General features: G+C 68.0%; 199 protein-coding genes, 4 tRNA genes, 2 pseudogenes and 1 riboswitch (2 of these 206 cut by a window edge). Of the genes and pseudogenes, 74 read left to right on the forward strand and 131 right to left on the reverse strand.

Annotation, left to right across the window (positions count from 1 at the left end; all coding sequences use genetic code 11):
* Positions 1-338: the end of an ABC transporter permease gene (locus L0M17_RS13190; protein ID WP_241054448.1), read on the forward strand. 499 nt of this gene lie to the left of the window's left edge; 338 of the gene's 837 nt are visible here — the last part of the coding sequence; its start codon lies beyond the left edge, outside the window; its stop codon occupies positions 336-338.
* 11 nt (positions 339-349) lie between these two features.
* Here L0M17_RS13190 and L0M17_RS13195 read toward each other — a convergent pair whose 3' ends face one another.
* From L0M17_RS13195 to infB, 12 genes are all read right to left on the reverse strand, one after another.
* Positions 350-1708, reverse strand: coding sequence for a M16 family metallopeptidase (locus L0M17_RS13195; RefSeq protein ID WP_241054449.1), 1359 nt, complete (start codon positions 1706-1708; stop codon positions 350-352).
* A gap of 3 nt (positions 1709-1711) precedes the next feature.
* Complete coding sequence (locus L0M17_RS13200) at positions 1712-3967, reverse strand: polyribonucleotide nucleotidyltransferase (protein ID WP_241054450.1); 2256 nt, start codon at positions 3965-3967, stop codon at positions 1712-1714.
* A gap of 233 nt (positions 3968-4200) precedes the next feature.
* The gene (gene rpsO, locus L0M17_RS13205) at positions 4201-4470 is read right to left on the reverse strand and encodes a 30S ribosomal protein S15 (protein ID WP_043127127.1); all 270 of its coding nucleotides are present in this window, start codon (positions 4468-4470) and stop codon (positions 4201-4203) included.
* A 162-nt stretch (positions 4471-4632) separates the two neighbouring features.
* Complete coding sequence (locus L0M17_RS13210; RefSeq protein ID WP_241054451.1) at positions 4633-5901, reverse strand: kynureninase; 1269 nt, start codon at positions 5899-5901, stop codon at positions 4633-4635.
* Positions 5898-6689, reverse strand: a complete 792-nt coding sequence (locus L0M17_RS13215) for a tryptophan 2,3-dioxygenase (protein WP_241056444.1) — start codon at positions 6687-6689, stop codon at positions 5898-5900. The genes L0M17_RS13210 and L0M17_RS13215 overlap by 4 nt, the downstream gene beginning before the upstream one ends.
* A gap of 62 nt (positions 6690-6751) precedes the next feature.
* The gene (locus L0M17_RS13220) at positions 6752-7777 is read right to left on the reverse strand and encodes a bifunctional riboflavin kinase/FAD synthetase (protein ID WP_241054452.1); all 1026 of its coding nucleotides are present in this window, start codon (positions 7775-7777) and stop codon (positions 6752-6754) included.
* 17 nt (positions 7778-7794) lie between these two features.
* Positions 7795-8226 carry a hypothetical protein gene (locus tag L0M17_RS13225; RefSeq protein ID WP_241054453.1) on the reverse strand — a complete coding sequence of 144 codons (432 nt, stop codon included), beginning with the start codon at positions 8224-8226 and terminating at the stop codon, positions 7795-7797.
* Between the two features lie 3 nt (positions 8227-8229).
* Positions 8230-8595, reverse strand: a complete 366-nt coding sequence (locus L0M17_RS13230) for a hypothetical protein (RefSeq protein WP_241054454.1) — start codon at positions 8593-8595, stop codon at positions 8230-8232.
* Positions 8592-9485, reverse strand: a complete 894-nt coding sequence (truB, locus tag L0M17_RS13235; RefSeq protein ID WP_241054455.1) for a tRNA pseudouridine(55) synthase TruB — start codon at positions 9483-9485, stop codon at positions 8592-8594. Before truB ends, L0M17_RS13230 begins: the two co-directional genes overlap by 4 nt.
* Before the next feature lie 25 nt (positions 9486-9510).
* Positions 9511-10002: a nucleoside deaminase gene (locus tag L0M17_RS13240; protein ID WP_241054457.1), complete on the reverse strand. Its 492-nt coding sequence runs from the start codon at positions 10000-10002 to the stop codon at positions 9511-9513.
* A 70-nt stretch (positions 10003-10072) separates the two neighbouring features.
* Complete coding sequence (rbfA, locus tag L0M17_RS13245) at positions 10073-10561, reverse strand: 30S ribosome-binding factor RbfA (protein WP_241054459.1); 489 nt, start codon at positions 10559-10561, stop codon at positions 10073-10075.
* A gap of 64 nt (positions 10562-10625) precedes the next feature.
* On the reverse strand, positions 10626-13478 hold the full coding sequence (infB, locus tag L0M17_RS13250; protein ID WP_241054461.1) for a translation initiation factor IF-2: 2853 nt from the start codon (positions 13476-13478) through the stop codon (positions 10626-10628).
* On the opposite strand from infB, the gene L0M17_RS13255 reads away from it, so the two are divergent.
* Positions 13404-13634 (forward strand): hypothetical protein, encoded by a 231-nt coding sequence (locus L0M17_RS13255; protein ID WP_241056532.1) that lies wholly within the window; start codon positions 13404-13406, stop codon positions 13632-13634. The two genes, infB and L0M17_RS13255, sit on opposite strands and share 75 nt — an antisense overlap.
* Here L0M17_RS13255 and L0M17_RS13260 read toward each other — a convergent pair.
* The 3 genes from L0M17_RS13260 to rimP are packed head-to-tail and all read right to left on the reverse strand — an operon-like array spanning position 13623 to position 15598.
* On the reverse strand, positions 13623-13940 hold the full coding sequence (locus tag L0M17_RS13260; RefSeq protein ID WP_241054463.1) for a YlxR family protein: 318 nt from the start codon (positions 13938-13940) through the stop codon (positions 13623-13625). The genes L0M17_RS13255 and L0M17_RS13260 overlap by 12 nt on opposite strands.
* Positions 13941-13994: 54 nt before the next feature.
* Positions 13995-14975, reverse strand: a complete 981-nt coding sequence (gene nusA, locus L0M17_RS13265) for a transcription termination factor NusA (protein WP_241054465.1) — start codon at positions 14973-14975, stop codon at positions 13995-13997.
* A complete protein-coding gene (gene rimP, locus L0M17_RS13270; RefSeq protein WP_241054467.1) occupies positions 14975-15598 on the reverse strand; it encodes a ribosome maturation factor RimP in 624 nt (207 codons plus the stop codon). Before rimP ends, nusA begins: the two co-directional genes overlap by 1 nt.
* A 97-nt stretch (positions 15599-15695) precedes the next feature.
* On the opposite strand from rimP, the gene L0M17_RS22720 reads away from it, so the two are divergent.
* From L0M17_RS22720 to L0M17_RS13285, 3 genes are all read left to right on the forward strand, one after another.
* Positions 15696-16940, forward strand: coding sequence for a DUF4439 domain-containing protein (locus tag L0M17_RS22720; protein WP_241054470.1), 1245 nt, complete (start codon positions 15696-15698; stop codon positions 16938-16940).
* A gap of 95 nt (positions 16941-17035) precedes the next feature.
* The gene (locus L0M17_RS13280; protein ID WP_241054472.1) at positions 17036-17761 is read left to right on the forward strand and encodes a VIT1/CCC1 transporter family protein; all 726 of its coding nucleotides are present in this window, start codon (positions 17036-17038) and stop codon (positions 17759-17761) included.
* Positions 17762-17769: 8 nt separating this feature from the next.
* Positions 17770-18744: an aminoglycoside phosphotransferase family protein gene (locus L0M17_RS13285; RefSeq protein ID WP_241054474.1), complete on the forward strand. Its 975-nt coding sequence runs from the start codon at positions 17770-17772 to the stop codon at positions 18742-18744.
* A 47-nt stretch (positions 18745-18791) separates the two neighbouring features.
* On the opposite strand, the gene L0M17_RS13290 is transcribed toward L0M17_RS13285, so the two are convergent.
* From L0M17_RS13290 to L0M17_RS13310, 5 genes are read right to left on the reverse strand one after another with little or no spacing between them, the layout of a single operon-like run.
* Positions 18792-19586 carry a sulfite exporter TauE/SafE family protein gene (locus tag L0M17_RS13290; protein ID WP_241054477.1) on the reverse strand — a complete coding sequence of 265 codons (795 nt, stop codon included), beginning with the start codon at positions 19584-19586 and terminating at the stop codon, positions 18792-18794.
* Positions 19587-19595: 9 nt separating this feature from the next.
* Positions 19596-21401 carry a proline--tRNA ligase gene (locus L0M17_RS13295; protein WP_241056445.1) on the reverse strand — a complete coding sequence of 602 codons (1806 nt, stop codon included), beginning with the start codon at positions 21399-21401 and terminating at the stop codon, positions 19596-19598.
* Between the two features lie 54 nt (positions 21402-21455).
* Positions 21456-24101, reverse strand: coding sequence for a multicopper oxidase domain-containing protein (locus L0M17_RS13300; RefSeq protein WP_241054479.1), 2646 nt, complete (start codon positions 24099-24101; stop codon positions 21456-21458).
* Positions 24098-25177, reverse strand: a complete 1080-nt coding sequence (locus tag L0M17_RS13305) for a DUF8744 domain-containing protein (protein ID WP_241054481.1) — start codon at positions 25175-25177, stop codon at positions 24098-24100. Before L0M17_RS13305 ends, L0M17_RS13300 begins: the two co-directional genes overlap by 4 nt.
* On the reverse strand, positions 25174-25848 hold the full coding sequence (locus L0M17_RS13310) for a helix-turn-helix transcriptional regulator (protein ID WP_241054483.1): 675 nt from the start codon (positions 25846-25848) through the stop codon (positions 25174-25176). The genes L0M17_RS13305 and L0M17_RS13310 overlap by 4 nt, the downstream gene beginning before the upstream one ends.
* Before the next feature lie 27 nt (positions 25849-25875).
* Between L0M17_RS13310 and L0M17_RS13315 the strand changes: the two genes are divergently transcribed.
* The 4 genes from L0M17_RS13315 to L0M17_RS13330 all read left to right on the forward strand — a co-directional run bounded on the left by L0M17_RS13315 (position 25876) and on the right by L0M17_RS13330 (position 28516).
* Positions 25876-26241, forward strand: a complete 366-nt coding sequence (locus L0M17_RS13315) for a DUF2249 domain-containing protein (protein WP_241054485.1) — start codon at positions 25876-25878, stop codon at positions 26239-26241.
* Positions 26242-26376: 135 nt separating this feature from the next.
* Positions 26377-27174: an ABC transporter ATP-binding protein gene (locus L0M17_RS13320; protein WP_241054487.1), complete on the forward strand. Its 798-nt coding sequence runs from the start codon at positions 26377-26379 to the stop codon at positions 27172-27174.
* Positions 27171-27926, forward strand: coding sequence for an ABC transporter permease (locus L0M17_RS13325; protein WP_241054488.1), 756 nt, complete (start codon positions 27171-27173; stop codon positions 27924-27926). Before L0M17_RS13320 ends, L0M17_RS13325 begins: the two co-directional genes overlap by 4 nt.
* A gap of 2 nt (positions 27927-27928) precedes the next feature.
* Entirely contained in the window at positions 27929-28516 is a 588-nt protein-coding gene (locus L0M17_RS13330) for a TetR/AcrR family transcriptional regulator (RefSeq protein ID WP_241056446.1), read from the forward strand.
* A 4-nt stretch (positions 28517-28520) separates the two neighbouring features.
* On the opposite strand, the gene L0M17_RS13335 is transcribed toward L0M17_RS13330, so the two are convergent.
* The 6 genes from L0M17_RS13335 to dxr all read right to left on the reverse strand — a co-directional run bounded on the left by L0M17_RS13335 (position 28521) and on the right by dxr (position 34360).
* Positions 28521-29312, reverse strand: a complete 792-nt coding sequence (locus tag L0M17_RS13335; protein ID WP_241054489.1) for a hypothetical protein — start codon at positions 29310-29312, stop codon at positions 28521-28523.
* A 144-nt stretch (positions 29313-29456) separates the two neighbouring features.
* Positions 29457-30329 (reverse strand): GNAT family N-acetyltransferase, encoded by an 873-nt coding sequence (locus tag L0M17_RS13340; protein WP_241056447.1) that lies wholly within the window; start codon positions 30327-30329, stop codon positions 29457-29459.
* Positions 30292-31458, reverse strand: a complete 1167-nt coding sequence (gene ispG, locus L0M17_RS13345; protein ID WP_241054490.1) for a flavodoxin-dependent (E)-4-hydroxy-3-methylbut-2-enyl-diphosphate synthase — start codon at positions 31456-31458, stop codon at positions 30292-30294. The genes L0M17_RS13340 and ispG overlap by 38 nt, the downstream gene beginning before the upstream one ends.
* Before the next feature lie 25 nt (positions 31459-31483).
* Positions 31484-31774, reverse strand: coding sequence for a YciI family protein (locus L0M17_RS13350; RefSeq protein ID WP_241054491.1), 291 nt, complete (start codon positions 31772-31774; stop codon positions 31484-31486).
* A 21-nt stretch (positions 31775-31795) separates the two neighbouring features.
* Positions 31796-33130 carry a M50 family metallopeptidase gene (locus tag L0M17_RS13355; RefSeq protein ID WP_241054492.1) on the reverse strand — a complete coding sequence of 445 codons (1335 nt, stop codon included), beginning with the start codon at positions 33128-33130 and terminating at the stop codon, positions 31796-31798.
* 24 nt (positions 33131-33154) lie between these two features.
* Positions 33155-34360, reverse strand: a complete 1206-nt coding sequence (gene dxr / locus L0M17_RS13360) for a 1-deoxy-D-xylulose-5-phosphate reductoisomerase (protein ID WP_241054493.1) — start codon at positions 34358-34360, stop codon at positions 33155-33157.
* On the opposite strand from dxr, the gene L0M17_RS22325 reads away from it, so the two are divergent.
* The 4 genes from L0M17_RS22325 to L0M17_RS13380 all read left to right on the forward strand — a co-directional run bounded on the left by L0M17_RS22325 (position 34359) and on the right by L0M17_RS13380 (position 39183).
* Positions 34359-35147, forward strand: a complete 789-nt coding sequence (locus L0M17_RS22325) for a DUF6318 family protein (RefSeq protein WP_255732853.1) — start codon at positions 34359-34361, stop codon at positions 35145-35147. The genes dxr and L0M17_RS22325 overlap by 2 nt on opposite strands.
* 392 nt (positions 35148-35539) lie before the next feature.
* Positions 35540-36022, forward strand: a complete 483-nt coding sequence (locus L0M17_RS13370) for a hypothetical protein (protein WP_241054497.1) — start codon at positions 35540-35542, stop codon at positions 36020-36022.
* 169 nt (positions 36023-36191) lie between these two features.
* A complete protein-coding gene (locus L0M17_RS13375) occupies positions 36192-38066 on the forward strand; it encodes an HNH endonuclease (RefSeq protein WP_241054499.1) in 1875 nt (624 codons plus the stop codon).
* Positions 38067-38076: 10 nt separating this feature from the next.
* Positions 38077-39183: a DUF4062 domain-containing protein gene (locus L0M17_RS13380; RefSeq protein ID WP_241054501.1), complete on the forward strand. Its 1107-nt coding sequence runs from the start codon at positions 38077-38079 to the stop codon at positions 39181-39183.
* A 312-nt stretch (positions 39184-39495) separates the two neighbouring features.
* Here L0M17_RS13380 and L0M17_RS13385 read toward each other — a convergent pair whose 3' ends face one another.
* From L0M17_RS13385 to L0M17_RS13420, 8 genes are all read right to left on the reverse strand, one after another.
* On the reverse strand, positions 39496-39726 hold the full coding sequence (locus L0M17_RS13385) for a recombinase family protein (RefSeq protein WP_241054503.1): 231 nt from the start codon (positions 39724-39726) through the stop codon (positions 39496-39498).
* Between the two features lie 584 nt (positions 39727-40310).
* Positions 40311-41132: an HpcH/HpaI aldolase/citrate lyase family protein gene (locus L0M17_RS13390; RefSeq protein WP_241054505.1), complete on the reverse strand. Its 822-nt coding sequence runs from the start codon at positions 41130-41132 to the stop codon at positions 40311-40313.
* Entirely contained in the window at positions 41129-41644 is a 516-nt protein-coding gene (locus L0M17_RS13395; protein WP_241054507.1) for a MaoC family dehydratase, read from the reverse strand. Before L0M17_RS13395 ends, L0M17_RS13390 begins: the two co-directional genes overlap by 4 nt.
* Positions 41634-42296 (reverse strand): CoA transferase subunit B, encoded by a 663-nt coding sequence (locus L0M17_RS13400; RefSeq protein WP_241054509.1) that lies wholly within the window; start codon positions 42294-42296, stop codon positions 41634-41636. Before L0M17_RS13400 ends, L0M17_RS13395 begins: the two co-directional genes overlap by 11 nt.
* Entirely contained in the window at positions 42296-43132 is an 837-nt protein-coding gene (locus L0M17_RS13405; protein WP_241054511.1) for a CoA transferase subunit A, read from the reverse strand. The genes L0M17_RS13400 and L0M17_RS13405 overlap by 1 nt, the downstream gene beginning before the upstream one ends.
* A gap of 49 nt (positions 43133-43181) precedes the next feature.
* Positions 43182-44357 (reverse strand): acyl-CoA dehydrogenase family protein, encoded by a 1176-nt coding sequence (locus L0M17_RS13410; protein ID WP_241054513.1) that lies wholly within the window; start codon positions 44355-44357, stop codon positions 43182-43184.
* 10 nt (positions 44358-44367) lie between these two features.
* On the reverse strand, positions 44368-46470 hold the full coding sequence (locus L0M17_RS13415) for an acetyl/propionyl/methylcrotonyl-CoA carboxylase subunit alpha (RefSeq protein ID WP_241054515.1): 2103 nt from the start codon (positions 46468-46470) through the stop codon (positions 44368-44370).
* Positions 46471-46473: 3 nt separating this feature from the next.
* Positions 46474-48069, reverse strand: coding sequence for a carboxyl transferase domain-containing protein (locus L0M17_RS13420; RefSeq protein WP_241054517.1), 1596 nt, complete (start codon positions 48067-48069; stop codon positions 46474-46476).
* A gap of 120 nt (positions 48070-48189) precedes the next feature.
* Here L0M17_RS13420 and L0M17_RS13425 point away from each other — a divergent pair, with 120 nt between their 5' ends.
* Positions 48190-48861, forward strand: a complete 672-nt coding sequence (locus tag L0M17_RS13425) for a TetR/AcrR family transcriptional regulator (RefSeq protein ID WP_241054519.1) — start codon at positions 48190-48192, stop codon at positions 48859-48861.
* On the opposite strand, the gene L0M17_RS13430 is transcribed toward L0M17_RS13425, so the two are convergent.
* Genes L0M17_RS13430 through pdhA form a run of 3 tightly spaced genes read right to left on the reverse strand, consistent with a single transcriptional unit; the run spans position 48845 to position 52346 of the window.
* Positions 48845-50179, reverse strand: a complete 1335-nt coding sequence (locus tag L0M17_RS13430; RefSeq protein WP_241054521.1) for a dihydrolipoamide acetyltransferase family protein — start codon at positions 50177-50179, stop codon at positions 48845-48847. The genes L0M17_RS13425 and L0M17_RS13430 overlap by 17 nt on opposite strands.
* The gene (locus L0M17_RS13435; protein WP_241054523.1) at positions 50176-51198 is read right to left on the reverse strand and encodes an alpha-ketoacid dehydrogenase subunit beta; all 1023 of its coding nucleotides are present in this window, start codon (positions 51196-51198) and stop codon (positions 50176-50178) included. Before L0M17_RS13435 ends, L0M17_RS13430 begins: the two co-directional genes overlap by 4 nt.
* Positions 51198-52346, reverse strand: coding sequence for a pyruvate dehydrogenase (acetyl-transferring) E1 component subunit alpha (pdhA, locus tag L0M17_RS13440; RefSeq protein WP_241056448.1), 1149 nt, complete (start codon positions 52344-52346; stop codon positions 51198-51200). Before pdhA ends, L0M17_RS13435 begins: the two co-directional genes overlap by 1 nt.
* Before the next feature lie 161 nt (positions 52347-52507).
* Here pdhA and L0M17_RS13445 point away from each other — a divergent pair, with 161 nt between their 5' ends.
* Together L0M17_RS13445 and L0M17_RS13450 are read left to right on the forward strand one after the other, a co-directional pair.
* The gene (locus tag L0M17_RS13445) at positions 52508-52981 is read left to right on the forward strand and encodes an Lrp/AsnC family transcriptional regulator (RefSeq protein ID WP_241054525.1); all 474 of its coding nucleotides are present in this window, start codon (positions 52508-52510) and stop codon (positions 52979-52981) included.
* A 75-nt stretch (positions 52982-53056) separates the two neighbouring features.
* Positions 53057-54691 carry a sensor histidine kinase gene (locus L0M17_RS13450; RefSeq protein WP_241054527.1) on the forward strand — a complete coding sequence of 545 codons (1635 nt, stop codon included), beginning with the start codon at positions 53057-53059 and terminating at the stop codon, positions 54689-54691.
* A 9-nt stretch (positions 54692-54700) separates the two neighbouring features.
* On the opposite strand, the gene L0M17_RS13455 is transcribed toward L0M17_RS13450, so the two are convergent.
* From L0M17_RS13455 to rpsB, 6 genes are all read right to left on the reverse strand, one after another.
* Positions 54701-55279, reverse strand: a complete 579-nt coding sequence (locus L0M17_RS13455) for a DivIVA domain-containing protein (protein ID WP_241054529.1) — start codon at positions 55277-55279, stop codon at positions 54701-54703.
* A 54-nt stretch (positions 55280-55333) separates the two neighbouring features.
* Entirely contained in the window at positions 55334-56314 is a 981-nt protein-coding gene (locus L0M17_RS13460) for a phosphatidate cytidylyltransferase (RefSeq protein ID WP_372498019.1), read from the reverse strand.
* Positions 56314-56871, reverse strand: a complete 558-nt coding sequence (gene frr / locus L0M17_RS13465) for a ribosome recycling factor (RefSeq protein ID WP_241054531.1) — start codon at positions 56869-56871, stop codon at positions 56314-56316. Before frr ends, L0M17_RS13460 begins: the two co-directional genes overlap by 1 nt.
* Before the next feature lie 76 nt (positions 56872-56947).
* Complete coding sequence (pyrH, locus tag L0M17_RS13470) at positions 56948-57715, reverse strand: UMP kinase (protein ID WP_241054534.1); 768 nt, start codon at positions 57713-57715, stop codon at positions 56948-56950.
* A 183-nt stretch (positions 57716-57898) separates the two neighbouring features.
* The gene (gene tsf / locus L0M17_RS13475; RefSeq protein WP_241054536.1) at positions 57899-58735 is read right to left on the reverse strand and encodes a translation elongation factor Ts; all 837 of its coding nucleotides are present in this window, start codon (positions 58733-58735) and stop codon (positions 57899-57901) included.
* A 123-nt stretch (positions 58736-58858) separates the two neighbouring features.
* Positions 58859-59764 (reverse strand): 30S ribosomal protein S2, encoded by a 906-nt coding sequence (rpsB, locus tag L0M17_RS13480; protein WP_241054538.1) that lies wholly within the window; start codon positions 59762-59764, stop codon positions 58859-58861.
* 407 nt (positions 59765-60171) lie between these two features.
* Here rpsB and L0M17_RS13485 point away from each other — a divergent pair, with 407 nt between their 5' ends.
* Positions 60172-60753 (forward strand): M23 family metallopeptidase, encoded by a 582-nt coding sequence (locus L0M17_RS13485; RefSeq protein ID WP_241054540.1) that lies wholly within the window; start codon positions 60172-60174, stop codon positions 60751-60753.
* Between the two features lie 37 nt (positions 60754-60790).
* On the opposite strand, the gene L0M17_RS13490 is transcribed toward L0M17_RS13485, so the two are convergent.
* From L0M17_RS13490 to L0M17_RS13500, 3 genes are all read right to left on the reverse strand, one after another.
* Positions 60791-61969 (reverse strand): acyl-CoA dehydrogenase family protein, encoded by a 1179-nt coding sequence (locus tag L0M17_RS13490; protein ID WP_241054541.1) that lies wholly within the window; start codon positions 61967-61969, stop codon positions 60791-60793.
* Between the two features lie 736 nt (positions 61970-62705).
* Positions 62706-62915, reverse strand: a complete 210-nt coding sequence (locus tag L0M17_RS13495; RefSeq protein WP_241054542.1) for a hypothetical protein — start codon at positions 62913-62915, stop codon at positions 62706-62708.
* 56 nt (positions 62916-62971) lie between these two features.
* The gene (locus tag L0M17_RS13500) at positions 62972-63241 is read right to left on the reverse strand and encodes a hypothetical protein (protein WP_241054543.1); all 270 of its coding nucleotides are present in this window, start codon (positions 63239-63241) and stop codon (positions 62972-62974) included.
* A 948-nt stretch (positions 63242-64189) separates the two neighbouring features.
* On the opposite strand from L0M17_RS13500, the gene L0M17_RS13505 reads away from it, so the two are divergent.
* Positions 64190-64744: a hypothetical protein gene (locus L0M17_RS13505; protein WP_241054544.1), complete on the forward strand. Its 555-nt coding sequence runs from the start codon at positions 64190-64192 to the stop codon at positions 64742-64744.
* A gap of 140 nt (positions 64745-64884) precedes the next feature.
* Here the strand turns inward: L0M17_RS13505 and L0M17_RS13510 are convergent.
* The 12 genes from L0M17_RS13510 to L0M17_RS13565 all read right to left on the reverse strand — a co-directional run bounded on the left by L0M17_RS13510 (position 64885) and on the right by L0M17_RS13565 (position 75053).
* Positions 64885-64958, reverse strand: a tRNA-Ile gene (locus tag L0M17_RS13510).
* 73 nt (positions 64959-65031) lie between these two features.
* A complete protein-coding gene (locus tag L0M17_RS13515; RefSeq protein ID WP_241054545.1) occupies positions 65032-66240 on the reverse strand; it encodes a glycosyltransferase in 1209 nt (402 codons plus the stop codon).
* Between the two features lie 23 nt (positions 66241-66263).
* Positions 66264-67181 (reverse strand): DMT family transporter, encoded by a 918-nt coding sequence (locus L0M17_RS13520; protein ID WP_241054546.1) that lies wholly within the window; start codon positions 67179-67181, stop codon positions 66264-66266.
* Positions 67181-67840, reverse strand: a complete 660-nt coding sequence (locus L0M17_RS13525) for a CDP-alcohol phosphatidyltransferase family protein (protein ID WP_241054548.1) — start codon at positions 67838-67840, stop codon at positions 67181-67183. The genes L0M17_RS13520 and L0M17_RS13525 overlap by 1 nt, the downstream gene beginning before the upstream one ends.
* Before the next feature lie 31 nt (positions 67841-67871).
* Positions 67872-68798, reverse strand: a complete 927-nt coding sequence (locus tag L0M17_RS13530) for a phage holin family protein (RefSeq protein ID WP_241054549.1) — start codon at positions 68796-68798, stop codon at positions 67872-67874.
* Positions 68799-68976: 178 nt separating this feature from the next.
* Positions 68977-69387 (reverse strand): hypothetical protein, encoded by a 411-nt coding sequence (locus L0M17_RS13535; RefSeq protein WP_241054550.1) that lies wholly within the window; start codon positions 69385-69387, stop codon positions 68977-68979.
* Positions 69388-69409: 22 nt separating this feature from the next.
* Positions 69410-69485, reverse strand: a tRNA-Asn gene (locus L0M17_RS13540).
* A gap of 40 nt (positions 69486-69525) precedes the next feature.
* Positions 69526-69598: transfer RNA gene (locus tag L0M17_RS13545), tRNA-Asn, on the reverse strand.
* Positions 69599-69663: 65 nt separating this feature from the next.
* On the reverse strand, positions 69664-71571 hold the full coding sequence (gene dnaG, locus L0M17_RS13550; protein ID WP_241054551.1) for a DNA primase: 1908 nt from the start codon (positions 71569-71571) through the stop codon (positions 69664-69666).
* A gap of 89 nt (positions 71572-71660) precedes the next feature.
* Positions 71661-72962 (reverse strand): deoxyguanosinetriphosphate triphosphohydrolase, encoded by a 1302-nt coding sequence (locus L0M17_RS13555; RefSeq protein ID WP_241054552.1) that lies wholly within the window; start codon positions 72960-72962, stop codon positions 71661-71663.
* Positions 72946-74139, reverse strand: coding sequence for a tRNA dihydrouridine synthase DusB (gene dusB / locus L0M17_RS13560; RefSeq protein WP_241054553.1), 1194 nt, complete (start codon positions 74137-74139; stop codon positions 72946-72948). The genes L0M17_RS13555 and dusB overlap by 17 nt, the downstream gene beginning before the upstream one ends.
* The gene (locus L0M17_RS13565; RefSeq protein ID WP_241054554.1) at positions 74136-75053 is read right to left on the reverse strand and encodes a hypothetical protein; all 918 of its coding nucleotides are present in this window, start codon (positions 75051-75053) and stop codon (positions 74136-74138) included. The genes dusB and L0M17_RS13565 overlap by 4 nt, the downstream gene beginning before the upstream one ends.
* Positions 75054-75295: 242 nt before the next feature.
* Here L0M17_RS13565 and L0M17_RS13570 point away from each other — a divergent pair, with 242 nt between their 5' ends.
* The gene (locus L0M17_RS13570; RefSeq protein ID WP_241054555.1) at positions 75296-75943 is read left to right on the forward strand and encodes an NADPH-dependent F420 reductase; all 648 of its coding nucleotides are present in this window, start codon (positions 75296-75298) and stop codon (positions 75941-75943) included.
* Between the two features lie 7 nt (positions 75944-75950).
* Here the strand turns inward: L0M17_RS13570 and L0M17_RS13575 are convergent, their stop codons facing one another.
* Genes L0M17_RS13575 through L0M17_RS13585 form a run of 3 tightly spaced genes read right to left on the reverse strand, consistent with a single transcriptional unit; the run spans position 75951 to position 79599 of the window.
* A complete protein-coding gene (locus tag L0M17_RS13575; protein ID WP_372498020.1) occupies positions 75951-77204 on the reverse strand; it encodes a YibE/F family protein in 1254 nt (417 codons plus the stop codon).
* 3 nt (positions 77205-77207) lie between these two features.
* Positions 77208-78191 (reverse strand): GNAT family N-acetyltransferase, encoded by a 984-nt coding sequence (locus L0M17_RS13580; RefSeq protein ID WP_241054558.1) that lies wholly within the window; start codon positions 78189-78191, stop codon positions 77208-77210.
* A gap of 22 nt (positions 78192-78213) precedes the next feature.
* Complete coding sequence (locus L0M17_RS13585; RefSeq protein WP_241054559.1) at positions 78214-79599, reverse strand: glycine--tRNA ligase; 1386 nt, start codon at positions 79597-79599, stop codon at positions 78214-78216.
* 84 nt (positions 79600-79683) lie between these two features.
* On the opposite strand from L0M17_RS13585, the gene L0M17_RS13590 reads away from it, so the two are divergent.
* Positions 79684-79899 carry an RNA-binding S4 domain-containing protein gene (locus L0M17_RS13590; protein ID WP_241054560.1) on the forward strand — a complete coding sequence of 72 codons (216 nt, stop codon included), beginning with the start codon at positions 79684-79686 and terminating at the stop codon, positions 79897-79899.
* 3 nt (positions 79900-79902) lie between these two features.
* Here the strand turns inward: L0M17_RS13590 and L0M17_RS13595 are convergent, their stop codons facing one another.
* Positions 79903-80592, reverse strand: coding sequence for an alpha/beta hydrolase (locus L0M17_RS13595; RefSeq protein WP_241054561.1), 690 nt, complete (start codon positions 80590-80592; stop codon positions 79903-79905).
* Between the two features lie 150 nt (positions 80593-80742).
* On the opposite strand from L0M17_RS13595, the gene L0M17_RS13600 reads away from it, so the two are divergent.
* Complete coding sequence (locus L0M17_RS13600) at positions 80743-81627, forward strand: SGNH/GDSL hydrolase family protein (protein WP_241054562.1); 885 nt, start codon at positions 80743-80745, stop codon at positions 81625-81627.
* 489 nt (positions 81628-82116) lie between these two features.
* The gene (locus L0M17_RS22330) at positions 82117-82245 is read left to right on the forward strand and encodes a hypothetical protein (protein ID WP_255731996.1); all 129 of its coding nucleotides are present in this window, start codon (positions 82117-82119) and stop codon (positions 82243-82245) included.
* Between the two features lie 9 nt (positions 82246-82254).
* Here L0M17_RS22330 and L0M17_RS13605 read toward each other — a convergent pair whose 3' ends face one another.
* From L0M17_RS13605 to L0M17_RS13620, 4 genes are all read right to left on the reverse strand, one after another.
* On the reverse strand, positions 82255-83187 hold the full coding sequence (locus tag L0M17_RS13605; RefSeq protein ID WP_241054563.1) for an FAD:protein FMN transferase: 933 nt from the start codon (positions 83185-83187) through the stop codon (positions 82255-82257).
* A 54-nt stretch (positions 83188-83241) separates the two neighbouring features.
* Positions 83242-84402, reverse strand: a complete 1161-nt coding sequence (metX, locus tag L0M17_RS13610; RefSeq protein ID WP_372498021.1) for a homoserine O-acetyltransferase MetX — start codon at positions 84400-84402, stop codon at positions 83242-83244.
* A 128-nt stretch (positions 84403-84530) separates the two neighbouring features.
* A riboswitch (SAM riboswitch) is annotated at positions 84531-84643 on the reverse strand.
* A gap of 60 nt (positions 84644-84703) precedes the next feature.
* Positions 84704-85924 (reverse strand): type II toxin-antitoxin system HipA family toxin, encoded by a 1221-nt coding sequence (locus tag L0M17_RS13615; RefSeq protein ID WP_241054564.1) that lies wholly within the window; start codon positions 85922-85924, stop codon positions 84704-84706.
* The gene (locus L0M17_RS13620) at positions 85921-86145 is read right to left on the reverse strand and encodes a helix-turn-helix transcriptional regulator (protein ID WP_241054566.1); all 225 of its coding nucleotides are present in this window, start codon (positions 86143-86145) and stop codon (positions 85921-85923) included. Before L0M17_RS13620 ends, L0M17_RS13615 begins: the two co-directional genes overlap by 4 nt.
* A gap of 260 nt (positions 86146-86405) precedes the next feature.
* On the opposite strand from L0M17_RS13620, the gene L0M17_RS13625 reads away from it, so the two are divergent.
* From L0M17_RS13625 to L0M17_RS13645, 5 genes are read left to right on the forward strand one after another with little or no spacing between them, the layout of a single operon-like run.
* Entirely contained in the window at positions 86406-87143 is a 738-nt protein-coding gene (locus tag L0M17_RS13625; RefSeq protein ID WP_241054568.1) for a phosphatase PAP2 family protein, read from the forward strand.
* Between the two features lie 19 nt (positions 87144-87162).
* The gene (locus L0M17_RS13630) at positions 87163-87819 is read left to right on the forward strand and encodes a DedA family protein (protein WP_241054569.1); all 657 of its coding nucleotides are present in this window, start codon (positions 87163-87165) and stop codon (positions 87817-87819) included.
* A gap of 54 nt (positions 87820-87873) precedes the next feature.
* The gene (locus L0M17_RS13635) at positions 87874-88542 is read left to right on the forward strand and encodes a response regulator transcription factor (protein WP_308196881.1); all 669 of its coding nucleotides are present in this window, start codon (positions 87874-87876) and stop codon (positions 88540-88542) included.
* 38 nt (positions 88543-88580) lie between these two features.
* Positions 88581-89561 carry a sensor histidine kinase gene (locus tag L0M17_RS13640; protein WP_241054571.1) on the forward strand — a complete coding sequence of 327 codons (981 nt, stop codon included), beginning with the start codon at positions 88581-88583 and terminating at the stop codon, positions 89559-89561.
* 47 nt (positions 89562-89608) lie between these two features.
* Positions 89609-90247, forward strand: coding sequence for a VOC family protein (locus L0M17_RS13645; RefSeq protein WP_241054572.1), 639 nt, complete (start codon positions 89609-89611; stop codon positions 90245-90247).
* A gap of 126 nt (positions 90248-90373) precedes the next feature.
* On the opposite strand, the gene L0M17_RS13650 is transcribed toward L0M17_RS13645, so the two are convergent.
* Positions 90374-91159, reverse strand: a complete 786-nt coding sequence (locus L0M17_RS13650) for a CPBP family intramembrane glutamic endopeptidase (RefSeq protein ID WP_241054573.1) — start codon at positions 91157-91159, stop codon at positions 90374-90376.
* Between the two features lie 29 nt (positions 91160-91188).
* On the opposite strand from L0M17_RS13650, the gene L0M17_RS13655 reads away from it, so the two are divergent.
* On the forward strand, positions 91189-91869 hold the full coding sequence (locus tag L0M17_RS13655; protein ID WP_241054574.1) for a histidine phosphatase family protein: 681 nt from the start codon (positions 91189-91191) through the stop codon (positions 91867-91869).
* Here L0M17_RS13655 and L0M17_RS13660 read toward each other — a convergent pair.
* Positions 91866-93101, reverse strand: a complete 1236-nt coding sequence (locus L0M17_RS13660; protein WP_241054575.1) for an amidohydrolase family protein — start codon at positions 93099-93101, stop codon at positions 91866-91868. The two genes, L0M17_RS13655 and L0M17_RS13660, sit on opposite strands and share 4 nt — an antisense overlap.
* Before the next feature lie 11 nt (positions 93102-93112).
* Complete coding sequence (locus L0M17_RS13665; protein WP_241054576.1) at positions 93113-94237, reverse strand: NAD(P)/FAD-dependent oxidoreductase; 1125 nt, start codon at positions 94235-94237, stop codon at positions 93113-93115.
* Positions 94238-94439: 202 nt separating this feature from the next.
* Between L0M17_RS13665 and L0M17_RS13670 the strand changes: the two genes are divergently transcribed.
* Genes L0M17_RS13670 through L0M17_RS13700 form a run of 7 tightly spaced genes read left to right on the forward strand, consistent with a single transcriptional unit; the run spans position 94440 to position 98867 of the window.
* Complete coding sequence (locus tag L0M17_RS13670; RefSeq protein WP_241054578.1) at positions 94440-94673, forward strand: hypothetical protein; 234 nt, start codon at positions 94440-94442, stop codon at positions 94671-94673.
* Positions 94674-94675: 2 nt separating this feature from the next.
* On the forward strand, positions 94676-95638 hold the full coding sequence (locus tag L0M17_RS13675; RefSeq protein WP_241054580.1) for a zinc metalloprotease: 963 nt from the start codon (positions 94676-94678) through the stop codon (positions 95636-95638).
* Positions 95631-96371, forward strand: coding sequence for an ATP-binding cassette domain-containing protein (locus L0M17_RS13680; protein ID WP_241054582.1), 741 nt, complete (start codon positions 95631-95633; stop codon positions 96369-96371). Before L0M17_RS13675 ends, L0M17_RS13680 begins: the two co-directional genes overlap by 8 nt.
* A complete protein-coding gene (locus L0M17_RS13685) occupies positions 96368-97798 on the forward strand; it encodes a serine/threonine-protein kinase (RefSeq protein ID WP_241054584.1) in 1431 nt (476 codons plus the stop codon). Before L0M17_RS13680 ends, L0M17_RS13685 begins: the two co-directional genes overlap by 4 nt.
* Positions 97799-97841: 43 nt before the next feature.
* Positions 97842-98150, forward strand: coding sequence for a transcriptional regulator (locus L0M17_RS13690; protein ID WP_241054586.1), 309 nt, complete (start codon positions 97842-97844; stop codon positions 98148-98150).
* Positions 98143-98694 (forward strand): methyltransferase family protein, encoded by a 552-nt coding sequence (locus tag L0M17_RS13695; RefSeq protein WP_241054588.1) that lies wholly within the window; start codon positions 98143-98145, stop codon positions 98692-98694. The genes L0M17_RS13690 and L0M17_RS13695 overlap by 8 nt, the downstream gene beginning before the upstream one ends.
* Positions 98682-98867 (forward strand): hypothetical protein, encoded by a 186-nt coding sequence (locus L0M17_RS13700; protein ID WP_241054595.1) that lies wholly within the window; start codon positions 98682-98684, stop codon positions 98865-98867. Before L0M17_RS13695 ends, L0M17_RS13700 begins: the two co-directional genes overlap by 13 nt.
* A gap of 7 nt (positions 98868-98874) precedes the next feature.
* Here L0M17_RS13700 and L0M17_RS13705 read toward each other — a convergent pair whose 3' ends face one another.
* Together L0M17_RS13705 and tdh are read right to left on the reverse strand one after the other, a co-directional pair.
* Positions 98875-100110: a glycine C-acetyltransferase gene (locus L0M17_RS13705; RefSeq protein ID WP_241054596.1), complete on the reverse strand. Its 1236-nt coding sequence runs from the start codon at positions 100108-100110 to the stop codon at positions 98875-98877.
* A 27-nt stretch (positions 100111-100137) separates the two neighbouring features.
* The gene (gene tdh, locus L0M17_RS13710; RefSeq protein WP_241054597.1) at positions 100138-101184 is read right to left on the reverse strand and encodes an L-threonine 3-dehydrogenase; all 1047 of its coding nucleotides are present in this window, start codon (positions 101182-101184) and stop codon (positions 100138-100140) included.
* 149 nt (positions 101185-101333) lie between these two features.
* Here tdh and L0M17_RS13715 point away from each other — a divergent pair, with 149 nt between their 5' ends.
* From L0M17_RS13715 to L0M17_RS13730, 4 genes are all read left to right on the forward strand, one after another.
* Entirely contained in the window at positions 101334-101768 is a 435-nt protein-coding gene (locus L0M17_RS13715; protein WP_241054598.1) for a hypothetical protein, read from the forward strand.
* A 460-nt stretch (positions 101769-102228) separates the two neighbouring features.
* Entirely contained in the window at positions 102229-103263 is a 1035-nt protein-coding gene (locus tag L0M17_RS13720) for a hypothetical protein (RefSeq protein WP_241054600.1), read from the forward strand.
* Entirely contained in the window at positions 103260-103853 is a 594-nt protein-coding gene (locus L0M17_RS13725; RefSeq protein WP_241054602.1) for an ABC transporter ATP-binding protein, read from the forward strand. Before L0M17_RS13720 ends, L0M17_RS13725 begins: the two co-directional genes overlap by 4 nt.
* A gap of 49 nt (positions 103854-103902) precedes the next feature.
* Complete coding sequence (locus L0M17_RS13730) at positions 103903-104865, forward strand: LysR family transcriptional regulator (protein ID WP_241054603.1); 963 nt, start codon at positions 103903-103905, stop codon at positions 104863-104865.
* Here the strand turns inward: L0M17_RS13730 and L0M17_RS13735 are convergent.
* The 6 genes from L0M17_RS13735 to L0M17_RS13760 all read right to left on the reverse strand — a co-directional run bounded on the left by L0M17_RS13735 (position 104813) and on the right by L0M17_RS13760 (position 111192).
* Positions 104813-105313 (reverse strand): hypothetical protein, encoded by a 501-nt coding sequence (locus tag L0M17_RS13735; protein WP_241054604.1) that lies wholly within the window; start codon positions 105311-105313, stop codon positions 104813-104815. The genes L0M17_RS13730 and L0M17_RS13735 overlap by 53 nt on opposite strands.
* Before the next feature lie 120 nt (positions 105314-105433).
* A complete protein-coding gene (locus tag L0M17_RS13740) occupies positions 105434-105805 on the reverse strand; it encodes a VOC family protein (RefSeq protein ID WP_241054605.1) in 372 nt (123 codons plus the stop codon).
* Between the two features lie 84 nt (positions 105806-105889).
* On the reverse strand, positions 105890-107395 hold the full coding sequence (gene gatB, locus L0M17_RS13745; RefSeq protein ID WP_241054606.1) for an Asp-tRNA(Asn)/Glu-tRNA(Gln) amidotransferase subunit GatB: 1506 nt from the start codon (positions 107393-107395) through the stop codon (positions 105890-105892).
* Complete coding sequence (gene gatA, locus L0M17_RS13750; RefSeq protein ID WP_241054607.1) at positions 107396-108931, reverse strand: Asp-tRNA(Asn)/Glu-tRNA(Gln) amidotransferase subunit GatA; 1536 nt, start codon at positions 108929-108931, stop codon at positions 107396-107398. It lies immediately after the preceding gene.
* Positions 108932-108939: 8 nt separating this feature from the next.
* Positions 108940-109236 (reverse strand): Asp-tRNA(Asn)/Glu-tRNA(Gln) amidotransferase subunit GatC, encoded by a 297-nt coding sequence (gene gatC / locus L0M17_RS13755; protein WP_241054609.1) that lies wholly within the window; start codon positions 109234-109236, stop codon positions 108940-108942.
* A gap of 513 nt (positions 109237-109749) precedes the next feature.
* Entirely contained in the window at positions 109750-111192 is a 1443-nt protein-coding gene (locus tag L0M17_RS13760; protein WP_241054610.1) for a CitMHS family transporter, read from the reverse strand.
* A gap of 154 nt (positions 111193-111346) precedes the next feature.
* On the opposite strand from L0M17_RS13760, the gene L0M17_RS13765 reads away from it, so the two are divergent.
* Together L0M17_RS13765 and L0M17_RS13770 are read left to right on the forward strand one after the other, a co-directional pair.
* Positions 111347-113065: a sensor histidine kinase gene (locus L0M17_RS13765; protein ID WP_241054612.1), complete on the forward strand. Its 1719-nt coding sequence runs from the start codon at positions 111347-111349 to the stop codon at positions 113063-113065.
* Positions 113062-113721, forward strand: coding sequence for a response regulator (locus L0M17_RS13770; RefSeq protein WP_241054613.1), 660 nt, complete (start codon positions 113062-113064; stop codon positions 113719-113721). The genes L0M17_RS13765 and L0M17_RS13770 overlap by 4 nt, the downstream gene beginning before the upstream one ends.
* A 52-nt stretch (positions 113722-113773) precedes the next feature.
* On the opposite strand, the gene L0M17_RS13775 is transcribed toward L0M17_RS13770, so the two are convergent.
* Entirely contained in the window at positions 113774-114400 is a 627-nt protein-coding gene (locus L0M17_RS13775) for a TetR family transcriptional regulator (protein WP_241054614.1), read from the reverse strand.
* A gap of 79 nt (positions 114401-114479) precedes the next feature.
* On the opposite strand from L0M17_RS13775, the gene L0M17_RS13780 reads away from it, so the two are divergent.
* Entirely contained in the window at positions 114480-115376 is an 897-nt protein-coding gene (locus L0M17_RS13780; protein ID WP_241054615.1) for an SDR family oxidoreductase, read from the forward strand.
* A 7-nt stretch (positions 115377-115383) separates the two neighbouring features.
* Here L0M17_RS13780 and L0M17_RS13785 read toward each other — a convergent pair whose 3' ends face one another.
* The 8 genes from L0M17_RS13785 to L0M17_RS13820 are packed head-to-tail and all read right to left on the reverse strand — an operon-like array spanning position 115384 to position 123480.
* Complete coding sequence (locus tag L0M17_RS13785) at positions 115384-115881, reverse strand: GNAT family N-acetyltransferase (RefSeq protein WP_241054616.1); 498 nt, start codon at positions 115879-115881, stop codon at positions 115384-115386.
* 26 nt (positions 115882-115907) lie between these two features.
* Complete coding sequence (locus L0M17_RS13790) at positions 115908-116744, reverse strand: inositol monophosphatase family protein (RefSeq protein WP_241054617.1); 837 nt, start codon at positions 116742-116744, stop codon at positions 115908-115910.
* On the reverse strand, positions 116744-119044 hold the full coding sequence (ligA, locus tag L0M17_RS13795) for an NAD-dependent DNA ligase LigA (RefSeq protein ID WP_372498068.1): 2301 nt from the start codon (positions 119042-119044) through the stop codon (positions 116744-116746). Before ligA ends, L0M17_RS13790 begins: the two co-directional genes overlap by 1 nt.
* A 6-nt stretch (positions 119045-119050) precedes the next feature.
* On the reverse strand, positions 119051-119875 hold the full coding sequence (locus L0M17_RS13800) for a PP2C family protein-serine/threonine phosphatase (protein ID WP_241054620.1): 825 nt from the start codon (positions 119873-119875) through the stop codon (positions 119051-119053).
* Complete coding sequence (locus tag L0M17_RS13805) at positions 119875-121047, reverse strand: adenylate/guanylate cyclase domain-containing protein (RefSeq protein WP_241054622.1); 1173 nt, start codon at positions 121045-121047, stop codon at positions 119875-119877. Before L0M17_RS13805 ends, L0M17_RS13800 begins: the two co-directional genes overlap by 1 nt.
* 11 nt (positions 121048-121058) lie before the next feature.
* Entirely contained in the window at positions 121059-121634 is a 576-nt protein-coding gene (locus tag L0M17_RS13810) for a PH domain-containing protein (RefSeq protein WP_241054624.1), read from the reverse strand.
* 22 nt (positions 121635-121656) lie between these two features.
* A complete protein-coding gene (locus L0M17_RS13815) occupies positions 121657-122553 on the reverse strand; it encodes a biotin--[acetyl-CoA-carboxylase] ligase (protein ID WP_241054626.1) in 897 nt (298 codons plus the stop codon).
* A gap of 51 nt (positions 122554-122604) precedes the next feature.
* Entirely contained in the window at positions 122605-123480 is an 876-nt protein-coding gene (locus tag L0M17_RS13820) for an SDR family oxidoreductase (RefSeq protein WP_241054627.1), read from the reverse strand.
* A 221-nt stretch (positions 123481-123701) separates the two neighbouring features.
* Here L0M17_RS13820 and L0M17_RS13825 point away from each other — a divergent pair, with 221 nt between their 5' ends.
* The 8 genes from L0M17_RS13825 to L0M17_RS13860 all read left to right on the forward strand — a co-directional run bounded on the left by L0M17_RS13825 (position 123702) and on the right by L0M17_RS13860 (position 135397).
* Complete coding sequence (locus L0M17_RS13825; RefSeq protein ID WP_241054628.1) at positions 123702-125297, forward strand: acyl-CoA carboxylase subunit beta; 1596 nt, start codon at positions 123702-123704, stop codon at positions 125295-125297.
* Positions 125298-125356: 59 nt separating this feature from the next.
* Positions 125357-125623, forward strand: a complete 267-nt coding sequence (locus tag L0M17_RS13830; RefSeq protein ID WP_241054629.1) for an acyl-CoA carboxylase epsilon subunit — start codon at positions 125357-125359, stop codon at positions 125621-125623.
* 141 nt (positions 125624-125764) lie between these two features.
* Positions 125765-127486 (forward strand): DUF885 domain-containing protein, encoded by a 1722-nt coding sequence (locus L0M17_RS13835; RefSeq protein WP_241054630.1) that lies wholly within the window; start codon positions 125765-125767, stop codon positions 127484-127486.
* A gap of 152 nt (positions 127487-127638) precedes the next feature.
* Positions 127639-129039: a dicarboxylate/amino acid:cation symporter gene (locus L0M17_RS13840; protein WP_241054631.1), complete on the forward strand. Its 1401-nt coding sequence runs from the start codon at positions 127639-127641 to the stop codon at positions 129037-129039.
* Between the two features lie 380 nt (positions 129040-129419).
* Positions 129420-130040: a TetR/AcrR family transcriptional regulator gene (locus tag L0M17_RS22725; protein ID WP_241054633.1), complete on the forward strand. Its 621-nt coding sequence runs from the start codon at positions 129420-129422 to the stop codon at positions 130038-130040.
* Positions 130041-130096: 56 nt separating this feature from the next.
* Positions 130097-132745 carry an MMPL family transporter gene (locus tag L0M17_RS13850; protein WP_241054635.1) on the forward strand — a complete coding sequence of 883 codons (2649 nt, stop codon included), beginning with the start codon at positions 130097-130099 and terminating at the stop codon, positions 132743-132745.
* 109 nt (positions 132746-132854) lie between these two features.
* Positions 132855-133475, forward strand: coding sequence for a Maf family protein (locus L0M17_RS13855; protein ID WP_241056451.1), 621 nt, complete (start codon positions 132855-132857; stop codon positions 133473-133475).
* 80 nt (positions 133476-133555) lie between these two features.
* A complete protein-coding gene (locus tag L0M17_RS13860; RefSeq protein WP_372498022.1) occupies positions 133556-135397 on the forward strand; it encodes an acetyl/propionyl/methylcrotonyl-CoA carboxylase subunit alpha in 1842 nt (613 codons plus the stop codon).
* 136 nt (positions 135398-135533) lie between these two features.
* Here the strand turns inward: L0M17_RS13860 and L0M17_RS13865 are convergent, their stop codons facing one another.
* Complete coding sequence (locus L0M17_RS13865) at positions 135534-136949, reverse strand: MFS transporter (RefSeq protein WP_241054640.1); 1416 nt, start codon at positions 136947-136949, stop codon at positions 135534-135536.
* A gap of 262 nt (positions 136950-137211) precedes the next feature.
* Here L0M17_RS13865 and L0M17_RS13870 point away from each other — a divergent pair, with 262 nt between their 5' ends.
* Genes L0M17_RS13870 through L0M17_RS13880 form a run of 3 tightly spaced genes read left to right on the forward strand, consistent with a single transcriptional unit; the run spans position 137212 to position 142308 of the window.
* Entirely contained in the window at positions 137212-138630 is a 1419-nt protein-coding gene (locus L0M17_RS13870) for an MFS transporter (RefSeq protein ID WP_241054642.1), read from the forward strand.
* Between the two features lies 1 nt (position 138631).
* A complete protein-coding gene (locus L0M17_RS13875) occupies positions 138632-140746 on the forward strand; it encodes a molybdopterin oxidoreductase family protein (protein WP_241054644.1) in 2115 nt (704 codons plus the stop codon).
* Positions 140743-142308, forward strand: coding sequence for an FAD-dependent oxidoreductase (locus L0M17_RS13880; RefSeq protein ID WP_241054646.1), 1566 nt, complete (start codon positions 140743-140745; stop codon positions 142306-142308). The genes L0M17_RS13875 and L0M17_RS13880 overlap by 4 nt, the downstream gene beginning before the upstream one ends.
* A 14-nt stretch (positions 142309-142322) precedes the next feature.
* On the opposite strand, the gene L0M17_RS13885 is transcribed toward L0M17_RS13880, so the two are convergent.
* Together L0M17_RS13885 and L0M17_RS13890 are read right to left on the reverse strand one after the other, a co-directional pair.
* Entirely contained in the window at positions 142323-142796 is a 474-nt protein-coding gene (locus L0M17_RS13885; protein WP_241054648.1) for a hemerythrin domain-containing protein, read from the reverse strand.
* A 69-nt stretch (positions 142797-142865) separates the two neighbouring features.
* Entirely contained in the window at positions 142866-144275 is a 1410-nt protein-coding gene (locus tag L0M17_RS13890; RefSeq protein ID WP_241054651.1) for an NAD(P)H-quinone dehydrogenase, read from the reverse strand.
* A 122-nt stretch (positions 144276-144397) separates the two neighbouring features.
* On the opposite strand from L0M17_RS13890, the gene L0M17_RS13895 reads away from it, so the two are divergent.
* The gene (locus L0M17_RS13895; RefSeq protein ID WP_241054653.1) at positions 144398-145201 is read left to right on the forward strand and encodes a purine-nucleoside phosphorylase; all 804 of its coding nucleotides are present in this window, start codon (positions 144398-144400) and stop codon (positions 145199-145201) included.
* A gap of 9 nt (positions 145202-145210) precedes the next feature.
* Positions 145211-146977, forward strand: coding sequence for a phospho-sugar mutase (locus L0M17_RS13900; protein WP_241054654.1), 1767 nt, complete (start codon positions 145211-145213; stop codon positions 146975-146977).
* 95 nt (positions 146978-147072) lie between these two features.
* On the opposite strand, the gene nirD is transcribed toward L0M17_RS13900, so the two are convergent.
* Positions 147073-147504: a nitrite reductase small subunit NirD gene (nirD, locus tag L0M17_RS13905; RefSeq protein WP_241054655.1), complete on the reverse strand. Its 432-nt coding sequence runs from the start codon at positions 147502-147504 to the stop codon at positions 147073-147075.
* A 286-nt stretch (positions 147505-147790) separates the two neighbouring features.
* Here nirD and nirB point away from each other — a divergent pair, with 286 nt between their 5' ends.
* The 6 genes from nirB to L0M17_RS13935 all read left to right on the forward strand — a co-directional run bounded on the left by nirB (position 147791) and on the right by L0M17_RS13935 (position 155430).
* Positions 147791-150649, forward strand: a complete 2859-nt coding sequence (nirB, locus tag L0M17_RS13910) for a nitrite reductase large subunit NirB (protein ID WP_241054656.1) — start codon at positions 147791-147793, stop codon at positions 150647-150649.
* Between the two features lies 1 nt (position 150650).
* Positions 150651-151718 carry a uroporphyrinogen-III C-methyltransferase gene (cobA, locus tag L0M17_RS13915; protein ID WP_241054657.1) on the forward strand — a complete coding sequence of 356 codons (1068 nt, stop codon included), beginning with the start codon at positions 150651-150653 and terminating at the stop codon, positions 151716-151718.
* Positions 151719-151822: 104 nt separating this feature from the next.
* Positions 151823-152998 carry a uroporphyrinogen-III synthase gene (locus tag L0M17_RS13920; protein ID WP_241054658.1) on the forward strand — a complete coding sequence of 392 codons (1176 nt, stop codon included), beginning with the start codon at positions 151823-151825 and terminating at the stop codon, positions 152996-152998.
* 192 nt (positions 152999-153190) lie between these two features.
* Positions 153191-153919: a deoxyribose-phosphate aldolase gene (gene deoC / locus L0M17_RS13925; RefSeq protein ID WP_372498023.1), complete on the forward strand. Its 729-nt coding sequence runs from the start codon at positions 153191-153193 to the stop codon at positions 153917-153919.
* 32 nt (positions 153920-153951) lie between these two features.
* A complete protein-coding gene (locus L0M17_RS13930) occupies positions 153952-154185 on the forward strand; it encodes a hypothetical protein (RefSeq protein ID WP_241054659.1) in 234 nt (77 codons plus the stop codon).
* Between the two features lie 870 nt (positions 154186-155055).
* Positions 155056-155430, forward strand: a complete 375-nt coding sequence (locus L0M17_RS13935; RefSeq protein WP_241054660.1) for a putative endonuclease domain-containing protein — start codon at positions 155056-155058, stop codon at positions 155428-155430.
* Between the two features lie 112 nt (positions 155431-155542).
* On the opposite strand, the gene mfd is transcribed toward L0M17_RS13935, so the two are convergent.
* The gene (mfd, locus tag L0M17_RS13940; RefSeq protein ID WP_241054662.1) at positions 155543-159226 is read right to left on the reverse strand and encodes a transcription-repair coupling factor; all 3684 of its coding nucleotides are present in this window, start codon (positions 159224-159226) and stop codon (positions 155543-155545) included.
* A 92-nt stretch (positions 159227-159318) separates the two neighbouring features.
* Between mfd and L0M17_RS13945 the strand changes: the two genes are divergently transcribed.
* The 4 genes from L0M17_RS13945 (at position 159319) to nhaA (ending at position 162108) form a co-directional block, all read left to right on the forward strand.
* Entirely contained in the window at positions 159319-159780 is a 462-nt protein-coding gene (locus L0M17_RS13945; RefSeq protein ID WP_241054663.1) for a VanZ family protein, read from the forward strand.
* A 59-nt stretch (positions 159781-159839) separates the two neighbouring features.
* Positions 159840-160343: a DUF2505 domain-containing protein gene (locus tag L0M17_RS13950; RefSeq protein ID WP_241054665.1), complete on the forward strand. Its 504-nt coding sequence runs from the start codon at positions 159840-159842 to the stop codon at positions 160341-160343.
* On the forward strand, positions 160343-160564 hold the full coding sequence (locus L0M17_RS13955) for an SCO4848 family membrane protein (RefSeq protein ID WP_241054667.1): 222 nt from the start codon (positions 160343-160345) through the stop codon (positions 160562-160564). Before L0M17_RS13950 ends, L0M17_RS13955 begins: the two co-directional genes overlap by 1 nt.
* A 152-nt stretch (positions 160565-160716) precedes the next feature.
* Complete coding sequence (gene nhaA / locus L0M17_RS13960) at positions 160717-162108, forward strand: Na+/H+ antiporter NhaA (protein ID WP_241054668.1); 1392 nt, start codon at positions 160717-160719, stop codon at positions 162106-162108.
* A gap of 42 nt (positions 162109-162150) precedes the next feature.
* Here the strand turns inward: nhaA and L0M17_RS13965 are convergent, their stop codons facing one another.
* The 4 genes from L0M17_RS13965 to L0M17_RS13980 form a co-directional block, all read right to left on the reverse strand.
* Positions 162151-163167 (reverse strand): hypothetical protein, encoded by a 1017-nt coding sequence (locus L0M17_RS13965; protein WP_241054669.1) that lies wholly within the window; start codon positions 163165-163167, stop codon positions 162151-162153.
* A 29-nt stretch (positions 163168-163196) separates the two neighbouring features.
* The gene (locus L0M17_RS13970; RefSeq protein ID WP_241054670.1) at positions 163197-163982 is read right to left on the reverse strand and encodes a sortase family protein; all 786 of its coding nucleotides are present in this window, start codon (positions 163980-163982) and stop codon (positions 163197-163199) included.
* A 755-nt stretch (positions 163983-164737) separates the two neighbouring features.
* On the reverse strand, positions 164738-165724 hold the full coding sequence (locus L0M17_RS13975; protein ID WP_241054671.1) for a glycosyltransferase family 2 protein: 987 nt from the start codon (positions 165722-165724) through the stop codon (positions 164738-164740).
* A gap of 1 nt (position 165725) precedes the next feature.
* Positions 165726-166535 (reverse strand): glycosyltransferase family 2 protein, encoded by an 810-nt coding sequence (locus L0M17_RS13980; RefSeq protein WP_255732013.1) that lies wholly within the window; start codon positions 166533-166535, stop codon positions 165726-165728.
* A 717-nt stretch (positions 166536-167252) separates the two neighbouring features.
* Here L0M17_RS13980 and L0M17_RS22730 point away from each other — a divergent pair.
* Entirely contained in the window at positions 167253-167978 is a 726-nt protein-coding gene (locus L0M17_RS22730; RefSeq protein WP_241054674.1) for a glycoside hydrolase family 16 protein, read from the forward strand.
* Here the strand turns inward: L0M17_RS22730 and L0M17_RS13990 are convergent.
* From L0M17_RS13990 to L0M17_RS14010, 5 genes are read right to left on the reverse strand one after another with little or no spacing between them, the layout of a single operon-like run.
* Positions 167975-168436, reverse strand: coding sequence for a hypothetical protein (locus tag L0M17_RS13990; protein WP_241054676.1), 462 nt, complete (start codon positions 168434-168436; stop codon positions 167975-167977). The genes L0M17_RS22730 and L0M17_RS13990 overlap by 4 nt on opposite strands.
* Positions 168426-170330 (reverse strand): hypothetical protein, encoded by a 1905-nt coding sequence (locus tag L0M17_RS13995; protein ID WP_241054677.1) that lies wholly within the window; start codon positions 170328-170330, stop codon positions 168426-168428. Before L0M17_RS13995 ends, L0M17_RS13990 begins: the two co-directional genes overlap by 11 nt.
* Positions 170327-172444: a glycosyltransferase gene (locus L0M17_RS14000; protein ID WP_241054678.1), complete on the reverse strand. Its 2118-nt coding sequence runs from the start codon at positions 172442-172444 to the stop codon at positions 170327-170329. The genes L0M17_RS13995 and L0M17_RS14000 overlap by 4 nt, the downstream gene beginning before the upstream one ends.
* Before the next feature lie 13 nt (positions 172445-172457).
* Positions 172458-173546 (reverse strand): hypothetical protein, encoded by a 1089-nt coding sequence (locus L0M17_RS14005; RefSeq protein ID WP_241054679.1) that lies wholly within the window; start codon positions 173544-173546, stop codon positions 172458-172460.
* 8 nt (positions 173547-173554) lie between these two features.
* Entirely contained in the window at positions 173555-174304 is a 750-nt protein-coding gene (locus tag L0M17_RS14010; RefSeq protein WP_241054680.1) for a hypothetical protein, read from the reverse strand.
* A gap of 779 nt (positions 174305-175083) precedes the next feature.
* Between L0M17_RS14010 and L0M17_RS14015 the strand changes: the two genes are divergently transcribed.
* Positions 175084-176121, forward strand: coding sequence for an alkaline phosphatase family protein (locus L0M17_RS14015; RefSeq protein WP_241054681.1), 1038 nt, complete (start codon positions 175084-175086; stop codon positions 176119-176121).
* Positions 176122-176134: 13 nt separating this feature from the next.
* Here the strand turns inward: L0M17_RS14015 and L0M17_RS14020 are convergent, their stop codons facing one another.
* The 25 genes and pseudogenes from L0M17_RS14020 to L0M17_RS14140 form a co-directional block, all read right to left on the reverse strand.
* On the reverse strand, positions 176135-177127 hold the full coding sequence (locus L0M17_RS14020) for an NAD-dependent epimerase/dehydratase family protein (RefSeq protein ID WP_241054682.1): 993 nt from the start codon (positions 177125-177127) through the stop codon (positions 176135-176137).
* A 69-nt stretch (positions 177128-177196) separates the two neighbouring features.
* Positions 177197-178597 carry a sugar transferase gene (locus tag L0M17_RS14025; RefSeq protein ID WP_241054683.1) on the reverse strand — a complete coding sequence of 467 codons (1401 nt, stop codon included), beginning with the start codon at positions 178595-178597 and terminating at the stop codon, positions 177197-177199.
* A gap of 306 nt (positions 178598-178903) precedes the next feature.
* On the reverse strand, positions 178904-180031 hold the full coding sequence (locus L0M17_RS14030; protein WP_241054685.1) for a DegT/DnrJ/EryC1/StrS family aminotransferase: 1128 nt from the start codon (positions 180029-180031) through the stop codon (positions 178904-178906).
* A complete protein-coding gene (locus tag L0M17_RS14035) occupies positions 180028-180693 on the reverse strand; it encodes a NeuD/PglB/VioB family sugar acetyltransferase (protein WP_241054687.1) in 666 nt (221 codons plus the stop codon). Before L0M17_RS14035 ends, L0M17_RS14030 begins: the two co-directional genes overlap by 4 nt.
* The gene (locus L0M17_RS14040) at positions 180690-181898 is read right to left on the reverse strand and encodes a DegT/DnrJ/EryC1/StrS family aminotransferase (RefSeq protein WP_308196882.1); all 1209 of its coding nucleotides are present in this window, start codon (positions 181896-181898) and stop codon (positions 180690-180692) included. Before L0M17_RS14040 ends, L0M17_RS14035 begins: the two co-directional genes overlap by 4 nt.
* Positions 181895-182887 carry an NAD-dependent epimerase/dehydratase family protein gene (locus tag L0M17_RS14045; RefSeq protein WP_241054690.1) on the reverse strand — a complete coding sequence of 331 codons (993 nt, stop codon included), beginning with the start codon at positions 182885-182887 and terminating at the stop codon, positions 181895-181897. The genes L0M17_RS14040 and L0M17_RS14045 overlap by 4 nt, the downstream gene beginning before the upstream one ends.
* Before the next feature lie 557 nt (positions 182888-183444).
* The gene (locus L0M17_RS14050) at positions 183445-186183 is read right to left on the reverse strand and encodes a helix-turn-helix transcriptional regulator (RefSeq protein WP_241054692.1); all 2739 of its coding nucleotides are present in this window, start codon (positions 186181-186183) and stop codon (positions 183445-183447) included.
* Positions 186146-188761, reverse strand: a complete 2616-nt coding sequence (locus tag L0M17_RS14055) for a helix-turn-helix transcriptional regulator (protein WP_241054693.1) — start codon at positions 188759-188761, stop codon at positions 186146-186148. Before L0M17_RS14055 ends, L0M17_RS14050 begins: the two co-directional genes overlap by 38 nt.
* 340 nt (positions 188762-189101) lie before the next feature.
* Positions 189102-189557, reverse strand: coding sequence for a Fe-S cluster assembly sulfur transfer protein SufU (sufU, locus tag L0M17_RS14060; RefSeq protein WP_241054694.1), 456 nt, complete (start codon positions 189555-189557; stop codon positions 189102-189104).
* Positions 189554-190930, reverse strand: coding sequence for an aminotransferase class V-fold PLP-dependent enzyme (locus L0M17_RS14065; protein ID WP_372498024.1), 1377 nt, complete (start codon positions 190928-190930; stop codon positions 189554-189556). The genes sufU and L0M17_RS14065 overlap by 4 nt, the downstream gene beginning before the upstream one ends.
* Positions 190931-191333: 403 nt before the next feature.
* The gene (locus L0M17_RS22735) at positions 191334-193985 is read right to left on the reverse strand and encodes a LuxR C-terminal-related transcriptional regulator (protein ID WP_308196883.1); all 2652 of its coding nucleotides are present in this window, start codon (positions 193983-193985) and stop codon (positions 191334-191336) included.
* Complete coding sequence (locus tag L0M17_RS22740) at positions 193982-196681, reverse strand: LuxR family transcriptional regulator (RefSeq protein ID WP_241054696.1); 2700 nt, start codon at positions 196679-196681, stop codon at positions 193982-193984. Before L0M17_RS22740 ends, L0M17_RS22735 begins: the two co-directional genes overlap by 4 nt.
* Positions 196682-196985: 304 nt before the next feature.
* On the reverse strand, positions 196986-197570 hold the full coding sequence (gene pth, locus L0M17_RS14080) for an aminoacyl-tRNA hydrolase (protein WP_241054697.1): 585 nt from the start codon (positions 197568-197570) through the stop codon (positions 196986-196988).
* A gap of 201 nt (positions 197571-197771) precedes the next feature.
* Complete coding sequence (locus L0M17_RS14085) at positions 197772-198356, reverse strand: 50S ribosomal protein L25/general stress protein Ctc (protein WP_241054699.1); 585 nt, start codon at positions 198354-198356, stop codon at positions 197772-197774.
* Between the two features lie 276 nt (positions 198357-198632).
* Positions 198633-199613 (reverse strand): ribose-phosphate diphosphokinase, encoded by a 981-nt coding sequence (locus L0M17_RS14090; protein ID WP_241054701.1) that lies wholly within the window; start codon positions 199611-199613, stop codon positions 198633-198635.
* Complete coding sequence (gene glmU, locus L0M17_RS14095; protein WP_308196884.1) at positions 199614-201347, reverse strand: bifunctional UDP-N-acetylglucosamine diphosphorylase/glucosamine-1-phosphate N-acetyltransferase GlmU; 1734 nt, start codon at positions 201345-201347, stop codon at positions 199614-199616.
* Between the two features lie 85 nt (positions 201348-201432).
* A tRNA-Gln gene (locus L0M17_RS14100) sits at positions 201433-201504 on the reverse strand.
* Between the two features lie 123 nt (positions 201505-201627).
* On the reverse strand, positions 201628-202296 hold the full coding sequence (locus tag L0M17_RS14105) for a DedA family protein (protein ID WP_241054703.1): 669 nt from the start codon (positions 202294-202296) through the stop codon (positions 201628-201630).
* 98 nt (positions 202297-202394) lie between these two features.
* Positions 202395-202721, reverse strand: coding sequence for a hypothetical protein (locus tag L0M17_RS14110; RefSeq protein WP_241054704.1), 327 nt, complete (start codon positions 202719-202721; stop codon positions 202395-202397).
* 221 nt (positions 202722-202942) lie between these two features.
* Positions 202943-204907, reverse strand: a complete 1965-nt coding sequence (locus L0M17_RS14115) for an ABC-F family ATP-binding cassette domain-containing protein (RefSeq protein WP_241054705.1) — start codon at positions 204905-204907, stop codon at positions 202943-202945.
* A 49-nt stretch (positions 204908-204956) separates the two neighbouring features.
* Positions 204957-205916, reverse strand: coding sequence for a 4-(cytidine 5'-diphospho)-2-C-methyl-D-erythritol kinase (locus L0M17_RS14120; protein ID WP_241054706.1), 960 nt, complete (start codon positions 205914-205916; stop codon positions 204957-204959).
* A 165-nt stretch (positions 205917-206081) separates the two neighbouring features.
* Positions 206082-206936 (reverse strand): annotated as a pseudogene (gene rsmA, locus L0M17_RS14125) (16S rRNA (adenine(1518)-N(6)/adenine(1519)-N(6))-dimethyltransferase RsmA); the annotation flags it as partial.
* 242 nt (positions 206937-207178) lie between these two features.
* Entirely contained in the window at positions 207179-208342 is a 1164-nt protein-coding gene (locus L0M17_RS14130; protein WP_241054707.1) for a resuscitation-promoting factor, read from the reverse strand.
* Between the two features lie 278 nt (positions 208343-208620).
* Positions 208621-209589, reverse strand: coding sequence for a TatD family hydrolase (locus tag L0M17_RS14135; RefSeq protein WP_241054708.1), 969 nt, complete (start codon positions 209587-209589; stop codon positions 208621-208623).
* 324 nt (positions 209590-209913) lie between these two features.
* On the reverse strand, positions 209914-210996 hold the full coding sequence (locus L0M17_RS14140) for an IS110 family RNA-guided transposase (RefSeq protein WP_241050952.1): 1083 nt from the start codon (positions 210994-210996) through the stop codon (positions 209914-209916).
* Between the two features lie 298 nt (positions 210997-211294).
* On the opposite strand from L0M17_RS14140, the gene L0M17_RS14145 reads away from it, so the two are divergent.
* Positions 211295-212386: an IS110 family RNA-guided transposase gene (locus L0M17_RS14145; RefSeq protein WP_241054709.1), complete on the forward strand. Its 1092-nt coding sequence runs from the start codon at positions 211295-211297 to the stop codon at positions 212384-212386.
* A gap of 286 nt (positions 212387-212672) precedes the next feature.
* On the opposite strand, the gene L0M17_RS14150 is transcribed toward L0M17_RS14145, so the two are convergent.
* Positions 212673-214556: an HNH endonuclease signature motif containing protein gene (locus L0M17_RS14150; protein WP_241054710.1), complete on the reverse strand. Its 1884-nt coding sequence runs from the start codon at positions 214554-214556 to the stop codon at positions 212673-212675.
* Between the two features lie 299 nt (positions 214557-214855).
* On the opposite strand from L0M17_RS14150, the gene L0M17_RS14155 reads away from it, so the two are divergent.
* From L0M17_RS14155 to L0M17_RS22945, 4 genes and pseudogenes are all read left to right on the forward strand, one after another.
* Complete coding sequence (locus L0M17_RS14155; protein ID WP_241054712.1) at positions 214856-215893, forward strand: AAA family ATPase; 1038 nt, start codon at positions 214856-214858, stop codon at positions 215891-215893.
* A gap of 6 nt (positions 215894-215899) precedes the next feature.
* Positions 215900-217234 (forward strand): DUF58 domain-containing protein, encoded by a 1335-nt coding sequence (locus L0M17_RS14160; protein WP_241054714.1) that lies wholly within the window; start codon positions 215900-215902, stop codon positions 217232-217234.
* A pseudogene (locus L0M17_RS22940) lies at positions 217228-218952 on the forward strand (transglutaminase TgpA family protein); the annotation flags it as partial. The gene L0M17_RS14160 and the pseudogene L0M17_RS22940, both read left to right, overlap by 7 nt.
* A gap of 379 nt (positions 218953-219331) precedes the next feature.
* Complete coding sequence (locus tag L0M17_RS22945; RefSeq protein ID WP_372498069.1) at positions 219332-219823, forward strand: histone H1-like repetitive region-containing protein; 492 nt, start codon at positions 219332-219334, stop codon at positions 219821-219823.
* A gap of 482 nt (positions 219824-220305) precedes the next feature.
* Here the strand turns inward: L0M17_RS22945 and L0M17_RS14170 are convergent, their stop codons facing one another.
* Positions 220306-221796, reverse strand: a complete 1491-nt coding sequence (locus tag L0M17_RS14170; protein ID WP_241054718.1) for an NAD-dependent succinate-semialdehyde dehydrogenase — start codon at positions 221794-221796, stop codon at positions 220306-220308.
* A gap of 265 nt (positions 221797-222061) precedes the next feature.
* Positions 222062-222913 (reverse strand): 16S rRNA (cytidine(1402)-2'-O)-methyltransferase, encoded by an 852-nt coding sequence (gene rsmI, locus L0M17_RS14175; protein WP_241054719.1) that lies wholly within the window; start codon positions 222911-222913, stop codon positions 222062-222064.
* A 32-nt stretch (positions 222914-222945) separates the two neighbouring features.
* On the opposite strand from rsmI, the gene L0M17_RS14180 reads away from it, so the two are divergent.
* Together L0M17_RS14180 and L0M17_RS14185 are read left to right on the forward strand one after the other, a co-directional pair.
* The gene (locus L0M17_RS14180) at positions 222946-224598 is read left to right on the forward strand and encodes a dolichyl-phosphate-mannose--protein mannosyltransferase (protein ID WP_241054720.1); all 1653 of its coding nucleotides are present in this window, start codon (positions 222946-222948) and stop codon (positions 224596-224598) included.
* A gap of 46 nt (positions 224599-224644) precedes the next feature.
* Positions 224645-226513 carry an AMP-dependent synthetase/ligase gene (locus L0M17_RS14185; protein WP_308196885.1) on the forward strand — a complete coding sequence of 623 codons (1869 nt, stop codon included), beginning with the start codon at positions 224645-224647 and terminating at the stop codon, positions 226511-226513.
* 9 nt (positions 226514-226522) lie between these two features.
* Here L0M17_RS14185 and L0M17_RS14190 read toward each other — a convergent pair whose 3' ends face one another.
* From L0M17_RS14190 to L0M17_RS14200, 3 genes are all read right to left on the reverse strand, one after another.
* Positions 226523-227914 carry a TIGR01906 family membrane protein gene (locus L0M17_RS14190; protein WP_241054721.1) on the reverse strand — a complete coding sequence of 464 codons (1392 nt, stop codon included), beginning with the start codon at positions 227912-227914 and terminating at the stop codon, positions 226523-226525.
* A 171-nt stretch (positions 227915-228085) separates the two neighbouring features.
* Positions 228086-229411: a L,D-transpeptidase gene (locus L0M17_RS14195; RefSeq protein ID WP_241054722.1), complete on the reverse strand. Its 1326-nt coding sequence runs from the start codon at positions 229409-229411 to the stop codon at positions 228086-228088.
* 14 nt (positions 229412-229425) lie between these two features.
* A protein-coding gene (locus L0M17_RS14200; protein WP_241054723.1) for an adenosylhomocysteinase crosses the window boundary here: on the reverse strand, positions 229426-230686 show its 3' portion. Its footprint extends 302 nt past the window's final position; only the last 1261 of its 1563 coding nucleotides appear in the window; the start codon falls outside the window, past its right edge; it ends in the stop codon at positions 229426-229428.

Here is a 230686-nt window from a genome sequence, read left to right on the forward strand (position 1 = left end):
TCGGGCGGCTCCTGCTCATGGGGGCCTTTGCCACGGTCTCGCTGCTGGGCCTCGCGGCCATCGGGCTCTTCGCCTCGACGATGACGACAGTTCCCGTCGGCGCGATGGCCGCGACGGTCGTGCTCGCCGTCGTCTCCCAGGTGCTCGACGCGCTCGACCAGCTCGACTGGCTGCACCCGTGGCTCCTCAGCGACCACTGGCTCGACCTCGCGGACCTCCTGCGCCAACCGATCTCGTGGGGATCGTTCGGGACGAACGCCCTCCTTCAGGCAGCGTACGTCGCGTTCTTCGGTGCGCTCGCCTACGGACGCTTCAGCACGAAGGACATCCTGACCTAAAGCCAGAACCTCTAGAGCCCGAACGTCTCTGTCTCGTCGAACGGTCCGACAACGGTGACGGTGCGCGGCGCGGAGGCGAGCTGCCTCGCGAGCTCGCGGACGTCGTCGGCCGTCACAGAGCGGATCTGGGTGAGCGTCTCGTCAACGTCCTGGAACTCCCCCGAGACGAGCTCTGCGCGGCCGAGACGGGACATTCGCGAGCCCGTGTCCTCGAGCGCAAGGACGATCCCGCCCGAAAGCTGGCCGACCGCCTTGCGAAGCTCCTCCTCGTTGACCCCGTGCTCGGCCAGCTTCGTGAGCTCGGCGTCCATGAGCGCGAGCACCTGCGGAACCTTGGCGGGCGCGCAGCCCCCGTACAGCCCGAAGTACCCCGCGTCCGCGTAGGCCGAGGCGAAGGAGTAGGTCGAGTAGACGAGCCCGCGCTTCTCGCGGATCTCCTGGAACAGCCGCGATGACATGCCGCCGCCGAGCACCGCGTTCAGGACGCTCATGACGTAGCGGCGACCGTCGGTCGCGGTGATAGAGGGGCAGCCCACGATGACGTTGGCCTGCTCGACCTGACGCTTGACGACGGTGAGGCCCGGGCGGCCGATGATCTCCGCCGCCACGGTTGAACGGCGCGGGACCGGTGCAGCGCCCTCTTCGAGCTGCCAGCCCGCGGACTCGAGTGCCTCGAGAACGAGCCGGCAGACGACGTCGTGATCCAAGCCGCCCGCGGCCGTCACAACAAGCTCGGACGGACGGTAGTAGCGGCGGTAATGCTCCCAGACGGAGTCACGGGCGACGGCGCGGATCGCCTCAGGCGTCCCGCCGATCGGCCGCCCCAAGGGGTGCTCGCCGAGTACGGAGGCCACGAAATGCTCGTGGGCGACGTCCGTCGGGTCGTCGCCGTCCATCGCGATCTCCTCGAGGATGACGTCGCGCTCCTGTTCGAGCTCATCGGCATCGAGGACGGCGGACGTCACCATGTCGGCGATCACATCGATCGCCATGGGGAGGTCGGTGTCGAGGACCCGTGCGTAGTAGCACGTGCTCTCCTTGGCGGTGGCCGCATTGGACTCACCACCGACCTCGTCGAACGCCGAGGCGATCTCGAGCGCGGTCCGGCGATGGGTTCCCTTGAAGAGCAGATGCTCAAGGAAGTGAGTGGAGCCATGCTGGCCCGCAGCTTCGTCGCGGGAGCCGACCCCGACCCAGAAGCCGATCGATGCCGAGCGCTGGCCCGGCATCGCCTCAGTGAGGACGCGCACGCCTCCGGGCAGGATGGAGCGCCGCACGACGGCTCCCCCATCCTGCCCGAAGATCGTGGTCGTCGACGGCGCACCGTCGACCAGCTGCCCGGAGGTCAGCGGCAAGGCAACACTGGCCATGGGCTAGGCGTCGGCCGCCTCGGCACTCGCCTGGACGGTCACGGCCTCCTCGTTGGTGGCCTCGTCCTCAGCGATCACCGGGGCGAGCGAGAGCTTGCCCCGATCGTCGATCTTCGTGATCTCGACCTGAACCTTCTGGCCGACGGAGACGACGTCCTCGACGTTGTCCACTCGCTTGCCACCGGCGAGCTTGCGCAGCTCGGAGATGTGCAGGAGGCCGTCCTTGCCCGGCGTGAGCGAGACGAACGCGCCGAACGTCGTCGTCTTCACCACCGTGCCGAGGTACCGCTCGCCCACCTCGGGGAGCTGCGGGTTCGCGATCGCGTTGATCGCAGAACGCGCCGCCTCCGCCGACGAGCCGTCGGTGGCGCCGATGAGCACGGTGCCGTCGTCCTCGATCGAGATGTCCGCCCCGGTGTCCTCCTGGATCTGGTTGATCATCTTGCCCTTGGGGCCGATGACCTCGCCGATCTTGTCGACAGGGATCTTGATCGCGATGATGCGCGGCGCGAACTCGGACAGCTCGTCCGGGCCCTCGATCGCCGCGTTGATCACGGAAAGGATGTGAAGGCGGGCCTCGCGGGCCTGCTTGAGGGCTGCTGCGAGGACCGACGCAGGGATGCCGTCGAGCTTCGTGTCGAGCTGGATGGCGGTCACAAACTCGCTGGTGCCGGCGACCTTGAAGTCCATGTCGCCGAACGCGTCCTCGGCACCGAGGATGTCGGTGAGGGCCGCGTAGCGGGTCTGGCCGTCGACCTCATCCGAGACGAGGCCCATCGCGATGCCAGCGACAGGCGCCTTGAGCGGGACGCCGGCGTTGAGCAGCGAGAGCGTCGAGGCGCACACAGAGCCCATCGACGTCGAGCCGTTCGAGCCGAGCGCCTCGGAGACCTGACGGATCGCGTAGGGGAACTCCTCACGCGACGGGAGGACAGGAACGAGGGCACGCTCGGCGAGGGCACCGTGGCCGATCTCGCGGCGCTTGGGCGAACCCACGCGGCCCGTCTCACCGGTCGAATACGGCGGGAAGTTGTAGTTGTGCATGTAGCGCTTGTGCGTCTCGGGCGAGAGCGAGTCGATCTGCTGCTCCATCTTGAGCATGTTGAGCGTCGTCACGCCGAGGATCTGCGTCTCGCCGCGCTCGAAGATCGCCGAGCCGTGGACCCGCGGGAGGACCTCGACCTCAGCCGTGAGCTGGCGGATGTCAGTGAGGCCACGGCCGTCGATGCGGACCTGGTCGCGCAGGATCCGCTGGCGCACGACCTTCTTGGTGACCGAGCGGAACGCCGCCGAAAGCTCCTTCTCGCGGCCCTCGAACTGGCCCGCGAGCTGGTCGATGACCTCGTCCTTGAGCGCGTCCGAGGCCGCCTCGCGCTCCTGCTTGTCGGCGATGCTGAACACCTCGGCGAGGCGCCCGGCCGCCGCAGACTCGACGGCCTCGTAGACGTCCTGCTCGTAGTCGAGGAAGAGGGGGAACTCGGCCGTCGGCTTCGCCGCACGCTCGGCAAGGTCCTGCTGGGCCTCGCACAGGGCGCGGATGAACGGCTTGGCAGCCTCGAGGCCCTCGGCAACGATCTCTTCGGTCGGAGCGGTGGCGCCCTCGTTCTTGATGAGGTTCCAGGAGTGGTCGGTGGCCTCGGCCTCGACCATCATGATGGCGACGTCGTCACCCGCGATGCGCCCGGCCACGACCATGTCGAACGTCGCGTTCTCGAGCTGGGAGTGCTTCGGGAATGCGACCCACTGCGCGCCCTCGCCGTCGTGCACGAGCGCGACGCGCACGCCGCCGATCGGGCCGGAGAACGGGAGGCCGGCGAGCTGCGTCGACATCGAGGCCGCGTTGATCGCGACGACGTCGTAGAGCTCGTCGGGGTCGATCGCGAGGACCGTCACGACAACCTGGACCTCGTTGCGCAGGCCCTTGACGAATGCCGGGCGGAGCGGGCGGTCCATGAGGCGGCACGCGAGGATGGCGTCCGTCGACGGTCGGCCCTCGCGGCGGAAGAACGAGCCGGGGATGCGGCCCGCAGCGTACATGCGCTCCTCGACGTCGACCGTCAGCGGGAAGAAGTCGAAGCCCTCGCGCGGGGCCTTGCCGGCCGTCGTCGTGGAGAGCAGAGCGGTTTCGTCGTCGATGTAGGCCATCGCCGAACCGCCGGCCTGCTTGGCAAGCCGGCCCGTCTCAAAGCGCACGACGCGCTGGCCGAAGCGGCCGTTGTCGATGACGGCCTCGGCGAACTGGATCTCGGGACCCTCCATGGGAGAGCACCTCCGTTTCATTGTTGGCGGAGGCGCGGAACCCGGTCTTCGATCGAGGCCCTTGGCGCCGCCCGGAGGCCGCCCTCAAAAGCCACTACCGAGGACCGCAGATTGCCGGCGCCTCACGGTGGATTCTCGTACTCGGTGCGTAAACGCTTGCGTTATGGTGTTGCGGCCCGCCGCTTCCCTTGAGAAGAGCTCTTCCCTCGGGGAGAGACGGGCCGCTTCACAGACTACCGGCGCAGGCCGAGACGCTCGATGAGCGAACGGTAGCGGTCGATGTCGGTGTCGTGCAGGTAGGCGAGCATCCGCTTGCGACGGCCCACGAGCGCGAGCAGGCCGCGCTGGGTGTGGAAGTCGTGCTTGTGCTGCTTCATGTGCTCAGTCAAGTCCTTGATGCGCTTCGTCAGAACGGCGATCTGGACCTCGGGGGACCCGGTGTCGCCTTCCTTGGTGGCATATTCCTTGATGATCGCCTGCTTGACGGCGGGATCCAAAGCCATTGGAACTCCTCGTTTCGTGCCGTGCGGCCCGCTGGACGCTGCGTCCCCGGGGAACACCGGCCTCGTTCTGGAAGAAATTCTGCAAGAGAGAAATTCTGCAAGAACGGGAGCCAGCGCGGCCCAGGCCGCCACGGACTGCAGCGAGGACCACAGAGGATTCTATCAAACGGCGCGCGAGAGCTCTGCCCTCACTGCCTCCACGCCGCGAAGAACTTCCCGGAAGCTCGTGCTGAGCGGCGAGAGTCCGAGTCGCAGCCCCTGAGGCGCCCTGAAGTCTGGGATGACCCCGCTGCCCCACAGGCGTTGGGTCAGCGCTCGGAACTCGGGATGCTCGAGCGTGACGTGGCCACCACGACGTTCCGCGTCCCGTGGCGAGGCGAGGCGGACACCGAGCGGCTCGAGGAGTTCTCGGTGGGCGGCGATCGCGAACTCCGTGAGCTTGACCGACTTCTCCCGGATCGCCGCGATGCCTACCTCCTCGACGAGTGAGAGCATGCCACGCAGCGGGAGCATCCCGAAGATCGGCGGCGTCCCGCTCACGAACCGCCGGATGCCCTCGGCAGGCTCATAGCCCGATGCCATCTCGAACGCTTCCCTCCGTCCGAGCCACCCTTGCACGGGCTGGCGGAAGTCTCCCAGGTGCCGCTTCGCGACGTACGCGAACGCCGGAGAACCGGGGCCCCCGTTGAGGTACTTGTACGTGCAGCCTGCCGCGAAATCAGCTCCCCACTCGTCGAGCGCGACCGGAACCGACCCCACCGAATGGCACAGGTCCCACACCATGAGGGCGCCCGCGCGATGCGCGAGCTCGGTGATGGCCGAGCCGTCCGCGAGGTAGCCGGAGCGATAGGCGACATGGCTGAGGACGACGACGGCGGTCCGCTCCGTGATGGCCTCGGAGGCTTGCGCCGGGGTCACCCCGGAAGACGGGTCAGCTTGGATCCACCGAAGCGTGAGGTCCCGCTCCGCGGCGATGCCCTCGACGAGGTAGCGGTCCGTGGGGAAGTTGTCCGTATCGGCAACGATCTCCGTCCGCCCGCGCTCCGGGCCGCCCCCGAGCTCCACCGCCGCCCTGATGAGCTTGTACAGATTGACGGTCGTCGAGTCCGCGATGACCGTCTGGCCGGGCGCGGCACCAAGGCACGCGGCGCCGAGCCGATCCCCGAGCACGAACGGCTCCGCGAGCCAGCGCTCGTCCCAGCCGCGGATGAGACGCCCGCCCCATTCCTCGTCGATGAAGCGGCGCACCTCCTCCGCCGTGCTGCGGAGCGGCCGCCCGAGGGAGTTGCCGTCGAGGTAGGCCACGAGCCCCTCGGACTCGACGAACTGTGCGGCGTAGCGTGCGAGTGGATCCTCGTCGTCGAGCTCGCCCGCGCGGGTGGCGAGTCCGGAGGCACCGGGAGCAAGGGCACCGTGGGCGAGCCCGCTCACCGCCCGATCTCCGTCCGCACCGCGAAGAGCTCAGGGAAGAACGTCAGATCGAGGGCCTTGCGCAGGAATCCGACCCCGCTCGAGCCACCCGTGCCGGTCTTCATGCCGATCGTGCGCTGTACGGTCCTGAGGTGGCGGAAGCGCCAGAGCTGGAAGTTGTCCTCGAGGTCGACGAGCTCCTCGCAGGTTTCGTACGCCGGCCAATGCTGCTCGGCGTCCTCGTAGATCTCCTTGAACAGCGGCACGAGCGCCGCGGAGAAGGTGTGGGCAACGCGGACGTCCCGTTCCAGGACCTCGGCCGGAACGGCGTAGCCGTGACGGGACAGGTAGCGGAGGAACTCGTCATACAGGCTCGGCGCTTCGAGGAGCTCCTCAAGCTGTGCACGCATGGCGGGTTCGCCGTCGAACACGGGGAGCATGCCGGCGTTCTTGTTGCCGAGGATGAATTCGATACACCGGTACTGGCCCGATTGGAAGCCGGACGCGTGGCCGAGGAAACCGCGGAACTGCGCGTACTCGTGCGGTGTGAGGGTCGCAAGGACGCTCCACTGCTCGGTGAGGGTCTTCTGGATGTGCTTGACGCGGGCAATCGCCTTGAGCGCAGCGCCGAGGTTGTCCTCGCGGAGCCACCCGCACGCACTCCGCAGTTCGTGGAGGACGAGCTTGAGCCACAGCTCTGTGGTCTGGTGCTGGATGATGAAGAGGAGTTCGTCGTGATGCTCGGGGACGCTCACTGGATGCTGTGCGTTCAGGAGCCTGTCGAGGTCGAGGTAGCCGCTGTACGTCATGCGGCCCGAAAGGTCGCGCACGATGCTGTCTTCGAGCGCTCGGGTATTAGTTGTGAGATCTGTCACCCAGCAAGCGTAGCGAGAATCCGGCGAGCCTGGTCGACGTCGACCTTCATCTGCTCGACGAGCGCCTCCGGGCCGCGGTAGGCGACCATGCCGCGAAGCCGTTCGACGAATTCGACGGCCACCCGCTGCCCATACAGGTCGAAGTCCTCGGGCGCCTCGTCGGGGCGGTCAATCACATGGGCCTCCACCTGACGGGTGACGCCCACAAATGTCGGGTTCGATCCGACGGAGATCGCTGCCGGCCACCGCGTTCCGGCCTCATCCACGAGCCACCCGGCGTAGATCCCATCGGCGGGGATGTGCCCGATCGACTCGTGGTCCAGATTCGCTGTCGGGAAGCCGAGCGCCCGACCCCGTGCGGCTCCGTGGACCACTTTGCCGTGCATCGTGTGCGGACGCCCCAGGATGCCGGCAGCAGTGTGGACGTCGCCGCGGTCGAGGGCCTCGCGGACCCACGTCGACGAGCAGCGCCGCTGGGCTCCCTCGTCCTCCGTCAGGGGTCCCGGATCCTTCTCGCGGAACTCCTCGACGACCACGACGTCGAAGCCGTACTGGCGCCCGAGGTCCTGCATCGTGGACAGGTCGCCCGCGTTCCCCCGCCCGAACCGCACGTCGTGGCCGACTACGACGGCGCTCGTGCGAAGCCCGTCGACGAAGACGTTGCGCACGAACTCCTCGGGCGTCTGCGCCGCGAACTCGAGCGTGTAGTGAAGCACGAGCACCGCCTCGAGACCGTACCCGGCAAGGGCCGCGATCCTGTCGTCGATCCCCATGATAAGATCCGGCGCCGTGTCCGGGCGGTGCACCCGGGCGGGATGCGGGTCGAACGTCACCGCGACGGGCTTGCTGCCCGTCTCGCGGGCGGTGTGAACGAGCGCGGCAAGGACCTGCTGGTGCCCCCGGTGCACGCCGTCGAAGTTGCCGATGGTGACGGCGGCCCGCCCGAAATCGTCGGGGACCTCGTCCAGCCCGCGCCAGATCTGCACCGTGTTCCTCGCCTCCGTCCTCGCCTCGTCGCCCATGTCTCGCGAGCCTTACACTACCGGCTCGCACTCCCCCGCCGGGGCCGGTTGGTCCAAAGCCAGGTGAGGCCGACGAACGGCAGGATGAGGGGGACGAAGCCATAGCCCTTTCCGTACACGCTCCAGACCGTGTCCTGCTGGAAGTCCTGGGGCGCGAGGAGGCTCACGGTCCCGACGACGAGCACGCCCAGCAGTTCAACGAGCACGGCGCCGCAGGTGACGTACCAGCTCGTCACGCCCTTCTTCGCCATCGCGACGGTGGCGACGATGTAGACGACGGCAGCCAGAGCGCTCAGGACGTACGCGAGCGGGGCCTCGGAGAACTTCGTCGCAATCTGGAAGCCCGCACGCGCGGTCGCGGAAAGGGCGAAGACGCCGTAGATCGCCACGATGATCCGGCCAAGGCCCTTGCTGCGGGTACTGGGTGAGTGCTCGGTGGTCTCAGACACGGCTCAGAAAGCTCCATTCCAGATCTGTTCCATGCGGAACAGCATGACGAATACGGTAATCGGCACGGCGGCCAGGACGAGATTGCTCCAGCGCGTCTTGTCGAGGATCGCCCACCAGAACGCCGCGATGGGCAGGATGAAAGCGGTGATGAGGTAGCCCCAGAATTCCCATGGCTCGCCCCTGATGGCCTCGCCCGCAGCCTGCCGCACGCCGGAGGCCACACCGAAGACGACGAGGAAGAGCTCGACGGCGGCCACCGAGATGATCGCCGCGTCCCCGGGGTAGCGCTTGGTGGCGGTCGCGATGATGCAGATGGCGGCCGAGACGGCGCAGATCGCCGTCCCGATCCAGAAGAACGGGTCAGTCACTCGGCCTGCTCTCCCCCGCGGGCGGCGAAGACGAGCTCCGGCCGGGCGGCAGGACCCGCGTCCTTGAGGAGCGCGACCAAGCTGCCGTCGGGCGCGAACGCCGCCGTCACCGCAGTACGCCCAGTCGGAGCGATCCGACGGCCGAAGGAGAGCTCGATCGCCTCGTCGTCGCTCAGCTCGCGGACGGGCAGGAGCGCCCTCGCAGCCTGGGCGAGTGGAAGCACCTCGAAGTCTTCGGCAAGCGCCTCGAGCGTGCGCGCTTCGTGGATGCCGTAGGGGCCGACCTCCGTCCGCCGGAGAGCCGTCAGGTGGCCGCCGACTTCGAGTGCCAGCCCCAGATCCCGTGCAAGGGCACGGACGTAGGTTCCGGAGGAGCAGCGGACGGTTGCATCGACGTCGAGGACACGGCCCCCGCGTTCTCGACGGACGTCGTGGATCTCGAACGAATAGACGGTGATCGGGCGGGCCTCGAGTTCGACGCTCTCGCCAGCCCGGACGCGGGCGTACGAGCGCTGCCCGGCCACCTTGATGGCGCTCACGCTGCTCGGAACCTGAAGAATCTCGCCGGTGAGCTTTTCGGCGGCCGAGCGGATCTGTTCCTCGGTAACCGCCGCAGCAATCGTCTCGGAGACCACTTCCCCCTCCGCGTCGTCCGTGACCGTGCTCTGGCCGAGGCGAATTGTCGCGGTGTAGGTCTTCGAGGTCCCCACGATGTAGGAGAGCAGCCGAGTCGCACGGTTGATCCCGACGACCAAGACGCCAGTCGCCATCGGGTCGAGAGTCCCAGCGTGGCCCACTTTCCGAGTTCCGGCCAAGCGGCGCACGCGGCCGACGACGTCGTGGCTCGTCCATCCCTGCGGTTTGTCGACGATCACGAGTCCAGAAAGCACGCCTCCCAGTATATGGAGGGAGAGGTCAGTACCTGGTCCGCCCCTCGAAGGCGTTCCACGCCTCGAAGGGGGCAACGCGTCGATCGAGTGGGGCGCGGGCGACAGGCATGAGCGAGTGGTCGGTTCCCGCCAGGTATTCATAGAAGACGGCGTCGTCGAAACCTGCCGCGGCGGCGTCATACCGGTCCGCAGCGAAGAAGACTGCCGAGATGCGCGCCCAGAGCGCTGCCGCGAGGCACAGCGGACATGGTTCACAGCTCGTGTAGAGAACCGCGCCGTGGAGGTCGAAGTCCTGCGTCCCAGCGGCCGCCCGGCGGATGGCGACCACCTCCGCGTGGGCCGTCGGATCATGGTCACGGGCTACCCGATTCGTCCCCTCGAAGGCAGTTCCGTCGCGCATCACGACGACGGCGCCGAAGGGTCCGCCGCCTTCCACGACGTTGGCCACGGCTAGTTCGATCGCCCGCTCGAGGTACCTCATCCGGTCGGCGTCGCCCACCGCAGGATTCTGCGCCATGCCGCCCATGCTAACCGCGCACGGCCCACGCTGGAGTGTGCCCACGGGCGGGGGTATCTTGCAACGCCCCCTATTCAGCGTCGACGTCGACGTCGTCGAACTCGGATTCGTGCTCGATGTCGTCGGCGTCCTCGCCGCGGACCTCCGGCTTGCGGTAGGGGTCCGCGTCCCCCGCGGGTCTGGCCTGCTCGGCGAGCCGGGCCACCTCTTCGTCGTGGGCATGCGCCTGACGGAGGAGGTCCTCCACGTGCGAGGCGTTCACAGGCACCTCGTCGGCGACGAATTCGAGCGTCGGTGTGAGCCGAATGGTCAGGTTCCGGCCTACTTCGCGGCGCAGGACGCCCTTTTTGGCGTCCAGCACGTCCCGCGCGCCTTCCTGGGCGACCGAGTCGCCGAGGACCGTGTAGTAGACGGTCGCATGCTGGAGATCGTTCGTGACACGGGCGTCGGTAATGGTGATCGCCTCGGCGCGCTCGTCCTTGACGGCCTTGCGCAGCGCCTCGGCCACGACCACCTTGATCCGCTGCGCAAGCCGCGCAGCGCGGGCCGGATCGGCCATGGAAACTCCTTAGATGAGCTGGGAAGGGGCCCCGCACAGGCAGGGCCCCTTCTTGACGGACGCGTCAGACGCGCGGCTTCTCGCGCATCTCGAACGTCTCGATGACGTCCTCGAGTTGGATGTCGTTGAACGACCCCAGGCCGATACCGCACTCGAAGCCCTCCCGGACCTCGGTTGCGTCGTCCTTGAACCGCTTGAGCGAATCGATCGAGAGGTTCTCCGCAACGACCACGCCACCGCGCAGGAGGCGGGCCTTGGAGTTGCGGCGGATGATCCCGCTGCGCACGATCGAGCCGGCGATGTTGCCGAACTTGGACGAACGGAAGATCTCGCGCACCTCGGCGGTACCGAGCTGCACCTCCTCGTACTCCGGCTTGAGCATGCCCTTGAGAGCGAGCTCGATGTCCTCGATCGCCGCGTAGATCACCGAGTAGAACCGCATGTCGACGCCCTCGCGGTCCGCGAGCTCGGCCACGCGCTCCGCCGGGCGGACGTTGAAGCCGATGATGATCGCGTTGTCGACCGTGGCGAGGTTGACATCGTTCTGCGTGATCGCACCAACACCGCGGTGGATGACGCGGAGCTGGACTTCCTCTCCGACATCGATCTTGAGCAGCGAGTCCTCGAGCGCCTCGACGGCACCGGACACATCGCCCTTGAGGATGAGGTTGAGGGTGTCGATCTTGCCTTCGGCCACAGCCTTGTCGAAGTCCTCGAGGCTGATCCGCTTGCGGCGCTTCGCGAGCTGGGCGTTGCGTTCGGCGGCCTCGCGCTTCTCCGCAATCTGGCGGGCGGTGCGATCGTCCTCGGTCACGAGGAACGTGTCACCTGCACGTGGCACCGAGGAGAGGCCCAGAACCTGGACCGGACGCGACGGGAGCGCGACCTCTACCGGTTCGCCGTCCTCGTCGAACATCGCACGAACACGGCCGTGCGCCGTGCCAGCCACCATGTTGTCGCCGACGTGGAGCGTCCCGGACTGCACGAGCACGGTTGCGACCGCACCACGGCCGCGGTCGAGGTTGGCCTCGATCGCGACACCGCGCGCATCCTTGTTCGGGTTCGCCCGGAGGTCGAGCGCGGCGTCAGCCGTGAGCAGGACCGCGGAGATGAGGTCGTCGATGTGCAGGCTCTGGCGAGCGGAGACGTCCACGAACATCGTGTCGCCGCCGTACTCCTCCGGAACGAGACCGTACTCGGTGAGCTGGCCGCGGACCTTGTCCGGGTTCGCGCCCTCCTTGTCGATCTTGTTCACCGCGACCACGATCGGCACGCCAGCGGCTTGGGCGTGGTTGAGCGCCTCCACCGTCTGCGGCATGACGCCGTCGTCCGCGGCCACGACGAGCACCGCGATATCGGTGACCTGGGCGCCACGGGCACGCATGGCCGTGAACGCCTCGTGGCCCGGGGTATCGATGAACGTGAGCTTGCGGGGGTCACCATCGTGCTCGAACGAGATCTGGTAGGCACCGATGTGCTGTGTGATGCCGCCGTGCTCGCCCTCGACCACGTTCGTGTGGCGGATGGCGTCGAGGAGGCGGGTCTTACCGTGGTCGACGTGGCCCATGACGGTGACGACAGCCGGTCGGGTCTCGAGCTCCTCGTCAGTCTCGGCCTCGAGCTCAGCATCGAGGTCGATGTCGAAGGACTCGAGCAGCTCGCGCTCCTCGTCCTCCGGCGAGACGACCTGGATCTTGTAGCCGAGCTCCTCGCCGAGGACGCTGAACGTCTCCTCGTCGAGCGACTGCGTCGCCGTCGCCATCTCGCCCAGGTGGAAGAGCACCGTGACGAGCGACGCGGGGTTCGCATCGATCTTCTCCGCGAAATCCGTGATGGACGCACCGCGGCGCAGGCGGACGATCGTCTCGCCGTCACCACGCGGCACCGAGACGCCGCCGAGCGAGGGAGCGCTCATCTGCTCCAGCTCTTGGCGCTTCGCGCGCTTCGACTTGCGCTGCTTGCCGCGACCAGCGCCACCCTTGCCGAAGGCACCCTGAGTGCCGCCGCGTCCACGGCCGCCCTTGCCGAAGCCGCCTCCGGCGGGAGCACCTCCCGGTGCGCCACCAGGACGTCCGGGACCACGCCCGCCGGTCCCGGCCGGGCGTGCTCCCGGCTGCGGACGGTCAGAGCGCGGAGGCATCATGCCGGGGTTCGGACGAGATCCGCCTGCACCGCCCTGACGGGGAGCGCCGGAGCCACCCGGGCGCGGAGCACCGGGGCGGGCACCGCCGGGACGGGGGGCACCGGGACGCGGAGCGCCCGGGCGCGGGGCCTGGGGACGCGGGATACCCGAAGTGCCGCCGGGACGGGGGGCAGGACGCGGACCGCCCGGCCGATCGCCATCGCGCCCGGGGCGGGGCATGCCCTGGGAAGTCGCGAAGGGATTGTTGCCCGGACGGGGAGCGCGCTCCTCGCGGCCCGGACGCTGCATCCCCTGAGAGGACGAGAACGGGTTGTTGCCGGGGCGGGGGCCGCCCGGACGGGGGCCGGGGGCGCCAGGACGCGGACCCGAGCTAGCGGCGGGGCGTGCTGCGTCCGACGACGGGCGGGAAGCCGGAGCGGACGGCGCCGCCGGGCGGGCGGGGCCGGGCTTGACCCCAGCTGAAGGCGCCGCGGCCGGAGCCGCAGGCGCAGCGGGGGCCGGCTGGCTGGGCTGAGCCGGCTGGGGGGCCTGCCCCGTCCGGGGGGCCGGCGCCGACTGGCGCGGTGCGGCCGGGCGCGCCGGGGCGGGCGCGGATGCCTTCGCCTGCTTGGGTGAACCTGAGGGGTAGGCGTCGCGAAGCTTCTTCACGACGGGCGCCTCGATCGTCGAGGACGCAGAACGCACGAACTCACCAAGCTCTTGAAGCTTGGCGAGGGCGTCCTTAGAGGTGATACCGAGCTCCTTCGCGAGCTCGTGTACGCGGACCTTGGCCACATTTCTCCTGTCTCGGTCCGCGCCGAGCCAGGCGTGGACCGTCTACTGCTTGCTGCAGGCCTCGTTGTGCTCGAGGCCGTCGGCGGCGCGGAACAACTCGTTCATCGCTACGCGCTCATGGGACGGGGACTCATCGGGTTTCCATCAGATTTCTGACCCGCTTTCAGCTTGGACGGTGACCGTGCGGGCGGGAGCCAGCACGGCGGTGCCGAAGAAGTCGTCGACGGCCGCGTGCTCAACGGCGCCCCGGAAGGCGCGGCTGAACGCTCGGCGTTTGACGGCTTGCGTCAGGCATGCACGGTCGGGATGCAGCCAAGCACCTCGACCGGGCAGTCGGCGGCGCGGATCGACGACGACGCGCTGTGGGTCCTCGGGGTCCCGCACCAACCGGAGCAGTACAGACCGGGGCGCACTCTGGCGGCAGCCGATGCAGGTCCGCAGCGGTTGCGCCTTACTCTGCACGTTCCACTGCCCCTGGCTTCTTTGGCTTGCTGCCGGGCGCGTACCCGGACCTATCTATTCTACAGCCTTGGCAGCCGCGTCGGAGGTGATGTCGATCCGCCACCCCGTCAGCTTGGCCGCGAGACGGGCGTTCTGCCCTTCCTTGCCGATCGCGAGCGAAAGCTGGTAGTCGGGGACGGTGACGCGTGCCGAGCGGCTCCCCTCATCGACGATCGTCACGGACTTGACCTTCGCGGGCGAGAGCGCGTTGGCGATGAAGGTCGCAGCCTCGTCGCTGTAGTCGACGATGTCGATCTTCTCGTCATTCAACTCGGTCATGACGGCGCGTACGCGCGAGCCCATTTCGCCGATGCACGCGCCCTTCGCGTTGATTCCCTGCACGTTCGCGCGGACAGCGATCTTGGTGCGGTGCCCGGCCTCACGCGCGATCGCTACGATCTCCACGCTCCTGTCCGCGATCTCGGGCACTTCGAGCTCGAAGAGCTTCTTCACGAGTCCCGGGTGCGAGCGCGACAGCGTGATCGAAGGGCCCTTCATTCCGCGATGCACGTCCACGACGTACGCACGGATCCTGCTCCCGTGGAGATACTGCTCGCCTGGAACCTGCTCGGGTGGCGGCAGCAGTGCCTCGACCGCGCCGAGATTCACCTGCACCATGTGCGGGTTGCTGCCCTGCTGGATGAGTCCTGCGATGAGTTCGCCCTCGCGGCCCTTGAACTCCCCCAGCACGTTGTCGTCCTCGACGTCCCTGAGCCGCTGGAGGATGACCTGGCGGGCAGTGGTCGCTGCGATGCGCCCGAAGCCCTCCGGCGTGTCATCGAACTCGCCGATCGGGTTGCCTTCCTCGTCGATCTCGGTCGCCCAGATCGTCACGTGCCCGCTCCTGCGGTCCACCTCTGCTCGCGCCTTCTCGATGGCCCCGGGCGACTTGTGGTACGCGAGGAGCAGTGCCTGCTCGATCGTCGGGATGAGCTTGTCGACAGGGATGTCGCGTTCTCGCTCCAGTAGGCGCAGCGCGCTCATGTCGATGTCCACTAGGCCTCCTCGGCGTCGGTATCGGTGTCAAGTTCGGTATCGGCCTCGGGCTCGAAACTCTCGAAGGCCGCTTCAGGGACTGTGTCGACTCGCGAGAACTCGACCTCGACCCTTCCGCTGCGGATCTTCTCGAAAGGCAGCGTCACGGGGTCGCCCTGCTTGGGCTTGACCCCCTTGGCCGCCGGACGATCCGGGACGATCGTCACGCCGTCGTCCGTCACGTCGGTGAGACGGCCGGTGAGGTTCTCACCCTGGATGACGTTGACCTTGACGATTCGCCCGCGCGCACGCCGCCAGTGCCGTGGCTGTGAGAGGGGGCGGGTGACGCCGGGCGAGGAGACCTCGAGGTCATAGGGACGGTCGTCGGCGAAGGTCCCAGCCGTCTTGCGGCTGTCGAGGAGCTCGGAAAGCTCGCGGGAGATCTCTGCGATGACGTCGAGCCCCACTCCCCCTGTCTCATCCTGAGGAAGGTCGACGACGACGTGCAGGGTCCGGTGGGCCCCGGCAGCTTTGATGGAGACGCCTTCGAGGAAGAGGCGATGAGCGGTGACAGTGGGCTCGAGCAGCGCATGCAACCGCGCCTCTTCGGATGCAAACGGAGACTCCGATGCCTTCTCGGACATGGACGTCCGCCTCCTTCGCTCAGTTGTGTCCTCATAGACTATCGGCTCGCGCGCCTCGTGGCGGGCCCCCGTGCCCAGTCGTGCGATGATCGAGGCCGTGAGTTCCGACACCGTCCCGTCCACTCCGTCCACACCGCCCTCAGACTCGTCAGGTTCGTCCACCCCGCCCGGCGGTCCCTCCGGTAACACCCCGAGGACACGCCCCTGGCGGTACTGGGCGCTGGGCGCGGCGGCGATCCTCGTGGCTCTCGGCAGCGCGACCCTGGTCGCGATTCAGGCACCGCAGCCGGCGAGCCCCAGCAAGAGCGAGGCCGCCCTCCACGCCGCCCACGAAGATGCGCTCCGGCTTGCCAGCCTGGCCCATAGCGCAGCCGGGAGCAGCACCGCCTCCGGAGCCCAAGCCGCCCTCTCGACCGCCGCCACGGTACTGGACCGGCAGGCAGCCGTGCTCGGCGGACCACCCCCGCAGGGAACTCCTGGCGCAGCAACTCCCACGGGGCCGGCGGCGGTGGGAACCGCACCGGTCAGCACGACGCCGACTCCCCCAGCCGCGACGCCCCCTCCAATGAGCGATACGGCCAATCCGACGAGCGTTACGGGCAGTCCTTTCAACGTTACGGGCAGCGCGGCGGCAGGCACCGTCCAAGCGAAGGATCTTGCCGCGGGCTTGGCTTCGAGCGTCCAGGCCCGGCTCGCTGCACTCCCCGACGTCGACGCCCCGACCGCGACACTTCTCGCCTCCGTCGCGGCCGGACAATCCGTCCAGCTCGATGCGCTAGCCGCCGCAACGGGAGCGCCGGCTAGCGCCCAGTCTTCGGGATCCGCGAGTCCCACGCTGAGCGCGAGCGCTACGACAAGCAACGGGCCGACGCCGAGCACGGGGCCCTGCCCAAGCCCGACGGCCACAGCGAGCTACGGCGGAACGGGATTCTCAGGTGCCCTCGCGGCGGCAGAACGCGCCGAGTCCGCCGCTGTCTACCTGCTTCAGACGGCAATCGCGCGCACTCCGGCCGGGTCTCCCGACGCCGCCGCCCGCTCATCCGCACTCGACGCCCACCGCCGCCAGCTCGCGTCAGTCGACAGCCTTGCGGCAGCAGCATGCACAGCGCTCCCACCGCGCGACGCAGGCTTCGCCGTCCCGCCCAACTTCGCTTCCGACCCCTCGACCGCCCTCAAGGCCGTGGAGGGGTCGTCCGAGGAGGCATGGGCACAGCTTGTCGGAGAAGCGCCCGGGGCACGCCGAGGCGCCGCGGCGGCCGGCCTCGTGACCGCAGCCCGTTTGGCCGAAGCAGCTTCGCCGTCGGAGGCAACCGCCTTCCCCGGCGTGCCGACAGCCCAGTGAGACCAGACCAGTGAGGCCAGGGCAGTGAGGCCAAGGGCAGTGAGGCTAGGCTTGCTTCGCTGGCAGCGCCGTGGCTCGGGTGCCAGAGTTGAATCATGACGACGGAATCCACCACCGACCTCCACCCCGAGCCGCAGGGAGCTGACATTGCGGCAAAGCTCAACTGGCTTCGCGCCGGCGTCCTCGGAGCGAACGACGGCATCGTCTCCGTAGCCGCCGTCGTCGTCGGTGTCGCAGGTGTGACGACGAACAATGGCCCGATCCTCGCTGCCGGTATGGCGGCCCTCGCCGGCGGCGCCATCTCCATGGCCCTCGGCGAATACGTCTCGGTGAGCAGCCAGAGCGACAGCCAACGGCATCTCATCGCAAAGGAGCGGGACGAACTCCGCGACCAGCCCGAGGCCGAGTTCAAGGAACTCGTGGCGATGTACCGCCACAAGGGGCTCTCGGCCGAGACTGCAACGAAGGTCGCGGAGGAGCTCACGGAGAAGGATCCACTCCGGGCGCACCTCGACATCGAGCTCAACATCGATCCGGACGAGGTTGTGAGCCCGTGGCACGCGGCCATCGCCTCGGCGGTCTCGTTCCTGTGCGGCGCGGTGCTGCCCCTGCTGTCGATCCTGTTCTTCCCGGCAGCTATGCGCGTGTGGCTCACGTTCATCGTCGTGCTCGTCGCGCTGGCCATCACCGGGGCCGTCGGCGCGTGGATCGGTGGAGGGTCGAGGAGCCGGGCCTCCATCCGCGTCGTCATCGGCGGGGCGATAGCACTCGCGACCACCTACGCGCTCGGCAGTCTGCTCGGCACAACCGGGGCGGCCTGAGAAGAACCATGACAGCGACCGGTGTGCCCGCGGACCTCGTCTCGAGGTACTCCCGCACGCCCACCGGCCGAGCGTGGCTCGCGTCGCTTCCCGAGCGCCTCGAGAGCGGACTTCGACGCTGGGAGCTGGAGCTGGACCCGGAGGCGGGCCCATGGTCCGGTTTCGGAGCCCTTGTCGTCGCCGTTCGCCGCGACGGCGAACCGCTGGTCCTCAAACTCCCGTACCCCCATGAGGAAGCCGCTTCCGAGGCCGTCGCACTCAGGTTGTGGAGCGGCCGCGGCGCCGTTCGGCTGATTGCGGACGACGGCGACGGGTCCCTCCTGCTCGAACGGCTCGACGCGGGCCGGCGGCTTCAGGAGGTTCCGTTCCCTGAGGCCTACGCCGTATGGGGCGCCATCATGCGCAAGTTGACGGTCCCTGAGGACGACCGGCCCGACTGGGCGGCACTCGAGCGGCTCGACGCCCGCGCAGAGCACTGGAGCGACGAGCTGCCCGAGCGCTGGGAACGCCTCGAGCGCCCGTTTCCGCGCTGGCTCCTCGAGGAGGCACTCGATGTCTGCGCAACTCGAGGCACGGTGGGGCGGCGCGGCGGTCGGGACGTCCTCGTCCATACGGACCTGCACGGCATGAACGTCCTCGGCGATCTGGACGGCGGGTTCCGCGCCATCGATCCGCAGGCTGCCGTCGGAGAGGCGGAGTTCGCGGTTGCGCCCATGCTGTGGAACCGGCTCCCCGAACTCCGCCGGACGAACTCCGCGGACGCTCTGCTCGAACGCTGCTGGGAGCTTGCGGCCGCCGCGGGACTCGATGCTGAAGCCGCGCGAGCCTGGGCCGTGCTTCGCGAGGTGGAGAACGCCCTGTGGTATGCCGCGAAGCCCGGGCACCGCGGCGACCTCGAACGTTCGCTGTGGGTTGCAAGCGCCCTCTGCTCCCGGCTGCTGCCAGGCCTCCCCGCGGCCTCGGAGCTCAAGCGCCTGAGCTGAGCTGTTCAGGCTGGCCCACTCAGCCCAGCCCAGTCAGCCCAGCCCGTTCAGGCGAAGTTCTCGTTCCATACGTCAATGCCCAATTTCACGGCGAGGGCTGCCACGACGATGAGGAACACCCAGCGGATGAACCGGTTGCCGCGCGCCACCGCCATGCGCGCCCCGACATAGCCTCCGCACATGTTGGCAGCGCCGACCACGAGCCCGACGCCCCAGAGCAGGGCGCCGCTCGGCGCGAACAGCAGAAGGGCCCCAATGTTCGTGGCCATGTTGACGATCTTCGCCTTGGCGCTCGCCTCGAGGAACGCGTATCCCATCCCGGAGACGAGCGCAATGACGAGGAACGAGCCGGTTCCGGGCCCGATGAGCCCGTCGTAGAAGCCGATGACGAGGCCCAACCCGCAGGCCGCGGCGAAATGCCGGCGCCCTTTGAGCCTGAGCTCGGTGTACTGCCCGAGTTGCGGCCTGAAGACGGTGAGGAGCGCGACGGCGATGATCGCGCCCAGGATGATCGGCTTGAACACTCGGGCGGGCAGCAGCGAAGCGAGTTCGGCGCCGCCGAAGGCGCCGGCCAGAGCCACGAGCGCCATCGGGATGGCGGTGCGCAAGTCGGGGCGCACCCGGCGGGCATACGTCAAGGCGCTTGTGCTGGTGCCGAAGACGGAGCCCATCTTGTTGGTCGCGAGCGCCTGGACGGGCGTGATTCCGGGCAGCGCGAGCATGGCCGGGAGCTGGATCAGGCCTCCCCCGCCCACGACCGCGTCGACCCAGCCCGCGGCGAACCCGGCGAGGATGACGAGGACGAGCGTGAGAGGGTTGAGCAGCTCGAAGCCGCTGTGCACGGACGCGGACTAAGCGTCGTCGCGTACGGCGCGCACGACGTGGTCGGCGACGTCGGCCACGGGAACGTCCTCAGCCCTGCCGGACCGCCGATCCTTGACCTCGAGCGTGCCGCTCGCGAGGCCCTTGCCCACGGCCACGATGGTCGGGACGCCGATGAGCTCGGCATCGCCGAACTTGACGCCCGGCGAAACCTTTGGCCGGTCGTCGAGCATGACGGTCAGCCCGCGGGACTCGAGCTCGGCCGCGAGGCGCTCGGCTTCGGCGAAGATCTCCTCGCCCCGGCCGACGGCGACGACGTGGACGTCGGCTGGCGCGACGGCGCGCGGCCAGATGAGCCCCCGGTCATCGTGGTTCGACTCGGCGAGGGCCGCGACCGCGCGGGTGACCCCGATGCCGTACGAGCCCATCGTCACCGTGACCTGCTTGCCGTTGGCATCGAGGACCTTGAGCTCGAGGGCCTCCGCGTACTTGCGGCCGAGCTGGAAGATGTGCCCCATTTCGATCCCGCGGGCGGTCTCAAGCGGGCCCGAGCCGTCCGGGGACTCGTCGCCCTCGCGCACTTCGGTGCACTCGATGACGCCGTCCCACCCGAAGTCCCGCCCAGCGACGAGGCCGTACACGTGCTTGCCGGGCTGGTTCGCGCCCGTGATCCAGCGGGTACCGGGGACGACGCGCGGATCCACGAGGTAGAGGAGTCCGGACTTCCCCTCGAGGCCGAGGAGCGCATCCTCAGTATCGAGGCCAGGGCCAAGATAGCCCTTGACGATGAGGGGCTGCGACTTGAGGTCCTCTTCGTTGGCGGCCTCGAGGCCGATCTCCCCGGCGACGGGAAGGAAGGCGCCGATGTTCGCTTCGACGCGCTTGAGGTCGACGGCGCGGTCCCCCGGCACGCCGATGACGACGAGCTGCTTCTCCCCCGTCGGGAGCTTGACGGTGAGGACGACGTTCTTGAGCGTGTCAGCGGCAGTCCATGCTCGCTCGGCGTTCGGGAAGATGCTCTGCGAGGCAGCGACGAGCGTGTCGATCGTCGGGGTATCCGGGGTGTCCAAGACCTGCGCAGGGGGCGCATCGGTGTAGTCCACAGCGTCCGGGACGACGGTCGTGACGGCCTCGACGTTGGCCGCGTAGCCGCCCGCGGAGCGCACGAACGTGTCCTCGCCGATCTCGGTCGGGTGCAGGAACTCCTCGCTCTTCGAGCCTCCCATGGCCCCCGCCGTCGCCTTGACGGGCACGATCTCGAGACCGAGCCGCGCGAAGATCCGGAGGTAAGCCTCGCGGTGCGCCGCGTAGCTCGCATCGAGGCCTTCGTCATCGACGTCGAACGAATAGGAGTCCTTCATGATGAACTCGCGCCCACGGAGGAGACCAGCCCGGGGGCGGGCCTCGTCGCGGTACTTGTTCTGGATCTGATAGAGGCTCAGCGGGAGGTCCTTGTACGAGGAGTACAGGTCCTTCACGAGGAGCGTGAACATCTCCTCGTGCGTGGGCGCGAGGAGGTAGTCGCCGTCCTTGCGGTCCTTGAGCCTGAAGATGCTCTCGCCGTACTCCGTCCAGCGGTTTGTCGCCTCGTAGGGCTCCTTCGGCAGGAGGGCCGGGAAGTGGACCTCCTGAGCACCGATCGCGGACATCTCCTCACGGATGATCTGCTCGACCTTGTGCAGCACCGCGAGCCCGAGCGGGAGCCATGTATAGATGCCGGGCGCCGCGCGGCGGATGTAGCCGGCACGGACGAGCAGCTTGTGGCTGGCCACCTCGGCGTCGGCCGGGTCCTCGCGGAGGGTTCGGAGGAACAGGGTGGAGAGTCGCAGGACCACGTGCGGCATCCGTTCTGACTGTGAGCTCGACTGGCTCGAGGTGGGAAAGGTCAGCTACCAATGTAGCCCAGTCGTGACGCTGAATATGCCCTCAGCGCCCCGTTCGGCGTCCACCATGTAGTGGGTCACGAAGGGATAGTGCCCCGCCTCCGGGAAAGTGAGGTCCACATAGCCGCCCTGCCCCGGTGCGAGGTCCATTGCCTGTGAGGCGCCCGACCCGGGAGCGAGCCTGAAGGCTCCCTCGGCCCAGACTGTGGTGAACTGACCGCCCACGACGTGGAACGACGTCGGCCGGTCGGGCCCCGCGTCGAGGACCCAGACGCGGATCGGCTGGCCCGCCTCGGCCTGAATCGGCGCCTGCTTGTACTGGTCTGCGTAGCCGTTGAAGACGACAGCATCTGGCTTCTCCGCCGCGATCTTCGCGGGATCCGCCGAACCCGGCTGCCCGCCTGAGCCGTCGGTTGGCTGGCCGTAGTAGAGCTCGCTCTGGACGAGGACGAACTGCTGTGCAACCGGCGGGGCGTCGGGCGGGTCGATGACGACGGCGCCGAACATCCCGTTCGCGATGTGCAGCGACATCGGCATGGTGTCGCAGTGATAGAGCCAGATCCCGGGCGCGGTGGCCGTGAACGCGTAGGTGCCGGTGTTCCCCGGGGCGATGGTGCTCATGGGTCCGTCCGGCGCGAGCGATCCGGCGTGGAAGTCGATCGAATGGCCCATCGACGCGTGGTTGACGAGCGTGATCTCGAACCGATCTCCCACGTGCCCGTGAAGAATCGGGCCCGGGGCCGTGCCGTTGTAGGTCCAGAAGTCCTGCGTCACTCCGGGAGCGACGGCCCGCACGGTGTCCTGCACGGTGAGGGTGATCCGGTGCACCGTCCCTGGAAGGGCCGGCGGCAGCGCGGCGGGGTAGGGCGTGAAGGGTTGAGCGGCCTCGTTGATAGCCGGGTTGGCAGCCGGGGCCTCCCCCACATTGATCCTGAACGTCATGCCCATCTCCTTGTGCCCGACGACGGAGCACCACCCGTCGAGCCCTGTTGAGATGATTCCCGCATCGAAGTCGCTCGTCCCCTCCGGAGCCACGCGCTCGGAAGCCTTGCCATTGGCAAGGGTGAGATCGTGCGGGGTCGGGTCCAGATTGTGCAGATGCACGACGAGATGCTCTCCCGCCTGAACCGTGACGGATGCGGGGCTGAAGTGCATCCCGGACATCGTCACGTTCACAGTCGTCGTGTGCCCCGTCGGCTTCACCGACACATTGCCGGACGAAGCGCCTCCGCCACCCTCGGCGATGGACACAGCGGATGGATCCGCCGCGACTCCCGCCACCACAGCCGCGAGCAGGAGCGCGAGCCCGATCGCCCCCGAGCCGTACCGGGTCCGCGCCTCCATCGCAGCGGTTGGCTTACTGGGCGCCTTGCCACCTCGCGCTGTCCTCTCACCTGCTGTCAGCTCCCCGGCTGTCCGTTCCGCTGCTGTCAGCTCCGCTGCTGTCCGCTCCGCTGCTCGCACGACGAGCCACAGGGCCTTGACGACGAGCCAGAGGAACGCGCACAGCGCGATGAGGCCGACGGCCGCTGCGGCGACGCGCACAGTGCTGGGTACGGGAAGGACATAGAGGAGGACCGCGCCGTTGGCGGCCACCACCCGGAACCAAGCTGCGCCGTCGAGTGCCTCGGTCCGGAGCCGCACCGCCGCCGGGCCACCGCCGAGCACGACCGGCAGGAGGTAGGCCAGCGCGCCGAGGAGCACCTGCGCGGCGAATCCGGCGACGAGCACTGGCGTCAGCTCACCGAGCGCCCCATGCAGCGCCATCCAGTCGGGCTCGGTCACGCAGAGCACGAGGAGCCGGACGAGGGCGACGACGAGCCAGAGGATGGATGCCATGGCGCTGAGCGGCGCGAAATGCACAGGAGCCTTGCGAACCACCGTGCGAACGAGCGGGCCCGACGAAACGACGACCCCCGCAAGGTAGGCTCCGATGCCGAGAGCCGTAAGCCACTGTTCCCCGGCGAGCGCGCCAGCCGCAGCCGCCAGGACCCCAGCGAGGAGCAGCCAGAGCGCACGGCGCGAGGTGGGCTCCGCGGCGTCGTCTGCGCGGGTCCGCAGCATCGTGGGTAGGAGCGTCACAAGAGTTCCCAGCACAGCGAGTCCCACCCAGCCCAAGACATTGAGCGACTCGTGGGCCACGAGGATGCGGGCGTGCAGCTCCCCCGGCGCGCCGTCGTCCATCGATGCGAGTGCGGCGCCGGCCGCGGCTCCGAACGGGAGCAGCGCGCACGAGGCGAGGTAGTACCGCACGGTCGAGGCAAAGCGGGAGGGCAGGGCGCGGCGTGCGCGGCCCAGGATCGCGGCGCCGTGCCAGGCCGAGGCGCCCCCGACGGCGGCCGCTCCCCCGACGGTGAGCGGCCAGACCGCCAGGACGACACCGGCCATCGCGGCGGCCGAGCCTGCGTTCAACAGTATGAGCCGGGCCGCGAGAGGGCGCCGTGAACGAACCGGCAGCCTCAGCAAGGCCTCCGAGAAGTGCCAGCTGTAGACCATGATCGCGTTCGTCACGGCGCCTAGGACCGTCAGGTGCACAAGGAGCCAAGCGGACCCGGGAAATTGGCGATGCGCGAGGGAGAGAACGACGACGGCGCCGAGCCAGCCGAGTGTCGGGAGGTTGGCCCAGCGGTGCCAGACGGCGCGCCCGGTCATGCTCGCCCCCTGATGCCGGACCACAGCGCAACGGCAAGGAACGTCAGGACGGCGACCACGTTGCCCACGCCCCCGACCTGCCACGCCAATGACGATCCGCGCGCGTCACCGAACACGAGCCGTATCAGCAGCGTCGCATGAAGGAGGACCGCCGGAATCCACATGGCGCGTGAGTATGGGAGGGGCCGCCGTAGGACGGCGGGGAGGATGACCGGCGCGTGCGCCATGATCATCGACATCACGAAACCGAGGAAGACTGCGTGGAGGGCCGCGTCGTAAGCAGCGTCCTTCGGCGCACCCGGGACGAGCAGATACACCCCGCCCGCCACAATGAGCCACGCGTAGCCCGCGAGGAGGCAGGCGGCCACGAAGCGTGGGAGGCGGGTCGAACGCAGCGTGGCCCGCGCGACGTCGTACCGGAAGAGCCATCCTGCAAGGGCCAAGATCGCGAATCCCAGGATCGGGTAGCCCACGCCGGGCCACAGGAGCGTGGCTGCGCACGCCACGAGGAGCGCTGCCGAGATGGCGAGCAGGAGCGGCTCGGGCCAATCCCCGCGGATGCGGAGGCGTGCGAGCTCGAGGCGTTCGCCCCCAATCGTCAGGAGCATGAACACCGCGAGCCAGGGCACCACGGGATCTGTCGGCAGACCGCTTGCCAGCAGGCCTGCGGCGCAGGCCCCCGCCACCGTGCCGAGGGCTTGGACGAGGACGGCGGGGTCTCGCTGCCGGCGCCACAGCGGGACGTAGACGAGGACGAAGACGAGGGCCCCCGCGAGGACGACGGCGCGACCGGCCGCCGCCGTCGCCGGGGCGAGTTGCGCGAGACTCCCCAGGGCGAGCAGCGCGGGGGCGGCGTACCCCCACGGGCGCCGGAGGGCTACGGCGCGTTCGAGGGCGATGAGTGTCCCGACGAACCCGAGCGTCATGAGTTCCCCGTGGGTTGCCGGGAGGTCCGGAACGGTGGTCACGGTAACGGGTGCCGGGATCCGGAGCAGGGTGAGCGCAGCGTCGAGTCCCGTCAGCAGTGCGGCTGCCCCGAGGACGAGGAAGACCATGCGGGGCCAGACGCGGGTCATGGAAGCCTCAGAAGGCACGCGCCGGGCTCTGCGAACGGTTCGAGTTGGGAAGGCAGTTCGCCGTGGCCGAGCAGCCGAAGCGCTTCCTCGACGAGCCCGGCGTGAACGGCGCAGACGACGTCGGAGTGCACGCGGGCCGCTGCGAGCAAGGGGCACGTCACAAGGCGAACGGCGTCGCCGGACGCGGGGGCCTCCACGCCGAACCCGAGGCCTTCGAGTTCGGCGACCACTCGCCGTCGTGCGTCGCGCGCCGGGACCCGCTCAGCGGATGGTCCGAGCGTGCCGCGAGCCCAGCGCGCCCCGGCGTCCTTCCCTGCCGCGACCGGATCTGGAGCGAGGCGTGCAATCTCCCCTGCGAGAGTGGCGGCGAGGGCCGCGTACGGCGCGGAGGCCTCAGGTGCCTCGGCCGCGCGGTAGAGCTTTGCAGGCCTACCGCGTCGCGTCGTGGTCGCGGGGGCGTGGGTCGCTAGGCCCTCCAGCACGAGCGCTTCGAGGTGCTCGCGCACCGTGTTCGAGTGTTGGCCGGTCTCCCGGGCGAGCTCGTCGACAGTGCACGGCACGCGTCTCGACCTCAGCAGGTCCAGAACGGCTGCCCGTGCTGTCGAGAGGGGACGGGCAGGCGTCGGCGCCGCCGGCGCTGGCCCGAGAGGATCGGCCTCACTATTTTTCACGGAATTTATTGTAGTAAAGTTTCGGGCATGGACATCTCCCCCACTCCCTCCTCCCGCCTGCTGCCCATCCTCGGACAGTCGCCCGAGATCGATGCGGCCGCCCCTGTACACGAGCACGGCCATGAGCACGGCCATGCCTGCGCCTGCGGCGAGAGCGACCCGGACGGCTACCCGGAACTCGATGCGCGCCTCATCCCCCACGCGATCCGCCACGCCACGATCTTCGGGGCCCTCGACTCCCTGACGCCCGGGAAGGGCCTCGTCATCACGGCCAACCACAATCCGCTGCCGCTGCTCGCTCAGGCCAAGCAGCGCTACCCGGAGGGAGCCTTCGAGGTGAAGTACCTCGCCGAGGGCCCCGAGGAATGGATGCTGCTCTTCGAGCGCCACTGAGACGCGCGCTGTTCGAAAGTCGGCATTGATCGAAAGTCGGCATTGACGGGCTCCCGGGTCGGACCTAGCCTCTATTCATCAGCTGATGATTCATCGACTGATGAATTAATAGCCTTCCGACGCCGGGAGCCCGCCATGTCCCGTACTCCTTCCCACGCCTCCGCCCCGCCGCCCGCCGTCGAAGCGGAAAGCCTGCTCGTCCGGCTCCGCCACACTGAAGTGCTCCACGGCCTTACCTTCTCGGTCCCGAGCGGGCGCGTGACCGGCCTCCTCGGCCCATCCGGGAGCGGAAAGAGCACGCTCATGCGCGCGATTGTGGGGGTTCAGCGCATCGCCTCCGGCACGCTGACCGTTCTCGACAGCAAGGCCGGCGCGGCGGCGCTCCGGCCCCTGATCGGCTACATGACCCAGGACGCGGCCGTCTACAGCGACATCACGGTGCTCGACAACGTTCGCTATTTTGCGTCCCTCCACGGCCGCAGCCGCGCCGAGGCGCGGGAGGCGGTCACCGCCGTCGGCCTCTCCGGCTTCGAGAAGCGCAAGGCGGCCAACCTCTCGGGCGGCCAGTTCAGCCGGGTCTCCCTCGCCTGCACGCTCGTCGGTCACCCAAAGCTGCTGGTCCTCGACGAGCCGACAGTCGGCCTCGACCCCGTGCTCCGGGTCGACCTGTGGGAGCGCTTCCGCGCCCTTGCCGACGCCGGCACCACCCTGCTCGTGTCGAGCCACGTCATGGAAGAAGCGAGCCGCTGCGACTCCCTCCTGCTCTTGCGGGACGGGCACCTCCTCGGACAGCTCACCCCGGACGAACTGCGTGAGCGAGGGCGAAGCCAGGACCTTGAGCAGGCGTTCCTCGGCATCATCCAGACCAGCGCATCGGGCAAAGAGATCGCGCAGGCCAAAGAGAGGGCATCGGCCAAGGAAGGTGCGGCATGAACCCGCGCATGCTGGCGGCAACGACGGCGCGCGTCCTCAACCAGCTACGCCATGATCCCCGCAGCGTCGGGCTGATCCTCGTCGTCCCCTCGGTGCTGCTCGCCGTCGTCTACTGGCTCTACGAGAACGAGACGCTCCCACCAGGGGCGCCGCGGACGTTCGACCGCATCGGCCCGATCATGCTCGCGATCTTCCCCTTCGTCATCATGTTCCTGCTGACCTCGATCACGATGCTGCGCGAACGCACATCGGGCACCCTTGAGCGCCTCATGACGACGCCGATCCACAAGGCTGACCTGCTCTTCGGCTACGGCATCGCGTTCTCCCTCATGGCGGCCCTCCAATCCGTCGTTGCGACGGCCGTCGCGTATTGGGTCTTCGGGCTCGACATCAAAGGCAACGCGGCGTTCGTAGTGCTCGTCGCGGTCGTCAACGCCGTCCTCGGGGTCTCCCTCGGGCTCTTCTGCAGCGCATTCGCCCGGACGGAGTTCCAGGCTGTCCAGTTCATGCCGGTCGTAGTCATCCCGCAGATCCTCCTCTGCGGTCTCTTCGTGCCGCACGCACAGATGACTGACGTGTTCCAGGTCCTCTCCGATTGGATGCCGCTCACGTACTCGGTCAAGGCCCTCCAGGAGATCACGGCCAATGCCGACGCGACCGGGGAAATGTGGCGGGACCTCTGGATCATGGCGGGGGTACTGGTCGGGCTGCTGATCCTCGCCTCTTTCACGCTGCGTCGAAAGTCCTCGTGAGGATGGCGCGCCCGAAGGGCCCTTCCGACCGCCGGGGGGCCATCGTCGCCGCCGCGACCCGGCTCTTCGCCGAGAACGGGTACGACGGCGTGAGCCTGCGCCAGATCGCGCGCGAAGCCGGCGTCGACGCCGCGCTTGTGCACCATTACTTCGCGGGGAAGGAAGAACTCTTCGCCGCGTCGGTCGCGCTGCCGATCGACCCCGAGGTGCTCCTGGCCGGCGTCGATGAGCAGGTTCTGGCCGAGCGCGGCAGATTCGTCGCGCGGGCGATCGTGCACCTGTGGGAGGGCCCCCAACGCCATGCTTTGGCCGCCTTCTTCCGCTCGACAATCAGTTCGACCTCACGTTCGCGGCTCCTTGCCCACCTCGTGCGCCGGCGGATCATCGCCCGCGTCGCCGAGGGCCTTCCGGGCGACGACGACGAGCGGGAACTCCGCGCGTCCATGGCAGCCTCTCAGGTCGTCGGCTTCATGATCGCGCGCTACGTTGTCGGGCTCGAACCGCTCGCGTCCCTCCCTGCCGAGGACGCCGAGCGGCTCCTCGCTCCCGCTATCCAGCGGCACCTCACGGGGCCCCTGCCGAAGGGCTGAGCCTCTAGACCGGCGCCGTTTGCGCCTCGACTGCGGCCAGCGTGGATCCCAGCAAGTCCTCGACGCGCTTCACGGAAGCGGCTGAATCGGCATCGGGTGCCGAATAGGTTGCCACGACCTCGGTTGACCCCTTCACGGCGACGATCGTCACGGTGTGCTGGGACAGGCCGGACGCATCAAGCACCGCGGCCGAGCCATAGGCCGTCGATCCGGGCACGGTGACGGCCAAGGGCCGTGCGGACGCGTGCACCGCGATCCCGCTCACGGTCACGGTCATCTCGGAACACTGCGCGACGGCGGCTGGGTCGAAGTTGAGCGCAGACTTCATAGCAGCGAGCGATCTGAAGCTCAGTGCTCCGAGCGAGAGCGAGTTCACAGTCCCGGGCTGCGTGGAGACCACCATCCCCATGTTGGCCTCGGATACCGCCTTGGAGAGGTCTAGGTGGAAGACGTCGGCGCAGCTCGCGGGTACGACATCGAGCTGCTTCATGAGCTGCTGCGTCCGGGGTAGGACCTGGAGGATCTGGTCTCGGTCAAGAATCTGGCCGTTCAATCCTTCCTGGGAATTGATCTCCGTGAGCGCCGTCGCGATCTGCTGGGCAGAATACGCACCAGGGGTGGGCGTCGGCGTCGCGGTTGGCGTCGGTGTTTGCAACTCGATCGGCGCCCTCGTCACAGCCGGGCTCGGACTTGAGCCGGCACTTCCGCCCGACGTCGGCGCGGCGCAAGCCGCGAGCAGGAAGACGAGTGCGGCAGCCGCCGAAGCGTGACGAATTCCGAGCCGAAGCATATTCATGATGACCTTCCCCCAGAGGCCGATGTGTCAGTGGCCACAGCCTAAAGGGAAACGGCATTCATGAGAAGAAGCGGTCAGAAGAAGGTGTGGGAGCGCCCGAACGAATTCAGAAGGATGCCCAGAATCTCAAAACAATACAGAGTCTCAAAACAATACAGTCGCGAACGTTCCCACGCGCTCGAAGCCCACGCGCTCGTAGCAGGCCTTGGCGCGCTCGTTGTAGTCGTTGACGTAGAGGCTCACGATCGGGGCGAGCTGGCGGGCGAAGCCGACGACGGCGGCCATCCCGCCGTTGCTCAATCCCAGTCCGCGATGCGCGGGGGCCACCCACACGCCCTGAACCTGGCTCGCCGCCGATGAGACGGCCCCGAGTTCGGCTTTGAAGATGACCTCGCCTTGGTCCCCGAAGCGTGCCATCGAATGGCCTTGCTGGATGAGCTGCCGGACTCGTCGATAGTAGTTGTCGCTGCCCCCCGCTACGGGCGAATACCCGACCTCCTCCTCGAACATCGCCACGCATGCCGGGGCGACGGCATCGAAGTCATCGAGCGTCGTCACCCGCACGAGCGAGTCGGGGCGCACGCTCGCTCCGCCCTCGATGGCCATGAGCGGCTGCACGGGCCGGACTTCCCGGGCGCGGGGACCACCCAGTCCTTCGTAGAGCGCGAGAGTGGGCTCGGCCGGCCCGAAGATTGATGCGAAGCGACGATTCGCACCGCGGATGACCTCGGCAAAGGCGGGAGCTGCCTCTTCCTGCATGCCGACCGGGACGATGTTGGCGCCAAGCCAGCATGCGCTCACGAGCCGCCCGTCGCCGTCGTACGCGCCAAGGATCTCAGCGCCACTCTGGGTGGGCGCCGCCGAGCCAGCGGTGAGGAGGTGTGCGGCTATGAAGACGTTGGCGACCGGGTCGAGGGCAGCAAGCTCGCAGAGCTCGAGGGTGTCCTCGTGCCCTAGCCTGCGAATCAGCGGGTCTCGTCTACGAGACGGTGACCACGGGGCCGCCCGCTGAAGCATCTTCGCCACCGGCCTCCCCCATCTCCTCAGCGATCTTCATCGCCTCTTCGATCAGCGTTTCGACGATCTCGCTCTCAGACACGGTCTTGATGACCTCGCCCTTGACGAAGATCTGGCCCTTCCCGTTGCCGGAGGCCACGCCGAGATCAGCTTCGCGGGCCTCCCCGGGACCGTTGACGACGCAACCCATGACGGCCACACGGAGCGGGAAGGTCATGCCCTCGAGGCCAGCCGTGACCTCCTCCGCGAGCTTGTACACGTCGACCTGGGCGCGGCCGCACGAGGGGCACGAGACGATCTCGAGCCGGCGTGGCCGGAGGTTGAGGGACTGGAGGATCTGGATCCCGACCTTGACCTCTTCGACTGGTGGTGCCGAGAGGGAGACGCGGATGGTGTCACCAATCCCCCGCGAAAGGAGGGCGCCGAATGCCGTCGCGGATTTGATCGTTCCCTGGAAGGCAGGGCCCGCCTCGGTCACGCCGAGGTGCAGGGGCCAATCGCCCTGCTCGGCGAGAAGCTCGTACGCGCGCACCATGACGACGGGGTCGTTGTGCTTGACGGAGATCTTGAAATCGTGGAAGTCGTGCTCCTCGAAGAGGCTCGCCTCCCAGAGGGCGCTTTCGACGAGCGCTTCCGGGGTCGCCTTCCCGTACTTCTTCAGCAGCCGCGCATCGAGGGAACCGGCGTTGACGCCGATGCGGATCGATGTGCCGTGATCCTTCGCGGCCTGCGCGATCTCCTTGACCTGATCGTCGAACTTCCGGATGTTGCCCGGGTTCACGCGGACCGCCGCGCACCCGGCCTCGATCGCGGCGAAGACATACTTCGGCTGGAAGTGAATGTCCGCGATGACCGGGATCTGGGATTTCTTCGCGATGATCGGGAGCGCTTCGGCGTCGTCCGCCGACGGACACGCGACGCGCACGATGTCGCATCCCGCGGCAGTCAGCTCAGCGATCTGCTGGAGGGTCGCGTTGATGTCGGTGGTCGGCGTCGTCGTCATGGACTGGACGCTGATCGGGTACTCGGAGCCGACTCCCACCGCACCGACATGGATCTGCCGCGTCTGGCGCCGTGGGGCGAGGACTGGCGGCGGGGCGGCTGGCATTCCGAGGCTGACCGAAGTCACGAGAACTCCTTGCTGAGGGGTGTTTTCAGAACTGGGAGGCGAGGGGGCCCGTTACTGGGTTCCACGCCGTAGCAGAGGACTCCGCAAGCAGGCCTTCTACCGCGAAGGGGTCCTGCGCCAGCAGCGAACGGAGGGCTTCGGCGTCGTCCGCCTTCATCAGCAGGAGCGCCCCGGTGCCGTCCTCGTACGGGCCGCTCGCGAGGAGCTGCCCCTTGTCCGCGATGCCCGCAAGCCACCCGCGGTGGTCTGGGCGGACTTCGTCCCGGCGGCTGGAGGTGGAGGCATCGTAGCGGTATTCAACGGCAAAGACGGTCATGGGTCCAGCCTATCGCTCCGCTCAGCCGAAAAGGTTCACGGGCTTGACGATATCGGCGTAGATGAGCAGCACGCTCATCGCGATGAGCACGCTCGCTACGGCATACGTGAGCGGGAGGAGCTTCGCGATGTCGAAGGGTCCAGGATCCGGGCGCCTCCGCCATGACGCGAGACGGCGACGGACCCCTTCGTAGAGCGCACCCGCGACGTGGCCCCCATCGAGCGGGAGGAGCGGCACGAGGTTGAAGACGGCGAGCGCAAGGTTGACGCCGGCGAGAAGGCCGAACAGCGTCGCGATGCGTGCCGAGAGGGGAACGTCCTGGAGCGAGGCAACTTCGCCAGCCACGCGCCCGACGCCGACGACACTCATCGGCCCGTTCGGATCCCGGGGCGCGCTGCCGAACGCCGCTTGGGCGACGCCGACAACGCGCGCGGGGAGATTGACGACGACGCCCGCGACTTGGGCGATGTTCTGCCCGACGGCGGGGAGGACCGACGTCGCCGGCTGAGGAGTGAGCGCCTGCCGCGCGCTGATGCCGACGAAGCCGGATTCGGTCGTCTGATAGCTTCCATCCGCCTTCTTGACGGGCTGCCCGTCCGCCCCGTAGACAGCTACCGAGTTGAGGACCGGGGAGATCTTGAGGTCTACGTTCTTGCCGCCACGGTCAACCGTGATGGCCACGGTCTTGCCCGCCGAGGCGCGGATCCACGTGCTCATCTGGTCCCAGCCGGTGACCTCCTTGCCGTCGAAGCGCACCACGGTGTCCCCCGGCTGGAGGCCTGCAGCGGCAGCTGGGGTCTTGGTGCAGGTCGACGTATCGGTCGCTGTCTGCTGCTGATTGGCGGGGACCATGCACGCTGACACGGAGGCGATCTGGTTCGTAGGTTCCGCGATGCCGAAACCCATCAGCACGATCGCCGTGAACAATATCCCGAGGAGGATGTTCATGGCGGGGCCGCCGAGCATGATGATCATCTTCTTCCAGACCGGGAGCTGGTAGAAGAGGCGGCCATGATCCTCGGGCCGAACTTCCTCGTGCGCTTGGTCCCTCGCTGCCTCAGCGAGGCCTTGGAACATGCCCGTGCTGGACTGCCGGACGGAACCGTCACGCCGGTTCGGCGGATACATGCCCACCATCTGGACGTAGCCGCCGAGCGGCAGGGCCTTGACGCCGTATTCCGTCTCGCCCTTCCGCTTCGACCAGACTGTCGGGCCGAAGCCGATCATGTAGCGGGTGACGCGCACGTTGAAGAGCTTCGCGGGCAGGAGATGCCCGACTTCGTGGAGCGCGATGGATACGGCGATCCCGATGGCGACGAAGACGACGCCGAGGATGAAGAGCACTGTGGGGTTCACGAAAATCCTGTTCTGGCGGCTGGCTCAGCTAGCCAAACGCTCGTGGGCCCGCTTCCGTGCCCATTCTTCGGCCGCAAGCAGGGAGTCCACAGTCAATTCCGAGGATCCGTTGTGCTCCTCCAGAACTGACTCGACGGTATCCACGATATCGAGGAAGCCGATCCTGCCCGCATGGAACGCCTCGACCGCCTCTTCGTTGGCCGCATTGAAGACTGCCGGGAACGTGCTCCCCTGCTTCGCGGCCCCGCGCGCGAGGTCGACGGCTGGGAATGCCCCGGAGTCGAGCGGCTCGAAAGTCCAGGCAGTGGCTTGCGTCCAGTCGCATGGACGGGCCGCATGCGGAACGCGCTCGGGCCAACCCAATCCCAGCGCTATGGGGAGCCGCATGTCGGGTGGCGAAGCTTGGGCAATCACGGCTCCGTCAGCGAACTGCACCATGGAGTGCACGACTGACTGCGGGTGGACGACGACGTCGATCGCCTCGAGCGGGACCCCGAACAACAGGTGGGCCTCGATGAGCTCCAGGCCCTTGTTGACGAGCGTCGCTGAATTGGTCGTGACGACCCGGCCCATGTTCCAGGTCGGGTGATGGAGTGCCTCAGCCGGGGTGACACTCCGCAAGTCCTCCCGGCTGCGTCCGCGGAAAGGGCCGCCAGATGCCGTGAGAATGAGCCTCTCGACCTCGTTCGCGCGCCCCGCGCGGAGGCACTGTGCAATCGCCGAATGCTCGGAGTCGACGGGCACGATCTGTCCCTCGGCGGCTGCACCCGTCACGAGGGCGCCGCCCACGATGAGGCTCTCCTTGTTCGCCAGTGCGAGCGTCGCGCCCGAGGCGAGGGCTGCAAGCGTGGGGGCGAGACCGATGCTTCCCGTGATCCCGTTGAGGACCACGTTGGCGCGCCCCGTGGGCCCGCTCCATTGGGCGATGCTGGTCGAGGCCTCAGGGCCCGCGAACAGTTCGGGCATGTAGCCTGTCACGCCCTCTGCCTTCGCAGCGCCCGAGATCAAGCTGCGGAGCTCGTCGATGCTGCCTTCTGCTATCCCAACTGCTTCGGCGCGTGTGCGCACGGCTTGGAGCGCCAGCAGCCCGAGGTTGCCTCCCCCGGCACTGAGCGCGGCCACACGGAAGCGGTCCGGAGCACCGTCGACGACGTCAAGCGCCTGGGTGCCAATGCTGCCCGTGGAGCCGAGGATGATGACGGAGCGCTGCTCGGAAGCCGGGTTCTGCATGTCACCAGTAAACCCCACTGAGGTGCCGCATCAGGCGACCTCAGTGGTCGGAACCGTGGTGCCGACCCTTGTTACTGTCGCCGGAACTGCTCGGCCTACTTGTTGTTCGACCCCTCCCTACGGGACGGCCGTCCGGGCAACTGATTTGGGGGATGTCTTGGCGCTGCGTCGTTTACTTGCTTGTTTTCTGCTATTCGTGTGCCTGCTCGCAATCCCGGCGTGCGGAGCCCCGGCGGATGCCAAGGGCGGTCCTTCGCCCTCCGATAGCGCCACGGAGCCGACGGCGGCCAGCTCCTCGTCAGGCCCTTCCCCCGACCCTCGACCCACACCCGCCAGCTCTCGCGGCCCCGCCCGCAACGTGCCTCCGCCCGTGCTGCCGGAGGCCGCGAAGCAGAACACGGCGGAGGGCTTCGAGGCGTTCACGCAGTATTGGTTCGACACGGTCACCTACGGCTTGGAAACCGGTGACTCCCGCCCCCTCCGTGAGATCTCTTTGCCAGAGTGCAAGATGTGTGCGTCCTATTTGGCGACTATCGAGAAATCAACCAGCTTAGGAAATTGGAGCGTGGGCCCGAAATGGACTGTCTCACATTTCACCTCTGACCTGATTCCAGACCCTGCAGGACGCCGTGCGGCATTCTTCCAACTGGACGAATCGTCATCGACCGATCATGGCGCGAATGGGACGGACACCACCCATAGCGGCGGCACAGAGATGGCTCTTCAAGCGATCTACGCCGTGTACAAGGATGCGCTCTGGCTCACAGCAGAGGCAGGAGGTGCATGATGACTTTGACGACGGTGATCCTCATGCTCGGTGTCACGGTCGCTTCCTCGATATCTGCCGCTTCCCCCGACGATGATCCTTCAACCACCTGGGGAAGCAGGAGCGCCGAGGTTCACGCGGCGACCGATGGAAGAGTGGTCTACGCCTTTCCTCCGCCACCTCCTGGAGCCGCGGATCCCTATCTCTACAGCTATAAGCCAGCGTGTGGAGGGACCGGCGCCCCAGCTCCCGTACGCCTTTGCCAGAAGATCAACGCCGAATGCGCTGTGCGGCCCCGAGGCCAGATGGTCGTGTGGTTCCGGGCCAGTCGCAGCAATCCTTCAGCGCTTGAGCGACTGGATGAGGCGTGCATGTACGACGGTGTTCCTCCTGAGCGTCCGGGTGGGGGTCTGGTGGTGTCGGTGACGCAGCGGCAGTTGCGGGAGCTGCCGATCGCGCCGGCGGGGTTGGGGGTGCAGCCGGGGCGGGACACGCTCAAGGGTGCGGAGACGAATGTGTACGCCGAGCCGGCGGGGCAGTCGTTCCGGGTCACGGTGCTGGGCCGGGGGGTGGAGGTGCGGGTGCGCCCGGTGGGGCACCGCTTCGACTACGGGGACGGGGCCGCCCTGGACAGTGCGGCCCCGGGCGGGCCGCTCCCGCAGGAGCGGTGGGGGGAGAAGACGGTCACGAGCCACGTGTACAAGGCGACGGGGGACTACCTGGTGGGGCTGGTGAGCGTGTTCGCCGGGGAGTTCTCCGTCGAGGGCGGCCCGTGGCAGCCGATCGCGGGCACCGCGGAGGTCCCCACCCCGCCGCGGCCGGTCTCGGTGTGGCGCTCGGAGGTCAGGCTCTACGCCGAGGACTGCAACGCCAACCCCGAGGGCGAGGGCTGCTGAGCCCGCCGGCCGGCCTGATCTGCCTTCCCCGGGGCTTCGGGACGGGCACCGGCTGGGGCGTGTCGGCTTCCCGGTGCCGCCTCCGAGGGCGGCCCTCGACGGCGGCCCTTGAGGGCGGCCCTTGTTTTGTCGGAGGTCCTCCGTAGGCTCGGGTCAGAGGCCGGGGGGAATGGGACTTTCCGGCGGGACGGGGGGTGACGGGATGGGCGCGGAGCCGCACGCGGCCGACCACGGGCGGCCGGACGTCTGCCCGGAGCCCTGCCCGGACTTCTGGTCAGGGGGCTGGACAGAGGCCGGAGGCTGGGCCGAGGCCGGAGGCTGGACCGAGGCCGGAGGCTGGACTGGCCCCCTCCCCTCCGAGGCCGTCCCCTCAGGGAACCCTGCCGGCATCACCGCCGCGGCCGTTCCCTCCGAGATCATCCCGTCTAGCGTCCTTCCCTCCGCCGCCGTCCCCTCCGCCGCCGTCCCCTCCGCGGCCGTTCCCTCCGGCACTCCCTCGGACACGGTCCCCTCCGAGGCCCTCCCCTCCGTGGCCGTTCCCTCCGACCCCCGCCAGTCCGAGGCCGCTCCCTCCGGGGCGGTGCAGTCCGTTGCGGTGGGTCCGTCCGGGGCCGGAGACGCGATGGCGTTCTCGGAGGAGATGGGGTTCTCGGAGGATGTGCCGGGTGGGGGCTGGGCGGAGCTGGTGGTGCTGGACGAGCCGTCGTCCTCGCGGCTGCACGGCTCGGTGGGCCTGCCCGCGGCGGCGTCGCTTTCCGCGGCGGAGGCGCTGGCGGTGGTGGAGTGCGCGGAACGGGTGATCGGCTGGGCGAGCGCGGCGAAGCTGGAGGCCCTGGCCCGGCTCGGGGCGGAGGAGCCGGGCCCGCGCAGGGACTGCCAGCCCGTCCGGCTCGGCGGGGCCGAGGCCCACGCCCTGGCCGTCGCGGAGGCCGCCGCGGCGACCGCGGTGTCCGAGGCGGCCGCGGCCCGGCTGCTGAACGAGGCCGCCGACCTCGCCTCCCACGCCCCGGAGGTGCTCGAGGCCCTCAGGGCCGGGCAGGTCTCGCACCAGCACGCCCGGGTGATCCTGGACCAGGCCCGGACCCTGCCTCCCGGGGCCGCGGCCGGGTTCGCCCGGCAGGGCCTGGAGAAGGCGCTCACCCGGACCGGGCGGCGGCGGACCCCGGCGGAGCTGCGCACGGCCCTGCGCCGGCTGCGGGAGCGGGAGCACCCCGAGAGCCTCCAGGCCCGGAAGAAGGCAGCGGCCAGGGACCGCGGGGTCTGGTTCGCCCCCGAGCCCGACGGGATGTGCACCCTGACCGCGTTCCTGCCCGCCGAGGCCGGCCTGGCCCTCTACAACGGCCTCGACACCGACGCCCGCACCGCCCGCAGCACCCTCACCGCCACCGCCCGCACCGGTTCCGTGGGCACGGCCGACGCCGGTGCCGGTGCCGGCGCCGGCGCCGGCGCGGATGCGGGTGCCGACGCGGGTGCGGGGCTGTCGGGGGCGTTCCGGGCGGCGCAGGAGGAGCGGACCCTGTCCCAGCTGCGCGCCGATGCCCTCCTCGCCCGCCTCCTGGGCGTGCCGGACCCGGCCTTCCCCGGCCCGTTCCGGCCCGAGGTCACCGTCACCATCCCCGTCCGAACCCTCCACCCCGCCGAAGGCGACACCACTACCAGCGGCGAGGGAGGGCGCCCGGCGGCCGCCGCGGCGCTCAGCGTGCCGGAGCCGGACCCGGCGGGGGCGTGGTTCCCGGAGCTGGAGGGGTACGGGCCGATCGACCCCGCCACCGCCAGGCGCCTGGCGTCCCTGGCCCCGAGCTGGGGCCGGCTCTTCACGGACTGGGACACCGGGGAGGCCCTGGGGGTCGGGCGCAGCGCCTACCGCCCGCCCAGGGCCCTGCGCCGCTACCTCGCCCACCGCGACGGCGGATGCCGGTTCCCCGGCTGCACCCGCCCCGCCAGGGCCTGCGAACCCGACCACACCACCGAATGGCAGCACGGCGGCAGAACAGACCCCGACAACCTCGCCACTCGGCAATACGTCCCCACCACCGATGACTAGGATCAACTTCATGGAGCGACGCGAACAAGTATTCGTCAGTTCAACCTTCTTGGACCTGAAGGAAGAGCGTCAGGCCGTGATCCAAACCCTTATGCAGGCGGACTGCTTCCCCGCTGGCATGGAGCTGTTCCCGGCCTCGGACGACGAGAAGTGGGATCTGATCAAAAGGGTCATCGATGACAGCGATTACTACATTGTCGTTCTAGGTGGCCGTTACGGATCGACTGACGATGAAGGTTTGAGTTTCACCGAGAAGGAATTTGATTACGCGGTGCATTCGAGCAAACCGGTGATGGGATTCGTTCACGGCGCGCCAGAGCAGATCCCGGTCGGTAAAACAGACCTCGACGACTCCGCCCGAAAGCGACTTTTGGCCTTCAAGGCGAAGGTGGAAACGAGGATGGTCAAGTACTGGACCACGCCTGCCGACCTCGCTGGGGCCGTCGCCCTGTCCCTTATACAGACTCGAAAGACGCACCCCGCTGAGGGGTGGATCCGGGCGAGCAACGCCCTCACGCCAGAAGTCGAGAAGGAATTGGCTGAACTGCGTGCCCAAGTGGCGACCCTAGAACGTGCGGCAGACTCCCGCGAGAACGAGGCTGCTCGCGCGGCGGCAACGCAAGAGCTCGCTCAAGGGAATGATGTCTATAAAATGCCCACGCTCGTTCGCTACTGGACGAAGGAAGATACGGCGGCTGAGACTTTCTACAAGAATCGCCGGAAGGCCTTCTTCACAACCGTCGATGTCACCTGGAATGAGATTTTCAATGAAATTGGGCCGCTCATGATGAATGAGGCGAGTGAAGACAAACTGGACCAGAAATTGGACGAGGTCGCGTATTTATATTTGCAGGAGCCCATCCCAGAATCGCCGACCGACCTCGGAAGGTTGTCGGAGGTAGAGGCTGGCAGCGATGTCGTTCACGACGTCAAGGTCCAATTGTTCAGCCTGGGGCTCATAAAACAGAGCGACAAGAGGCATGCCGTGCAGGACCACAATCACTACTGGACGTTGACATCAGACGGCAGAGATTCGCTCATGCGTCTTCGGGCGATTCGCAGGGATGAACAGCCTGAGGAGGGCCGGGCGGCGGAGCCGCCCCTTGACTTGAAGTAGCAACATAACTCGGGGCCTCCCGCCGATGTGGGGGACCACGGACGGTAGACGCACATGCCCGCCGGTCCCATGCTTGAGTTGGCGTGGGCCCGTTTTGAGGCGGCTTGCCGCCGGACCCGGCCACGCTGGGCCCCCTCCGATATGGCAGTCGCGGCGAGTGCAGCGGGCTCGTCGTCTGAAGCCCGTCTCTGGTGAGCACGGCGGCGGGTGCGGGGCTAATGACATGCATGTAGTTCGGGTGTGATGATGTGGGTGCGTCAGCTCGCGGACGTTGGGTGCACTCAGAGCCCAATAGAGACTTTGCGAGGGTGGTCAGCTGGGAGGCCGGAGCAGCACATCCGTGTTCGGAGTGCCCGAGAACTCGGGCCGTGCTTTGCCTTTGAAAGCACTTAGGTCGTTGTCGACGTACTCCTCGCCCACAATCCAGCCGCGCTCGGCGGCGAGCTTGCGGCAGTCCTCCAGCTGCCGCTGGACTCCCAGACCCTCTCCCGTCTGATCTGAGGAGATGCGGGCGTAGATCGCGGCTGAACGTGGCGTCGACATGGGGTGATATTAACGACGTGTGGCTAACCTCGCCCTGCTGTGCCGAAAACACCACGCCCTCAAATCCATCGGCGCCTGGACCTACCACCACCAACCAGACCGACACCAACCACAGGGGCGATGCCAACCCGACGGCCGGCACCAACCACAGGGGCAATGCCAACCCGAAGTGCAGCACCCACCAGAGGCGCGGCGCCAGCCCCACCCCGAGGAACCGACCGAGATCGCCGCACCCGGACTCCCGAACGCGCCCGGACTCCCGAATGCGCCCGGGCTCCTGAAATGGACCTCACCCCTGGGACGGACCTACATCAGCGAGCCTGCAGAGCGACAACCCATCGCCCGCCACGGCACACCCCAACCGTCACCGGACGCCGACCAAACGCGCCCTCATCGGGAGCAATCACCAGCGGCGAACACCCCGCCAACGACAGACGCCCCACCGACTGCCCACGTAGCACCGAACCCACCGCCCGCAGGCGAATTGCGGACCGCGAGCGAGGCAGCGCGTCTGAATGAACCGCCACCATTCTGACAACATCCAGAATCCGCCGCGGAAAAGCACCGGAGGGAAGCTCTCCTCGCTAGACGCCTGCGCACCGCAGCACGGACTCGGCATGCCTCAGGATTGGTCCGTCGATCATGCGCCCCTGGTATTGGAAGACACCCGTACCAGCTGCCTCGGCTGCGGCGAGAACTTCGCGGGCAGCAACGACAGCCTCTTCACTCGGCGCGTAGGCCTCACGGACAACTGCCACCTGGCTTGGGTGGATGCAGGCCTTGGCTGTGAATCCGGAGGCGGCGGCATCGGCTGATTCTGCGGCGAGCCCGGCAAGATCAGGTATCGCGGTGTAGACGGCGTCGATGGCAGTTTTGCCGAACGCACCCGCCGAAAGCAGCACGGTCGAACGGGCGTGGAGGGCTACGGCGCGATAGCCGCCGTCGTCTGCCCTGCTTGACGTGCCGCCCAAGGAAGCGACGAGATCCTCGGCACCCCACATGAGTCCGACGACGTTCGGCTCGGCAGCAAGGCCCCCAGCATTGAGCACGCCGAGTGCGGTCTCGCACAGTGCGATGACTTCGAAACCGGCGAGCCGACGAACCTGTTCGACACTCTCTGCCTTGGCCAGCATGACCGTGCGGTACGGGGTGGCGGCAAGGGCAGCGAGATCCGTCTCGAACTCGGCGGTCGACGCCGCGTTGACGCGCACGAGCGTTCGCGCTGGATTGAGGGGCGCGGCCGCCAAATTCTGTCGCGCGCGCTGTTTTGCATCCGGCGCGACGGCATCCTCGAGATCGAGGATGACGGCATCGGCACGGTCGGCCGCCTTGGCGAAGCGCTCGGGACGGTCAGCTGGGCAGAACAGGAGAGCCGGGCCCATGGTGAAGGGGGCTGCGAAGGTCATCTATGGGCATCCTTGGTCCACATGAGGCACGTGCGTTTGGCACGGGCGACGACGACGCCGTCCTGATTGCGGCCCGTGTGCTCCATCGTCACGATGCCCTGACCGGGACGGGACGATGACAGCCGCTTCTCGACGACGATGGTTTCCGTGTAGAGCGTATCGCCGTGGAACAGTGGGTGCGGAAACGAGACGTCGGTAAGGCCGAGCTGCGCGACGATAGTGCCCTGGGTGAGCTGAGCGACCGATTGTCCGACCACCGTCGCCAGCGTGAACATCGAATTGACGAGACGCTGTCCGAAGGGCTGGCCAGCGCTCCACGCCGCATCCAAATGGAGAGCCTGGGTATTCATGGTCAACGCTGTGAAGAAGACGTTGTCCGCCTCAGTCACGGTGCGGCCAGGACGGTGCGCGTAGACCACTCCCTGCTCGATCTCGTCGTAGTACAGTCCCCGTTGCTCAATGAGGCGGGGCTGGTCCCCGTTCGGCTGGTCCCGGTTCGCGTCAGGGCTCATTGTCGTGGATCTCCACGTCGAGTTCTGCGTCGGTCTTCGCGGCGACCTCGTCCTCAGTTACCCCCGGGGCGAGCTCCCGGAGCACGAAGACCGAGCGCTCTCCGTCCCGGACGACGTCGATGACGCCAAGGTCGGTGATGATGCGATCCACGCAGCCGGTGCCGGTGAGGGGGAGCGTGCATTCGCGCAGGAGCTTCGACTTCCCCGTCTTGTCCGTGTGGTCCATCATCACGATGAGCTTTTTCGCGCCGAAGACGAGGTCCATCGCGCCACCCATGCCTTTGACCATCTTTCCGGGAATCATCCAGTTCGCGAGATCACCGCTCTGGGAAACCTCCATCGCGCCCAATACCGCGACGTCGACATGGCCGCCCCGGACCATTCCAAAGGAAGTCGCCGAATCGAAGAACGCGGCGCCTTTCTTGACAGTCACAGTCTCCTTGCCGGCATTGATGAGGTCCGGGTCGAGCTGATCCTCGGCGGGATAAGGGCCTGTGCCGAGAATGCCGTTCTCCGAATGCAGCACGACCTCGATCCCGTCAGGGATGTAATTCGGGATGAGAGTCGGCATGCCGATTCCGAGATTGACGTATTGGCCGTTCTTGAGTTCGCGCGCCACGCGCGCAGCCAGTTCATTCCGCGACCACGGCATCAGGAGGCCTCCCCTCTCGACTGGCCGGCTCTCGACTGGCCGCCGCCCGTCGCGTCGGCTCTCGACTGGCCGCCGCCAGTCGCGACCGTCCTCTTCTCGATCCTCTTCTCCCCCAGCGGGCTGTCGGACGGCACATGCACCACGCGCTGGACGAAGATCCCGGGCGTATGGATCTGCTCGGGGTCGAGTTCCCCCGGTTCAACGAGTTCCTCGACCTCAGCTATGGTGACCTTCCCCGCCATTGCACAGAGCGGGTTGAAGTTCATAGCAGTCTCGTGGAAGACGAGGTTCCCGTGCCGATCCCCCTTGAGGGCGTGCACGAGACCGAAGTCGGGGGTCAACGACTCCTCGAGCACGTACTCAGCGCCCTTGAAGGTGCGCACCTCCTTGGGTGAGGATGCCTTCGCGACCTTCCCTTCGGCGTCGTACTTCTGCGGCAGGCCGCCTTCGGCGACCTGAGTTCCGACCCCGGCGGAGGTGTAGAAGGCGGGGATGCCGGCTCCTCCGGCCCTCAGTTTCTCCGCCAGGGTCCCCTGCGGTGTGAGGACGACCTCGAGCTCACCCGCGAGGAACTGCCTCGCGAACTCCTTGTTCTCGCCCACGTACGAGCTCACGGTGCGCCGTATCCGGCCAGAAGAGAGGAGGACGCCGAGACCCCAGTCGTCGACGCCGCAGTTGTTGCTGATCGTCTCGAGGTCCTTTGTGCCCTGCCGGAACAACGCGTCGATGAGGCCGACGGGGATTCCGCACAGCCCGAAGCCGCCGACTGCGAGCGAAGCCCCGTCGGGGACGTCCGCTACAGCCTCCTCGACCGTGGCCACCACTTTGTCGATCACAGACCCTCCTTCAGAATCTGGCTTCTAGGTGTACGCCTTGGCACCCAAGTTACAGCCCCAGCTCCCGTGCAATCAGCATGAGCTGCACCTCGGTTGTCCCCTCCCCCACTTCGAGGATCTTCGAATCCCGGTAGTGGCGCGCCACGGTGAATTCGTTGATGAAGCCATAACCGCCGAATACCTGAGTCGCGTCGCGCGCATTGTCCATCGCGGCCTCTCCGGCCACCATCTTCGCAATCGCCGCCTCGGTTTTGAATGGCTTGCCCGCGAGCATTCGGGCAGCAGCGTCGTAATAGGCGAGCCGAGCTGTATGCGCACGCGCCTTCATGCGGGCGATCTTGAATTGGATCGCCTGATATTTGCCGATAGCCGTCCCGAAGGCGTTCCGCTCCTTCGCGTACTTGACCGAGAGGTCCACGCAGCCTTGGGCCGCGCCGGTCGCGAGAGCGGCGATGGCGATGCGGCCCTCGTCGAGGATCGAGAGAAAGTTGGCGTACCCGCGGCCGCGCGCGCCGAGCAGGTTCTCCTCCGGCACCCGAGCGTCCTTGAAGGAGAGCGGGTGGGTGTCCGAGGCGTTCCATCCGACCTTGTTATAGGGCCTTTCGGGGCGAAACCCGGGAGTTCCCGAGGGAACGATGATCGTAGAGATCTCCTTGCGGGTGGTCCCATCGTCCCGCTGCTCGGTGCCGGTCACCGCGGTCACGGTGACGAACTTGGTGATGTCCGTCCCGGAGTTCGTGATGAACTCCTTCGCGCCGTTGATCACCCATTCGCGGCCGTCTGCCCCGTCCTCGAGACGCGCGGACGTCTTCGTCCCCCCGGCGTCCGAGCCGGCTTCGGGCTCAGTGAGCCCGAACCCGGCAAGCGCGCGCCCCGCGGCGAGTTCCGGCAGCCAAGTCTCCTTCTGCTTCTTGGTCCCGAACCGGTAGACGGGCATCGCGCCGAGCGAGACTCCCGCCTCGAGCGTGATCGCGACCGACTGGTCCACTCGCCCGAGTTGCTCGAGAGCGAGGGCGAGCGCGAAGTAGTCGCCGCCCATGCCGCCGTACTCCTCGGGAAACGGAAGGCCGAAGAGACCGAGCTCACCCATCTGGGCCACGATCTCGTAGGGGAAGCTGTGTTCCTCGTCGTGTCGCTGGGACACAGGCGCAACGACCTCGTCCGCGAACTCGCGGACGGTATCGCTGAGTTCCCGGTATTCGTCGTCGAGTTGGAAGTCGACCATGAGCAGCTCCTCAGGCTTGGGTGGAAGGTTCGGGGGCGGGCGTTGGTGCGGGCGCTACGGTGGCCACGATCTGATCTGCCTTGACGAGCGCGCCGAGGCCGACGTGGAGCTGGACGGTTCCCGCGACGCCGGCGACAAGCTGGTGCTCCATCTTCATGGCCTCGACGCTGACGAGCGGCTGCCCCGATTCAACGCTTTCACCAGGGGCGACGGCGACCGAAACGACCGTGCCCGGCATCGGAGAGCGCACCTCGGGTGAAGCCTCGCCCTCGTTCCGGTGGATCGCGGCGAGCAGTCGTTCGAGCCGCTGCGCACGGCCGAGCACAGGGAACGAGACGGACCACCCGCCGTCCCCCAAGTAGATCGTCTGGCCCTCGTTCGCCCTGCCGACGGCCCAGGAGTAGGTGTGCAGCTCACCGTCCAGCTCGAGCTGTGCTGAATGGCCGACGACGGCGAGGCTCGCCTTGCGTGCGCTGCCCGAGTCGACGGCGACGCTCCAGCTGCTGCCGTGAGGGGCGCCGGCGTGAGGGCCGCCGTCGTGAGGCCCGGAAATGCGCACCGTGACGACGCCGCCGTCGGACGTTCCGAGGGTAACGCGGCGTCCTGCAGGGGCCCCCAAGCGCCAGCCGTCCCGACGCCACGCGCCGGCACCGAGTTCCCGTTCCCCCGTGTGCTCGGCGAGGAGCCCCGCGGCGACCATTTCGGCCTCGCCGGGCGCACGGAATTCGAGATGCTCGAGCCGCCTCTCGATGAGCGTCGTGTCGAGCTTCCCGGCCTGGACATCGGGATCCGCGAGGAGAAGTCGGAGATACTCGATGTTGGTCGTGACGCCGAGAACCGTGTAGTCCGCGAGCGCAGCATCGAGTCGGGCGAGGGCTTCGCTCCGGTCACGGCCCCACGCGATGGCCTTGGCGAGCATGGGATCGTAGTCGGCACCGATCGCAAGGCCCTCGAGGAGTGAACTGTCGACCCGGATTCCGCTCCCTGCGGGCTCTCGCAGGAATTCGGCGGTTCCCGTCGAGGGGAGGAATTCGCGGCGCCCGCTTCCCGTCTCCACCAGTGCCTCCGAGTAGATGCGCGCCTCGATCGCATGGCCGTCGAGGCGGACGTCCTCTTGGGCGAGTGCAAGCGGCTCCCCTGCGGCGACCCGGAGCTGCTGCTCGACGATATCCACCCCGGTCACCATCTCGGTGACCGGGTGCTCGACCTGGAGCCGCGTGTTCATCTCCATGAAGAAGAACTCGTCCGGCGCCTCGTCGCTGACGAGGAACTCGACCGTCCCGGCCCCCGTGTAGCCGACGCTGCGGGCGGCGTCGCAGGCCGCCTGGCCGATCCTGGCCCGCGTCTCCTCGTCCAGCAACGGCGACGGCGCCTCCTCGATGACCTTCTGGTGGCGCCGCTGCAGGGAGCACTCGCGCTCGCCCAGATGGATCGTGGTGCCGTGCTGGTCGGCGAGGACTTGGACCTCTATGTGGCGGGGCGCAGAAATGAGCTTCTCGAGGAAGAGCGTGTCGTCGCCGAAGGCGGCGGCCGCCACGCGTCGGGCCGTCACGAGCGCTCGAGGGAGCTCGTCGACCGAGGCGACGACGTGCATCCCCTTGCCTCCGCCGCCGGCGGAGGGCTTGATCAGCAGCGGGTAGCCCACGCCGTCGGCCGCGGCGATGAGCTCGGCATCGGTGAGCCCGGGGCGTGCGATGCCTGGAACGGTCGGCACGCCGAAGCCTGCCACATGGTTCTTCGCCCGGATCTTGTCCCCCATGACCGCAAGCGCCTCGACCCCCGGTCCCACAAACGCGATTCCGGCCTCGCCCAGCGCTCGCGCGAAGGCCTCGTTCTCGCTCAGGAAGCCGTAGCCGGGATGCACGGCGTCGGCGCCCGTCGAGCGGCACGCCTCGACGATCGCGGCGATGTTGAGGTAGCTCTCCAGCGCGGGCGCAGGGCCGATGCGGATGGATTCGTCGGCCTCGCGCACGTGCCGGGCGCCGCCGTCGGCGTCGCTGTAGACGGCGACGGAGGCAACGCCGAGCCTGCGCAGAGTGCGGATGATCCGACACGCGATCTCTCCGCGGTTGGCGACGAGGACCTTGCGGAAGGGGATTGACAGTTGAGCCATGCCTCACATCCTGAAGACGCCGAATGAGGTGTCCGGCAGCGGCGCTTGGGCGACGACGTCGAGCGCCATGCCGAGCACTCGCCGCGTATCGGCGGGGTCGATGATGCCGTCGTCCCAGAGACGGGCCGTTGAATAGTAGGGGCTCCCCTGAGTCTCGTACTGCGCCTTGATGGGTGCCTTGAATGCCTCCTCCTCGGCGGCGGACCACTCCTCGAGCTGCTCGCGCTTCACAGTGGCCAGAACGCTTGCCGCCTGATTGCCGCCCATCACGGAGATGCGGCTCGCGGGCCACATCCAGAGGAAGCGCGGCGAATACGCGCGGCCGCACATGGAGTAGTTGCCGGCACCGAACGAGCCGCCGATCACCACGGTGAGCTTGGGCACCCGCGTCGTGGCGACGGCGGTGACCATCTTCGCGCCGTGCTTGGCGATGCCGCCGTGTTCGTAGTCGCGGCCCACCATGAAGCCCGAGATGTTCTGCAGGAAGAGGAGCGGGGTCGCGCGCTGGTCGCAGAGTTCGATGAAGTGTGCGCCCTTCACCGCCGATTCGGAGAAGAGGACTCCATTGTTCGCGACGATCCCTACCGGATGACCGTGGATCCGTGCGAAGCCGGTGACGAGCGTCTGCCCGTAGTCCTTCTTGAACTCGTGGAATTCACTCCCGTCGACGAGCCGGGCGATCACCTCGCGCACGTCGTAGCGTGCATTGACGTCGGTGGGCACACAGCCGTAGATCTGGTCCGGGTCGGCTTTGGGTTCGACGGCGGCGAGGACTTCCCAAGGCGGGGACGACGGCGGTGGGAGCGTCGCGATGATGCCGCGGACGATTTCGAGGGCATGCTCGTCGTTCTCTGCAAGGTGGTCTGCGACGCCGGAGATCTTGGCGTGGACGTCGCCACCCCCCAGTTCCTCGGCGGAGACAATCTCCCCGATGGCGGCTTTGACGAGCGGGGGGCCGCCAAGGAAGATCGTCCCCTGGTTGCGCACAATGACGGTCTCGTCGCTCATCGCGGGCACGTAAGCCCCACCCGCGGTGCACGAGCCCAGAACGGCGGCGATCTGCGGGATCTTCGCGGCTGACATTCGGGCCTGGTTGTAGAAGATGCGCCCGAAGTGTTCACGGTCCGGGAAGACCTCGTCCTGCCGCGGCAGGAACGCGCCCCCTGAGTCGACCAGATAGACGCAAGGGAGGCGGTTCTCGAGGGCGATCTCCTGCGCTCGCAAGTGCTTCTTCACCGTCAGGGGGTAATAAGTGCCGCCCTTGACTGTCGCGTCGTTCGAGATCACGAGCACTTGACGTCCGTGGACAAGTCCGATCCCGGCGATGACTCCGGCGCCAGGACTCTCGTCCCCGTACATCCCGTTCGCAGCGAGCGGAGCGATCTCGAGGAACGGCGATCCCTCGTCCAGGAGGACATCGATGCGCTCGCGCGGGAGCAGCTTCCCGCGAGCGATGTGCCGCTCTCGGGAGCGAGGCGGGCCGCCAAGCGCCGTCGCCGCGAGACGGTCCGCGAGCTCGGCGGCCAACGCCCGCTGCGCGGCGTCGTTCTCGGCGAACTCAACACTCGAGGGGTCGATCCGGCTGAGTAGGGTCTCCATCGAACCTCCGGCCTCATTCAGCAGCTGGCACGTTTGATCAGCAGGTTTGGTTAGTGACTGTTAACTGAAACCAAGTTAGTCTGGATTAACTGTGATGTCCACCACCTGTTCGGAGGCCACGTGAACGAGATCGCCAGCCCCCGTAGCGAGGCAAAGGCCGTCCGGCGCCAGGCGCTTCTCGACGCGGCCGCAGCCTTGTTCGCCGCGCAAGGGTTCGCAGGGGTCTCCCTCGGCGACCTGGGGGCCGCTGTGGGCGTGAGTGGGCCGGCGATCTACCGACACTTCGCCGGAAAGCAGGCCGTGCTCGGCGCCCTGCTCGTGGGTGTGAGTGAGGAGCTGCTCGCAGGCGGGCGCCGGGCGGCGGCCGGGGATGCTGGCGGGGATGCTGGCGGGGAGGCTGGCGACGCCGGAAGCTCCCTGCGCGGGCTCGTCGCCTTCCACGTGGATTTCGCGCTCTCCAAGCCGGACGTCATCCGGGTGCAGGACAGGGACTTCACGAGCCTCTCCCCCGACGATCAGAACGCCGTGCGGTCCCTCCAGCTCGCGTACGTCGACGTGTGGGTTCAGACGCTCCGCCGCCTGCACCCCGAAGCCTCGCAGGCTGAGCTGAGGCTCCGGGCGCAGGCGGTGTTCGGGCTCATCAACTCGACGCCGCACTCGGTCGGACGCACTCGGCGCGACGGGGGAAGGGTCCCCGCCGCGCCCGCGCGTCAGCTTCTCGAGTCGATGGCGTTGGCAGCGCTCACCGCAGGTTCATCGCCAGGAAAGGACCGCCTCACACCATCGTCATGACCATGCCCGGGTCTCCGAGGATCGCCCCGACGTCCGCGAGGAACCGGGACGCCTGCTCACCGTCGACGATCCGGTGGTCGAACGAGAGGGAGAGCGTGAGCACTTCGCGCAGTGCGATGTCCCCCCGGTACTCCCACGGCATGCGGCGTACCTGACCCATCGCCAGGATGGCGGCCTCGCCCGGATTGAGGATCGGTGTTCCAGCGTCCACGCCAAAGACGCCGATGTTCGTGATCGTGATCGTTCCCCCGGTGAGGTCGCTGGGTGCGATCCGCCCTTCGCGGGCAGCGTCGACGACGCCTGCGATCGCGGCGGCGAGTTCGCGCAGGCCGAGCACCTCGGCATCCTTGACGTTCGGCACGAGGAGTCCCCGCGGCGTCGCGGCCGCGAAACCAAGGTTCACGTAGTGATATTGGACGATCTCCTGGGCCTTCTCGTCCCACCTGGCATTGAGGGACGGGTGCCGGCGCAGCGCGACGAGGACGGCCTTGGCGGCGAGCGTCATGGGGGTGAGCCTCACGTCGGCGAACGCCTTCGACGCCTTGAGCTTGGCCAAGAGCTCCATCGTCGGCGTGACGTCGACGGTGAGGAACTCGCTCGCGTGCGGGGCCGTGAAAGCGCTCGCCACCATCGCCGCAGCGGTCTGCTTCCGTACGCCTTGGACAGGGATGCGCGTTTCGCGGTCGCCAGCTTCGGGCGACGGCGGCGTTCCCACCTCGGCGAGGACATCGTCGCGAGTCACCAGCCCCTTCGGCCCGCTGCCGTGGACGACGGCGAGATCCACGCCGAGGTCCTTGGCGAGCTTCCGCACAGGTGGGGTCGAGCGAGGGCGCTCCGCGGGCGGTGCGGTGGCTGGCTCAGCGGCTGGCACGGTTGTTGCATGCACAGCGGCCGGCTCGGTTGCTGCATTCACGGCGGCCGGCTCGGTTGCTGCATGCATAGCGGCTGGCGCAGCCGTCGCCCAGCTTCTCGCCTTCCGAGCTGGGCGACCGGCTGCTTCAGGCATCGCGCCGTATCCGACGAGGTTCGGCTCTCGCTTCGCGGAGGCGCCGGCCGCCACCTCGAACTCTGCGATCGGCGCCCCGACGGCGACGACCTGGCCCGGCTCGGCGAGCAGCGCAGTGACCCTGCCCGTGAATGGACTCGGGAGCTCGACGACGGCCTTGGCCGTCTCCACCTCGCCGATCACCTGGTTGAGCTGGACGGTGTCGCCGACTCCGACGCGCCACGACACGATCTCGGACTCCGTCAGCCCTTCGCCGAGGTCCGGCAGTCGGAACTGGCGCGTCTGGGTGGGAGCATCTGCTGTAGCAGTCATTCGCCGTCCTCAATTCCGCTGAGGGAGTTCGGCCGCCCCATCGCCCGGTCGACGCCGTCAAGAATCCTGTCGAGGTCGGGCAGGTGGTAGAACTCGAGCTTCGAGTGGGGGTACGGGACGTCGAATCCTGTGACGCGCACGGGAGCATGTTCGAGGAAGTAGAAGCAGCGCTCCGTGATGCTCGCCGCGATCTCCGCGCCGAGCCCGGCCGTCTGCGAGGCCTCGTGGGCGATGACGAGACGCCCTGTCTTCCTAACTGACGCCTCGATCGTTCCGAAGTCGATCGGCGAGAGGGAACGGAGGTCGATGGCCTCGACGGAGATTCCTTCGTCCGAGGCAGCCGTCGCCGCGTCCAGGCAGGTCTTGGCGAGAGGTCCATAGCCGACGAGCGTCACGTCCGTGCCCTCGGTGAGCACGCGCGCCGCGTCCATGGCAAGGCCGCCGGGCCCCTCGAGGCCGACGGTCTCGTCAACTTCGCCTCTGTCGTGATAGCGCCGCTTCGGCTCGAAGAAGACCACTGGGTCGTCGCACGCAATGGCCTGCTGGATCATCGAGTAGGCGTCCTGCGGATTGGAGACCGCGACGACACGGAGCCCGGCCGTGTGCACGAAATAGGCCTCGGGAGACTCGGAGTGGTGCTCGGGCGAGCCGATTCCCCCGCCGAAGGGGATCCGGATCGTCAACGGAACTTTGATCCGGCCGAGACTGCGGAAATGGAGCTTGGCCACCTGGGAGACGATCTGGTCGAAGGCCGGGTAGACGAAGCCGTCGAACTGGATCTCGACCACCGGCCGGTAGCCTCGGTAGGCCATGCCGATCGCGGTGCCCATGATCCCCGACTCCGCGAGCGGGGTGTCGATGACGCGGTGGGCTCCGAAGTCCTTCTGGAGCCCGTCTGTGATGCGGAAGACACCGCCCAGCTTGCCGATGTCCTCGCCCATGAGGACGACCTTGCTGTCACGCTCCATGGACTGGCGGAGGCCCGCGTTGAGCGCCTTCGCTAACGTCATCTCGGACATCATCGTCCTCCCTCTGCTGTCGTAGCCGCCCCTGCCCCGATGCCGCCCTCTATACCCCGGCGATAACGCTCGAAGTGGTCGCGCTGACGCTCGAGCACAGGCTGCGGTCCGGCGTACACGTGCTCGAAGAGGGACTCCGGTTCCGGGTCGGGCATATGGATCGTCGCCTCGCGCACGGCTTCAGCGACTGAGTCTGCCTTCTCAGCGGCCCGCGCCCGCACGGCGTCGTCGACGACGCCGATGGAGGCCAGGTACGCCTCGAACCGTGCGATGGGGTCCTTCTCCTTCCAATCCTCGAGCTCGTTGGCGTCCCTGTAGCGGGTGGGATCGTCCGCCGTCGTATGCGGCCCCATACGGTAGGTGACCGCCTCGATGAAGGAGGGGCCGTTCCCCGAGCGCGCTCTTTCGAGGGCCTCACGGGTCGCCGCGAGGCACGCGAGGACGTCATTGCCGTCGACGCGGACGCTCGAGATGCCGAAACCGGGGGCGCGCCGGGCGATCGGCACGTGGGCCTGGACACCGACGGGCTCGGAAATGGCCCACTGGTTGTTCTGGCAGAAGAAGACCACGGGCGCTTGGAAGCTCGCGGCGAACACCATCGACTCGTTGACGTCGCCCTGGCTCGTGGCGCCGTCGCCGAAGTACGTGACGACGGCGGTCTCGGCGCCGTCGAACAGGACACCCATCGCGTAGCCGACGGCATGGAGGGTCTGGGCCCCGATCACGACCTGGGAGGGGCCCATGTTCATCGCGAAGGGATCCCACCCGGAGTGCGCATTGCCGCGCCACTGCCTGACCAGGTCGGGGAGCTCGGCGCCGCGGGCGTAGGCGACGCCGATCTCCCGGTAGCTCGGGAAGATGAAGTCGTCGGGCCCGATCGCGTGGGCGGAGCCGATCTGCGCGGCCTCTTGGCCCACAAACGGTGGCCACAGGCCAAGCTGCCCCTGTCTCTGGAGGGCTGTCCCCTCTGCATCGATGCGGCGGGCCACGACCATGTCCTCATAAATGGAGACAAGAAGTGCCGCGCTGTCGGCGCCTTCGACCCGGCCGTCGACGTCGGCGAGGAAGCGGTCGTAGCGTTCGTGCGGGTGGCGAACGCCGTCAGGTGAGAGTAGCTGAATGGGAGACCCGCCATGTCCGGCGGTCATCTGATATGTGGACACCGGTACGCATCCTTTTCGCTCGCGGGAGGCCTGTAGGCCCCGTTATTTGTGACCATACTCACATCGCACAGGACGTACAACCAATCGCACGGAAATTGAGCACGATGCACTATTCGGGCCTCTGCCCCCGTGCTAATCTGCGCAGCATGCACTCCGTGGATGCCACCGATGCCCGGATCCTTCGGGCCCTTGCCACGGATCCGCGCCGGACCGTCGTCGCCCTGGCCCAAGAGCTCGGGCTATCCAGGAACACCGTGCAGGCCAGGCTCGCCCGCCTCGAACAGCACGCGTTCCTTCCGTTCGACCGCCGGATCAATCCGACCTCCCTCGGCTACCCGCTCCTGGCGTTCATCACGGTCCATGTCCAACAGCGGCGGCTCGCTGACATCACGGAGGAGATCGCCCGCATTCCCGAAGTCTTGGAAGGCCACGGACTCACGGGCACGGCCGACCTCCTCTTGCGCGTCGTCGCCGTCGATGCCGAAGACCTCTTCCGCATCCACGGCAAAATCCTCGCCATTGAGGGCGTGGACCGCACCGACACTGCACTGGCAATGGGAGAACTCATCCCGTTCCGCATGGATCCATTGCTCGAAAGGGGTCCCCGTACGGCCAACTGACGGAGAGCTCTCGCCCAAGCGACACAATTTGTCACAGAATTGGCTCAGCCACATCGCTTACGGGGAAGGCCGCCGTTGGAACAGCTCCTGGACATCCTGCTCGGGCACGCCCGCTTCCATGAACTCAGTCTGCGTACCCGGGTGGTGCTGAATCAGCTGCCGCTCAACCTCACGATGCTCTTGGTGCTCATCATTGCCGCGGTGGTGCGGTCCGACGAGTATTCAGAGCCGGGCTTCATCGTCAGCCAAGCAGCTGCGCTCCTGCTCCTCGGATGCTGCGCCGCCGTTCCGTGGCGCCGTCTTCCCCGCTGGTCCCATCTCCTCATCCCCGTGCTCGACTTCTCTGTGATCGGGCTCCTCCGCGTCACTTCCGAGGACGTTCTCGGCGGCCTCGCGCTGCTGGCGGCCTTCCCCATCATCTGGCTCACTGGCTCGGGCTACCGCCCTCGCCTCATGGTCGTGTTCGGCGGCGTCGCAAGCCTGCTCATGGTGTGGGTTCCGCACTTCATGAACGGAACGGCGGCGCCCGCGACCCTCGCCGCCGAATTCCTCACGCCGTTCATGATGCTCGCCATCGGCATCGTCACTGCGGTCATGACTCAGAGCGCCAAGGCCCAGCAGCTGCGCGTCCAGGAGCTCCTGGACCGGAGCGAGACGCGCGGACATCTGCTCGACACCATTCTTGATACCGTCGACGTCGGAGTCGGCGTATTCGACACCGAGGGCCGGATCCTGCTGATGAATGCCCAGCAGCGGGAGCTCCATGCATCGGCCCTTCCACCGGGCGTCGAAGACGCCCGGGAGCGGGACCTCCTCATCTTCCGCGACGGGTCCCAGCAGCCCGTGCCTACTTCGGATCGGCCAGCCCGCAGGGCGATCGACGGCGAGACGTTCTCGCACGAGGTGTACCGGCTGGGACGTGGGCCGAAGTCGCGCATCGTGTCGGTTTCAGCGCGCGCGTTCCTCGAAGCCAGCGGATGCCGGGGCGGATCGGTCCTCGCCTTCTCCGACGTCACCGAGGTCGTCGCTGCGGTGCGCGCACGGGAGACTTTCGTGGCGGCCATGTCCCACGAGTTCCGCACCCCGCTGACAAGCCTCATCGGCTACGCGGAACTGCTTCAGGACGATCCTTCGCTCAGCCCGGCAGCCCGCTCGGATACTCAGGTCATGGTGCGCAACGCACGGCACCTGAACAAGATGGTCGACGACGTCCTCGCCGCCGCAACCTCGGGTGTGACCGAGGACTACCGCCTGCCCCTCGATTTGGCCCGACTTGTGAGGGAGCAGGCTGTCGCCTCGGCACCAGAGGCAATGAGCCGAAACATTACGCTGGACGTTGATGCGGAGGGCGACCTGCCGATTCTGGGCGACCGGACCGGCGTCGTGCGGGTAATCGACAACCTCGTCTCGAACGCCCTGAAGTACTCCGACGACGGCGGAAAGGTCAGGCTCGAGGCTCGGCAGGACGGCGCGTGGGCCGTCCTCTCCGTCGAAGACCAAGGCATCGGGATTGGCGCCGAAGACTTGGACCGGGTGTTCAAGCGATTCCAGCGGAGTTCGGCAGCGGTGCGGTCCGGCGTCCCCGGCACTGGCCTTGGGCTAGCCCTTGCGCAGGAGGTCGCCGAGCAGCACGGCGGCGAGTTGGCAGTCACGAGCGAACTCGGGGTCGGGAGCGTCTTCACGCTCCGCTTGCCGCTCCGACAGCCCTAGCCTTCGCGCTCAGGCGATCTTGGCGATCAGCTCCACACAGCGGTCCAGGAACGCATCGACCTGGGTCTCCTCGTAGCCGTCCGCCCCGGTGACGGTGCGGAACACGGCAGTGCGGACATCGTCGGCACTCATCGTCGCATCGTGCTCAAGGTAGTCGAGGAGGCGGTGGCAGAGATCGTCGACGTCCTTCACGTTGTAGCTCGGCGAACCGGTCCTAGAAGGCCGCCGGAAACGATCGCCGTCGGGGCGGAGGAGACGGTTTCGGAGGATCCCTGCGAGGTAGCCGACCTCGTGCAGCCAGGCGTCCTCGCCCTCGCTGTCGATGAGCTCATCGCGTTCGCGGCGGGCAAGGGCATCCTCAAGGCGATCCAAGGCGGCATCGACCTGTCCGGCGTCGTACCCTCCCCGGACTGCGTCGAAGGCGACGGTGCGCACATCGTGGCTCGTCACCGTCTCGGACGAGCGGGAACCGCGCAGATAGGAACGAGCAGCCTCCATGAACTTCTCGACCTGCTTGGGGCTGTACCCCAGCTCGCCGCGGGCTACCCTCTTGAATCCCGCCGCGGCTCCCGAATCAGTGCGCGCCACCGTGCCTCCGTCCTGTTGTTTGCACAGAATATCCTGCCGTCCTGATGCTGCGGTCTAGGCAGACGGCAGCAGGCCGAACAGGACGTAAGCGACCGGCACAGCGAACAGGAGCGAGTCGAGCCTGTCCATCATGCCGCCGTGGCCCGGGAGGATGCTGCTCATGTCTTTGATGCCGAGTTCGCGTTTGACCATCGACTCCGCGAGGTCGCCAGCGGTCGCCGCTCCGACCATCGCCACGGCGAGGACGACGCCGACCCACCATGGGCGCCCGAGGAGGAAGATCGTTCCGAGCACCCCGATGACGACGGCCCCCGCGACAGAGCCTGCGAACCCCTCCCACGACTTCTTCGGGCTGATCTTGGGCGCCATGGGATGCTTGCCGAGGCTCGCCCCGACGATGTAGCCGAAGGTGTCGTTGGCCACCACGAGCAGAAGCGTGAGGACGAGCTGCAGGACGCTGCGCGGCACCGTGAGGCCCGGCCACAGGCCGAGCGGCGGGGCGGAAAGGCCTGTGTCGTGGAGGGGAAGCACCGCGAAGCCCACGAAGAACGGGATCCAGAGCAGTACGAAGACGCCTCCGACGACGTTCGTCACGGCTCCCTCTGCGCGCTCGAGACTCTGCCAGAGGAGGACGGCAGCCGCGGTCGCGATGAGCGCGAACAGCTGGGCCTCCTGGCCCCCGAAGAAGGCCGAGAACGGGATCGCCACGGCGCCCACGAGCACCGGCACGATCGGGATGTTCGTCCTGCGGGTCTGGAGCGCCCGGAAGACTTCCCAGACTCCAAGGACTCCCGCGGCGGTTCCCACGAGCACAAAGCCAAGCGGCCAGACGAAAAGCCCGGCGAGGACCGCGGCGAGAAGGGCGAGGCCGACGACGATGGCGGCCGGGAGGTTACGGCCCGTCTTCGACGACGAGGCGGTGTTCGCGGCCGCTGCCGCATGAGCGACCGCAGCCTCGCGCCGGGCGCGCCGGGAAGCCGGCGCCCCGGGCGCGTCGAGGGGCGGCCCACCGGCCTCGGACTGAGGGTCGGCCATCAGACCTCGAGTAGCTCGGCTTCCTTGCGCTTGACGAGCTCGTCCACGCTGTCCGTGTGCTGCTTGGTCAGGCCGTCGAGCTCCTTCTCACCCCGTGCGCCATCGTCCTCGCCCACCTCGCCGTCCTTGACGAGCCGGTCGAGTGATTCCTTTGCCTTGCGCCGGATGCTGCGGATGGACACCTTCGCGTCCTCACCCTTGCCCTTGACGATCTTGACGTACTCCTTGCGGCGCTCCTGAGTGAGCTCGGGAAGGACGACGCGGATCACCGAGCCGTCATTCGAGGGGTTCGCACCCACCTCGGAGTCGCTCAGCGCACGCTCGATATCGCGCAGGGCCGTCTTGTCGAACGGAGTGATGAGGATCGTGCGCGCGTCGGAAACTTGGAAGGAAGCGAGCTGCTGGAGCGGAGTCGGGGAGCCGTAGTACTCGACCATCACCTTGGCGTACAGCGCAGGGTTGGCGCGGCCGGTGCGGATCGAGGCGAAATCCTCCTTGGCCACATCGACGGCCTTCTCCATCTTTTCGGCGGCCTCGAGAAGAGTCTCTTCGATCACAGTTGCTTGGCTCCTGACTGCCTGGGCTGCTGAATGCTGGCCTGTTGCTTGTTGAACTGTTGCCATCCTAGCCGGACTACGGCGTCACCACGGTCCCAAGCTCGCGGCCCAGGATGGCCTGCGTGACGTTTCCCGCACCCTCCATCCCGAAGACGACCATCGTCACCCCGTTGTCCTTGCACATCGTCATCGCGGTCTGATCCATGACCCGGATGTCGCGACGAAGGGCCTCGTCATAGGTGAGCCGTTCGAGCTTGCGCGCGTCGGGGTCCTTCTTCGGGTCTGCCGTGTAGACACCGTCGACGCCGCTCTTGGCCATGAGGACGACGTCGGCGTGCACCTCGAGCGCGCGCTGCACCGCGACCGTGTCGGTCGAGAAGTAGGGAAGGCCCGCCCCGGCGCCGAAGATCACCACTCGGCCCTTCTCCATGTGACGGATCGCGCGCCGCGGGATGTAGGCCTCGGCGACCTGACCCATCGTGATGGCACTCTGAACTCGTGTCTCGACGCCGGCCTGCTCGAGGAAGTCCTGGAGCGCGAGGCAGTTCATGACCGTTCCCAGCATCCCCATGTAGTCGGCTCGCGAGCGGTCCATCCCGCTCTGAGACAGTTCCGCCCCACGGAAGAAATTGCCCCCGCCCACCACGATGGCGACCTCGACGTCGTCGACCGCCGCCGCGATCTGCTCGGCGACGCCGCGGACGGTGCCGGGATCCACACCAAGCTTGCCGCCACCGAACACCTCGCCCGAGAGCTTGAGCAGCACGCGCCTGCGGCGTTCCGGAATGGGGTCGTCAGTGACGGGGAGCGTCGCGGTCTGCACGGCGGTCTCTACGGTTTCCATTTGTGAATCTGTCCCCTCGAACCGGTGGGTAGGGCGGTTGCTGTATTGGCCTTGGTCTAGATTATCGGCATTGCCAGCACAGGAAATTGCTGGCACCGGAAATTGCTGGCACACGAAAGGGGCGGCCACCGGCGGTGGTCGCCCCTTTCTCCGAGCGTGATAACGCGCCCGGAATGAGCCTGCTTAGGCGCCGACGCGGAAGCGCGCGAAGGCCGAGCCCTCGACTCCAGCCTCCTTGAGCACCTGGCCGACGCTCTTCTTGGCGTCCTTCGCGAATGCCTGGTCGAGCAGGACCTCGCCCTTGAAGAAGCCGGTCACTCGACCGTCGACGATCTTCGTGAGGGCGGCCTCCGGCTTGCCCTCGGCGCGGGCGGTCTCCTCCGCAATGCGGCGCTCGGACTCGACGAGGTCGGCCGGGACGTCCTCACGGCTGAGGTAGTTCGGTGCCATCGCGGCGATGTGCACGGCGACGTCGTGTGCGGCAGCCTCGGCGGCCTCGCCCTCACCGTCGACCGCGAACAGGACGCCGACCTGGGCCGGGAGGTCCTTGGACGTCTTGTGAAGGTACGCGTCAACCGTCTTGCCCTCGATGCGAGCAATGCGGCGGATGGCGACCTTCTCGCCGAGCACTGCGCCCTCCTCGACGACGAACTCGCTCACGGGCTTGCCGTCGATCTGAGCCGCGAGGAGCGCGTCGAGCTCCGCAGCGCCGGAAGCGACCGCGGCACCGAGGACCTTGTCGGCCAGCTCGATGAACTTGGCGGACTTGGCAACGAAGTCGGTCTCACAGTTGACCTCGACCATGACGCCGACGCCGTTCTCGACCTTGGCGGCCACGAGGCCTTCAGCGGTCGAGCGGCCCTCGCGCTTGGTCGCGCCCTTGAGGCCCTTGATGCGGATGATCTCGATTGCCTTCTCGGCGTCGCCGTTGGCCTCGTCGAGAGCCTTCTTGACGTCCATCATGCCCGCGCCCGTGCGCTCGCGCAGGGCCTTGATGTCAGCAGCGGTGTAGTTCGCCATCTGAACCCCTCTGTCTTGTTCTTAGCACTTCTCACACATCGGCAGGATGGCGCCGTTGGGCGGCGCCATCCTGCCGTCGTCCCCTGGCCGTGTTTCGCGGCGGGGTGTATGTCTTCTGACCGACTAGGCCTGAGCCTGCTCGCCCTCGGCCGGAGCAGCCTGCTCTGCCGGTGCGGCCTGCTCAGCCGGTGCGGCCTGCTCGGCCGGCGCGGCCTGCTCAGCCGGCGCGGCCTGCTCAGCCGGTGCGGCCTGCTCAGCGTTCTGGCCCTCGAGAAGCTCGCGCTCCCACTCGGCCAGCGGCTCAGCAGAAGAAGAGCCCTCGGAGCCCGCAGCGCGGTTGGTGCGCGCGATAAGGCCCTCGGCAACGGCATCGGCAACGACGCGCGTCAGCAGGTTGACGGAGCGGATCGCGTCGTCGTTGCCCGGAATCGGGTAGTTGACCTCGTCAGGGTCGCAGTTCGTGTCGAGGATCGCGACGACCGGGATGCCAAGCTTCTTGGCCTCGTCGACGGCGAGGTGCTCCTTCTTCGTGTCGACGACCCACAGGAGGGACGGCGTGCGCGAGAGGTTGCGGATACCACCGAGGGTCTTCTCGAGCTTGTCCTTCTCGCGCTCAAGGATGAGGAGCTCCTTCTTGGTGCGGCCCGAACCGGCCACGTCCTCGAAGTCGATTTCCTCGAGCTCCTTGAGGCGCTGGATGCGCTTGGCAACCGTGGAGAAGTTGGTGAGCATGCCACCGAGCCAGCGCTGGTTGACGTAGGGCTGGCCGACGCGCGTCGCCTGCTCTGCGATGGCCTCCTGGGCCTGCTTCTTCGTGCCGACGAAGAGCACCGTGCCGCCCTTGGCGACCGTGTTCTTGACGTGCTCGTAGGCGCGGTCGATGTACGAGAGCGACTGCTGAAGATCGATGATGTAGATGCCGTTGCGCTCGGTGAAGATGAAGCGCTTCATCTTCGGGTTCCAACGGCGGGTCTGGTGACCGAAGTGGACGCCGCTGTCGAGCAGCTGGCGCATGGTGACGACGGGCATGCCGACGCTCCTTCCGGCAGGTCCTTCACGAGGGAGCCGTTCCGGCTGCCCTTGCCCCTGCCCTTGATGTTGACGGTTTTCGACGAAGGCCGATCGGCCCACGTCCCTGGCATCCCCTGCAGACCCGAGCCGCCGAAGCGGACCGTCAGGAATACAGTGCCCGTCACATAACGACAGGCTCTGGATGCGCGGAGTCGGCTTCCTGAGCACGTTGACAACAACAGGGCACAGAAAACCGCACTTGACAGTATACTACAGGGCCTGCACCAGAGAGGCCGAGGCACGAGCTTGGTCCCCACAGTTCCAACCCTTGGCTTATAGCCCTCCACACAGCGTACGACGGCGAGGCGTCCACATACGCGCGCAAACAGCCGCGCGCGGCTGCCCCGAGAACGGAGGCTGGGAGCATGGTTCGGATTCTCCGCCGGGCGCGCCTCGCGGTCGCTCTTCTCTTGGTTGTCCCTGTCTTGGCCGTCGCGCTCTTGGGCGTCCCTGTATTGGGGGTCCCTCTGTTGGGCTATGCGGCGCAGCATCCCGCAGTCCCCGTGGCCTTGGTCGAGCCTGCTCCCGCACGCGGGTGGCTCTGGCCGCTTGAGCCTCGGCCCGCCGTCGTGCGCGCCTTCGATCCTCCCGCACGACCCTGGCTCAGCGGGCATCGCGGGGTGGATCTCTCCGCGGCGCCGGGCCAAGGTCTTTTCGCACCGCACGACGGTGTGGTTGCGTTCGCGGGTTGGGTCGTCGACCGCCCTGTGCTGACCCTCGACCACGGGGACGGCCTGCGGAGCAGTTTCGAACCGGCGGAGACGGACCTCGACGTGGGCGCACAGGTATCCGCCGGCCAGCAGATAGGGCGCATTGCGGTGGTGCCACTGCACTGCGAAGGCGCATGCCTGCACTGGGGCGTTCGCAAAGACGACGAGTACATCAGTCCGCTGAGCCTTGTCATGGATACGAGGCCTTCGATCCTGCTCCCCTGGCGGGATCCCTAGGATTCAGGGACTCCTGCGGTCCTCCCGCACACGATTCTCACACGATCGCGGAAATGCCTGTGATGGCACGTCCCGTCACGAGGGTGTTGATCTCATGGGTCCCTTCGTAGGAGAACACGGCCTCTGCATCAGCAAAGACCTTGGCCATGCCGTAGTCGGTGACGATGCCGTTGCCTCCGAGGACGGCCCGGCCGAGGGCGACGGATTCGCGCATACGCGCAGTTGTCACAGCCTTGGCCAGAGCTGACTGCTCGTCGCGGGCCTGCCCCTCCTCCGCAAGCTGCGACACGCGGACCATGAGCCCCAGGGAACTGACGGTGTTCCCGAGCATCGTGACCAGATGATCTTGGACGAGCTGGAAGGAGGCTATCGGCCGGCCGAATTGGAGACGCTCCACGGCATACTGGCGAGCGACGTCGAACGCGGCCATCATGAGCCCCACGGCCTGCCAGGCGACTGAGAGCCGCGTGGCCCGGAGCACCTTGTTGGTATCGCGGAAGCTGTTGCCGTGGGCGAGCTTGAACTCGTTCGGGACAACGACGTCTTCGAGGGTGATGTCGGCATTCTGGACCGTTCGGAGCGAAATCTTGTTCTCGATCTTCGTTGCCTTGTAGCCCTCGAGGCGAGTGTCGACGAGGAATGCCTTCACCTGGTTGTCGTCGACGTCTCGCGCATAGACGACGACCCAGTCCGAGAACGTCGCATTGCCGATCCATCGCTTGGCCCCGTTGAGGATCCAGGATGATCCGTCCCGCTGGGCTGTCGTGCGCGTGCCGCCGGCGACGTCGCTGCCGCCGAGAGGCTCAGTGAGGGCGAAGGCCCCGATCTTCTTGAGCGCGTAGACGTCAGGAAGCCACTCCTCCTGCTGCTCGCGCGAGGCCAGCAGTTCGAGCGAGCCGGTGAAGAGTCCGTCGTGTACCCCCATGAACGTCGCGATCGAGGCATCGGCGCGCGTGAACTCCGCGTGGAGCAGGCCAGCCAGAAGGTGGGAATGGCCCTGACGGCGGACGGGGCTCACAATGTCGAGCTCAGCAAGCTCGGGGATGAGCGCGTGCGGAAACTCTCCCCTGTTCCAGAAGTCCACAGCGATAGGCCTGACATTGGCCTCAAGCCACTCCCGCACCTCATGGAGCCGGTCGCGCTCCTTCTGGGAGAGAAGCGCCTCGAACGCGAAGAAGTCACCATCCGCGTAGGGCAGCTCAGTTGGTTCGGGCATCTCGGTCCTCCTGCCAGACTTGTTACTCATGAGTAACATACAGGGAGTGGGGGCGGCAAACAAGGGAATGCTCTTGGGAACGGAGGCGAGGAGGCCGAAAATCGTCGGCGTGGGGAGCCCGACGGGACACGAGAGGTGCGGGAAGTACACGCTGCGCAGAGTTCGACGTCGTCCTGTTGGTGGCCAGCCGGTCGGGTCACCGATGGGAGGTGGGCGAGCTCGGCAAGGGAGTGGAGCTCGTGGCGGAAACGCCGGTGACATCCATGGCAGCCCCGGCACCTGCACTCGGCACACTCCGGACCCAACGGTTCATGCTCGTCGGCGGCTCAGGCGCGGGAACCGCGACGCCGCCGGCGGCTGAAGAAGCGCAGGAGAAGACCCAGGGCCGCGAGTCCCAGGCCGAGCACGATGAGGCCCCCGTACAGATGAGTTTGGTCGGAAGCCGCAGAGCGGCACTCGGCTGTCCAGTCCGTTCCCGGCGGGGCTACAGCACTGGCTGGAACAGGTCCGTAGGCCGTAGGAAACGCGGCACCACAGTGCGGGCCGACGGGGAGGGCCAACCCCAAAATCAGACCGAGCACCACGAGAGCAGCCCCCGCCCATAGGTGCCAACGAGGAAAGCCCCTCTGGTCCGCCATCGGCCCTCCCAGTTCGAGACTCGAGGGTGAATCGCCCTATTGGTCGTTGCCCGTCCACCGGTCTTCCAGACAAGCGGAACTCCGGAACGAAGGTGAGCTTACGGCGGAGCATCAAGCTTGACCACGGACGAAAGTTGCATCTTCGCGGTCTGGGCGACGACGCCCGCCGCGAACCAAGGGATCATGAGTCCAAGGGCGATGGCCGCGAGGAGGAGCCCGAGCGCCACGGCGCTGAGCACGACGATCCCGCCCCCGCGAGAACCGCTCGAGTAGAGGTCCGAAAGAGCCCTGCGAGCTCCCGCGCCCACAGGAGAGCCGCCACGCGGCTGAGGGCTCCGAGGGAGTCGATCATGCCCTCACCACGCTAGTTCCCCTTGCGCCGCCTGCGGACCGAGACCGCAGCCGACGCTGCCGATACCACCAGCACGACCGCGAGCATCCCCCAGGCATTCGGAACGAAGTTGACTGCGGGCAGCCCGTTCTCCTCCGTAAACCAGGCTTCGAAGATGCCCGGAAGGTACGCGCGCGTTCCCGTCGCCCACCCGAACGCGACAGCGGCGATCAGCACGATCACCAGAACGGCCATGCCAACGAACAATCCGCCAAGGGCGGAGAGGACGACCCTCGCAAACACCTGTTACTCCTCCGTCTTGGAATTCCACCGAAGCTAGCCGACCGGTCCTGAAAGCACCGACGCGATCTTAGCTTCCCTCTCGCGCGTCAGAGCTGAGAATCGTGACCTCATCGCAGTCACGCTCGGCCCGCAACATATCGTGGGTCGCAATGAGCACCGTTCCGCCCATCCCCGCAAGCCCGCGAGCCCCGCAAAGCCCGCGAGCATTTCCCTCAACGCGGCCAAGGCATCCGGATCGAGGCCCCGGAACGGTTCGTCGAATATTGCCACCTGAGGCTGATCACAGAGCCCCAGTGTTGAACGAGGGAAGTCCAGAGCGGGCCCTGGCTAGTACGAATTCGTGGAACGAATTGGTTGAACACGGCCTTGTTGGATTTGGGCATCACCCGCTCTCATAATTGGGTTAAGGCCTCGTAGAGCCAGAATTTCTAAGCCGTGAAGTATTGCTAGATGCCATAGGCACAAAAAAGACCTCGAGCGGCACCTCCAGCGCGAGACAGATGAGTTTGGCCGTGCGTACCCCGTTGACGGACTGGGTCTTTCCTGACACGAGGTTATCGATCGTGCCCGGGGCACAGCCGACGAAGTTCGCCAGACCGCGGTTCGACAAGCCGCGGAGAGCCATGAGTTCCACTAGTGCCTCAGGCGCTACGAGCTTCATCCGCATGCCGGCGTGCCACCCCCCTCAGGTACGTCGATGCCTCGCGCGTGACCCCATTCAATCCACCCGATCAGCACCCGTCAAGTGCAAGGTAACGTCAAATGAACCAAAGTTAGGCAGATCTTAGGCACCCACCGGATGAGATCCCCGAAATCTCGCGGATCGAGGCCTTCCAAAATTAGGCAGATGTTAGGCAGTGCGGGTCGGCGTGTCGGCAGACGACGGCAAGAGATGCCTAAGATTCAGGAGTTGGGCCTGCGCCGTCCAACGGGGACGAGGGGAGAGTGATGAGCCAGCCTGACCTTGGAGCGCTGCTCGCTGACGCGAAGGCTGCCCGCGGGTGGTCCTTCGAGGCCATGTCGAGGGCTTGCGGCGGAGTGCCGACTGGCAAGAGACTCTTCCAGCTCATCAATTCGCCGCTCAAGAACTTCCCGGATCCGGATACAATCCGCGGACTCCAGAAGGCCACGGGCGCGAGCGCAACCGAGCTTGTCATGGCTGCCGCGCGATCCCTCGGGCTGGACGTCACCGAGGCGGACCCTGATGCTCTTCACGTCCCGGGGATCTCAGGAGCATCCGACACCGCGCGTCAGGCGCTGCTCGAGATCGGATGGGAGATCTCCGCACTTTCCGCACAAGCGGCAGCTACCCCATCCGCAGCTGCCCCGTCGCGCGCCACCCGGGAACCCACGGAACGGAAGCGTCCCCCGCGCGGCGCCAGCCGTCGTCATAGCACCGAACTACCTGAGAACTGGCAGGATCTCGCGGCGTATCGAGGGCCAGAGGAACATCTGCGCCGCGCAGACGAATGGGACGCACGGGGCGAGGAATCTCAAGGCTGACCGCACTTGGCCCGAAGGCCCCAACGCACTTCGGCGCATGAAGAGTGCAGTCCATAGAGAAGAGCTCAGCCCATAGAGGCCTCAAGAGGCCCCGGAACCTCGCGGATTTCCGGGGCCTCTCCACGTTGGGCTGCGGACTGTAGGGCTACTGGGACTTGAACCCAGGACCAAGGGATTATGAGTCCCCTGCTCTAACCGGCTGAGCTATAGCCCCTCGCCGAACGGCCGGAGCCGTGCGGGCCCCTCCATCCTAGCCTGACGTGGAGGCGTCCTAGCGTGACCTGGGGTCAGACAGTCTGCGGAACGCTGTCCGCTCCACGATAGAACGCTTCGAAGGTATCCAAGGTGTACTTGATGCTGTGCTTCTGCACCATCTCGTGGCTGACCTTCCCCATGGCGATCCGTTCCGGCTCAGAAAGCCTGAGGATCTTGCCAAGCTTCTCGGCGAGATCGCGACTGTCGTTGGGCCGGAAGAGGAAGCCGTTCTCGCCGTCGCGGACGAGGTGCGGGAGCGCCATCGCGTCGGCGAGCACGACCGGTGTCGAAGCGCTCATGGCCTCGAGCGTCACAAGTGACTGAAGCTCGGCTGTCCCTGGCATGCAGAAGACGTCGGCACGGAGATAGGCCTCGCGAAGCTCGTCATCGGGGACCAGTCCGAGGAAGCGGACTCGATCGCCGAGGCCGAGCCGAGCGACCTGGGCTTCAAGGCGTGGCCGGATCTCGCCGTCGCCCACGATCTCCAAGTGGGCATCCAGCTCCGCGGGAAGCTTCGCCAGGGCGTCAATGAGGACATCGATGTTCTTCTCCTCAGCCAGGCGCCCTGCGAAAAGTACCGTGGGCCAAGGGTTCTTTGTGAGCTGCTCCTCGGGCAGCAGTTCATACGCGGGCGAGTCGATGCCATTGGACAGCGGGATCACTTCGTGGAGGAATGCATGATCCCGCATCGCCTTCGCAGCAAGCGGAGTCGGGGTCGTGACGACGTTCGCCTGGCCCATGATCTTCCCCATGTCCTTCCAGGACACGCGGCCGATGATGTCCTTGAGCCACTGCGGGAACGGAAGGAACGGGTTGAGGTTCTCCGGCATGAAGTGGTTCGTCGCAACAATGCGGATCCCGCGCCTGACTGCCTCGTACAGGACGTGCTCGCCAATCATGTAATGGCTCTGGATGTGGACCACGTCCGGCTGTACCCGATCGAAGAGAAGCGAGATCTCCTTCTTGATCTCCCAGGGGAACACCACGCGGAAATACGGGTGGGTCGGCACCGAATGGGAGCGGAGCCGGTGAACGGTTCCCTCCGGCCGGAATTCGCTGAAGCTCTTGCCCTTCTCGGAACGGCTCGACAGCACATGCACGTCGTGGCCGCGCGCGCTCATGCCCTTCGCGAGGCGGTAGCCGAACTGCGCGGCTCCGTTGACGTCCGGCGGGTAGGTATCGGCGGCGATCAGGATCGTCAGCGGCTTCTGGCTCTGTGCCTCGAGGTCGGGCAGGGTCACGAATCTCTCTCCTGGTCGGCCGGTCACTGCCCCGGCTCGGCGGAGCCTCGGAGCTCGCGGGCCGCTTCATTCCGTCGGCTCGTGACCTCAGGGTGATGCCGGGACAGGGCAACGACACCCACGATAGCAATGAGTGCGGCCGCGGCCATGGCAATCGCCACGACAGGCGGGACGTGTGGCCGGAGTTCATGCAGGATTGTGATGCCGATTGCCACCCCAACCATGGGGTCAATAACCGTGAGCCCGGCGATGACCAGATCGGGCGGCCCCGCGGAGTAGGCGTTCTGAACGAACCAGGAACCCAGGCCTCCTGCCGCGGCAATCGCAATGATCGAATACCACTGCACATTCAGCAGGAAGAGGCCGTTCGGGTCCAGCAGCTGCCGGCCGATGATGCGCGTGAGCACGGCGACGAACCCGAAGAGGACGCCAGCTCCCAGGATGAACACGAACGCGTTGAGCCGCTGCCGGAAGGCCGCAGCGAGGCCTCCGAAGATGCAGATCGCCAACGCGAGCAGGAGGACGATGGTGAGCTCCTCCCCCGCCGTCACATTGTTGTTCTCCTCGGTGGCGTTGACGGCCAAGAGCACGAAAAGGGCAGAGCCCGTAACGCAGGACGAGATCGCGACGACGGTGGGCCGATTGAGGGTGATGCCTTGGTCTTTCGAGTTCACGACGGTCGTGATGACGAGCGCGATCGCGCCGATCGGCTGCACGACCGTAAGCGGAGCCGTGATGAGGGCCATCATGTTCGAGACGAGGCCGAGGCCCAGCAGAAGCAGGCCAAAGAGCCATCGGGGATTGCGCAGGAGCCGCAGGAATCCGTTGGAGCTGAGACCCAGTCCTCCCGTGTCGAACTTGACCGCGCTCCCCTGCCGCTGTGCGCCGAGGGCGAGGAAGAGGGCTCCGAGGAGCGCGAGGACGACGGCGAACCACACCATTAGGGGCGCACCTCACCCGAGTCGCGGGCACCGCCGTCGTCCTCGGCCCTGCGCTCACTGCGCACGCTTTGGCCCTTCCGCACGATCGCCCAGAAGTAGTTGTAGGCGGCGACCCAGTGGCCCACGAGTCCCAACGCAAGGAAGACCCATGCGATGACGAGGTAACCGGCAGCGCCTGCAATCGGCAGCTTCGAGAGGACCAGCAGCGGGGTCCCGAACAGCAGGAAGGCCGTGCGGACCTTGCCGATGCGGCTCACCGGGAGGTCCGGATGGTTGTGGAAGTAGAAGAAGGAGGCGGTGCCGAGCACGATGTCCGGGACGACCAGAGCCACGAGGTACCACCACTGGACCACGCCGGCGAGCACAAGCGTCAGCGCGACGGCGAGGAGTGCGAGCCGGTCGGCCGCGGGGTCGAGGACTCTGCCCAACTCCGACATCTGATTGAAGCGGCGGGCGACATAGCCGTCGACCCAATCGGTACATCCCATGATCGCCAGCACCAGCACCGCCCACCCGTACTCGCGAGGCCCAAGTACGAGCCACATGAACAGTGGGACGCCCATGAACCGGACGACCGTCAGGACGTTGGGGACAGTGAGCACGCGGTGCTGGTGCACCAGCGGCCGTCCGGGCCGAGAACCAGCACCGAACATCCTCATCAGCAACCCCGTATTGCGGTCCTAGACCGATTCAGCTCTTCACCAGCTTGCGCAGGAAGACGACAAAGGCCGTGCTCGAGACCGCGAAAGCGGCGATCGGAGCCCAGCGCTCCCTGACAGCGTCGCCCATCCGGTTCGAAGCGGCCGCGTTCTCCGCCCTCTCCTCAGCCGACGGCAGGGCCTTCTGGGTCTGAGTCTGACCCGTCCGAGTCTGAGCTGGGCGAGCCTGAGCAGCCGCCCGCGCCTTGGCAAAGGCCGACGCGCGAACGCGGAAGAAGGCCGCCCTCGCATCCTCGGCGAGCCCCTCCGCTTGGCGCTTGACGTCAAGCTCTTCGACGAGTCCATCACGCACGTCAAGCATGTGGTTGCGGCGCTTGGCGAGCCGGTCCCGCAGCTCGGCCTCTGTCGGGGTCGGGGGCTTGACACGTCCGTGAGCGCGATCGTCGGCTGCCTTCTCCATCTTCGCCCTTGCCGCCGCCGCTTCCTTCTCGGCTTTCGCTCGCTTGTATTGGATCGTCGTGGGATCGAGAACCCGGGGATCGAAGTCGCGGCCGTCCTTGATGATCGCGAGATCATAGCGCAACCCGCGCACGGCGTCGGCCGGGTAGAGAGGCATTGCCTTCTTGACGCGCCCCATACCGATGAGTGCGGCGACCAGGAGGATCAGAAGGCATGCGGCGCCGACGATGAGAGCGGCAAGCCAGCCCGGCATGATCGTCGCGAGGCCGAGGATGGCGGCGACGACGAGCGCGATGACGAGCAGACCGAGGAACACCAGCGCAACCCCGAACAGTGCGGCTCCGATGCCGGCTTGGACGCCACGGTCCTTGAGCTCGTATTTGGCGAGCGCGATCTCGTCGTTGAGCTGGCGGGGTGCCAACCGCGCCGCCTGGCCCATCAGGTCCGGCAGCGCCGCAAGGCGCGGTCGCCTCTCGGCAACCGTGTGGCGTCCACTCATCGCTGGGCCCCTTCCCCTTCGGCCGTGTCTCGGCAGCCAGTTTCTCCGGCGTGACCGCGTGGCGGTCCGTCACCAAAGCTACCATTGCCCCCGACCGTCAGGGGTCAAGCAACGAAGCCCTCCGTGAGCCAATCGGCGGTTGTCAGTAGAAGAGGCATCTTCTCAGCCGATCGCGGTTTCAGCCGATCGCGCCGAAGGCCGTCTCGGCCACGAGGAACTGCTCCGCCGCTTCGACCGCGGCTGCAAAGGCGTCCGCGTCGGTTGCCGAACCTCGCGGCCCCCGCGGCTGCCACTCATGGCGTGCGGTCAGGACTGGTTCGAGCCCGTCTCCGGGCGGGGCGTAGTAGATCGCGAAGCGCTGGACTGGCCAGCCTGCTGGGGTCTCGGGAGCAACAAGCACGGCGGCCTTCGCGGAGTAGTTGATCCATTGAGCGATCGGGCGACGATGGTCGCGGACGAACATTCCGTCGGCGTAGTGCTCGGCGGACCCGTCGCCGTAGATCCGCTCGTAGCGCACCCGCCAGATCGTCAGCAGAGGCCCTTCATAGCGGGTCCATCCGGCGGGCAACTCGCCCTTCCGCGCGGCCATGGATCAATGATATTCCGCGAGATGGCTCCCCCGACTGGACTCGAACCAGTAACCCTTCGATTAACAGTCGAATGCTCTGCCAATTGAGCTACGGGGGAATGGATCGCCCACCCGTTTCAAGGGCAGCACGATTCCAAGCTCCCCCGACTGGACTCGAACCAGTAACCCTTCGATTAACAGTCGAATGCTCTGCCAATTGAGCTACGGGGGAAGGCGCAACGCGGTCAAGATTAGCAGGCAGCCGCCGCTGATCGGAAATCGGCCAGTAAGGTCCGTTCAGTCCCGCTGGCGAAGCCGGCGGCGCCGCAACTCGAGTTCCATCAGCTCACGATTGAGCCGTTGGTGCTCCTCGACGGGACCGCTGGGATCCATCCGCTGGAGCTGCCCCATCAGCTCGGCCTTCCGCGCGGTGATCTGAAGCTCGAAAAGCCCGGCGAGGATGTCCCGGCAGTAGCGCTCCAGCGACTCAGGGGTCGACGCCGGCAGCGGCGTCACCGCGAGTTCAGCCAGGAGCGGCCACAGAGGCTCGGGCGCTTCGCCGCGGATCCGTTCGATCCACTCACTGGCTCCTTCACTCTCAGCTGGCGGGTGTCCAGCAGCGGTCATCGCGGCATGCACGGCCTGGTACGCCGGCGCCGTGAAGCGTGCTTGGCCGAAATGCTGCCAAGCCTCCTCGTCGAGCGTCCCCGGGTACTGGAGAGCCACCTCGAGCGCCTGCCGCTCCATCGTGGCGACAGGGTCCCGAGGGTCGGGCCGAAGGTTTCGGCCAGGGGCGAAGGCGGAGCCTGGAACACCACCGGAAGCTGGCCCAGCGGAATCTGGCCCAGCGGAACCTGGCCCACCAGACGCCTGCGACGACGCACGACGGCCCGCGGCGCCCACGGCGCGGGAGACGTCGTCGGGCGCCATGCCAAGCCATTTGGCGAGTTCCCGTGCGTAGGCAGGGCGGATGGCATGGTCCCGAATCTGGGCGACTACGGGCGCTGCCTCGCGCAGCGCCGATACGCGTCCTTCGACCGTGTTGAGATCGTGCTTGCGCAGTGTTGCCTGGATCGCGAACTCGAAGAGCGGCCGACGCGACTCGATGAGGGCCTGTACGGCGGCATCACCGCGGTGCTGTCGCAACTCGCACGGATCCATTCCGCTCGGCTCAACGGCCACGAACGTCTGCGCCACGAATCTCTGGTCCTCTTCGAACGCCTTGAGCGCTGCCTTCTGCCCAGCCGCGTCGCCGTCGAAGGTGAAGACCACCTCTCCCCCCGTCCCGTCGTCCGAAAGGAGCCGACGGGCGATCTTGATGTGCTCACTGCCGAACGCCGTACCGCAGCTCGCGACAGCGGTGTCGATTCCTGCAAGGTGGCATGCCATGACGTCGGTGTAGCCCTCGACCACAACGAGTTGGCGTTTCTTGGCGATGCTGCGTTTCGCAAGGTCGATGCCGTAGAGCACCTGCGATTTCTTGTAGAGAGTCGTCTCGGGAGTGTTGAGGTATTTCGGCCCCTGATCGTCATCGAACAGCCGGCGGGCGCCGAAGCCGATGACGTCCCCCGCGATGTCCTTGATGGGCCAGATCAAGCGGCCTCGAAAGCGGTCGTAGATGCCTCTATTGCCCTCGGAGAACATTCCGGTGAGCTTGAGCTCATCGTCTCGGAAGCCCTTGCCGCGCAGATGCTTGAGCAATCCGTCCCAGCCCTGCGGGGCGAAGCCCACACCGAACTGCTCTGCCACGGAACGGTCAAAGCCGCGCTCGAAGAGAAATTGGCGACCCACGGCAGCGGCTGGGCTCAATAGCTGCTCCCGGAAGAATTCGGCAGCGATCTTATGAGCGTCGAGCAGTCTCTGCCGACGCCCCACTTCCTCACGGCGCGGCCCGGCGCCCTCTTCATAGTGGAGCTCGTATCCGATCCGGGCGGCGAGCTTCTCGACTGTCTCGGCGAAGCCAGTATGGTCCAGCTTCATGACGAAGCTGATGACGTCCCCGCTCTCGCCACAGCCAAAGCAGTGATACGTGCCAACCTGCGGGCGCACATGGAAGGAAGGAGTACGCTCGTCGTGGAACGGGCACAGCCCCTTCCAGGACCCGATGCCTGCGCCCTTGAGCGTGACGTAGCCCTCCACGACCTCGCGTATGTCAGTGCGGGAGCGCACCTCTGCGATGTCGTCGGGTTTGATCAGGCCTGCCACGCCACCTCCTCAGTTAGTCGTCGTTAGTCATCAGCAAGCCGGTCCCCAGCTACTCGTCAGCAAGCTCGCCGTCAATCTTCGGTTTTGGGCTACCAAAGGCTCGGAAGGCTCCCTACGAGACGCTCGTACCACGCGAGCGCCGACGCATCGGTCAGCGACGCCACCTGGTCAATGACGACCCGAAGCCGAGCCGAGTCATCGGAGGCCGCGCGCCAGTCGGCAGCGAACATCGGCTCAAGGTGGCGATCGTCGGTAGCGCTGAGCGCGGAGACGAGCGAGTGAAGCACCTCTCGCTGGCGCTCGTAGATGGGCTGACGATGGTCCGTCGTCATGACGAACGTCGTGGCGAGCCCCTTCATCACCGCAATCTCGATCACCGTCTCCTGAGGCACAACAACCTCGCCCGCGTAGCGCGTGAGCGGAGAATCGCCGTAGGCAGCGCGCGTGAGCTTGAGGGCGCTGTCACAGAAGCGGCCGATGAGCTGGCTCGTCATGTTCTTGAGGGCCGCCATCGCTTTTCGGGAGCCATCCGCCTCGAGCACCCACACGGGCGTCGACTCGAGACGCGCCAGAGCGGCGTCGATCTCGCCGGCGTCGTTGTGGGGAAGGTACCACTGCTGGGTGTAGCCGATGACGCGAGCCCGGTGATCCGGGTTCGCCATCCACCGGAGCTGGAACTTGCCCGCCACGATGGCGTCCTCGACGTCGTGGACCGAATACGCGATGTCGTCCGAGAGGTCCATGACCTGAGCCTCGATGCAGCTCCGACCCACGGGAGCGCCCTCGCGAATCCACTCGAAGATTTCGAGATCGTCCTCGTAGGCGCCGAACTTGCTCGTGCGCTGCCCGTGGACAAGCGGCGCGTCCCGTGCCATCCAAGGGTACTTGCAGGCTGCGTCGAGGCTAGCCCTCGTCAGGTTGAGCCCTGCCGGACGCCCATTGGCGTCCAGCACTTTGGGTTCTAGCCGGGTGAGGAGCCGGAGGGTCTGTGCGTTGCCTTCGAAGCCGCCGATTCGATGCGCGATCTCGTTGAGCGCGCTTTCGCCGTTGTGCCCGAAGGGCGGGTGCCCGAGGTCGTGGCTCAGGCATGCTGCGTCGACAACGTCCGGATCGCACCCGATAACGCGCCCGAGTTCACGGCCCACTTGGGCGACCTCGAGCGAATGTGTGAGCCGGGTCCGGACGAAGTCATCGGTGTCCGGTGCAACGACCTGGGTCTTCGCCCCGAGGCGGCGCAGCGCCGAGGAGTGGAGCACCCGTGCCCGGTCCCGTTCGAAGTCGCTGCGGTAGCTCTTCTTACGCGGCTCGTCCACCCAGCGGCGGCTGTCTTCCTCGGTATAGATGCCGAGCACGTGCCGCCCGTCCTTGAGCACCTCAGCCACCGGACACATCCAGCTCGGCGGCGGCGATGTCCCGGGTCTGGTCGTGGTTCATCGATCGGCTTTCCAGCCAACGGTCGGGAAGCGCAGGACGCTTCGGCGAACCAGCGCGGCCGCGCGGCCCCTCAGCATCGACGCCCGGGTACGGGGCGTCGTCGTCGAGCTCGTCGAGGAGGGTGCGCAGAACAGCGAGCGTGGGAACCTGAGCGAGCTTGGCGCGGAGCTCCCCGCCCACCGTGTAGCCCTTGAAGTACCACGCGACGTGCTTCCTGATGTCCCGCAGTGCCTTGTCCTCGTCCTCGAAGTAGTCCACGAGAAGCTCCGCGTGCCGGTAGAAGGCTGCGGCCACTTCGCCGAGTCCGGGGCGAATGCGGCCGGCCCTGCCCTCGAACGCAGCCTGCAAGTCGCCGAACAGCCACGGACGCCCTTGGCAACCGCGCCCGACGACGACCCCATCCACTCCGGTCTGGCGCACCATGCGAATCGCGTCCTCGGCACTCCAGATGTCGCCGTTTCCGAGGACCGGGATGTCGGGGAGCGCCTCGCGGAGGCGTGCGATGGCATCCCAGTCCGCCGTTCCGGAGTAGAACTGCGCGCAGGTGCGGCCATGCAGGGCGACCGCCGCGACCCCCGTATCCCGTGCGATGCGCCCGGCCTCGAGGTAGGTCAAGTGGTCGTCGTCGATACCCTTGCGCATCTTGATGGTCAGCGGGACATCGCCGCGCTGGGCCTCACGGACAGCGGTCGTGACGATCGAGGTGAAGAGGTCGGTCTTCCACGGCAGAGCGGACCCCCCTCCCCGTTTCGTGACCTTAGGCACCGGGCAGCCGAAGTTGAGGTCGATGTGATCCGCCCGGTCCTCCTCGACGAGCATGCGGACTGCGCGCCCGACTGTCACCGGATCAACACCGTAGAGCTGGACCGAACGGACCTTCTCATCGTCGTCATGGGAGATCATCCGGAGGGACTCCGGGTGCCTCTCGACGAGGGCGCGGGAGGTCACCATCTCGGACACGTAAAGTCCGCCGCCGAACTCCCGGCACAAGCGCCGGAAAGCCGTGTTCGTGATGCCTGCCATCGGCGCGAGGACCACCGGCGTCGTGATCGTAAGGCGGCCAAGCCGAAGCGGTGGGAGCACGAAGCGGGCAGGCGCAGAGGCCTCGGGAGGAGCGGTGGACACAGCATTCACCCGTCTATTGTGTCAAATGCGGAGATCCCCTCGATGACTCCCTCGGGTGAGACAGGGAGCACGGGATGGCCGGGGCGCCACCAGAAGAGCTCTTGGGTGAGCGGAGCGATCTCGTCCTCGCCGAGGATGGCCGCCAGATTGAGGACGCTCTGCGCGTCCTCAACCGTCGCACGCGGGCCGAGGACGTGGATGCCGAGGATCCGATGCGCTGGAGCGCAGAACAGCACTCCTCTCGGTCCGATCTCAAGACCCAGCACGTCCATAAGGCGGCCAGGGTAGGCGAGCCACGCCGCCTGTCGGGGATGCTCGGACTCGCACACGAGGACGTTCGCCCCCGAAGGCGAGGCATACACCGTGAGCTCGCCGAGGCCGGCTTCGAAGAGGTTGGCCTCGGCGGCCTCCCACGCCGCCTCCGCTCCCCCGGCCTTCGAGAGGTGGATGTCGGCGATGAACGCCGAAGCCTGACTGTGCCGGACTGCGAGGAGGAGCGGCATGTCTCCGACCCACCGGGCATAGCTGTAGTCTTCGGCCAGCCGTGCCTCGGGAATGCGGCCCGGCGCGGAGAACCGCGGGAAGATCTGCCTGCGCAATTCCTCGCGGTCGAGATGCGGCGGCGCAGCGAGCGCACTCTCGATGAGCTGTCCGACGATGTCCGCTACGAGTCCGGGCCAAGCATCCTCCCCTACCCGACGCGCCTCCCGGGCGATCGTCGTGAATCCGAGAGTCGCCCCTGGAGGCCGGAAGGGACCGCCGGTGATGACGATGTGGCTCCTTCGGTCCCATGCGCGGTAGCCGAGCCCTCGAATTGCATCAACGCAGTGGCTTCTCAAGCGATCGGCGCGCCCCACCGTGAATCCCTCGATGTAGCGGTCGGCGGAGTCCGCACTCGCCTCGACCGCCCGTGTGCTTCTCAACCTCGCTGCTTTGCCCATGGTCTCCCCCATATCCCTGGTCTCCCGCAGTGGGTGTTTCCCCCACTGCTTCGACGCTACGGGACCGCCGACCCCTCGTGGGGGCCGGCGGGGGCGTATGTGGATAACTCCTACGGAACTGCTAACTCCTACAGAACTGATAACTCCGACAGAATCCCCGCCCCGGTTGGCACGACAACCGGCGCCGATGGGAATAGTTCACGGCCCTCGCGGTTGCACCCGACATGACAACGATTGGTTTCATCGGCAGCGGACACATCGGTTCCCAGCTCGCGCGCCTCGCGGTGCGCTCCGGGTACGACGTCGTCGTGAGCAACTCGCGCGGACCCGAGACCCTGTCAGGCCTTGTGGCCGAGCTCGGTCCGCACGCCAGGGCCGCGACGGCCAGCGAGGCTGCGCGCGCCGCGGACATCGCGGTCGTGACAATCCCGCTCAAGAACCTCGAGAAGGTGCCGGTCGACGAGCTCGCTGGCAAGACCGTCATCGACACCAACAACTACTACCCTCAGCGGGACGGCTCGATCCCCGAGCTGGACTCCGAGCAGACGACGACAGCAGAGCTGCTCCAGGCGCACCTCCCGTCATCGCACGTCGTGAAGGCCTTCAACCACATCTACGCTCGCGACCTCACCGGGGATTCGCTCCCGGCGGGATCGCCGGACCGCCGCGCGCTCTCGATAGCGGGCGACGACGAGGGCGCGAAGGCCCAAGTTGCCCATCTCATCGATGAGTTCGGCTTCGACGCGGTCGACGCCGGGCCGCTCGCCGAGGGTTGGCGCATCCAGAGGGACACACCCGGATACGGCCCGCGGCTCGACAAGGCTGGCCTCACGAAGGCCCTCGCCGAGGCAAAGCGCTACCGGGACATGTAGACGCGCCTTACCCCGCGGTTTCGGGGGCGGCTGCCGGGGCGAGCCGAGCCGCCCCCGTCGCTTTGACGACGGCGACCGCGACCGCCGTCGTCAACGGGATCGCGAGCACAAGCCCAATCGAGCCGACGAGCGTCCGGACGACCTCCTCGACGAGTTCGGGGCCGGTGAGCGCTTCGAGCAGCGGGCGTTCGTAGAGCATGACGAGCAGAAGCGCCGGAAGGGCCGCGCCCGCATACGCGAAGGCGATCGTGTAGACGGTCGAGGCGATGTGGTCGCGCCCGATCCGCAGCGCCGACGAGAACAGCCTCCTCGCGGGTGTGCGAGGAGCGAGTTCGTACAGTTCCCATACGGCGGAGGCCTGAGTGATGGTGACGTCGTTGAGTGCCCCGAGACTGGCAATGACGAGACCGCACAGGATGACGCCTGAGATCGAGAGCCCTCCTCCGAGGCTCACGAGGGAGGCGGCGTCGTGGGAGCCAACGCCGGTCAGGTTGCCGGCATCGACCGCCCACGACGCAAGGAGGGCTGTCACTCCAAGCCCGAAGATTGTCCCGAGGAGCGCCGTGGAGGTCCGAGCCGAGATGCCGTGCGCGAAGTAGAGCACGCCCATCATGATCGCGGTCGAGCCCACGAGGGCAAGCAGGAGCGGCGGTTTCCCCTCGACAAGGCCGGGGAGGACGAAGAGGGCTAGCACGGCGTAGGCCCCCGCGAGTCCGACGAGCGCCCGCAGACCCCGCCACCGCGCGACCGCAACGACGACAAAGGCGTACAGTCCTGCGAGCAGGAGGACGGGAACCGTCCGCACGAAGTCGACGAAGACGTACGACGGCGCCGCCGGCGCGCTCGCTGCAGGAGTCGCCGAGGGCTGCTGGAGCCTGGAGAGGTTGAGGTACCGGATCCTGTCCCCCGCCTTGACGCCGTGCGAGACCATGACATCCGGATTCATCGCCACGGCGACAACAGGGCCCCCGGCTTCCGGCTGCGTCACGGCGACAGCGCACTGCGAGGCCGGCTGGCCGTCTGCGCACCCTGACTGACCGACCGTCTGGACGGTGCCGGTGTCGATCGACACTCCTTGGGCGACGGCGTACGGGTTCGAGAGCTTGAGATCACCGTGATCGCCGGTCGGCCAGAGGAGGACCATCGCGACGAGGGTCGCGACCCCTAACGGCCCGAGGATCGCGGCGAGGATCCACGCCGCGCGTCGACGCGCGACCAGCCCGGCCGCTGTGAGCACGTGCCCGCTGTGACCCGCGCCCACCCGTCAGTCACCGAGAACGAGCGTCTCAGGACCGACTTGTGCGGCGGCCCCTGCCTCCAAGAGGGGATCGACAGTGGCGCGGACGGCCTCCATCGAGTCGTCCACCTCGAGCAGCACTGGGTGCTGGTAGGCGATCAAGGCGAGCAAGCCTCGCACCGCCTCTCGCGCGTCGTCGGGATCGAGCTCCGTGTTGTGCCCGAGCAACACTTCGCTGGGCTCCGCGTCGTCGTCCGCCGGGACCGGCGACGCGTAGCTGACCGCGAAGGCCCGCAGCCTGCCCTTCTTCTTGGCGGGAGCGCCTGAGCCGAACGCGCTCTGCGCCGGGGCCCGCAGCACGACGGCTCCGTGGGCACCCGAGGCGTCGGAAAGAAAGAACTGCTGAGCCTTTCCGATGCTCAAGGGGGCAGGCGGGTCCCACCCGTGCACGGCGGCGTAGTAGCGCGCGACGGCGTCGCTCAGCTCGACCGAACCGGTCGCCAGCTCCTGGACGAGCTGAGAGCTCTGCTCCTCCGAGCCGTCGCCGAACACAGGAAGCTTGAGGGTTCCGGGGCGGATGACAACCTGGCGCGAGCGCTGCAGCGCGGCGAAACCACGCGCGAGTGCGAACGCCTCCCCGGTGCTGCCCGCGGCCACCTTGGTGCGAAGGGGCCGTGACCCGCCCGGGGCGAGCAGTGCCGCCTCCCGGACGCGACGGAGCAGCTCGGTGCCCACGCCACGGCCGCGATGATCCCGCGCGACCTCGACATAGGCCCACAGCCGCTCCGGGTGCAGGGTGCTCTCGTACACCACCCCAGCGGCTACGGGAATTCCCTGGTCCTCGGCCACGAGGCACCGGCGCCACACGGTGCCCGTCGCGTCGTCGTGGTCCGCATCCGGGGCGAGCTGGCCACGGAACTGCTCCGCGGCCGGACCCTCGGCGTCGCCCCAGATCTGCAGGAGCGTCTGGTCGTCGCCCGTGTGCCACGGACGGTACGTCAGCTCAGCCACGTGGTTTCCGCTCCTCGCCGCGTCAGTTCTTCGCGAGACGCTCGAAGAGGTAGCCCTGGACCTTGTCGAGGGACACCCGGTCCTGGGACATCGTGTCGCGCTCGCGGATGGTCACGGCCTGGTCCTCGAGGGTGTCGAAGTCGACGGTGATGCAGAAGGGGGTGCCTACCTCGTCCTGACGGCGGTAGCGCCGCCCGATCGCGCCGGCGTCGTCGAAGTCGATGTTCCAGTGCTTCCGAAGCTCGGCCGCGAGACCCCGAGCCTTGGGCGAGAGGTCCTCGTTGCGGCTGAGCGGCAGGACGGCTGCCTTCACGGGGGCGAGACGCGGGTCGAGGCGCAGCACGGTGCGCTTGTCGACGCCGCCCTTCGTGTTGGGAGCCTCGTCCTCGGAGTAGGCGTCGACCAGGAACGCCATCATGGAGCGCGTGAGGCCGAACGACGGCTCGATCACGTACGGGATGTAGCGCTCGTTCGTGGTCTGGTCAAAGTAGCTCAGCTCGTGGCCCGACGCCTTCGAATGGCTCCCGAGGTCGAAATCGGTTCGGTTGGCGATGCCCATGAGCTCGCCCCACTCATTGCCTTGGAACCCGAAGCGGTACTCGACGTCGATCGTTCCCGCAGAGTAGTGCGCGCGCTCGTCCTCGGGCACATCGAACTTCCGCATGTTGTCCGGGTTGATCCCGAGGTCCACGAACCAGTTCCAGCACGAGTCGACCCAGTGCTCGAACCACTCGTCAGCCTCCGCCGGAGCCGTGAAGAACTCGATCTCCATCTGCTCGAACTCACGGGTGCGGAAGATGAAGTTGCCTGGGGTGATCTCGTTGCGGAACGCCTTGCCGATCTGGCCGATGCCGAACGGCGGCTTCTTCCGCGAGGCCGTGACGACGTTGTTGAAGTTCACGAAGATGCCCTGCGCCGTCTCGGGCCGCATGTAGTGGAGGCCCTCCGCGTTGTCGACCGGGCCGAGGAACGTCTTCATGAGGCCGGAGAACATCTGGGGCTCCGTCCACTTTCCCGTGACGCCGCAGTCGGGGCAGGTGATGGACTCCATGCCGTTCTCGGGCTGGCGGCCCTTCTTGGAGACGTAAGCCTCAATGAGGTGATCCTGACGGTGCCGCTTGTGGCAGTTGAGGCACTCGACGAGAGGATCGGTGAACGTCGCGACGTGCCCGGATGCCTCCCACACCTGCTTCGGGAGGATGACGGAGGAGTCGAGGCCCACCATGTCCTCGCGGCCGCGGACGAACGTCTGCCACCACTGCTCCTTGATGTTCTCCTTCAGCTCGACGCCGAGTGGACCGTAATCCCACGCGGAGCGGGAGCCTCCGTAGATCTCACCCGCCTGGAAGACGAATCCGCGGCGCTTGGCCAGGGAGACGATCGCGTCCAGTTGGGATTTGGGTGCCAAGACATGTCCTCCATACTGTGCAGGCCGCTGGGTGCGGTCCGGTGATGTCCTCAGTCAAGCCTACCGGCGGTTAAAGTGAGTGCCATGCACGAGGTCGAAATCCGCGAAGGCACCATCCGGCTGGGTCAGCTCCTGAAGCTCGCCTCGCTCGTGGACGACGGCGTCGAGGCCGCCGAGCTCATCCGCAACGGCCTCGTCAAGGTCAACGGCGACATCGAGGAGCGCCGCGGGCGCCAGCTGGCAGCGGGCGACGTCGTCGAGGTCAACGGCGAGAAGGTCCGGCTCGTCGCCCAGACGTAAGGCTCAGGCGAGTACCTTGAGCCTCAGGAACTCGGAGACGTGGGCCATCTCGGGGCCGCTGATGCTGTGCCCGATCCCTTCGTAGACGACCTTCGTGAGGTCGACGTGACCCCGTACCCAATCCAGGGTGTACGCGACCTTGTCCGGCGTGATGACAGGGTCCGCCTGATCACGGCCCCAAAAGAACGGCACGGTCCCCTCGAGCTCGTCGTCGCGCACATAGCCCCACGAACCGAGCCCGTTCTGCACTGCTGGATCGACCGCGAATCCCGAGAGGCCCACGACGGCGGCGAAGTCGTCCGGGCGGCGACGGAGAAGAGTCGTCGCCATCGCCATGCCCATCGAGAATCCGAGGAGTGTGACGGACGGGTGGTCGGTACGGATTTCGTCGAGCCAGCGGAGGACGTATTCGCTGGCCGCCTCGACCTGGGCCAGGTCGAAGTCGTCGGTCGCGACGAGCGGGAACCACTGATAGGCACCGGGGGCGAGGATCTGGGGCGAACGCAATGAGGCGACCGTGAATTCCTCGGGAAGGAGCGGGGCCAGACCCATGAGGTCGGCCTCGTTCGCACCATACCCATGTAGGAGCACGATGAGCGGTGTGCCGGCGCGCTCGCCCTCAGGGCGGCTCCAGAGGACGCGGTGTGCCGGATAGCTTTCGATGTAGCGGGAAACAGTCGAGGCCTCAGTCATGCAGACCATTCTCGCATCTAGTTGAAGCTTCAAGTAGCGAGGTTGCCTCCAAGGACCTGGTTTAAGCCTCAACTATTGCGGGAGGGCACAGACTACGGTTCATTGGCGTTAACCTCCTAAAGAGGGATCAGGAGCGAAACGAGAAGCGAGATGACTCAGACCAGTCAACGCGAACTTGAGCTCGTCGACGGCGAGCGGCACCCCTGGCACCGGTATGTCGCCTTGGGTGACTCCTTTACCGAGGGCATCGGCGACCCCAACCCGGATTCGCCAGGCGGTTACCGCGGCTGGGCCGACCGCCTCGCCGAGGAGCTCGCGCGGAGCCAGGAGGACTTCGCCTACGCGAATCTCGCGATCCGAGGCCGGCTCCTGCAGCAGATCGTCGACGAGCAGCTCGAACCCGCCCTCGCCCTCGCCCCCGACCTCGTGACCATCTCGGCAGGCGGGAACGACCTCCTCCGCCCGGGCACCGACCCCGACCACCTCGCCCTCAAGCTCGACGCCGCCGTCGGGCGCCTCGCCGAAAGCGGCGCGACCGTGCTCCTTTTCAACGGACCCGATGTCGGCTCGACTCCTGTGCTCAGCGCAATCCGGAGCAAGGTCGCCATCTACAACGAACACCTCCGGACTATTGCGGCGCGCCACGACGCGATCATCGCGGATATGTGGAGCCTGCGGCAGCTCTCCGACTCTCGGATGTGGGCAAGCGACCGGCTCCACTTCTCCCCGCTCGGGCACCACACGATCGCCATCATGGCGCTCGAAGCGCTCAACGTCCCGCACGAACTCTCCCCGATGGACCCCGCTCCGCTGCCGAACCGTTCGTGGCGGGCCGCGCGCGCCGAAGACCTCGTCTGGGCGCGCGAGTACTTCGTCCCGTGGGTCATCAGGAGGATCCGGCACAAGTCGAGCGGCGACGGCCTCTCTGCGAAGCGTCCGACGGCGGCGCCTGTGTTCGGGATAGGCGTACCCTTGGGCTCGGGCGACGCATTGACAGGCGACGCGATTCTGAACCAGCAAAGTCAGGGAAAGTAGGAGGCGGCCGTGAGCTTCTTCTGGCTGGTCGTCGTCTTCGGGTGGGTGATCCCCATTGTCATCCGGCGAATGAGCCAAGATCCGCGGCGGCGGCAGATTCCACCGCGCGACCGAGGCTACAACCGGTATGGCGGGTATCCCGGCAACCCATACCCGAGAGGCTTCCCGAATCAGCAACCAGGCGGGCAACAGCCGGGCGGACCACCGGTGGGCCCACCTCCCGGCGAGGCCGTCCCGACACCTCCCGGCGAAGGTGCGTGGTGGCAGCAGCCCATTCCGCCGGGAAGCTTCCCGGGGCAGACCATCCCGGAGCCCGCGCCCAACCATGGGCAGCCTGACCGTGGGCAGCCCTTGCCAGGCCAGACGGGGCGAGAGCAGACTGTGCCAGGCCAGTCAGGGCCTCAGGGTACGCCCGTTCCCCCGCGCCTGCCCGATCAGAGCATGCCAGATCGGTCGATGTCCGGGCAGGGCTTTCCGGAGCCGCCGCCGATGCCCGAGAGTTCGGAGCCTCAGGGCTACCGTGCTCGGAAGCTCGCCGAGCTGGACAGGAAGTTCACGGAGCAGAAGATCTCGCTCGAGGAGTACATGAAGGCCCGGAACGAGGTCATGCGCGGCTGAAGCCCAGCATCAACCGGCAGGGGTCAGTCCCGCGGGCCAGCCGTTGATCTCCAGCACGCGGCCGTCGTCCCGGACGAGCCAAGCGGGGTAGCCCAGGCCGCGGAGCCAGGGCAACGCACGCTCCCCTCTCACGATGGCAGCAGTGCTCGCCATGTTCGCGCTCACACAGTCGGGAGCCGCGACGGAGACGCTGCGCCACACCGGTGGTGCCGGAAGAGACGTCCGAGGGTCCAGGATGTGATGGAGTTCGAGGGAGCCTGAGCGCCAACGTCGCTTCTGGGTGCTCGATGTCGCCATGGCCCAGCCGCCGCTCAGGCGAACCTGCGTCGACGGATCGTCGGGGAGGTCCTGGACGAAGACCTCCCAAGCGTCCGGGCCGCCCGTTGCGAGGTCGCCGCCGAGGGAAACCAGCACGGAAGTTCCAAACCGTTCGTGGAGTTCTCTTGCGGCGAGGTCGGCGGCCGCGGCCTTCGCCGTTGCCCCCAAGTCGAGGGAGACTTCCGGCGGGAGGGTGAGCACGCCGTCGTCGATCCGCACGCCACGCCAGCTCTCGCTGGGCAGGATACGCTCGGCGACCAGAGGCTGTGCCGAGGCGGGCGAGGGTGACCTGCCGCCCGGGGAGGGGCCGTAGCCGAGGTCTGCAAGTTCGTTTCCCAGGGTCGGTGTCACGTCGCCACCGCTGCGTTCGGCAACCTCGAGGGCTGTTCGGACCAAGCCTGCGAGAAGTGGGCCGGCCTGACCTCCCCCATCACGCTCAAGACGGCTCAGCTCCGAGTCTGGGCGGAACCGGCTGCAGGCCTCGTCCACTCGGGCAAGGAATGCCTTGAGGTCCGCCAAGGCGGGCTCAAGCACCTCGGGATCGGCCACTGCGAGGCGGCACGCGCAGGTGAACGCCTCGAAATCAGAGGAGGCAGGCACGTCACGAACCCGACGAGCGTTCATCGCCTCCCTCTCTCCCGTGCACCGCACTGGATGTCGCCCGCTCGGCCTCGTACCTCAGAGGGTGAAGACGCGCCGCCTGAGTTCCGGCCCTAGCTGTCCGATCTCCGTAAGGAACCCGTCATGGCCGATCTTCGCATCGATCATGTGCACAGGCACTTCGCCTGGAAGCGCCTGTGCGAGCTCTTCGCTCTGCTCGGGGAAGTAGAGCCGATCCGAGTTCACGGCAGCAAGGAAGAAGTGCGCGGTCGCCGACGACAGCGCGCGCTGAACTCCTCCGCGCCCGCGGCCCACGTCGTGGCTCATGAGGGCCTCGGTCAGGATCACGTAGCTGTTCGCGTCGAAGCGGCCGATGAGCTTCTCGGCTTGATGGTCGAGATAGCTCTCCACCTGGTACCTGCCGCGCGAAGCCGCCCCGTCCGATGCCTCGAGCGGGTTCTCGGCCCCTTGGCCCCGGCGCCCGAAGCGGAAGCCCAGCTCGGCCTCGGACCGGTAGCTGATATGGGCGATCCGACGCGCTAGGCCGAGGCCCGCCACTGGATGCGGTCCACCGTAGTAGTCGCCGTCGCGGTAGTTCGGGTCCTGACGGATCGCGAGAACCTGCGCTTGCGCGAGCGCGATCTGCTCGGCGGTGCTGTAGGCCCCGATTGCGACGACGACGCAGTGCCGCACCCGGTCTGGGTAGGTCGCGGCCCACTCGAGCGCGCGGGCCCCGCCCATCGATCCGCCCAGCACGGCGTGCCACCGACGGATGCCGAGACGGTCAGCGAGACGGGCCTCGGCGCGGACCGAATCACGGATGGTGACGAAGGGGAAGCGCGAGCCCCAAGGCGTGCCCTCGGGATCGAGGGAGGCCGGGCCAGTGCTCCCGTAGCAGCCTCCGAGGATATTGGCCGAGACGACGAAGTACTTGTCCGTGTCGACGGGCTTGCCCGGCCCGACGAGCGGATCCCACCAGCCGGGCTCGGTGCCCATGCCCCGGGCCACGTGCGTATCCCCCGTGAGGGCGTGCTGGATGAGCACAGCGTTCGAGGCGTCCGCGTTGAGCTTGCCCCAGGTCTCGTAAGCCAGCTCGACCTCCGGCAGCGCGCCCCCTGCCTCAAGCTGGAGCGCGCCGACCGCGACAGTGCGGAGCACCCCGTCAAGCGACTCTTCGGCGGGCGGGGCGGCCACGGGAACGCCCGCGGGGGCTGCTGCGAAGCGGTCCACGAGCGTCATGCGACCGGCTCGACGACGGCTGGGGCGCCCTGAGCGGCGGAAACCGCCGGGAAGCCTCCCTCGAGGTCGGCGTGGATTTGGCGAGTCTCCAACGACCACTGGGGGTTGCCGGACATAGCAATCTCCTTTGCGCTGCTTTGACCGGCGGCTCTCGCCGGACCAGGTCCTCACCCGGGGCACCCCACCGCAGCGGGAGGGTTGCCGGCCAGCAAACCGGGGTTTGACGCTGGCGCTCATGACCTCTTGTGAGTCTAAGAGCCCCGAGATTCGCGCGGGCAAGTGTGTGACAGCGTGTGAAGCGCTAGCCCTCCATCAGCCGCCGACGGTGGCGCAGCTCCTTGACCCAAGCGCGTGTCTGGGCGGCAGCGAAGGGCGAGGGGCCGCCGTCGTCCATCTCGAGTGCGGCGAGAAGCGGGCCGGCCGCCCGCAGTGCGGTGTCCACGACGCCAGCAGCCGCCCGCGCCGGAAGGCCAAGCTCCCCCGCCCAGGCAAGGAAGTGCCGGCGGGAGATGCCGGTGCGCTTCCCGCCGAGAGGCAGGGCGAGCGAGCGGTCGCCGTACGGGACTGTGGAGGGGATGTCGTAGACCGGGGCGACGGTCCACTCTCCTGTGAGCATGGAGCCCCGGACCACCGAGACGTTCTTCGCGTGCAGGTCGCCGTTGCCGACGAGCCAAGCGAAGGCCCCCTGGAGCGCGAGGTTCCGCAGCGCCGGCAGCTCTGCCGCACATTGTGCGGCCACCGCCCTGCAGAGCTCCTCGTAGCTGACGTTGTACTTGTCCGCCGGGTACAGCCCGAGGAGTTGCGAGCCGTCCTCGACTGCGAGGCGCGCGGTGCCGCCCTCTGGCAGGACCGGCCTGTCGAAGCGCTCGACGAGAAGCCCGGCGCGCCCGGCGACGTCGTGGACGAGCCGCACTGGGCTCAACGGGATCCGGAGTCGTGACGCGTAGCGGTACATGAGGTACTCGTTCTCGACCACGTGCGGGAACTCCGGCGCGTTGAGCTTGAGGATGTACCGGCGCCCCTCCTCGGCGGCTGGCAGCGAGATCATGCCTGCGCTCACCTTGTCCTGGACGCCCGCGAGCGCCTTCGGATCGACGAGCGTTGGGTCGTTGATGAGAGCGGCGAAGTCCGGAGGGCGCCGCGCGTCGAATTCGACTGCGTGGTCGAGGTCGCGGGAATGGCTCGAGAGCGGCTCCCCATGGGGCACGATCTGGACGTCGCCCACGGGGTCGCCGCCCGCGGCCATGAGGAGGCCGAGCTCGTCGTCGGCGCTCGTCTTGACCGCACGGCGAAGGGAGGCGAGCCTTCTCCCTTCGGGGAGGAGCCCGGTGAAGAACGGTGGCACAGCCCCAGCCGGCGTCTCGACCGGACGGCGATTCAGCGGGAGGGTAGTCGCGACGGGATCGCCGCGCTGGGCGAGATAGGTCGGAACGTAGGAGAAGCGCGTGCCGTGCTCCACCCGCTCGAGACGAGCGGCGAGAATGCCCGCCTTGTAAACATCTGCGATGCGGTGCCGGCTCATCTCCTACCGCCCGCGGTCCGCGAGACGACGTCGAGCCCCAGCCCGAGGGCGTCCAGCACTGCGGTGAGCGCATCCAGGCGGACGCTCGGCTTGCCCTGCTCGACGAAGCGCACAAAGCGTTCGGACACTCCGGCGAGGTCTGCCAGATCCTGCTGCGTGAGGGCTAGCGCACGACGGCGGGAGCGTACCTGCGCGGCGATCGCACCCATCGCTTCGCTCATCCGGGCGGCCTCCCACTATTCTCAGTATCTTCAGCACGCCGGAACTCCGTAGCTCTGAACGTCCTCGGTACGATCGTGCCGATCTCATGGTCCTCGGCACAGTCTCTGTGCGTCAAGCCACGGAGCGCCCCCAGAATCGGCACGTTCGTACCGCTCCTCTCTCGGGCCCACCTTTTTTCGGCCGTGTGAAGCGAGTCGCCCTCGTCACCTTCTCAGAGGTTCTTAGAACCGTCTTAGATCCAGCAGGGCAGGATAGGACCATGACCTCATACGACTTCGCGGGGCAGAGCGCCTCCGTGAACCGCACTCCGCGCAGCCAACTGACCACGCTGCCGAGCCTGCGCCACTGGATCCTCACCCCTGTGGTGATCAGCGTCATCGTGCTCGTCGCCGGCTTCGTCGCCAAGACCTCGACCATCACGGGCGCCGAACTCGCGATCGACCAGTCGCTGAGCACCGAGCACGCCGGCTGGCTCAACACTCTGGCCCTCGCAGTCGAGAAGATCCTCGGGCCCTCGGGCGCCGTCGTCATCCTCGTCGTGCTCATCGCCGTCCTCTGGTTCGCCCGAAGGACCCCCATCGATGCCCTCGCAGTCGCGTCGATCACTGGCTTCGGCTGGGTCTTCAGCCTCCTGTTCAAGTACGCCGTCCACCGACAGCGACCCGATGCGAGCCTGCTGGCAAACCCGATCTCGCCCGACATGGACCCCAACAGCTTCCCGAGCGGCCACGTGTGCTTCGCGGTGTCGCTCACGATCGCGCTCTACTTCCTGTTCCGGGACAAGCGATGGGGGCAGTGGGTCCTCGTTGTGGGCATGGTGTTCTCGGGCCTCGTGGCCATCTCCCGCGTGTACGTCGGCGTGCACTACCCCATCGACGTCATCGCCTCCTTCCCCGCTTCGATTGCCGGCATCCTCCTGTGGTGCGGGCTGTGGAACCGCTTCGCTCCCCCGCTGCTCGCCCGCGTCCCGCTCGTGACGCGGCTCGAGTACCGCTGACCGACGAAGGAACCTCCTGATGGATCCCACCTCCCTCCTCGTCGGCGCGGGCCCCTGGGTGCTCGGCGTCGTCGCCCTCATCGTCTTCGTCGAATCCGGCCTCCTGTTCCCGTTCCTCCCGGGCGATTCGCTGCTCTTCACCGTGGGGCTCCTGCACGCCCAGCTCGGCCTCTCGCTGCCTGTGCTGATCCTTGTGGTGGCAGTCGCGGCCATCGCCGGAGACCAGGCGGGCTACATGCTCGGCAAGGCCGTCGGCAGGCGATGGTTCAAGGAGGACGCGAAGATCCTCAAACTCAGCCATCTCGAGAGCGCCGAATCCTTCTTCTCCCGCTACGGCGGCCGGGCCCTCGTCCTCGCGCGCTTCGTGCCGATCGTCCGCACGTACACGCCGCTCGTGGCCGGTGCGGCAAAGTACCCGTACCGGAAGTTCATCGGCTGGAACGTGCTCGGCGCCGTGGCGTGGGCGGTGTCCGTGACCCTGGTCGGCGTGTGGCTCGGACACGTCGAATTCATCAAGAACAACATCGACGTGCTCTCGGTGCTCATCGTGGTTGTGTCCGTCGTCCCGATCGGGATCGAGGCGCTCCGTCATCGGCGTGCAGCGAAGAAGGCAGGCGCCGGGCAGCCCGAGAAGGCCGCAGACGAGGAGAACCGCTACGCGGAGGCGACGGACTGAGCGCGAGGCCGAGCTGACGGCACGGGAACGGGGGTCCTTGCGAGAATGGCTCTCATGGACCTCCGACCCCGCGTGCTCCTCGTCGAGGACGACCGCCAGCTGGGCCCTCTCGTTGCCGAGCTCCTCGCCCCCGACTTCGAGGTCACCCTCACAGCCGACGGACGCGAAGGCCTCCGCCTCGCGACCGGCCAGGACTGGGAGGCACTCGTCGTCGACCGCGGGCTCCCACATGTCGACGGCGTCGACCTTGTGAAGTCGCTGCGGTCCAAGGGCATAGCGACGCCCGTGCTGATGCTCACGGCCCTCGGCAGCGTGCCGGACAAGGTCGAGGGCCTCGACGCCGGCGCCGACGACTATCTCGTCAAGCCGTTCGACGCGGAGGAGCTCGCTGCGCGCCTCCGGGCCATGACCCGGACCTACACGCCGCAGGGACCCGAGCTCCTCGTGATCGGCTCATGGGAACTCGATCCCGCAGCGCGCGTCCTCTCCTCGCCATACGGGCACCGCGTCGAGCTTTCGGGGGCCGAGGCGACGCTCCTCGCGGTGCTTGCCCGGGAGCCTGAGCGCGTCCATTCCCGCGCCGAGCTCCTCGAGGTCGCGTTCGACGCCGGCGACACGCCCGGCGTCGTCGATACCTACGTCCACTACCTCCGGAAGAAGACGGACAAGTCAGTGATCAGGACCGTCCATGGCGTCGGCTACCAGCTCGGCGGACTCGAATGAGCTGGCGACAGCCGCGCCGAGCGCGAAACTCCGATGAGGTGGCTCTCCGCCGTGCCGCGCTCCGGGTGGGCGTGCAGATCGCGGGTGCGGTCGCCGTCGTCGTCGTCCTGTTGCTCGCGGGAGCCGCCGTCTTCCTGTGGGCCAAGTCGCAGCCCGCCGAGGTGCTCTCGCATCTCCAGCGCTCGGAGCCGCAGGTCGTGCTGGACACCGTCGACGTGCTCGGGATCCTCGTGGTCGGCGGGATCGCGGGCATTGTGCTCGGCGGCGTCGTCGGCGTCCTGAGCGCACGGCGAGCGGTCCGGCCGCTCGGCGAGGCCCTGGCCCTCCAACGCAGGTTCGTCCAGGACGCGAGCCACGAACTCCGCACTCCGCTCGCGGTGCTCGACACGCGCATCCAGCTCGCGCAGAAGCGCCTCGGGCCCGAGAGCGATGCCGCCCCGGTCCTCGCCCAGCTGCGCAGCGATTCAGCTTCCCTCGCCGCCGTCATCGAGGACCTGCTCCACGGCATTGCGGGTTCCGGCCCCGACCTCACCGAGAGCCCAACCGACCTCGCCTCGCTCGCCCGCGGCGTCGTTTCCGATTTGGAGGTCATGGCCCTGGACCGGCGTATCGCCCTCGCCGCCGAGACCCCCGACGAGCCCGTGCCGGTCGCTGTCGCGGCTCCCGCGGTGCGCCGCGTCGTCGTCGCCCTCGCCGACAACGCCCTCAAATACACCCCGGAGGGCGGGCGTGTCACCGTCGGCGTCCGGACCGTCTCCGCGCCAGGGCGGGGCACGACTGCGCTGCTCACCGTCGCCGACACCGGTCCGGGGATCGCGGGGCCAAGCCCTGAGCGCGTCTTCGACCGGTTCTCCCGCGGCGGCACGACCGCTCGACTTGACGCGCGCCGGAGCTACGGAATCGGGCTCGCGCTCGTTCGGGAGATCGCCGTGAGGAACGGCGGATCGGTCCGAATCGCCGAAACCGGAGCCGGAGGAACAACGATGGAAGTGGCACTTCCGCTCGCCGTTTCCAAGTAAGGCAAGCCTAAGCTGAGAGCCCAGTCACAAAGTGCCAAGATGACTGCATGCGTATGGACCATGTTTCTTATGCCTGCGAGCCCGACGGCCTGGCCGCCACAACGGAGAGGATTGCCAGCGCTCTCGGAGTCGAGGCAGTCAAGGGCGGCGTCCACCCTCGGTTCGGCACCCGCAATATGATCATCCCGCTCACGCAGCACCACTACCTCGAGGTCGTCGAAGTCCTCGATCACCCTGCTTCAGACAAGGCACCGTTCGGCCAGGCCGTCCGGGCTCGGTCCGCTGCGGGCGGTGGCTGGATGGGCTGGTGCGTCGAGGTTGAGGACCTCGCCCCCATCGAGACCCGGCTCGGTCGCAAGGCTGTTCCGGGCAACCGCAAGTTCCCGGACGGTCGGGAACTCGTGTGGAAGCAGATCGGTATCCTCGGGCTCATCGCCGACCCGCAGGTCCCCTACATGCTCAAGTGGGAGGGCGACCCCGAGTTGCACCCCTCGAACGCGTACCCGGGCACGGTGAGCGTCACGAAGCTCACGATCGCGGGCTCGGCCGAGCGCGTGACCGAGTGGCTCGGTGAGCCCGTGGAGAAGCCGCTTGAAGACGTCGAGGTGGAGTGGGTCGCTCCCAAGGGAACGCCCGGGATCATGTCGGTGACGTTCGACGCGGGCGGCAAGCTCGTCACGATCTGACCACTCCCCGCGCAAGATCTGGCCACTCCCCGCGCAAGATCTGGCCACTCGTCGAAAGGATCGACGAGTGGCCAGATCTCTTTCAACGAGTGGCCACTTATCGACGGACCCAAGGCCACTTCTCGCTCAGCCCAGGCCGATGGCCTTGCCGAGCAGGCTGAAGCCCACGAACGCGAAGGTGTCCAGGAGCGCGTGGGCGATCACGAGCGGCATCACCCGCCCGTAGCGCCGGTAGACCCAGCAGAAGACGAGCCCCATCACCGCATTGCCGAAGAAGGGCCCGATGCCTTGGTAGAGGTGGTAGCTTCCCCGCAGGATCGAGCTCGCCGCGAAGGCCGCCCCAGTGCCCCAGCCGAGCCGGCGCAGCCAGCCGAGCATGAACCCGACCACGATCGTTTCCTCGAGCAGCGCCTCCCGGATCGCCGAGAGGATCAGGACCGGCACGGTCCACCAGTACTTGTCGAGGCCGCTGGGGATGATCGACGTCGTGATTCCGAGCACCCGCCCCAGCCAGTACAGCCCAAGCGACGGGATCCCCATGGCGAGGAACAGACCGAGTCCGTAGAGTACGTCGCGACCGGGGCGCCGCAGATCGAGACCCAAGCGTGCGAAGGGGGCGCGCCATCCGCGGCGGCCGATGGCCTCCCACACGAAGTACAGGGCCAGAGCCACGGGGACCAGCGAGAACAGGATGTCGAGCAGCTGGTAGACGAGGTCGAAGTACTCGCGCGGGCTGAGCCTAGCGTTGAGGGTCGACTTCCCCTGGGCGAGCGGCGCCTGCGTGGCCTTGTCGAGCAGCTGCACCACCGAGTAGACCGCAGACTGTCCCAGCGAGAGCCCCAGGACAATGAGGAGCTGGGCTCGCCACCGCGTGCGGTGGGCGGGACGGACGACGACGGGTGCATCGGGCATGTCCTTATCCTGCCCTAGGCTGAGGTTCTATGAGCGCGCCGCGGCAGATCATCATGGTCCGGCACGGCCAGTCGGCCGCGAACGAGGACACGAGCATCTACGAACGCGTGCCTGACTACCGGATCCCCCTCACCGAGCAGGGCGTCGCGGAGGCAGGGGAAGCGGGCCGGCTAGTGCGCGAGCAGCTCGCGGGAGAGCAGGTGAGCGTCTACATCTCTCCATATCTGCGCGCCTACCAGACGTTCGACGCCCTTGGCATCCACGATCTAGCCGAACGCGTCGTCGAAGAGCCCCGTCTGCGCGAGCAGGACTGGGCGAACTTCCAAATCGCCCACGACATCGAGCAGCAGAAGAAGCTGCGCGACTCGTACGGCCACTTCTTCTTCCGCTTCCGCGAGGGCGAATCGGGCAGCGATGTCTACGACCGCGTCTCGAGCTTCATGGAGACCCTCTACCGGCACTGGGACAAGCCCGACTACACGCCCAACACCCTTCTGGTCACGCACGGCCTCACGATGCGCCTCTTCTGCATGCGTTGGTTCCATTGGACCGTCGAGTACTTCGAATCCCTCAACAATCCGGAGAACGCCGGGGTCCGCACCCTCGTCCGCCAGCCCGATGGCCGCTACCAGCTGGACCGCCCGTTCAGCCAGTGGTCCGAGAGGACGGAGACGGACACGGTCCTCTCGACTCTCTCCGAACGGCTCTAGCGCACGCGCTCGCCCGCGCGCCACACGGCGTGCGTGAGCGGCATCCCTGGACGGTACGCGAGATGCGTGGCCGAGGGTGCATCGAGGATCTGGAGGTCGGCACGATGGCCCACCGCGATCGAACCGACAGCACGCTGGCCGTCCTCGTCCCGTCCGACGTGCCTTCGGAGGGCGAGAGCTCCCCCGAAGGTCGCCGCGCGAACCGCCTCCTGCACGCTCAACCCCATCTGCAGCACAGCCGTCGTGACGCAGAACGCGATCGAGCTCGTGTAGCTCGTCCCGGGGTTGCAGTTCGAGGCGATCGCGATCTCCACGCCCGCGTCGAGGAGCCGACGTGCCGGCGCCAAGGGGGCGCGCGTCGAGAGGTCACACGCCGGCAGCACAGTCGCGACCGTCCCCACACCCTCGGCGGATTCCGGCCCCGACCACTCGGACCAGGTGCCCGCGAGCGCCTCGACATCGGCGTCGTCGAGGAAGTTCACGTGGTCCACGCTCGCGGCACCGACCTCGACCGCAAGGCGCACGCCGGCTCCGGGTCCGAGCTGGTTGCCGTGCACGCGGAGGCCGAGGCCGACGTCGCGGCATGCCAGGAGCACGCGGCGGGACTGCTCCTCGGTGAAGGCCCCCCGCTCGCAGAACACGTCGGCCCAGCGCACATACGGCCGGACGGCGTCGAGCATCTCGCCGCAGACGAGGTCCGTGTAGGCGTCAGGGTCCTCGCCGGCGGGCACGAGATGAGCCCCGAGATAGGTCACCTCATCGACGGCCTCGACGGCAAGGGCCGCACTTCGGCGCTCGTTCTCGACGTCGAGCCCGTACCCGGTCTTGGTCTCAAGGTAGGTCGTCCCCCACGCCGCCGCCTCCGCAACCCGCGCGGCGAGCAATCGCCGCAGCTCGCCGTCAGACGCGCCCCGGGTCGCCTTCGTCGTCACGCCGATTCCTCCGGCCGCATAGGCCTGCCCGGCCATGCGCGCCTCGAACTCGGCCGTGCGGTCCCCCGCGAAGACGAGGTGGCTGTGCGAGTCGACCCAGCCCGGCAGAGCGGCACGGCCCCCGGCGTCGTACCTTTCGTCGGCGGCAGGCGCGGACGACGACGTCCCCACCCAGGCGATGCACTCGCCATCGAGCACGACAGCCGCGTCGCGGAGCACGCTCGCGGCTGCGGCTTCGGCGGATCCGTCCTTCCAGTCCTGGGTCGAGAGCTCGCCGATGTTGTCGATGAGGAGGGTCATGAAGCCATGATCTACCGGCGCACCGACAATCTATGGGGATCAAGCGCCCGCTCCGTCTCGGATACCGGATAAGCACCCGTTCGGATCGCCTCAGGCCCTGCAATCAATTGGCCTGAAGCAGCCTCGGCCATCGCGGCAGACGTCTGGAAGCCGTAGCCGCCTTGGCCGGCGAGCCAAAAGAAGCCGGGCGCCTCGGGGTCGAAGCCGAGCACGGGAATCCCGTCGGCCGCAGACGTGCGCAGGCCGGTCCAAGCCCGCACAATCCCAGTCACGGGAAGGTCTGCGAAGCGGGAGATGAGATCGAGCGTCCGCTCGACGTCGCCCGGACGCGGCACGGCGTCCTCGGCGCGGCTCGGCTCCGTTTCGGACGGCGAGACGAGAGCGCCCGCCTCGTCGGGCCGGAAGTACCACGAGTCATCCGCGGCGGCGATCATCGGCATCTCCGGGTCGAGGGGCTCAGCGAGCGAGACGAGCGCCGCCGTGCGCCGGAATGGTTGGAGCCCGAGTCGTTCGACGCCGAAGAGAATCGCGAGGTCGTCGGCCCACGCCCCTGCAGCGTTGACGACATTCGTCGCGTGGAACCCCTCGGCACCGGCCCCGACGAGCCAGCCCGCAGCGACCCGCTGCGCCGTGTGTACCGGGCTTCCCAGCTGGATGGCCACTCCGCCGTTCCGGGCGCGCGCCTCGTGATGGGCCAGCAGTGCCGGCGCGTCGGTACGGACCGAGTCATTGTCGAGGGCGGCGGCCTCAAACGCCCCCTCCCGAAGCACGGGCGAGAGCACCCGGGCCTCCTCGGGCTCGAGATGGCGCATGCCCGCATGGGCTTCGGCCGCGACGTCGCCTCGGCTGCCGACGAGCATGAAGCGGCTCGGCCATGCGAGCCGCCGCCCGTCGTCGTCGACCGCGTCGCGAAGTGTTGCGAGCGTGCGGCGAGTGAGCTCCTGGACCGGGGCGGGACCGTAGCTCGGGATGAGCTGCTGCGCCGAGCGCGCGGACGTGTGATAGGCGAGGCTCTGCTCCGCCTCGACGAGGGCGACGCGGCACTGTCCAGCGAGCCGCGCAGCGAGCGAGAGCCCGGCGATCCCGCCGCCCACAATGAGGACGTCGACATCGTTCGTGCTGCTCTGGATGGCCATGCCGACACCATACCCCGGCGACAACGGGCGGAATTCCCATGGCTTGCGAGGTGCCTAACAAGGGGCCGCACAATAAACTTTCGGCGCTGCCTACGATTTGAATTATTGCTTCCAAATTAGGAAATCACGGCTTGACAAGCTTCTGGGGCGCCGGTAAGGATCGTCTCGCGGCTCGGAGTGAGCCGCGCCGACACTCACACCCATGGGGGTACTCGTGACCACTCAAGCAATTTCTCCCGCCGTCTCCTTCGCTCCGCGTCTGCTGAGCGATGGAGGCCGCATCGAAGACCAGGCCGACTGGGCGATCATCGGTGCCGTCGCAGGCCTGTTCGGCCTCGGCCTCGGGGTCGTCGCCTACATCTGCGGCGTATGCCAGGCACGCTCGTTCAACGCCTGCGTCGATGCCGTCCGCAACTACTGGGGCTCCGGCTGCTGACCATGCTGGCCTCGCCGGGTGCCGGAGTCGTCCGGCGGCATGCGGTGGTGTCTCTGGCGCCCGGCGTCCTGCTCAGGGGAACGCGGCTCGAGGACGTGGACAAGCAGGTATACGAGCTCGACCCCGACGGGGCTGCCCTGTGCGCGGCCCTTGCCGCCCCTTCCTGCATCGACACCCTCATAGAGGGGTTTTCCGAACTGTCGCAGACACCCCCGGAGGCCCTCGCGGGGCCAGTATGGGACTTCGTCGATGACCTTTCCTCCCGCGGACTCCTTTCCGTCAATGCCTCGTTCACCGCGGAGAGGGGCGCGCAGCTCGCCGAGTTTCCGGGGCGAGCGTTCACCGCACTCGCGACCGGAGTCCGTCCGCCCAGCGGGGTCAGGAGATCCCTCCGGCGCTATTCCGCGACGCTCAAGGGACTCACGAGAGCAGGGCTCGAGGCGCATCAGGCCATGGCGTGGATCGGAGTGGCGCTCATGGTCGCCGGTGTCGCGCTCGCCGCCGCCTTCTCACCCACAGACTCCGCGCGCGGCGTGGGCGTACGCACCGCGTGCCTGCTCGTATCCGGATACTTCATCCTGATCCTCGCAAATGTATTCATCCACGAATCCGCCCATCTCCTCGCCGCGCGCATCAGCGGATGCACCGTGTACGGCGTGTACTGCCGGGCTTCCGCGATGGGCGTCTCCTTCTCGAGCCGCTCCGGACTGACGCGCCTGGTGGTCGCCATCTCTGGCCCGCTGGCTGCGCTCGCATTCGACCTCGCCGTCATGGCGGCGATCGTTCTGAGCCCCGGCACCTTCTGGAGCTCGACCGGCATCGACCAACTTCGCCTTTCGGCCCTCGTGGGAGTGGCGGCCTTGGCCCTCTTCCAGGCCATCTGCCTCACACCAGTTGCCCGCGACGGGCGACATATCGCCGCTTCCCTCAGGACCGCTCTCAGAAGGGAGCGCCACCGTGCTTGAGATCCACGGCCTTGAGTCGTCCTATCCGGGCTTCACCCTCGGCCCGATCACGACGACGGTGCGCAGGGGAGAGTTCGCGACGCTCGTCGGCACCAATGGCTCCGGCAAGAGTACCCTCCTGAGGAGTCTCCTCGGCCTTCAAACGCTCGAAGCCGGCGGGGCGGAGTGGGACGGGCTGCCCATTCCGGAGAGGAACCCAGCGCTGCTCTCGCTGATCGGCTACGTGAGCGACTCCCCGAAGGACGTGCTTCCCGAATTCACGGCCCAAGAGTACTGGAGCTACTGTCGCAAAGCCCATGAGCGAGTTCGCCGTACGCGCATCGACGGCGCAATGGATCGCGCTCGGCGCTTGGCTGAGAGGCTCGACTTCCCGCTCGGCCAATCGAGCCCGCTCGGCGCATTGAGCCTCGGCACCACGCGAAAGGCGCAGATCATCGGCGCGCTCCTCGCGGAGCCCGACCTCGTGATCCTCGACGAGCCCTTCATCGGTCTCGACTTCATCGCAGCCCGGTCGCTCGAGGTCCTCCTCCGGGAACTCGTCGCCGAGGGGACGACCGTGCTGGCGTCGAGCCACGACCTCAACCTGACCTCTCGGATCGCAGACCAGCTCATCGTGCTCCACGCCGGCGGGATCGTGCTCGACCGGCCGGTGCGCGAACTGGGCGGTGCCGAGGGCCTGGAGCCCGCCATCATCGATGCCCTCGGCAGCCACGGGAAGGCCGCCCTCTCGTGACCCTCGCACTGCCGACCCTCCGCCTCGCCTATCGCCGCCTCTTCGGCGGGACGAGCACCGCCCGGACGCGGGCTGTCCGGGCCCTCGCCGTCGTGTGCGCCGCCTGCATCATGGAAGCGCTCGCCATCTCTGAAGCGCAGCGGCAGACGACGGCGAACGAGGCCCTGAGCGCGTTCGTCCCGCCCGCCGTGGCCATCGTGGTCTATCTCGCGGGCGGCAGTATCGTGCTCCTCTCGCTTTCCGCCCGAGACGCCTCCGGGAGCACACGCCGCGCGCTTGCGGCGCTCCCCGTCTCAAGAACCGGGGCAGTCCTGCTCGAATGGCTCCCCGTCATGGCGACGGGCTTGATCCTCCTCGGGCTGGCCGTTGCCCCGGCCGGCACCGCGCTGCTTGCCGCCCGCTACCCGCTCCACTCGGCCGCGAGCCTGATCGTCACTTCCCTCGCAGCCGGCGCAGCGACTGCCGGCCTCATCGTGTCCGGGGTCTCGGTGGCCCTGCGGGAATCCGCCTGGGCCGCCGTACGATACCCGCTGTCAATGCTCGCGTGGGCCGCAGCCGTCACGACAGCCATCTGGCGGAGCTTGGCCGCAGCCGAGACAGGGGGCTCGCCTGCCGGAGACATCGTCCTCCTGCTGCCTCGTCTTGTGCGGTACGCAGGAGAGGGCGTCCCGCTCCCGGCGTGGGCTGTGACGGCCGCGGTGCTCGGGGCCCTCCTCGTGATTGGCCTCCTCGTGCCATGGTCGATCGGCGGCCGGATCGTGGATCGGCGGCGCCTCATCCGCTTCCCGTGGAAGGGTGGCCGGAAGTCCCCCCTCGCGGTGGGCGAACTCGTCTACTCGACCCGCAACACCACGCTTCTGGCCAACGCCGTCGCGGCGGAGGTGCTCGTCATCGGGCTCTGCCTCCTGCTCAGCTTCGTACCCTCCCCTTTTCGGATTCCGCTCCTCTCACCGACTCTCGTCGTGGCCGCGTGCCTCGCGGGCTCAGTCGTACGGCAGCACCGCTCGCTGTTCCCGGTGGTGCGGCCGCCTCAACAGCTGATCGACCTCGAGTGCATGCCATGGACAGTTCGGCAGTGCGCCATCAGTCTGCTCTGGTTCATGGTGCTGTATGTCCCGCCGGCCTTCGCGGCCCTGTCGGCCGGAATCGCCCCCGGGACCGTGTGGAGGAGCTGGGCCCTCGCGGGAGCTGCATCCTTCTCGGTGAGCGTCATCATCGGCTGGGTCGTCCCGTTCCCCCTCGACAATGCGCCGGGCCAGCTCATCACCTCTCTCGCAACGGTGTCCGCCTCCGGCGCCCTCGCCGCATTCGCCATCGACCTGAGCGTCAGCTCGCGCCTTCTCGCCCTCGTCCTCTGTTCGTGCTCCGTGCTCGCCTCAGCCGGAGTGGCAATCGTCGCCGAGCAGCGCCGCTGGAAGGAAGGCTGAATTCCTTGCCTCGTACCGCCCAGCCTGACCCAGGGGGACTGACATGAAGAACAAGAACACGCGAGTTTGGACGGGGTACGGCGTCGCATCCACCCTCGTGTGGATCGCCGCGCTGGCCGTCGGCGCGATCGCATTTGTCACGGCGAGCGAAGCGGCGCGTGCGTCAGGGCAGGACGGTACATTCCTCCAGCAGTTCCTCGGGGCACCCCTGTTCGAGGGTTTCCGCCAGGACGGCAGGTTCGGGGTTCGCCCGCAGTGGGGACTCGTGCTCCTCGTGGTCGTGCCGCTGTGTGCGACAGTTCTCTTCACCGCTCTCCCGGTTCGACGCTTCGTCAGGGGCAAGCGTGCTTGACGCCCTCATGTGGACGACACCCGCCGTGCTCCTCGGGGCCTCCGAGCTCGTGTTCGCGTCTCGCGGCAGCCGGGAGGCCTCGCCCGACGCGGTCGCTATGGACCACGCGATCAAGGCCGCAACCCTCGCGGGCCTCGTCGGGCCACTGCTTGCGGCACCCATGCTGCCGCGGCCTCTGCCGGGCGTCGTCGTCGCCGGCCTCGCCCTGGCCCTCGCCGGCGTCGCGGTGAGGCTGCTCGCGATGGTGATGCTCAGACAACGCTATCGGCTCACGCCGCAGAGGCAGTCCTCCGATCATTATCTGGTGAGGAACGGCCTCTACGGCTTCGTGCGGCACCCCGGCTATACGGGCATCCTCATGACACTGTCCGGCATGGCGATCATCGCAGCCGGCCCCTGGGGGCTGGCCTTCTTGGCTCCCGTGATCGTCTTCTGCGTGGTGAGGATCGCCGGAGAGGAGAGACTTCTGCGCGAGGAGTTTGGCTCCGAGTTCAGCGACTACTGCCGCACCGTGCGGTGGAGGCTCGTCCCGTGCCTCTACTAGACGGGCGAGGCCATCCGTTCGAGGATCCCGAACTCGAACTCGTGCTCCTCAGGGCGCGAGCGGCTGGCGCGCGGACTGAGGCCCGGCGCAGGCTGGCCGCGTTTGCTCCGACTGCCGTCCTCGTCGCGACCTTCGCGATCAGCTGCCTCGCGCTCGTCGTCGGCGTGCCGTAGGCCGGCGTCAGTGTCGCAACGGCTCCTCCCTCTCTGCCACCGCGGAGCGTGCGGCGACAAACGCGGACACGGCGGTTTCGACGTCGTCCGCGGTGTGCGCAGCGGAGAGCTGGACCCGGATGCGGGCCTTGCCCTTCGGCACGACGGGGTAGGAGAAAGCCGTCACGTAGACGCCGTGGGCGAGCATCTCGGCTGCGATGCGGCCCGCGAGCGCCGCCTCGCCGAACATGACCGGGACGATCGCGTGCTCCCCGGCGAGGAGCTCAAAGCCCTCCTCGGTCATCCGCCGGCGGAAGAGCGCCGCGTTTTCGAACAGCTTGCCGCGCAGCTCTCGCGAGCCGGCGACGAGGTCGAGGGCGCGCATGGTCGCGGCCACGATCATCGGCGCGACCGAGTTCGAGAACAGATACGGCCGGGCCTTTTGGCGCAGCGTTGCGACGATCTCCGCCCTGCCCGACACGTAGCCGCCAGACGCGCCGCCGAGTGCCTTGCCGAACGTGCCCGTGTAGATGTCGATGCGATCGGAGACGCCCGCGTGCTCCGGGGTTCCCGCCCCGGTCTCGCCCATGAACCCCACGGCGTGGGAATCGTCCACCATGACCATCGCACCGTACCGCTCGGCGAGGTCGCAGATCTCGGCCAGGGGCGCGAGGTAGCCGTCCATCGAGAACACGCCGTCGGTGACGATCAGGGTGCGCCGGGCGCCCACGCCGTCGTTCAACGTCGTGGCCTCCCGCAGGCGCGCCTCGAGCTCGCCCATGTCCCGGTTCGCATATCGGAGCCGTACCGCCTTGCTGAGGCGAATGCCATCGATGATCGAGGCGTGGTTGAGGGCGTCGGAGATGACGGCGTCCTCCGCGCCGAGGAGCGCCTCGAAGACTCCGCCGTTGGCGTCGAAGCAGCTTGAGAAGAGGATCGTGTCCTCGGTTCCGAGGAATTCGGAGACCCGGCGCTCGAGTTCGAGGTGGGCGTCCTGGGTCCCGCAGATGAAACGCACGGACGCCATGCCGAAACCGCGCTCGTCGAGCGCCTTCTTCGCGGCCTCGATCAGGTCGGGGTGATCGGCGAGGCCGAGGTAGTTGTTGGCGCAGAAGTTGAGGACCTCTCCCGCCGAAGCGCCGAGTGGGCCGGCCTGGATGTGGGCCGACTGCGGCGAATCGATGTGCCGCTCCTCCTTGAACGTCCCGGCCGAGCGAATTTCGGCGAGCTCCGCCGCGAGCTGTTCCTTGACTCCTGCGAACATGTTCTGCTTCTTCCTCTCCCGCTTCGCCTAAACGCCCGACCAGTCCAACACCACTTTGCCGCCGCTGCCAGAGCGGGCGATGTCGAAGCCTTCCTCCCAGCGCGCCGCCGGCAGGACGTCCGTGACGACGGCGGCCACATTGCGGTGCAGGACCGGATTCGACGAGAGCATCGCGCTCATCGCGTACCAGGTCTCGAACATCTCGCGGCCGTAGATGCCCTTGAGCGTGAGCATGTGGGTCACGACCTTGCCCCAGTCGATCTCCGCTGCCTGGGCGGGAAGGCCGAGCAGGGCGATGCGGCCGCCGTGGTTCATGTTCTCGATCATGCCCTGCAGGGCCGCTGGCCGACCGGACATCTCGAAGCCCACGTCGAAGCCTTCGACCAGGCCGAGCTCTTGCTGGGCTTGGCGCAGGCTCATATTCGAGACATCGACAGCCAAGTCCGCACCCATATCTCGCGCGAGCGCGAGCCGCCGCTGCGACACATCGGTGATCGCGATCTTGCGGGCGCCCGCGTGCCTTGCGATCGAGATGGCCATGAGCCCGATCGGACCCGCGCCCGTAATGAGCACATCCTCCCCGACGAGCGGGAAGCTCAGCGCCGTGTGCGTCGCGTTGCCGAACGGGTCGAAGATCGCGCCGAGCTCGGGCGTGATCGTGGGGTCGTGGTGAACCCAGACATTCGTTTCGGGAATGACGACGTACTCGGCGAAGGCCCCATCCCGCTGAACTCCGACACTCGAAACGTGAATGCACATCTGCCTGCGTCCAGCCCGGCAGTTCCGGCACACCCCGCAGACGATATGCCCCTCGCCGGACACACGGTCGCCGGGCCGTACGTCGCGAACGTCCTCCCCGATCTCGACGACTTCTCCATAGAACTCGTGCCCGGGGATGAGCGGGGCGCTGCTCATCGACTGCGCGGTCTCATCCCACGCCTGCAAGTGGAGGTCGGTCCCACAGATACCCGTCGACAGCACGCGAATCTTGACCTCGGCAGGACCGGTCTTGGGCTCGGGCCGGTCGACGAACTCGAATCCCGCGCGCGGATGGGCCTTGAACAGGGCTTTCATGAGGCAATTCAAGGGCAGGTGAAAGCTTAGAACAACAGCTGGTGTCTCAAGCGACGGTGTAGGAAAGCTTCACCTAATCCCCCGCGCCGTTGCCGCGGGCTCAACTTGTCTGCCTACCCTCGGGCCATGTTCTCCACACGGAGGTTCTTATGCCGTTCGTGGGGACTCGCTTCATCGCCGACCTTGCCGCCCGGCTCACTACTCTTCTGAGGATCACTTTGCTCGCCAAATTCACCTTCCCAGCACTCATGCTGATCGGCGCTCTCCTTTTGACCAGCGTTGTCCTCGCCGCCACTGTCGGCGCGGCGACCGGGTTTTCCTGGACTGCTGTGAGCTTTACAGCGCTGATCCTGGCGGTCCTCGCGATAACCGCTCGGTCCTCGCCCACAAAAGCCGCTCGGAAGATTGGCGTGGGCTTCTTCCTCGCGGGCCTCGGCGGCGCGCTTTTCCTCTCGAGCAGTGGGCTCCCGCTGCCAGCGTCTCTTCCGACGTGGGGTTGGACGGTCCTCGCTATTGGGATGGCGACGATCGGCCTCGTCGAAGATGCCGACACGGCCCAATCGACTCCAAAGAACCGACTCTGATGCGGCCAAGTCTCGCTGCCGCAATCGTTTTTGAGGGAGTTCGCTTTCTCGCTGCCGCCGGCTGGTCAATTTCCCTTCGTGCGCTCGGGTGGCTGGCTATCGTCACAGCTGCAGCCATTGCTCTACTGACATTTGCGGCAGGACTCGCCGTGTTCCGACTACTGTGCGTCCTTGAAGCCGAAGGCGCTGTATCGCTCAACGGCAGGGCGGATCGCTGGTGACCTTGACGGCGGTTGTCGTCGTGATCTACCTCGCGGGCACCGTCTGTTTGCGGGAAATGTTCGGCCCGCGTCGGCTGGCGGTCCAAGGCAACCCGAACCGAAGGCTTTTCCGTGCTCTGGATGTAGAAATGCGCCACGTCTTCCTCGCCACTTGCGGCCCACGGGGAACGGTCGTCTTTCTCACCTCCGCTTCTCTCACAACCAGTGCCCTCGCTGCCCTTGCGATATCGGGTCTGACGATGCCAGCCTTCGTTCTACTGCTCGCTACCACTCCGTTTGCCGCCACGGCAGCCGTTCTCGGCATCGGAGGCTGGCTTGCCGCCCACGAAGCACGGCCACTCAGGGTCGCGCACCGGGTGGCAGCCGTCATGCTCGGCAGCATTGTGCTCGGAGTACCGGCATACGTAGGCACGCGCCTGCTGTCTGGGGGCCTTGAGCCGTTGCGGTGGAGGCTGCCCACGCCGTGGGAACCAGTTGCTGCGGCAGGAGTCATAGCCACGGCGCTCGGTGGCGCCTGCCTGCTCGCCCTGTCGTGGACGCGCATGACCCGCGACTCGTTCCCACTCCACTCAAGCCGGAATATCCACCACCGCCGCCCGCAAGCGGGCAACGTGACAACCGCTCTCTGGCTGAACCTCTTGAACTCCCGACACCACTACGCGATTGCGAGCACCGTCTCTGCCGTGACAATTGCTGCGAGCATCGCTGCCGCAGTTCGACTCGGTGGATTCCATGCCGAGAAAGCAGGACCCCTCGGCTCCATCGGGTCAGTGCTTCCATGGATGACGTTCGTTGTGACCCTGACGGTTGCCGAGTTGCTCTCGAAGGACAACGGGCTTGTCGTCCTTGTGCCGAGGCTTCGCGTCCTCTGGGAGAACGGCAGCAGTATCCAAAGTCTCATATCGGGCGTCTTGGGCACCCAGCTCGGCTTCACTCTTGCCGTGCTCACACCTGGATTCGCGCTCCTAGGATGGGCAGCCACGGGCATCCCCTTCTGGGCCGCACCGTCGGTCATCGCGGCGGCCGCATCTGCGACTCTTCTCGGCAGCAGCGTGAGCACGGCGGTCGTCAAGCAGGCTGACGGTTCAGCCGATGCGTCACTCGCTGCCGCCCTCCTCGCTCTCCTTGCCGCAGCCCCCGCTTCGCTACTTGCGCTGCTGCCGGGCGTATTCGGTCTGGCCGCAAGCTCCCTCTACACCGTCATCCTCCTAGGAGTCGTAGCCCTGTGCCTACATCAACGGATCATTCGCCTGCCCTCACCTTCGAGGGCGTGACAGCCGGCTACATCCGCGGGTCACGCATTTTTGACGACGCGAGCCTTTCGATCAGCGGTCCCGGATTGTTTCATCTCCGGGGACGGAACGGCTCCGGCAAGTCCACCTTCGCCGAACTTGCGAGCGGCTATCTGCGGCCGTGGGCGGGCCAAGTCCTGGTGAATGGGATCAACGCGACCAACCGGGACGCGCGAGAAGCGCGACGCGTGTGCCGCGCCGAGCCAGCGCTCTTCCCCGCGATGACGGTCCACGACCACATCGCTCTCACAGCGACCGCACGGGGCATCAGCCCCGAGCCTGCCCTCGACCGGGCCGTGATGCTCGGCCTTGAGCCTTGGCTCGCGGAGAACGCCGGAAGCCTCTCGACCGGGACAGCCAAGAAGCTCTGGTATCTCATGAATACGCTCGGAGATTTCGACCTTGCGGTCCTCGACGAGCCTTTCAATGGAGTCGACACCGAAAGCGTTGCCGTCATGGCCAAGGAAATGACGGAATGGGCGAAGACGGCGTGCGTTGTCCTGATCGCCCATGCGCTACAGGCCGAGCTCGAACCTGATCGGGTCATCGAGATTTCCGAGCTCACGTCCTGAGAGATTAGGCTGGTCTCGGGGATTTCTGATAACCCGTTAGCATTCCTTCATGGACGTCCGGCAACTACAGATCCTCCGCGAGCTCGGTGAGCTCGGCAGCGTCAAGGCCGTGGCGGAGGAGCTGCTCGTCACGCCGTCGGCGGTATCACAGCAGCTGACGCTGCTGACCCGCAGCGCCGGGGTCCCGCTCACTCGCAAGGAGGGCCGCACGCTCGTCCTCACCGATGCCGGCAGGGTCCTCGCGGGGGCGGGCGGCGCCGTCGTCCGCGCGATGGCGGACGCGCGCGCCGCCATCGGCGCCTATCACGAAGACCCCGCTGGGACAGTCTCAGTAAGCGCGTTCCACTCGGCAGGGCAGGCCCTCTTCGGTCGGCTTTCCGCGAAGCTCTCAGCGGTAGCGGACGACGGCGCCGCCTCCCCGCGCCTGCGCCTCGCCGACGAGGACGTCCCCCAGCACGGCTTTCCGGCGCTCACGGGTCGCTACGATCTGGTCCTCGCCCATCGTATGGCCCATAGCGAGGACTGGCCCGTGGAGAGGCTTGTCGTTGTATCGCTGGCCAAAGAGCCGTTCGACGTCGCCCTGCCGGATGGGCACCCGCTGGCGGCGCGCGCCTCGCTTCGGCCGGACGACGTCGCGGGCGAGCCGTGGGTGTCGAGCCGTGCTGGCTACTCCCCCGCGGACGTGCTCGCGGCGATCGGCGCCGTCGCGAGCCGGGCGCCCGAGATCGCGCACCGGATCAACGACTACTCCTCGGTCGCCTCCGTTGTAGCAGGCGGAGGCGTGCTAGGGCTGCTCCCGCGGTACACCGCCGCGCTCGGGCGGCCGCCCGGCGTCGTCCTCCGCCCGCTCGAGGGGATTGCAACGCGCCGGAGCATAGATCTGCTCATTCGGCCGGAAAATGCGAGACGACGTTCAGTGCAGATCGTCGCGGACGTGCTCCGAGAGCTAGTCAGTGAGCTTATCGCTGAGGCGGAAGAGCGTGCTGCGCCGACTTCCGCTGAGGCGCGATGAACACCAGCGCCGGATAGGTCACGAGCGCGAGCGCTATGTGCATGAGGACCAGGATGCCAACGGCGTCCGCGGGCTGCCCCTTGTAGAGGATCCACGCATCGGGGGCGAGGCCGCCCAGCGTGACGAGGACCGTGAGCACGAGGAACGGCTTCCAGGCGCGGGTGGAGAACCACGTCACGATGGGCCAGGCCACGCAGGCGATGACGACCCCGATGACAGTGAGCTTGGTGTAGTCCATGAAGCGGAAGTGCTCATAACCCGCCGTCGCCGGGAACATCGCGACGCCAAGTGCAGCGAGGGCCGCACAGGCCGCAACGGAGCCGACAACCGCGACGATGGTCGCCACGATCCACCGCACGGCCGACGGCTGGTGGCCCCCGCCCGGGAAGTCGAGGCCGAGAACGCGTGCGGCCGCGGTTTCGGGACGGGTGGAAGTCTGTACAGGCATGGAGGTCCTTCAGCTCGCCTTGACGATGACGCCTCCCAGCGTAGGGACCGCGATCTAAGAAGGCGCTAAGAACTCCGGCAGCCAGATCAGTCCTTCTGAAGGCTCAGTCCTCCCGAAGGCTCAGTCCTCGAAGAGGCAGAACGGGTGACCGGCGGGGTCGAAGAAGACGAGCACGTCGTCCTGCGGTTGGTGGCCAGCGCGCTTGGCCCCGCATTCCGTCGCGTGGGCGGCTGCCTTCGCGAGGTCATCGACCTTGAGATCGAGGTGCATCATCATCTGCTGCCGCCCGGATTCCTCGGGCCACACAGGCCGCTCGAAATTCTCCTCGAGCTGGAACGAGAGCTTCGGACCGCCCGCGGGGTTGACCACGGTGGCCCATTCGCGATCGTCGTCGCCGAGCTCCCAGCCGAGGAGATTCGCGTAGAAGCGGGCGAGCTGTTGGGGATCGGGGGCACCGAGGACGGTGGCATGCAGGTGGATTGGCGAGGTCATGCGGCCCAGAGTAGAACGCAAGCCGCCGGGCCCAGAAGGTCTGGACCCGGCGGCTTGAACAGAGAGAACGACGGCGCGCGCTGCCTAAGCGTTGACCCCGAGCTTTTCGAGGATGAGCTCCTTGACACGCCCCGCGTCCGCCTGCCCGCGGGTTGCCTTCATGACGCCACCGACGATTGCTCCGACGGCTTGGACCTTGCCGCCGCGGATCTTCTCCGCCACACCGGGCTGTGCAGCAAGAGCCGCGTCGATCGCCTCGAGGAGGGGGCCGTCGTCGGACACGAGAACGAGCCCGCGCGCCTCCATGACCTGAGTGGGGGTGCCCTCTCCGGCGATCACGCCGTCGAGCACCTGCCCGGCCATCTTGTTGTTGAGCTTGCCGCCCTCCACGAGGCCGTTGAGCTCGACGATCGCCTCCGGAGTGACCCCCAGCTCAGCGGGCTCGACGTCGGCCACCTTGGCGCGGCCGACAATCTCGCCCATCCACCACTTGCGGGCTGCGGCCGCAGTGGCGCCGGCCGCGATGGTCTCCTCGATCGCGTCCATCACACCGGCATTGACGACGTCGCGGAACTCCGGGTCCGAATAGCCCCAGGCGGCCTTGAGTCGCTTGCGTCGCTCGGCTGGCGGCTCGGGGAGCTGGGCTCGGATGGACTCGACCCACTCGCGCGTCGCGACCACGGGGACGAGGTCCGGCTCCGGGAAGTAGCGGTAGTCGTCGGCGTCGCTCTTGGGGCGACCCGCCGTCGTCGTCCGCGTGTCCTCATGCCAGTGGCGCGTCTCCTGGGTGACCTTCCCGCCACTCGCGAGGACCGCCGCGTGGCGCTGGATCTCGTGCCGGACCGCGTGCTCGACCGAACGCAGGGAGTTCACGTTCTTCGTCTCCGAGCGGATGCCGAACTTCGTGGCACCCTTCGGCATGAGGGAGACGTTCGCATCGCAGCGCACGTTGCCGCGCTCCATCCGCGCATCGGAGACCCCGAGGTTCTTCACGATCTCGCGGATCGCGGAGACGTAAGCGCGTGCGAGTTCGGGGGCGCGGCGTCCAGCACCGACGATCGGCTTCGTGACGATCTCGACGAGGGGGACCCCGGCTCGGTTGTAGTCGACGAGTGAGTACTCCGCACCCTGGATCCGCCCGGTCGCGCCGCCCAGATGGGTCAGCTTGCCGGCGTCCTCCTCCATGTGGGCACGCTCGATCTCGACGCGGAACACCTCGCCGTCCTCGAGCTCGATCTCGATCCAGCCATCGTGGGCGATCGGCTCGTCGTACTGAGAGGTCTGGAAGTTCTTCGGCGTGTCCGGGTAGAAGTAGTTCTTGCGTGCGAATCGGCAGGATTCGGCGATCTCGCAGTTGAGCGCGAGGCCGATCTTGATCGACGACTCAACCGCGGCCTTGTTCACGACCGGGAGGACTCCCGGGAGACCCAGATCGACCTCGTTGACGTTGGTGTTCGGTTCGTCGCCGAAAGCGTTCGGGGCCGAGGAGAACATCTTCGTCTTCGTGTTGAGCTCCACGTGGACCTCGAAGCCGAGGACCGGATCGAACTGCTCCATGGCCTCGTCGAAGGACAGCGTTGGATCAGACATTCAGTTCACCTCTCCGGTCTTCGCGGCCTCGAGGACCGGTGCCTTGGCCAGCAGCGGTCCGCCCCACTGCGCCTCGAGCAGGGACTCCAGCGCTGCGCCCACCTTGTAGAGGCGCGCGTCCTCGCGGGCAGGTGCGAGCAGCTGGATGCCCACGGGCAGTCCATCCTCATCGGCGAGGCCGCCGGGGAGGGACAGCCCGGGGACGCCCGCGAGGTTCGCGGGGATCGTCGCGACGTCGTTCAGATACATAGCCAGCGGATCGTCGAGCTTCTCGCCGAGCGGGAACGCGGTCGTGGGCGCCGTCGGGGAGATGAGGACGTCCGCCTTCTGGAACGCCGCGTCGAAATCGCGCTGGATGAGCGTGCGAACCTTCTGGGCGGAACCGTAGTAGGCGTCGTAGTACCCGGCCGAGAGCGCGTAGGTGCCGAGGATAATGCGGCGCTTCGCCTCGTCCCCGAAGCCCGCCGCGCGCGTGGCGCCCATGACCCGCTCGATCGTGAGGGGGCCCTCCTTCGGCAGGGCCCTCAGGCCGTACCGCACCCCGTCGAACTTCGCGAGGTTCGAAGAAACCTCGGACGGCATGATGAGGTAGTACGCGCCGAGCGCGTACCGGAAGTTCGGGCACGAGACCTCGACGACCTCGGCGCCCGCTCCGCGGAGCAGTTCGAGGGCGTCGCGGAACCGAGCCTCCACCCCCGGCTGGAAGCCCTCGCCGCCGAGCTCCTTGACCACGCCGATCCGCAAGCCCTCGACACTGCCGCTGCGCGCAGCCGAGACGAGAGTGTCGAACGAGTCGGTGAGGGAAGTCGAGTCGAACGGGTCGTGGCCGCCGACGAGCTCCTGGAGGAGCGCGGCGTCGAGCACCGAGCGGGAGACCGGCCCGATCTGGTCGAGGCTCGAGGCCATGGCGATCGCACCGTAGCGGGACACGGCGCCGTACGTCGGCTTCACGCCGACCGTTCCCGTGACTGCGCCGGGCTGGCGGATGGAGCCGCCGGTGTCCGTGCCGAGGGCGAGCGGCGCCTCGAACGCGGCGACCGCTGCAGCCGAGCCGCCGCCCGACCCGCCGGGGATGCGGCCGAGGTCCCACGGGTTGCGCGTGGGGCCGAACGCCGAGTGCTCCGTCGAGGAGCCCATCGCGAACTCGTCGAGGTTCGTCTTGCCGAGCATCGGGAGCTTCGCGGCCCGGATCTTCTTGATGACCGTCGCGTCGTAGGGACTCATCCAGCCCTCAAGCATGCGGGAACCTGCCGTCGTCGGCTGGCCAACGGTGACGATGAGGTCCTTGATCGCGATCGGGACACCGGCCAGCGGGTGGAGGCCCGCGGCGTCGTTCCCGCCTCCCGCACGCATCGAGTCGACCTCGCGGGCGACGGCGAGCGCCTCCTCCGTGTTGACGTGCAGGAACGCGTGGACCTGCTCGTCGACCTCGGAGATCCGATCGAGGTGCGCGCGCGTGACCTCCTCGGAGGAGACCTCCTTGGCGGACAGCTTCTCGGCCAGCTGGGAGGCCGTGCTGGTAATCAGCTCGTTCATCGGGGCGCTCACTCCTCGTCCAGGATCGCCGGGACCTTGAATCGGTCGTCCTCAGCGTCGGGCGCACCCGACAGTGCCTCCTCGGGCGTGAGCACATGCCCCACGACGTCCTCGCGGAAGACGTTGCTGAGGGCGATCGGGTGGGATGTCGCGGGGACATCCGGGCCGGCCACCTCGCTCACCGACTTGACGGCATCGACGATGTGGGCGAGCTCGCCCGCCATCCTGTCCAGTTCGTCTGCACTCATCTCGATGCGCGCAAGCTGCGCCAAATGCGCAACGTCGTCACGAGTGATCTCAGCCATGGATCTCCCCTGTGCGGTGGTTAGGTATCGCCGTCCAGTCTAGTCGCGCGGGGCGGCCGACGGCGGCGGGGCGGGCTTCGCCCCGACGAGCCCGTTCCGAAATCGGCAGGCGGAGACACAGCGCGTCCCCCATCGGCCTGCGCGGTTAGGCGAGGTCCGCGGATCTCGAGCCGGCTTATCCCGGCAGCAGCACCTGGAAAAGCAAGAAGATCCGAGGGCTGCTCGATCGCGGCCTCATCGAACCCCCAGAGGGCGGCCGGATCTATCGTCTGCGGCTCGCGCCCAGCGAGCTCACGCCCCTCGTGTTCCGGCAGCTCGACGCGATCCGCTTCCTGCCACGTATCCTGCGGGACGAATAGCGAACGCGAGTGCCCCGGGTTTCGGACTATGCCCTGCGGTGAAGCGCGGGGCGAAGTCCGAAACCCGGGGCATCGGCATCGGCAGCGGACGGCAGCGGACGGCAGCGGACGGCAGCGGACGGCGGCGGACGGCGGCGGACGGCGGCGGAGAAGGCTAGCCGATCCCGACGGCCCCGACGAGCACGCCGACCGCGAGCATGGCAAGCGAGATCGCGGCTGTCCGCCACAGGACGAGCTTGTGGTGGTCGCCGAGTTCGACGTTGGCGAGGGACACCAGAAGGAGGATCGCTGGAACGAGCGGGCTCTGCAAGTGGAACGGTTGGCCCGTGATAGACGCTCGCGCCATCTCCGCGGCGCCGACGCCGTAGTGGCTGGCCGTCTCGGAAAGGATCGGCAGGACCCCGAAGTAGAACGCGTCATTGCTCATGAAGAACGTCATGGGGATCGAGAGGATGCCCGTGATGATGGCCATGAACGGTCCAGCATCGCCCGGGATGATCGAAACCAGCCATGAGGACATTTCCTGCACGATCGTGGTGCCGCCGATCTTGCCGGTGAGGACGCCGGTGAGCACCGATGCCGCGATCACCATGGAGACGACGGCGACGACCGATGGCGCGTGAGCCACGAGCTGGGCAGCCTGGTCCTTGACCCGCGGGAAGTTCACCACGAGGGCGACGGCGGCGCCCACCATGAACACGTAAGGCAGCGGGAGCACGTTCGCGACGAGCAGCACCATGATGCCGACCGTGAGCGCGAGGTTGAACCAGAACAGCTTCGGCCGGAGCGTGGAGCGCGTCGGGTCGAGGGCGGTGCCTGCCATCGAGTCGGCGTGGGCCAACGTGGCCACCGGTGAAGGCGAGTCCTCGAGCGCGACGCCGCCACCCGCCGTCGTCCGCTGCTCGCCCGCCCGCTGTTCGCCGCGACCGCCGCTGGGCCCAACCCTCCCAGGGCCTTCCATCCCCCACACCTCGGGGCGCTGCACCGCAAGGCGACGCCGCTCGCGCAAGCCGAGCTGCCACGCGAACAGGAAGACGAGAACGAGGCCGGCCAGCAGCGACGGAACCATGGGAACGAACACGTCGTTGACGTCGAGCTTGAGCGCGGTCGCCGCACGTGCCGTGGGACCGCCCCAGGGGAGGATGTTCATGGTCCCGTTCGCGAGGCCCGCGACGCACGTGAGCACGACGGGGCTCAGTCCGAGGCGGAGGTAGACGGGCAGCATGGCGGCTGTCGTGAGGATGAACGTCGTCGAACCGTCGCCGTCGAGCGAGACGGCGGCCGCGAGCAGTGCAGTGCCCATCACCACCTTGGCCGGGTCGTTGCCCAGCTTGCGGAGGATGAACTTGACGAGCGGGTCGAACAGGCCGACATCGATCATGAGCCCGAAGTAGACGATCGCGAACATCAGCAGGGCCGCGGTCGAGGCCATCGACTTCATCGAGGTGATGACCATGTCTCCGATGCCGAGCCCTGCCCCGGCGAACAAGCCGAAGATCGTCGGCACGATGATGAGGGCGAGCACCGGGGTGAGCTTCTTGGTCATGATGAGCGCCATGAAGACGGCAATCATCGCGAAGCCGAGCAGTACCAGCATCGCTGCCTCCTCTCTGTGAACGGCATCACTCCGATGTGATGCGCGGTACAGACCGTAGCGAGGGAGCAGCCTCCCTCCGGGGTTTGCCGAGGTTGCCGCGAGTACTGCTCATTTTTGTGGTTTTGCGCATTCTGCGCAGCCCTAGCATGGGCTCATGAGCACGACGACGGAGCGCGCCCCCAGCGGCCGACCACGCTGGGCATTGCGCTTCTCGACGCGCATCCTCCTGCTCCAACTCGCGGCCGTCCTCCTCGCCGTCGTCCTCGCAGCGGTCACCCACCTCTGGCTCGCCTACGAACGCCTGTGGACCGACGCCGAGCAGAACGCGCTCACCCTTGCACGATCGGTCGCCGCTGATCCGGCGCTGCGGCGAGAGGTGGCCGCAATCTCCGCCGAGGCCGGAACTCCCCCGCGCTCCGAGCTCGCTGCCGGCCCCGTCATGGCCGACGCCGAGGCGACCCGGCAGCGCAGCGGCGCGCTCTTCGTCGTCGTGACCGACGAACAGGGCCTGCGGCTTGCGCATCCGGACCCGGCACGCCTCGGAGAGCGCGTCAGCACGGCACCCGACATTGCCCTCGCGGGTCAGGAGGTGACCGTCCGGAATACAGGGACGCTCGGCCCATCGGTCGGTGCGAAGGTGCCTGTCTTCGCGCCCGACGGCGTTCGCCAACCCTCGGGGACTGTCGTCGGCGAGGTCAGCACGGGCTTCGCGCGCTCGAGCGTGGTCGATGGTCTGAGAGGCGATGCCCTAGCAGTCACCGGAACCGCCGCACTCGCCCTCGCAGCCGGGACGCTCGCTTCGCTTGCCCTCCGCCGTCGTCTCGCCGACCTCACGCTCGGCCTCGAACCGGAGGACATCGGCACGCTCGTCCAAGACCAGGAGGCCGTGCTGCGGGGCATCGACGAGGGGGTGATCGGCATCTCGCGGACAGGAAGCGTGACGGTCGTGAACTCCGCCGCTCGGCGCCTGCTCGGAGACGCAGAGGACTTCACGGGCACAGACTGGCCATCGGCTCCCGTGCCCGCGGTCCTGAGGTCTCTGACGATCACGGGCTCCGACGGTCAGACCCGAGAGCTCGTGGTCGGCGATCGGGTGCTCGTCGCAACCGCGCGAGCCGTGGTCCACGGGCTCCGCGAACTCGGATGGGTCGTCATGCTGCGCGACAGGACGGAGCTGCAGAGGCTGACGCGCCAGCTCGACGCGGTCGGGGCACTGAGCGAGGCGCTGCGCGCCCAGCGACATGAGTTCAGCAACCAACTCCACGCCGTCGCAGGCCTGCTGGACATCGGCGAGGCCTCGCAGGCGCGCACCTACCTCGGAAACCTGGCCTCGTCGGGGCCGCTCGACTATCCGCTCGAGCAGGCCGAGCTCCTCGGAGACCCGGCACTTCAGGCTTTCCTCGGGGCGAAGGGCATCGAGGCCGCCGAGCGCGGCGTGGTCCTGCGGCTCGGGGATGCGACGCTCGTGCGGCACCCCGTCGCGGCCCGGCAGGACGTCACAACGGTTCTCGGCAATCTTGTCGACAAGGCGGTGCGTGCCGCCGTCGACGGTTCCCCGGACGCCCGTGGCCAGCGCTGGGTCGAGGTCGAGCTTCTCGACGACGGCCCGACGCTGCACATCGTCGTCGCGGACTCAGGGAACGGGATCGGCGCGATACCGTCCCAACGCCTCTTCGAGCCCGGATACACCACCGCGCCCGTGGCTGCGGACGACGCCGGCCTCGAACCCGCCGCGGGCCACGGCCTTGGACTCCCCCTCGCCCGTCAACTCGCCCGACGCCGCGGCGGGGACGTGTGGGTCATCTCGCCTGGGCAGGCGGGCGGGCCAGGCGCAGTCTTCGGCGCGCGGGTCGTAGGGAGGACAGAGCCATGACCGAGTTCAGAGTCCTCATTGTGGACGACGACTTCCACGTAGCACGTGTTCACAGCACCTACGTCGACGCGATTCCGGGCTTCACCGCCCTCTCCCCTGTGGGGACGGCCGCGCTCGCGCTGCAGGCCGTCCACGCGCTCCGGCCCGATCTCGTGCTGCTGGACCTGTATCTTCCCGACACTCCCGGCCTTGAGCTCTTGCGCAGCCTCGACCTCGACACGATCATGCTCACTGCCGCGGCGGATCCCGAGTCGGTGCGCGCCGCGCTGCGCCGCGGTGCCCTCGGCTATCTCATCAAGCCCTTCGCAGCGGACGGGCTCGAGACGGTCCTGCGCGGGTACGCCCGCTACCGGAGGCTCCTCGAGACCCCAGGGACTCTCGACCAGGCTGGCCTCGACCGCGCGCGGCGCGCACTTCTGGGCGCGCGGGAGCCTAACGCGTTGGGCCGAACGCGATCAGGCACCGAGACAGCCGTACTTGAGACCCTCGCCTCCGGCGGACTCCTCTCCGCAGCCGAGGTCGCCGCCCTCGTCGGCGTCTCCCGAGCGACCGCCCAGCGTTACCTGGCCGCCCTCGCCGACGAGGGCTCGGTCGAAATCCAGCTCCGCTACGGGGCGACGGGCCGCCCCGAGCACAGGTACGGGCTGCGGGATTGAGGTGCGGCTAGGGAAGGCAGAGGCGGCCCCTTCAGGAGATAATCCGGTGCGGTCAGCTCTCGATCCCCCTGGCTGCCGTCGTCTTCGCCCCGGTCTCCTTCGCCCCGATCTCCTTCGCCGCGACGACCGTCCGCAGCCCCCGGGCCGCCGCCTGCACGCAGTCCGCGATGCTCGGGGAATCGGGGCTGGCGATCCAACGCTCGAATCCGATCTTGAAGAGCGCCACGCCTGCCTCGGCCGCGAGCTCGGCCTCCTCGCCCGTCGCGCCCCGATCGCGGAGAGCGGCCGATGCTGCGGCTCCGAGGGCGGCGAGCTTGAGCAGCTCTCGTTCCTGCAGGCTCGCGTTCGAGGCGATGACCGAGGCGCGCCGGCGGGCGAACTCCCGCCTGGACTCGAGTGCGGTCCCAGCGGTGGACGCGATGGCGGCGACGACGGCATCGAAGGGGGGCTCTTCTGGCGGCGCCGCCGCGATACTCGCCACTATCCCCTCCTCGAGCAGGTTCGCTCCGGCGAACAGCACCTCCCGCTTGTCCGCGTAGTAACGGAAGAAGGTGCGCTCGGTCACCCCGGCCTTCTGCGCGATGTCGGCGACCGTCGTCTGCTCGTAAGCGTGCTCGGCAAAGAGCTCAAGCGCGGCTTCGACAAGCCGACCGGCGGCGTCCGGTTCCCAACGACCCATTCCCACAGTCTAGGTGATGACAGAAGGTGACATCAGCGCGTACACTCATGTCAGTAACTGACATCGAAGGGAGCTTCTCATGCGCATCTTCACGACCGGCGCGTCGGGCTGGATCGGATCAGCCGTTGTCCCCGAACTGCTGGCGGCTGGCCATCGGGTCGTCGGGCTCGCCCGCTCGGAGGCGTCCGCCGAGGCGCTCGTCTCCGCCGGCGTCGTGCCGTGGCGCGGCAGCCTGAGCGACCTCGACAGCCTGCGCGCTGGAGCGGAGGCGGCCGACGGCGTCATCCACCTCGCGTTCAACCACGACTTCAGCGACTATGCGGGAGCCGGCCGGACCGAACGCGCCGTGGTCGAAACCCTCGGCGAAGCGCTCGAGGGCTCCGGGAGGCCTCTCGTCGTCGCGTCGGGGGTCGCGGGCCTCACCGTCGGACGCATGGCGACGGAGGAGGATCCCACGCCGAACGTCGACCCGGACGCACCGCGGGGGGCGAGCGAGCACCTCGCACTCTCCTTCGCCGCGCGGGGTGTCCGCTCGGTGGCCGTCCGATTCGCGCCGACGGTCCACGGCCGAGGCGACAAGGGCTTCACCGCCATGCTCGTGCGAATCGCGCGGGAACGAGGCGTTGCGGCCTACATCGGCGACGGCGCCAACCGGTGGCCGGCTGTTCACCGCAACGATGCCGCGCACCTCGTGCGCCTGGCCTTCGAGCAGGCTCAGCCCGGCGCCGTCGTCCACGCCGTCGGCGAAGAAGGCATCGCCACCCGCGACATCGCGGCAGCGATCGGCAGGGAGTTCGACGTGCCCACCACCGCGCTCGCGTCTGAGAACGCCCAGGAGCACTTCGGGTGGATCGGCGCCCTCCTCGGACTCGACATCCCAGCAGCCAGCACGCTCACCCGCGAACGGTTCGCCTGGAACCCGACCGGCTCCGGGCTGCTCGAGGACATCGCGGGCGGTGCGTACGGGCGTTCCTAACTGAGGGTCAGAGCGCTTTCCGGTACACCGGAAGCCAGATGTCCGTCCCCTCGATGGGCCAGTCCCGTTCCGGCGCGCGCTCGTAGCCGAGGCGGGCGTAGAGGGCGTGCGGGGCCACCCAGTCGATGCCGGTCGTGAGGACGACGGCGGTCGCCCCCGCGCGCCGTGCCCTCGCCTCGACCTCTGAGACGAGGGCCGTCGCCGCCCCCGTGCGCTGGACCGCGGGGTCGACGACGAGGAGACGGAACTCGAACTCCCCCTTGCGGGCCACCTGGTCGAAGCCATCGCCGTGGGCCATGAGCGTCACCGAGCCGACGAGGCGCCCGTCCCTCTCGGCCACGAGGATCGTGCCGCGATCGGCCCGGAAGGCCACATCGACGACCTGCCGCATGTACGGATGTTCAGCGTCCTCGAAGTAGCCGGCTCCCAGATACGCGTCGCGGGTGATCCGGGCGATCCCGGGGAAATCGATCTCGGTGGCCTCGCGGATCACAAGTCCGCTCACGCGCGGCGTGCCTGTCTGTGCCGCACTCATTCGACCGGGAATCGACCCGAAAACTCGATGCCGCCCGCGCAGGTCCACAGGGCGAGGCGCTCCTCGGCCGACGGCCCGCCCTCGAGCGGGCTCGTGAGCTGGGGGCGCCTCACCCAACAGCCTGCCTCCTCGGCGATGAGGGCACCCGCGGCGAAATCGTGCTCGTTCAGGCCGCGCTCCCCGTACGCGTCGTGGGTACCGTCTGCCACGAGGCACAGGTCGAGGGCCGCCGAACCGAGGCGGCGTATGTCCCCGAATCCGTCCATGAGGCCGGGGAGAGCGCGAGCCTGCTCCGCACGGATGGACGGGTCGTAGCTGAAACCGGTGGCGAGGAGGGCGGAACCAGCAGAATCCCGCCCAGGAAGGGGGCCGTCGAGCGGCCGCGGCTCGCCGCCGTCGTCCGCTCTGAAGGCACCGCCACCGTGGAGGGCCCAGTACTCCCTCCGGAGGGCAGGGGCACGGACGACGCCGGCGAGCCACCTTCCGTTCTCATCGGCGACCGCGACGCTGGTTGCGTAATAGACGATGTCCCGGATGAAGTTCGTGGTGCCGTCAAGCGGGTCGATCGACCACCGGAAGCCGCTCGGCGAGTCGACAATCGTGGTGCCCTGCTCCTCACCGGTCACGATGTCGCGCGGCCGCTCGTCCGCGAGGACGGCCCGGACTGCACGCTCGGCAGCAAGGTCGAACTCGGTGACCCAGTCGCTTCCCGAGCTCTTCGTCTCCTGGCTCAGATTCGCACCGTCCCGTCCGGCCAAGACGGCAGCGCCAGCAGCCGCCGCGCGCCGAGCGGTGCCCAGGAGCTCGGCCAGGAAGTCCTCGGTGTAATCCATCACTCGTCCTCGTCCGTCAGAGCTGCTGCGAGCGCCTCAGGAGCCGCTTCGCCTTCGCCAGCTTCGCCTTCGCCAGCCTCAGCCTCCTCGGCAGTCGGCGCCTCGCCGAGACCCGCTGGCCCCTGCTCGAGCAGGATCCGGAAACGATCCTCGTCGAGCACCGGCAAGTTGAGCGATTCCGCCTTGTCGAGCTTGGAACCGGCGTTCTCCCCAGCAACGACATAGTCCGTGTTCTTGGACACCGAGCCGGCCGCCTTCCCGCCGCGCGTGATGATGGCTTCCTTCGCCTCGTCGCGGCTGTAGTTCTCGAGGGAGCCCGTGACCACGATTGTCAGGCCCTCGAGAGTGCGCGGCGTGGACGCGTGCTGCTCGTCCCTCATGAGCACGCCGGCGTTCTTCCACCGGTCGACGATCTCGCGGTGCCAGTCCTCGCCGAACCACTCAATGACGGCGTCGGCGATGATGGGCCCGACGCCGTCGACCTCGGCGAGCTGGTCCCTCGCGTCCGGTGCCTCGAGGACTGCGCGCAGCGCGTCCATCGAGCCGTAGCGCGTGGCGAGGGCGCGGGAGGCGGTGGGCCCGACGTGCCGGATGGAGAGGGCCACGAGGACCCGCCACAGGGGCTGGCTCTTGGCCTTCTCGAGTTCCCGGAAGAGCCGCTCCGTGTTGACGGTCGGCTTGGTCTGGGTCTTGTTCCAGAAGTACGGAACGAGCTCCCACTCGCCCGAGGCGACGCCCTTGGTGCGCTTCTGGCGGCGAATCTTGACGTCGCGCAAGACCTCGGGGGTGAGGTCGAAGATCCCCGCCTCGTTCTCGAGCGGGGGAACCTCAGGCTCGGCTGGCTGGGTCAGGGCTACAGCCGCCTCCCAGCCGAGCGCCTCGATGTCGAATGCGCCGCGGCCCGCGAGGTGGAAGACGCGCTCCCGGAGCTGCGAGGGGCACGAGCGGGCGTTGGGACAGCGGATGTCTACGTCGCCCTCCTTCGCAGGCGCGAGCGGCGTCCCGCACGAGGGGCATTCGGTAGGCATGACGAAGTCCCTCACGGGCGGATCCTGCTGGTCTCGCAGGGCGAGGACCGGCCCCACGATCTCTGGGATGACATCGCCCGCCTTGCGGAGGACCACAATGTCCCCGATCTTGACGCCCTTCGCCCTGACCACGTCCTGGTTGTGCAGGGTCGCCATCTCGACGGTCGAACCCGCGACCTTGACGGGCACCATGACCCCGAACGGCGTCACGCGGCCTGTGCGGCCCACGTTGACCGCGATGTCGAGGAGCTTCGTGTGGACTTCCTCCGGCGGGTACTTGAACGCGACCGCCCAGCGAGGCACCCGGCTCGTATGCCCGAGTGCGCGCTGCGTCGCGAAGTCGTCAGCCTTGATGACGATGCCGTCGATCTCGTGGATGAGGCTGTGCCGCTTCTCGCTGTAGGTCTCGATGAACTCGAGCACCTTCTCATAGCTGTCGAACACCTCGTAGTACGGGCTCGTCGGCAGCCCCCACGACTTGAGCAGCTCGTACGTCTCCGACTGGCTCCTGGCCGGTATCCCCTCACGCACGCCCACGCCGTGGACGAACATGCTCAGCGGGCGCTTCGCCGTCTCGGCCGGGTCCTTCTGGCGCAGCGATCCTGCGGCTGCGTTGCGGGGATTGGCCAGCGGCGCCTTGCCGTCGGCGATGAGCGCCTCGTTGAATTCGTTGAACGCCTTCGTCGGGATGTACACCTCACCCCGGATCTCGACCTCCTCCGGGTGGTTCGTCCCAGCCAGCCGACGCGGGATGTCCTTGATGGTGAAGACGTTGTGCGTCACGTCCTCCCCCGTCCTGCCGTCACCGCGGGTCGCGGCCCGGACGAGCTCGCCCCGCCGGTAGAGCAGGTTGATCGCGAGGCCGTCGATCTTGAGTTCGGTGAGCCAGCGGACCGGCGGTAGGTTCCCGATGCCCGCGATGCTCGCCTCCGCCCGGGTGATCCACGCGTTGAGCTCATCGATCGAGAAGACGTCCTCGAGGCTGTACATGCGGCTCAGGTGCGTGACCGGCGCGAACGCCGCCGTTGCCTCGCCGCCGACTTCCTGGGTGGGCGAATCATTGGACACAAGCTCGGGATGGAGCGCCTCGAACTCCTCGAGCCGACGGAACAGCGCATCGTATTCGGCGTCCGAGATGATCGGAGCGTCCTCGTTGTAATAGAGCGCCCGGTGCCGGCGCACCTCCTCAGCGAGGGACTCGTACTCCTCGCGGAGGGTCGCAGACGGGGTGGCGGCTTCGGGGATCACGGATTCGGCGCTCACGTGTCCTATCTTGCCCTACCCCTCCGACACGGGAAGGGGACCCGCTTCTGCCTCCTCGCCGGCCCCAGCGACTCCCACGACGACGACGGTCACGTTGTCGCGACCGCCGGCTTCCAGTGCGGCGGCAACGAGCGCGTCCGCGGCACCCTGCGAGGTCGGGTTCCCGCGCAGGATCGCTGCGATCTCGAAGTCCTCGAGCTCGGTCGTGAGCCCATCGGAGCACACGAGCAGGCGCTGGCCGGGAAACGCGGGGAGCAGCCACAGGTCCGGGTCTGCGTCGAAGCCAGTGCCGAGGGCCCGGGTCACGACGTTGCGCCGCGGATGCACGCGGGCTTCCTCGCGGGTGATCTCACCCCTGGCCATGAGCTCCCAGACCTCCGAGTGATCGATCGTGATCTGGTCGAACTCGTCGTGGTCGGCCGCGTACACCCGCGAATCACCGACGTTCGCGACGATCCAAGCCGGAGCGCCGTCGTCGTCCTTCGCGCTGAAGGCCGCGGCGAGCGTCGTGCCGGCCCGCGACCCGGTCGCCTCCCGGATCGCCCAATCCGCGCGCCGCACCGCGAGGACGACGTCGAGCATCGTCGCGGGAAGCCCCGGGGCGAGCATCTCCTCGTCAGCCAAGGCCTCGATGCAGAGGCCGCTCGCGACCTCGCCGGCCTCGTGGCCGCCCATGCCGTCGGCCACCGCGAAGACGGGCTCCCGTGCGAGATACGAATCCTCGTTGAGCTCGCGGACGAGCCCGCGATCTGTTGCCGCACCAACATCGAACGCGAGCCGCGCTGGGTGCTCGGGAGTCTCCTCGCCGCCGGCCATGGGTACCCCCCTTGTGTGAACCATCAGTCGAGCACGATACCCGTGCCCTCGCCCCTGCTCAGCGCGACCGGCCGTACTTCGCCGAATCCGCGCACATTCTGGGCCGCGAGGGGGCTCAGGACGAAGCGTGCGTCGCTGGCGAGGACGCCGGCCGTGAGCTCGTCCACGAGCACCTGCCCCGGGTCCGCAATCGCCGTGAGGCGTGCTGCGAGATTCACCGTGGGGCCGTAGATATCGCCCAGCCGGCTCAGCACGCGTCCCCACACCATGGCGACCCGGCCCTCGGGGAGCCGTTCGTCTGCGGCGATCTCGCGGGAGAGCGCGAGAGCGATCTCGGCACCGGCCGTCGGCGTCTCGGCGATGTACAGGACTTCGTCCCCGACCGTCTTGACCAGCCGCCCGCCGCCCACCGAGATGACCTCGGCGCACGTGTTCTCGAAAGTCTGGACGAGCCGCGCGAGCGTCTTCTCGTTCATGCGGCGTGAAAGGCTCGTATAGGAGACGAGGTCCGCGAAGCCCACGGAGCGCGCGAGCGGGAGCGGCGCGTCGTCCTCGCCCCCGGTCCGGCCCTCCTCGCTGGCCTCGAGCCCCTCCTTGGCGCGCACGGCGAGGCGTTGGACACCCGCGCTCAGTTGCCGCCGCCACGAATAGACGAGCATCTCCTCGAGCGGCTCGATGAGGTTGGGCAGTTCCTCGACGAGCCGGACGCGTGCCTCCGCATCGGAAATGCCCTGCGTGGCCACCATGTCCTCGATGAGCGCCTCGACCTGCCAGACGACCATGCGGTCCGTCATCTGGCCGATCGCGCGGGTCACGGAGAGCGCGGCGTCCTCGGTGATCACGCCTTCGCGGACGAGGTTCGGCATGAGCTTGAGGTGCTCGAGATCCTCGGTCGTGAAGGCGAGGTCGTCGTCCGTGAAGTTCGGCATCCCGAGCGCGCGCCAGAGTTTGCGCGCCGAGAAGAGCGAGAGGCCCACGCCTTGGGCGACCTCGCGCCGTTTGAGAGTGCGTTCGCCTCCGAGCAGGAGATTCTCGAGCGACTTCGCGGCTCGTCGGTAGTCGCTGACCGCCCGCAGTTCCGCTTCCGTCGGCCCCGCTTGCACAGAATCCGGCTCCGTCTCCACTGCCTCGGCGTTCGGCGGGGCCGGATCGTCGCCGACGTCAGCGGGCACGGAAGGGGGCAGCTCGTCGTCCATGTCGCCCTCCATCAGTACTCTCTCGGCTCCCAGGGCGGCGGAACCTCAGGATTGGCCACCCGGCCGTCCGGCCGCGGCAGCCCGCCGTCGTCCGCGAAGCCCTGATCCGGCGGCAGCTCATCGATTGCATCCAGCACGAGTTGTCGGAAGCTGCGCACCTCGGGCACGTCGTCGAGCCGTAGGCTCGCTGCCTGCCCTGTCGTCAAGGTTATCGAACCCGAGTGCACGAGCGACTGCAGGAGGTTCTGATGAACGGCGACATCGCGCACCATGGCAAGCGGCAGCTCGCGGTCGCTCCGCCGGAATCCCCGCTGCCGCCGCAGGACTCGGCTGCTTGTCAGGGTGTAGTGGAGCGCCGCCCACGCCAACAGGCGCCGCAGCGGGTACGTGACCACCATCCACGCAGCGAGCACCGCGGGCGCGAGGGCGAGCCACGGCCCCGATCCCTCCGGGACCCATGGCAGCAGGGCGTCGAGGTGTCCCCTTGAGAGCCAACCGGCCGCGAACGCCGCAAGGCCGCAGATGAGCACAGTGGTGACTGCGGGCAGAACGAGAAGGGACCCGTGACGCCGGGTGTCGACGATCACCTGCTCCCCGGGGGAAAGCAGCCTACGCATAGCCGCCGTCGGCCGGGCGGAGATGGACGACGTCGCCCGCGGACACGGCGTGCCGCTCGCCGCTGTCCTCCACGACCTGGAGCGAGCCGTGACCATCCAGACCGGTGGCGCGGCCCTCGAGGCGGCGGCCGCCCGGGAGGTCGACGCGCACGCGGCGTCCGAGGGTGATGGTCGCGTCCTGGACGCGTGAGAGCAGGCTGCGGCCACCGTCGAGCGGTGCGTCGGCATTGCCGTTCACGGCGCAGAAAGCTCGATAGCGCCGGGCAAACTCCTCGAGGTACCGCGCGAGGAGCGCCGTTCGGTCCACCGGGCGCCCGGCGGCGAGGCTTGCCGAGGTCGCGGTGGGCACGGGCAGCTCGTCCTCGCGCAGCGATACGTTGATTCCGGCCCCGAGGACGACGCCCGGCGGCTCGCCGTGCGCGCCCGGGGCGAGGTGCGCAAGGATTCCGGAGATCTTGAGCCCGTCGACGACGACGTCGTTGGGCCACTTGAGCGCCGACTCGATCCCCGCAATCTGGGCAAGCGCCTCTCGGAGCGCGAGGGCGGCCAAGGGCGAGAACCACGAATAGCACTGGGTCGGCAGGGGCCGGCCGGCGGCGTTGTGCGGGCGCAGGAGGATCGAGACCGCGAGGGAGGCCCCCACGGGAGATTCCCAGGGCCGGTGCAGCCGCCCGTGCCCGTGGGTCTGGCGCTCCGCAACGAGGACGGCGAGGTCTCCCCACGCGTCGGGCTCGTCGCCGGCCAAGCGGGTCAGCTCGGTGTTGGTGGAGCCGATTTCGTCGACGACCTGGATCCGCGAGAGCCCCGCACGCTCCGCAAACTCCGTTCCCAGACGTTCCCGGTCGAGCGGGCCGCGGGCCTCGGCCTGCGCAGACGTGTCCTGATCCATACGCCGAATCCTAGCGATCGGCGTGATCAGGAAGCTGGGCGAAACCCCACGTCAGAGGAAGATGTCCCGCTCGAGCCCTTCCTCGGACTCCCCGACTCGATAGCGGGAGAAGTCTGTGACGCCCAGCCGCCGGAGCGCCTCTTCGTCGGTGAAGAAGTGGCCGGTGGTCGTACGCGGGTCGCTCGTCAGGATGGCATGGGCGGCGTCGGCGACGATTTCAGGGGTGCGCGAGGCCTGCGCCATCACCCTGCCTCCCGGGAGGTTCCGGATCGCCGCGGTGTCGATGAGGGTCTGCGGCCACAGGGAGTTGGCGGCGATTCCGGCCTCCCTGAGCTCTTCCGCGAGACCCAGGGTCACGAGGCTCATCGCGTACTTCGCCATGGTGTAGGCGAGGTGGGCGCCCGCCCATCTGGGGTCGAGGTTGAGGGGCGGGGAGAGCGTCAGGATGTGGGCCGGGGAGCCCGCACGGGCGGTTTCACGAAGCGCGGGCAGTGCGAGCTTGGAGAGGAGGAACGTTCCTCGCGCGTTGATGTCCTGCATGAGGTCGTAACGCTTCATGTCGATCTCGTCGGTGCGGGACAGGTCAATCGCGGAGGCGTTGTTCACCACGATGTCGATTCCGCCGAAGGTCTCAAAGGCCTGCGTGACCGCGCGGGCGACGTCCTCGTCACGCCGCACGTCCCCTACTACGGGAAGGGCGCGGCCGCCCGCAGCCTCGATCTTCTCCGCGGCGTCGAAGACCGTGCCCGGGAGCTTCGGATGGGGCTCGCCCGTCTTGGCGAGCAGGACGACGTTGGCGCCGTCGGCGGCCACACGCCCCGCGATCGCGAGGCCGATCCCCCGGCTTCCGCCGCTCATGAGCAGGGTGCGCCCGGCAAGCTCCCGCGGCGGCTCGGACTCACTGGGGCTAGGCGTGATCGTCGTCATACGGACAAGTCTAGGGATGGTTACTGAGGAGTAACAAGACGTTCCCGCACGGCGGGAGCTCGCGCCGTCGTACGCCTGAAGGGGACGAGAAATTGTAGGGTTCCTACACATGGGAGCCGCAGGAGCCTCACTAGACTGTGGTAATGGCTCCGCTGATTGTGCGGAACCTACATCCGAGATCGACAGAGACAATCCGACATCGACCGAGAGCTGGAGCCCGCGTGACCCACGATTTGACCACGACCGCCGGCAAGATCGCGGACTTCCGCGAGCGGCGCGCCGCTTCGCTCCTCCCGTCCGGCCCCGAAGCCGTCGAGAAGCAGCACGCACGCGGCAAGGGCACGGCGCGCGAGCGGATCGAAATGCTGCTGGACGAGGAGTCGTTCGTCGAGTTCGACGCACTCGCCGTCCACCGCTCCACGGCTTTCGGCATGGCCAAGAAGAAGCCGCTCGGCGACGGCGTCGTCTCCGGGTACGGCACGGTCGACGGCCGGCTTGTCGCCGTCTACAGCCAGGACTTCTCCGTGTACGGCGGGTCGCTCAGCCAGGTCAACGGCGAGAAGATCGTCAAGGTCCAGGAATTCGCGCTCAGGAACGGATGCCCCGTCGTCGGCATCAACGACGGCGGCGGTGCCCGCATCCAGGAAGGCGTTGCCTCGCTCGCGATGTTCGCGGACATCTTCAGGAACAACGTCGCGGCGTCCGGCGTCGTCCCGCAGATCTCGCTCATCATGGGCCCGTGCGCCGGCGGCGCGGCCTACTCCCCCGCGCTGACCGACTACGTCGTCATGGTCGACAAGACGAGCCACATGTTCATCACCGGGCCAGACGTCATCAAGACGGTCACGGGCGAGTCCGTCGACATGGAGACCCTCGGCGGCGCACGCCAGCACAACGCGACGACGGGCACCGCGACCTACCTCGCCTCCGACGAGAAGGACGCGATCGAGTTCGTCCGCGAGCTCCTCGACTACCTGCCCTCGAACAACCTCGTCGAGGCCCCCGTCCTCGACTCGGACCAGGAGCTCGAGGAGACGGACGAGGACCTCGTGCTCGACACGCTCGTGCCCGACTCACCGACCCATGGCTACGACATGCGCACGGTCATCGAGGGCATCCTCGACGAAGGCGCGTTCCTCGAGATGCAGGCCCTCTACGCGCCGAACGTCATCATCGGGTACGGACGCATGGAGGGGCACACGGTCGGTATCGTCGCGAACCAGCCGATCCAGTTCGCCGGCACGTTGGATATCGCCGCGTCCGAGAAGGCGGCGCGCTTCGTGCGGCACTGCGACGCATTCAACATCCCGATCATCACCCTCGTCGACGTCCCCGGCTTCCTCCCCGGCAAGGACCAGGAGTTCCAGGGCATCATCCGGCGCGGGGCGAAGCTCCTGTATGCCTACGCGGAGGCCACCGTTCCCAAGCTCACCGTCATCTGCCGCAAGGCATACGGCGGGGCGTACATCGTCATGGGCTCGAAGAAGCTCGGCGCCGACCTCAACCTCGCGTGGCCGACGGCCCAGATCGGCGTCATGGGCGCCCAGGGCGCCGTCAACATCCTGTATCGACGGGACCTGGCGGCAGTCCAGGCGCAGCCCGACAGCACAGCGGGTGACGTCGAAGCGAAGCGCGCCGAGCTCGTCCGCCACTACGAGGAGGAGCTCCTCAACCCGTACCAGGCGGCCGAGCTCGGCTACATCGACGCCGTCATCGCGCCCTCCGAGACCCGCGTCCAGCTCCTCCGCGGGCTGCGCGCGCTCCGCGACAAGCACGCATCCATGCCCGCCAAGAAGCACGGGAATATCCCGCTGTGAGCACGGAAGCGAGTCCTTCCGGCGTGCAGAGTCCTTCAGACGTGCACAGTCCTTCAGACGTGCACAGTCGTTCAGGCATACAGAGTCCTTCGGCGACGAACGACGACGGCGGGAAGGCCGCCGTCGACCGCTCGCCGCTCCTGTCGGTCACCAAGGGCAATCCCACGCCTGAGGAACTGGCCGCGCTCACGGCGGTGCTCGCCGCCGTCGGCTCCGCCGAGCCAGAACCCACCGAGGTCGCGGACGCTCCGACCCGCCGCGAGCGGATCCGCCGGGCAACCCTCCGGCCGCGGCCGATGCTGGGGCAGCGGCGCGGGCGGTTCTGAGGCCTCCGAATCATCCCCACCCCTCTCGCGCCGTCACGTCCGCAGGGTGCTGACCCTGCGGACGTGACGGCGCAAACTTCGAGAGGGCCCAAGTGTGCAGGGGTTCTTTCAGATGTCGGCACCGAAGGCTAGGCTCAGGGCGTGACTCAGAACACCTCGAACGCCTCCACCGAGACCCCGCAGCGAGCGCCCTCAATCGTCGACGCAGCCGCCGAGACCTTCACCGACCGCCATCTGGAGCTCAACCCCTCCCTCGCGACGGAGCTCGGGTTCGCGGGCCACGAGACCGAATACCCCGACTACTCGCCCGCCGGGCACCAAGCCCGCTCGACGCTCTTCCGCGAGACCCTCATGCTGCTCGAAACGCTCGAGGCCACCGACGAGGTCGACGAGGTCACCCTCGACGCGATGCGCGAGCGCCTCGGCCTGGAACTCGAGGAGATCGAGAGCGGCTGGACCCTCGCCGAGCTCAACAACATCGATTCCCCTGCCCAGCACATCCGCGCGGTATTCGACCTCATGCCCCAGGACACGGCCGTGGACTGGGGCAACATCGCGGGCCGCGCGGCCAATGTGCCGGAGGCGATCGAGGGCTATATCGCATCGCTGAGCGCAGCCGCCGACGGCGGCAAGGTCGCCGCAGCCCGTCAAGTGCGCGTCGTCGTCGGACAGGCGCGCCAGTACGGGGCAGAGGGCACCGGCTTCTTCGCCCAACTGGCGGAAAATGCGAAGCTCGACGGCGGGGCCAGCCTGCCCGACGACGTCGCCCGTGCCCTCGCCGCCGGGTGCCGCGCTGCCGCGGCGGCCTACCTCAAGCTCGCGGAGTTCCTCGAGGACGAGCTGCTTCCGCAGGCTCCCGAGAAGGACGCGGTGGGCCGCGAGCGGTACGTCCGTGCGTCGCGCCGCTTCCTCGGAGCCACGGTGGACCTCGAGGAGACCTACGCGTGGGGCGTCGCCGAACTCGACCGGATCATCGCCGAGCAGGAGGCCGTCGCCGAGCAGATCAGGCCAGGCGCGACCATCGAGGAGGCCAAGAAGGCCCTCGACGATGACCCTGCGCGCCAGCTTCAGGGGACCGATGCACTGCGCGAGTGGATGCAGGCGCTCTCCAACCGCGCCGTCGCCGATCTAGCAGGCACTCACTTTGAGATCGCGGAGCCGATGCTCAAGCTTGAGTGCATGATCGCCCCGACCCACGACGGCGGGATCTACTACACCGCACCCTCCGATGACTTCTCCCGCCCGGGCCGAATGTGGTGGTCGGTCCCGGAGGGCGAGGATTCGTTCACCACGTGGTCCGAGACGACGACGGTGTATCACGAGGGCGTCCCCGGGCACCATCTTCAGTGCGCGACCGCGGTCTACCGCCGCGAGCTGCTCAACCGCTGGCGCCGCCTCATCTGCTGGGTCTCAGGGCACGGAGAGGGCTGGGCCCTCTACGCCGAGCGCCTCATGGCCGAGCTGGGATACCTCTCCGATCCGGGCGACCGGATGGGCATGCTCGACGCCCAGAGAATGCGTGCCGCACGCGTCGTGTTCGACATCGGCGTGCACCTTGAGCTGGAGGTTCCGGAACGGTGGGGGTCGGGGACCTGGACGCCGGAGAAGGGATATGACTTCCTGCGGAAGAACCTCGCGATCTCGGACGGCCAGCTCGACTTCGAGTACAACCGGTACCTCGGATGGCCCGGACAGGCTCCCTCATACAAGGTCGGGCAGCGCCTCTGGGAACAGATCAGGGCGGACTTGGCCGAGCGGGCCAAGTCCGAGGGTCGCGAATTCGATCTCAAGGCCTTCCACACCCGAGCCCTCAACCTCGGCTCCGTCGGCCTCGACACCCTTCGACGAGCTCTCCTCTCCTGAGACATTCTTCACAAGTCGACCGGGAATAACGTAACAATCGGCTGATTCGGCGCGGGCTTTCGGGAGATTCCCGGAAGCCCGCGTCTATGGGCGACGTAATATTTCTCAACAGAGATTCGATGTGTTATAAATCGCGGCCCTAAAGTGCTGGCGTGAGCACATCAACCAGCACCCGCACCCGCCGCCTGCCGGCGTGGGCGACGTCGTTCGGGACGCAGATCATCGCTGCGCTCTTCGTCGGCGTCATCCTAGGCCTTGTGGCCAAGTTCACCGGCAGCACGTCCGCAAAGCCCAACGGGCTCGGCGCGACCCTCACGACGATCGGCAGCAGCTACGTCGCCCTGCTGCAGACCGCCGTCGTCCCCCTCATCTTCACCGCGGTCGTCAGCTCGATCGCGAACCTGCGGCAGGTCTCGAACGCCGCGAAGCTGGCCTGGAACACCCTCCTCTGGTTCGCCATCACCGCCTTCGTCTCGGTCATGATCGGGATCGGGCTCGGCATCCTCTTCCAGCCGGGCGCCAACACGGGCATTACCCAGCAGGCCAAGTACTCGGGCAAGACCGGAGACTGGTGGGCCTTCCTCACGGGCCTCTTCCCGCACAACTTCCTCGGGCTCACCGCGAGCTCTACCGTGGCCGACGGCGGCGCCGTCACCACGAACGTGAGCTTCAACGTCCTGCAGATCCTCGTCATCGCGATCGCAGTCGGCATCGCCGTGCTCAAGATCGGCGCGAAAGCGGATCCGTTCCTCTCCTTCACCCGTTCGGCCCTCGAGATCATCCAGAAGGTCCTCTGGTGGATCATCCGCATCGCGCCACTCGGCACGATCGGCCTCCTCGGCAACGCCGTCGCCTCCTACGGCTGGGACACGATCGGCGCCCTCGGGAAGTTCGTCCTCGCGATCTACGTGGGCCTCGTGCTCGTGCTGTTCGTGTTCTACCCGATCCTCATCAAGAGCCATGGCCTCTCGGTCAAGCAGTACTTCTCCGGCGTCTGGCCAGCCGTGCAGCTCGGGTTCGTCTCGCGCTCTTCGATCGGCACCCTGCCGCTCACGCAGCGCGTGGCCGAGCGCAACCTCGGCGTGCCGCAGGGATACGCCTCGTTCGCGGTGCCGCTCGGGGCTACGACCAAGATGGACGGTTGCGCGGCGGTCTACCCCGCCGTCGCCTCGATCTTCGTGGCCCAGTTCTTCGGGCTGCACCTCGACTTCAGCCAGTACCTGCTCATCGTGATCGTGTCCGTGCTGGGCTCGGCCGCAACCGCGGGGACCACCGGCGCCGTCGTCATGCTCACCCTGACACTCTCGACGCTCGGCCTGCCGCTCGCAGGTGTCGGCCTTCTGCTCGCGATCGATCCGATCCTCGACATGGGCCGCACCGGGGTCAACGTCGCCGGCCAGGCACTTGTGCCGACAATCGTCGCGAAGCGCCAGCGCATCCTCGACCTCAGCCTCTACAACGCCAAGCGCTCCCGGACCGCCTTCTCCGATGACACCGAGGACGAGCAGGGCACGCGCACCGCGAACGACGGCGACCTGGTCGCCGCCCACTGACCCCTCCCGACGAGTGGCCACTTCTCGAACGACGAGTGGCCACCTCCCGAACGACGAGGGGCCACCTGTCGAACGACGAGGGGCCACCTCCCGAACAACGAGTGGCCACCACCCGAACAACGAGTGGCCACCTCTCGAACGACGAGGAGTCAGTTCTGGCCGTTGGGCCGCGTCATTAACAGGCGCGGCCCAACGGCCCTTTTCATTGCTCGAAGTGGCCACTCGTTAGCCCAAAAGTGGCCACGCGTGCGCCCAAAAGTGGCGGCTCGTCGCGGGGGAAGTGGCCACTCGTCGCGGGGGAAGTGGCCACTCGTCGGGGGAAGGCGAGAGCCCGAATCTCAAATTTGCACAGAGTGCAAACTTGCACTTAGTGTAATGGGGTGACATCTTCCCTCGAGACCCCCTCCCGCCGCGAGCTCAACAAGGCCGCGACGAGGCAGTCGATCATCGTCGCCGCCATGCAGCTCGCTGAGAAGCGCGGGATCGGCGGCTTCACGGTCGAAGAGATCGCCGAAGCGGTGGGAATCTCCCGCCGCACATTCTTCAACTACTTCTCGAGCGCCGAGGAAGCCATCGCCGCGCCGACCTATGGCTTCCTCGACGCCGCCCTCGAGCGCTTCCGCGAGCGCCCCAAGGGCGAGCCACTCCTCGAGTCGGTCATCCAGATCCTGCTGGCCATCGCGGACAACGAGTTCATCGAGCCGATGGCCCAGTCGTTCCTCGTCTCGCACGGCAACGAGCCCGCGGTCCGGTACCAGCTGCAGGCCTTCGACGAGTGCAGCGACAAGATCGTCGCCGCAATCCGCGAGCGCGAAGGCGGCTCCCTCGACGAGGTCTACGTCCACGCTCTGGCCGGTTCGGTCATGTCCTGCGGCAAGGCCGCTCTCGAGGTATGGCTTGCCGAGCGCCGCGGTGACCTCTCGCCGTCGTCCCTCGACCGCCTCCGCGAGCTGCTCATGGCCTCGTTCGCGCATCTCAAGTCCGGCTTTGCCGCCCGCTGAGCCGCGGCCCCATCCCCCTTAAAACCCCTCCCGCAAACCCCTCCCGAGAAGGCATCATGGCTACTCTCCTCTATCGCCTCGGCCGGTTCGCCTACGACCGCCGCTGGCTCGTCGTCTCGCTCTGGTTCGCTGTGCTGCTCGCCGTGGGCGGATCGGCGGCCGCGTTCCACGGGGCGTTGAGCAACTCGTTCCAGATCCCCGGCACCGAGACGCAGCGCATGCTCGACAAGCTCCAGAGCGACCTGCCCTCCTCCGCGGGTGGCAGCGCGACGATCGTGTTCGAATCGCCCAATGCCTCGTTCACCGCGGACCAGAAGCAAGGCATCGCCGACGCCCTGAACAAGATCAAGGGCCTCGACGGAGTCCAGAACGTCACCAACCCGTTCGCCACGCAAGCCCAGCTCGACAATGCGACATCGCAGCTTGCCAACGGCCAGAAGCAGATCGCTGCCGCCGAAGCCCAGCTCGCCGCGGGACAGCAGCAGCTTTCCGCGACGGCGCAGCAGCTGACGTCCGCCAAGGACCAGCTCGACGCCGGCCAGGCGCAGCTCGACGCCGAGAAGCAGTCGCTCGCGGCCCAGGGCCTGTCGCAGGCCGCGATTGCTCAGGCCACCTCGACCGCCCAAGCCAGCCTCGACGCTGGGCGATCCCAGCTCGCGTCCGGACAAGCCCAGTACGACGCAGGCAAGAAGAAGGCGGACGACGGCGCAGCGCAGCTCGCGGAGCAGAAGGCGAACCTCGCGCTCGGCGAGCGGCAGGCACAGGCCTCGCAGGGGCTCCGGTTCGTCTCGACGGACGGCAAGGCCGCCATCGCGACGATCCAGTTCACGAAGTCCACCGACGCGCTCCCGAGCAGCCTCCGGGAAGAGGTCCAAAGCCTTTCCGCCCAGGTCCCGGGGGTCAACGCCTACGCGAGCAAGGAACTGACCCAGGACATTTCCCAGCTCTTCGGCACGTCTGAGGCGACCGGCGTCATCATCGCCGCGATTGTGCTGCTCGTCATGCTCGGCACGTTCGTCGCCGCGGGCCTGCCGCTGCTCATGGCGCTCATCGGCGTGGGCGTAGGGGTCGGCGGGACGTTCGCGCTGACGGGCGTGGTCCAGATGAGCTCGACCACGCCGATGCTCGGCCTCATGCTCGGCCTCGCCGTCGGCATCGACTACTCGCTCTTCATCGTCAACCGGCACCGCACCCAGCTCCTTCGGGGCATGCCGTCCAGGGAGTCGATCGCCCTCGCGATCGGAACTTCCGGCAATGCCGTCCTGTTCGCCGGCATCACGGTCATCATCGCCCTCGCGGCCCTCGTGGTCCCCGGGCTGCCGTTCCTGAGCGTCATGGGCATCGCGGCCGCCGCGACTGTCGCCGTGTCCGTCCTCGTGGCCGTGACGTTGCTCCCAGCGGTCCTCGGTTTCGCCGGACGGCGCATCATCTCGAAGCGACGCTGGGCGAAGGCCGAGGCGGAGAACGCCCGGTTCCGCCACGCCGACGACAGCACTGCGAACGAAAGGACAGCGGCAAGGATCGCCGAGGAGGAGCGCATCGATGTGGCGAAGTCCCAGCGTGGCTGGGGCGGTTGGGTCACGCGGCACCCGTGGATCGCGCTCGTCGCGTCGATCGTGGTCCTCGGTGCCCTCGCGCTTCCAGCTGCACAGCTCCGCCTCGCCCTCCCGGACGGCGGGTCCGAGCCGGTCGATTCAAGCGCCTACAAGGCGTACGACGCAACGGGCAAGTACTTCGGCCAAGGCATGACCGGACCCATCATCGTGGTGGGCGAGCTGCCTGCGGGCCTCGACGCGACGGCCGCCAAGACGAAGGAATACGACGTCGCCGACCAGCTGCGCTCGGTCGCCAACGTCACCGCAGCCGTCCCGGTCGCCCTCAGCGAGAATCGCCAGACAGCCGTCTTCCAAGTCATCCCGACGGACGGCCCGGCGAGCGCGAGCACGGTGCAAGTGGTCAGCGACCTGCGGGCCAAGGGCGCGCAGATCAAGTCGCAGACGGGCGTCACCATCGGCCTCACGGGCCAGACGGCCGCCAACGTCGACGTCTCCTCGAAGCTCGCCGACGCCCTCCCGCCGTACCTCGCGATCGTCGTCGGACTCTCCCTCGTGCTCCTGCTCCTGGTGTTCCGCTCGCTCCTCGTCCCGTTGCTCGCAACCGGAGGCTTCCTGCTCTCCCTCGGCGCAGCGTTCGGAGCCGTCGTGGCGGTCTACCAATGGGGCTGGCTCGGGCCGGTGTTCGACGTCACGCATCCGGGCGCGGTGCTGAGCTTCCTGCCGATCCTGCTCATCGGCATCCTGTTCGGCCTCGCGATGGACTACCAGGTGTTCATCACCTCGGGCATCCGCGAGGCGTTCGTCCACGGGCAGGAGGCGCACCTCGCCGTGCGGACGGGTTTCCGGCACGCGGCGCGCGTCGTGACTGCGGCCGCCGTCATCATGGTGAGCGTGTTCGCGGGCTTCATCTTCAGCCACGTCACGATGATCCGGCCTCTGGGCTTTGCCCTTGCCCTCGGCGTGCTGCTGGATGCGTTCGTGGTCCGCATGACCCTCGTCCCCGCCGTCATGCGCCTCATCGGGCGGGGCGCCTGGTGGCTGCCGCGGTGGCTTGCGCGGCTCCTGCCTGATCTCGACATCGAGGGCGCGAAGCTCGAGCGGACGACGGCGGAGAGCACTCCGCGCGAGACCGCTGGCGCTGCGCTGTAGGCAGTCCCGAACGCCCGAAGGCACCAACAGGGCTAGGCTGGGCGGCGTGAGTACCACGCCGCCCAGCCTTCCGCCGTCTCCGGAGCGGTCAGACCCGGAGCAAGCCCCTCTGGTCCTCGCCTCCAAGTCGCCCGCGCGCACCAAGCTCCTGACCGAGGCAGGGATCCCGCACCGGATCGTCGTCTCGGCGGTCGACGAGGTAGCGGTCGCGGATGCACACCCCGAGGCCGCTCCGGGCGAGATGGCTCTCCTGCTGGCCCGCGCCAAAGCCGAGGCCGTCGCGACGCTCCCCGAGGCTGCGGGCGCGCTCGTGCTGGGCTGCGACTCGGTCTTCGAGTTCGACGGCGAGGCGCTCGGCAAGCCGTACACGGCCGAGGTCGCGATCGAGCGTCTGAAGGCAATGAGCGGTCGCACCGGCATCCTGCACACCGGGCACTGGCTTGTGGACTGCCGTGACGGGATCCTCTCGGACGATGGGGAGCTCTCCTCCGCGATCGTCGAGTTCACGGAGATGTCCGACGACGAGATCGCGGCGTACGTTGCAACCGGCGAGCCGCTGCACTGCGCGGGCTCGTTCACGATCGACGGGTTCGGCGGTGCGTTCCTCGCCCGCGTCGAGGGCGACCCGCACACCGTGATCGGCCTCTCGGTCTCGACGCTCCGCTCCCTCCTGGCGCGCGCCGGAGTCTCGCTGACCGACTTCTGGCGACCCGCCGTCGTCGCCCGCTGACTGCCCGCTCCGCCGCTGGGCAAGAATTTGTAGGACCTCCACAAAGGATCGCCGTCTCCCCCGCCGAATGCGCCATCAATATGGGCGATTCCACCAAAGGAGCGCTAGGCTCACGGGGAGCACAGAACGGAGAAACCTTGTCCCCCAACGCTGGAAGCAGCCCCATCACCAAGGTCCTCATCGCGAACCGCGGCGAGATCGCCGTGCGCGTCATCCGCGCCGCCCGCGACGAGGGCATCGCGTCCGTGGCCGTCTACGCGGACCCGGACCGGGACGCGCTGCACGTGCGTCTCGCCGACGAGGCGTTCGCGCTGGGCGGGACGACGGCTGCCGAGTCGTACCTCGTGATGGACAAGATCCTCGAGGCGGCCAGCGCCTCGGGCGCCGATGCGATCCACCCGGGCTATGGCTTCCTCTCGGAGAACGCCGAGTTTGCGCGCCGCGTCATCGACGCGGGCCTCACGTGGGTCGGCCCCTCCCCCGACGCGATCGCGGCGCTGGGCGACAAGGTGCGCGCGCGGCACATCGCGGAGAAGGTGGGCGCACCGCTCGTCCCGGGCACGAAGGACCCCGTCAGCTCGGCCGACGAGGTGCTCGCCTTCGCGCGCGAGTACGGCCTGCCCGTGGCGATCAAGGCGGCCTACGGCGGCGGCGGCCGCGGAATCAAGGTCGCCCGCAGCATCGAGGAGATCCCCCACCTCTACGAATCCGCCGTCCGCGAGGCGACGGCGGCGTTCGGGCGGGGCGAATGCTTCATCGAGCGCTTCCTCGACTCCCCGCGACACGTGGAGACCCAGTGCCTCGCGGACGCACACGGCAACGTCGTCGTCGTCTCGACCCGCGACTGCTCGCTCCAGCGCCGCAACCAGAAGCTTGTCGAGGAGGCGCCCGCGCCGTTCCTCAGCGAGGAGCAGACCAAGCGCCTCTACGAATCCTCGAAGGCCATCCTCAAGGAGGCCGGGTACCTCGGCGCGGGCACGTGCGAGTTCCTCGTCGGCCAGGACGGCACGATCAGCTTCCTCGAGGTCAACACGCGGCTCCAGGTGGAGCACTGCGTGTCCGAGGAGGTCACCGGGCTCGACCTCGTGCGCGAACAGTTCCGCCTCGCCCGCGGCGAGGACCTCGGCTACGACGACCCCGAGATCCGCGGGCACTCGTTCGAATTCCGGATCAACGGCGAGGACCCGGGCCGGAACTTCATGCCGGCGCCCGGAACGGTAGAGACGCTCAAGTACCCGGCGGGGCCGGGCATCCGCGTGGACTCCGGAATCGAGGCTGGCGAGGTCATCAGCGGCAACTTCGACTCGATGCTCGCGAAGCTCGTCGTAAGCGGGGCAACGCGGCAGCAGGCGCTCGAGCGCTCTCGCCGCGCGCTCGACGAACTGGTGATCACGGGCATGCCTACGGTCGTCCCGTTCCACGCCGCCGTCGTCCGCGACCCCGCCTTCGCGCCGGCTTCTGGCCCGTTCAAGGTGCACACGCGGTGGATCGAGACCGAGTTCGAGAACAACATCCCGGCTTGGTCCGGTACGCCCGGCGTCGCGGCGGACGACGCCGGAGAGCGGCAGAGCGTCGTCGTCGAGGTGGGCGGCAAGCGGCTTGAGGTGACGATCCCCGCGGGCCTCGGCGGTGTTGCAAAGGCCGGGAAGTCCAAGTCCAAGAAGGCCCGCTCGGCGCGCGGAGGTTCGGCCGCCGCTGCGGCGAGCGGTGACGCCCTCACGGCCCCCATGCAGGGAACAATCGTCAAGGTCGCCGTCGCGAACGGTGAGCAGGTCGCGGAGGGTGATCTCGTCGTCGTCCTCGAGGCCATGAAGATGGAGCAGCCGCTCACGGCGCACCGCTCGGGAACCATCCACGGTCTCACCGCCGAGCCGGGGCAGACCGTATCGGCGGGATCGGTCATCGCAACGATCGAGGATTGACCACTCCCCGAGCGAGAACTGGCCACTCGTCAGAAGAGAAGTGGCCACTCGTCGTAAGAGAAGTGGCCACTCGTCGGAACACCGACGAGTGGTCACTTTCGTACCGACGAGTGGCCAGATCTTTGCCGACGTGTGGTCAGGCCGAGATGTTGTCCTCGAAGTTGCGGTCCTTCGTCTCACGGGTGAGCAGCAGGGCCACGAGGGTGAGCACCGCGGCGACCGCGAGGTACACGCCCACGAGCACGGTGCTGCCCTTGCCGGCCTGCCACAGCGCGATCGCGACGAACGACGCCGGAGCGGCGCCAATCACCGAGGACAGGTTGTAGGCGATCGCCGAGCCCGTGTAGCGGACGTTGGCCGGGAAGAGCTCCGGCAGAATGGTCGCCATCGGACCGAACGTCGCACCCATGAGCGTGAAGCCGACGATGAGGCCGACCATGGCCGCGGCCGTGCCGGGACCGAACATGAGGCCCCACAGAAGGCCGAACGCGAGAATGCCGACGGTCACCCAGATGAGAAACTTCCGGCGCCCGTACTTCTCGGCAAGCGGCCCGGACACCACGGTGAACACGCCGAAGAACACGACGCCGATGATGAGCATCCAGAGGAACAGCCCGCGGTCGATCCCGAGTCCGGGCACGAACGTCGACGGGTTGAACTTCTGGCCCGCCTTCTCGGCCGCCGCCCGGGCCACCTCGAGCTTGTTCGTCGCCGTGGCGTAGGTGAGCGTGAAGCTCGTGGTGAGGTAGAAGAGCACGTAGGTCGCGAGCATGATGAACGTTCCCGCGATGACCGCACGCCAGTGGTGCTTGAACGTTGCAGCGAGCGGAACCTTGGCGACCTTGTCCTCGTCGATGACCTTCTGGAACGAGGTGCTCTCGACAAGCTTGAGCCGGACATACAGGCCGATCGCCACCATGACGATGCTGAACAGGAACGGGATCCGCCAGCCGAAGTCCTCGAACTGCTTCGCGCTGAGGAAGGTGTTCATCACCACGTACATCGTGTTCGCGATGATGAAGCCGATCGGTGCGCCGAGCTGCGGGAACGTGCCCCACACGGCGCGCTTGTTGGCGGGCGCGTTCTCCGTCGCCAGCAGCGCAGCGCCGGACCACTCGCCACCGAGAGCGAGGCCCTGGAGGAAGCGGAGGACGACGAGCAGCAGCGGGGCGAGGACCATCCACCCCGGGGTCGTCGCCGGAGGGAGGATGCCGACGAAGAACGTCGCGAGGCCCATGGTCAGCAGCGAGGCGACGAGAGTGCCCTTGCGGCCGAGCTTGTCGCCGAAGTGGCCGAAGATGATCGAGCCGACGGGGCGGGCGACGAACGCAACGCCGAAGATCGCGAAGGAACTCAGGATGGCGTTGATGTCCGACGCGCTGGGGAAGAAGAGTTTCGGGAAGACGAGAACCGACGCCGTCGCGTACGCGTAGAAGTCGAAGAACTCGATCGTCGTCCCGATGAGGCTCGAGAAGATCACGCGCCCTCGGGTGTTCGCGCCGTTCCCTGTGCTCTGCGGCTTCGCTGCTTCGGCGACCGCTCGTGTGGCCATGATGCTCAGTGCCTTTCACAAAATGCTGGACCCAGGCTGAAAACTGGGTCCGAAATCTCAGTACGCCTGATCCTATGAACCACGTCCGATTATCGGACAGTTGGTCCGAATAATGAGACGCGGCGAGCGCCCACGGGCCTCACCACGCTCGGCGGCGAGTTGAGAGGCCGATGTCACGGACCGTTTACGGCCCGCGACCCTCGCGGAAACGCGGCTTTCCTAGCGTGGGACCAGATCCCCCACGCAGATTCCAGGAGGGCCCATGAGCACCGAACCCCAGACAGCGGCAACCGCCCAGCAGGTGAGCCTCGACTTCCGCGCCGGGCGCTGGATCGAGCACTGGAACCCCGAAGACTCCGGTCAGTGGGAGGGCGAAGGCCGTGCCATCGCCAAGCGCAACCTCTCGTGGTCTATCTTTGCCGAGTTCCTCGGCTTCGTCGTGTGGCAGCTCTGGTCGATCGTCGTGGTCCAGCTCCCCGCGGCCGGCTTCAGGTTCGACACGTCCCAGACGTTCTGGCTCATCTCGATGCCGAGCCTCGTCGGCGCGACGCTCCGGATTCCGTACACCTTCACGGTCTCCCGCTTCGGCGGCCGCAACTGGACGGTCGTCTCCGCGCTCCTTCTCCTGATTCCCGCGCTCGGCCTCGCCGCCTGCGTCGCGAACCCCTCGACGCCGTTCTGGCTCATGCTCCTCGTCGCGGGCCTCGCGGGCTTCGGCGGCGGCAACTTCGCAAGCTCGATGGCCAACATCACGTTCTTCTACCCCGCGAAGGAGAAGGGCTGGGCCCTCGGCCTCAACGCGGCGGGCGGCAACCTGGGTGCTGCGATCTCGCAGCTCGCCGTACCGCTCGTGGTGAGCCTGACCGCCGTCGCCCTGACCGGGGGGACGGGCAGCCATGGGAACGGCGGGACGCTCGCAATGGCCGGGCTCATGTGGGTTCCGCTCATCCTCATCGCCGCTTTCGGGGCGTGGCGGAACATGAACAACCTCTCGAACGCCAAGGGCGACCTCGCCGGCTCGCTCGCGGCCCTCAAGGAACCGCACCTCTGGATCGTCGCGTTCCTCTACATCGGCACGTTCGGTTCGTTCATCGGCTTCGGCGGCGTCTTCCCGAAGCTCATCCACGACATCTTCCCGGCGTACTCCGCCTTCGCCCTCGGCCCAGCGGCACTTTCGCTCGCCTTCCTCGGCCCCCTCGTCGGCTCACTGTCGCGGCCCTACGGCGGCAAGCTCGCGGACCGCTTCGGAGGCGCGCGCATCACCGTCACGTCGTTCGCCGTCATGGCGGTGGCGACCCTGGCCCTCATCGCGACGCTTCCTCTCAAGAGCTTCTGGCTGTTCCTGGCCCTCTTCCTCGTGCTGTTCGCCGCGAGCGGGGTCGGCAACGGATCGACCTATCGTATGATCCCGGTGATCTTCGCCCGGGCGAGCCGTTCCGCGCGCTCCGGCGCTGCGCCGTCGTACACGGCACGCCTCTCTTCGGCGGCCCTCGGCCTGATCTCGGCGATCGGAGCGTACGGCGGCTTCGTGATCCCGCAGCTGCTCGGCGCCTCGAGCAGCGCGACCGGCTCCTACGTTCCCGCGTTCTTCGGCTTCGTCGGAACCTACGCGCTCATGCTGATCGTCTCGTGGGCCTGCTACTTGCGCCGCGGAAGCGCCGTGGCCCGGACGGGCGCCTAGCATGACTGTCCCGACGTCGACCCACTGCCCCTACTGCGCCCTGCAGTGCGGAATGTCCCTCGCTCCCAGCCAGGAGGGGCCCGCGTCCGTCGAGGTATCCGGTCGCGACTTCCCGACGAGCCGCGGCGGCCTGTGCCGCAAGGGCTGGACTGCCGCCGAGCTGTTGCGGCACCCCGAGCGGGTCACCGAGCCGCTGGTCCGGGACGAAGGCGGCACGCTTCGGACCGCGAGCTGGGACGAGGCGCTCGGACGGATTGCGGCGGCGGTCCGCCGCGTCCAGGCCGCGCATGGGCCGGACGCCGTTGGGATCTTCGGCGGGGGCGGGCTCACCAACGAGAAGGCGTACCTGCTCGGCAAGTTCGCACGGGTCGCGCTCGGGACGTCGCGCATCGACTACAACGGCCGGTTCTGCATGTCTTCGGCGGCCGCCGCGGGGAACCGCGCCTTCGGTATCGACCGCGGCCTTCCGTTCCCGCTCACCGACCTCGACGACGCCGACACCGTCCTCCTGCTCGGCTCCAACGTGGCCGAGACGATGCCGCCGTTCGTCCAGCACCTCGAGGCGGCGCGTGCGGCAGGCGGGCTCGTCGTCGTCGACCCTCGGCGCTCCGCAACCGCACAGCTCACGGACGACGGCGCCGGAAGCCACCTCGCGCCGGCTCCGCACACCGACCTGATCCTGCTCCTGGGCCTTGCGCACGTCGTCGTGAACGACAGCCTGCTCGACTCGCGCTACCTTGCGGAGCGGACTCGGGGGCTCGAGGCCGTCATCCTCTCGGTTGCCCCGTGGTGGCCGGAGCGGGTGCAGGGGGCCACCGGCGTCCCCGCGGACCTCATCCGAGCGACAGCTCGACGCCTCGCGGAGTCCGCGCGGACAGGCTCCTGCTACATCCTCACCGGGCGCGGCGTCGAACAGCACGCCGACGGCACGGACACGGTGACGGCCGCGATCAACCTCGCGCTCCTGCTGGGCCTCCCCGGGTCGGCGCGCGGGGGCTACGGCACGCTCACCGGCCAGGGCAACGGGCAGGGCGGCCGGGAACACGGCCAGAAGGCCGACCAGCTCCCCGGCTACCGCAAGATCACGGACCCGGCGGCCCGCGTCCACCTTGCGGGCGTATGGGGCGTGCCCGAGGCGAGCATCCCCGGCCCGGGGCTCCCCGCCGTCGAGCTCCTGCGCACCCTGGGGACGGACGACGGCGTGCGGGCGCTGCTCGTGCACGGCGCCAACGTCGTGGTCTCCGCCCCGGACGCCTCCATGGTCCGCGAAGGACTGCGCCGTCTCGATTTCCTCGCCGTGTGCGACTTCTTCCTCTCGGAGACGGCGCGCGAGGCGGACGTCGTCCTGCCCGTCCTGCAGTGGGCCGAGGAGGAAGGCACGATGACCAACCTCGAGGGCCGCGTGCTCCGCCGGCGCCGGGCCGTCGAGCCGCCGCCGGGGGCGCGGTCCGAGCTCTGGATCCTGAACCGCCTCGCCGCGCTGCTCGACGCGCCGTCATCCTTCCCCACGGACCCCGAGAGCGTCTTCGAAGAGCTGCGGGCGGCCTCCTCGGGCGGCCTCGCGGACTATTCGGGGATCTCGTACCCCATGCTCGACGCGGGCGAGGAAGCGTATTGGCCGTACCCGCACGGCTCACGCGGAACGCCGCGGCTGTTCCGGGAAGGCTTCGCGCACGACGACGGGCGCGCCCGGCTGGTCGCCGTACGCGCCTCCGCTCCCAGCTGGACCTCAACTCCTGAGGAGTTCCAGCTCGCGACGGGACGGCTGCTCGAGCATTACCAGTCCGGGGCCCAGACGCGTCGGGTTGCCGCGCTCACCGATGCGCAGCCCGAGCCACGCCTGCAGATCCACCCCGCCTCCGCCGCCCGGCTGCGGATCGAGGACAGCGGGTGGGTCCGGGTGACGCGCCCGGGGTCTGACGTACCCGAGGTCCTGTGCCGGGCTGAGCTGAGCACGGGCATCAGGCCCGACACCGTGTTCCTCCCGTTCCACTTTCCAGGCCTCTCCGCGGCCAACCAGGTCACAGAGGCGCGCACCGACCCGATCTCCGGGATGCCCGAATTCAAGACGACCCGAGTCCTCGTCCGGGCCGCCGCAGGAGAGGAACGCCCGTGACTCCAGCCCACAGCGCGCCCGAGCGCATCGTCGTCGTCGGCTTCGGGCCCGTCGCGGCGCGGTTCGTCGATGAGCTGCGGCCCGCAGCGGCGGCCGGAGTCGCTGAGGTGACCGTCATCGGTGACGAGGAGCAGCCGGCGTACAACCGGGTCCTCGTCGCGGATCTCGGCGTCGGGAGGACGGCGCTCGCGTCGATGCGGCTTGCGGACCCCGACGACCTCGCGTCGCACGGGATCCGGGCTGTCCTCGGCACCCACGTCGCGCGGATCGACAGGAGTCGGAGGCTCGTGCACACCGCGGAGGGCGGCCCATTCCCCTATGACCGGCTCGTCCTCGCAACCGGGGCCCGCGCGGCGATCCCCAACCTCACCGGCCTCAACCCCGATCCCCTTCATCCCGTCCTCCCCCACGGGGTGACGGCCCTGCGTGACCTCGCCGACGCCGAGCGGCTCTCGGCTGCCGTGCGCGGACGCAAGCGGATCGTCGTCCTCGGCGGCGGGGTGCTGGGCCTCGAGGCGGCCCTCGCGGCCTCGGAAGAGGGCGCGACCGTGACGGTCGTGCATCACGGCGCGCGGCCCCTCGGCCGCCAGATCGACCCCGGTGGCGGGGCGACGCTCGCCGCAGTCCTGCGTGCCGGAGGCCTGCGGCTCGCCCCGAATGCCCGCGCAACAGGCATCGAAACAGACGACGACGGCGCGTTCCGGGCGCTCCTGCTCGAGGACGGGTCGGCGATCGACGGCGACCTGCTCGTCCTCGCGTGCGGCGCCCGGCCCCGGCGAGAGCTCGCGGAGGGGGCGGGACTCGGCACGGACGCCGGAATCCTCGTGGACCACCGGCTCGCGGCCCTCCATACGGAGCATGTGTTCGCCATCGGTGACTGCGCCGAGGTCCGGTGCGCCGACGCGACCTGTGAAGAGTGCGCGCGAGGGGACGGGCCGAGCGGACTCATCGCTCCGGGCTGGCGCCAGGCCGACTGGCTCGCTGCCTCCTTCCGCTCGCGGCTCCTCGGCGAGCCCGCCCCCGCGCCCTTGCCCGAGGAACGGCCGGGCGTCATCCTGCTCAAGGCGCGTGGGGTCAACCTCGCGCTCGCGGGGAACGTGCAGCGGGAGCCTTGGGAGTCGGTCGCCTGGGACGCGGACGACGGCGGGCGGTCGCCCATCGACGTCTCCCTCTGGGCGGACCCGGCCCACGGACGCTACGTGAAGATGTGCACCCGCAAGGGGGTCCTCGAGGGGTTCATCGCCCTCGGCATGCCGCGCGCTGCCGCGGAGCTGACGCTCCTGTTCGGAAGCGGAGCCGAGCTACCCGCCGATCGCTCGGTGCTGCTCCGGCTCGACGGCCCCGAGAGCTCCCTCGGGGCGCCCGGCTCGTCCGCAGGGCCGGAGTCGACGCTCTGTCGGTGCGCGGGAGTGAGCAGGGGGACCGTCCAGGAAGCCGTGCTCGGCGGGTGCTCGACGGTCGAGGAGGTCTCGAAGTCGACACGCGCGGGAACCGGCTGCGGAGGCTGCCGCGACTCCGTGCGCGAGCTCATCGAGCAGCACTTCGCCGTGGCCGCCGCCTAGCGCCGGAAGGGCAACTAGGCCACCCCCACGACCTCCTCGAGGCCCTCGACCGCCTCCGAGAAGGCGGACCCCGGGGCGTCGGCGAGCGCGGGGAACAAGAGTGCGTCCTCCTTGTCGGCGTGCAGCGCGAAAGCCCTCACGATCGCCTGCCCGACTGCCGCCGAGCGGACGCCGTCCGAGACGCGCAGCTCCTCGACGAGTGCGGCGAGCGCTTCGTGGTCGTGCCGCAGGCCCTCGACGAGAAGCTGCGCCTCGACGACGCCGGCCGCGACGGGGTAGATCCTGTCCTCCTCGGCGACGCAGTGCGGCACGAGATCGTCCGTGCACCACTCGATGAGGTTGCCCTTCTCGTCGTACACGGTCCCGCTGTCCCCCGCTTCGACGGCGGCCGTGAGGGCTTGGGAGAGCGCGGACGCGCGATCGACCATGTCAGCGTGGTGGTTCCGGACGGCGGTCAGCGCCTGCCCATCGGAGAGGTGAGATGCCATGGCGCCATCATCACCCGGCTTCGGCGGGACCCTCAAGGCTTGAGTCCATCGAGCCCTGAACGTCTCAGGTCACATGTGCACGTGGAGCCGACGCGCCGCCTCGGAGATCGAGCCCGAGAGCGAGGGGTAGACGGCGTAGGTTCCGGCGACGTCGTCGACGTGGAGCTTCTGCTCGACGGCGAGGGCGAGGGCGAAGATGAGCTCCGAGGCGTTTGAGCCCATGACGACGGCGCCGATCACCGTGCCGGTGCCCTTGCGGGCGATGATCTTCACGAATCCGTCGGTCGTGTTGCGCATCTTGGCGCGCGCGTTGCTCTTGAGCCGCAGGGTCACGACGTCGCCCGCGACCTTGCCGCTCGCGACGTCCGCCTCCGAGACGCCCACCGAGGCGATTTCGGGCGACGTGAAGATGTTCGACGCGACGTAGTTGAGGTTGAGCGGCGTCGTCTGGTCGCCGAGGAAGTGTGCGACCGCGATCCGCCCCTGCATCGCCGCAACCGAGGCAAGGGCGAGGACGCCCGTGCAGTCGCCCGCGGCGTAGACGTTGATCGCCGTCGTGCGGGAGACGCCGTCGACCTTGATGTGGCCGCTCTCCGACAGGGCGATGCCGGCCTCCTCGAGCCCGATGTCCGCCGTGTTGGGGATCGAGCCGACGCACACGAGGCAATGTGATCCGGTCACCTTGGTGCCGTCCCCGAGGACGACGGCGACGCCGTCGCCCGTGCGCTCGACGGCGGCCGCGCGGGAGCGCGAGAGGACGTTGACGCCTCGCCGCGCGAAGACCTTCTCGAGCAGCTCGGCCGCGTCCTCGTCTGAGCCGGGGAGCACGCGGTCGCGCGAGGAGACGAGCGTGACCTTCGCCCCGAGCCCGTTGTAGGCGGAGGCGAACTCGGCTCCGGTCACGCCCGAGCCGACGACGATGAGGTGCTCGGGGATCTCCTCGAGCGTGTAGATCTGAGTCCAGTTGAGGATCCGCTCGCCGTCGTAGCGGGCGGTCGGCAGCTCGCGGGGGTGGGCGCCGACGGCGAGGATCACCGCGTCCGCCTCGATGCGCTCGACGCCGTCCTCGGTTGAGACCTCGATGGTGTGCTGCTCGACCAGGCGCCCCTCACCCATGACAAGGCGGACCCCGAGCTGCTCGAGACCGGCCCGGATGTCCTCTGACTGCTGGTGGGCGAGCCCGAGCAGACGGGCGTTGACCGCGCGGATGTCTGCGCGCTTGATGGCCTCGCCCTCGTGCTCTCCGAAGCGGACGCCAAGGGCCGTGGCTTCCTCGACGCGCGTCATGAGATCGGAGGTTGCGATGAGGGTCTTGGACGGCACGACGTCCGTCAGCACTGCCGAGCCGCCGAGCCCGGCGCGCTCGACGACGGTCACTCGCGCTCCGAGGGAGGCCGCAACGGAGGCAGCTTCGTAACCGCCGGGCCCGCCTCCCAGGATGGCGATATGGGGCACGCTGAAGTCGGGGTTCATCGTCACGGATATCCATTCTGCCTGCCTGCCTCCCGCTCCACCACCGTCTACAGCACAGATGCGCGTGATGTGGCCCACGGCTCCGCGTGAGACGTGCCTCGCCCGCTCGCCGTTGGTAGGTTCTACCTGTGACGACTTCCGAGCCCTTCGAGCTGGCCCAAGCCGCCGCGGGCTATATCGCCGAGGCCACCGGCGTGGGCTCGCACGACATCGCGCTCGTCCTCGGCTCAGGCTGGAGCGGTGCGGCGGACCTCATCGGCGACGTCACTGCGACCCTGCCCTCGAACGAGGTCCCGGGCTTCTCGGCCCCTGCCGTGGTCGGGCACGTCGGCACCATCCGCTCGATCCTCCTCCCGAACGGGAAGCGGGCCCTCGTCCTGGGCGCGCGAACGCATTATTACGAGGGCAAGGGCGTGCGCTCAGTGGTCCACGGCGTACGCACAGCGGCAGCGGCGGGCTGCTCCGTCGTCGTCCTCACCAACGGCTGCGGCGGCCTCAACCCCGCGTGGCGGCCCGGAACACCCGTCCTGATCAGCGACCACATCAACCTCACGGCCGCCTCTCCCCTCGAGGGGGCGACGTTCGTGGACCTCACGGACCTGTATTCGCCCCGCCTCCGCGAACTGGCGCGCGAAATCGATCCCTCCCTCGACGAAGGCGTGTACGCACAGTTTCCGGGCCCTCATTACGAGACCCCTGCCGAAGTGCAGTACGCGCACCGAATCGGCGCCGACCTGATCGGCATGTCCACCGCGCTCGAGGCCATCGCCGCACGTCAGGCCGGCATGGAGGTCTTCGGGATCTCGCTCGTGACGAACCTCGCCGCCGGCATCAGCCCCACCCCACTGAGTCACGAGGAAGTGCTCGAAGCCGGCGAGGCCGCCGGTCCCCGCATCTCACGGCTTCTGGCCGACGTCATCGCGAAGATCTGAAGGGTTCCCATGAGCACCTCCCCGGCACAACTCGAAGAGCTGCGCGCCCGCGCCGAAGCATGGGCGGCCGCCGACCCTGACCCTGAGACGGCCGCACAGCTCCGCTCGATGCTCGAGCAGACCGCCGAGGGACAGGCCGCCGCCGCACAGGAACTCGCCGAGGCGTTCGGCGGCACCCTCGAGTTCGGCACGGCCGGCCTCCGTGCCGCGCTGGGGCCCGGCCCGAACCGGATGAACCTGGTCGTCGTGCGGCGGGCGGCAGCCGGCGTCGCGCAGTTCCTCCTCGAGCGCGTCAGCGGACACCCGTCCGGCGACCGGCCCCGCGCCGTCGTCGGCTTCGACGCGCGGAAGAACTCGCACGCCTTCGCCCTCGACACGGCGGCGATCTTCACGGCCGCCGGGATCCAGACGTTCCTCCTGCCCACGGCCCTGCCGACGCCCGTGCTCGCCTACGCCCTCCGTGCCCTGGACTGCGACGGCGGCGTCATGGTGACGGCGAGCCACAATCCGGCGCAGGACAACGGCTACAAGGTGTACCTGGGCGGGCGCGCGGTCGACGACGACGGGCGAGGCGCGCAGATCGTCGCACCGATCGACGCCGAGATCGCCGAGCTGATCGACGGTGTCGGCAGCGGAGACATTACGCTCGCCGGGTCGGGCTGGACCGTCCTCACCCCAAACATCGCCGCCGAATACCGCGCGGGCGTCGCTCGCCTCGCCCGGCCGGATATCTTCCCTGCGCGCGACCTCAAGATCGTCTTGACCCCGCTGCACGGGGTGGGTGGAACGACCGCGCTCGGGCTTTTGCGCGAGGCCGGATTCGCAGACGTGACGATTGTCGAGGAGCAGGCCCTGCCCGACCCTGACTTCCCCACCGTCGCGTTCCCGAACCCCGAGGAGCCCGGCGCTCTCGACCTCGCGTACGAGACGGCCCAGAGGCTGGAAGCGGACATCGTGATAGCGAACGACCCGGACGCGGACCGGTGCGCCGTGGGCGTTCCGGATCCCGTGACCGGCGAGTGGCGCATGCTGCGAGGCGACGAGGTGGGCGCACTGCTCGGAGCCCACATCGTGCGTCGCCTCGGCCTCGCGAACGGCGGCCATCAGCCGGCGGACGAGGAAGCCGGAGCGACACGCTATGTCTTCGCGAACTCGATCGTCTCGTCGCGTCTCCTCGGCCGCATCGCGCAGGCCGCGGGAATCGAGCACCGGGAGACGCTCACGGGGTTCAAGTGGATCTCGCGCGTCCCGGGCCTCACCTATGGCTACGAGGAGGCGCTCGGCTATTGCGTCGCCCCGGAGCTCGTGAAGGACAAGGACGGTATCTCGGCGGCCCTGCTCATCGCGGAGCTCGCCGCGGACGCGAAGGCCCAAGGGGAGACCCTCTTCGACAGGCTCGCCGCGCTCCAGGTGCTCCACGGGGTGCACCTGACCGACCAGCTGAGCGTTCGGGTCGCGGATCTGGGCCTGCTCGAGGCGATGATGGTCCGGCTCCGGGAGAATCCGCCGGCAGCCTTCGCCGAGTCCCAGGTCGAGACCACGATCGACCTCTCCGAAGGCTCGGCCGACCTGCCGCCCGCCGAGGGGCTCGTCTGGGTGACGCGGGATGAGACGCGCGTGATCGTCCGGCCAAGCGGCACGGAGCCCAAGCTCAAGTGCTACGTCGAGGTGGTCCGGCCCGTGGACAGCTCAGCCGAGCTTTCCGACGCCCAGGCAGCTGCCCGCCAGGCAATGGACGCCGCGCTCGAGGACGTGCGCGAGGCGCTCGGGCTGTAGCCCCGTCAGACGGCGAGACTGACCCCGGTCAGGCTGCGATCTGGCGGGCAGGCCGCGATCTGGCGGTCAGGCCGCGATCTTCACGCGCTGCATCTTCACGCTGCGATCTGGACGATCCCGTCCACGACGCGCGCGGGGAATGCCGCGAGCGGGGCCCCCGCACCGTCCAGTCGCTCCCCGGTGAGCAGGTCGTAGACCTGCTTGTGCAGGGGCGAGGCAATGGTCGGCCGGTCGCCGCGGGAGCCGACGATGCCGCGGGCCATCACGTGGGCCTCCGTCGCCGGGTCCCTCTGGTCGACCGCGTACACCTCGCCCGAGGCGAGGCGGAAGACGGCGACCTGCTGCCCCGCGACGAGCGCGGCCTCGCCCCAGTTGGGCTCGAGGTCGTTCAGATTGCACACGCTGTGCCAGCTCGGCAGGACGCTTCCGGCGGCCGCTTCGAGAGTGTCCACTTCATCCGAGTCCACTTCATCCGACAGGGCGAGTGAAGGGGCTGTGATCGTCATGGCAGAGGCTGTGATCGTCATGCCACAACGCTACGGAGACCCGCGTTTCGCTCGGGTTGAACCTGCGTCACGCGAAAGTAAAACCGGCCTCACTAATGCCGAAACATGCCCGTGACAGTGAAGTTAATCCACCGTTACACGAGGGCAACTGAAGCGAAATCGCCCCTTCCTACGCTGGAGGAAACCTCGCCGGACTGCCCGGCGCCCCCTCAACGGAAGGCACCACGTGAGCACGCCCAGGCCCAACTCGCACAGCCCCAACACGCCCAGGCCCAACTCGCACAACCCCAGCATGCACAGTCCCAGCATGCACCCCTCAGCGCATGACCCTTCAGCGCATAACCGTTCTGGCGCTCGGCGACGCGTCGTCGTCGTCGGCGGCGGTCCCGCAGCCCACCGCTTCGTGGATGCCATGGCCGCGCGCGGGCTCGAGGGCTTCGAGGTCACCGCCCTGACCGAGGAAGCCCATCTCCCCTACGACCGCGTCGCCCTGTCCAAGGCGCTCCTCGCCGACGTCGACCTCACCCTGGGTGAGGCGACGATGTGGGAGACGAGCGGCGTCGTGCTCCAGACCGGGGCGAAGGCGGTCCGCCTCGACACGGAGGCCCGCATCGTGCACACGGAGGACTCCGCGGGGCGGCTCCACGAGCACCCCTACGACGAGCTTGTCCTCGCCACCGGCTCCAACGCGGCGCGGCTCCCGATCCCCGGCGCCGAGAAGAGCTACGTCTACCGGACGCTCGACGACGTGTGGTTCCTTCGGCGTGAGATCGGGAGGCTCGCCGAGGAACTGGGCCGGCAGCCCGTCGTCGCGGTCATCGGCGGGGGCCTCCTCGGACTTGAGGCCGCGGCCGGGGCGCAGGATCTGGGCGCCAAGGCCGTTGTCATCAACGGCGCACCGTGGCTCATGAACACCCAGCTCGACGAGGGCGCAGGCCAGGCGCTCGGGCGGCTCATCGAGGCGAAGGGCTTCGACGTCCACGGCGGGGTCTTCCCCTCCGAGGTGATCGTCGACTGTGCAGAGATCGTCGACCGTGCAGAGATCGTCGACCGTGCAGAGATCGTCGACCGTGCAGAGGCAGGGCCGGAAGCCGGACCGGGAGGGGTCGGCGACGGCCGGGTCACCGGCGTCCTCATGGCCGACGGGCGCGTCATCGACGCGGACCTCGTCATCGTGGCGATCGGGGTCCGTCCGCGCGACGAGCTGATCCGCGCAGCACTGGACGAAGCGGGTGCGAAAGCGGCTGCCGCGGAAGAAATGGGCACTAACGAAGCCAGCACTGACGAAGCCAGCGCCGCCGGCGAGGCGGCCTTCGAGCTCGGCCCGCGGGGCGGCGTCGTGATCGACGACACCTGCGCGACGGGTGTCGACGGTGTGTGGGCCATCGGTGAGGTCGCGAGCTTCGGCGGGATGTGCCTCGGGCTCGTTGCGCCGGCCAACACCATGGCCGAAATCGTGGCCGACCGCCTGCACGGCGGGGAGGCCACGTTCCCCGGCTTCGACACGGCCACGAAGCTCAAGCTCTCCGGGGTGGACGTTGCGAGCTTCGGCGACGCGTTCGCGAAGGAGCCTGGCGCGCTTGAGATCGTCTACGCGGACCCAGCCCGCGGCGTGTACCAGAAGGTCGTGACGACGGACGACGCGACGACCCTCCTCGGGGGCATTTTCGTCGGCGACGCGACGCCCTACCAGAGCCTGCGGCCGCTCCTCGGGCGCGAACTGCCCGCCGAGCCCGGGGCGTACCTCTCCGCGGCCGGAGGCGGGGAGGTTCCGGAGACCGAGCTCCCGGACGACGCGATCCTGTGCTCGTGCAACAACGTCGCCGCCGGGACGCTGCGGGCCGCGATCGGCGGCGAAGAGCACGGGTGCGGTGTATGTGAAGGAAAGGAACCCGTCCGCGATGTGGCGGGACTCAAGTCCTGCACGCGGGCGGGCACCCAGTGCGGCTCGTGCGTGCCGATGATCAAGAAGCTCCTCGAGCAAGAGCTGCAGAAGTCCGGCATCACCGTCTCGAAGGCCCTCTGCGAGCACTTCGAGCTTTCCCGGCAGGAGCTCTTCGACGCGATCCGAGTCCTTCAGCTCACGTCGTTCGAGGACATCCTCGAGCGCTACGGCAAGGGCGCCGGCTGCGACATCTGCAAGCCGACCATCGCCTCCATCCTGGCCTCCCAGCACTCGGCTTATGTGCTCGACGAGGGCCGCGGCGCCCTTCAGGACACGAACGACCGGGCCCTCGCGAACATGCAGAAGGACGGCACCTATTCGGTCGTCCCCCGCATCCCGGGCGGCGAGATCACGCCCGAGAAGCTCGCGGTGATCGCCGCCGTCGCCCAGAAGTACGGCCTCTACACGAAGATCACGGGCGGCCAGCGGATCGACCTGTTCGGTGCGCGGCTCGAGCAGCTCCCCGAGATCTGGAAGGAGCTCATCGACGCCGGCATGGAGTCCGGGCAGGCCTACGGCAAGAGCCTCCGGACGGTGAAGAGCTGTGTCGGGTCCACGTGGTGCCGATACGGGCAGCAGGACTCCGTGGGGATGGCAATCCAGCTCGAGCTCCGCTACCGCGGGCTCCGCAGCCCGCACAAGCTCAAGCTCGGCGTCTCCGGCTGCGCCCGGGAGTGCGCGGAGGCCCGCGGCAAGGACGTCGGCGTCATCGCGACCGCAGACGGCTGGAACCTCTACGTGGGCGGCAACGGCGGCGCGACGCCCGCCCACGCGCAGCTCCTCGCGAAAGACCTCGACGACGCGACGCTCATCAGGTACATCGACCGCTACTTCATGTACTACATCCGCACCGCCGACCGCCTCCAGCGCACCGCGCGCTGGCAGGAGGAGCTCGACGGCGGCCTCGAGCACGTTCGCCAGGTCGTCGTGGAGGACTCGCTCGGGATCGCGGGCGATCTGGAGGACGCCATGGCGAAGCACGTCGCCTCGTACGAGGACGAGTGGGCCGCGACGCTCAAGGACCCCGAGAGGCTGCGGCGCTTCCGCTCGTTCGTGAACGCCCCCGATGCGGTCGACGCGTCAATCGTCCACGTCCCCGAGCGTGACCAGGTCCGACCTGCCACCCCTGCGGAGCGGGTCACCCTCGGCGCGACGATTCCCGTCCGCGCTGCCCTCTCTCCCCAGTCTGCTGCCTTCTCTCCCCAGTCTGAGGAGGTCTAGCATGCAGCTCGAAATCGCCCTCGACGGGACCGCCGTTGTCCTGCTCGGCGACGCCGACGCCGCTCGCCAAGCCATCCTGCGCTACCGGCGGGCGGGAGCGGACCTCGCTCACTTCGACTCGCCCGCCGCACTCCACGCCGCCGGCGCCCTGCCAGCGCGGCCGGGGCTCGTCGCCGTCGTGCGCTCTTCTGACACGCACGACGACGGCGAGTGGGCACCCGTGCTCGACCGCTACCGGGCCGCGAAGGTTCCGATCGCGCGGGAGCCGGCCGCGGGTCGGCGCGGGCGCGTCACGCTCGTGGGAGGAGGCCCTGGCTCCCCCGGCCTCCTCACCGCCGACGCCATCGAGGCGCTGCGGGACGCCGACGTCGTCCTGTTCGACCGGCTGGCGCCCTGGCGCGAACTGGGGCGACTGACGACGGCGGAGCTCGTCGATGTGGGGAAGCTCCCCGGGCACCACAAGGTGCCGCAGGCGGAGATCAACCGTCTCCTGGTCGACTACGCCCAGACCGGCGCAGGCGGACGCGGGCTCAACGTCGTCCGGCTCAAGGGCGGGGACCCCTTCGTCTTCGGTCGCGGCGCCGAGGAGATGGCCGCGTGCATGGCGGCCGGCGTGCCCGTGCGCTTGGTCTCGGGCATCTCAAGCTCGATTGCCGTGCCCGCCGCCGCGGGCATCCCGGTGACACACCGGGAGATGAGCCACTCCTTCACCGTCATCTCGGGCCACGCGCCGCTCACTCCCGAGGAGCACACCCACCTTGCGGGTCTCGGCGCGACCGGTGGCACCCTCGTGGTCCTCATGGGCATCGCCAACCTCCCGCATCTCGCTGCTGGGCTCCGCCGTGCGGGCCTGCCGCTCGGGACGCCGCTCGCCGTCGTCGAACGCGGGCACCAAGCCGGCCAGCGGACTACGGTGACGAGCCTCGCCCGCGCGGAGGCGGACACGGCCGGCTGCGCCAATCCGGCGGTGATCGTGATCGGCGACGTCGTCCGGGCCGCAAGCGCCCTCGGCGCGAACGCCGACGGGCGAGGGCTGCGCGAACTCGCGGACGCCCTCGCGGGTGCCTGAGGGCGGGCTGGGACGATGGAGGGGACTGTGAACCGAGGACGGGCGAGTAGATGGCTGATCAATCAGCGGCTGGTGAACCAACGATGAAGGGAGCGGCACCGGCGATGAGCGCTGTGCCGGCGGAGAGCGCTGTGCCGGCGGAAGAGGCCTTGACGCGCGGGGCCGAGCTCGAGACCCTGCTCAAGGGCTTTCGAGTCGGGGTGACGGCCCACCGGCGCGCGGAGGACCTTATCGAGGCGCTCGAGCGGCGTGGCGCCGAAGTGCTGCACGCGCCCGTCCTCACGATCGCGCCCGTCGACCAAGACCTCGGCGTCATCGAGGACACGAGGCGCACGATCGCGGTGCGTCCCGACATCTGCATCGTCACGACGGCTTACGGCATGCGGCGATGGCTTGACGTGGCCGACGCGGCCGGGCTCGGCGACGACCTCCAAGCGGTGCTGACCTCGGCTTCGCTCTATGTGCGGGGACCCAAGGCACGTGGTGCGGTCCGGGCGGCGGGACTCGCCGACGTCGGCATCTCGCACGACGAGACGACGGCGACGCTCGTCGACCTCGTCCTTCGCGACGGGGGCGGCCGGCTCGACGGCAAGCGGGTCGTCATCCAGCTCCATGGCTACACGGATGGCGCTCAGCTCGAGCGTCTGCGCCGAGCCGGCGCCGAACTCATCACCGTCACCCCGTACCGGTGGGTGCGGCCCGAGGGCGAGGACCGGCTCGAGGGGCTCATCGAAGCGGTCTGCGCGGGCGAGCTCGACGTGGTCACGTTCACGAGCGCGCCCGCTGTCGACGCATTGTTCAGCGCCGCGCACGAGCTCGGCCTCCACGCCCAGCTCCTCGCTGCGTTCCGCCAGCGCGTGGCCACCGCCGCCGTTGGGCCCGTCACAGCCGCGCCCCTCGAAGCCGCCGGGCTGCGGCCTTGGGTGCCCGACCGGTTCCGGATGGGCGCCCTCATCAAGCTCGTGACTGACAACCTCGCGCGGCGCCAGGTCCGCCGGCTCGAGACACCCTCGGGGCCGGTCGAACTCCGCGGGCGCACGCTAACAGTCGCGGGCGAGGAGCTGTGCCTCCCGCCGGCCGCGATGCTGCTGTTCCGCGCACTCTTCGACGCCGGAGGTGCCGTGGTGCCACGGGATGCCCTCGCCAGGCTCCTGTCGCAGACCGGCTCGACCCACGCCCTCGACATGGCTGTCAACCGCCTCCGCAATGCCCTGCCGTCCGCCGATCTGGTGCAGACCGTGGTCAAGCGTGGGTATCGGCTGCGCGTGGAGCGGCAATAGGGTGCGCGGCAATAGGGTGCGCGGCAATGGGGTGCGTGGCAATAGGGTGCGCGGCAACTGGCCGGGCGAACGACATTCGGTCCGGCAGCAGTGGGCCCGGCGGCAGTGGGCCCAGCGGCAGTAGGTGGGGCTTCCCGTCCGGGCCCGCGCCGTGTGCCAGTATGGGAAGACCCGATTCGAAAGGACGCCGCTGTGTCTTCCGAGCCTGTGTCTCCTGGGCCTGTTTCTTCCGGCGTTGGCGCCCTGAGCCCCGCCGACATCGCCGGATTCATCGACCACACCCTGCTCAAGCCGACGGCGAGCGAAGCGGACATCCTGCGGCTCTGCAGCGAAGCGGTGGAGTACGGCTTCAAGTCTGTGTGCGTGAACCCGATCTGGGTCAAGACCGCCACGAAGGCGCTTCGGGGCAGCGGGGTGCTGACGTGCTCGGTGGCGGCGTTCCCGTTCGGTGCAACGCCTACCGATGTCAAGGTCTACGAGGCGCGGGGGGCGACGCTCGACGGCGCGCACGAGGTGGACGTCGTCGTCGACCTCGCCGCTGCCCAGGCGAGCGACCGCGGGGCGCTCGTCGATGATTTGCGTGCCGTCGCCGAGGCCGTGCACGGCAGCTCGGCGATCCTCAAGGTGATCATCGAGACCGCGCTGCTCACTGACCAGCAGAAGGTGCTCGCGTGCGAAGCCGCGGTTGAGGCGGGCGCGGATTTCGTCAAGACCTCGACCGGCTTCAACGGCGGCGGGGCAACGGTCGAGGACGTCGCCCTGATGCGGCGCGCGGTGGGGCCGCACATCGGCGTCAAGGCGTCGGGTGGCGTGCGAACCCTCAAGGACGCGCGGGCTATGATTGCAGCGGGTGCCAACCGGATCGGCGCGAGCTCCGGTGTGGCCATTGTGACCGGCAGCGCAGCCGCCGGATCATACTGAGCGCCGGACGTACTAGGACTTGAGGAGAGAGCATGGCTGAGAACGCCAAGAACCGGCCGATCGAGAACGAGAACCCGCTCATCGGCAACATCATCATCTTCGTCGTGATGGCTGCGATCTTCGTTGCTGGCATTGTTGCCGTCTCGTGGCTCGACTTCACGAACGTGTGGCCGATGGCCGCCCTCATCCTCTGCTTCGCGGGCGCGTTCTTCATCCCGATGACGTTCATCGGCCGCTCCGACTCCGGCAGCGAGCACCGCAAGTAACCCCCCCCCCCCCCCCCCCCACCCACCCGTTTCGGGTACAGCTAATCCCCCTCCCACCCGTTTCGGGTACAGCTAATCCCCCTCCCACCCGTTTCGGGTACAGCTAATCCCCCTCCCACCCGTTTCGGGTACAGAAAGCCCGGCCGAGAGTTTCGGCCGGGCTTTTCGCATTCCCAATCCTCTTCCCGTCGATCGGATTACTCCTCCACAGGGAGTATCTGTACCCGAGAATTCGAAGCTGTGGATAACCGAACGCAAGGGGGCAGCGATTGTGGCTGAATGGGGGCCATGTCGTCCCAAGAGCCCCTTCCCGATCAGCTCCGGAAGTCGTCGTTCACCGTCGAGGAGGCCATAAGCCTCGGCGTCAGCAGACGCCGACTCGAGGATCAAGACCTCCTCCGACCGAGCAGGGGAATTCGAGTCCCCGAATTAGCGGTCCAAAACATGCTTCAGTTGGCTCGTCCCTACACCGCAATTCACGAGACCACTGCATTGAGCCACTTGAGCGCCGCCATGGTTCACCAGATACCGCTTCCGGGGTGGGCTGAGGATCCCACCTTTATCGATCTCTCGCGGGCCGCCGACGACCGTCCAGGTACAACAGGTCGTCTTGGCCAGCCTCGGCGCCCGGAAATCCGGGGTCACCGACTTCGGCTGAAAAATGACGAGATCACGACGGTCTCGGGCACTCGGGTGACCACGCCAGAGAGAACTTGGCTCGATCTCTGCGGAATGCGGAAGCTAACGATGGACGATGTCATCGCGGCCGGTGAATATCTGGTGTCCGAACATGAACGGACATTCCATCCCCGCACAGCATTAGTCCGTCTTTCGGACCTGCGCTCATTTGTCGAAAGCAGGCATCGTGTCGTGGGACTCGGCCGCGGACGCATTGCTCTCGAACTGCTCGCGGTCGGGGTCGATTCGCCGCCTGAGTCGTACTTGCGGCAGATCCTCGAGAGGGCAGGCCTCCCTCGCTTCATCCCTAATTGCCCCGTCGTCGATCCCTGGGCAGGGACAATCTGGGTGGATCTAGGGAATGTCGAATACCGGACCGCGCTCGAATACGAGGGTGAGCACCACCTCGCCCCGGAGCAGATCGCCATGGACGCTTGGCGCGATCGGCGAACGAGGTCATCAGGCTGGAACCAGGTCAAGATCACCAAGCACGACATGGCCCGAGGCGAGGCCTACATCGTGAAACTCGTGCTCGATGCGCTCCGCGAACACGGGTATCGCGGGTGAGTTGGCGTACCCGAAACGGCCAGGAGGGTGAGTTGGCGTACCCGAAACGACCAGGAGGGGGAGTTGGCGTACCCGAAACAGCCAGGAGGGGGAGTTGGCGTACCCGAAACGGTCAGTCGGTGAAGATGGCGGTCACCACCTGATCGGCCCAGTCGAGGATCTCCTTGTCCTGCAGGTCGCGTCCGCCGATCGCCGCGGTCTTGGGCTTCGGCACGAGGACGGCGTTCAGCGCGGGCTTGTACTGTGCCCCCTTGTACATGCGCGTGAGCCGCATCTGCTTCGACTCAGGAAGCTCGGCGGGCGCGAACCGCACCATGTTCCCTTGAAGGGCGACGTCGGTGAGGCCGGCCGAGCGGGCACGCACCCGGAAACGGGCGACGGCGGCGAGGTTCTCCACGGGCGCGGGGGGCTCGCCATAGCGGTCGGTGAGCTCGTCCATGACCTCGGCAATGGCGGCGTCGTCGTTCACGGCAGCGAGCTTGCGGTACGCCTCGAGCCGCAGCCGCTCCCCCGGCACGTAATCGTGCGGGAGGTGCGCGTTGACGGGCAGCTCGATCTTCATCTCGGCGGTCTTCTCCTCGGACTCGCCGCGGAAGTCGGCGACGGCCTCCCCGACGAGCCTGATGTAGAGGTCGAAGCCGACGCCTGCGATGTGGCCGGACTGTTCGCCGCCGAGGAGATTGCCCGCGCCGCGGATCTCGAGGTCCTTCATGGCGAGCTGCATGCCCGCACCGAGCTCGTTGTGCGCCGCGACGGCCTTGAGCCGCTCGAGCGCCACCTCGCCGAGCGGCTTCTCAGAGGGATACAGGAAGTAGGCATAGGCGCGCTCGCGGCCACGGCCCACGCGCCCGCGCAGCTGATGGAGCTGTGACAGCCCGTAGGAATCGGCCCGGTCCACGATGAGCGTGTTCGCGTTCGAGATGTCGAGGCCGGTCTCGATGATCGTCGTGCAGACGAGGACGTCGAAGCGCTTCTCCCAGAAGTCCACGATGATCTGCTCGAGGCGCCCCTCGGACATCTGCCCGTGCGCAACCTCGACCCGGGCCTCGGGAACCAGCTCGCGCACGGCGGCGGCAGTCTTCTCGATCGACGAGACGCGGTTGTGGACGAAGAACACCTGGCCCTCGCGCATGAGCTCACGCCGGATGGCGGCCGAGACCTGCTTGTCCGTGTACGGGCCGACGTAGGTCAGGACAGGGTGGCGCTCCTCGGGGGGCGTTGCGAGCGTGGACGTCTCCCGGATCCCGGTGAGCGACATCTCGAGCGTGCGCGGGATCGGCGTCGCGGACATCGCGAGAACGTCCACGTTCGTCCGCATCTTCTTGAGCGCTTCCTTGTGCTCGACCCCGAAGCGCTGCTCCTCGTCCACGATCACGAGGCCGAGATCCTTGAACTCGACCTCCTTCGAGAGCAGGCGGTGCGTGCCGATCACGACGTCGACCGTCCCCTTCTTGAGCCCCTCGACGGTGTCCTTCGCTTCGGACCCCGTCTGGAACCGGCTCAGCGCGCGGACACGCAGCGGGAAGCCTGAGAAGCGCTCGGAGAACGTCTCGTGGTGCTGCTGGGCGAGCAGCGTGGTGGGCACGAGGACCGCGACCTGCTTCCCGTCCTGGACGGCCTTGAACGCGGCGCGCACCGCGATCTCGGTCTTGCCGTAGCCAACATCGCCGGAGACGAGGCGGTCCATGGGGATGTCCCGCTCCATGTCCGCCTTGACCTCGTTGATCGTCGTGAGCTGGTCCGGCGTCTCGATGTACGGGAACGCCTCCTCGAGCTCGCGCTGCCAAGGCGTGTCGGGGCCGAACGCGTGCCCGCGGGAGGCCATCCGCGCGGAATACAGGCGGATGAGCTCGCCTGCGATCTCCTTGACGGCCTTCTTGGCCTTCGACTTGGTCGCGGCCCAGTCGGCGCCGCCCATCTTCGACAGGGCTGGGGCGTCTCCCCCGACGTAACGGGTCACCTGATCGAGCTGGTCCGTGGGCACGAAGAGCCGATCCCCCGGGGCACCGCGCTTCGACGGCGCGTACTCGAGGACGAGGTACTCGCGCGTAGCATCCGTCCCTGCACCCGCACGCCGCTGCACGAGCTCCACGAACTTCCCGATCCCGTGCTGCTCATGCACCACGAAGTCGCCCGCATGGAGCTGGAGGGGGTCGACGGCATTGCGACGGCGCGAGGGCATCTTGCGCATGTCGCGGGTCCCCGCGGCGCTTGCACGGCCCAGGAGGTCCGCTTCGGTGAGGAGCGCGAGCTTGAGTCCGTCGAGGACGAAGCCCTTGCCTGCCGTCGCGGTCGTGATTTCGATGATGCCGGATTCGGGCTCGCGGGCGAGGCTTTCGACCCGGCTGCACGGGATCCCGGCGTCGTGGAACAGCTCGGCGAGCCGCTGGGCCGGGCCTGGGCCGTCGGTCGCGACGACGATGCGCCACTGGTCCGCGACGCGGGACCCAATGAACTCGGTCATCTCGGCAACGTCCCCGCGGTATCCCCGTGGCTCGCGCGCGGCGATCGAGAGGACGTCGATATCGAGCACGGTCTCCTCGTCGACGCCCAGAGATGTCACAGACCACCAAGAGACGGAGCGTGCCACGGCGGCAGCCCGAGTGTCGGCGAGCGAGGCGAAGCTTGCGTCCTCGAGGCGGCCCATATGCTCGTCCGGATCCTGGCCCGCGCCCGCGGCGACGCTCAGATCGAGCGGTGCCGCCCCGCCGTCGGACGCGGTGGCCCATGCCGCGGCGAGGAACTCGTCGTTGGTCGCGGCCAGATCGTGGGCGCGCGTCCGCACCTTCTCCGGCTCGAGGAGGAGCGCGACCGAGCCCTCGGGCAGCTCCTCGACGAACGGGACCATTGCGTCGACCAGCAGTGGGGCGAGGGATTCCATGCCCTCGACCGCGATCCCGCCCGCGATCTTCTCGAGCATGTCCTCGGCGGCCGGGAGATGGCCCTTGAGCCTTGCGGCGCGGCTCATGACCGACGGCGTGATGAGCAGCTCACGGCAGGGCGGGGCGAACAGGACGGTGGGGTGATGCACGTGCGGCCCGGTGAGCGAGCGCTGGTCGGCGACGGCGAACCAGCGCATCTGCTCGACCTCGTCGCCGAAGAACTCGACGCGGACGGGATGGTCCTCGGTCGGCGGGAACACATCGATGATCCCGCCGCGGACCGCGAACTCGCCGCGTCGGGTCACCATGTCGACGCGCGCGTAGGCAGCGGCCGCGAGCGCGCGGACGACGCCGTCGAACGGCTCGTCCTGACCGACGGCGAGGAATACGGGGGCGAGGTCGCCGAGCCCGGCGACGAGGGGCTGCAGCACCGCGCGGATAGGGGCGACGACGACGCGCAGCGGCTTGCGCCCGGACTCTGCCGAGTTCCGCCCTTCGGATTCGGGATGGGCCAGCCGGCGGAGGACGGAGAGGCGGCGCCCGACGGTATCGGACCGCGGCGAGAGCCGCTCGTGGGGAAGGGTCTCCCAGCTCGGGAAGAGCGCCACAGTGCCGGGCGCGACGTAGGCGCCGAGCGCGTCGACGAGGTCCTCAGCCTCGCGCTCGGTCGCAGTCACCGCGAGCAGCACGCCGTCGCCCTCAGGCAAGCTGTCGAGGATCTCGGCGATGATCACGGGCCGCATGCCCGCGGGGGCGGCGACCTGGAGGTCTTGGCTGCGCCGACCCGCGGGCTTCGACGCGTAGTCGCGGAGTCGGGCAACCGTCGGATCCGTTGCCAGCGCGCGCCGCAGCCCGTCGAGTGACGCAGGACGGAGGACATCAAGCGACCCGGTGAGCTGGATATCTGACGACACAAAACCTCCAGGGCAGCACAGAAACCCGGAACTGAGGAGCAGCCCGGGAATGTGTTAAGCCTACCCCGGGCCCGGACGCCTACGATGGGCGGATGGACGCCCCCTCCGCCACTTCCCGCGATTCGCCACGGGCAGGCTCGGCCCGCCGCCGTGTGGCCCTGCGGATCGTCGGCGCCGCGTACCTCGCGTTCGTCGCCGGCGTCGTGTTCTGGCCGACGCCGGTGGATCGGCCCGCTGCGGGAACGCTCGCCCACATGTTCGTCTGGCTTCATCGGCATGGTGTTCCCCTGTGGTTCGGCTACAACCTCTTCGAATGGCTCGCGAACGTGGCGTTCTTCGTCCCGTTCGGTGTTCTCGCCGTCCTGTTCGGCTCCCGCGTGCGATGGGCCGTCGTCGCGGCGTGCTCGGTCTCGACCGCTGTCGAACTCTCGCAGTGGCTCTTCCTCCCGCAGCGGACTGGCTCCGTGTTGGACGTTCTCGCGAACACGAGCGGCGCCTTCATAGGGGCCGGGCTCGCGGCTCTCTGGACCCGGAGGCCGCGCCGCTCCCTCTAGGATGGTCAGGGCGCCCATCCCCCAGGGGCGTCTGAGCCCAGGCAGATTGGAAGGACTCCATGGCCCTCGAAGCCACCACCACCTTGAACTACCCGGTCGAGCAGATTGTCGCTGTCTTCGCGGACGAGGCGTTCCAGCGTCACGTGAGCGAGCTTGTCGGCGGCAAGCTCGAGTCGATCACGGTCGACGGCGACACCGCGAGCGCCTTCACCGCGACGATCGTCCGCCAGGTCCCGACCGGGCGGCTCCCCGAGCTCGCGAAGAAGTTCGTCGGCGAATACGTCAGCGTCACTCAGGTCGAGACGTGGGGCGCGCCCGAGGCCGACAGCTCACGCCAGGCCAACATCACCGTCAAGGTCGCCGGCGCTCCCGTCGAGGCCACCGCCGCGCAGCGCCTCGTCGCGGATGGTGCCAGCACTCGCATCGAGCTCTCGGGCGCGGTCACGAGCTCGATCCCCCTGCTCGGCGGCAAGATCGCCCAGGCCGCCGAACCGTTCGTGGGCAAGGCGCTCAACATCGAGGCCACGCAGGCCGCCGCCTGGCTCGCAGGCGAGATCGTCTGATGCAGCTGCCCGCAGCCCTCTCCTGGCTCCTCGTAGTGGCTGGCGTCTGGAGCATCTTCGTGTGGCCCCAGTTCCTGCGCCGGGTCATGAAGGATCCGCGGGCCCGCGACGAGTCGGGGCGCGCGACGCGTTTCCTCACCGTCCACATGTACCTGGTCGCGATCTCGGTCACCCTCGGCGTGGCCGTCGCGGTCGTGGGCGTCAGGACGTTGTTCGTGTAGGGCAAGCTAGCTCCCCCGCCCGCTCCGCCGCCGCCCCCTGCGGCCGCGGGGCGGGCGATGGCTACGAGGACCTCGGTGGGTACGATGGTCTAGGTGTGCCGGGAAGTCTGGTCGGCGAACAGCTCGACTGACTTCACGGACAGGAGGCCCTCATGGTCCCCCGTTGGCGCACCCACTCGCCGCACTCCCACTCACGGCACTCCCACTCGCCAAACTCGCACTCAGCGCACTCGCGGCTCCGCAGCCTGGCCCGGGGCAGTTTCTCCGAGTATCGCCGGATCACAGAGGTCCTCCGCAAGGAGACCGTCGGCGGCGCCCTGCTTCTCACAGCGACCGTCGTCGCGCTCGTATGGGCCAACTCGCCCTGGTCGTCCGGCTACTTCGACTTCCGGGACCTCCACCTCGGGTACGAGCCATGGCACCTCAGTTTGAGCCTCGGCAAATGGGCCTCTGACGGCCTGCTCGCGATCTTCTTCTTCGTCGCAGGCCTTGAACTCAAACGAGAGTTCGTCGCCGGTGATCTCCGCCGGCCCTCCACCGCGATCGTCCCCGTGGTCGCCGCGTGCGGCGGCGTAGCCCTCCCGGCCATCATCTTCACGCTCGCCAACGTGGCCCTGGGTACAGAGCAGAGCGCCGGGGACGCGCTGCGCGGCTGGGCCGTTCCCACCGCGACGGACATCGCCTTCGCTCTCGCTGTGCTCGCCGTCATCAGCACGCATCTGCCCGCGGCGCTCCGGACCTTCCTGCTCACGCTCGCGGTCGTCGACGACCTGATCGCGATCGCGATCATCGCGTTCTTCTACGCGAGCGGCCTCAATCTGGTCTTCCTCGCGCTCGCGATCGTGCCGCTCGCCGTGTTCACGTGGCTCGTCCAGCGGCGCGTGCGCTCGTGGTACCTCCTGCTTCCGCTTGCGGTGCTCACGTGGGCGCTCGTCCACGCGTCCGGAATCCACGCGACGGTTGCAGGGGTGCTCATGGGCTTCGCCGTCCCGGTGATCCGGAGCGAGAAGGCCGGCGGCCCCGAAGCCGGACCAGGCCTCGCCGAACATTTCGAGCAGCGGTTCCGGCCGCTTTCCGCGGGAGTCGCGGTGCCCGTGTTCGCCTTCTTCTCGGCCGGCGTTCGCGTGGGCGGCGCGGACGGGGTCGGTTCGGCACTCACCGACCCTGTGACCATCGGCATCGTCCTCGCCCTCGTCGTGGGAAAGGCCCTCGGCGTCTTCGGCTCCACGTGGCTCGTCACGAAGAGCCGCCACGCCGAACTCGACCCCGACCTCGCGTGGGTGGATGTCTTCGGCCTCGCGCTGCTTTCGGGCGTGGGCTTCACCGTGTCGCTGCTCGTAGCGGGACTCGGCTTCGGCGAGGGCACACTGCACGACGAGCATGCCAAAGTCGCCATCCTCACGGGCTCGCTCACCGCGGCCGTGCTCGCCGCCGTCGTCCTCCGCGCCCGCAACCGGCACTACCGGCGCCTCGCAACGCTGGAGACGTTCGACGCCGACGGCGACGGCGTACCGGATGCCTTCGGGAACGAAGACGCCCGGTAGCCGTCACCAACAGCACTGACAGCAACACATCAGCAGCACATCCTACGAGTGCCGTCCCCGCCGCCGTCCCGCGAGCTTCGGGACGAAGGCCCCCACGAGCATGAGCGCTCCCGAGGCGAAGAGCGCATTCGACGTCGTGTAATCCGGTGCCGGGGCGCCCGCTGCCGTCTGGGCACTGATGCTCACTTCGGACGGCACGGACTGGACTGGCTGGACTGCCTGGATTGGCTGGACTGCCTGGACCGGTTGGACTGCCTGGACCGGTTGGGCCGGCTGAACCGGTTGGGCCGGCTGAACGGCGTTGGCCGACTGGGACGGCTGCTCCGACTGGACCCGAGCCGGGGCGACAGTGTTGCCTTGGCCAGTGTTGCCCTGGCCAGTGTTGCCTTGGCCTGTGTTGCCTTGGCCTGTGTTGCCTTGGCCTGGGGTCTTGCTCGTGACAGGCGCCGGGGACGTGCTGGCCGAGGGCGTCCCACTCGGCGAGGCGGAGCTGGTTGGACCCGCCGTCGGCGCCTGGGTCGTCGGATCGTCCGTAGGCGCCTGGGTCGTCGGATCGTCCGTAGGCGCCTGGCTCGTCGGATCGTCCGTGGGGCCAGCCGACGGCACCTGGCTCGTCGGATCGTCCGTGGGGCCAGCCGACGGCACCTCGCTCGTCGGATCAGCACTCGGCGTGGTCACCGGGGTCACACTGGGCGTGGGGCTCGGGGTCGCGACGACGCAGCCGGCCGCGTAGATCGCCTGGTTTGCCGTGGTCCAGTTCTGCCCCGCCACGGTGGTGATGTTCCCCTTGTCGACATAGCTGAACGAGGGGAAGATGTCGCCAGGATACTTACCCTGAACGTGGTAGGTGGCAAGAGAGCTCATCGCCACTTCCTGGTACTGGTAAGGGTGCAACTGCGACCTCGTCAGGTGGCAGACGGCTATCTTGTCGCTGCCGCTGTTGGACGACGGCGCAGCAAGCGCCGGACTCGTCGCGGCCCCCGCCACGAAGAAGGCGCTTGCCCCCACGGCGAAGAGACTGGTCACATAATTCATCTTGCGGGTGCGAATCGGCGGCATGGAAGACCGCTCCTTTCAATCTCCGTGTTTCACGTGCATTGCCCGCAGCGGAAAGTCAGCAGGACGATCTGCGCGTCGGGATTGTCGTAATTGCAGGAAAAGAGAACAACTTGGCAGGGATCGTTCGCGAAGGAAAAAGCCTTGGACTTGTCGACGATCCTGCGGTCCGCGAGGGCACAGTCCACGACGCTCCCGTTCGCCTCAGTGATTGAGGCAGGCTGCCCCACAGCCCAACCGGAATAGCTCAGGCGGTTGAAGGGGAACGTCGCATCGGTGCAAAGAGCCACCTGCTGATGGCACGTGTGTCCCGCCAGGACCACGGGCCGCACGGCCGCCGACTCCCCCGTCCCGACCAGCCAGTGCCCCACCGGATCGAATCCGTTGACGTCGAGCGGCGGGTCGACCGTTTGGCTGGCAGTCCATGGCATGGGCACGATGTCGACGTTCAGACCGGCCGCTGGCCACGCGAAGTGGCGCGGAGGCAGGGCCGCGGGCAGAAGCGCGGCACTCGTAAGAGTCCCGGACCTCATAGGCGCCGCAGACGACGTCGCGCCCGCTGCCTTGGGCGAGCGGGCGGCCGACGACGAGGGGCTGGGAGAGGCGCCCGAACTCCGGGCGGGCGAAGTCGGGGAAGAAGAAGCGGCAGGGGCAGAGGCCACCCCATCTGCAGACTGCGCCAGCTGCTGCGCTGCCTGCGCTCGGAGCTCCTGCCGCTCCCGGTCCCCCAGACCGTGCAGGCCGGCGAACACCGCGAGGGCGACTGCGAGGCCGAGGGCCGCAATACGGGCCCACCACCCCGAGCCTTTCCCTCGCATTCCCCGCCGGCGCATTTTTCCCCTCAGTATTGCTATCCCCAGCCATGGCAAATGAGTATTCGCGGACGCCAAAGAGCCTGCGCGAATTCCTCTGAGGTGCGTTATCGCCGCTTTCTACGGTCAAATACCGAACCTCGTACCAACCAGTACACCGAGGGAATGAGACGGGGTCACCAGTAGTCGGTACCCGGCTTCCGAGGGCAGCAGGATGGAGGCCTCCGGCGAGTACGCAGAAAGGCTCCCTATGAGTACGCGGACGCACTACGCAGCTCATGTGCCGGGGTCCGGCGAGTACTTGGAAACGGTTCAGAAGCCGAGAACAGGTCCAGAAGCCGAAGAGGCCCGGAACCGGTCGAAATACCGGCTCCGGGCCTCCAACGAATATCGGGCCCTGGCCTCAAGAGCGCCGGGCTGGCGGACACTCCGAGATTGGCCACCCAGGGGCAGCCTCCAGACCTGAGGGACGCAGGCCGAAGGGCCTCGCGGGAGAGGCCAGCATCGGACGACGGCGGGACCCGGCGTCGTCGTCCGGTTCGCCTCCCGCGGGTGGGCAGGGCCCGGGCCCGTCGCTCCCGAGCCTCTCCGGCGTCTTTGCCGGAGGGGCAGGAGAGCGGCGGGAGCGGTGCAATACGGGACAGTGGTGAATGTGAGGCAGCGGTTACCGTGAGCCAGCGGTGAACGCGAAGCAGTGGTAACGCGTGGCCGCCGTCAGCGTGGAGCGGTGGTCAGCACGAGGCCAGTGTCCAGCACGGGAACTACGCTTCCCGCCACTGGGCCCTCAGCGGTGCCGAAACCTCGGCTTCGGCGTGCACGAGCTGACGTCCCCGGACGTAGCCAGCGGTCGTGAAGGCAAGGACGGCGACCACGGCACCGGCCTTTCTGAGCCCGCCGAGGTTGCGTTCGAAGACCCACTCGCCGAGCCCGGAGAGGACCGCCCGCGGGAGGACGCGCCTCACGTAGCGCCGTTCAGCCCCCAGCGTCCGCTTCTGCCCGACGAGCTGGCTCACCTGGGCCTTGGAGATCCCCTCAGACCACGAGCGGGCCAGCATGTACCTGAGCGTGCCTCTCGCCGCGGGCACGAAGTGGTGCACGACGGCGGCGGGCTCGTAGACCACACGGGTTCCTGGGGTGCCTATGGTCGAGCGGATGCAGATCTCAGTCTCCTCGCAGCCGAGCGGCACAGATCCCTGCCGACCAAGCGCGACATTGAAGCCGCCGACTTGGAGGAGGACGTCACGGCGGAACGACATGTTGGCACCGATCACGTTCCGCACTTCGGACGCGACCCTGGGCAGACCGCGGTGGCTGCAGCCCACGATCCAGTCGAGCTCTTCCGCGAAGTGCGCAGGGCGCCCAGCCTCCCACACGGGTTCCGCACGGCCGCCCACCGCCAGGACGTCCGGGTCGTCGTAGAACGTGACGAGGTGCTCGAGCCAATCGGGTGCCGCCTCAGCGTCGTCGTCGAGGAAGGCCACGAGCTCCGAAGTCGCCAAGCCCACCCCTGTGTTCCTGGCCCCGGAGAGGCCCTGGGGTCCGGAGTTCTCGACGATGACTGCGTCTCGCACCGTCTCCATGAGGCGCTTGTACAGGTCCGGGTTGTGGTCGACGACCACGAGGATCTGCTGCGCGGGATACGTCTGCGCCTGGACGGACTCAATGACATTCACGAGCAGGTCCCAGCGCTCCATGGTGTAGGAGCAGATGACGACCGAAACCGTAGGGGATTCAGGTACAGGCGGCATTCTAGATTCCTTCCGTCAGCGAGAGCAGGCTCTTCGGATCGGTAGGGGTCCGGGGGAAGCGCACGTTCGGGTACATGTACTTAACCCGGCGGAGAGATTCTGGACGGGCACCGGCGGTCGGTGCGTCCCACGTTGCGCATTCCTTGGCGAGGGTGTGGAGCACTCGCCACCCGTCGCGGAACGTCCGCAGATTCGAGTCGCCCGAGATGCGAGAGAGTTCAATGCTCGGAACTTCCGCGATGCGCAGGCCGGCTCGGGCCGCCCGGACGATCAGTTCCGTTTCGATTTCGAACCCGTCCGATTCCAGCTCGAGAACTTCGAGGCACTGGCGTCGGAAGGCGATGTAGCCGTAGCAGAGGTCGGAGTAGTTACTGTGAAGAACTGTGTTCGCGAGCTGCGTGAGCGTCCGATTGCCGACGCTGCGCAGCCAGGTGAGGTCTTCCGAGCCGCCGCCCGTGACGTACCGCGAGCCCTTCACGAAGTCGTAGTCGTGCTGGAGAGGAGCCACGAACCACCCGATCTCGCGGGGGTCCATACTGCCGTCCGCGTCGAGCATGACGATGATGTCGCCGGCTGCGGCGGCGAATCCGGAGCGGACGGCGATCCCCTTCCCCTTCCGGGGTTCGGCAACGACCACGACGTCGACGCGAACGGATCGCGCGACGTCGACCGTGAGGTCGGTGGAACGTCCGTCCACAATGATGACTTCGTCCACGTACGACGGCATACGGCGAAGCACCCAGGGTAGGTTCATTGCTTCGTTCAATGTCGGAATGACCACACTGACCGACGCCAGCGAAGACATTTCCATCTGAGGAAAAGAAACCGGAACTTGGCTGGCAATCGACACAAGCCTCACCACTTCATCAACGCGCAGGCCTCCCCAGAAAAGCCCGCTGATCGGAAACTAAAATAGGAAGCAACCTCGGGATCAGGCCATAATCACGCGTCTGCGCTCAATGGGGTTTTCCCTGCCGCTGCCTCTACATTTGAGCGTAGAATCCGTCCAAGTGAGTGTCACGAGTAGTTCGTACCCGTCGTACTTGGAACCGCCCCAAGCCACTACTTCCGGGGTCGCCAAGGGGGTACGCGTCGATCGGTCCCCTAGGTACTTGGAGTCGCGCGGCGGTCACTCGAAGAGGCGTTCAGGCGCACCGCAAGAGGGAGTGAGGCGGTAGTGGAGAAGGCATGGCGACGATTCCTACCAGGCTTCCTTGTCTCACTCCTGGTGCTCTCAGGCATCGTCTGGGGGGTCGTTTCGCTGGCCTCCAACGGCGCGCCGACACCAAACGGAGAAGGGGCGAAGAGCGGTGCGCCGACGCCGGCAAGTAGCCCGATCCCTGCAAGTAGCCCAGCCGGAGTGACCAGCCCAGCGCCGGCAAGTAGCGCGGCGTCGGCAGGTAGCGCGGCGTCGGCAACTGGCCCAGCCAGCGCCAGCAGCCCAAGCAGCCCGGCTCCCACCCCCGTCGACACCGACCCGAGCGCCGCCCTCACGAGGTACGACCCGACGTCGCTCTCCGGGCAGGCAGTGCCGCTCGGCGACCCGCCCGGTTGGAAGCAAGTATTCGCCGACGACTTCACGGAGGGCGATGTGCCGCTCGGCAGCTTCCCCGGCTCGCTGAGCGCCAAATGGAGCGCCAACTATTTCGACGGAACCCCCGACACGGCAGGGCAGAAGAATGGCGGCAGGTCGGGCTATTACCCATCCAAAGTCCTGAGCGTCCACAATGGCGTCCTGGACATGTACTTGCATTCGGAGGGAGGGGTTTCTATGGGAGCCGCACCCGCGCCGAAAATCAATGGAGACAACCAGCCGCCCTACGACAGCCAAATGTATGGGATGTACTCCGTCCGATTCAGGTCTGATGCCGTGCCAGGGTTCAAAACTGCCTGGCTGCTGTGGCCCGACAGCGGGATATGGCCGAGAGACGGCGAAATCGACTACCCGGAACAGGATTTGTCAGCCAAATTCTTCGCTGCCCTTCACAGCACAGGGTCGAACCAAGGATCGGCCTCGGCGACTTTCCAAACCGATGCGTCATTCCAGACCTGGAACACAGCAACGATAGAGTGGACTCCGGGCCGCGTGGAATTCTTCCTCAACGGCAAGTCGATCGGCGCGAGCACGTCGGGGGTGCCTGACGTGCCCATGCACTACATACTCCAGACCGAGTCCTGCCTTCCGACGTGCCCGAACCCCAAGACTCAGGGCCACCTGTACGTTGACTGGGTTGCGATCTGGGCGCTGCGCTAGCCCTGTGAAGCTGCAGCGCCCTGTGAAGTGCCAGCGCTCTGTGAAGTGCCAGCGCTCTGGGAAGCCCCACCGCTTCGGCCGGGGATCCGAACCGGAATGCGCAACCCGTGCCTGATCGCATCGAACGCCAGCAGAATCAAGGTCCCGGCCGCCAGAGAGGCGACGCCTACGGACGGGTTCCAGAGGCGCGCATACACCATGACCGTGGCGAGGGTCAGCGAGATCGCGAGGCTCAGACCGATTGCCATCGAGCCAAGGAGAGGCGTCAGCAGGTTGCCGAAGCGGTTCGACTCCGCGGTCAGCCTGAGCATCAGGACAAAAGCGGAGCCGGGCCCTACGAGGAGGAACAACCCGATCACCGCAAGTCTGATCGTCGGCGCGCCAACAAACGAGAAGGGGATGGTGGCCGCCGTCAGAATTGCAATGGCACCGATGAGCAGAAGACGTCTATTTTGCATTGCCCGCCCCTTGAATGTGGTAAATGACTCCCCCGGCATTCTGATAAACCAAAGACCAGCTGGGCTTGGTTCCGCAGGTGCTCAGGAAAGCGTTCACATCTCCCTGGGGGCCGATGCCGAGCATCTCTGCTTCATCCACTTGGCTCTTGGTGACGATCAGGTAGGCTCCCGCAGACCGACCGAGCCATTCCACCGTGCCGCACGTGAGCCGGCTCGCGGTCGCCTGCGCCTTGGCGGAGAGCAGGGTCTCGTAGTCGTAGCTCGCATAGTCCTTGGATCTCCACGGGGTGTTGTGGACCGCCTCGACGAGCACTGAGCCTGGCGGCGCGACCTGGTACAGCCGGTTCACGACGTTGATCTCGTCAGGGGTGAAGTTCTCCACGAGGTCGTTTCCGTACCTCGAGACGATCGTGGTCATGGCCAGCACCGCACTGAGCAGGAGCAGGCCGAGTCCGCGTATCCACCCCAGCGCGCTAGCATTCTTCCGCATGAGCGGCACGACCATGAGGGACGCGGCGAAGGGCAGACCGTACATGTACAGGCGCAACAGGAGCTCGCCGCCGTAGGGCTGGACCACATAGAGGACGACGGGCGTGCCGGCGCCGAGGGCGGCGGTGAGCCACGAAACACGGCGCCCGCGCGCCACCGCCGCTCCGATCGATCCCAGGATGAGGACGAGCGCTGTTTCGGCGAGACGCGTGTTGACGACGAAGAGGTGTTCATCGCTGCCCGCGATCCTGCCGGTGACGGCTTTCGACGTCGTCTGGCCGAGCTCGCCGAGGGACCCGATGAGTGAATCGATGTGGCCGACCGTATACGGGGCGGCGATCACCGCAAGCCACACAATCGGGACCACGATCGCCAGGAGCGTCAGCATCTTCAACCGAAGACGACCCGTGAGAAGGAACGCGGCCAAGACCGGGACGACCGCGAAGGGCGTGAGCTGATGGGCCGCCGTCATTGCCACGATGAACAGAGTGCACCCGACCCCGAGCACAACCAGGTCGCCGCGGGGAAGCCCAGCCCGTGACCGCAAGCGAATGGCCGGATCCAACACGGTCACGATCCGGCTCAGTCGGGCGAGGAGGCGGTGCTTGGTCACCGGCCACGCCCACCCGCCGAAGACCGTCAGGACGCATGCCAGCAAGATCACCATGAGCAGGAAGGCGAAGGCCTGAGGAGACAGGTAGTCCTGGCCCACCCAGCTGGCGAGGTAGAACATCCAGACGGACACCCAGGCGTGCCGCCAGTTCGAGGTCATTCTCGTAGCGAGCGCAAGCAGCGGCACCATCATGAGGATGTTGACTCCAACAGGTGCCCAGGTCGCCACGCTGGTCAGATCTCGGGCTCCCGTGGAGCCGGAGAGCATCGCCAGCAGTGCGAAGAAGCCGGGCCAATTGAAGTAGGCGTCGAGCCGCGGATCCAGCTGGCCGCTCTGGGCGATGTAGTCGGCGATGCCCAGATGACGATAGCTTGCTTCGAGCCGAGGCAGCTCGTGGATGATCGAGTCGGCCCCCTGCAGGACCACTATCAGCACGAGCACCTGGAGCGCCAGAAGTGCGGGGCGAGCCTTGTGCAGCGCAACAGTAGCCACGAAGCCGACGAGAGCGAGCCCCAACGCGAGGAAGTAGCTGGGCGGCAAAGCACTGATGAGCCCCAAGGCTCCGATCGACTGCACATCGACCTGCAGCAGGGACCGGACCCCGAGCACCAACGCCGCTAGCGCGACAGCCGCCAAGGCCCAACTGTAGGAGGCGCGCCTGGTGTAGCCGCGCCACACCTCGCCGCGCGATTTCCGGTGGGCCGGCGACACCAGGTGACGCTCCACCTGGATGGTGCGATAGGGGCTGATCAGGGGAGGATCAGCGACCAGGGAGAGGTCCTCCGGAGTCATCGCGGCTCCAATCTGTTCGATCCGGTGAGGCCCGGTGGCGCGACCTCTAAGGGCACCGCACTTCGCGACGCCGTCGTCATACTCCGCAGGCGCAGCGCCGCGACCAGCGCGGCCGCAGTCTGGGCCAGCAGCCACAGGACGGAGACGCCTGTGAGCGCAAAGTTCTGCGCCACGACGACGGCGGGAAGCACGGCCATGAGCGCTGCGAGCAGCGCAACGGAGGTCGCCTCACCCAAGCGGCCCGTGGCCCGGCACACCCCGTAGTAGACCTGCGTGACGCAGCAGAGGACCAGCGCAGGGATGAGCAGGAGGAGGAGCACCCACGCCCGCCCGTACTGTGGGCCGATCACCGAGAGCACGAGTGGCCCGGCGAGGAGCAGCAGCACACCCGACGCAACGGTGAGCATGAAGCTCATGCGCAGTGCGCCCTGAACGAGGGACAACCCCGAGTCCGGCCTCGCGAGCTTGGTTTGGAGGGAGTAGCCGGCTGACTGCGGTACGAAGAAGACCGCCGACGCGAGCATCCAGACCATGTACCACGACGCGGTGGCCGAGGCGCTCAGAGTAGCGGCCAGGATCAGTGGAAGGAGATAGCCGGGTGCCCGGTCCGCAAGCATGAGGGCGTGATTGGGCAATCCGCGCCGCAGCAGCTTCCATGCCTCCGGAAGCCTGATCCCCTCCCTCCACAACGGCGAAAGACCGGCCCGGGCCAGCAGGCGGATTCCAAGGATCACGCTCGCCACCGCGCCAACCGCGAAGGCTCCGACCACGGCACCCACGTTCCGGTAGCCGACCACGAGGCAGACGACCAACGCCCCCAGCTGCACAAGGCCCTGGAGCAGGCTGCGCAGCATCGCGAGGTCGGCCCGGGACTGTGCCACTCCGATGTGGTCCAACTGGTATGCGACGCCGGCGAAGACGGAAGCGACGAGGAAGGCCCACAGGACGAGCGGATTGCCCCACGCCTCGCCGACGCCGGGGCCTAGCGCGCGGGTCACGACGACGAGCCCCGCGGAGACGGCCAACGACGACGCCCCGACCACCAGGAGGCTTGTCGCCGTCAGGCGTCGCCCGCCGTCGTCCTGGCCTGGGAGGAGCGTCAGGATCGCGGGGCCCACACCCAGCAGTGCGAGCTGGACCGTCAGCAGCGCCGCAGAGACAACCGCGGAACCCAAGCCGAGTTGGGCCGGCGGCAGGAGGAAGGCAGCGAGGCCCCAGAAGAGGAAGCCTGTCACCATCGGGGCCACACGGGCGGCGGAGAGCCACGCGGTGTTTCCCCCCATCGAGAGTCCTTGGGGAGCGGTGTGCAGGAGGCCCGACACCATGGAGCGGTAGTTGTACAGCAGGAAGCACACCCAGTAGGGCAGGAATCGAGGCGCGTGGACGAGCGACAGGCCCATCCCGCGCACGGTTGCCAGGAGCGGCAGCAACAGGAGCCAGCCGCCCCTCCTCGGATGCTTCCGGATCGTGAAGGCGAGGCCGGCTCCGTCTTGCAGCCACTGGTCCCGGGCGAAATCGAAGCTGTCAGCGAACTGGTGCCTCACCAGGGTGGTCGTGGAGACGCCGATCTTTCGCCCCGCGTTCTCCAGACGGATGCGCAGTTCGATGTCCTCGCCCGAGCTGAACGTCTCATCGAACCTGATGTCCATCAGGACGTCACGCCGCATGAGCGTGGCGCACACCCCGAACCAAGAACGGACGCGGCTGTGGTTGTGGTGCCATGCGAGCGCCGCGCCCCAGTATCCGTGCCCGTCGGCTTCGCTGACGAGGCCGAACTGGAGCCCGTCGTAGCCGCCCTCCTCGAATTCGTTCAGCAGGCTGCCCAGAGCACCAGTGGGCAGGATGACATCGGAATCTATGAGTGCAACAACGCCGCAGACGGCGGTCCGCGCCCCCATCATCCGGGCGGCGGGCAGCCCGTTTCCCTCATCGGAGATGATGCGGGCGCCGTACGAACGGGCGATCTCGACGGTGGCGTCCGTCGAGCGCCCGTCCACGACGATGATCTCCCTCGGATGCTGCCTGCGTATCGACTGCAGGCAACGGGCTAGCCACTTTTCGGCATTGCGCGCGGGAACTACCACCGAGACATCAAGCACGGGCGATTCGTCCATCGCCGTCCCCCCTTTACCGGTCCAGCCTGGAACGCACTATTTGGCAGACGAAGTCTGAGGCCCGGTCTGCGGACCATGAGCTGGGAAGGCGCAGCCGCCAGCAGGGCACGTTCTGGAGTGCCTGCCGGACGACTGCGGCCTTCTGGCCGAAATGGTCCTGCAGGGGGACGAGACCCGTGGCGCCGAGGGCCTCGATCAGACGGCGCGAGACCATGGGCAGCTCGGAGTGGAAGTTCCCCACGATTCTCGAGGTCATCCACTCGAGGCTTGCCTGTTCCAGCTGGGCGTCGTCCCCGCCAAAGCGCTCCAGGAACATGGCCATCTGTGCCGGGGCCCTGGACGAGATCCTCTCGGCACCGAAGACCTCCTCGGGGTGCACCATCCGATGCTCAGGCGACCAGCGTCGGGTGAACGAGGCCGTCCGCGGATACCGGACGATCACTGGGTGGACTGCTGTGGCCATCTGCGAGATCGTCGGAGTGAGCCAGCCTGGTGCCAGAGGCTTTCTGGATCCTTGGAACAGCTCCGGATAGATGTCCCGGTGGTGCGGCTTGATGAACATTGGCTTCGCGTAGCTCAGGAGCGTTCCGTCCGAGCTGAGGAAGCCCCAGTCGTCAGCCATGAACCCGACCCCCGGAAGAGCGAGGAGCTTGGCTACAGTGCTGGTCTTCCCGACGCCTCCCCAGGCAGGCAGCAGGACTCCGGCGCCGCCAAAGTCCACGATCGCCGCATGGACCATCGCCGTCTTCTCCTGTACGCACAACCGGTCCAGCAGCGGAATGACCGCTGTGAGAAGCTCGCCTCGGCCCTCGACCCGGTACCCCTCGTCTGTCTGGACGATCTGGACCCGGTCTTCAGGGATGAAAAGCGATTTGTCTGTGTAGCGATAGGCGTCCTCGGCACGCGACTGGTCCGCGAAGGAACTGTAGTCGGCACCGACGCGCAACCGGCTGGCGGCTAGGGAATCGCCCACAAACGGGGACAGCATGTCCCGCAGTTGCGCTTCTCCCGGCGTTCCCGGCTCGACATGGACTCCCACGAGCCCATGAATGTCGAAGCTCAGGCTGTTCTGGGGTTGAGTCACGCGCACGGCGCTGCTCATGGTCCGGCTCAACTGATCACGCTCCTTACGACGAGGTCGTCAATGTAGGTGTCCTCCATCTGCTGGAAATGCTCGGCTCCGTTCAGCACGCTTGTTACCGACGAGGCCACTGTCCTCACCTGCGAGCTGGAGTACACCCGGGAACCGTCGAACCACACCTGAACTGTTGACGTGCGCCCGTCGGAGACGACGTGCACAGCGATGTGGTGCCACGCATCCAAAGAGATGCTGGAGGCCATGAGGCACGTGTAGGCGAAGGATCCGTCGGGGGTGAGGATCCTCAGCCACAGCTGGCCGTTGCTGTTGTGCCGGTAGACGTCGACGAAGCGGGTGGCGTCCGAGAAGAACCGGAAGTACGGGACGTCGTCGTTCGTCACGCCGGCCTGGACGATGTCGAACCATCCATCGGCGTAGACCTCCCGCGTGCCGGGCGGCAGGGAGGTCGAAAAGTCCGCGAGCGATCCCGGATCCGCCGTCGCGTGCAAGTACGCCGAGCAGGTCCCGGTGTGAGCCCGGGCCGAGGAGACCGACACCGTTCCCGTCCCACTCGTCTCCACGGCGTGCCCCGACATCGTTCCTGACTCGAAGTTGTCAGCGGCCACCACCCTGCCTGGATAGCCGTCGGTCGGCGTGCTCGTCGACGGTTGGCAGGGGCCGGCATGCGGCGGCAGGGCCAGCGAGCTCCCAGTCACCGGCAGGACGAGTACGGAGGCGAAGCCCAGTGCGCGGATCCGTTTCCCCAGCGGTCTCCAGTCCATCGTCAGTTCCCCCCGCTCGTGGATAGGCTGGGAGTTGAAGCCGAGGCTATAGGTCACCTCACCTGCAGAAATCACGGCGGAGAAATTCGCAATTACTCCCTGAAGCGGGCACAAATTATCCCCGTGATAGCTGAGCTGCTCCCCTAAGCACACCATTTCAGGCACTCCCCTGAATGGCTCCTGCTAAATACGGAACAGACACCGCTTCACCTCGCGTCAGCACGTTCCCGAGAGGTGCGCACATATCACCCTCGGGAAATCGATCGTCCTCTGGCAATGCTACTGACCGCCCTGTCGCCGTACACGAGTAGCCGGTACGCGAAGCCAGAGGTCAGGCGCCGACAGCCCCGGGCAGGTGTACCTAGTAATGGGGTTCCCACACGGCGAAATCTCCCGGAGCCGTGCGGAATGAGGCGTTTCAACCAGCCCGACAAGTGATACCGAGGGCTGGTCGCCGCGTCCACCTGGAGGACCCGGATCAGAGCCCCGAAGCCGAAGACTGCGGGAATGGGCACGCCGAAGCGTCCAAGGCATTCATAGGCTTTCTCCGTGGCAATTCCCTGAATGTTGTGCAACAGTTCTAGCAGTTGATGATGTGACTGCCGTCCGGGCTTGAGGCTGACTGGATTCGGGGTCGCGCTGGGACGATTCGTACATCTTTGCTGCCACAGCTGTCCGTCGATTCACGCTGGAGTCGGCGCAAACGGGAAAGCCGGAATGATATGACGCGGGAGATCACCAAAAGCCAAGGTCAGAAGGCGACGGGATGGCATGCGTGGTTGGTTGTTGCAGCCGCCGTCGTCCTAGCGCTGACGGGCTGCGTGTCCTCGCCCTCGACCGCCGAGTCAGCCCCTCGCAATGTGGGGCACGTGTTCGTGATCAACCTTGAGAACAAGAACTACCTGAAGACGTGGGGCTCCGATTCGGTGGCCACGTACCTGTCCAAGGACCTGCGTTCCCAGGGTGTCCTGCTCTCCCAGTACTACGGGATCGCCCACCACTCGGCCCCGAACTACATTGCCCAGATTTCGGGGCAGGGGCCGAACTCAGCAACGGAGGGCGACTGCACGGTCTATGCCCCGTTCCAGCAGACAGGGAGCGGCGCCTCCGATCAGCTGCAGGGAACCGGTTGTGTGTATCCCTCCTCGGTCCCCACCGTCGCCGGCCAGCTCACGACAGCGGGCAAGAGCTGGAAGGCCTACATGGAGGACATGCAGACCCCTTGCGAGCACCCGACCCTCGGGGCCAAGGACAACCACCACAGCGCCAAGGTCGGCGACGAATACGCCACCCGCCACAATCCGTTCGTGTACTTCGAGTCGATCACCGCGTCGCCGCAGTGCCAGAGCAACGTCCTCCCGTTCGGTCAGCTCGCCAGGGACCTCCAGTCAGTCGGCACGACGCCCAACCTCTCGTACATCTCACCGAACCTCTGCGACGACGGCCATGACATTCCGTGCGTGGACGGCTCACAAGGCGGGCTTGCCAGCGCGGACGCGTGGCTGCGCCAGCAGGTCCCGGCCATCCTGGCCTCCCCGGCGTACAAGCAGGACGGCATGCTCGTCATCACCTTCGACGAAGCAGACGGCACGAACGTCGGGCCCGAGGGACTCCTGCCCGGCGGTACGGCCGGCGGAAGGATCGGGGCCCTCGTGCTCTCGCCCTTCATCAAGGGCGGGACGACCTCGGACACGCCCTACAACCACTACAGCCTTCTGGCCACCATCGAGGACATCTTCTCGCTGCCCCGCCTCGGCTACGCCGGCGCCCCCGGCCTCAAGGCCTTCGGGACGGACGTCTTCAACAACGAGTCCTGAAGGGGCTCGGCGGTCACGACGCCGCTACCACTCTGGCGGCTGCGATCTCCTCGCGGAGCGGGCACCACCAGGCGACGGTGCGGCGCAGCCCCTCGTCGAGAGGCGTCTCGGCCCAGAAGCCCAGATCCCGTGCCGCCGCCCTCGTGTCGGCGAGCCGCCGCGCGACGCCGTCCGGCTCTCGCTCGGGGCCGAACTCGACCGCGAGATCGGATTCCATGGCATCCAGGAGGGCGACCGCTAGCGCGAGCAGACTGGTCTCGATGCCGCTCGCGACGTTGTAGACGCCCTCACGCACGGGCGCCTCGGCGGCATAGACGTTGGCCCTCGCGACATCAGTTGTGAAGATGAAGTCCATGGTCTGCTCGCCGTTGCCGTAGACCAGAGGCGGGCGGCCGTCCGCGATGCGTTCCATCCACCGGACGAGCACTTCCGTGTAGAGCCCGTACACATCCATCCTCGGCCCGTATACGTCGAAGTAGCGCAGTGCAACGTAGTCGAGCCCGTACGTCGCCCGGAAGCTTCGGGCCAGGCCCTCGGTGAAGCTCTTCGCTGCCCCGTACAGCGTGTCAATCCTGGGACAGTGGTGCTCGGAGGTTGGGAATTCGCCGGGCCTGCCATAGACGGAGGCGTTCGAGGCGAGGACAACTTTGTCGACGCCGTGCTGGGACGCCGCCTCGAGCACATTGAAGGTCCCGTTGACGAGGACTTCGAGCGCGAGGCGCGGCTCCCCAATGCACTGCGTGTCGCGTACCGCAGCCTCGTGGAATACGAGGTCCTTCCCGACCGTCACGTCGTGCACCCTGTCGCGGTCCCGCAGATCACCCTCGACGAGGCGGACCCTTCCCGTCGCGAGAGCATGGCCGAGGTTGGCGATTCTTCCCGAACTCAGGTTGTCGAGGACATCGACGTGCTCGACGCCTGCGTCCAGGAGCTGGTCGACGATCGTAGAACCGACTGTGCCGGCTCCCCCCGTGACCAGCGCGCGGGCCCCTGCCAAAACCGTCATCCCTGAATCCTCCTTTGGAAACTCTGCGTCAGGCCTCTTCCGGGGTTGAGCTGCGTCCTCGCTGATGACTCAGCGAAGGCAGATGTCGCGGAAGCTGCGCCACAGGATCATGAGATCGCCCAGGAGCGACCAGTTCTCGACGTAGTACAGATCGAGCCGGACGGCGTCGTCCCACTCGAGGTCCCATCGCCCCGCCAAGTGGGTGAAGCCGGTGAGCCCGGGAGTGATGAGCATCCGACGACGGTGCACGGGAAGGCCTTGCTCCTCGGCTTCGTGCCCTCCGAGTTCCGGGGCGAGCGGGGGCCGCGGCCCGACCAGGCTCATCTCCCCCGTCAAGACGTTCACGAACTGCGGGAGCTCATCAAGCGAGTAGCGGCGCATCCACCGCCCGCACCGCGTCACCCGCGGATCATCGTTGATCTCGATCCCCGGCTGCGCCTCCGCACCGACCACCATCGACCGGAACTTCAGCATCCGGAAAGCCCGACCGTCCTTGCCGATCCGCTCCTGCCGGAAGATCACCGGGCCCGGCGAATCGTGCCGCACCAGAAGCGCCAGCACCCCCAGCACCGGCGAGAGCACCACCAGCGCCCCTACCGCCAGCACGATGTCCATCCCCCGCTTGAGCACCTGCGTGGCCCCCGAATACCGCGGCAGGTCCACCTCCATCAGCGGCAGCCCCTGCACCGGACGCCAATGGATCCGCGGGCCGGCCACATTCGTCAACGTCGAAGCGAGCACCAGCTCCGTCCCGTACTGCTCCAGACTCCAGCCCAGCTCCCGCACATACTGATTCCCCCCAGGGATCGGGCCCGCGATGATCACTGCGGCCGCCTTCTTCAGCGCCACCGTGCGCACCACGTCGTCCGTCGAGCTCAGCACCGGCAGCCGCTCCCCCTCCACGGCCAACGACTGTCCCCGCCGACCCCCCGGAAGCACAACTCCCAGCACGTTGTACGGCGCCGCGCTGCTGGCAGTGATCCGCCGCACCACATACCGCACATCCTCCGGCTCCCCCACCACGACAACAGGAGTCAGGCACAGCCCACTGCGCCGCTGCGCGTTCAGCCACCGCCGGCTCGACCACCGCACCACCAACAACCCCAGCGCGCCCGAGCCGAAGACCAACGCCAGAACCCGCGCCGGGAGCCAGTCCGAGAGCAGGAGCGCCGCAATGGCCAGGACCGCGAAGAGCTCGATGGAGGCCGCGACGACCCTCCGGTACTCCTCCGCCCCGATGCCGAACACCGACGCGTCACGACTCCCGTACACACCCAGCGCCACCGGCCACACCACCGCGATGACCACGAGCGCAACAGCCGTCCGGGGACCCGCACCACCGAAGAGGAGCCCGGCGACCACGGCTGCGAGGACTATCGCGGAGTCCGCGACCCGCAGGTAGAACGCATACCGCTTCGGCCACGCCTGAGCCCTAGCCGAACGCGCGATCCGCGCGCCCGAGGGCCGCATGCCGAGAACTGAAAGGAGTCTCGCGCCGAGAACCGACAAGGATCTTAAGCGCCGCCACGATGGGACGGAGCGTGGGATGTTCTGCTCTGCGCCTACCGACATGACCTGCTCCTGGCTTCCCAAATGAGTTCCCGTGCTGCTGCCGGTGACTCACACCAACCAGTGAAGCCCTACCGACCGAGCGCGTCACGAGTAGTCAGTACGCGAGCTTGCACGACCCCTCAGAGGGGGAACCCTTGCCCAGTACGCAGGAGGCACCCAACGGACCACGCGCTCACTGCCCCATGCTGCTCAGGCTGCCCTTCCTCAGCATCCCCGCACCACCCCTGCCACGAGCTCCTGCTGCTCGGGCGTGATGTGGGGGAACATCGGCAGTGACAGGATCTGCATGGACGCCTCTTCGGCGACAGGGAAGTCACCCGGGTGGTAGTCGAGGTAGGAGAAAGCCTCGGTCAGGTGCACGGGCGTCGGGTAGTGGATTCCGGTCCCGATCCCGGCGCCCGCGAGCGCGGACTGGATCCGTTCCCGGTCCTCGGCGCGGATCACGTAGAGGTGCCAGACGTCCTCGTTCCCGGGACGGCTGTGCGGCGTGCGTACCCCGGGCACCCCGTCGAGAAGCTCCTCGTACAGCCGTGCCGCCGCCCGCCGTCGTGCGTTCCACTCGGCGAGCCGGCGAAGCTTGGCCCGCAGCACGATCGCTTGGATCACGTCGAGGCGCGAGTTGAAGCCCACGATCTCGTGCACGTACTTCACCGCGCTCCCGTGCGTGGCGAGGAGCCGCACCGTGTCGGCCAGGAGCGGATCGTTGGTCGTGACCGCGCCCGCGTCGCCGGCCGCACCGAGGTTCTTCCCGGGATAGAAGCTCGTGGCCGCGATGTGCCCCAAGGCGCCCGCGGAGCGCCCATAGTGCCGGGCCCCCTGGGCCTGGGCAGCGTCCTCGACCAGCGCGAGGCCCCGGTGGGCCGCGAGCGGCACGAGTGCCTCGACCGGCGCGGTCTGGCCGAAAAGGTGGACCGGGACGATGGCCTGCGTCCTAGGCCCCACCGCCCGGCCCACCTTGTCTGTGTCGATGAGGAGGGTCTCGGGGTCTACGTCGACCAGTATGGGACGGGCACCTGCCCGGACCACGGCCTCCGCGGTTGCCACGAACGTGTTCGCGGGCAGGATCACCTCGCCGCCCGGCCCCACCCCGACCGCCCGCAGGGCGAGCTCGAGCGCATCCGTCCCATTGGCCACACCGATGCACGAGCGCACGCCGACGAATTCGGCGTACTCCTCCTCGAACGCTGTGACCTGCGGGCCGCCGATGAACGCGCCCGTGTCCAGGGCGCGCACCACCTCGGGCACGACGTCCGAGCTGACTTCCTGCTGCTGGGCCACGAGGTCCACGAACGGAACCCTCTGGACACGGCCTGCCTGCGCCTCCGCTGTCATGACTCTCCCCTGCCTCCCACCACCTGGGCGCCCTGTGCGAGGGGCCTGGCGGGAACGCCGGCCCATGTCTGCCCCTCGGGCACGTCCGAAACGACGGCCGCGCCCATGCCGACCACAGCGCGCGCACCCACCCGAATGCGCTGCCGGACGCTGCTGTTCATCCCCAGGTAGGCGGCGCGGCCGACGACGACGGAACCGCCGAGCGATACCCCGGCACCGAACGTCGCGTAGTCGTCCGCGACGTCCCCGTAGGTGAACGTGACCCCGGGCATGACTACGACGTGCCGCCCGAGAGAGACCGCCGCCGTCATCACCACATTCGCCAGCAGGATGCTCCCCTCACCCACCGTGCAGCCCTCCGGGATCGCGACGCTCGGATGCACGATCGTCGCGAACCGGCCAGGCGGGAGCCCGAGCGCCCCCAACCGGCGCACGATGTCCGCCCGCACCGCGCCGCTGCCCACGCAGACCGCAACGCGCGCGCTCGGGTGCTTGCCGACCTCGGCGAGCGGACCCAGCACGTGCGCGCCGTCGAGGACGCTCCCTACCCGGACCGGGTCGTCGTCGAGGATCCCGAGGAGATCGAAGTCGTCTCCGCCGCGCACGAGCGCCATGACCTCGCGGGCCAGTCCGCTCGCGGCAACAAGGAGCAGCTCGGTCACCTCCGCTCCCCCTCGGGCACCTTCGGCGTCCGGGCGGCGCGGCGGAGAGCGTCGGCGACGCGTCCCACGCCCTCCTCTCCCAGCTCGTGGTGCAGAGGCAGGATGAGGGTGCGGGCCGTGAGCCGCTCGGTTGCGGGAAGCGGCGCCCGAAGGGGCTTCCCGGCGAAGGCCGGCTCGAGGTGAGCCGCCATGATCCCGGCCCGGGCGGAGACGCCCTCGGCCGCGAGCGCGTCGAGGAGGCCGTCCCTCGTGAGGGGGAAATCGGCGTCGACCTCGGCCCAGAACGACTGGAAGTTCGACTCGCCCTCGGGCGGGTCCTCAATCAACCTGAGCCCGGGAACTCCATCGAGCGCCGCACGGTAGGAGGCGACGAGTGCGCGGCGCCGTTCGACCATGGCGGGCAGGCGCCTGAGCTGGACGATCCCGATAGCCGCCTGGAGGTCGGTCATGCGGAAGTTGTCGCCGAGCTCGGCGTACTCCTCTGCCGGCGCGCGGACGGCCTCGTGCCGTTCGGCCGCCGGGAAGCTCGCCGCATGCTGCCGGAGGCGCCGGGCATGCTCGGCCCAGTCCTTGCGGTCGGTCGTGAGCATGCCGCCCTCGGCCGTGGTGAGCAGTTTGCGCGGGTGAAAGGACCAGGCCGCGGCATCCGCGCCGATGCCCACTGGGCACCCGCGGTACCGCGAGCCGACGGCGCACGCCGCGTCTTCGATGAGGACGACGCCGCGGGCGTGGCAGAGCTCGGCGAGAGGGCCGACGTCGGCTGGCAGCCCGCCCTGGTCGACGACGACGACGGCGCTCACCCGCGGACCGAGGACGGCGGCGACGGTTTCAGCCGTGAGGTTGCCGGTCAGGGGGTCGACGTCGGCGAAGACCGGCTCGGCGCCCACGCACCGGGGCACGCTAGCCGTCGCGAGGAAGGAGAACGAGGGCACGACGACTTCGTCGCCCGGCTTGACTGCTTGGTGGAAGCGGTGGCCTTGAGCTTGGAGCCAGAACGAGGGCACGACGACTTCGTCCCCCGGCTTGACCCCTGCGACGAGGAGGGCAAGGTGCAGCGCCGTCGTGCAGCTCGAGACAGCCACCGCCTGCGTCACGCCCTGCGCCGCCGCGAACTCGCGCTCGAACTCGGCGACCCGGGGGCCCTCAGCCAGCCAGCCGGACTCCATGACCTTCGCGGCCGCGTCGGCCTCCTCGAGGGCGCTCACGACGCCGCCACCACTCTGGCCGCGGCGATCTCCTCGCGGAGCGGCCGCCACCAGGCGACAAGGCGACGCAGCCCCTCGTCGAGCGGCATCTCCGCTCGGAAACCGAGATCGCGTGCGGCTGCGGTTGTGTCTGCGAGCCCGCGCGCGACGCCGTTGACCTTGCGCTCCGGCCCGAACTCGACCGAGAGGTCCGAAGCCATCGCGTCCAGGAGGGCTACCGCGAGCGCGAGCAGACTCGTCTCGCTTCCGCTCGCGACGTTGTAGACGCCCTCGCACACGGCCGACTCGGCCGCGTAGATGTTCGCGCGCGCCACGTCGGTTGTGTAGACGAAGTCCATGGTCTGCTCGCCGTTGCCGTAGACAAGCGGAGGCCGGCCGTCGGCGATCCGCTCCATCCACCGGACCAGCACGTCGGTGTAGAGCCCGTGGACGTCCATCCGGGGCCCGTACACGTTGAAATACCTGAGCGCCACGAAGTCCAACCCGTACATCGCCCGGAAGCTCCGAGCGAGGCCTTCGTTGAAGCTCTTCGCCGCCCCGTACAGGGTGTCGTTGTTGTGGTGGTGCCGTTCAGGGGTGGGGAACTCGTTGGCTTCGCCATAGACCGACGCGCTCGACGCGAGGACGACCTTGTCGACGCCGTGCTGGGACGCCGCCTCGAGCACGGTGAACGTCCCGTCGACGAGGACCTCGAGCGCGAGCCGGGGCTCCTCGGCGCACTGGGCGACGCGGATGGCAGCCTCGTGGAAGACGAGGTCCTTTCCGACCGTCGCGTCGTGGACGGTGTCGCGGTCCCGAAGGTCGCCGTCGATGAGCCTGACCCTTGCGGTCGCGAGAGCGTGATCGAGGTTGCCGAGCCTTCCGCGGGTGAGGTTGTCGAGGACGTCAACGTGCTCGACCCCCGCCTCGAGGAGTTGGTCGACGATGGTGGAGCCGATGGTGCCCGCTCCCCCGGTAACGAGCACGCGTGCTCCTGCCAAGACGGTCATGCCCTGCCTCCTGCCTGACTGCGCCATTCTCGATGAAACCGTTTCCGTCGATGAGCCCGGCTCCGGCTCCCGGACGGTGCCGGTGCTGTTCGCCGGCCCTTCACATGCACCGGCCCTTCACAAGCACCGGCCCTTCACATGCACCGGTCCCTCACATGCACCAGTACAGTCGAGCGGCCCAAAGAGGTCACCAGTAGTCGGTACCCGAGCTTGCACGGCCCCTCCGAGGGGGAACCCTTGCCCGGTACGCAGGAGATACCCGGCGGACCACGCGCCCACTGCCTAGTCACGACCAACGGCACGGGGCAAGTACTCGAACGGCATTCCCACCGCCTCCGAGCACGCCTATAGATCCGAGCACCCCTATAGATCCGAGCACGCCTATAGATCCGAGCCCTATGGAACGGCAGGAAAGGGTCTGGGGCACGCCTGTCAGGGGCGCGTCAGCCAGCGCCCCTCAAGCAGCCCAGTTCACTCGTGCAGGGTCACTCCTCAGCCCAGGGTCACTCCTCAACCCCAGGGTCACTCCTCGACTCAGGGTCACTCCTCGACCCAAGTCACTCCTCGACCGCGTCCCGCAGCTCGTCGCGGCTGCGGATGCCGAGCTTCGCGTAGCTGCGGTGCAGGTGCCCTTCGACGGTCCGGACCGAGAGGTGAAGCCGGTCCGCAATCTGCCGGTCGCTGAGGCCTTCGACGGCGAGGTCGACGACGTCCTGCTCGCGGCGGCTCAAACGCAGCGAGGCGAGCATCGCCTCTTCCTGCTCACCGGCGTCGCCCGATCCGGGCAGCCCCTCGCAGGCCCGTGCCGCAGCCCCGGCACGGCGCGCGGCCGCCCTCTCGCCAGCGCTGTCGAAGCAGCCAGCCGCACGCGCGTACCCGGCGCGGGCGCGACGGAACAGGCCAAGCTTCTGGAACAGCTCGCCAGCGTTCATGTAGCCGTCGCCGCTCCCCGTCGCGGCCGCGCGTGCCCACTCGCCCCAGGCAGCGGCCCACGGGCCCTCGACGGCACCCGCGAGCTCGACGCTGCGCTCCGTGGGCTCCGCGGCCCCGAGCTCGAATGCGAGCACCCGGGCAATGAACTCCCAGCCGGGCCTCCCGGCAGCGCGATCCGTCTCAGCGATGGCATCGAGCTCCGGCAGCCCCGCGCCCGGTTCGAGGAGCTCCCGTGCCCCGGCCCGGTGCATGGCGGCGAGTTCGCGCATTGCTGCGCTGCCGACGTCGCCCGTCTGCTCTGCGCGGGCGAGACGGTCCTGCGCCTCCGCGGAGTGGCCACCCGCGGCTGCGGCCCACGCCGCAAAGGCGTGGGCGACGCCCAGCACGTGCAGCGGATCGAACAGCTCGAGGTTCTCGACAACGTCTTGGAGGAGTGCCCGGGCTTCCTCCTCGCGGCCCTGCCGGAGCAGCGCGTAGGCACGGGCACAGTAGACGCCGGGGCCGAACACGAGGGTATGCCGAACGTGTCCGCTCTGGTACGAGTGGACGACCGAATTGACGCTCGCCCAGTCGCCCGCGAGGAGGGCCGCACACAGGTAACGGACGATCCCGAATTCCTCGAGGGGGAAATGCTCGTCGTCCCCGCTGCGCTCCGAGAGTGCGAGCGCCGCGGTGCGAGCCGCTGTTTCATAGCTGCCGGCGGCGAGCTGGGCGTCGGCTTCGAGGAAGAGCCAGATGTTTCGCTCGACGAGCGGGGCAGCCGCGGCCTGCGGGAGGCGGCCGTCGCGGGCGACTGCTTCCGAGACTGCTGCGAAGTCTGCGCGTTCGAGGGCGACGAGAGCCCGCAGGAGCCGCGCCCTGCGGTTCACGGATTCCTTGGCCCCGGGCCCGAAGGGCAGGCTGATTCCCAGGTGTCCGTCCACGAGCTCCGCAGCGCGCTCAAGCGCCACGATGTCGTCGTCGATGCTGTCCAGCTCGCGCGCGGCGACCCGGGCGCTGAACTTCACGAGCGAGCCCGCAAGGACATCGCGTGCGTCCGATGGGTTGGCAGGCTGGACGTCGAGTTCCGCGAGTGCGGCGTGCGGGTTGTTGAGGTTGAGGTGGGCGCGGGCAACGAGGCCTCGCGCGAGCGACCGTTCGGTTCCGCTGTCGATGAGCGACGCCGCCCGGAGGCCGAGTTCGTTTCGGAAGCTGCGGACCGCGGACGCAGCGCCACGGACGAGTTCCGCGGCGGGGAGCGTGGCACCCGTGTCCAGCGCGAGCTCCAGCAGGCGCAGCTCGTTCGCGGGCTGGCGGATCTCGTCACCGCCCAGCGCGAACGCCCGGCGATAGATGTGCAGGCGACGCGTTGCCGTCGTCATGCGGCGCACGGCGTCCGCCTCCAGCGGGAACCGGATCCGGAGGCCCTCGTTCCCAGCGTCCACGAACCAACCCAGGTCACCCAGCCTGTCGAGGACGTCGCGATCGACGAGCGCACGGGCAGCCGAACGGGGCAGCGGTTCAGTCAGGGCCACGAGCATGAGGGCATCCCGGTCCGCCGCACTGAGCTGCTCCATCGAGCTGCGGACCGTCTCGGCGAGCGCCTCGCCGCGGCTCGCGAACCCACCAGTGAGGACCCAGATGCCCTGGTGGCATACGAGCGTCCCAGCCGCGAGGGCCTCGTCGACGAGCGAGAGGAGGTGAAGCGGATTCCCGCCGCTGAGCGTGTGGAGGACATTCGCCGTCGTGAGCGAAGCCCGGCCGCCGAGGCGGCCTTGGGTGACCGAACGCGCCTCGTCGACGCTGAGCGGCCCGAGCTCGACCCGCTCCGCGATCCCGTCGTGCCACATGTCCAGGAAGTCCCGCGGGAGCCCTCCGCGGGAGGTACCCGCGGCCAACAGCCTGACCCACGACGACGCTACGGCCTCCGCGATGAGGCCTGCGGATCCGTCGTCGAGGTCCTGGGCGTCGTCGACCACGAGGACGACGGGGCGGCGCTCCTTGCCAGCGATCCGGTCCAGCTCGGTCCACAGCGCCCGGAGGACGCCGATCCGGTCCTTCACCTCTTCGGGGCCGAGCGGTGGAAGGCGTTCGATGAGGGCCGCGTAGGTGATCGAGCGCAGGCTGCGCCCTGTGTGGATGTGCAGGATCTCGACGGTGCTGTCGAGGGCTGCGACGATCCGCCCGAGCAGATGGGACTTGCCCGAGCCGCTTTCGCCCACGACGAGGACCGCTGCCGGCCCGTCCCGCCGCAGGGCCTCGGCCGCGGCGACCGCCACGTCCTCCCGCGCTGCTTCATTGATGGATGAAGTCCCCGCCAACTGCACCCCCATGTTCGCGGCCACGTCAGACCAGTCCGTCGAGTCCGCTTCGAGACGCGACACCGAGTTTCAAGAAGACCTGGTAGAGGTGGCCCTCTACCGTTCTCACTGAAACCCCGATCGCCTCCGCGATGTCCCGGTTCGTCGCCCCCGAGGCCGCCATGACCGCAATCTGCCGCTCGCGTTCGGTCAGGACGGGTGCGGGGACCTGCGGCACGAGCGGAAGCATCGGGAGCACGCGTGTGAGCCGGTCCAAGCGGGTCTGCGCGCGGCCCGCAGCGGCGGAATCGCTGCGATCTCGCGCAAAGTCGAGCGCAAGGGCGGCACAGCGTGCCTCGAGTTCGTCGAGCTCCATGCCGTAGGCCACCTCTGCGGCCTCGAGGAGCGCCTCGGGATCCTTGCGCCGTGACGCTGCAGCGATCGAGGCCATGAGATGCGAGAGCGGTCCCTGCCGTCGATGGGCGAGGCGCTCTACCCATAAGAAGTCCCGCTCGGTGCCTGGAAGGCTCGCTCCGAAGACCTCTTCAGCCGCAGCCGAAACCCTGCCCGCTGCTTCCTCGTCTGCAGCGTGCGCGAGGAGGAACTCGGATGCCCCGGCGTCGCCGAGCCAGCGGCGGGCCATCCCCTCGGAGAATTCGGCGAGGTGGACGAAGAGCCATGGGGCGGTGCCGTTGGTGGCCCTCGCACGTTCAAGGCACCGCTCGGCCTCCCCGGTGTCTCCGAGCTGCGCATACGCGAACGCTGTGGCCGCGTATGCCGTGGGGAGGGCGTTCAGGGCCGGAAACTCCTCGAGCTGGGCGACTGCGTTGAGGAGCGGGCCGAGGGCCGTGCTAGCGCGCCCGGCGATGACAAGCGGGAGCGCGAGGAACAGTTCGGCGAGGCCTCCCCGAAGGCTCAGCCGCCGCCCGCCGCGGTCCACATAGCGCTCGCACAGGTCGACGCAGCGCTTCCAGTCGCCATTCGCGATCCAGACGGCAAAGGCTGCGGCCACGTAGCCGTCGTCGTCCATGTGCTGGGGCGCGTTGAGTCCCAGGGACGCGATGAGAGCTGCGGCGTCTGCCTCACGGCCGCACGCCGCCCAGCCTTGCGCGAGAAGGAGCGAGGCTTCGCGCCGGAAGCCCTCGCTCGAGCCGGCACGGTGCGAGGCAGCTTCGAGGGCGTCGAGGATCGGCGAGAAATCCCCTTGGAAGGCCCGAACGCGGAACTCGGCGAGGTCCAGGATCTCTGCCGCGTTGCGAAGGACGGCGGGATCTCCGGCCGTGGTCCGGGCGAAGGCATCCCACGCTTCATGGAGCGGCTCGCGGGCCTCGCCGCGTTCCGGAAGCCATGAGAGGAGTTCCGACTTCGCTGCGGCGTAGCGCGCTCGAGCCACCGGGGCGAGCCGCTCGACGGCTTCCGCGGGCAGCTCATCGAGCACTCCGAGCGCCTCTTCCTTCTGCTCGAGGAGCGAGAGGGCGGAGGCGCGATGGAACGCCGCCTCGGTCCTGAGAGTCTCGGGCAGCTCGCCTGCTCGGTTCAGCACGTCCAGCGCCCGAAGCGGCTCGAACAGGCTGACCGCAACGCGAGCCGCATGGACCACGAGTTCGGGGCCGACTTTGCTGCCGATATCGAGCGACCATTCGACGTAGGAAACGAGGTCTTCTCGGTCGAGTCCGGACTCCTCGGGCGCGCCCCCGAGCGACGTGAGCGAGGCGAGCTCCCGGTGCCGGTCCGGTCCGAGCCGTTCGCGGACGAGCTCTGCCATCCGCGGCTCACGGAGGTAGGCGCAACGGTGTTCCGAAGCGTCGACAGCGATGATCCCGCGATCCTCCATGTCGACGAGCACCTCGGAACCGAAGAGCCTGGCAAGCCCGGCGATCGGAACTCGGCGCGCTACGGCGAGATGCTCGATCACCTCGCGCACGTCCTGCGGCTCACGCGCCCAACGAGCCCGGATGATCTCATCCGTGCCGCTCCCCTGCTCGGGCTGGACCACGGCCTCGAGGGTCCACACCCCGCGCCGCTTGTGGAGGTTTCCCGTCGCGCGCTCGCGGCGCACAATCCCCTGCACGGCCGCCGGGTTGCCACCGCATGCATGGTGCAGCTCGCCTACCGCCGAGGAGGCAACCCGACCGTCGACGAGCGCTGAGACGAGGCGCCTCGTCTCGGGCATCCCGATGCCGTGAAGCGGGATCTCGACGAGCCGGCCGCGACGCACGAGCCGCAGGAAGTCCGCGGGGAGGTCGGTGGCGCGCTGGGCGACGGCGAGCAGGCGGGCGGTGCCGCTCAAGAGCAGGTGGAGAAGGACGCCGACGCTCGCCTCATCGATCGCGCCCCCGAACTCGACGACGAGCACCACGGGCCGTCCGGCTGCATCCTCCCGCAGCATGTGTTCGACGGCGAGAAGAAGCCCTGTGGGCGAGGAGGACGCACCGTGGGGCAGGCGCGCGAGGAGAGCGCCGAGGCATGCGTAGGGCCCCGATGGGCCAGTAGTCGACGTGCGGAGACGGAGCGGGTAGACGCTCGTGCCGAGCGAGGAGAGGACGGCACTCGCGAGGAAGGACTTCCCCACACCGGGCGGCCCGGTCACGACGGTACCGAGCGAGTCCGGATCCTTGAGTGCCCGAGTTGCAGAGTCCAGCTCGCCCTGTCGCACGAGCATCGCCCATCGGAGCCTTTCGGCTTGCCGTTCAGTCGGGTCAGTGGTCGCCTTCGCAGACCGTCCCAACTGAACCGAGACAGCGGCATCCCGCAGCATCGCAAGCCTCCCCCCTCGGAAGCGGTTGGGACGCGCCGACCGAGTCAGCCATAGCGTACGCCGAAGTCGCCCTTCAGCAACAGGGAGCTCGGACTCCAGCTGAGCGTCGCGGGGTCGCCGCAGCCCTCTCGGGCTGATCTCTGCCCTCGCCCCGGTCTATTCGGGACCGCTGGCCTATCCTTGCTGGCCTATGCCGCTGGCCTATCCCTGCTGGTCTATCCTTCGCCGCTGGCCTATCCCTGGCTCAGGCGCCAGCCTGCCGGGCGGCGTCCTCAGCCGCGACCCACGCGATCATCGCGCACTTGACGCGAGCCGCGAAGCGGGACACCCCCTCGAACGCGGCGGCGTCGCCCAGCACCTCGGGATCGCCCGCAACCTGTCCGCGCGAGCGGAGCATTTCCCGGAACGCGTCCGCGAGCTGCCGGAACTCCTCGGTGCTCGTCCCTTCCGCGAGATCGTGGAGGACCGAGGCCGACGCCATCGAGATCGAGCAGCCCTGGCCCTCCCAGCGGAGGCTCTGGATCGCGCCGTCGGCGATGGCGACTCGGACCGTAACCTCGTCGCCGCACACGGGGTTCAACTGATGCGACTCGCCCAAGCCGGCTGCTTGGGCCTCCGCGAGCCTCTCCGCGAAGCCGCTCCCGTGCCGTTCCTTCGCGTGGTCGAGGATGACCTGCTGGTACAGCGCATCGAGGCTCATGAACCCGCCTTCGACGTGAGGCCGAAGAACCCCCGGACCTCGGCGAGGGCCGCGAGGAACGCCTCGACATCCGCCTCCGTGGTGTACAGGTAGGCGCTCGCGCGGGTCGAGGCGGTGAGGCCGAGGCGGCGGTGCAGCGGCTGCGCGCAGTGGTGGCCGACGCGGACGGCGACGCCGTGGCTGTCAAGGTACTGGCCGACGTCGTGCGCGTGCACCCCGGCGACGTCGAAAGCGGCGATGCCGAACCGCGGGTGTCCGTACCACTCCTCGCCGGGTGCAGGTCCGAGAAGCCGCACGCCGTCGAGTGCGGCGATGCCCTCGGCGAGCAGCTCGCCCAGCCGCGCTTCCCGCGCCGCGATGCGTTCCATCCCGGTCTCGCGGAGGTAGTCGACCGCGGCGGCGAAGGCTACGGCCTGCGAGATGCGCTGGGTTCCGGCTTCGAACCGCTGCGGGGCGGGCAGGTACTCGGCGCGCTCCATCGTCACGGTGGTGATCATCGAGCCGCCGACGAGGAACGGCGGGAGCGCGTCGAGCAGTTCACGGCGCCCGTAGAGCGCGCCGATCCCGGTGGGGGCGAGCATCTTGTGCCCGGAGAACGCAGCGAAGTCGACGCCAAGGGCCTTGAAGTCGATTGGCTGATGCGGCACGGACTGGCATGCATCGAGCACGGTGAAGGCCCCGACCCGGCGGGCGAGGCCGACGAGCTCCTCGACGGGGCTCACGGTCCCGAGCACGTTGGAGGCGTGCGAGAAGGCGACAAGGCGGGTGTTGGGGCCGACAATCCGCGAGGCCTCGGCCAGATCGAGCCGGCCCTCGTCGTCGATCGGAATGAAGCGAAGCGTCGCCCCCGTACGGAAGGCAAGCTCCTGCCACGGGATCAGGTTGGCGTGGTGCTCGAGTTCCGTGACGACGATCTCGTCGCCCGGGCCCAGCGCGAAGCGGCTCAGCTCGGCGCTGCCGCGGCCCTGCTCAGCCCAGACGGTCGCGTTCGAGAACGCGTAGGCCACGAGGTTGAGTGCCTCCGTCGCATTGGAAGTCCACACGAGCTCGGCAGGGTCGACGCCGACGAAGGCCGCGACGGTGGCGCGGGCCTCCTCGTAGGCATCCGTGGCCCGCACTGCCAGCTCGTGAGCGCCCCGATGGACAGCCGCGTTCCGTGTCTCGTAGAAGTCCTGCTCGGCCTCGAGGACACTGCGCGGCTTCTGCGAGGTCGCGCCCGAGTCGAGATACACGAGCGGCCGCCCGTTGACTTCCTGGTCGAGGGCCGGGAAGTCCTGACGGATGCGTTCCGCCTCGGAGTCGTCGAGCTCAGGGGAATGTGCGCTGCTGGCGGGGGTCGGCCGGAGTGGGGCCGGGATGCTGACGAGGGCCACTGTGGCGGCTCCTTCACAGGGAAGAATGAGTTCGAAACTTCGGTTCGCAAATTACGATACGGCTTTGTGCCGCAATCCATTCTCCCACGCGATCCGCACGGTTCGGCCAGCCTAAGTCTGCACTCCCTGAAGAAAACTCAGCCAAAGCCCCAAGAACAGCCCAAGCCCCAAGAACAACTCAGGCGCAAGAAGAGCCCAGGCAGCAAGAAGAACCGGCAGCAAGAAGAGCCGGCGACGGCTGGGGGAGGAACCTTGGTCTCGGGGAGGTTCCGTCGTCGCCGGCTCCGTCCTTGGTGGCGGTGCCATCAGCCGTCCCGATCGGCTGTGGGACAACTCTCGCACGATCGGAGTCAGAGAGCATGAGTGGCGACTACGTGTTTGCCGTGAATCGGCCCGGCAGCCTCTACTTGCTCTGCGGAGCGGTGTACTCATTCTCCGGCGCGAGGCCGACGGCGGAGGAAAGCTGCTCTCGGCTGCTCACCCCGAGCTTCGAATAGGCGCGGTAGAGGTGGCCTTCGACGGTGCGCACCGAGACGGTCAGCCGGTCCGCGATCTCCCGGTCGCTCAGGCCGCTGATGGCCAAGGCGACGATCTGGCGTTCCCGGCGCGTGAGCTCGCCCACGGGCGCCGCAGGCTGCGCCACCGCGGCCGTCTCCCCCAGTTCCGCGTCGCACGCGCGCTGTCCCTCCCACACGGCCCGCGCTTCGGCGCGGGACGGGGTGTTCTCGAGCTGTGCGAGGGCGTCGGCATAGCATTCTCGGGCGAGCCGGGGGAACCCCGCGCTCCGCAGGGCGTCGCCGGCCGCCCGCAGCGAGTCCGCACTGCCTTCATCGAACGCCGCGCCGAGCAGGACGCCAGCCTCTGCCCACTGCCCCTCCATCGGCCATGCGACGGAGAGGAGCTCGTCCAGCCGGTCGCGACGGCCAGCATCGAACCACAGGAAGAGACCCTGCAGGCAGACGTCGCGGCGCGCGCCCTGCGACGCTGCGTCGACAGCCGTTTCGAGAGCGGTGAGAGAATCGGAATCCGGCCGAATCGCGCAGACGGCAGCGACTTCGAACAGCTCGGCTATCGGGCGGATCATCGACGCCGCGACCCGATGTGGCGCCTGGGCGTCCTCGAGGAAGTCGCCGGCCTGGTCCCAGTCGCCTTGGCGTGCGGCTGCGTAGGCTGCGCCGGCCGCGCAGAGTCGGAACACGTGCTGAGAGTCGCAGATCCGCAGTTCCTCGAGCGTCGGCTCGAGCAGTTCGAGGGCCGGGCCGAAGCGCCCCTGGCGTAGGAGCGAGAGACCGCGAGCGCATTGGAGGGTCGCGCCCAGCTGGAACGAGTCCTCGTGCAACGGAGGGGTCGCGAACCACGTGGGAACGGACTCGAGGGCATCCCAGTGCCCTGCGGAGACGGCGGCGTAGACGAACCGGACGGCCGCGAACTCGGAGAGCGAGCCCATGGTCTCGTCGGAGGAGAGGAGCTCGAGCGCCTGCGAGGCCGTCGCCATGGCCTCGAGCAGGAGCCCGCGGCACGCGAGGACCTCGGCCTCCAGCGCCGCCGCTACGCCCCGTTCCGCTGCGGAGCGCTCGGTCGCTCCCCCGGCCCGCCACGCGGTCCTCCATGCCGCGAGGCCGATCTCGAGGCTCATGTAGTCCCCTCGGACCGAAGCGAAGACGAGCCGAAGCAGGTCCCACGGCCCCTGGCCCGCGGCTTGGGCGAGGCGCTCGAGGTCGCGGGCGACGTCGTCGTGCGCGTGGCCGAGCGCATCCCTGCTGTAGAGCCACAGCAGGCCGGAGGCGAGCACACCCTCGGGACCGAGATCGTCGGAGGGCTCGAGGAGCGCGACAGCCTCGCCGTAGTGGTTCGCGGTGTAGGCGACGAGCCCACGCACGAACCGGGCCTGAGCGGCGAGCCCGGGCGAGGTCACGGCGTCCGCGGCGCGCAAGGCGAGCGAGTTCTCTCCCAACCGTGCGGCGAGCCGAGCGGCGCGCAGGAAGGTCGTCTCCTCAAGGGCCAGGCCGCAGCCGAGCGCCCAGGACACGGCGCACAGGAGACCGTCGGCTGTCGAAATCTGCTCTGCCCTGTGGCCTGCGGCCAGCTGCTGGAGCTTGAGCGAGCGAATGAGCGGGATGAGCTGGAAGATGGCTTCGCCGTAGACGACGTGCCGCAGCCGGAGCGAGCCATCCGGGCCTTCGGGCGGCAGAACCAGCCGCTTCATCGCGAGGCTGCGGACCACTTCCCCGCCGAAGTTGTCCTTGATGAGCCCCAGCGGCGCGGGCTGCGCGATCGCGGTGAGCATGAGCGCCTCGCGTTCTTCTGCCGAGAGCCGCTGGAGCTGATCCCGGACGAGGCCGACGAGGCCGTCGCTGCGCCGTTCAGGCTCGGAAGCGAGCAGCCACGTCCCGCGTCGCTCGACGAGCGCACCCGCCCGCTGCGCCTCGTCCATGAGGCAGCGCAGGAGCATGGGGTTCCCCTGCGAGTCGCGCCATAGCCTGCGCGCCGTGGACGGGAGCACCCTGCTGCCGAGCGCGGTCTCGAGGAAGGTCGCCGCCTCCGCTGCGGTGAAAGGTTCGAGGTCGAGCCGCTCGGCGCCGCCGTCGATCCACAGCTGCATGAGGGGCGGCGGAAGCAGGGCGCCGTCCGGCGACGTGACGAGCGCCTGCGCCCAGCCTGCACCGACGAGTTCGGCGACGACCTCGGCCGTGAGCGTGTCGATCGAGTGGGCGTCGTCGATGATGAGGACGAGGCGCCCTTGGCTCCGGGTCCGCAGCTCCTCGATGCGCCGCCAGAACGTGCGCAGTACGGCGATCCGGGACCCCGCCTTCTCCGTGGGCAGGCCTCCGAGGAAGGGCGCAAGGACCCCGTACGGCACGCGTTGGAGCGATGGGCTCCCGTGGATCTCGAACGTTTCGGCGTAGTCCCCGAGCTCGGCCTTCACGGCCGCGACAAGCGCGGATTTCCCCACGCCTGTCTCACCGAGGATCAGGAGAGCGGGCACGTTGTCACGGAACATCGCTGCGCACTGCGCGACCTCCCGCGCCCGTCCAACGAACGCTAGGCCGCTCACAGGAGTCCCGCCAGTTCGGCGCGGGACGTGACACCGAGTTTCGAGAAGACCTGATAGAGATGGCCCTCGACCGTACGGACGGACAAGCCCATCTCCTCCGCAATCGTCCGGTTCGACTCGCCGCGCGCTGCGAGCACGGCCACCTCCCTTTCCCGCGCCGTAAGGAGCGGTCCGAGGCTCTGGGGCACCACCGGGAGCACTTCTACGAGCCCGGTGAGCCGGTCGAGCCGGGCTTGCAGGATCCTTGCCGATCGGACGTCACCGGTGTCGCGGGCAATGTCGAGGGCGACGGCGGTGCACCGCGACTCGAGCGTGTCGAGTTCGAGTCCCGCAGCAAGATCCGAGGCCGCCACGAGGTCCTGGAGTTCGCGGAGCCTCGTGCCCCGGGCCAGCCGCCGTCCGATGTCGGCGAGGGCCCCCTGCCGGTGCCCGCAGACTTCCTCGAGCAGGGCCAATTCCTCCGAGCCGGTCTCCACCGTCGCGCCCACGAGTCGAATGCCCGCCATCGTCCAGCGACCGGCGGCGATGTCAGCGCGCGCGGCTTCGACGAGACGCTGAGCCGCACCCCGCTCCCCGATCCAGCGGCGCGCCATGTCCGCGCAGAATTCCGTGGATGCTCGGAGGGTGAAGCTCGTGGGCGCTGACCAGCCCTCGAGCCGATCAAGGTAGGTCCGGGCCGCCGCGCTGTCGCCCTGCTGAGCGAACGCGAAGGCGGCCGCCGCATAAGCACAGCCCAAAGTCGCCCGGACGTTGCCCTGCTCGAGCTGCGCGATCGCTGCGAGCAGGGGCGAGATCGCGTCCGAGCCGCGCCCCGCATAGACGAGCGCAAGGCCCGAGGCGAACTCGTAATGCGCTCCCGCGAAGCGCAGGCTCGGGACCGTCTCGAAGCCGGCCGTGCGCACGAGCGCGAGAGCCTGCCGCCAGTGGCCGTTGAAGAGGAGGACGTCGAAGCCGCGGCTCACGAAGTCCTGCCGCACCCGAGTGGTCCCCGCCGGGCCCGCGAGCTCACTCGAGATGCGGTGGAGCGTTGCGAGCGCCTCGTCCTCGCGCCCGACGAAGACCTGGGCCTGCATGAGCAGGCACGCCGAGCGCAGCCGTAGTTCGTCGTCACCGCCAAGGGATCCTGCCGCCGCGGCCTCGAGCCGTTCGATGACCTGGGCATGGTCGCCGCGGTAGACGGCATCCGCGAACTCGGCAAGGTCCAGAACGGAGCGCGCCTTCTGCACGTCGTCGTCGGCCGCGTCGCTCAAGCCCGAGTTCACGAGCAGGCGGGCACGGGCCTCGTCGAACAGGGCACCCACCTCGCCATCGCGGCCCGGGGTAGACCGCTTGACTGCGGCCATGGCCTCGACGAAGTGCGCGTAGGCCACCGGGGAGACCGAAGAGAGCTCGTCCTCGGTGACCTGTTCGAGGAGGAGATGGGCCTGCACCGGGAGGCCGAGCGCGAGATACGCATAGGCCCTCAGCAGTTGGACCGTGGCCCACGTCTCCGGCGACCGTGGGACGTCTTCGAGGCAGTCGAGCGCGAAGTGCGGGTCGTGGAGGCGCAGCGCTGCACCTGCCGCGGCCACGGCGTGCGACGGCGCGAGCGCGGTCTGGCACTCGCGGGTCCACGCGGCGTAGCCGAGGAGTTCGACGACGCCGAGGCTGCCGGGCGAGGGCTCCTGGTTCCCGATGATCTTGGCCCGCAGCTCACGACGCCGCGGAATGCTCAGCCACCCGCGCACGACTTCTTCCATCACGGGATCCGAAAGCGAGACGGAGTGGTTCTCGTTGTCGTCCACCGCGATGAGCCCAGCCTCGTCCATCACTGAGACGACATCCACCCCGAACACGGCAGTGATGCGCTGGAGCGGGAGCCGCCGCGCGCAGGCGAGCGCCTCGATGACGGCCTGCACCTCGGGCGACTCGCGCTCGACACGCGAGCGGACGACGTCGTCGATCTCGCGGCTGCGCCTTGTCTCAGCGTCCTCGGCAAGGGTCCACACGCCGTCGGTCGCGCGGAGCTGGCCCGTCTGGAGGAAGTCGCTCATGATCCGGTAGAGGAGCTCAGGGTTGCCGTGAGCCATGGCGTGGAGCATGCGGGCTACGGTCCGCGGGACGATGCCGCCGAGAACCTCGCCGAGGACCTCCTCGGTCTTGTCCTCGGCCAGCAGGTCGAGCTGGATCTCACGGATGCGGCCCTCGGTGAGCATCCAGTGGAAGTCCTGAGGCAGATCGCTCGTGCGGTTGGCGACGACGACGACCTTCGCCGTCCCAGTCGTCATGAGGTTCACGAGAGTCGCTGTGCTGAGCTCGTCGAGGCCGCCCGGCGTCTCGAGGGCGATCACGGCCCTGCGTCCCGCCGCATCCGCGCTCAGGAGCTCCATAATGCCGCGCATCGTTGCGGCGGGATTCTCGAGGGCATCGTCAGGAAGCCGCGCCAGGAACGGGGCTAGCGCGCCATACGGCGTTTCGGTCCCGCCCATTGTGCTGCGGAGGGTCTGCGCGTACATGTCCGGGGAGAGAGACCGGACGAGGGCCGTCTGGAAAGCCCCCTTGCCGATGTCGCGCGCTCCGGTCACGACAATCCCATAGCTCTGCGCGCTGCTCAACGCCTCGCGCGCTGCCCGCAACTCGTCGCCCCGGACGCTTCGAGCCCATTGGACCCGATCCGAAGCCAACGCGCGAGCGCCAGCTTGGTGCCGTTCCGACACCCCAGCCGTCCACCGCATTGCCCCTCCCCGTGTCCCCCACGCATGCAGGTGTCCAAAAGATACCCCGTCAAAGCGACTATTCAGTAGGGCGGGGAGAGCGACTTTTCAGCAGATCGGGAAAAGACACGCGCGACGCGCCGAAATTCGGGACTTTAGTCACAAATGTGACGCAAGCGCTTCACTTGGGACCGACGTTCTCGTAGGCCCCAGTCTCGGGGCCTTAGCCCTTGCTCAGGCGCCCCTTACTCAGGCGCCCCTTGCTCAGGCCTCCTTGCTCAGGCGCCCCTTGTTCAGGCCTCCTTGCTCAGGCCTTCGCAGGGTGATGCTTCTGCTGCGCGGCCAGAAGGCCTTCGCGCACGAGGAGCTCGACGGCGTCGGACGCCTCCCCCACAACGAAGGGGAGGTCCTTCCGCTCACTCGGCGAGAAGTCGCGCAGCACGAAGTCGGCGGCGTCCATGCGGCCGGGAGGACGGCCCACCCCTACCCGGACCCGGTAATAGTCCTTGGTGCCGAGGGCCTTCGAGATGTCGCGGAGGCCGTTGTGGCCGCCCTCGCCCCCGCCGAGCTTGAGGCGGACCGTGTCGAACGGGATATCGAGCTCGTCGTGGACTGCGACCACGTGGTCGGCCTCGACCCCGTAGAACTTCGCCGCCGCCGAGACCGGCCCCCCGGACTCGTTCATGTAGGTGAGCGGCTTCGCGAGCACGACCCGCGGGCCACCGATGCCGAGCCTGCCCTCAAGGATCATGGCGCGCGAACGATGAGACGAGAACGTTCCCCCGACACGCCCTGCGAGCTCGTCGAGGACCATCTGACCGACGTTGTGCCGGTTGCCGCTGTACTTCGGGCCGGGGTTGCCGAGCCCGACGATCAGCCAGGTCTCCGCCATGGGACTGCTCCTTGAGGTCGTGAAGTTGTTCGGGCGTGGAAAAGGCGGCCCGCCCCATCCGGGCAGGCCGCCTCGAGGTCTTCCAGAAGGCTACTGCGACATCTAACAACTGCTGCAGCCAGCAGCTGCTGCACCCAGCAGCTACTCGTTCTGCAGTTGCTTATTCTGCAGTTGCTTCTTCCGCAGCTACTTGTTCTGCAGTTACTCTGCAGCAGCCTCTTCGGCAACCTCAGCCGGCTCCTCGGGGGCCACAGCGACAGCCTCGGCGATGTTGACGATGATCGTCTCCCCATCGGTCACGAGGGCGACATTCTGCGGGAGCTGAACGTCGGAGGCGTGGACGTGCTCGCCGACGCCACGGCCCTCGATGTTCACCTCGAGGGCGGTCGGGAGGTGCGTGGCCTCGGCCTCGACCGTCACGGCGACCGTCTCATGGGTGACGACGGTGCCAGGGGCGGCCTCGCCGACGACGTGGACGGGGACGTCCACCTGGACCTTCTCGCCGCGCTGAACGGTGAGGAGATCGATGTGCTCGATGATCTGGCGGACCGGGTCACGCTGGATGTCCTTGACGAGCGCGAGGTGCTCGGCGCCCTCGATATCGATCGTGAGGAGGGCGTTGGCCACGCGGACCGCGAGGGTGGTCTCGCGTCCGGGGAGGCTGACGTGCAGCGGCTCGGCGCCGTGGCCGTAGATGACTGCCGGGATCTTGCCGGCGGCGCGGGCGCGGCGGGCGTAGCCCTTGCCGAACTCGGTGCGCTTCTGGGCAGCAAGCTTGTCGCTCATGGGATGCTCCTTCGATGGGTCAGGTCGCTTGGCGCCAACGGGCGTCTGAACGGAAACACCATCGAGCCGGAAGGCTCCATCGAAGAAGTCCAGACCCAGTCGATCACGGACCAGCGCAATCGCGCCGATCCCTCGCCAAGGTTCGCGGACAATCCTAACAGACCCGAGGACCCGAACAGACCCGAGGCCCCGAACGGTTGCGCCGTCAGGTCCGCAGGGTGCGCACCCTGCGGACCTGACGGCGCAACGCGCCCTGCAGAAACGCGATCGGAGCGATCAGCTGCGGCCGTCGAAGAGGCTCGTCACCGAGCCGTCGTCGAACACCTCGTGGATGGCACGGGCGATCAGCGGCGCGATCGAGAGGACCGTGAGCTGCTCGAAGCGCTTGTCGGGCGCGATGGGCAGCGTGTTCGTCACGACTACCTCGCGCGCGCCGCACTCGGCGAGCCGACGCGGTGCCGGATCCGAGAACACGGCGTGCGTCGCAGCGATGATCACGGAGCGCGCACCCGCATTCTTGAGCACCTGGACGGCGCCGGAGATGGTTCCGCCCGTGTCGATCATGTCGTCGATGAGCACACAGTCGCGCCCCTCGATCTGGCCCACGACCTGCTTCGAGACGGCCTGGTTCGGCACGTTGACATCGCGCGACTTGTGAACGAACGCGAGCGGCGCCCCGCCGAGACGCTCGGCCCACTGCTCCGCCACGCGGACACGCCCGGTGTCTGGAGACACAACGGTGACCTTGTTGAGATCCACACGGGTGCGGACGTAGTCGGCGAGAAGCGGGATGGCCATGAGGTGGTCCACGGGGCCGTCGAAGAAGCCCTGGATCTGCGCGGTGTGCAGGTCGACGCTCATGAGGCGGTGGGCGCCAGCCGTCTTGTACAGATCGGCGATGAGGCGGGCCGAGATCGGCTCGCGGCCGCGGTGCTTCTTGTCCTGCCGGGCGTACGGGTAGAACGGCGAGACGACCGTGATCCGCTTCGCGCTCGCGCGCTTGAGCGAGTCGATCATGATGAGCTGCTCCATGATCCACTCGTTGATCGGAGCCGGGTGGGCCTGGATCACGAAAGCGTCGGCGCCGCGGACGCTGTCCTCGAACCGGACGTAGGTCTCGCCGTTCGCGAAGTCGTACGCCGACGTCGGAAGCAGCTCGGTGCCGAGCTCTTTGGCGATCTCCTGCGCGAGTTCGGGATGGGCCCGCCCTGACGCGACGACGAGGCGCTTCTCGCCGTTGGCCGTGATCTCGGTCATCTACTTGCCTTCTTCTGTTGGGGGAGTGCTGGCGGAGGGGGAAGTCTGGGGCGGGAGGGCGGCGTCGTCAGTTCCGGCAGCGCTGAGCCCGGTAGCGCCGAGCCCGTTAGAACTGAACCCCGCAGCGTCGGTTCCCGCAGCGCCGCTTCCGGCAGCGTCGATTCCCGCTGGGGCCTGAGCCTGCGCTTGCGCCGCGGATTCCCTTGCGGCTGATTCCCTCGCGGCTGCGGCCGCAACGGCCGACGGCGACCCAGGCCGCTTCGCCTCGGTCCATCCCTCGGCGTTGCGCTGCGGGGCGACGCTCAGCGCGAGGGCACCTGCCGGGACGTCCTTGCGCACGACGGCGCCAGCTCCCGTGTAGGCACCGTCGCCGACGGTGACGGGGGCGACGAAGACAGTGTTGGACGACGTGCGGACGTGGGCGCCGATGACCGTGCGGTGTTTGTTGACGCCGTCGTAGTTGGCGGTGATGTTGCCGCAGCCGATGTTGGTGCCCTCACCTACCTCGGCGTCGCCGACGTAGCCGAGATGGGAAAGCTTGGCTCCCCGTCCGATCTGCGCATTCTTGGTCTCGTAGAACGCGCCGATCTTGCCGCCGTCGCCGAGCACGGTGCCGGCCCGAAGGTACGTGAACGGGCCGACCGTCGCGCCGGGGCCGATCTCCGACTTGGTGCCCTCGGTGCGCCGCACGGTAGCGCCCTCCCCCACAATGACATCGACGAGCGTCGTGTCGGGGCCGATGACCGCGTCACGCTCGATCACGGTTGCACCGTGGAGCTGGGTGTTGGGCTTGATGACGACGTCCTCCGCGAGGCGAACGCTGCCGTCGATCCAGGTCGTCGCGGGGTCGACGACCGTGACGCCGGCCCTCATCCACTCCTCGAGGATCCGCCGGTTGTGCTCGGCGGCGAGGGCCTGAAGCTGGACGCGATCGTTGGCGCCCTCGACCTGCCACCGGTCCTCGGTCACGAGCGCCGCGACGCGGCCGCCGTCCTGCCGCACAATCCCGAGGACGTCGGTGAGGTACTTCTCGCCCTGGGCATTGTCGGTCGTGACCCGACGCAGCGCATCGGCGAGGATCGCGGCGTCGAACGCGTAGATGCCCGAGTTGACCTCGAGGACGGTTCGCTCGTCCTCGCTCGCGTCCTTGTGCTCACGGATTGCGGCGACGCCGCCCTCGGGATCGCGAAGGATTCGGCCATAGCCTGTCGCGTCATCGAGGACTGCCGTCAGGACCGTCACGGCGTTGCCCTCGTCCTCGTGAAGCGCCACGAGTTCGCGGAGGAGATCCGAGCTGAGGAGCGGCACGTCGCCATAGGTGACCACGACGGTTCCTTCGAGCCCTTCAGTCCCGTGTGCGGCAGCGAGGGCGTCGAGCGCGACCTCGACGGCGCGGCCTGTTCCGGGAATTTCGTCCTGGTCGACGATGAGCGCTTCGGCGTCGATCGCGGCTACATGCTCAGCGACCTTGTCACGCTCGTGGCGAACGACGACGGCGAGGCTCCGGGGATCGAGCCCGCGCGCGGCGGCGAGGGCGTGCGCGACCATGGACCGGCCCCCGAGCTCGTGCAGGATCTTCGGAGTGCGCGACTTCATTCGGGTCCCGGCGCCGGCCGCAAGGACGATGACGGCGGTTGGCTGCCGCGCGCTGCCGTACGGGACCGGGTTCGCTCCGACCTGCGGGGACTCCGGGCTGTCGGCTGGGGGACGCTGTCCGGGGTTCTCCGCATTCACTGTCGCTGGTTCTCCTGATCGTCGCGATGCGTGCTGCTGCAAGGCCGGAGCCATTCTATCCACAGCGGTCTAACGGCCCTTCGCGTTCCGCCCCTAGGATTCGAACCTAGACTGCACGGCTCCAAAGGCCGGCGTGCTGCCATTACACCAGGGCGGAGGGCGCCGTAGCCGCTCCAGGAGATCCCGGCCGCAGCATTCGGCACAGTCGTCCATTCTGCCACGTCCCGAGAGCGGCTCGGGCGAAGACCCCAACCCTGCGACCCATCTCCCGAGGCCGGGGTCAGCTTTCTCCCCGGGTCCCCGGTTCGGCTTCGGGGTTGCTCCCCCGGTAATCTCGCTCGCTGCGCCGCTCGGACCGGCTCTTGCGCACGCGCCACACGACAAGGGCGATGACGGCGATGACGCCCACGACGGCGGCGATGTCGCGTCCCGCGGCCTTCGCCACGACGTCGTACGAAGCTCCCGCGACGTAGCCCAGCAGCGTGAAGCCGACCCCCCATGTGAGGCCTCCCAGTGCATTGAACGCAAGGAACCGCAGGTAGCGCATCTTCGAGGCGCCGGCGAGGGCTGGCATCATGGCGCGGAAGAAGGCGACGAACCGCCCGAGGAACACAGCCCAGCCACCGCGCTTGCGCAGGAACGCCTGGGCGTCCTCGAGCTTCCTGCGGTGCCTGTCGAAGATCCGGAAGCCCAGCAGCCGGGGGCCGAGATGCTTCCCGATCTCATAGCCGACCGTGTCGCCCACGATGGCCGCGAGCACGACGAGCGGGGCCATGAGCCAGATGTCGGCGTGCCCCTGATTCGCGATGACGCCGCCGAGGACGGCTGCCGTCTCCCCGGGCACCACGAAGCCGACGAAGATCGCGTCCTCCGCGAAGACGAAGGCGAACACGAGGAGGTAGGCCAGCAGCGGAGGCATACCGAGGATCGCACTCACGAAGGAACCCATTGAGGCGATCCTAGTGGCGCTTGCTGGGCTGTTCCAGTAAACGAGAACCGGGACGGCGCCCACGGACAGGCCTCAAGGATGGGCCGTAAAGATCGGCTCTAAGCTCGATCTGCCTCAAGCAGGTTCGGTTGCACCCGATGCACCAGAACTGCATCCGTGCTGTGCACCATGAGGCGACCGTGGCCGTCCTTCTCTCGGATCCACAGCACCGAGCCGTCGGGGGCGACCTCGTCGACCGTCCCGTGAACGTACATCCCCCGACCTTCGACGCGCACAGCGTCCCCGCGGGCGACTCCGCGGAAATCATCTGCTCTCTTGGCCGCCCCCGCCCAGATCCCCGACGGGCTCATCGTCCCCGATGAGCCCGTAGACGAGGCGTTCTCGATCCCGCGCTTTCCTATGCGCCACCCCATTCCGCTCTCCACGCTGGGCGTCCCTGCCCCTTCCAAGGAGCGTAGCGATCGGCGGAGACGCCCCGGTGACGTGAGAGTGAACACTCGGTCTCTCCTGAAGATCCATTGCCCCAGCAGATCCAGAGGAGGGCCCAAGCAGCTACTCGAGAACCCGGAAGCTACTCTAGGATCCCGAGCTACTCCAGAATCCCCGAGCTACCCGAGAATCCCCGAGCTACTCAAGGATCTCCGAGCTATTCAAGGATCTCCGAGGCCTCGAGCCACGCGAGCTCGAGTTCCTCCTTTTCGGCGAGCAGAGCCTGGAGCTGGGCGTTCAGCTCGCCGAGCCGGCCGTAGTCGTCGGCGACGTCGGCCATCTGCCCGTGCAGCTTCGTCTCCTGCTCCGCTATCTTCCCGAGCTGCCGCTCGACGCGGTTGAGCTCCTTGCGGGCCTGACGCTTCTCGGCCTCGCTCGCGCCTGAACCCCCGGCTGAGCCCGTTCCTAGGCTCCCGGCAGAGCCCGAGTCCCCGTCTGGACCCGAAACCGCATCCTTGCCCGAACCCGCAACCGAACCCCCGCCCGTGCCGCCGTCGGCCCGGGAAGCTCGGGTCCCGGCGTCGTCCGCCGCGCCGCCCGCGTCGGTGACCCTCGCCTCGCGCAGCTCGAGGTACTGTTCGACGCCGCCCGGCAGCGCCCGGACCTTCCCGTCGCCGAGCAGGGCGAGCTGGTGGTCTGTCACGCGTTCGAGGAGGTAACGGTCATGGCTCACGACCACGAGCGTCCCCGGCCAGCCGTCGAGCACGTCCTCGACGGCGGCGAGGGTGTCGGTATCCAGATCGTTCGTGGGCTCGTCGAGCATGAGGACGTTGGGCTCGCCGACCAGGAGCCTCAGGAGCTGGAGCCTTCGGCGCTCGCCGCCTGAAAGCTCGGAGACCCGCGTCCACTGCTTCTGGTTCGTGAACCCGAGCTGCTCGACGAGCTGCCCCGCGGTGAGCTCCTTGGACCCGACCGTGAAAGTCTGCTTCTCCCGCTGGATCACCTCGATGACCCGGAGGTCGGCGACGTCGTCGAGCTCGCGGACGTCCTGGCTCAGCACCGCGGACACCACTGTCTTGCCGCGCTTGACGCGCCCGGACGTCGGCGCGATCTCCCCCGCGATGAGCCGCAGAAGGGTCGACTTCCCAGCACCGTTCACGCCGACCACGCCGACCCGCTCCCCAGGCGCGAGCCGCACCGTGATGTTGTCGAAGAGAGGCGCGGCTCGGTGTCCGGCTGGATCCGGGTCCGAACCTGGGCTCGAGCCCTCAGCCGATTCCCGCCCCGAATCCAGATAAGCGAGCGTCACATCCTCGAGGTCGACGACGTCCTTGCCGAGTCGCGCCGTCGCCATCTTGGACAGCGCGACCGAATCCCGCGGCTCGGGGACGTCCGCGATGAGGGCGTTGGCAGCGTCTATGCGGAACTTCGGCTTCGACGTCCGGGCGGGGGCGCCGCGACGGAGCCACGCGAGCTCCTTCTTCATGAGGTTCTGCCGCTTGCCCTCGACGACGGCGGCCATCCGGTCGCGCTCGGCGCGGGCGAGGACGTACGCCGCGTAGCCGCCTTCGAAGGGCTCGACGATGCCGTCGTGGACCTCCCATGTGCCCGTGCATACCTCGTCGAGGAACCAGCGGTCGTGGGTCACGACGACGAACGCACCCTCGTTCGCGCGCCAACGCGTCTTGAGGTGCCGAGCCAGCCACGCGACGCCCTCGACGTCGAGATGGTTCGTGGGCTCGTCGAGCATGATGACGTCGTGCGGCTCGATGAGGAGCTTCGCGAGCGCGACGCGGCGCTTCTGCCCACCTGAAAGCGAACGCACTTCGGCCCGCCAGTCCACGTCGCCCACAAGTCCTGCCATGATCTCGCGGATGCGGGGGTCGGCGGCCCATTCGTGAGCCGAGCGGTCTCCGACGATTGCGCGGCCCACGTCGAGGTCGCCGTCGAGCACGTCGCCCTGGTCGAGGTAGCCCACGTGGACGCCGCGCCGCCAGGTGACGCGGCCCCCGTCAGGCTCGGCTCGTTGCGAGAGAAGCCGCATGAGGGTCGACTTACCGTCCCCGTTGCGGCCCACAATGCCGACACGATCCCCCTCGTTGAGGCCCACCGTCACGCCGTCGAGGACGGTGCGGGTTCCGAAGGAGATGCTGAGGTTCTCGCCGCCGAGCAGGTGTGCCACGAATCGCTTTCTGAAGGGGTGATGGCTCAGGGAGCCGCTGGAAGACTTTCTACAGCAGGGTATCGCTCACGATCCGGGCCCCGGGGACAGGCCCGTGGACTGCTACGGCGCTGGCCCCGCGATGGGTGAGTGCCTCGGCCAGCTCGGAGGCGGCCACCGGATCCTCTGCGAGAAGCGCCACCGTCGGCCCCGACCCCGACACGATCGACGCGAGGGCTCCGTGTGAGTCTCCCCAACCGAGGGTGTCACGGAGCCCGGGGGCGAGCGAGACCGCGGCGCGCTGGAGGTCATTTACGAGGAGGTGACTCAGGGCTGGAGCATCGCCCGCGCGGACTGCCGCGAGGATTCCGGGCTCGACGTCGACCGGCTCCTCGGCCTCGACGCCTTCCTCGGCGCGGAGCCGGTCGAGCTCGCGGAAGACCGCGGGGGTGCTGAGGCCGAAGTCCGCGGGTGCGAGCACCCAGTCGAGCCGGGCGGTTGCGAGGGCGGGAGACAGGCGGTCCCCGACACCGAGTCCGACGGCGGCGCCTCCGAGGAGCGCGAACGGCACGTCTGCGCCGAGTTCGGCAGCGAGGTGGGCGAGCTCCTCCCTCGAGAGGCCGCTCCCCCAGAGGGCGTCACACGCCACGAGGGCCGCCGCGGCGTCGGCCGAACCACCGCCCATGCCTCCGGCGACAGGAACCCGCTTCGTGATTTCGAGGTGAACGCCTGTCGCGTGCTCGGAGACCTCGGCCATGAGCGCCGCGGCCCGTACGGCGAGGTTGCTCTCGTCGAGCGGGATCTCGAGCTCGTCGAGGTCGAGGGTGCTTTCGGGGCTCATGCTCACCGTGATGCCTGGTTCGTCCGACGCCGTGGCACGCACCTCTTCGAACAGCGAGACGGCCAAGTACACGCTCGCGACACTGTGGTAGCCGTCAGGGCGAAGCGGCCCTACACAGAGCGAGACGTTGATCTTGCCAGGGGCCTTGGCCCGCACTGATCTGCGGCCGCCACCGCTCCCTGAACGCATCCCCCCACGCTAGCGCAGTGTCCCTCCCCCGGCCGCAGCGTCACCCCCGGCAGCCTCTCCCCCAAGCCCGGCCTCTCCCAGAGTCCCAGCCTCTCCCAGAGACCCAGCCTGTCCCAGAGTCCCAGCCTGTCCCAGAGTCCCAGCCTCTCCCAGAGACCCAGTCGGGCGCTGCTCTGCGATGCGCGCGAAATCCTCAACACCGAGGGTCTCGCCGCGCGCGCTGGGGTCGACACCAGCGGCGACAAGTGCCTTCTCGGCGGCGGGAGCGCCACCAGCCCACCCGGACAGAGCCGCTCGCAGCGTCTTGCGCCGTTGGGCGAACGCGGCGTCGACGACGGCGAAGACCTCGGCTCGTGTCGCCGTCGTCCGCGGAGGCTCCTGCCGCTCAAAGGCGACGAGCCCCGAATGGATGCGCGGTGCTGGCCAGAAGACGTTGGTGCCGATGACTCCGGCCTTGCGCATTGTGCCGTACCAAGCGGCCTTGACGCTCGGGACACCGTAGATCCGGGACCCCGGCCCAGCCGCGAGCCTGTCCGCGACTTCGTCCTGAACCATGACAAGACCATGACGCAGGCTCGGGAAGTGCTCCAGCAGGTGGAGGACCACCGGGACGGCCACGTTGTAGGGAAGGTTCGCGACGACCGCGCTCGGACGCGAAGAGGGTCCGGGTGGGAGTTCCTTGACTTTCAGGGCGTCGGCCCGGACGAGGTCGAAGCGGCCGACGGCGTCCGGGCGCCACCGCGCGACCGTGTCAGGGAGCCTGCCGGCAAGGACGGGATCGATCTCGATCGCGACCACGTGCGCCGCCGCGTCGAGGAGCCCCAGGGTGAGCGAGCCCAGCCCGGGGCCGACTTCGAGGACGGTCTCTGCCGGATCGACCTTCGCCGCGGCGACGATCCTGCGGATGGTATTGCCGTCGATCACGAAGTTCTGGCCGAGGGTCTTGGTCGGGCGGATGCCGAGTTCCTCGGCGAGCGCCCGGATGTCGGCCGCCCCCAGCAGGTGCGCGGGTTCAGTCACCCGAGAATCCTACCGGGGCAGAATCACCGACCCGGGCGCCTCAAGTGGTATCCCTCAGCGGTCATCCCCGCATCGGCGGTCCCGCACCGGCAATCCCGCACCGGTCATCGCCGCACCGATCATCGCCGCACCGGCAATCCCGGCGTCAGCTGCTCGCGGCTCCCGTCAGCTGCTCGCCGCGCCGTCAGCGGTTCGCCGCGCCGTCAGCTGTTCGCGGCTCCCGTCAGCGGTTCGCCGCGCCGTCAGCTGCTCGCCGCCCAGGCACAGCCCCACGGGGAGAGGCCGGACTTGGCGTAATAGGTGTTGGCCACGGCGATCTGCTGCGCCTTGCTCGCGAGGGAGGCATTCGGCGCATACTGGCCGCCGCCGTTGGCCATCCAGGACGAGACATCGAACTGGAGGCCGCCGTAGTAGCCGTTGCCGGTGTTCGCCGCCCAGTTGCCGCCCGACTCGCACTGGGCGATCTTGTCCCACATCGCCTCGTTCGCCACCGGCGGAGCCGCCGTGGAAGCAGACGATGGAGATGACGACGGCGAGGGCTGGGGGTCAGGCTGCTTCGTCCCGACGAGGATCTCCTGGGCGATCGGCTGGACTGTCACGTTCTGCGAGAGGAGCGTTCGGCTTGCTTCATGGCCGTCGACCGCGAGCACCTGGTAGTTCTTCACGAGCGTGCCGGGAACGCCCTGCTGAACGACCTTGGTCTGACCCACGGGGAGGTCCGCGCTGTCGGTCCGGTCGGTGCTGAAGGGGATGGGCTCCGTGACCGTGTCCGCCTTGCCTGCGTCGACGCGCGTCACCTTGAGCACGAGGCCATTCACGACAGGGGTGTTGCCGGGCAGGGAGACCGTGTCGTTCGGGGCGAGCGTGAGTCCGAGTTCGGAGAGGAGGGCTCCCACTGTCGCTGCCGCCGTCGTCCGAGTCACGGCCTGGCCATCGACAAGGACGGTGACGTCCTTCGGGGTTGAGATCGCCACGACGCTCCCCTGTGGCGCGAGCTCGGTGGAGCCCGCCAACGATACGACGCTGTTCGAGGCCACTCCGAGCTGGCGGACGAGCGCATCAACGGTTGGCACGGTTGTCTCGACCGTGCGTTGCGCACCGTCGAGCCGGACTGTGACCTCCTTGGAGCGGTTGACGGTGATCACCGCACCGCTCTGCACTGAGTCGGAGAGGGCGGGCTGGACGACATCGGCCGGGTTGATCCCCACGTCGGCGCCTCGGACCACTTGATCAACGGTCCCGGCGAACGTCTGGATGGTGCTGGCCTTGCCGTCCACTGTGAGCGTGACGGTCTTCGCATTTGCGACGAACGCGGTCGTGCCGAGCACGAGCGCACCGACGACTGCGACCTGGCCGGCGATCCGAAACGGCTTCGCCGTGGCGCTCTCGGCGGAGTATCTACTCACATGGGCCCTAACCTCACAGGATCCGGGCACGGGTGCAGCGGACGCGGGCACAGGGGTGACCGGACCCCGTGACTGCAGCTGCTCGCGCAACTGCACGGGGCTCTACTCGTCCGCGGGCCTTCCCCGACCCCGGCTACTGACAACCGAGCGTAACCGAAGCGTTACCAACGAGCAAGGAAAGATTACATTTCAGCCACACCAGATGAGAGCGAAGTCCCAGAGAAGTTGGACTGCCTTTTGATGAATGGGTGGCCGCCTTCGTGAAATCCAGTGGCGTTTCAGTCCCAGCTGCCGTAGGCCTCTACGGTGTTCTCGCCGAGCCTCGTGCAGAGCGCTTCCAAGTCTGTTGAGAGCACCTCGGCCATCCCCCGAACCGTGTACGGGACCATGTAGCTCGCGTTCGGCCGCCCTCGGAACGGGTGTGGGGTGAGGAACGGCGAGTCCGTCTCGACAAGGATGCGCGAGGGCTCGGCAACGGCGAGGGCACGGCGAAGGTTCTCGGCGTTCTTGAAGGTAAGGGTGCCGGCGAACGAGAGGAACCAGCCGTGCTCGTTGCACGTCCTCGCCAGGTCCTCGTCTCCTGAGAAGCAGTGGAAGACGACCTTCTCAGGAGCCCCTTCCTCACCGAGGATGCGGACGACGTCGTCGTGCGCCTCCCGATCATGGATCTGGAGGGTGAGGCCCAAGCGCTTCGCGATGTCGATGTGGCGGCGGAACGACTCGTGCTGGACCTTGAGTGCCTCCCCGTGGGTGCGGAAGTAGTCGAGCCCCGTCTCTCCGATCGCGCGCACCCGAGGGTGGGCGGCGAGTTCCTCGATCTCGGCGAGCGCCGTCTCGAATTCCCCCCGCTCCGCATAACGTGGCGCGTCGTTCGGATGGAGCGCGACGGCCCCGAGGAGGCGGGAGTCGGCGTCGAGCGCCTCGACAGTGAACCGCGACGAGGGAAGGTCACACCCAACCTGGACTGCGCGATGCACGCCTACCGCCTCCGCGGCGTCGAGCGCCTCCCGCACACCCACCTCGACGAGGCCGTCCCGGAAGTTCAGATGAGTGTGGTTGTCGATCACCGGGACCGGAAGCGGCTCGGGCGCAGGCGGATACTCCAGTCGGCGCTTCCGGCCAGTCTCGTCGTGAGCCGAGCGCACCTCGCTGCCATTACCGCGTGGGCCGCCGCTTGACCCGTCGCTCTCGGGCGTCTCTTCCGAGTCCTTCAAGCGGTAGGGAGCGGGCGGAAGGGATGCACACATGGTTCCCACTCTAGGCGGGAACGACGTCGCCTCCGGCCGGGCGTCCTGCCGGTTACCGCTGGTACTAGAACGACGGCGGGGCGTCAGGCTCTGGGCATGGCGTCCCCTCGGGCGGATCCTCCCGTCACCGGATTCTTCCGTCACCGGGTTCTTCCGTCACCGGATTCTTCCGTCACTACTGGGACTAGACGGTATGCAGTGACCGCCCTTGCGTGGGTGGTTGCGGGCCGGGGCCTCGCTCACGCAGATTCGTGGGTTACCGAGCAGAGTCCCCTGCTCGGCCTATCCGACATGCGTGGGAGGCCCCGAATCTTCTATGTCGCGTCAAGCTGCTGCGAGTGCGTCGCGGTGGAGTGCGTTGAGGGTGCGGTAGAGGTGGCGGGCGAGGTATCTCTTGAGGCAGCGACGGATCTCGCGTGTGGTTCTGCCTTCGGCTGTGCGTCGTTCGGCGTAGGCACGGCTGTCGGGATCGTGGACCATTCGGGTGATGGTGGCCATGTGCAGGGCCCGGTTGAGGCGTCTGTCGCCTCCTCGGTTGAGCCGGTATCGGACGATGTTCCCGGAAGAAGCCGGGACGGGGCTGACCCCGGCAAGAGTGGCGAAAGCGGCCTCGGAGCGGACCCTCCCGAGGTGTGACCAGGCGGTGTAGACCACGGCGGCGGTGACCGGTCCTATGCCGGTCATCTCCAGCAGGGGCGCGGCGGGGCTAGCCTTGACGAGCTCGGATGTGCAGTGCTGGTTGTCCGCGAGCTCCTCGTCCAGAACGCGGATTCGTTTGGCAAGGCGGACCGCCTCCGTCCGGGCGGTGGCAGCCGCGACGCCCTCTTCCCGTGCCCGCCATCGCGCCATCTCCGTGACCTGGGTGGCTGAGAGGGGCCGGCGGGCGTCGATCCCGAGGTCGACGGTCCGGGCCAGGGCAGTGAGTGCGTTGACCTTGGCCGTGCGCTCGAGCGTCATCTGCTCCCTTGCCGCGATGAGCACTCGCAGGGCAGCGCGCACGCCCTCATCCTGGCGTGGGATACGCAGGCGGGTGCCCTCGAGCGGGAGGGCTGCGGCCGCGATCGCGGCCGCGTCCAGCGGATCGGATTTCCCTGTGGTGGTTCGTGAGCGAACGTAGCCCCTGGGGGCTTCCACAGCCTCGAAGCCGGCCTTCACGACTGCCGCTGCGAGCTGGGCTCCATAGCTGCCGATTCCCTCGATGACCCAGAGTGCGTCTGCGTCTCCTCCCGTGCGGCGGGCCGCCCAGTCGAGGGCCCTCCGCATGCCCGCCGCGGTGGCCGGGAATTGCTGGCAGCCGAGCTGTTCACCGGTCGCCGCGCGGACCATGGCAAGGGTGTGGGTGCGGGCGTGGGTGTCCACGCCGATGACGAACGGGCGCGTCTGTGCGACAGTAGTCTTCGCGGCCACGGGGTTCCTTCCTCGAGTAGGGGCAGATGCTTCTGGCCGCGGCGCGGCCGGCGTCGGCCCGGGTGAAGGTCACTCCGAGGCATTCCTGTGATGGGCCACGGCCCCGCAGGGGTCGGGCAGTCTTCTGATCAAGCCATCGGTGTGGGCCGGGCGGGCGCCGGGCACCAACCCCATGGCTGGACAATTCGGGGCGAAGGCCCATGAAGGGGCCAGTGTTCATTCGAGTCACAGCCGAGGAGAAGGCGTCCAGCACCTACCCTGCCAGCCGGTCCCGGACCAGCCGCTCCAAGACTCACAGGTGTTCATTGAGCGTACGAGTGTTGGGCTGGATGTGCACGCCCACTCGATCGCGGCGGCAGCGATCGACGGCGACACAGGCGAGCTGGTCCAGGCCAGAATGGCCCCGTCTTTCGAGGTTGTGAAGTCATGGCTGGGAGGGCTTTCCGGCCCGGTCGCCGTGGTCTACGAAGCCGGCCCAACGGGGTTCGGACTTGCGAGGGCCTTGACCTCACAGGGAGTCAGGTGCGTGGTCGCCGCACCGTCGAAGCTCCAGCGGCCATCGGGAGACCGGGTCAAGACCGATGCAAGGGACGCGGTGCACCTGGCGCGGCTGCTGCGCTTAGACGAGGTAACTGCGGTCGCGGTCCCGACCGTAGGCCAGGAGTCGGCGCGCGATCTGGTCCGGGCCAGGGAGGACTGCCGAGGCGATCTGATGCGTGCCAGGCACCGGCTTTCCAAGCTCCTCCTGCGCCACGGGATCGTCTACGAGGGTGGGGACGCCTGGACAGGAAAGCACGACGTCTGGCTGCGCCGCGAGGCTCTCGCGCTGCTGGAGTCGAGGGCGACACGGGCGGCCTTCGACTCCGACTATGAGGCCGTCCTGTCGGTCAAGGCACGCAGGGACCGCCTTGATGCGGCGATCGAGGAGCTGGCGGCCGATTCGGAGTTCACCCCCATCGTGCGGCGCCTGGGGTGCCTACGTGGTGTCAGCACCCTGACCGGGTTCGCCCTTGCGGTGGAGATCGGCGACTGGGGGAGGTTCACCGGGGCCACGATCGGCTCCTTCGTCGGGCTCGTCCCCTCCGAGCACTCCTCGGGCGGCTCCCGCGCCCAAGGCCCGGTCACCAAAGCCGGCAACTCCCACGCCCGCAGGCTGCTTGTCGAGGCAGCCTGGCACCACCGCGCCCACTACAGCATCGGAAAGAGGATGCAGGATCGCTGGGACCTCGCCCCCGCAGCCGCCAGGGCCCGGGGCGATGCGGGCAATCGGCGCCTGCACGCCCGCTGGGTCAAGTTCCTCAAGCGCAGCAAGCGGCCCACCGTCGCCAACGCCGCAATAGCACGCGAGCTGGCAGGCTGGTGCTGGTCCCTAGCCGTCATGGACGACTGAGCTTCGCAGACCGCTTCGCCGAGGATGGGGAATGACGGCAGCGCGTGGAGCTACCCGCGTCCGTTCTATGAGCAGGCCTCCCGGGCCGACGCTCGACTTCTAGACCCGCGGAACAGCTCCAGCCGAACCACCGCCCTGCGGTAGCCAACCCGCGCATATCAGTCTGACCGCGCGTCGCCGAACGACACGCTCGCCACCCCCCACCTAGCGAAGCACAGAGGTGCCGCCGGGGACCTCCTTCCCGACGGCACCTCACCATGCCCACTTGACAGAACACCGCTCAATATCAGAACGGCGGCGGGGCGTCAGGCTCTGGATACGTGACGTATCGACGGCCCGTCGGCGAAGTCCACTCAAGAATTCCGCCCGGCGGCGCATCAACAGTTGCGGGTGATGAGGCCTCGGCTTCGTATTGTTTCTCCGGGTCGTCTTGTTTCTCCGGGTCGTCTCGTTTCTCCGGGTCGTCTTGCGTCTCCGGCCTCACCTGCCGCAGTTTCCACACACCCAAGCTCTTGAGCCTATGGTGCTCACGACAGAGAAGGGCCAGGTTTGCGACCTCCGTGGTGCCGCCGTCCTGCCATTCCTCTGTATGGTCTGCTTCAGTGGCGGGCGCTGGTTTGTCGCAGCCTGGGAAGCGGCACGTCCGATCTCTGGCCCCGAGGAATCGTCGTATAGCGAGCGAGGGCGTGTACCTCCTCCTGCCGAGCACCAAAGGGGCCCCCGACTCGGGATCAACGAACATGGTCGTCCAAGTGGAGGCCTCGGCTGCCAGCTGTCGCGCGGCGGGGGCGTCGATGGGCCCATAGCCAAGGATTTCGCCGGGCGTTTCCGCCTCTCCAGAAAGGCTTCGTGCTGGCACCGTGACGACCACCTCCATCCTCACTCCACCACCGACAACCGGACGCCCTGCCACCACCGAACGGCAATCACTGGCGTCGGCGTCGAGCTCGCCAATAGTTTTCGCGCGGGGCTGGGGAGGCGCTGTGGCGTTTGTACAGGCGGCGTTTGTACAGGCGGCGTTTGTACAGGCGGCGTTTGCAGAGGCGGCGTTTGCAGAGGCGGAGGGCACGGGGGCATGAGCAGAAGCGGACGCGGAAGAACCTGACGTTGCGGAGAAAGACCCGGGGAAATACTCAGGAAGCGGCGCGGAGTTCGGCGCAGAGACTGAAGGGTCGAGTAGCAGATCTCGAAAGACGTCCGCCCTGAGTTGGCCGATTCCGCGCGACTCTCCCGGCTGCTGCAAGGATCTGGCGAGAGCCTCGAGGCGCGTGTCGATCGCTGCCCCGACCTCGACCGGAAGGTGGGCGGTGATCCAGCACATCCCGTCCTTCGAGGGCTCGACCTCGACTTTTCGGAACGCCGCCGCTCTCTCCTTTCGCGCCGCCAGAGGCTCGTCGTGGTAGTCCTCCGCGAGTCGCCGGAGACGACGTGAGAGGGCTGCGGGGCTGGGAGCATGGTCAGGGTTATCAGGGCAGGCAAGACTCACTGCAGCAGCGCAGAACTCGGCGTCTTTGCCGGGTGGCAGCACGCAAGCGTACTCCATTACCGAGCGCGCCCGGCGACGATCAAGTCTTCCCTCCTGCATCGCGTCCAGCACAGGGGCGAGCCCGGGGTCTGTCAGCGCCAACGCCTCCTCAACCAAGACCCGGCCCGTGCGCTGCGAGACGTTCATCGCAGCCGCGATCTCTGCAGCCGTGATCGACGCTGCTTCGCTTGCTTCAACCGCACCCATGGCCACGCGCCGCATCTCGCTGTGCAGAGCGGCGACGGCCTTCAGGCGTAACGCGTGCATCCGCGCCTCCACGAACTCCAGTCCCCGAACGGTCGTCACCAAGGAGTCCACGAAGACGGCACGCGCCTCGTGCTCGATAGCGGCCGGAGTCATCGCGGCCCGAGCGTCGTCGGAAGGCTCTGCGTCCCGGGATGGCTCTGTATCACTGGATGGTTCTGGGCCGCGGGATGGCTCTAGGCCATCAATCAGCCCTGCACGGTCGGTCTGACCCGCCCCCTCAGCCAGCCCCGCGCCGTCGTCCGCCCCCTGATCCACGCCCGCGCCGTCGTCGGTCTCGTGGCCCTCGCTACGCGGGTCCCCCATGTGTTCCACCGCGTCTTCCCCCATATGGTCCCCGGACATGTGGTCCCCCGGGTCCTCCGCCTTGTTCTCCCCCATGAACAAACCCTCTCACCCACCTCCGACAAAATAAGCGAATCGCCCAATCGCCCAAGGAGACCCCACCGGACCCCCCGCCCCGGCTCCACTGGGAGCGTCAACCAGACCGCACGCTCCGAGATCCCACTCCCAGGCACCCATGAACCGACCGTCCCACCGCTCCGAACAAGGATTGCGTCACAGCGGGGTCACTAAATAGGGCAGGGTCGAAGGCTCGGGTTGCGGGTAACGTGGACAGAACACAAGTGTGACGGACGTCTCGTCAGTGGTCACACTCCCACCCGGCCCAGGGGGAATGCATGGACGTGCACCACGCGGCAGCGACGGCCCTCACGCCGCGGAGAGCGGCACCTCCGGCAGCGCCCATGCCGCCCCTGCGCTTCCGCGAACTGTGTGAGACCATCCTCGCCGAGGTCGACAGGGTCATCGACGGGAAGGCAGAAGCTTCGCGCGTCGCACTGACGGTGCTGCTCGCCCAGGGCCATCTGCTCGTCGAGGACGTCCCCGGAGTCGGCAAGACGATGCTAGCCAAGACGCTCGCGCGGACGATCGACTGTTCCGTCAGCCGCATCCAGTTCACGCCGGACCTCCTGCCGAGCGACGTCACGGGCGTCTCGATCTACAACCAGGCGACGCGCCAGTTCGAGTTCCGCCCGGGCGCCGTCTTCGCGAACATCGTGATCGGCGACGAGATCAACCGGGCATCCGCGAAGACCCAGTCCGCCCTCCTCGAATGCATGGAGGAGCACCAGGTCACGGTCGACGGAACGTCCTACGGGCTGAGCGAGCCGTTCATGGTCATCGCAACCCAGAACCCCATCGAGATGGAGGGGACGTACCCGCTCCCGGAGGCTCAGCGCGACCGGTTCATGGCACGGATCTCCATGGGCTACCCGGACGAGGCCGCCGAGATCGAGATGCTGGAGAGCCACCAGTCCGAATCCCCGCTGTTCTCGATCGAACCGGTCGCCGAGGCCTCCGACGTCGCGTCCATGATCGAGTCGGTCAAGGCCGTGTACGTCTCCGACCCCGTCAAGCAATTCACGGTAGCGCTCGGCCGCGCCACCCGCACGAGCGAGAGGGTCCGGCTCGGGGCGAGCCCACGTGCCGTCCTTCAGCTTCTGCGCGCCGCGAAGGCGCGTGCGGCGCTAGACGGCCGCGACTTCGTGTTGCCAGACGACGTCGCGGCCATGGCTCCGGCCGTGCTGGTCCACCGGCTCATCCTGGACCGCCGGGCCGCCGCCGCTGGGCTCACGGTCGCAGGCGTTCTGGATGCCCTCGTCGCGACGGTGCCGCTTCCGTCCGACGGCGCCGCTCGCCTTCGCCGGCAGGCCTGACCTGCCATGGCCGCGCCGCGAGTACCGTGGCAGGGTCGCCTGACGAGCGTGGGCTGGGGATTCGTCGTCGCCGGAGCGGTCGTGCTCATCGCGGCACAAGCCATGGGGCGACGCGACCTCCTCCATCTCGCGGCGTTCCTCCTGCTCCTCCCGGCCACCGCGTGGATCTCAACTCGCCTGTTCCGCCCTGGCCTGACGATCGAGCGCTCCACCGAGCCGCCTGTCGTCGAGACGGGGCAGCTCGCCGAGGTTCACTTGGCGATCCGTCACGCCGGTGTCCTCGTGGGCCGGATGTCCATGGCGGAGCAGCTCCCTTCTGCCCTCGGGACGGGCCCCGACTTCGCGTACCCGGGCCGCACCGTCGGATCCGACGGCGTGAGCCGTTACCGCTACCAGCTCTCGTGCCCCCACCGCGGGCTCTTCCTGCTCGGCCCCGTCGAGGCCCACTCGACCGACGTCTTCGGCGTGACCGAGCAGCGCACGAGGATCGACGACGGGTCCATCCTCACCGTCACGCCCGCGCCGATCCCGCTCGCGGCCTCCGTTCTTTCGGGGCTTCGCGGCATCGAGGGTGTCATTGCAACCCGGATGCAGGCGAACCCGTCCGAGGACGACGTCATGACCCGCGAGTATCGCCACGGGGATCCGATGCGCCGCGTCCACTGGGCCGCCACGGCGCGCCATGGCGACCTCATGGTCCGCCAGGAGGAGTCGGCCACGTCGCCTGAGGCGACCCTCATCCTCGACCTTCGGCGCGACGCGTTCCCCGTTGCGTCGGGGCGCGCTGTTCCCGCGGACGAGTGGGCCCCCGGCCCTCCCGAGTTCGAGTGGGCCGTCACGGCGGCAATGTCGATCGCCGCCCATCTCGCCGACCTCGACTACTCGCTCCGCCTCCTCGATGCGGACGGGAGTCTCGCACTCTCGCACTCGCCGTCGTCGTCCGAACCCGACGCCCCCGACTATTCCGGCCGTACGGGCCTCGCCTCGGTAGCCGAGGGCCTCGCGGCGATCCTTCCCCGAGGCCGTGAGAACGGCAGCGCAGCCCCGCGCGCAGGGGAAGGCTTCGGCGACCTGCTCCTCGATCGCCTCGAGGCGCACGGCCAGCGCGGCCCGATCGTCGCCGTCCTCGGGCGCACAACGGCCGACGACGCGCGCGTCCTCGCGCCCGCCGGTTCCGCGTCCGAGCGCGCACTCGCACTCGTCGTCGCCGATCGCCCCGGCGCATGCCGAGGGGCCGTCGAGGCCCTGCGTGCGGCAGGCTGGTTCGCGGTCGAGGCGACTCCGTCAACCCGAATCGACGCCGCTTGGCTCGCCCTCACAGGGGAGGTCCTCCCATGGTGACGAGTGCTCCAGCGCCGCCCACATCCGCCGCCCCCGCGGGTCCCCCGGGGCGACCTCGCCACTGGGGCCCCTCCGACTGGCGCCTCCTCGCCTGGCGGCCGGCCGCCGTCGGCCTTCTGCTCGCGGTGTCGGTGGCGGGCGCCGCCATTTCGTACGACGGCGTGCTCCGGGGCTGGGCGTGGCTGTATCCGATCGTCGTGGTCGTCTTTGCCACGGGAGTCGCTATCGCGGTCGCCCGGCTGCTGCGCGCGCCGCACGTCGTGCCCTCTATTGTGGGGCTTGTCGTGTGGGCGCTCACGATGTGCTTCATGTTCCTGCGCGACACCACCCTGCTCGGGTTCATCCCCACAGCCCAAACCCTGGAAGGCGCTCGCGAGGCCCTCGACGAGGCGTGGAACACCATCTCTTTCGAAGCGGTCCCCGCGTCCCCGAACGTCGGCATCGTCGCCTTGCTCGCTGGGGCCCTCGGCCTCACCGCCCTCATCGGCGAGGCGATCGGAGTCTCGTGCCGGATGCCGGCCATCGCCGGCGTCGCGCCACTCTCAGTGCTCACCGTGCCGGCCCTCCTCAAGTCGGACGGCCCTGGGGGCTGGGGCTTCGCGGTCGGTGGCGCCGCTTACCTTGCAGCGCTCGCCCTCGCACGCGCGGAGGTGGTCTCCAGCGAGTGGGGCTCAGGACCCAGCTCCCGGCCGCCTCGGGCCGCCGGAGCCGCGGTCTCGCCGTCGCGCGTCATCACGCTCGTGGCCGCCGTCGTCGTCGGCGCCCTCGTCCTGCCTGCCCTCATCCCGGGCTTCGACAGCGGCTCGTTCCCGGAGGGTTCCAGGCTGAAGTACTTCGGACAGAACGTGGGGCTCAATCCGTTCATCAGCCTCGGAAACGACCTCCGAAGTGCTCAGGGGGTCGGGATCATCCGCTACGCGACGGACTCGACCCAGCCCGTCTACCTCCAGACCACCACCGTCGACTCGTTCGAAGGGAGCACTTGGGGGCCGGACAACCGGGACGACGCACGGCAATACGATCTCAGCGCCATCAGCACGGAGACGGCCCAGACCGCACCGCTCGTCACGACGACCACCGTCATCTCGACCGGCAACTTCACGAGCCCCTATCTCCCCGTCCCCTACGCGCCGGTCTCGATCACCGGAGTGCAGGGGCGCATGGGATGGGATCCACTCAGCCTCAGCATCAAGGGCGACCCGGGCGCTAGCCTCGGCCAGAACTACGTCGTGCGCTCCGTGGCTCCCAACCTCACCCCTGCAGAACTCGCAGCCGTCAGTACCGCGCCCCGCGGGATCGGGCTCGAGACGTCCGCCGTCCCCAGCAACGTCCCCGGCCTCGTGCGGACGACGGCGGAAACGATCACCAAGGGTGCGACGACCCCCTACGCGAAGGCGCTCGCCATCCAGGCCTACCTGCGCACCTTCACCTACTCCGAACAGGCGCCGGTGCAGCAGGGGTACGACGGCACCGGCATGGACGTCCTCGAGAAGTTCCTCGAGAAGAAGTCGGGCTACTGCATCCACTTCGCCGCCGCCATGGCCGTGATGGCGCGCCTGGTTGGAATTCCGAGCCGCATCGCCGTGGGCTTTGCGCCCGGGCACCCCACGGGGGCAAGCGTAGCGGTCGCTGGGCTCGGCTCGCTGCCCGAGTACCAGGTGGACGCCCGCGACGCGCACGCGTGGCCCCAGCTCTACTTCCAAGGCCTCGGTTGGGTGCCGTTCGAGCCCACACCGTCCCGCGGCGCCGTCCCCTCGTACGCGCAGACGGACACGCCAGCCGGGACCAGCACGAACCTCGACAACCCCAACGATGCCGTCCGGCCCGCACCCGCTCCCAAGGCGGCAACACCCACGCCGACGGCTACCCCCTCACACGCGACAGGCCGGCCCTCGGCCGCAGCCACCGGAACCGAGATCGCCGGGCTCGCGCTCGGAGCGGCACTCCTCGCGGGGCTCCTCATCCTCCCGGCAGCCATCCGGGCTACCCAGCGACGGAAGCGCCTGGCCCGTGGCGTCGAGGGTATCTGGGAGGAACTCGAGGCCCTCGGGCTGGACCATGGCCTCCCCGCCGATCCTGCCGACACGCCGCGCACCTATGCTAGGAGGCTCGAGCGATGGGAGGCCGACGACGGCGGCTCTCCCGGGCACAGTGTCCCGCAGCCGAGCAGTGTCCCAGAGCCGAGCGGTGTCCCGGAGAGCAGTGTCCAGGCGGCCAGTGTCCAGGCGGGCAGTGTCCAGGCGGGCAGTGTCCAGGCGGCCAGTGTCCAGGCGGGCAGTGTCCAGGCGGGCAGTGTCCAGGCGGGCAGTGTCCAGGCGGGCAGTGTCCAGGCGGGCAGTGTCCAGGCGGGCAGTGTCCAGGCGGGCAGTGTCCAGGCGGGCAGTGTCCAGGCGGGCAGTGTCCAGGCGGGTAGTTCCCAAGCCAGCACTCCCCTCAGGGGCGCGCTCGCGACCCTTACGCGGGAGTACGAGCGCCATGAGTACGGTCGGCCGGGCTACAAGCCGGACGACGCCGCGGCACGAGAGGCGCTCGCAACGGTCGCTCGCGCTGGGCGGGCGAGCCGCTCCCCGCTCGCCCGCGCCCGCATAGCCGCCCTCCCGCCGTCGGCCTTCGCCCGGACAAGCCACCGGACCCGACGAGCGCTGCAGACCCGACGATTGCTGCAGCGGTCGGTCGAAGGGGCAGCGCGAGCAGCCCGGGGCGGACTCGCGAAGCTTCTCAAGCGTCGGTAGGCATGTTGTTGAGGGCTCCGGGTGTTGAGGGCTCCGGGTGTTGAGGGTTCCAGACGTCGAGGACCCAGACGTCGACGGCCCTTAACGGCATAACCGTCCCCCAGAGGCATAACCGTCGGTTAGAAGCGACGGTTATGCCTGCGGGAGACGGTTATGTCGGAAGGAGACGGTTATGCCAGAAGGAGACGGTTATCTCAGCGGCTCGTCAGCCCGCGTACGGATCCGCGATGCTGTGCTCGTTTCTCCGCACCCTCCCGGACGCCAGCGGCTCGTCAGCCCGCGTACGGGGCGGCGATGCTGTGCTCGTTTCTCCGCACCCTCCCAGACGCCAGCGGCTCGTCAGCCCGCGTACGGATCCGCGATGCCGATGTACTGCGTCGTCGTGTACTCCGCGATGCCCTCGGCGCCGCCCTCGCGGCCCAAGCCGGACTGCTTGACGCCGCCGAACGGGGCGGCGGCGTTGGAGATGACGCCCGCGTTGAAGCCGACCATGCCGTACTCGATCTGCTCCGCGACCCGGAACATGCGCGCGTAGTCGCGAGTGTAGAGGTACGAGGCGAGACCGTACTCGGTCGCGTTCGCGAGGCGGATGGCATCCTCCTCGGTCTTGAACGTCGTGATCGGGGCGACCGGGCCGAAGATCTCGTTCTTGAGGATGTCGGCGTCGTTCGGGACGTCGGCGAGGACGGTGGGGGCGTAGAAGTAGCCGTCACCCTCGATGGGTGCGCCACCGGTCGCGACGCGGGCGCCGGACTGGACCGCCTCGGTCACGAGCGCGTGGACGTCCTTGCGGGCCCCGCCGTCGATGAGCGGGCCGACCTTGGAATCCGACTCCGTGCCGCGGCCCGGCTTGAGAGCGGCCATCGCCTCGGAGAACTTGCGCGTGAACTCCTCCGCGACCGATTCCTGCACGAGGAAGCGGTTCGCGGCCGTGCAGGCCTCGCCCATGTTGCGCATCTTGGCAGCCATCGCACCCTCGACCGCCTTGTCCAGATCAGCGTCCTCGAACACGATGAACGGGGCGTTTCCGCCGAGCTCCATCGACGTGCGCAGGACGTTCTGGGCGGCGTCCGCAATGAGGCGACGCCCCACCGGGGTCGAGCCCGTGAACGAGATCTTCCGCAGGCGGGAGTCCTTCAGGAGCGGGCCAGAAATACCGGAGGCGGACGACGACGAGACAACGTTGAGGACGCCCGCTGGCAGTCCCGCTTCCTGCATGACGGCGGCGAAGAGCTGGGTCGTGAGCGGCGTGAACTTCGCCGGCTTCACGACCATGGTGCAGCCCGCAGCGACAGCCGGGGCGATCTTGCGGGTCGCCATGGCGAGCGGGAAGTTCCACGGGGTGATCAGGAGGCAGGGGCCCACGGGCTTGCGCTGGACGAGGATCTTGTTCTTGCCCTCGGGAGTGGTGACGTAGCGGCCGTAATCGCGGACGGCCTCCTCGGAGAACCAGCGTAGGAACTCCGCGCCGTACGTGACCTCGCCACGCGACTCGGCGAGCGGCTTGCCCATCTCGAGCGTCATGAGGAGTGCGAAGTCATCGGCGCGCTCGGTCACGAGCTCGAACGCGCGGCGCAGGATCTCAGCGCGCTCACGGGGTGCTGTGCGAGCCCACGAGGCCTGGACGGCGTCGGCGGCGTCGAGGGCCGCAACGGCGTCCTCGCTCGTCGCGTCGGCGATTTCGAGCAGGGTCTTGCCCGTCGCAGGATCCTCGACGGCGAAAGTCTTGCCGCCCGTGGCGTCACGCCACTCGCCGTTGATGAGGAGGCCGGTAGGAACTTTCGCAAGGAGCTCGGCCTCGCGTTCGGAAGTAACAAGAGTGTCAGACATCTCGGCTCCTTTCGCCGTGCGGGACTCACCGTCGGGTCCCTGGGTTCATCTCAACGCTAGGCGCTGGCAGCCGTGAAAGTCTACGCATGACTGCACCACAACCAAGCGCTTCTCTTGTACGAAAGCACAAGAGAGAACCGCGGGATTCCGGGCTTTTCGTTGCGCCGTCACGTCCGCAGGGTTAGGACCCTGCGGACGTGACGGCGCAACGGGAGGGGCCAGCGCAACGGGAGGGTTCAGCGGGAGGCCATCGCGTCGGGAGGGTTCACCGATTGGCGAGCACAGCGGCGTAGAGCTCGCGCTTGCTCGCGCGCGCGTCGGCTGCGACGGCCGCCACCGCGTCCTTGAGGCGGGCGCCGTCGGCAACAAGTCGGTTCACCGCTTCCACGAGTTCCTCGGGGCTCGCCGGCTCGGTTTCGGGCGCCCCGCCGACGACGACGGCGATCTCACCCCGCACCTCCTCAGCCTCGGCCCAGGCAGCCAGCTCCCCTGCCGTTCCGCGCAGGACCTCCTCGTACGTCTTCGTCAGCTCCCGGCACACGGCCATGGGCCGGTCGCCGCCGAACGCGTCCGCAACAGCCCGGAGCATGACTGGGAGGCGGTGCGGAGCCTCGAAGAACACCATGGTCCTGCGCTCGCCGCGCAGGTCTAGAAGGCGCGCAGCCCGCTCCCCCGTCTTCCGCGGCAGGAACCCCTCGAAGCAGAAGCGGTCGGTAGGGAGCCCGGAGAGCGCAAGCGCCGTGAGCACCGCCGACGGTCCGGGCACCGCGGTGACCGTGAGCCCCTCCGCGACCGCAGCCTCGACGAGCCGATACCCGGGGTCGGACACGCTCGGCATCCCAGCGTCCGTCACGAGCAAGACGGTCCGGCCCGCCCTCACCTCGTCGAGGAGCTCCGGGGTCTTCGACGCCTCGTTGTGCTCGTGATAGCTCAGCACCCGGCCCTCGGGCTGCACGCCGAGGCCCTGGACGAGGCGGTGGAGCCTACGCGTGTCCTCCGCGGCGATGACGTCCGCCTCGCCGAGGAGCTCGACCAGCCGACGGCTCGCGTCGCCGAGATTGCCGATCGGGGTCGCCGCGAGGACCACACGACCGCGGCCCGGCTCTGATTCACGCACCCGCTCAGACTACGCCGGTAGCATGGGCCGGGATGAGCGCCGCCACCGACACCCGCGAGCCGCAGCTCGGCTGGAACACCCGCCGCCGGTGGGTCGCCCCGAGGCCCCCCGCTGCCCAGACTGCCGCGGAGCTGCGTCACCGTCTCCTTGGCCCGCTCGACCGCTGGCGCGACTGGCCGCGCCTCGAGCGCACGCTCTACTGGGCGATCCCGCTCGCGTGCGCGATCTTGGCCGGTGCCCTCCGCTTCGTGAATCTGGGCACCCCGCATTCCCTCATCTTCGACGAGACCTACTACGTCAAGGATGCCTACTCCTACCTCCACTTCGGCTACGAGAAGAACTGGAGCGACAACGCCAACTCCCTGTTCGTGACGGGGAACTTCAGCGGCATGCAGTCCTCGCCCGAATACGTGGTCCATCCGCCCTTGGGCAAGTGGATGATCGCGCTCGGCATGTGGCTCTTCGGCCCCTCGAGCTCGTTCGGCTGGCGCTTCTCCTCGGCCCTGTTCGGCACGCTCTCAGTCGCACTTGTCGCCTGGGCCGCGTACAAGCTGTTCCGCTCGGCGGTCCTCGCCGGCACGGCTGGCCTCCTTCTCGCCGTCGACGGCCACCACATCACGATGTCGCGCATCGGCATCCTCGACATCTTCCTCTCGTTCTGGCTGCTCGCCGCCTTCTGTGCTCTCCTTAAGGATCGCGAGGACGGACGACGGCGGCTGGCGAGCAGACTCGCGGCGTCGGCGCTGCCGAACGGGCGGATTCCCGCGACGGCGCTCGCGGCTGGGCCTTGGCTCGGGGTGCGCTGGTGGCGCATCGTGGCCGGGGTTTGCATCGGCTGCGCCATCGGGGTCAAGTGGTCGGCGCTCGCGTTTGTCCTCGCGTTCGGCCTCCTCACCGTTCTGTGGGATGCAAGCGCCCGCCGCACGGCGGGAATCCGCGCGTGGCTGCCGGCCGCCGTCGTCCGCGACGCCCCGCTCGCCTTCGTGAGCATTGTGATCGTCGGAGGTGCCGTCTATCTCTCGACGTGGACCGGTTGGTTCCTCTCGTCGGATGCCTATTTCCGTCACTGGGCTGAGGCCAATCCCGACCCCACGTGGTCGTGGGTGCCCGCTTCGCTGCGCTCGCTCGCGCACTATCACCTCGAGGCCTACACCTTCCACACAACCCTCACGGAAACCCACCCCTACGCAGCCAGCCCGTGGAGCTGGCTCGTCCAAGGCCGTCCGACGTCGTTCTACTACGTCGAGCCCAGCGGCTGCGGAGCGGACCGCTGCAGCTCGGCCGTCCTCTCCGTCGGCAACCCCCTCATCTGGTGGGCCGGCACCGTAGCCCTTGCGATCGGCGTCCTCCTCTGGGTCGGCCGTCGGGACTGGCGCGTGGGCGGGGCGCTGTGCGGTGTCGCCGCAGGCTACCTGCCGTGGTTCATGTATCCGGAACGCACGATGTTCACGTTCTACGCGGTCTCGTTCGAGCCATTCTTCATCCTCGTCCTCGCGTACGTGCTCGGGCATATCCTGGGCAGGCCGACAGACCCGCCATGGCGACGACAGGCAGGCTTCCTGGGCCTCGGCGTCTACCTCGTCCTGGTCGTGATCGTCTCGGCCTACTTCATGCCCATCTGGACCGCGCAGACCATCACGTACCTCGATTGGCGGATGCACATGTGGATGCCGAGCTGGGTATGAGGCGGGCAGAATAGGCATGACCGAGGCGAACGGAAGGCAGGGCTCTGTGGACCATTCAACGAAGGATGCCGCAGGGCGCACCGAGATCACCGCTGCGCTGCTCGCGCCGGCGCGGGCGGAGAGTGCGAACGTCACCGACCTCCTCCTCGAGCGCGCTGCCGCGTCTCCCGAGCGCCCCGTCTTCGCGCTGCGCGACGGAACGTCGTGGCGCCACGTCACGGCGAGCGGGTTCCTCGAGGACGTCCGCTGGCTCGCGAAAGGACTCGTTGCGGGAGGCCTTGGTATCGGCGACCGCGTCGCGATCCTCGCTCCCAGCAGCTACGAGTGGACCCTCGCCGATTTCGCCGTGTGGTACGCGGGCGGAGTGAGCGTCCCCGTCTACGAGACCGATTCCCCCGCCCAGATCGAGTGGATTCTGCGGGACTCGGGAGCCCGCCGGATCTTCGCCGCCCCTGGGCTCGTGCCGATGGTGTCCGGGGTCATCGAGGGTTCGGCGGAGCTTGCCGAACGCTTCATCCAAGTGACGTCGCTCGCCATGGACGGTGACGGGGCAACGCTCAACAGCCTCGCCGGCCCGGGCCAAGGTGTGAGCGACGCTGAACTCGAACGGCACCGCGTTGCCTCGGGGCTTCGTGCTCCCGCCACCATCGTCTACACCTCCGGCACGACAGGCAGGCCGAAGGGCTGCATCATCACCCACGCGAACTTCGTGGACCTCGCCGACAACCTCATCCCCCACCTTCCCGTCCTGCTCGGGTCCCCCGACCCGCGAATGGTCACGTTCCTTCCGCTCGCCCACGTGCTCGCGCACGCCGTGCAGGTTGTATGCCTCGCGGCAGGTGTCACCGTCGCGTACAGCAGCCCGACAGATCTGCTCTCGACACTGCGCAGCTTCCGGCCGACGTTTCTGCTCGGCGTGCCGCGCATCTTCGAGAAGGTCTACGCCGCGGCGCGCGAGCAGGCAATCCGCTCTGGGAGGGCCGGCGTCTTCGCGCGTGCCGCGGCCGTGGCCCGGGAATACTCGGCGACACTCGACGACGCCGCCGCCGGCCGTGGCGATGGTCCTGGCCGCAGCCTCCGGCTCAAGCACGCCGTGTTCGACCGACTCGTCTACTCGCGCCTACGCTCTGTGTTCGGCGGCGCGCTCGAGACCACGGTGAGCGGGGGCGGGCCGCTGAACCCGCAGCTAGCCCATTTCTTCCGCGGCGTCGGGGTGCCGGTGCTCGAAGGGTACGGACTCACCGAGACGACTGGGCCATGCACGGTCAACACTGCGGACGCGGTGCGGGTCGGCACGGTGGGACGGCCCGTTCCTGGAACGTCCATCAAGATTGCCGACGACGGCGAGATCCTCGTGCGCGGGATCGGCGTCTTTGCGGGATATCAGGGGTTGACCGACGGCGAAGACAGCGAGCAGCCCGGCGTTCAGGCTCACGAGGGCTACTTCCCCACCGGTGACCTCGGTCGCCTTGACGACGACGGATTCCTCACCATCACCGGGCGCAAGAAGGACGTGCTCGTGACGGCCGGCGGCAAGAACGTAGCCCCCGAGCCGCTCGAGGAGGCCGTCCGCGAGAGCCCTCTCGTCGAGCATGTGATCGTGATCGGCGAGGGCCGGCCGTTCGTTGCAGCGCTCATCGTCCTCGACCGCGACGGACTCGTCTCATGGTGCCGCGAGCGCGGCCGGACCCTCGAGGCAGAGGCCGCCGCTGCCGACCCCGAGGTGCTCCACGAGCTGCAGGCCGCTATCGACGCCGCCAATGCCCGCGTCTCGCGGGCCGAGAGCATCCGCAAGTTCTCCGTCATCGGCATCGAGCCGAGCATCGAAGGAGGGAGCCTCACCCCCTCACTCAAGCTCAAGCGAGAGGTCATCCTCATCGAGTGCCGCGACGAGATCGAGGCCCTTTACAAGTAAGGACGTGCTCTACTCCGAGAGCGCCTCGTCGCGCCCCGCAGCCGGCCGCGCCTCCGGGTCCTTCCTCTTGATCGGCCACGCGAAGATGATGATGAGCGAGCTCACGAGGAGGGTCAGCACACCGATCACGATCGCGGAGTCCATCCAGAACTGCGCCGGGAAGAGCCTGATGAGGGTGTCGGAAAGCTGGAAGGTCCAGTTCCCCTGCGAGAAGAAGATGCGGTGGAAGTCGGTGAAGAACTGCTCCCAGCCCATGAAGGCAAGGACGGCGAGGCCCACCACGATCACAAACGTTACGATCGCGCCGGCGAACAGACCGCGGCCGAAGGCACCCGGCCGCTTCCGCAGGACGAGGAACGCGACGACGAAGAACGCAAGCAGCACGAGGCCCGCCGCGTAGGCGATGAAGATGACCGACTTCACGTCCGCCATGTGGCTGACCTCGGCATCGGTGAACAGGGGGGCTCCCGAGCGCTGGACAAGGTCCCCGAGATACCGCCGCCCAGCGAAGTTGGACAGGTAGTCCACCGCGTACGAGCCGTACGTGAGCCGATCGTCGACCGAGAAGCCGTAGCCGTCCCCAGGGAATCCCGGGCGGAAGTACTCGAGCCACAGGAACGCTGGCGTGGCGATGACGCGCACGGCAGCAATGAGGAGCAGGAACGGCAGGAAGATCGCCATGAGCACCTGCAGCACGCGCGGAGCGACAGGCTTGGCCTGAGCGGCTGCTTCGCGCTGCGCAGCCCGACGGCGGACTTCGTCCTCCGGCGGTCGCATCTGGAGGGCCGAAGTCGGGGACGGCTCGCGGATGCCGGATTCACGAACGTCAGATTCAGGAAGGCCAGACTCACGCACGTCAGATTCAGGAAGGCCGGACTCGCGAACGTCCGACTCGCGGACGTCCGACTCGGGAAGGTTCGAGGTGGAAGCAAGCGCAGGGCCAGCTGCCGGCTCCCGGGTAGCCGCGGGTGTCTGGCTGCCTTCGCGCAGTTCACGCCGGTCGCGTAGGCCGGTGCTCTCGGGAACGCGACCGTTACCCGCAGGCACTTGCCCGTTGCTCTCAGGAACGCGGCCGTTGCTCTCGGGAACGCGCCTATTACCCGCGGGGACCCGCCCGTTGGTCGCGGGCATGTGCCCGGTGGTCTCCGGAACACGCCCGTTGCCCGCGGCCGTTCCGCTGGTTCGGGTCACGTCGCCGCCGTCGTGCGCCTCATCCGACTCGCCCATATGCTCGCCCACATGGTTGGAAGATTTGTCGCCTGAGGCTTCGTCGCGGGCAGCAGGGTTCTCAGCTTCTGGGCTACGTTCAGGGGTACGCATCCAGTCGAAGGCCGGCTCTTCGGTGTCCTGGGATTCGTCCAGGTTCACCTCCGGCTCCAGGTCACGCCTGTCTTCCGTCACATGCATCATCCGCTCGCAGCTTGGTGGGCCCGCGACGCATGCGAACCCGAGGTATGGTCAGTCCTCTGTCCCACGGTAGCGGGTAGAGACTGCCGCCGACCTGAAGTAGGCCTGCCTGTGGCCGAAGCGTTATCCGCTCGGAATCAGGCCGGAATGAGCGTGGTTTCTTCCTCAGCCATTCGCGTACTGGGACCAGGGGATATTCCAGTCGCCAAAGCCGTCGTCGAAGTTCGCGAAGTCGCCCTGGGTATTGACGATCTGGACGACGTCGCCCGTCGTCATGTTGTTGAAGACCCAGGACGCGCCGTCAGGGCCGAGGCCGATGCAGCCGTGCGAGACGTTCGTCACTCCTAGGTAAGGGATCGCCGTGTCGGTGGCCTGATGGATGAATTCGCCGCTTGGGGTCAGGCGAGTCGCGTACTCGACATCGAGCTCGCCGTAATTGGCGGGATCACCGGGCTTGAGTCCGATGGATGCTGCGACGAAATGGGCCTTGCGCTGCTTCTCCATGAGCACGAGGAAGCCCTTCGCGGACGGGAAACGCGTATCGCCGAGCGTGGCTGGCCACGTGTGGACCGGTTGATCGTTGATGTAGGCGGTGAAGGTGTGAGCCTGAGCGTCAGCGACCGCGGTGCGCTTGTCGCCGATATGCACCGTGTCCGTCTTGGTGAAGTTCCCAATCTGCCCATTGCCGAGGTCCACGCCGAAGAGGTCCATCTTGACGCTGATGGTGCTGTGCGCCGCCCAGTACTGTTCGGGACGATAGCGGACCACGGTGTCGCTGAACCAGTGGAATGCCCCCGTTTGGCCCGAGGTGGACGTGATCGTGATGGCCTTCTCCACGGCCTTCTTGTTCGTGACCGGTTCGCTGAACGTGAGCTGGATCGGCTGCGCGACGCCGACGCTCATCCCGTCGAGGGGGTACATCGCCGCGTCGGCTTCGTTCGCAGTCGCGACGGTCTTGAAGGTCGAGGTCGACGTCGTCGTCCGCCCTGCGGCGTCGAGCGTCGTATAGCTGAGCGTGTACGTCTCGTTGAACTTGAGCTCCCCGCTCGACGTCCACACCGTGCGGCCGGAGTCGACGGCGCCCTCCACATCGTCGCCAGTAGAGGAGCGCAGGCTCACGTTGTCCAGAGTGCCGTTCTTGGCAGTGACCGTGACGGGGGCTGCGGGGTTTACTTCGGTCGCGTCTGACGCGGGAGCGGTCACCGCCGATGCCGGCTGGACCACCGGGAACACGGCACCCGGCTCGCTCCGAAGCGCCGTACCGGCTTCAGAGCCCACCGAGGGCGGCTGGAGCGCGCTGAAAGCGGCGAACGCGCCGCCGGCGATCACGAGCGCGACGACGACGGCAAGGATCGCGATCGTCTTCCCGCCCAGCCGCCATCTCCGCGCGGCCTCTACCGGTCTGTCCCCGCTCCCGTTTTCGGCAGCGCCATATTCGGAACTTACTCGTTCCGAAGTGCCTTCCTCGGCAGTGCCCCCATCGGCCCGCATACGCCCCATGTTAGTCAGTAGCGGTAGTGATCAGACTTGTAAGGCCCGGCCACGTCGAGACCGAGATACGCCGCCTGATCCTTCGAGAGCTCGGTGAGCTCGACCCCAAGGGCCGCGAGGTGCAGGCGGGCCACCTTCTCGTCAAGGATCTTGGGGAGAACGTAGACCTTCTTCTCGTATTCCCGCGGGGCGTCCTGCGCATCATCCGACCGGGCACGCTTCGTCCACAGCTCGATCTGGGCGATCGTCTGATTGGCGAACGAGTTGCTCATGACGAACGAGGGGTGACCGGTCGCGTTGCCGAGGTTGAGGAGACGGCCCTCGGACAGCACGATGATCGAGTGCTCGCCCCGCGCGCCGCCGTTGTGGCCGCCGTCGTTGTTCTGTCCGGGCTGGACATTCTGTCCGGGCTGGTCGTCCCGTCCAGGCCCAGCCGGGAAGACCCACTCGTGGACCTGCGGCTTGATCTGGATCTTGCGGACGCCTGGCCACTTCGCGAGCCCGGCCATGTCGATCTCGTTGTCGAAGTGGCCCACGTTGCCGACGATCGCCTTGTCCTTCATCGCGGCCATGTGCTCGGCCATGATGATGTCCTTGCCGCCCGTCGTCGTGATGAAGATGTCCCCCTCGCTCAGGACGCTCTCGAGCCGAGCGACTTGGTAGCCGTCCATGGCGGCCTGGAGGGCGCAGATCGGGTCGATTTCGGTCACGATGACCCGAGCTCCCTGGCCGCGGAGCGCCTCGGCAGCACCCTTGCCGACGTCGCCGTACCCGCAGACGACGGCGACCTTGCCGCCGATCAGCACGTCCGTCGCTCGGTTGATGCCGTCGGGAAGCGAGTGGCGGATGCCGTACTTGTTGTCGAACTTGCTCTTGGTGACGGAGTCGTTGACGTTGATCGCCGGGAAAAGGAGCTTGCCCTGCTCGGCGAGCTGGTACAGCCGGAGAACGCCCGTGGTCGTCTCCTCCGTCACTCCCTGGAGCTGGCTCGCGATGCGCGTCCACTTCTGCGGGTCCCGCTCCTGACCTGCCCGAAGCACGTCGAGGATGATCCGATATTCCTCTGGGTCGTCAGGCGTGGCCTGTGGGACGCCGCCCGCCGCCTCGAATTCGACACCCTTGTGGACGAGGAGCGTCGCGTCGCCCCCGTCGTCGAGGATCATGTTGGGCCCGAGTTCGGGGTTCTCGTCGGCACCCGGCCACGTCAGGATCTGCTCGGCCGTCCACCAGTACTCCTCGAGCGACTCGCCCTTCCAGGCGAAGACGGGGACGCCG

It is taken from the genome of Sinomonas terrae (assembly GCF_022539255.1).
In the GTDB taxonomy this organism is placed as follows: Bacteria; Actinomycetota; Actinomycetes; order Actinomycetales; family Micrococcaceae; genus Sinomonas; species Sinomonas terrae.

Coding starts and splice junctions, on each gene's coding strand:
- L0M17_RS13195 (WP_241054449.1), bottom strand. CDS start 1,708: ATGGCCAGTGTTGCCTTGCCGCTGACCTCCGGGCAGCTGGTCGACGGT.
- L0M17_RS13200 (WP_241054450.1), bottom strand. CDS start 3,967: ATGGAGGGTCCCGAGATCCAGTTCGCCGAGGCCGTCATCGACAACGGC.
- rpsO (WP_043127127.1), bottom strand. CDS start 4,470: ATGGCTTTGGATCCCGCCGTCAAGCAGGCGATCATCAAGGAATATGCC.
- L0M17_RS13215 (WP_241056444.1), bottom strand. CDS start 6,689: ATGACGTACAGCGGCTACCTCGACCTCGACAGGCTCCTGAACGCACAG.
- L0M17_RS13220 (WP_241054452.1), bottom strand. CDS start 7,777: ATGGGCGACGAGGCGAGGACGGAGGCGAGGAACACGGTGCAGATCTGG.
- L0M17_RS13240 (WP_241054457.1), bottom strand. CDS start 10,002: ATGGCGCAGAATCCTGCGGTGGGCGACGCCGACCGGATGAGGTACCTC.
- rbfA (WP_241054459.1), bottom strand. CDS start 10,561: ATGGCCGATCCGGCCCGCGCTGCGCGGCTTGCGCAGCGGATCAAGGTG.
- rimP (WP_241054467.1), bottom strand. CDS start 15,598: ATGTCCGAGAAGGCATCGGAGTCTCCGTTTGCATCCGAAGAGGCGCGG.
- L0M17_RS13280 (WP_241054472.1), top strand. CDS start 17,036: ATGACGACGGAATCCACCACCGACCTCCACCCCGAGCCGCAGGGAGCT.
- L0M17_RS13285 (WP_241054474.1), top strand. CDS start 17,770: ATGACAGCGACCGGTGTGCCCGCGGACCTCGTCTCGAGGTACTCCCGC.
- L0M17_RS13300 (WP_241054479.1), bottom strand. CDS start 24,101: ATGACCGGGCGCGCCGTCTGGCACCGCTGGGCCAACCTCCCGACACTC.
- L0M17_RS13305 (WP_241054481.1), bottom strand. CDS start 25,177: ATGACCCGCGTCTGGCCCCGCATGGTCTTCCTCGTCCTCGGGGCAGCC.
- L0M17_RS13315 (WP_241054485.1), top strand. CDS start 25,876: ATGGACATCTCCCCCACTCCCTCCTCCCGCCTGCTGCCCATCCTCGGA.
- L0M17_RS13320 (WP_241054487.1), top strand. CDS start 26,377: ATGTCCCGTACTCCTTCCCACGCCTCCGCCCCGCCGCCCGCCGTCGAA.
- L0M17_RS13325 (WP_241054488.1), top strand. CDS start 27,171: ATGAACCCGCGCATGCTGGCGGCAACGACGGCGCGCGTCCTCAACCAG.
- L0M17_RS13330 (WP_241056446.1), top strand. CDS start 27,929: ATGGCGCGCCCGAAGGGCCCTTCCGACCGCCGGGGGGCCATCGTCGCC.
- L0M17_RS13335 (WP_241054489.1), bottom strand. CDS start 29,312: ATGAATATGCTTCGGCTCGGAATTCGTCACGCTTCGGCGGCTGCCGCA.
- L0M17_RS13340 (WP_241056447.1), bottom strand. CDS start 30,329: ATGCTTCAGCGGGCGGCCCCGTGGTCACCGTCTCGTAGACGAGACCCG.
- L0M17_RS13350 (WP_241054491.1), bottom strand. CDS start 31,774: ATGACCGTCTTTGCCGTTGAATACCGCTACGATGCCTCCACCTCCAGC.
- L0M17_RS22325 (WP_255732853.1), top strand. CDS start 34,359: ATGTCACCAGTAAACCCCACTGAGGTGCCGCATCAGGCGACCTCAGTG.
- dxr (WP_241054493.1), bottom strand. CDS start 34,360: ATGCAGAACCCGGCTTCCGAGCAGCGCTCCGTCATCATCCTCGGCTCC.
- L0M17_RS13375 (WP_241054499.1), top strand. CDS start 36,192: ATGGGACTTTCCGGCGGGACGGGGGGTGACGGGATGGGCGCGGAGCCG.
- L0M17_RS13380 (WP_241054501.1), top strand. CDS start 38,077: ATGGAGCGACGCGAACAAGTATTCGTCAGTTCAACCTTCTTGGACCTG.
- L0M17_RS13385 (WP_241054503.1), bottom strand. CDS start 39,726: ATGTCGACGCCACGTTCAGCCGCGATCTACGCCCGCATCTCCTCAGAT.
- L0M17_RS13390 (WP_241054505.1), bottom strand. CDS start 41,132: ATGACCTTCGCAGCCCCCTTCACCATGGGCCCGGCTCTCCTGTTCTGC.
- L0M17_RS13395 (WP_241054507.1), bottom strand. CDS start 41,644: ATGAGCCCTGACGCGAACCGGGACCAGCCGAACGGGGACCAGCCCCGC.
- L0M17_RS13400 (WP_241054509.1), bottom strand. CDS start 42,296: ATGCCGTGGTCGCGGAATGAACTGGCTGCGCGCGTGGCGCGCGAACTC.
- L0M17_RS13410 (WP_241054513.1), bottom strand. CDS start 44,357: ATGGTCGACTTCCAACTCGACGACGAATACCGGGAACTCAGCGATACC.
- L0M17_RS13415 (WP_241054515.1), bottom strand. CDS start 46,470: ATGGCTCAACTGTCAATCCCCTTCCGCAAGGTCCTCGTCGCCAACCGC.
- L0M17_RS13420 (WP_241054517.1), bottom strand. CDS start 48,069: ATGGAGACCCTACTCAGCCGGATCGACCCCTCGAGTGTTGAGTTCGCC.
- L0M17_RS13430 (WP_241054521.1), bottom strand. CDS start 50,179: ATGACTGCTACAGCAGATGCTCCCACCCAGACGCGCCAGTTCCGACTG.
- L0M17_RS13435 (WP_241054523.1), bottom strand. CDS start 51,198: ATGTCCGAGATGACGTTAGCGAAGGCGCTCAACGCGGGCCTCCGCCAG.
- pdhA (WP_241056448.1), bottom strand. CDS start 52,346: ATGACCGCCGGACATGGCGGGTCTCCCATTCAGCTACTCTCACCTGAC.
- L0M17_RS13445 (WP_241054525.1), top strand. CDS start 52,508: ATGCACTCCGTGGATGCCACCGATGCCCGGATCCTTCGGGCCCTTGCC.
- L0M17_RS13460 (WP_372498019.1), bottom strand. CDS start 56,314: ATGGCCGACCCTCAGTCCGAGGCCGGTGGGCCGCCCCTCGACGCGCCC.
- pyrH (WP_241054534.1), bottom strand. CDS start 57,715: ATGGAAACCGTAGAGACCGCCGTGCAGACCGCGACGCTCCCCGTCACT.
- tsf (WP_241054536.1), bottom strand. CDS start 58,735: ATGGCGAACTACACCGCTGCTGACATCAAGGCCCTGCGCGAGCGCACG.
- rpsB (WP_241054538.1), bottom strand. CDS start 59,764: ATGCCCGTCGTCACCATGCGCCAGCTGCTCGACAGCGGCGTCCACTTC.
- L0M17_RS13485 (WP_241054540.1), top strand. CDS start 60,172: ATGGTTCGGATTCTCCGCCGGGCGCGCCTCGCGGTCGCTCTTCTCTTG.
- L0M17_RS13490 (WP_241054541.1), bottom strand. CDS start 61,969: ATGCCCGAACCAACTGAGCTGCCCTACGCGGATGGTGACTTCTTCGCG.
- L0M17_RS13505 (WP_241054544.1), top strand. CDS start 64,190: ATGAGCCAGCCTGACCTTGGAGCGCTGCTCGCTGACGCGAAGGCTGCC.
- L0M17_RS13520 (WP_241054546.1), bottom strand. CDS start 67,181: ATGGTGTGGTTCGCCGTCGTCCTCGCGCTCCTCGGAGCCCTCTTCCTC.
- L0M17_RS13525 (WP_241054548.1), bottom strand. CDS start 67,840: ATGAGGATGTTCGGTGCTGGTTCTCGGCCCGGACGGCCGCTGGTGCAC.
- L0M17_RS13530 (WP_241054549.1), bottom strand. CDS start 68,798: ATGAGTGGACGCCACACGGTTGCCGAGAGGCGACCGCGCCTTGCGGCG.
- L0M17_RS13535 (WP_241054550.1), bottom strand. CDS start 69,387: ATGGCCGCGCGGAAGGGCGAGTTGCCCGCCGGATGGACCCGCTATGAA.
- L0M17_RS13555 (WP_241054552.1), bottom strand. CDS start 72,962: ATGTGTCCGGTGGCTGAGGTGCTCAAGGACGGGCGGCACGTGCTCGGC.
- L0M17_RS13570 (WP_241054555.1), top strand. CDS start 75,296: ATGACAACGATTGGTTTCATCGGCAGCGGACACATCGGTTCCCAGCTC.
- L0M17_RS13590 (WP_241054560.1), top strand. CDS start 79,684: ATGCACGAGGTCGAAATCCGCGAAGGCACCATCCGGCTGGGTCAGCTC.
- L0M17_RS13595 (WP_241054561.1), bottom strand. CDS start 80,592: ATGACTGAGGCCTCGACTGTTTCCCGCTACATCGAAAGCTATCCGGCA.
- L0M17_RS13600 (WP_241054562.1), top strand. CDS start 80,743: ATGACTCAGACCAGTCAACGCGAACTTGAGCTCGTCGACGGCGAGCGG.
- L0M17_RS22330 (WP_255731996.1), top strand. CDS start 82,117: ATGCCCGAGAGTTCGGAGCCTCAGGGCTACCGTGCTCGGAAGCTCGCC.
- L0M17_RS13605 (WP_241054563.1), bottom strand. CDS start 83,187: ATGAACGCTCGTCGGGTTCGTGACGTGCCTGCCTCCTCTGATTTCGAG.
- metX (WP_372498021.1), bottom strand. CDS start 84,402: ATGACGCTCGTGGACCGCTTCGCAGCAGCCCCCGCGGGCGTTCCCGTG.
- L0M17_RS13615 (WP_241054564.1), bottom strand. CDS start 85,924: ATGAGCCGGCACCGCATCGCAGATGTTTACAAGGCGGGCATTCTCGCC.
- L0M17_RS13620 (WP_241054566.1), bottom strand. CDS start 86,145: ATGAGCGAAGCGATGGGTGCGATCGCCGCGCAGGTACGCTCCCGCCGT.
- L0M17_RS13625 (WP_241054568.1), top strand. CDS start 86,406: ATGACCTCATACGACTTCGCGGGGCAGAGCGCCTCCGTGAACCGCACT.
- L0M17_RS13630 (WP_241054569.1), top strand. CDS start 87,163: ATGGATCCCACCTCCCTCCTCGTCGGCGCGGGCCCCTGGGTGCTCGGC.
- L0M17_RS13635 (WP_308196881.1), top strand. CDS start 87,874: ATGGACCTCCGACCCCGCGTGCTCCTCGTCGAGGACGACCGCCAGCTG.
- L0M17_RS13645 (WP_241054572.1), top strand. CDS start 89,609: ATGCGTATGGACCATGTTTCTTATGCCTGCGAGCCCGACGGCCTGGCC.
- L0M17_RS13650 (WP_241054573.1), bottom strand. CDS start 91,159: ATGCCCGATGCACCCGTCGTCGTCCGTCCCGCCCACCGCACGCGGTGG.
- L0M17_RS13655 (WP_241054574.1), top strand. CDS start 91,189: ATGAGCGCGCCGCGGCAGATCATCATGGTCCGGCACGGCCAGTCGGCC.
- L0M17_RS13660 (WP_241054575.1), bottom strand. CDS start 93,101: ATGACCCTCCTCATCGACAACATCGGCGAGCTCTCGACCCAGGACTGG.
- L0M17_RS13665 (WP_241054576.1), bottom strand. CDS start 94,237: ATGGCCATCCAGAGCAGCACGAACGATGTCGACGTCCTCATTGTGGGC.
- L0M17_RS13670 (WP_241054578.1), top strand. CDS start 94,440: ATGGGGGTACTCGTGACCACTCAAGCAATTTCTCCCGCCGTCTCCTTC.
- L0M17_RS13675 (WP_241054580.1), top strand. CDS start 94,676: ATGCTGGCCTCGCCGGGTGCCGGAGTCGTCCGGCGGCATGCGGTGGTG.
- L0M17_RS13690 (WP_241054586.1), top strand. CDS start 97,842: ATGAAGAACAAGAACACGCGAGTTTGGACGGGGTACGGCGTCGCATCC.
- L0M17_RS13705 (WP_241054596.1), bottom strand. CDS start 100,110: ATGTTCGCAGGAGTCAAGGAACAGCTCGCGGCGGAGCTCGCCGAAATT.
- tdh (WP_241054597.1), bottom strand. CDS start 101,184: ATGAAAGCCCTGTTCAAGGCCCATCCGCGCGCGGGATTCGAGTTCGTC.
- L0M17_RS13715 (WP_241054598.1), top strand. CDS start 101,334: ATGCCGTTCGTGGGGACTCGCTTCATCGCCGACCTTGCCGCCCGGCTC.
- L0M17_RS13720 (WP_241054600.1), top strand. CDS start 102,229: ATGCCAGCCTTCGTTCTACTGCTCGCTACCACTCCGTTTGCCGCCACG.
- L0M17_RS13730 (WP_241054603.1), top strand. CDS start 103,903: ATGGACGTCCGGCAACTACAGATCCTCCGCGAGCTCGGTGAGCTCGGC.
- L0M17_RS13735 (WP_241054604.1), bottom strand. CDS start 105,313: ATGCCTGTACAGACTTCCACCCGTCCCGAAACCGCGGCCGCACGCGTT.
- L0M17_RS13740 (WP_241054605.1), bottom strand. CDS start 105,805: ATGACCTCGCCAATCCACCTGCATGCCACCGTCCTCGGTGCCCCCGAT.
- gatB (WP_241054606.1), bottom strand. CDS start 107,395: ATGTCTGATCCAACGCTGTCCTTCGACGAGGCCATGGAGCAGTTCGAT.
- gatA (WP_241054607.1), bottom strand. CDS start 108,931: ATGAACGAGCTGATTACCAGCACGGCCTCCCAGCTGGCCGAGAAGCTG.
- gatC (WP_241054609.1), bottom strand. CDS start 109,236: ATGGCTGAGATCACTCGTGACGACGTTGCGCATTTGGCGCAGCTTGCG.
- L0M17_RS13760 (WP_241054610.1), bottom strand. CDS start 111,192: ATGCTGGTACTGCTCGGCTTCGCGATGATTGCCGTCTTCATGGCGCTC.
- L0M17_RS13765 (WP_241054612.1), top strand. CDS start 111,347: ATGAGCACGACGACGGAGCGCGCCCCCAGCGGCCGACCACGCTGGGCA.
- L0M17_RS13770 (WP_241054613.1), top strand. CDS start 113,062: ATGACCGAGTTCAGAGTCCTCATTGTGGACGACGACTTCCACGTAGCA.
- L0M17_RS13775 (WP_241054614.1), bottom strand. CDS start 114,400: ATGGGTCGTTGGGAACCGGACGCCGCCGGTCGGCTTGTCGAAGCCGCG.
- L0M17_RS13780 (WP_241054615.1), top strand. CDS start 114,480: ATGCGCATCTTCACGACCGGCGCGTCGGGCTGGATCGGATCAGCCGTT.
- L0M17_RS13790 (WP_241054617.1), bottom strand. CDS start 116,744: ATGGATTACACCGAGGACTTCCTGGCCGAGCTCCTGGGCACCGCTCGG.
- L0M17_RS13800 (WP_241054620.1), bottom strand. CDS start 119,875: ATGGTTCACACAAGGGGGGTACCCATGGCCGGCGGCGAGGAGACTCCC.
- L0M17_RS13805 (WP_241054622.1), bottom strand. CDS start 121,047: ATGGACGACGAGCTGCCCCCTTCCGTGCCCGCTGACGTCGGCGACGAT.
- L0M17_RS13815 (WP_241054626.1), bottom strand. CDS start 122,553: ATGGATCAGGACACGTCTGCGCAGGCCGAGGCCCGCGGCCCGCTCGAC.
- L0M17_RS13820 (WP_241054627.1), bottom strand. CDS start 123,480: ATGACGACGATCACGCCTAGCCCCAGTGAGTCCGAGCCGCCGCGGGAG.
- L0M17_RS13850 (WP_241054635.1), top strand. CDS start 130,097: ATGGCTACTCTCCTCTATCGCCTCGGCCGGTTCGCCTACGACCGCCGC.
- L0M17_RS13860 (WP_372498022.1), top strand. CDS start 133,556: ATGGGCGATTCCACCAAAGGAGCGCTAGGCTCACGGGGAGCACAGAAC.
- L0M17_RS13865 (WP_241054640.1), bottom strand. CDS start 136,949: ATGGCCACACGAGCGGTCGCCGAAGCAGCGAAGCCGCAGAGCACAGGG.
- L0M17_RS13870 (WP_241054642.1), top strand. CDS start 137,212: ATGAGCACCGAACCCCAGACAGCGGCAACCGCCCAGCAGGTGAGCCTC.
- L0M17_RS13875 (WP_241054644.1), top strand. CDS start 138,632: ATGACTGTCCCGACGTCGACCCACTGCCCCTACTGCGCCCTGCAGTGC.
- L0M17_RS13885 (WP_241054648.1), bottom strand. CDS start 142,796: ATGGCATCTCACCTCTCCGATGGGCAGGCGCTGACCGCCGTCCGGAAC.
- L0M17_RS13900 (WP_241054654.1), top strand. CDS start 145,211: ATGAGCACCTCCCCGGCACAACTCGAAGAGCTGCGCGCCCGCGCCGAA.
- nirD (WP_241054655.1), bottom strand. CDS start 147,504: ATGACGATCACAGCCTCTGCCATGACGATCACAGCCCCTTCACTCGCC.
- nirB (WP_241054656.1), top strand. CDS start 147,791: ATGCACCCCTCAGCGCATGACCCTTCAGCGCATAACCGTTCTGGCGCT.
- cobA (WP_241054657.1), top strand. CDS start 150,651: ATGCAGCTCGAAATCGCCCTCGACGGGACCGCCGTTGTCCTGCTCGGC.
- L0M17_RS13920 (WP_241054658.1), top strand. CDS start 151,823: ATGAGCGCTGTGCCGGCGGAGAGCGCTGTGCCGGCGGAAGAGGCCTTG.
- L0M17_RS13930 (WP_241054659.1), top strand. CDS start 153,952: ATGGCTGAGAACGCCAAGAACCGGCCGATCGAGAACGAGAACCCGCTC.
- L0M17_RS13945 (WP_241054663.1), top strand. CDS start 159,319: ATGGACGCCCCCTCCGCCACTTCCCGCGATTCGCCACGGGCAGGCTCG.
- L0M17_RS13950 (WP_241054665.1), top strand. CDS start 159,840: ATGGCCCTCGAAGCCACCACCACCTTGAACTACCCGGTCGAGCAGATT.
- L0M17_RS13955 (WP_241054667.1), top strand. CDS start 160,343: ATGCAGCTGCCCGCAGCCCTCTCCTGGCTCCTCGTAGTGGCTGGCGTC.
- nhaA (WP_241054668.1), top strand. CDS start 160,717: ATGGTCCCCCGTTGGCGCACCCACTCGCCGCACTCCCACTCACGGCAC.
- L0M17_RS13965 (WP_241054669.1), bottom strand. CDS start 163,167: ATGCCGCCGATTCGCACCCGCAAGATGAATTATGTGACCAGTCTCTTC.
- L0M17_RS13970 (WP_241054670.1), bottom strand. CDS start 163,982: ATGCGAGGGAAAGGCTCGGGGTGGTGGGCCCGTATTGCGGCCCTCGGC.
- L0M17_RS13975 (WP_241054671.1), bottom strand. CDS start 165,724: ATGCCGCCTGTACCTGAATCCCCTACGGTTTCGGTCGTCATCTGCTCC.
- L0M17_RS13980 (WP_255732013.1), bottom strand. CDS start 166,535: ATGGAAATGTCTTCGCTGGCGTCGGTCAGTGTGGTCATTCCGACATTG.
- L0M17_RS13990 (WP_241054676.1), bottom strand. CDS start 168,436: ATGCAAAATAGACGTCTTCTGCTCATCGGTGCCATTGCAATTCTGACG.
- L0M17_RS13995 (WP_241054677.1), bottom strand. CDS start 170,330: ATGACTCCGGAGGACCTCTCCCTGGTCGCTGATCCTCCCCTGATCAGC.
- L0M17_RS14000 (WP_241054678.1), bottom strand. CDS start 172,444: ATGGACGAATCGCCCGTGCTTGATGTCTCGGTGGTAGTTCCCGCGCGC.
- L0M17_RS14005 (WP_241054679.1), bottom strand. CDS start 173,546: ATGAGCAGCGCCGTGCGCGTGACTCAACCCCAGAACAGCCTGAGCTTC.
- L0M17_RS14010 (WP_241054680.1), bottom strand. CDS start 174,304: ATGGACTGGAGACCGCTGGGGAAACGGATCCGCGCACTGGGCTTCGCC.
- L0M17_RS14020 (WP_241054682.1), bottom strand. CDS start 177,127: ATGACGGTTTTGGCAGGGGCCCGCGCGCTGGTCACGGGGGGAGCCGGC.
- L0M17_RS14025 (WP_241054683.1), bottom strand. CDS start 178,597: ATGCGGCCCTCGGGCGCGCGGATCGCGCGTTCGGCTAGGGCTCAGGCG.
- L0M17_RS14030 (WP_241054685.1), bottom strand. CDS start 180,031: ATGACAGCGGAGGCGCAGGCAGGCCGTGTCCAGAGGGTTCCGTTCGTG.
- L0M17_RS14045 (WP_241054690.1), bottom strand. CDS start 182,887: ATGACCGTCTTGGCAGGAGCACGCGTGCTCGTTACCGGGGGAGCGGGC.
- L0M17_RS14055 (WP_241054693.1), bottom strand. CDS start 188,761: ATGCTCGTGCGACAGGGCGAGCTGGACTCTGCAACTCGGGCACTCAAG.
- sufU (WP_241054694.1), bottom strand. CDS start 189,557: ATGAGCCTCGATGCGCTGTACCAGCAGGTCATCCTCGACCACGCGAAG.
- pth (WP_241054697.1), bottom strand. CDS start 197,570: ATGGCGGAGACCTGGCTGATCGTCGGGCTCGGCAACCCCGGCCCGAAG.
- L0M17_RS14085 (WP_241054699.1), bottom strand. CDS start 198,356: ATGAGCGACAAGCTTGCTGCCCAGAAGCGCACCGAGTTCGGCAAGGGC.
- L0M17_RS14090 (WP_241054701.1), bottom strand. CDS start 199,613: ATGACCGAGATCACGGCCAACGGCGAGAAGCGCCTCGTCGTCGCGTCA.
- L0M17_RS14105 (WP_241054703.1), bottom strand. CDS start 202,296: ATGGGTTCCTTCGTGAGTGCGATCCTCGGTATGCCTCCGCTGCTGGCC.
- L0M17_RS14120 (WP_241054706.1), bottom strand. CDS start 205,916: ATGCGTTCAGGGAGCGGTGGCGGCCGCAGATCAGTGCGGGCCAAGGCC.
- L0M17_RS14135 (WP_241054708.1), bottom strand. CDS start 209,589: ATGTGTGCATCCCTTCCGCCCGCTCCCTACCGCTTGAAGGACTCGGAA.
- L0M17_RS14150 (WP_241054710.1), bottom strand. CDS start 214,556: ATGGGGGAGAACAAGGCGGAGGACCCGGGGGACCACATGTCCGGGGAC.
- L0M17_RS14155 (WP_241054712.1), top strand. CDS start 214,856: ATGGACGTGCACCACGCGGCAGCGACGGCCCTCACGCCGCGGAGAGCG.
- L0M17_RS14160 (WP_241054714.1), top strand. CDS start 215,900: ATGGCCGCGCCGCGAGTACCGTGGCAGGGTCGCCTGACGAGCGTGGGC.
- L0M17_RS22945 (WP_372498069.1), top strand. CDS start 219,332: ATGCTAGGAGGCTCGAGCGATGGGAGGCCGACGACGGCGGCTCTCCCG.
- L0M17_RS14170 (WP_241054718.1), bottom strand. CDS start 221,796: ATGTCTGACACTCTTGTTACTTCCGAACGCGAGGCCGAGCTCCTTGCG.
- L0M17_RS14180 (WP_241054720.1), top strand. CDS start 222,946: ATGAGCGCCGCCACCGACACCCGCGAGCCGCAGCTCGGCTGGAACACC.
- L0M17_RS14195 (WP_241054722.1), bottom strand. CDS start 229,411: ATGCGGGCCGATGGGGGCACTGCCGAGGAAGGCACTTCGGAACGAGTA.